The sequence below is a fragment of the Arthrobacter sp. SDTb3-6 genome (genome assembly GCF_013376095.1).
Classification (GTDB): domain Bacteria; phylum Actinomycetota; class Actinomycetes; order Actinomycetales; family Micrococcaceae; genus Specibacter.
Window position 1 is genome coordinate 1 of sequence record NZ_JAAMFN010000004.1, and the last position, 176,668, is coordinate 176,668.

At 68.7% G+C, this 176,668-nt stretch carries 154 protein-coding genes, 3 tRNA genes, 3 pseudogenes and 1 riboswitch; of the genes and pseudogenes, 115 read left to right on the forward strand and 45 right to left on the reverse strand.

The genetic code is table 11. The annotated features are described in order from the left end of the window. Together G6035_RS02710 and G6035_RS02715 are read right to left on the reverse strand one after the other, a co-directional pair. Positions 1 to 1,695 (reverse strand): molybdopterin oxidoreductase family protein (locus G6035_RS02710; RefSeq protein ID WP_176615542.1); only part of this gene is annotated, 1,695 nt, incomplete at its 3' end. Continuing rightward, a complete protein-coding gene (locus tag G6035_RS02715) occupies positions 1,695 to 3,122 on the reverse strand; it encodes an MFS transporter (protein WP_176615543.1) in 1,428 nt (475 codons plus the stop codon). The genes G6035_RS02715 and G6035_RS02710, both read right to left, overlap by 1 nt. Positions 3,123 to 3,409: 287 nt before the next feature. On the opposite strand from G6035_RS02715, the gene G6035_RS02720 reads away from it, so the two are divergent. Further along, positions 3,410 to 4,819, forward strand: coding sequence for an MFS transporter (locus G6035_RS02720; RefSeq protein ID WP_176615544.1), 1,410 nt, complete (start codon positions 3,410 to 3,412; stop codon positions 4,817 to 4,819). A 98-nt stretch (positions 4,820 to 4,917) separates the two neighbouring features. Here the strand turns inward: G6035_RS02720 and G6035_RS02725 are convergent, their stop codons facing one another. From G6035_RS02725 to G6035_RS02735, 3 genes are read right to left on the reverse strand one after another with little or no spacing between them, the layout of a single operon-like run. After that, on the reverse strand, positions 4,918 to 6,720 hold the full coding sequence (locus tag G6035_RS02725) for a biotin carboxylase N-terminal domain-containing protein (RefSeq protein ID WP_176615545.1): 1,803 nt from the start codon (positions 6,718 to 6,720) through the stop codon (positions 4,918 to 4,920). Beyond that, positions 6,717 to 7,286, reverse strand: coding sequence for a transcriptional regulator (locus G6035_RS02730; RefSeq protein ID WP_371130807.1), 570 nt, complete (start codon positions 7,284 to 7,286; stop codon positions 6,717 to 6,719). The genes G6035_RS02725 and G6035_RS02730 overlap by 4 nt, the downstream gene beginning before the upstream one ends. Before the next feature lie 8 nt (positions 7,287 to 7,294). Further along, positions 7,295 to 7,918: a nucleoside triphosphate pyrophosphatase gene (locus G6035_RS02735; protein WP_176615547.1), complete on the reverse strand. Its 624-nt coding sequence runs from the start codon at positions 7,916 to 7,918 to the stop codon at positions 7,295 to 7,297. Positions 7,919 to 8,028: 110 nt separating this feature from the next. Here G6035_RS02735 and G6035_RS02740 point away from each other — a divergent pair, with 110 nt between their 5' ends. The 3 genes from G6035_RS02740 (at position 8,029) to G6035_RS02750 (ending at position 11,536) form a co-directional block, all read left to right on the forward strand. Continuing rightward, positions 8,029 to 10,185, forward strand: a complete 2,157-nt coding sequence (locus G6035_RS02740; protein ID WP_371130808.1) for an MFS transporter — start codon at positions 8,029 to 8,031, stop codon at positions 10,183 to 10,185. Continuing rightward, positions 10,185 to 10,736, forward strand: a complete 552-nt coding sequence (locus G6035_RS02745) for a TetR/AcrR family transcriptional regulator (protein ID WP_176615548.1) — start codon at positions 10,185 to 10,187, stop codon at positions 10,734 to 10,736. Before G6035_RS02740 ends, G6035_RS02745 begins: the two co-directional genes overlap by 1 nt. Positions 10,737 to 10,837: 101 nt before the next feature. Beyond that, positions 10,838 to 11,536 (forward strand): maleylpyruvate isomerase family mycothiol-dependent enzyme, encoded by a 699-nt coding sequence (locus tag G6035_RS02750; RefSeq protein ID WP_176615549.1) that lies wholly within the window; start codon positions 10,838 to 10,840, stop codon positions 11,534 to 11,536. A gap of 161 nt (positions 11,537 to 11,697) precedes the next feature. Here G6035_RS02750 and G6035_RS02755 read toward each other — a convergent pair whose 3' ends face one another. The 4 genes from G6035_RS02755 to G6035_RS02770 all read right to left on the reverse strand — a co-directional run bounded on the left by G6035_RS02755 (position 11,698) and on the right by G6035_RS02770 (position 17,040). Next, positions 11,698 to 14,364 carry an MMPL family transporter gene (locus G6035_RS02755; RefSeq protein WP_176615550.1) on the reverse strand — a complete coding sequence of 889 codons (2,667 nt, stop codon included), beginning with the start codon at positions 14,362 to 14,364 and terminating at the stop codon, positions 11,698 to 11,700. A gap of 57 nt (positions 14,365 to 14,421) precedes the next feature. Continuing rightward, a complete protein-coding gene (locus tag G6035_RS02760; RefSeq protein ID WP_176615551.1) occupies positions 14,422 to 15,063 on the reverse strand; it encodes a TetR/AcrR family transcriptional regulator in 642 nt (213 codons plus the stop codon). Between the two features lie 160 nt (positions 15,064 to 15,223). After that, a complete protein-coding gene (locus G6035_RS02765; RefSeq protein ID WP_176615552.1) occupies positions 15,224 to 16,630 on the reverse strand; it encodes a dicarboxylate/amino acid:cation symporter in 1,407 nt (468 codons plus the stop codon). A 53-nt stretch (positions 16,631 to 16,683) separates the two neighbouring features. Continuing rightward, entirely contained in the window at positions 16,684 to 17,040 is a 357-nt protein-coding gene (locus tag G6035_RS02770) for a hypothetical protein (RefSeq protein WP_176615553.1), read from the reverse strand. Here G6035_RS02770 and G6035_RS02775 point away from each other — a divergent pair. After that, positions 16,976 to 17,335 carry an SDR family NAD(P)-dependent oxidoreductase gene (locus G6035_RS02775; RefSeq protein WP_371130809.1) on the forward strand — a complete coding sequence of 120 codons (360 nt, stop codon included), beginning with the start codon at positions 16,976 to 16,978 and terminating at the stop codon, positions 17,333 to 17,335. The two genes, G6035_RS02770 and G6035_RS02775, sit on opposite strands and share 65 nt — an antisense overlap. Positions 17,336 to 17,505: 170 nt before the next feature. Here G6035_RS02775 and G6035_RS02780 read toward each other — a convergent pair whose 3' ends face one another. After that, positions 17,506 to 19,230: a DUF885 domain-containing protein gene (locus tag G6035_RS02780; protein ID WP_176615555.1), complete on the reverse strand. Its 1,725-nt coding sequence runs from the start codon at positions 19,228 to 19,230 to the stop codon at positions 17,506 to 17,508. 71 nt (positions 19,231 to 19,301) lie between these two features. On the opposite strand from G6035_RS02780, the gene G6035_RS20455 reads away from it, so the two are divergent. Then, the gene (locus G6035_RS20455) at positions 19,302 to 21,446 is read left to right on the forward strand and encodes an FUSC family protein (RefSeq protein ID WP_176615556.1); all 2,145 of its coding nucleotides are present in this window, start codon (positions 19,302 to 19,304) and stop codon (positions 21,444 to 21,446) included. Positions 21,447 to 21,449: 3 nt separating this feature from the next. Here the strand turns inward: G6035_RS20455 and G6035_RS20460 are convergent, their stop codons facing one another. Then, on the reverse strand, positions 21,450 to 21,758 hold the full coding sequence (locus G6035_RS20460) for an acyl-CoA carboxylase subunit epsilon (RefSeq protein WP_371130810.1): 309 nt from the start codon (positions 21,756 to 21,758) through the stop codon (positions 21,450 to 21,452). Further along, positions 21,755 to 23,338, reverse strand: a complete 1,584-nt coding sequence (locus G6035_RS02795; RefSeq protein ID WP_176615557.1) for an acyl-CoA carboxylase subunit beta — start codon at positions 23,336 to 23,338, stop codon at positions 21,755 to 21,757. The genes G6035_RS20460 and G6035_RS02795 overlap by 4 nt, the downstream gene beginning before the upstream one ends. Before the next feature lie 223 nt (positions 23,339 to 23,561). Between G6035_RS02795 and G6035_RS02800 the strand changes: the two genes are divergently transcribed. The 17 genes from G6035_RS02800 to G6035_RS02880 all read left to right on the forward strand — a co-directional run bounded on the left by G6035_RS02800 (position 23,562) and on the right by G6035_RS02880 (position 57,739). Continuing rightward, on the forward strand, positions 23,562 to 24,467 hold the full coding sequence (locus G6035_RS02800) for a biotin--[acetyl-CoA-carboxylase] ligase (protein ID WP_176615558.1): 906 nt from the start codon (positions 23,562 to 23,564) through the stop codon (positions 24,465 to 24,467). After that, positions 24,460 to 25,086: a PH domain-containing protein gene (locus G6035_RS02805; protein ID WP_176615559.1), complete on the forward strand. Its 627-nt coding sequence runs from the start codon at positions 24,460 to 24,462 to the stop codon at positions 25,084 to 25,086. The genes G6035_RS02800 and G6035_RS02805 overlap by 8 nt, the downstream gene beginning before the upstream one ends. Next, positions 25,070 to 26,149: an adenylate/guanylate cyclase domain-containing protein gene (locus tag G6035_RS02810; protein ID WP_256127694.1), complete on the forward strand. Its 1,080-nt coding sequence runs from the start codon at positions 25,070 to 25,072 to the stop codon at positions 26,147 to 26,149. The genes G6035_RS02805 and G6035_RS02810 overlap by 17 nt, the downstream gene beginning before the upstream one ends. 340 nt (positions 26,150 to 26,489) lie before the next feature. Further along, complete coding sequence (locus tag G6035_RS02815) at positions 26,490 to 27,230, forward strand: SGNH/GDSL hydrolase family protein (RefSeq protein ID WP_176615560.1); 741 nt, start codon at positions 26,490 to 26,492, stop codon at positions 27,228 to 27,230. Between the two features lie 6 nt (positions 27,231 to 27,236). Next, a complete protein-coding gene (locus G6035_RS02820; protein ID WP_176615561.1) occupies positions 27,237 to 28,166 on the forward strand; it encodes a hypothetical protein in 930 nt (309 codons plus the stop codon). A gap of 277 nt (positions 28,167 to 28,443) precedes the next feature. Then, positions 28,444 to 34,566: an Ig-like domain-containing protein gene (locus G6035_RS02825; protein WP_176615562.1), complete on the forward strand. Its 6,123-nt coding sequence runs from the start codon at positions 28,444 to 28,446 to the stop codon at positions 34,564 to 34,566. Between the two features lie 300 nt (positions 34,567 to 34,866). Then, positions 34,867 to 40,995: an Ig-like domain-containing protein gene (locus tag G6035_RS02830; protein WP_176615563.1), complete on the forward strand. Its 6,129-nt coding sequence runs from the start codon at positions 34,867 to 34,869 to the stop codon at positions 40,993 to 40,995. A gap of 112 nt (positions 40,996 to 41,107) precedes the next feature. After that, positions 41,108 to 42,079 carry a MoxR family ATPase gene (locus tag G6035_RS02835; RefSeq protein WP_176615564.1) on the forward strand — a complete coding sequence of 324 codons (972 nt, stop codon included), beginning with the start codon at positions 41,108 to 41,110 and terminating at the stop codon, positions 42,077 to 42,079. 17 nt (positions 42,080 to 42,096) lie between these two features. After that, positions 42,097 to 43,428, forward strand: a complete 1,332-nt coding sequence (locus tag G6035_RS02840; RefSeq protein ID WP_176615565.1) for a DUF58 domain-containing protein — start codon at positions 42,097 to 42,099, stop codon at positions 43,426 to 43,428. Then, a complete protein-coding gene (locus tag G6035_RS02845) occupies positions 43,425 to 45,944 on the forward strand; it encodes a DUF3488 and transglutaminase-like domain-containing protein (RefSeq protein ID WP_218062909.1) in 2,520 nt (839 codons plus the stop codon). Before G6035_RS02840 ends, G6035_RS02845 begins: the two co-directional genes overlap by 4 nt. Further along, positions 45,945 to 47,612 carry an RDD family protein gene (locus G6035_RS20385; protein ID WP_176615566.1) on the forward strand — a complete coding sequence of 556 codons (1,668 nt, stop codon included), beginning with the start codon at positions 45,945 to 45,947 and terminating at the stop codon, positions 47,610 to 47,612. It abuts the gene before it with no gap. A gap of 2 nt (positions 47,613 to 47,614) precedes the next feature. After that, positions 47,615 to 48,511, forward strand: a complete 897-nt coding sequence (locus G6035_RS02855; protein WP_176615681.1) for a PP2C family serine/threonine-protein phosphatase — start codon at positions 47,615 to 47,617, stop codon at positions 48,509 to 48,511. Further along, complete coding sequence (locus G6035_RS02860) at positions 48,504 to 50,291, forward strand: FHA domain-containing protein (protein ID WP_176615567.1); 1,788 nt, start codon at positions 48,504 to 48,506, stop codon at positions 50,289 to 50,291. Before G6035_RS02855 ends, G6035_RS02860 begins: the two co-directional genes overlap by 8 nt. Further along, positions 50,288 to 52,114, forward strand: coding sequence for a serine/threonine-protein kinase (locus G6035_RS02865; RefSeq protein ID WP_176615568.1), 1,827 nt, complete (start codon positions 50,288 to 50,290; stop codon positions 52,112 to 52,114). Before G6035_RS02860 ends, G6035_RS02865 begins: the two co-directional genes overlap by 4 nt. Before the next feature lie 55 nt (positions 52,115 to 52,169). Then, entirely contained in the window at positions 52,170 to 52,874 is a 705-nt protein-coding gene (locus tag G6035_RS02870; protein ID WP_176615569.1) for a hypothetical protein, read from the forward strand. Beyond that, the gene (locus tag G6035_RS02875) at positions 52,871 to 57,307 is read left to right on the forward strand and encodes an FtsK/SpoIIIE domain-containing protein (RefSeq protein WP_176615570.1); all 4,437 of its coding nucleotides are present in this window, start codon (positions 52,871 to 52,873) and stop codon (positions 57,305 to 57,307) included. Before G6035_RS02870 ends, G6035_RS02875 begins: the two co-directional genes overlap by 4 nt. 162 nt (positions 57,308 to 57,469) lie before the next feature. Next, a complete protein-coding gene (locus tag G6035_RS02880; RefSeq protein WP_176615571.1) occupies positions 57,470 to 57,739 on the forward strand; it encodes a WXG100 family type VII secretion target in 270 nt (89 codons plus the stop codon). Positions 57,740 to 57,828: 89 nt separating this feature from the next. Here G6035_RS02880 and G6035_RS02885 read toward each other — a convergent pair whose 3' ends face one another. Beyond that, positions 57,829 to 58,512 (reverse strand): maleylpyruvate isomerase family mycothiol-dependent enzyme, encoded by a 684-nt coding sequence (locus tag G6035_RS02885; RefSeq protein WP_371130811.1) that lies wholly within the window; start codon positions 58,510 to 58,512, stop codon positions 57,829 to 57,831. A 154-nt stretch (positions 58,513 to 58,666) separates the two neighbouring features. Between G6035_RS02885 and helR the strand changes: the two genes are divergently transcribed. The 3 genes from helR to G6035_RS19900 all read left to right on the forward strand — a co-directional run bounded on the left by helR (position 58,667) and on the right by G6035_RS19900 (position 63,039). Then, positions 58,667 to 60,832 carry an RNA polymerase recycling motor ATPase HelR gene (helR, locus tag G6035_RS02890; RefSeq protein ID WP_176615572.1) on the forward strand — a complete coding sequence of 722 codons (2,166 nt, stop codon included), beginning with the start codon at positions 58,667 to 58,669 and terminating at the stop codon, positions 60,830 to 60,832. Positions 60,833 to 60,905: 73 nt separating this feature from the next. Next, positions 60,906 to 61,859 (forward strand): DMT family transporter, encoded by a 954-nt coding sequence (locus tag G6035_RS02895; protein ID WP_176615573.1) that lies wholly within the window; start codon positions 60,906 to 60,908, stop codon positions 61,857 to 61,859. 1,048 nt (positions 61,860 to 62,907) lie between these two features. Next, positions 62,908 to 63,039 carry a hypothetical protein gene (locus G6035_RS19900; protein WP_256127695.1) on the forward strand — a complete coding sequence of 44 codons (132 nt, stop codon included), beginning with the start codon at positions 62,908 to 62,910 and terminating at the stop codon, positions 63,037 to 63,039. Positions 63,040 to 63,117: 78 nt separating this feature from the next. On the opposite strand, the pseudogene G6035_RS02900 reads toward G6035_RS19900, so the two are convergent. Beyond that, positions 63,118 to 63,393: pseudogene (locus tag G6035_RS02900) on the reverse strand (recombinase family protein); the annotation flags it as partial. A 290-nt stretch (positions 63,394 to 63,683) separates the two neighbouring features. Between G6035_RS02900 and G6035_RS02905 the strand changes: the two are divergent. Beyond that, the gene (locus tag G6035_RS02905; protein ID WP_176615574.1) at positions 63,684 to 63,845 is read left to right on the forward strand and encodes a hypothetical protein; all 162 of its coding nucleotides are present in this window, start codon (positions 63,684 to 63,686) and stop codon (positions 63,843 to 63,845) included. 16 nt (positions 63,846 to 63,861) lie between these two features. Beyond that, positions 63,862 to 63,990: a hypothetical protein gene (locus G6035_RS20465; RefSeq protein WP_371130812.1), complete on the forward strand. Its 129-nt coding sequence runs from the start codon at positions 63,862 to 63,864 to the stop codon at positions 63,988 to 63,990. Positions 63,991 to 64,098: 108 nt separating this feature from the next. Here G6035_RS20465 and G6035_RS02910 read toward each other — a convergent pair whose 3' ends face one another. Beyond that, entirely contained in the window at positions 64,099 to 64,299 is a 201-nt protein-coding gene (locus G6035_RS02910; RefSeq protein WP_176615575.1) for a hypothetical protein, read from the reverse strand. A gap of 292 nt (positions 64,300 to 64,591) precedes the next feature. Between G6035_RS02910 and ligA the strand changes: the two genes are divergently transcribed. The 3 genes from ligA (at position 64,592) to G6035_RS02925 (ending at position 68,190) form a co-directional block, all read left to right on the forward strand. Beyond that, positions 64,592 to 66,832 (forward strand): NAD-dependent DNA ligase LigA, encoded by a 2,241-nt coding sequence (gene ligA, locus G6035_RS02915; protein WP_371130824.1) that lies wholly within the window; start codon positions 64,592 to 64,594, stop codon positions 66,830 to 66,832. Next, complete coding sequence (locus G6035_RS02920; RefSeq protein WP_176615576.1) at positions 66,829 to 67,668, forward strand: inositol monophosphatase family protein; 840 nt, start codon at positions 66,829 to 66,831, stop codon at positions 67,666 to 67,668. Before ligA ends, G6035_RS02920 begins: the two co-directional genes overlap by 4 nt. Before the next feature lie 90 nt (positions 67,669 to 67,758). Continuing rightward, positions 67,759 to 68,190, forward strand: a complete 432-nt coding sequence (locus tag G6035_RS02925; RefSeq protein ID WP_176615577.1) for a VOC family protein — start codon at positions 67,759 to 67,761, stop codon at positions 68,188 to 68,190. A 41-nt stretch (positions 68,191 to 68,231) separates the two neighbouring features. On the opposite strand, the gene G6035_RS02930 is transcribed toward G6035_RS02925, so the two are convergent. Beyond that, positions 68,232 to 69,776 carry a carboxylesterase/lipase family protein gene (locus tag G6035_RS02930; protein WP_176615578.1) on the reverse strand — a complete coding sequence of 515 codons (1,545 nt, stop codon included), beginning with the start codon at positions 69,774 to 69,776 and terminating at the stop codon, positions 68,232 to 68,234. Between the two features lie 102 nt (positions 69,777 to 69,878). Between G6035_RS02930 and G6035_RS02935 the strand changes: the two genes are divergently transcribed. The 7 genes from G6035_RS02935 to G6035_RS02965 all read left to right on the forward strand — a co-directional run bounded on the left by G6035_RS02935 (position 69,879) and on the right by G6035_RS02965 (position 77,194). Continuing rightward, positions 69,879 to 71,294, forward strand: a complete 1,416-nt coding sequence (locus G6035_RS02935; protein ID WP_176615579.1) for a CoA transferase — start codon at positions 69,879 to 69,881, stop codon at positions 71,292 to 71,294. 93 nt (positions 71,295 to 71,387) lie between these two features. After that, on the forward strand, positions 71,388 to 71,885 hold the full coding sequence (locus G6035_RS02940; RefSeq protein WP_176615580.1) for a GNAT family N-acetyltransferase: 498 nt from the start codon (positions 71,388 to 71,390) through the stop codon (positions 71,883 to 71,885). A gap of 76 nt (positions 71,886 to 71,961) precedes the next feature. Then, entirely contained in the window at positions 71,962 to 72,258 is a 297-nt protein-coding gene (gene gatC / locus G6035_RS02945; protein ID WP_176615581.1) for an Asp-tRNA(Asn)/Glu-tRNA(Gln) amidotransferase subunit GatC, read from the forward strand. 3 nt (positions 72,259 to 72,261) lie between these two features. Next, positions 72,262 to 73,845 (forward strand): Asp-tRNA(Asn)/Glu-tRNA(Gln) amidotransferase subunit GatA, encoded by a 1,584-nt coding sequence (gene gatA, locus G6035_RS02950; RefSeq protein ID WP_176615582.1) that lies wholly within the window; start codon positions 72,262 to 72,264, stop codon positions 73,843 to 73,845. After that, positions 73,845 to 75,353, forward strand: coding sequence for an Asp-tRNA(Asn)/Glu-tRNA(Gln) amidotransferase subunit GatB (gene gatB, locus G6035_RS02955; RefSeq protein ID WP_176615583.1), 1,509 nt, complete (start codon positions 73,845 to 73,847; stop codon positions 75,351 to 75,353). The genes gatA and gatB overlap by 1 nt, the downstream gene beginning before the upstream one ends. A 105-nt stretch (positions 75,354 to 75,458) precedes the next feature. Beyond that, positions 75,459 to 76,253: a hypothetical protein gene (locus tag G6035_RS02960; RefSeq protein ID WP_176615584.1), complete on the forward strand. Its 795-nt coding sequence runs from the start codon at positions 75,459 to 75,461 to the stop codon at positions 76,251 to 76,253. Then, on the forward strand, positions 76,250 to 77,194 hold the full coding sequence (locus G6035_RS02965) for a phosphotransferase (RefSeq protein ID WP_176615585.1): 945 nt from the start codon (positions 76,250 to 76,252) through the stop codon (positions 77,192 to 77,194). The genes G6035_RS02960 and G6035_RS02965 overlap by 4 nt, the downstream gene beginning before the upstream one ends. 56 nt (positions 77,195 to 77,250) lie before the next feature. Here the strand turns inward: G6035_RS02965 and G6035_RS02970 are convergent, their stop codons facing one another. Then, positions 77,251 to 78,600, reverse strand: coding sequence for an aminopeptidase C (locus G6035_RS02970; RefSeq protein ID WP_176615586.1), 1,350 nt, complete (start codon positions 78,598 to 78,600; stop codon positions 77,251 to 77,253). Positions 78,601 to 78,673: 73 nt separating this feature from the next. After that, on the reverse strand, positions 78,674 to 79,612 hold the full coding sequence (locus G6035_RS02975; protein ID WP_176615587.1) for a LysR family transcriptional regulator: 939 nt from the start codon (positions 79,610 to 79,612) through the stop codon (positions 78,674 to 78,676). Positions 79,613 to 79,737: 125 nt separating this feature from the next. Here G6035_RS02975 and tdh point away from each other — a divergent pair, with 125 nt between their 5' ends. The 4 genes from tdh to G6035_RS02995 all read left to right on the forward strand — a co-directional run bounded on the left by tdh (position 79,738) and on the right by G6035_RS02995 (position 83,959). Next, the gene (gene tdh / locus G6035_RS02980) at positions 79,738 to 80,787 is read left to right on the forward strand and encodes an L-threonine 3-dehydrogenase (RefSeq protein ID WP_176615588.1); all 1,050 of its coding nucleotides are present in this window, start codon (positions 79,738 to 79,740) and stop codon (positions 80,785 to 80,787) included. An 84-nt stretch (positions 80,788 to 80,871) separates the two neighbouring features. Beyond that, positions 80,872 to 82,080, forward strand: coding sequence for a glycine C-acetyltransferase (locus G6035_RS02985; RefSeq protein WP_176615589.1), 1,209 nt, complete (start codon positions 80,872 to 80,874; stop codon positions 82,078 to 82,080). 54 nt (positions 82,081 to 82,134) lie between these two features. Continuing rightward, a complete protein-coding gene (locus G6035_RS02990; protein ID WP_176615590.1) occupies positions 82,135 to 83,223 on the forward strand; it encodes an FAD-binding oxidoreductase in 1,089 nt (362 codons plus the stop codon). Between the two features lie 118 nt (positions 83,224 to 83,341). Next, a complete protein-coding gene (locus G6035_RS02995) occupies positions 83,342 to 83,959 on the forward strand; it encodes a hypothetical protein (RefSeq protein ID WP_176615591.1) in 618 nt (205 codons plus the stop codon). A gap of 153 nt (positions 83,960 to 84,112) precedes the next feature. On the opposite strand, the gene G6035_RS03000 is transcribed toward G6035_RS02995, so the two are convergent. Next, the gene (locus G6035_RS03000; RefSeq protein ID WP_176615592.1) at positions 84,113 to 84,751 is read right to left on the reverse strand and encodes a LysE family translocator; all 639 of its coding nucleotides are present in this window, start codon (positions 84,749 to 84,751) and stop codon (positions 84,113 to 84,115) included. Positions 84,752 to 85,005: 254 nt separating this feature from the next. Beyond that, on the reverse strand, positions 85,006 to 85,644 hold the full coding sequence (locus tag G6035_RS03005) for a LysE family translocator (RefSeq protein ID WP_176615593.1): 639 nt from the start codon (positions 85,642 to 85,644) through the stop codon (positions 85,006 to 85,008). A 133-nt stretch (positions 85,645 to 85,777) separates the two neighbouring features. Here G6035_RS03005 and hutI point away from each other — a divergent pair, with 133 nt between their 5' ends. Then, complete coding sequence (hutI, locus tag G6035_RS03010) at positions 85,778 to 86,983, forward strand: imidazolonepropionase (RefSeq protein ID WP_176615594.1); 1,206 nt, start codon at positions 85,778 to 85,780, stop codon at positions 86,981 to 86,983. 106 nt (positions 86,984 to 87,089) lie between these two features. Here hutI and G6035_RS03015 read toward each other — a convergent pair whose 3' ends face one another. Continuing rightward, positions 87,090 to 91,697 (reverse strand): endo-alpha-N-acetylgalactosaminidase family protein, encoded by a 4,608-nt coding sequence (locus G6035_RS03015; RefSeq protein WP_218062911.1) that lies wholly within the window; start codon positions 91,695 to 91,697, stop codon positions 87,090 to 87,092. Positions 91,698 to 92,067: 370 nt separating this feature from the next. Here G6035_RS03015 and G6035_RS03025 point away from each other — a divergent pair, with 370 nt between their 5' ends. The 5 genes from G6035_RS03025 to G6035_RS03045 are packed head-to-tail and all read left to right on the forward strand — an operon-like array spanning position 92,068 to position 96,692. Next, complete coding sequence (locus tag G6035_RS03025) at positions 92,068 to 92,985, forward strand: SIS domain-containing protein (RefSeq protein WP_176615595.1); 918 nt, start codon at positions 92,068 to 92,070, stop codon at positions 92,983 to 92,985. A gap of 33 nt (positions 92,986 to 93,018) precedes the next feature. Continuing rightward, positions 93,019 to 94,011 (forward strand): ROK family protein, encoded by a 993-nt coding sequence (locus G6035_RS03030; protein ID WP_176615596.1) that lies wholly within the window; start codon positions 93,019 to 93,021, stop codon positions 94,009 to 94,011. A gap of 56 nt (positions 94,012 to 94,067) precedes the next feature. Next, entirely contained in the window at positions 94,068 to 95,015 is a 948-nt protein-coding gene (locus G6035_RS03035; RefSeq protein ID WP_176615685.1) for a 1-phosphofructokinase family hexose kinase, read from the forward strand. Further along, on the forward strand, positions 95,006 to 95,869 hold the full coding sequence (locus tag G6035_RS03040) for a class II fructose-bisphosphate aldolase (RefSeq protein WP_176615597.1): 864 nt from the start codon (positions 95,006 to 95,008) through the stop codon (positions 95,867 to 95,869). Before G6035_RS03035 ends, G6035_RS03040 begins: the two co-directional genes overlap by 10 nt. A gap of 31 nt (positions 95,870 to 95,900) precedes the next feature. After that, entirely contained in the window at positions 95,901 to 96,692 is a 792-nt protein-coding gene (locus G6035_RS03045) for a DeoR/GlpR family DNA-binding transcription regulator (protein WP_176615598.1), read from the forward strand. Between the two features lie 54 nt (positions 96,693 to 96,746). Here the strand turns inward: G6035_RS03045 and G6035_RS03050 are convergent, their stop codons facing one another. After that, complete coding sequence (locus tag G6035_RS03050; protein ID WP_176615599.1) at positions 96,747 to 97,421, reverse strand: histidine phosphatase family protein; 675 nt, start codon at positions 97,419 to 97,421, stop codon at positions 96,747 to 96,749. Positions 97,422 to 97,480: 59 nt separating this feature from the next. On the opposite strand from G6035_RS03050, the gene G6035_RS03055 reads away from it, so the two are divergent. After that, entirely contained in the window at positions 97,481 to 98,320 is an 840-nt protein-coding gene (locus tag G6035_RS03055) for a CPBP family intramembrane glutamic endopeptidase (protein WP_256127697.1), read from the forward strand. Between the two features lie 280 nt (positions 98,321 to 98,600). Here the strand turns inward: G6035_RS03055 and G6035_RS03060 are convergent, their stop codons facing one another. Next, positions 98,601 to 99,239: a VOC family protein gene (locus G6035_RS03060; protein ID WP_176615600.1), complete on the reverse strand. Its 639-nt coding sequence runs from the start codon at positions 99,237 to 99,239 to the stop codon at positions 98,601 to 98,603. A 204-nt stretch (positions 99,240 to 99,443) separates the two neighbouring features. Here G6035_RS03060 and G6035_RS03065 point away from each other — a divergent pair, with 204 nt between their 5' ends. The 3 genes from G6035_RS03065 to G6035_RS03075 all read left to right on the forward strand — a co-directional run bounded on the left by G6035_RS03065 (position 99,444) and on the right by G6035_RS03075 (position 104,683). Then, entirely contained in the window at positions 99,444 to 101,822 is a 2,379-nt protein-coding gene (locus tag G6035_RS03065) for a Tex family protein (protein WP_218062926.1), read from the forward strand. Between the two features lie 131 nt (positions 101,823 to 101,953). Continuing rightward, positions 101,954 to 102,071: riboswitch (SAM riboswitch) on the forward strand. A gap of 84 nt (positions 102,072 to 102,155) precedes the next feature. After that, the gene (locus G6035_RS03070; RefSeq protein WP_176615602.1) at positions 102,156 to 103,472 is read left to right on the forward strand and encodes a bifunctional o-acetylhomoserine/o-acetylserine sulfhydrylase; all 1,317 of its coding nucleotides are present in this window, start codon (positions 102,156 to 102,158) and stop codon (positions 103,470 to 103,472) included. A 5-nt stretch (positions 103,473 to 103,477) separates the two neighbouring features. After that, positions 103,478 to 104,683, forward strand: coding sequence for a homoserine O-acetyltransferase (locus G6035_RS03075; RefSeq protein ID WP_176615687.1), 1,206 nt, complete (start codon positions 103,478 to 103,480; stop codon positions 104,681 to 104,683). Between the two features lie 59 nt (positions 104,684 to 104,742). Here the strand turns inward: G6035_RS03075 and G6035_RS03080 are convergent, their stop codons facing one another. Both G6035_RS03080 and G6035_RS03085 read right to left on the reverse strand, forming a co-directional pair. Then, positions 104,743 to 105,159, reverse strand: coding sequence for a hypothetical protein (locus G6035_RS03080; RefSeq protein WP_176615603.1), 417 nt, complete (start codon positions 105,157 to 105,159; stop codon positions 104,743 to 104,745). A gap of 96 nt (positions 105,160 to 105,255) precedes the next feature. Further along, the gene (locus G6035_RS03085; protein ID WP_371130813.1) at positions 105,256 to 106,113 is read right to left on the reverse strand and encodes an SGNH/GDSL hydrolase family protein; all 858 of its coding nucleotides are present in this window, start codon (positions 106,111 to 106,113) and stop codon (positions 105,256 to 105,258) included. A gap of 78 nt (positions 106,114 to 106,191) precedes the next feature. Here G6035_RS03085 and G6035_RS03090 point away from each other — a divergent pair, with 78 nt between their 5' ends. Next, on the forward strand, positions 106,192 to 106,836 hold the full coding sequence (locus tag G6035_RS03090; RefSeq protein WP_371130814.1) for an alpha/beta hydrolase: 645 nt from the start codon (positions 106,192 to 106,194) through the stop codon (positions 106,834 to 106,836). A 3-nt stretch (positions 106,837 to 106,839) separates the two neighbouring features. Here the strand turns inward: G6035_RS03090 and G6035_RS03095 are convergent, their stop codons facing one another. Next, positions 106,840 to 107,070, reverse strand: a complete 231-nt coding sequence (locus tag G6035_RS03095; RefSeq protein WP_176615606.1) for an RNA-binding S4 domain-containing protein — start codon at positions 107,068 to 107,070, stop codon at positions 106,840 to 106,842. A gap of 85 nt (positions 107,071 to 107,155) precedes the next feature. Between G6035_RS03095 and G6035_RS03100 the strand changes: the two genes are divergently transcribed. The 5 genes from G6035_RS03100 (at position 107,156) to G6035_RS03120 (ending at position 113,131) form a co-directional block, all read left to right on the forward strand. Then, a complete protein-coding gene (locus G6035_RS03100) occupies positions 107,156 to 108,208 on the forward strand; it encodes a beta-propeller fold lactonase family protein (protein ID WP_176615607.1) in 1,053 nt (350 codons plus the stop codon). Between the two features lie 194 nt (positions 108,209 to 108,402). Continuing rightward, complete coding sequence (locus G6035_RS03105; protein WP_176615608.1) at positions 108,403 to 109,788, forward strand: glycine--tRNA ligase; 1,386 nt, start codon at positions 108,403 to 108,405, stop codon at positions 109,786 to 109,788. A 2-nt stretch (positions 109,789 to 109,790) separates the two neighbouring features. Beyond that, positions 109,791 to 110,783 (forward strand): GNAT family N-acetyltransferase, encoded by a 993-nt coding sequence (locus tag G6035_RS03110; protein ID WP_176615609.1) that lies wholly within the window; start codon positions 109,791 to 109,793, stop codon positions 110,781 to 110,783. 138 nt (positions 110,784 to 110,921) lie between these two features. After that, the gene (locus G6035_RS03115; RefSeq protein WP_176615610.1) at positions 110,922 to 112,160 is read left to right on the forward strand and encodes a YibE/F family protein; all 1,239 of its coding nucleotides are present in this window, start codon (positions 110,922 to 110,924) and stop codon (positions 112,158 to 112,160) included. Positions 112,161 to 112,447: 287 nt separating this feature from the next. After that, positions 112,448 to 113,131 carry a hypothetical protein gene (locus G6035_RS03120; protein ID WP_176615611.1) on the forward strand — a complete coding sequence of 228 codons (684 nt, stop codon included), beginning with the start codon at positions 112,448 to 112,450 and terminating at the stop codon, positions 113,129 to 113,131. On the opposite strand, the gene G6035_RS03125 is transcribed toward G6035_RS03120, so the two are convergent. The 3 genes from G6035_RS03125 to G6035_RS03135 are packed head-to-tail and all read right to left on the reverse strand — an operon-like array spanning position 113,125 to position 116,210. After that, entirely contained in the window at positions 113,125 to 114,312 is a 1,188-nt protein-coding gene (locus tag G6035_RS03125; protein WP_371130815.1) for an FAD-dependent oxidoreductase, read from the reverse strand. The two genes, G6035_RS03120 and G6035_RS03125, sit on opposite strands and share 7 nt — an antisense overlap. Beyond that, complete coding sequence (locus G6035_RS03130; RefSeq protein ID WP_176615612.1) at positions 114,305 to 115,009, reverse strand: class I SAM-dependent methyltransferase; 705 nt, start codon at positions 115,007 to 115,009, stop codon at positions 114,305 to 114,307. The genes G6035_RS03125 and G6035_RS03130 overlap by 8 nt, the downstream gene beginning before the upstream one ends. A 4-nt stretch (positions 115,010 to 115,013) precedes the next feature. Beyond that, the gene (locus G6035_RS03135) at positions 115,014 to 116,210 is read right to left on the reverse strand and encodes a type III polyketide synthase (RefSeq protein WP_176615613.1); all 1,197 of its coding nucleotides are present in this window, start codon (positions 116,208 to 116,210) and stop codon (positions 115,014 to 115,016) included. Between the two features lie 203 nt (positions 116,211 to 116,413). Here G6035_RS03135 and dusB point away from each other — a divergent pair, with 203 nt between their 5' ends. From dusB to G6035_RS03150, 3 genes are read left to right on the forward strand one after another with little or no spacing between them, the layout of a single operon-like run. Beyond that, on the forward strand, positions 116,414 to 117,595 hold the full coding sequence (dusB, locus tag G6035_RS03140) for a tRNA dihydrouridine synthase DusB (RefSeq protein ID WP_176615614.1): 1,182 nt from the start codon (positions 116,414 to 116,416) through the stop codon (positions 117,593 to 117,595). 33 nt (positions 117,596 to 117,628) lie between these two features. Next, positions 117,629 to 117,928: a hypothetical protein gene (locus tag G6035_RS03145; RefSeq protein WP_176615615.1), complete on the forward strand. Its 300-nt coding sequence runs from the start codon at positions 117,629 to 117,631 to the stop codon at positions 117,926 to 117,928. A gap of 51 nt (positions 117,929 to 117,979) precedes the next feature. Then, positions 117,980 to 119,254, forward strand: coding sequence for a deoxyguanosinetriphosphate triphosphohydrolase (locus G6035_RS03150; protein ID WP_176615616.1), 1,275 nt, complete (start codon positions 117,980 to 117,982; stop codon positions 119,252 to 119,254). Between the two features lie 16 nt (positions 119,255 to 119,270). Here G6035_RS03150 and G6035_RS03155 read toward each other — a convergent pair whose 3' ends face one another. The 4 genes from G6035_RS03155 to G6035_RS03170 form a co-directional block, all read right to left on the reverse strand. After that, positions 119,271 to 120,047, reverse strand: a complete 777-nt coding sequence (locus tag G6035_RS03155; protein ID WP_176615617.1) for an ABC transporter permease — start codon at positions 120,045 to 120,047, stop codon at positions 119,271 to 119,273. Then, positions 120,031 to 120,819 carry an ABC transporter ATP-binding protein gene (locus G6035_RS03160; protein WP_176615618.1) on the reverse strand — a complete coding sequence of 263 codons (789 nt, stop codon included), beginning with the start codon at positions 120,817 to 120,819 and terminating at the stop codon, positions 120,031 to 120,033. Before G6035_RS03160 ends, G6035_RS03155 begins: the two co-directional genes overlap by 17 nt. Before the next feature lie 118 nt (positions 120,820 to 120,937). Further along, the gene (locus G6035_RS03165; RefSeq protein WP_176615619.1) at positions 120,938 to 121,318 is read right to left on the reverse strand and encodes a VOC family protein; all 381 of its coding nucleotides are present in this window, start codon (positions 121,316 to 121,318) and stop codon (positions 120,938 to 120,940) included. 62 nt (positions 121,319 to 121,380) lie between these two features. After that, positions 121,381 to 121,764 carry a hypothetical protein gene (locus G6035_RS03170; RefSeq protein WP_176615620.1) on the reverse strand — a complete coding sequence of 128 codons (384 nt, stop codon included), beginning with the start codon at positions 121,762 to 121,764 and terminating at the stop codon, positions 121,381 to 121,383. Between the two features lie 226 nt (positions 121,765 to 121,990). Here G6035_RS03170 and dnaG point away from each other — a divergent pair, with 226 nt between their 5' ends. The 3 genes from dnaG to G6035_RS03185 all read left to right on the forward strand — a co-directional run bounded on the left by dnaG (position 121,991) and on the right by G6035_RS03185 (position 124,348). After that, complete coding sequence (gene dnaG / locus G6035_RS03175; protein ID WP_176615621.1) at positions 121,991 to 124,024, forward strand: DNA primase; 2,034 nt, start codon at positions 121,991 to 121,993, stop codon at positions 124,022 to 124,024. A 66-nt stretch (positions 124,025 to 124,090) separates the two neighbouring features. Further along, positions 124,091 to 124,166: transfer RNA gene (locus tag G6035_RS03180), tRNA-Asn, on the forward strand. A 109-nt stretch (positions 124,167 to 124,275) separates the two neighbouring features. Continuing rightward, positions 124,276 to 124,348: transfer RNA gene (locus G6035_RS03185), tRNA-Asn, on the forward strand. 109 nt (positions 124,349 to 124,457) lie between these two features. On the opposite strand, the gene G6035_RS03190 is transcribed toward G6035_RS03185, so the two are convergent. Continuing rightward, positions 124,458 to 125,678 (reverse strand): multidrug effflux MFS transporter, encoded by a 1,221-nt coding sequence (locus G6035_RS03190; protein WP_256127698.1) that lies wholly within the window; start codon positions 125,676 to 125,678, stop codon positions 124,458 to 124,460. A gap of 331 nt (positions 125,679 to 126,009) precedes the next feature. Here G6035_RS03190 and G6035_RS03195 point away from each other — a divergent pair, with 331 nt between their 5' ends. The 5 genes from G6035_RS03195 (at position 126,010) to G6035_RS03215 (ending at position 129,921) form a co-directional block, all read left to right on the forward strand. Further along, on the forward strand, positions 126,010 to 126,849 hold the full coding sequence (locus G6035_RS03195; RefSeq protein WP_176615623.1) for a phage holin family protein: 840 nt from the start codon (positions 126,010 to 126,012) through the stop codon (positions 126,847 to 126,849). A gap of 65 nt (positions 126,850 to 126,914) precedes the next feature. Further along, entirely contained in the window at positions 126,915 to 127,529 is a 615-nt protein-coding gene (locus G6035_RS03200) for a CDP-alcohol phosphatidyltransferase family protein (RefSeq protein WP_371130817.1), read from the forward strand. Beyond that, positions 127,526 to 128,413 carry a DMT family transporter gene (locus G6035_RS03205; protein ID WP_176615625.1) on the forward strand — a complete coding sequence of 296 codons (888 nt, stop codon included), beginning with the start codon at positions 127,526 to 127,528 and terminating at the stop codon, positions 128,411 to 128,413. The genes G6035_RS03200 and G6035_RS03205 overlap by 4 nt, the downstream gene beginning before the upstream one ends. Positions 128,414 to 128,559: 146 nt before the next feature. Beyond that, the gene (locus G6035_RS03210; RefSeq protein ID WP_176615626.1) at positions 128,560 to 129,765 is read left to right on the forward strand and encodes a glycosyltransferase; all 1,206 of its coding nucleotides are present in this window, start codon (positions 128,560 to 128,562) and stop codon (positions 129,763 to 129,765) included. A gap of 82 nt (positions 129,766 to 129,847) precedes the next feature. Further along, positions 129,848 to 129,921, forward strand: a tRNA-Ile gene (locus G6035_RS03215). 93 nt (positions 129,922 to 130,014) lie between these two features. Here the strand turns inward: G6035_RS03215 and xerC are convergent. Together xerC and G6035_RS03225 are read right to left on the reverse strand one after the other, a co-directional pair. Beyond that, a complete protein-coding gene (xerC, locus tag G6035_RS03220; protein WP_176615627.1) occupies positions 130,015 to 131,199 on the reverse strand; it encodes a tyrosine recombinase XerC in 1,185 nt (394 codons plus the stop codon). Then, the gene (locus G6035_RS03225) at positions 131,192 to 131,806 is read right to left on the reverse strand and encodes a hypothetical protein (RefSeq protein WP_176615628.1); all 615 of its coding nucleotides are present in this window, start codon (positions 131,804 to 131,806) and stop codon (positions 131,192 to 131,194) included. The genes xerC and G6035_RS03225 overlap by 8 nt, the downstream gene beginning before the upstream one ends. A gap of 155 nt (positions 131,807 to 131,961) precedes the next feature. Between G6035_RS03225 and G6035_RS03230 the strand changes: the two genes are divergently transcribed. From G6035_RS03230 to G6035_RS03305, 16 genes are all read left to right on the forward strand, one after another. After that, on the forward strand, positions 131,962 to 132,192 hold the full coding sequence (locus G6035_RS03230) for an AlpA family transcriptional regulator (RefSeq protein WP_256127699.1): 231 nt from the start codon (positions 131,962 to 131,964) through the stop codon (positions 132,190 to 132,192). 344 nt (positions 132,193 to 132,536) lie between these two features. After that, positions 132,537 to 132,923 (forward strand): hypothetical protein, encoded by a 387-nt coding sequence (locus G6035_RS03235; protein ID WP_176615629.1) that lies wholly within the window; start codon positions 132,537 to 132,539, stop codon positions 132,921 to 132,923. Beyond that, a complete protein-coding gene (locus G6035_RS03240; RefSeq protein WP_176615630.1) occupies positions 132,923 to 133,177 on the forward strand; it encodes a hypothetical protein in 255 nt (84 codons plus the stop codon). Before G6035_RS03235 ends, G6035_RS03240 begins: the two co-directional genes overlap by 1 nt. Positions 133,178 to 133,340: 163 nt before the next feature. After that, a complete protein-coding gene (locus G6035_RS03245; protein ID WP_176615631.1) occupies positions 133,341 to 134,135 on the forward strand; it encodes a hypothetical protein in 795 nt (264 codons plus the stop codon). Then, positions 134,132 to 134,635 (forward strand): hypothetical protein, encoded by a 504-nt coding sequence (locus G6035_RS03250; RefSeq protein WP_176615632.1) that lies wholly within the window; start codon positions 134,132 to 134,134, stop codon positions 134,633 to 134,635. The genes G6035_RS03245 and G6035_RS03250 overlap by 4 nt, the downstream gene beginning before the upstream one ends. Next, a complete protein-coding gene (locus G6035_RS03255) occupies positions 134,632 to 134,787 on the forward strand; it encodes a hypothetical protein (RefSeq protein ID WP_176615633.1) in 156 nt (51 codons plus the stop codon). The genes G6035_RS03250 and G6035_RS03255 overlap by 4 nt, the downstream gene beginning before the upstream one ends. Beyond that, positions 134,784 to 134,939: a hypothetical protein gene (locus G6035_RS03260; RefSeq protein ID WP_176615634.1), complete on the forward strand. Its 156-nt coding sequence runs from the start codon at positions 134,784 to 134,786 to the stop codon at positions 134,937 to 134,939. The genes G6035_RS03255 and G6035_RS03260 overlap by 4 nt, the downstream gene beginning before the upstream one ends. After that, entirely contained in the window at positions 134,936 to 135,157 is a 222-nt protein-coding gene (locus tag G6035_RS03265) for a hypothetical protein (RefSeq protein ID WP_176615635.1), read from the forward strand. Before G6035_RS03260 ends, G6035_RS03265 begins: the two co-directional genes overlap by 4 nt. Positions 135,158 to 135,200: 43 nt before the next feature. Continuing rightward, complete coding sequence (locus G6035_RS03270) at positions 135,201 to 135,719, forward strand: helix-turn-helix domain-containing protein (RefSeq protein ID WP_176615636.1); 519 nt, start codon at positions 135,201 to 135,203, stop codon at positions 135,717 to 135,719. 71 nt (positions 135,720 to 135,790) lie between these two features. Beyond that, positions 135,791 to 136,144, forward strand: coding sequence for a hypothetical protein (locus G6035_RS03275; protein WP_176615637.1), 354 nt, complete (start codon positions 135,791 to 135,793; stop codon positions 136,142 to 136,144). A 209-nt stretch (positions 136,145 to 136,353) separates the two neighbouring features. Continuing rightward, the gene (locus tag G6035_RS20470; RefSeq protein ID WP_371130825.1) at positions 136,354 to 136,596 is read left to right on the forward strand and encodes a helix-turn-helix domain-containing protein; all 243 of its coding nucleotides are present in this window, start codon (positions 136,354 to 136,356) and stop codon (positions 136,594 to 136,596) included. Beyond that, positions 136,574 to 137,353: a hypothetical protein gene (locus tag G6035_RS03285; RefSeq protein ID WP_176615541.1), complete on the forward strand. Its 780-nt coding sequence runs from the start codon at positions 136,574 to 136,576 to the stop codon at positions 137,351 to 137,353. Before G6035_RS20470 ends, G6035_RS03285 begins: the two co-directional genes overlap by 23 nt. Next, on the forward strand, positions 137,353 to 137,577 hold the full coding sequence (locus tag G6035_RS03290) for a hypothetical protein (protein ID WP_176615639.1): 225 nt from the start codon (positions 137,353 to 137,355) through the stop codon (positions 137,575 to 137,577). The genes G6035_RS03285 and G6035_RS03290 overlap by 1 nt, the downstream gene beginning before the upstream one ends. A 12-nt stretch (positions 137,578 to 137,589) precedes the next feature. Next, complete coding sequence (locus G6035_RS03295; RefSeq protein WP_176615640.1) at positions 137,590 to 137,946, forward strand: minor capsid protein; 357 nt, start codon at positions 137,590 to 137,592, stop codon at positions 137,944 to 137,946. 31 nt (positions 137,947 to 137,977) lie between these two features. Beyond that, positions 137,978 to 138,352 (forward strand): hypothetical protein, encoded by a 375-nt coding sequence (locus G6035_RS03300; RefSeq protein ID WP_176615641.1) that lies wholly within the window; start codon positions 137,978 to 137,980, stop codon positions 138,350 to 138,352. A 3-nt stretch (positions 138,353 to 138,355) separates the two neighbouring features. Further along, on the forward strand, positions 138,356 to 140,836 hold the full coding sequence (locus G6035_RS03305; RefSeq protein ID WP_176615642.1) for a hypothetical protein: 2,481 nt from the start codon (positions 138,356 to 138,358) through the stop codon (positions 140,834 to 140,836). An 81-nt stretch (positions 140,837 to 140,917) separates the two neighbouring features. On the opposite strand, the gene G6035_RS03310 is transcribed toward G6035_RS03305, so the two are convergent. Both G6035_RS03310 and G6035_RS03315 read right to left on the reverse strand, forming a co-directional pair. After that, positions 140,918 to 141,466: a hypothetical protein gene (locus tag G6035_RS03310; RefSeq protein ID WP_176615643.1), complete on the reverse strand. Its 549-nt coding sequence runs from the start codon at positions 141,464 to 141,466 to the stop codon at positions 140,918 to 140,920. Between the two features lie 363 nt (positions 141,467 to 141,829). Further along, the gene (locus G6035_RS03315; RefSeq protein WP_256127700.1) at positions 141,830 to 142,429 is read right to left on the reverse strand and encodes a murein hydrolase activator EnvC; all 600 of its coding nucleotides are present in this window, start codon (positions 142,427 to 142,429) and stop codon (positions 141,830 to 141,832) included. A 350-nt stretch (positions 142,430 to 142,779) separates the two neighbouring features. On the opposite strand from G6035_RS03315, the gene rpsB reads away from it, so the two are divergent. From rpsB to G6035_RS03345, 6 genes are all read left to right on the forward strand, one after another. Then, the gene (gene rpsB / locus G6035_RS03320) at positions 142,780 to 143,703 is read left to right on the forward strand and encodes a 30S ribosomal protein S2 (protein ID WP_176615645.1); all 924 of its coding nucleotides are present in this window, start codon (positions 142,780 to 142,782) and stop codon (positions 143,701 to 143,703) included. A gap of 108 nt (positions 143,704 to 143,811) precedes the next feature. Further along, positions 143,812 to 144,639, forward strand: coding sequence for a translation elongation factor Ts (tsf, locus tag G6035_RS03325; protein ID WP_176615646.1), 828 nt, complete (start codon positions 143,812 to 143,814; stop codon positions 144,637 to 144,639). Between the two features lie 228 nt (positions 144,640 to 144,867). After that, positions 144,868 to 145,629 (forward strand): UMP kinase, encoded by a 762-nt coding sequence (gene pyrH / locus G6035_RS03330; protein WP_176615647.1) that lies wholly within the window; start codon positions 144,868 to 144,870, stop codon positions 145,627 to 145,629. Positions 145,630 to 145,766: 137 nt separating this feature from the next. Next, positions 145,767 to 146,324, forward strand: coding sequence for a ribosome recycling factor (gene frr, locus G6035_RS03335; protein ID WP_176615648.1), 558 nt, complete (start codon positions 145,767 to 145,769; stop codon positions 146,322 to 146,324). A 131-nt stretch (positions 146,325 to 146,455) separates the two neighbouring features. Further along, positions 146,456 to 147,598 carry a phosphatidate cytidylyltransferase gene (locus tag G6035_RS03340; protein ID WP_176615649.1) on the forward strand — a complete coding sequence of 381 codons (1,143 nt, stop codon included), beginning with the start codon at positions 146,456 to 146,458 and terminating at the stop codon, positions 147,596 to 147,598. A gap of 67 nt (positions 147,599 to 147,665) precedes the next feature. Then, positions 147,666 to 148,265 carry a DivIVA domain-containing protein gene (locus G6035_RS03345; RefSeq protein ID WP_371130821.1) on the forward strand — a complete coding sequence of 200 codons (600 nt, stop codon included), beginning with the start codon at positions 147,666 to 147,668 and terminating at the stop codon, positions 148,263 to 148,265. Here the strand turns inward: G6035_RS03345 and G6035_RS03350 are convergent. The 3 genes and pseudogenes from G6035_RS03350 to G6035_RS20475 form a co-directional block, all read right to left on the reverse strand. Further along, positions 148,262 to 149,606 (reverse strand): annotated as a pseudogene (locus G6035_RS03350) (cation acetate symporter). The gene G6035_RS03345 and the pseudogene G6035_RS03350 sit on opposite strands and share 4 nt — an antisense overlap. Then, positions 149,603 to 149,917: a hypothetical protein gene (locus G6035_RS03355; RefSeq protein WP_176615690.1), complete on the reverse strand. Its 315-nt coding sequence runs from the start codon at positions 149,915 to 149,917 to the stop codon at positions 149,603 to 149,605. Before G6035_RS03355 ends, G6035_RS03350 begins: the two are co-directional and overlap by 4 nt. Then, positions 149,812 to 150,321, reverse strand: coding sequence for a LytTR family DNA-binding domain-containing protein (locus G6035_RS20475; RefSeq protein ID WP_371130822.1), 510 nt, complete (start codon positions 150,319 to 150,321; stop codon positions 149,812 to 149,814). Before G6035_RS20475 ends, G6035_RS03355 begins: the two co-directional genes overlap by 106 nt. Between G6035_RS20475 and G6035_RS19915 the strand changes: the two are divergent. Further along, positions 150,203 to 150,451 (forward strand): annotated as a pseudogene (locus tag G6035_RS19915) (cation acetate symporter); the annotation flags it as partial. The gene G6035_RS20475 and the pseudogene G6035_RS19915 overlap by 119 nt on opposite strands. A gap of 406 nt (positions 150,452 to 150,857) precedes the next feature. Here the strand turns inward: G6035_RS19915 and G6035_RS03365 are convergent. Beyond that, the gene (locus tag G6035_RS03365) at positions 150,858 to 151,328 is read right to left on the reverse strand and encodes an Lrp/AsnC family transcriptional regulator (protein WP_176615652.1); all 471 of its coding nucleotides are present in this window, start codon (positions 151,326 to 151,328) and stop codon (positions 150,858 to 150,860) included. Between the two features lie 208 nt (positions 151,329 to 151,536). On the opposite strand from G6035_RS03365, the gene pdhA reads away from it, so the two are divergent. The 4 genes from pdhA to G6035_RS03385 all read left to right on the forward strand — a co-directional run bounded on the left by pdhA (position 151,537) and on the right by G6035_RS03385 (position 155,599). Next, positions 151,537 to 152,697, forward strand: a complete 1,161-nt coding sequence (gene pdhA / locus G6035_RS03370; protein ID WP_176615653.1) for a pyruvate dehydrogenase (acetyl-transferring) E1 component subunit alpha — start codon at positions 151,537 to 151,539, stop codon at positions 152,695 to 152,697. Then, positions 152,694 to 153,704 (forward strand): alpha-ketoacid dehydrogenase subunit beta, encoded by a 1,011-nt coding sequence (locus G6035_RS03375; RefSeq protein WP_176615654.1) that lies wholly within the window; start codon positions 152,694 to 152,696, stop codon positions 153,702 to 153,704. The genes pdhA and G6035_RS03375 overlap by 4 nt, the downstream gene beginning before the upstream one ends. Before the next feature lie 2 nt (positions 153,705 to 153,706). Beyond that, positions 153,707 to 155,098, forward strand: coding sequence for a dihydrolipoamide acetyltransferase family protein (locus G6035_RS03380; RefSeq protein ID WP_176615655.1), 1,392 nt, complete (start codon positions 153,707 to 153,709; stop codon positions 155,096 to 155,098). Between the two features lie 132 nt (positions 155,099 to 155,230). Next, positions 155,231 to 155,599 carry an SPW repeat protein gene (locus G6035_RS03385; protein ID WP_176615656.1) on the forward strand — a complete coding sequence of 123 codons (369 nt, stop codon included), beginning with the start codon at positions 155,231 to 155,233 and terminating at the stop codon, positions 155,597 to 155,599. 117 nt (positions 155,600 to 155,716) lie between these two features. Here the strand turns inward: G6035_RS03385 and G6035_RS03390 are convergent, their stop codons facing one another. After that, positions 155,717 to 156,319 carry a TetR/AcrR family transcriptional regulator gene (locus G6035_RS03390; protein WP_176615657.1) on the reverse strand — a complete coding sequence of 201 codons (603 nt, stop codon included), beginning with the start codon at positions 156,317 to 156,319 and terminating at the stop codon, positions 155,717 to 155,719. Between the two features lie 136 nt (positions 156,320 to 156,455). On the opposite strand from G6035_RS03390, the gene G6035_RS03395 reads away from it, so the two are divergent. The 7 genes from G6035_RS03395 to G6035_RS03425 all read left to right on the forward strand — a co-directional run bounded on the left by G6035_RS03395 (position 156,456) and on the right by G6035_RS03425 (position 164,209). Next, entirely contained in the window at positions 156,456 to 158,063 is a 1,608-nt protein-coding gene (locus G6035_RS03395) for a carboxyl transferase domain-containing protein (RefSeq protein WP_176615658.1), read from the forward strand. 7 nt (positions 158,064 to 158,070) lie between these two features. Continuing rightward, complete coding sequence (locus G6035_RS03400; RefSeq protein WP_176615659.1) at positions 158,071 to 160,185, forward strand: biotin carboxylase N-terminal domain-containing protein; 2,115 nt, start codon at positions 158,071 to 158,073, stop codon at positions 160,183 to 160,185. A 1-nt stretch (position 160,186) separates the two neighbouring features. Further along, positions 160,187 to 161,350, forward strand: a complete 1,164-nt coding sequence (locus tag G6035_RS03405; RefSeq protein WP_176615660.1) for an acyl-CoA dehydrogenase family protein — start codon at positions 160,187 to 160,189, stop codon at positions 161,348 to 161,350. Between the two features lie 73 nt (positions 161,351 to 161,423). Next, the gene (locus G6035_RS03410; protein WP_176615661.1) at positions 161,424 to 162,242 is read left to right on the forward strand and encodes a CoA transferase subunit A; all 819 of its coding nucleotides are present in this window, start codon (positions 161,424 to 161,426) and stop codon (positions 162,240 to 162,242) included. 2 nt (positions 162,243 to 162,244) lie between these two features. Then, the gene (locus G6035_RS03415) at positions 162,245 to 162,898 is read left to right on the forward strand and encodes a CoA transferase subunit B (protein WP_176615662.1); all 654 of its coding nucleotides are present in this window, start codon (positions 162,245 to 162,247) and stop codon (positions 162,896 to 162,898) included. After that, a complete protein-coding gene (locus G6035_RS03420) occupies positions 162,895 to 163,374 on the forward strand; it encodes a MaoC family dehydratase (RefSeq protein ID WP_176615663.1) in 480 nt (159 codons plus the stop codon). The genes G6035_RS03415 and G6035_RS03420 overlap by 4 nt, the downstream gene beginning before the upstream one ends. 37 nt (positions 163,375 to 163,411) lie before the next feature. Further along, on the forward strand, positions 163,412 to 164,209 hold the full coding sequence (locus G6035_RS03425) for a CoA ester lyase (protein ID WP_176615664.1): 798 nt from the start codon (positions 163,412 to 163,414) through the stop codon (positions 164,207 to 164,209). Positions 164,210 to 164,362: 153 nt separating this feature from the next. On the opposite strand, the gene G6035_RS03430 is transcribed toward G6035_RS03425, so the two are convergent. Continuing rightward, positions 164,363 to 164,938 carry an NADPH-dependent FMN reductase gene (locus tag G6035_RS03430; protein ID WP_176615665.1) on the reverse strand — a complete coding sequence of 192 codons (576 nt, stop codon included), beginning with the start codon at positions 164,936 to 164,938 and terminating at the stop codon, positions 164,363 to 164,365. A 126-nt stretch (positions 164,939 to 165,064) separates the two neighbouring features. Here G6035_RS03430 and G6035_RS03435 point away from each other — a divergent pair, with 126 nt between their 5' ends. From G6035_RS03435 to G6035_RS03445, 3 genes are all read left to right on the forward strand, one after another. After that, positions 165,065 to 165,553 (forward strand): MarR family winged helix-turn-helix transcriptional regulator, encoded by a 489-nt coding sequence (locus tag G6035_RS03435; RefSeq protein ID WP_176615666.1) that lies wholly within the window; start codon positions 165,065 to 165,067, stop codon positions 165,551 to 165,553. A gap of 221 nt (positions 165,554 to 165,774) precedes the next feature. Then, entirely contained in the window at positions 165,775 to 167,013 is a 1,239-nt protein-coding gene (gene dxr / locus G6035_RS03440) for a 1-deoxy-D-xylulose-5-phosphate reductoisomerase (RefSeq protein WP_176615667.1), read from the forward strand. 59 nt (positions 167,014 to 167,072) lie between these two features. Further along, the gene (locus tag G6035_RS03445; RefSeq protein ID WP_176615691.1) at positions 167,073 to 168,404 is read left to right on the forward strand and encodes a site-2 protease family protein; all 1,332 of its coding nucleotides are present in this window, start codon (positions 167,073 to 167,075) and stop codon (positions 168,402 to 168,404) included. Positions 168,405 to 168,449: 45 nt separating this feature from the next. Here G6035_RS03445 and G6035_RS03450 read toward each other — a convergent pair whose 3' ends face one another. Beyond that, complete coding sequence (locus G6035_RS03450; protein ID WP_176615668.1) at positions 168,450 to 169,757, reverse strand: alpha-hydroxy acid oxidase; 1,308 nt, start codon at positions 169,755 to 169,757, stop codon at positions 168,450 to 168,452. Positions 169,758 to 169,936: 179 nt separating this feature from the next. On the opposite strand from G6035_RS03450, the gene G6035_RS03455 reads away from it, so the two are divergent. The 9 genes from G6035_RS03455 (at position 169,937) to G6035_RS03490 (ending at position 176,635) form a co-directional block, all read left to right on the forward strand. Continuing rightward, positions 169,937 to 170,533 carry a helix-turn-helix domain-containing protein gene (locus tag G6035_RS03455; RefSeq protein WP_176615669.1) on the forward strand — a complete coding sequence of 199 codons (597 nt, stop codon included), beginning with the start codon at positions 169,937 to 169,939 and terminating at the stop codon, positions 170,531 to 170,533. Between the two features lie 97 nt (positions 170,534 to 170,630). Further along, a complete protein-coding gene (locus G6035_RS03460; RefSeq protein WP_176615670.1) occupies positions 170,631 to 171,047 on the forward strand; it encodes a hypothetical protein in 417 nt (138 codons plus the stop codon). A 10-nt stretch (positions 171,048 to 171,057) separates the two neighbouring features. Continuing rightward, complete coding sequence (locus tag G6035_RS03465) at positions 171,058 to 171,351, forward strand: YciI family protein (RefSeq protein WP_176615671.1); 294 nt, start codon at positions 171,058 to 171,060, stop codon at positions 171,349 to 171,351. Positions 171,352 to 171,468: 117 nt separating this feature from the next. Continuing rightward, positions 171,469 to 172,632, forward strand: coding sequence for a flavodoxin-dependent (E)-4-hydroxy-3-methylbut-2-enyl-diphosphate synthase (gene ispG / locus G6035_RS03470; RefSeq protein WP_176615672.1), 1,164 nt, complete (start codon positions 171,469 to 171,471; stop codon positions 172,630 to 172,632). Then, positions 172,586 to 173,482 (forward strand): DUF4081 domain-containing GNAT family N-acetyltransferase, encoded by an 897-nt coding sequence (locus G6035_RS03475; RefSeq protein WP_176615673.1) that lies wholly within the window; start codon positions 172,586 to 172,588, stop codon positions 173,480 to 173,482. Before ispG ends, G6035_RS03475 begins: the two co-directional genes overlap by 47 nt. 25 nt (positions 173,483 to 173,507) lie before the next feature. Beyond that, on the forward strand, positions 173,508 to 173,891 hold the full coding sequence (locus G6035_RS03480) for a DUF998 domain-containing protein (protein WP_176615674.1): 384 nt from the start codon (positions 173,508 to 173,510) through the stop codon (positions 173,889 to 173,891). Beyond that, a complete protein-coding gene (locus G6035_RS19920) occupies positions 173,879 to 174,007 on the forward strand; it encodes a hypothetical protein (RefSeq protein WP_256127701.1) in 129 nt (42 codons plus the stop codon). The genes G6035_RS03480 and G6035_RS19920 overlap by 13 nt, the downstream gene beginning before the upstream one ends. Positions 174,008 to 174,067: 60 nt before the next feature. Next, the gene (locus tag G6035_RS03485; protein ID WP_176615675.1) at positions 174,068 to 176,095 is read left to right on the forward strand and encodes an FAD-dependent oxidoreductase; all 2,028 of its coding nucleotides are present in this window, start codon (positions 174,068 to 174,070) and stop codon (positions 176,093 to 176,095) included. A 9-nt stretch (positions 176,096 to 176,104) separates the two neighbouring features. Further along, on the forward strand, positions 176,105 to 176,635 hold the full coding sequence (locus G6035_RS03490; protein WP_176615676.1) for a PadR family transcriptional regulator: 531 nt from the start codon (positions 176,105 to 176,107) through the stop codon (positions 176,633 to 176,635). Positions 176,636 to 176,668: the final 33 nt, after the last annotated feature.

Sequence of the window (176,668 nt, forward strand, 5' to 3'; positions counted from 1 at the left end):
GGGGAAGACGGGCACCAGGGCGGCCCGGCCGCCGTCGTGCGCAAAGGCATCCAGGAACAGCCGCGGCGTCCCCGTGCTGCCGGCGGGGTAGGGCCAGTAGGCGGCCTCCCCGGCGTCGAGCATGGCATAGTCGATGCCCGAGTAGTCCGCCGGACCGCCGGCCGACGCCGCCCGCAGCTCGGTGAACACGGCCTCGGGATCATCGCTGAAGGTGGACGGCGCATCGAGCCGGGCGGCCAGCTCCGCCATGATCCACAGCTCGGAGCGTGCCCCGGGCGGCGGCGCGGCGGCGGACCGGCGGCGCAGCACGCGGCCCTCGAGGTTGGTCACCGTGCCGTCCTCCTCGGCCCACTGCAGCACGGGCAGCACCACATCCGCCAGGGCCGCCGTCTCGGACAGGAAAAAGTCGCACACCACGAGGGCGTCCAGGCTGCGCAGGCGCTCAATGACCCGCGCCGCGTCGGGCGCCGACACCGCCGGGTTGGCGCCGTGCACAAGGAACGTCCGGACCCCGCCGGGCCGTCCCAGCGAGGCCAGAAGCTCGACGGCGGGAATACCCGGCCCGGGGATCGCCGCTTCCCCGACGCCCCAGACGCGGGCGACATGGGCGCGGGCGGCCGGGTCGGAGATCTTGCGGCAGCCGGGCAGCTGGTCCGCCTTCTGGCCGTGTTCGCGCCCGCCCTGGCCGTTGCCCTGCCCCGTCAGGGTGCCGTAGCCGCTGTATGCCGAGCCGGGAAGGCCCAGCAGCAGGGCCAGGTTGATGGCGGCCGTGGCGGTGTCGGTGCCGTCCACGTGCTGCTCCACGCCGCGGCCGGTCAGGATGTAGCTGCCGCCGCGGCGGGCGCCCTCGGCCAGCAGCCGGGCGGTTTCGCGCAGCTGCGCCACGGGCACGCCGGTGGCGGCGCTGGTGCGTTCGGGCCACCACGGCGCCACGCTGCGGGCCAGCGCGGCGTAGCCGGTGGTCCTTTGGGCGATGTAGGCCGTGTCCGCCAGGCCCTCGTGGATCACGATGTGGCACAGGCCCAGCAGCAAGGCCAGGTCGGTGGCCGGGACGGGCTGGAGGTGGAGGCCGGCGCCGTCGGCCGTGAAGTCGGCGGTGGCGGTGCGGCGCGGGTCCACCACCACCAGGCCGCCGGAGGCCCGGGCGCCCTGCAGGTGCTGCACGAACGGGGGCATGGTCTCGGCAACGTTGGAGCCCAGCAGCAGGACGGTGTGGGCGCCGTCCAGGTCCTGCACGGGGAACGGCAGCCCCCGGTCCAGGCCGAAGGCGCGGGTGCCGGCCGCCGCAGCCGACGCCATGCAGAACCTGCCGTTGTAGTCGATCCGTGACGTTCCCAGCGCCAGCCGGGCGAACTTGCCCAGCTGGTACGCCTTCTCGTTGGTGAGCCCGCCGCCGCCAAACACGCCGACGGCGTCCGCCCCGTGGGCGGCCCGGGTCGCCGTGACCTGGGCGGCCACCCGCGCCAGTGCCGCGTCCCAGCTGGCGGGACGGAGCACGCCGTCGTCCGCCCTCAGGAGGGGGGTGGTGAGCCGTTCCGGGTGGCCCAGGAGCGCGGCGGACGACCAGCCCTTGCGGCAGAGCCCGCCGCGGTTGGTGGGGAAGTCGCGGCCGGCAACCTCCGGCCCGCCGGCCGCGGGGGTGAGCGTCATGGCGCACTGCAGCGCACAGTACGGGCAGTGCGTGGGGGTGCCCATCAGATCCCGGCCAGGGACGCGGCGGGTGAGCGGCGCAGGTAGGTAAACCAGGTCACGGCCATGAGCAGCAGGTACGCGGCCACGAAGCCGGTGAACGCACCCGCATAGCTGCCCGTGGCCAGGCGGGAGGCGTTGAGGACCTGCGGGACCAGGAAGCCGCCATACGCGCCCAAGGCGGAAATCAGGCCCAGTGCGGCCGCGGCCCGGCGTGCCGGGCCTCCGCCCGGGCCTCCGCCCGGGCCTCCGTCCGGGCCTCCGTCCCGGCTGCGCGAGCGGAGGGCGAAGACGACCGGGATCATGCGGTAGGTGGAGCCGTTGCCCGCCCCGGCGGCCGCGAACAGCACCAGGAACAGGGCGATGAACAGCGGGAAGCTGCCCAGGGGGAGGGTGAGCAGCTGGGCCAGGGCGGTCAGGGCCAGGATGGCGAAGCAGGCCACCGTGACACGGGCGCCGCCCCAGCGGTCGGCCAGCCTGCCACCGTACGGGCGGGCCAGCGAACCGACCAGGGCGCCCAGGAACGCCAGCGAGATGGTGGCGGTGCCCAGCGTGAACCCCACGTGCGGGCCGAAGGAGTCCACGATCAGCTTCGGGAATACGGCGGAGAAGCCGATGAACGAGCCGAAGGTGCCCACGTAGAGCAGTGCCAGGATCCACAGGTGCGGTTCCTTCAGGCAGGCCAGCGAGCCGGCGATGTCCGACGTGGCGCCGGAGAGGTTGTCCATGTATTTCCACGCACCCCAGGCTGCCAAGGCGATGAGCGGCACCCACACCAGCCCGGCCAGCGGCAGGCCCAGCGTGCCGGCGGCCAGGGCCGTGACGGCCACGGGGACCATGAGTTGTGCGACGGCGGCCCCCAGGTTTCCGCCGGCCGCGTTCAGTCCCAGCGCCCAGCCTTTTTCCCGGGCCGGGAAAAAGTGGGTGATGTTCGCCATGGAACTGGCGAAGTTGCCGCCGCCCAGCCCGGCCAGCGCGGCCACGGCCAGCATCACGCCGAACGGGGTTCCGGGGTTGGCCGTGCAGGCCGCCAGGCCCAGTGTGGGCACCAGCAGCAGGAGCGCGGAGGTGATGGTCCAGTTGCGCCCGCCAAAGCGGGCCACCATGAAGGTGTAGGGGATGCGCAGCGTCGCGCCCGTCAGGGACGGCATGGAGATCAGCCAAAAGAGTTCGGCGGAGCTGAAGTGGAAGCCGGCCGCGGGCAGGTAGACCACCACGATCGACCACAGCTGCCACACCACAAAGCCCAGGAATTCGCAGGCGATGGACCAGCGCAGGTTCCGTGTCGCGATGGCGCGGCCGCCGCCTTCCCACTGCTGCGTGTCCTCGGCGTCCCAGCCGTGGATCCAGCTGCCCTTGGTGCGCGGCCAGCCCACACCTGCAGCCGGGGCTGTGGCAGCGGGGGCCGGCCCCGTTGTTGCGTCGACGTTCACGTGTGACCTCCAGCGTTGACAACAGTTGCTGCCATTGACGCTATGGGTCCGCCGTTTCCGGGGCGGTCACCCGGTGTGAACTCGCTGTGACATCTCCCTCACCGGGCCGCGGCCGGTGCCGTGAGGGCGTGCGCCCCCGTCCGGCGCCCGCGTCAAGGGCGGTCCATATGATGAGATGGATTGTCCATTGCTTGGACAGGATTGGATAGGATCAAGGAACAAGGGTGTGGGTGGGGTCCTTGTGCGGCCCGCAGCGCCCGCACAGGATCCATCCGAAAGTCACTTTTATGAGCACCCCCTCCACCGCGGAAACCATCGCGGTTCCCACGGCCAACTCGCGCGGCCGCGTGATCGTGGCCAGCCTGATCGGCACCACGATCGAGTTTTACGACTTCTATGTTTACGCCACGGCTGCCGTGCTGGTCTTCCCGGCACTGTTCTTCCCCAACGCCGACGCCACGACGCAGCTGCTGAGCTCCTTCGCCATCTTCGGCGTGGCCTTTGTGGCCCGCCCGCTGGGCTCCATCATCTTCGGCCACTTTGGCGACAAGGTGGGCCGCAAGGGCACCCTCGTGGCGTCGCTGCTGACCATGGGCGTCGCGACGTTCCTGATCGGCTGCCTGCCCACCGCACTCGTGCCCGGCTGGACGTTCTGGGCGCCGGCACTGCTGGTGGTCATGCGCTTCATGCAGGGCCTGGCCCTGGGCGGGGAGTGGAGCGGCGCCGCACTGCTGGCCACCGAAAACGCCCCCGCGGGCAAGCGCGCCATCTGGGGCACCTTCCCGCAGATGGGCGCCCCCATCGGCTTTATCCTGGCCAACGCCCTGTTCCTGGGCATGAGCTTCGGGCTGAGCACCGCCCAGTTCACGGCCTGGGGCTGGCGCATCCCGTTCCTGCTCAGCGCCGTGATGGTCATCATCGGACTGTGGGTCCGCCTGAAGCTCGTGGAAACCCCCGCCTTCCAAAAGGTCATCGACCAGGGCGAGGTCACCAAGCTGCCCGTGGGACGCGTGTTCAAGACGAGCTGGCGCCCGCTGGTCCTGGGCACCTTCGTCATGCTGGCCACGTACGTGGTCTTCTACCTCATGACCACCTTCACGCTCTCCTACGGGACCGCACCGGCCACGCTGGAGGCCGCCAAGGCCAAGGCCGCTGCCGCCGGGAAGACCATGACGCCGGACGCCATCAACAACTTCGTGGCCGGGCTCGGGTATGGCCGCAACGAGTTCCTGATCATGCTCATCGTCGGCGTGGTGTTCTTTGGCATCTTCACGCTGGTGGCGGGCCCGCTGGCGGAAAAACACGGCCGCCGCAAGATGCTGCTGTGGGTCACCGTGGCGATCATCGTCTTCGGTTTCACGTTTGTGCCGCTGTTCGGCGCCGGCACCGTGGGCGTCATGGCCCTGCTGATCATCGGCTTCACCCTCATGGGTCTCACCTTTGGGCCGATGGGTGCGCTGCTGCCGGAGCTGTTCCCCACGAACGTGCGCTACACCGGCTCGGCCGTCAGCTACAACCTCTCCAGCATCCTCGGCGCGGCGCTGGCACCGTTCGTGTCGGTGGCCCTGTGGCAGTCGGCCGGCGGCAGCACCGTGCTGGTGGGCCTGTACCTTTCGGCCATGGGCGTGCTGACACTGATCGCCCTGCTGGTCATGAAGGAAACCCGCGACCTGGAGTACGTCTCCAACGTCAGCTGACTTCCGCCCTACGCAACTGGGTCGCAGTTGTTACCGTTTTTGCCCGGTTTTCGGGGCGATTTCGGTAACAACTGCGACCCAGTTGGGGGTTAAGGGGGCTAGTCCTCGATGGTGGCCAGGACGGCGCCCGCGGAGACGGTGTCCCCGGCGGCCGCGCTGAGCCCGGTCACGGTGCCGGCGCGGTGTGCGGTGAGCGGCTGCTCCATCTTCATGGCCTCCAGGACCACGATCAAGTCGCCCTCGGCCACCACGTCGCCGTCCGCCACGGCCACCTTGACGATGGTGCCCTGCATGGGCGAGGTCAGGGCGTTGCCGTTGGCGGCGGCCGGGCCGGCGGTGCGGTTGCGGCCGGCCTTCTTGGCCTTCTTGGCCGCGGCTGCGCCCGAGCCGCCCCCCACGGAGAACGACGCCGGCAGCGTCACCTCAAGCCGTTTGCCGCCCACCTCGACGGTCACGCTCTGGCGCGTGCCGGCGTCGTCCGCGGAACCACCGGCGGAGGCGGGGTCAAAGGCGGGGATGTTGTTGCTGAATTCGGACTCGATCCACCGGGTGTGGATGGTGAACGGGGCGCCGCCGGCGGGGGCGAAGGCGGGGTCCACCACCACGGCGCGGTCGAACGGCAGCACGGTGGGCATGCCGCCGATCTCCATTTCGGCCAGGGCGCGGGCGGACCGCTGCAGGGCCTGTTCGCGCGTGGCGCCGGTGACGATCAGCTTGGCGAGCATGGAGTCGAAGTTGCCGCTGACCACCTCGCCCACGGTGATGCCGGAGTCGACGCGCACGCCGGGGCCCGTGGGCAGCGCCATGCTGGTGACCGTGCCCGGTGCCGGCATGAAGCCGCGGCCCGGGTCCTCGCCGTTGATGCGGAATTCAAAGGAGTGGCCGCGGACTTCGGGGTCGCCGTAGCCGAGGTCCTCGCCGCGGGCAATGCGGAACTGCTCGCGCACCAGGTCGATCCCGGAGACTTCCTCGGAGATGGTGTGTTCCACCTGCAGGCGCGTGTTGACCTCCAGGAAGGAGATGGTGCCGTCCGTGCCCACCAGGAACTCACAGGTCCCGGCGCCAATGTAGCCGGCTTCCTTCAGGATCGCCTTGGACGCTTCGTACAGCCGGCGGTTCTGGTCCCCGGACAGGAACGGGGCCGGGGCCTCCTCCACGAGCTTTTGGTTCCGGCGCTGCAGCGAGCAGTCCCTCGTGGACACCACGACGACGTTGCCCGACGCGTCCGCCAGGCACTGGGTCTCCACGTGGCGGGGTGCATCGAGGAAGCGCTCCACAAAGCACTCGCCGCGGCCAAACGCCGCCACGGCCTCGCGCACGGCGGATTCGTACAGTTCGGGGATTTCCTCGCGGTCCCGGACCACCTTGATGCCGCGCCCGCCGCCGCCGTAGGCGGCCTTGATGGCCAGGGGCAGGCCGAATTCGTCGGCGAAGTCGAGGACTTCCTGGGTGGATTCCACGGGATCCTTGGTGCCCGGGACCAGGGGTGCGCCCACCTTTTCGGCGATGTGGCGGGCCTTGACCTTGTCGCCCAGGGAATCGATGGCCGCCGGCGGCGGGCCGATCCAGACCAGGCCGGCGTCGATGACCCTTTGGGCGAACTCGGCGTTTTCGGCCAGGAAGCCGTAGCCGGGGTGGACGGAGTCGGCGCCGGAACGGCGGGCCACGTCCAGGATCTTGTCCATGACGAGGTAGGACTCCGCAGCCGTGGTGCCGCCGAGGGCGAAGGCCTCGTCGGCCATGCGCACGTGCAGGGCCTCCCGGTCCGGGTCAGCGTACACAGCCACGGAGGCGATGCCCTCGTCGCGGGCCGCCCGGATGATGCGGACGGCAATTTCGCCGCGGTTGGCGATCAGGACTTTGCGGAGCAGGCTTGCGCCCGCCGGCTGTGAGTTGGTCACACGAGACTCCTTCTATTCTTCAGTGAGCCTAGCCTGATTGTGAGGGTTTGGCCCATGCACCATGGCGTTTCGGCGTGTGAAGCGGCCGTGTTTTGTGGGGTTCCTACAAAATGGTCATTCCGGGTAGCCGTTCCTGCCCGGTGCGACGGCGGCGCACACGGGAACGCTTCGCCGCCGGCAATCCGTCGCCGCGTGTCCAGGTGCTGTGACCAGGCCACCTGCCCGGCTGGAGTGGGCGTGACGGAGGCGCGGGGGAACTTGCCCATGAACGCCTTATTGATCTTGACAAATCCGGCATGCTCCAGGTGGGGCAACTGCTTGCCCGACACGGAGCCCACCTGGATGGCGATGCGGAGGTCCCTGGCATCCATGGATTCGGTGTGCGCCAGGGCCGCCGCAATGGACAACCTGACGGGCTGGTGCAGGACCCCACTGATCTCGTGGCGGGCGTGCCCAGGCGGCCCCGGGGCACAACCCGCGGCCAGTTGTGCCCCAGGTGCTCCCGGGGCACAACCTGCGGCGAGTTGTGCCCTGCGCGAAAGTGACGGCCGGGCCGGGCGCAGCAATGGGCGGTTCAGGCCCAGAAGTCGGTGATGGACACCCCGGCCTGCGCCATGAGCCGGCGCAGCGTGGAAATGGACAGGCCCACCACGGTGTGCGGATCACCCTCGACGCCTGAAATGAACGCGCCGGCCAGGCCGTCGATCGTGAACGCGCCGGCCACCTGCAGCGGCTCGCCGGTGGCCACGTAGGCCTCGATCTCCGCGTCCGAGATGTCCTCAAACTTGACCACGGCGCTGGTGACCTCCCCGCGCCCGGCCGGGGCGCCGGCGCGGTCCGTGGCGGGCCGGGCCGAAACGAGCCAGTGGCCGGTGTGGAGGATGCCGGAGCGGCCGCGCATCTGCCGCCAGCGCCCGCGGGCCACCTCCGGCTCCCAGGGCTTTCCGTAGGCCGCGCCGTCCAGCTCAAAGACGGAATCACAGCCCAGGACCAGGCCGCCGGGGGCCGCGGCGGCCACGGCTTCGGCCTTCGCCCGGGCCAGCAGAAGCGCCGTCGCGGCAGGGGAGAGCGGCCCTGCGGCGGCCGTCGCAGCGTCCTCGTCGACGTTGGAGACGAGCACGCGGTGGGCAATGCCGGCGTCGGCCAGAAGCTTGGTGCGGGCGGGGGAGGCGGAGGCCAGAATGAGGGAGGAAGTCATGGCTCCAGCCTAAATGGCGCCGCGGGACGGTTTGACGGCACGTGGTGAACGGTGGTTCACTGGATTGGTGAATGCGCGTTCACCAATCCCCCAACCCGTGAAGGAAGCCTGTGCCGTCCCACCTGGCCGTCAGTGAAGAACCCAGCCCCTCCGGAAGGACCGCCGGAAGGACCTCCCGCAGGAGCCCGCGCAAGGCGGCCGCCCCCAAGCGCACCTCGCTCGTCATCACCATCCTGTGCCTGGCCGGAACCGTGGTGGCCCTCCAGCAGACCATGGTGGTGCCGCTGCTGCCGGACTTTCCCCAAATCCTGCATACCTCGGCGGACAACGCCTCCTGGCTCGTCACCGTCACCCTGCTCACCAGCGCCATTGCCACGCCCATCATTTCCCGGCTCGCGGACATGTTCGGCAAGCGGCGCATGATGGTGGTGGCCATGGTGACGATGGTGGTCGGTTCGGTCATCGCGGCGGCCGGCGGGTCGTTCGTGATGCTGCTGATCGGCCGCGGCTTCCAGGGCCTGGCCGCCTCCCTCATTCCCGTCGGCATCAGCATCATGCGCGACGAACTGCCGCGTGAAAAGGTCGCCTCCGCCGTCGCCCTCATGAGCGCCACGCTCGGGATCGGCAGCGCACTGGGCCTGCCGCTGGCCGGGGTGATCTACGAATCCCTGGGCTGGCAGGCCATCTTCTGGATCTCCGCCGGCATCGGGGTGCTGCTCATCGTGGCCGTGGTGGCCATCGTGCCTGAATCGGCCGTGCGCACACGCGGAAAGTTCGACGCCGTCGGCGCGGCACTGCTGACGGCCGCCCTGACCGCGCTGCTGCTGGCCATCTCCAAGGGCGGGGAATGGGGCTGGACCAGCGAGCCGGTGATCCTGCTGTTCATCGGCACCGTGGTGTTCCTGGCCCTCTGGTTCCCCTACGAACTGCGCGTCAGCCAGCCGATGGTGGACCTGCGCACCTCCGCCCGCAAGCCTGTGCTGCTGACCAACATCGCCTCGATCCTGGTCGGATTTTCCATGTACGCGAACATGCTCAGCACCACCCAGCAGCTCCAACTGCCGGGCGTGGGCGGCTACGGCTTCGGCCTCAGCGTGGTGGTGGCCGGGCTCTGCATGATCCCCTCCGGCCTGGCCATGGTGGCCCTGGCCCCGGTCTCGGCGGCGATCACCAAGCGGTACGGCGCCAAGATCACGCTGATCGCCGGCTCATTGGTGCTGGCCGTCTCCTACGTGGCGCGCGTCTTCTTGACCGGCGAGGTGTGGATGGTGATCCTCGGCGCCACGGTGGTCAGCATGGGCACGGCCATTGCCTACGCCGCCATGCCGACCCTGATCATGCGCTCGGTGCCGATCACGGAAACCGCGTCCGCGAACGGACTGAACTCGCTGCTGCGCGCCGTCGGCACCTCCACCATGTCCGCCGTCGTCGGGGCCGTGCTGACCTCGGCCGTGGTCCATGTGGGCCCCCTCGCGCTGCCCACCGAGAACGCGTTCAAGGAAGTGTTCTGGTACGCGGCCATTGCGGCCCTGCTCTCCATCGGCGTCTCCGTGTTCATCCCGCGCGTCCAGACGGCCCCGGGGCTGGCCGGCGGAACGTCCACCGGGATGTACGACGCCGGTGCCCCGGCGGGTGCCGCCGGTGCGGCCCGCGGCGCAGGGCTCCCGGCCGCCGTCGCCCACCCTGTCGCCGCGGCGGACGGACGGGACGCGGGGGAGAAAAGCGAGATCGTGGTCAGCGGGACCGTGGTGGGCGCCGGGGGCACCCCCATCCGCCAGGCCGTGGTCAACGCCCTGCACACGAACGGCGAACCCGCGGACTGGAGCCGGGCGGACAACGCCGGCCGCTACTCGCTGGTCCTGCCGGCGTCCGGGCGCTACCTGATTGTCTCCAGCGCCGACAGCTGGGCCCCCAGCTCCCGCGTCCTGGACTTTGCCGACTCCTCCAACACGGAGGACATCGAGCTCACGCTCCGGCTGACGCTGTCCGGCACGGTGGTGGACGGCGGCCTCCCGCTGGACCACGCCCTGGTCACGCTGACCAAGGCGAGCGGGGAATTCGTCATGTCCACGTTCAGCGACGCCCAGGGACGGTACGAGGTCCCGCTGCCCGCCGCCGGCAGGTACATCCTCACGGGCCTGGAGCCTGAAGGCCTGCGCAGCCTGTCCATGCAGCTGTCCCTGTCGTCGCGGTCGGCCGTGGTGGACCTGGACCTGGGCGGCAGCCCGGAACCGGCCATGGTAGCCGGTGCCCGGGCGGGCGCCTGATGGCCCGGCCCAGCACGCGGGAGGCGGTCATCCACGCTGCGCGGCAGCTGTTTGGCGAGCGCGGCTACACGGCGGTCACCGTCAAGGACGTGGCCGCGCTCGCCGGATACTCGCCGGCCATGGTCATGAAGGTCATGGGCAGCAAGGCCAAGCTTTATGCCGCCGCCGCCCCTGAAGTCCCCAGCTCCGACGTCGTGACTGAGTTCGACGAGCCGCTGGGGTTTGCGCTGGTCCGCAGGATCCTGCGCCGGCGCCGGCAGGGCGAACCGGAGCCGTGGTCCATGGTGCCGCTGCTGGTACAGGACGCCCCCGACCAGGAGGCGGCCCGGGCCGAACTCCGGGAGCGGTACACCAGCTGGATGGCCGCGCAGATCGGCGACACCTCGCCGGCACGGCAAAAGTCACAGCTGGTGGTGTGCGTGGTCATGGGCCTGGGCGCCGGCATCCGCGTGTTGGGCCTGCTGGACGGGAGCGACATTGCGGAGGAGGAACTCATCCAGCACTACGGCGCCATCATCCAGGGGATCGTCGACGAGCCTGCGGGGGAGTGATGGCCCGCCGCCGCAGCGGCGTCCGGATCGGAACTATTTTGGTATGAATCGGCGGCGCCGCCCGCCTGCCGCCGGCCCGGGTCATTGGATAGGGTGGGCACATGGATAATTCCGCACGCCTGTACCCTGACTTGTCCCGCCTTGGCCGGGAAACCGAGATGTTCATGGCCACCGTCGAGACGTTGTCCGACGCCGAGATGACGGCCCCGTCCCTCTGCGCCGGGTGGACACGGGCGGATGTCATTGCCCACATCACCTCGAACGGCCACGCCATCGCCAAGCTCATTGACTGGGCCACCTCGGGCGAGCCGCAGCAGCTCTACGCCTCAAGCGAGGCACGGGCGCAGGAGATCGCCGAACTTGCCGCCCTGCCCCGCGTGGAACTGCTGGGCAGGCTGCGCGAGTCCGCCCAATTCTTTGCCGAGCAGGCCAAGCGGCTGGAAGGGGAGCTGGCGGTCGAGGAAGTGGACCTGCACGGCAAAAAGATTCCGGCGACCTCCATCGTTGCGCTGCGCATTGCCGAAGTCGTGGTCCACCACCACGACCTGGACACCGCCTGGACCATCGCCGAGGCCGATCCCGACTCGGTGCTCAACGCCGTCGAGGCCGCCGTCCGCACCATGCGTGCCAAGGGTGCGCCGGGGATGACCCTGACCACGGAGGAAGGCGAGGAATGGGTGGTCGGCGACGGCGCCCTGCGGGTTTCCTCCGACCGCGAAGGAATGCTCGAATGGCTGGCCCGCGGCGCCGCCGGCAACGTGGATGCTGACGGTCCGCTACCCGTGCTGCCCGCCTGGTAGGAGCTGCTGCGCCGGGCCGATCCGCCCCCGAATCCGGCCCCGGTCCGGAATCCGGCCCCGAATCCGGCCCGATACGGAACCGGCGGTGCAGCTAATGCGGGCAGATCAGTTGTCGGCCCGCATTAGCTGCACCATCGATCCGGCTGCACCATCGATCCGGCTCAGCGCGCCGCGGCGGGCTCCGTTTCGGAAACCCGGGCCCCGGCGCCACCGGTTTCAGCCAGCGACACCAGCTTGGCCCCTTCCACATCCACATCCGGCAGGATCCTGTCCAGCCACTTCGGGATCCACCAGGCCGACTTGCCCAAGAGGTGCATCGCGGCGGGGATGATGGTCATGCGGACCACGAACGCATCGACCAGCACCCCGAAGGCCAGCGCGAAGCCGAGCGGGCGCACCATGGTCAGGTGGGAGAAGATGAACCCGGAGAACACGCTGGTCATGATGATGGCCGCGGCCGTGACCACGGGCGCCGCATGCCGGAACCCGGTCCGGACGGCCTGCTTGGCGGACTGGCCGTGGACGAAAGCCTCACGCATGCCGGAGGCGATGAACACCTGGTAGTCCATGGCCAGGCCAAACAGGACGCCGATCAGGATGATGGGCAGGAAGCTGAGCACGGCGCTGGGGTTGGCCACGTCAAAGATGCTGCCCAGCCAGCCCCACTGGTAGACCGCCACCACGCCGCCGAAGGCTGCCACGAGGGACAGCAGGAAGCCGGCCGTCGCCAGGACGGGCACCAGGATCGAGCGGAATACCAGGATCAGCAGGATCAGGGACAGTCCGACGACGATGGCCAGGTAGGGCGGCAGCGCCGCGCCCAGCTTGGCCGAGACATCGACGTTTGCCCCCGTCTGGCCCGTCAGCCCGATGCTGACGTGGCTGGCGGCCTTGATGGCGGCACCCTCGCTGCGCAGGTCATGGACCACCTGGACCGTGCTGGCGCTGGCCGGTCCCTCGGCGGGGATGACCTGGTAGACGGCCGTGCGCAGGTTCTTGCTCACCGCGACGGGGATGGCGGCCTGGACGTTGGGGACCTTGCGCAGCTGGTCGGCCACGTCCAGGTTCAGCGCGGTGGCGCTTTGCTGGTCCAGGCCGGCCGGCAGCGAGCCGACCACGATGATGGGCCCGTTCATGCCTTCGCCGAAGTTGGCGCCGGTGATGGTGTACGCCTTGTAGGCGCTGGAGTCGACCGGTTCGGACCCGCCGTCGGGCAGGGCCAGGCGCAGGCCGGCCGCCGGGATGGCGACCACGGCCAGGGCCAGCACGGCGGTGACCAGGGAGATGACCGGGTGCCGGGTGACCAGCCCGCCCCAGCCGCGCCCGCTGCGGGACACGTCCACGGCGTCGTCGCGGGCGGCGGCATCGGTGGCGGACAGGCCGTCGGCGGCGCGCAGCTTCTCCGCGGCCGCATGCTTGGCCCAGGTGCGCCGGGAGATCACGCGCCGGCCCATGAGGGAAAGGATGGCGGGGGTGAGGGACAGCGCGATGAGCACCGCGACGGCGACGGTGGCGGCCGCGGCCAGGCCCAGGACGGTCAGGAACGGCAGCCCGGACACGGAGAGGGCTGCCAGGGCGATGACGACGGTCAGGCCGGCGAACAGGACGGCGTTGCCGGAGGTTCCGGTGGCCTTGGCGATCGATTCACGCATTTCCATGCCGGCGAGCAGCTGCTGGCGGTGGCGGTTGACAATGAACAGCGAGTAGTCGATGCCGACGGCCAGGCCCAGCATCAGGGCCAGCATGGGGGAGATGGAGGACATTTCGATGACGCCGGTCAGCGCCATGGTCCCGCCCACGCCGATGCCGACGCCGACCAGTGCCATGACCAGGGGCAGGCCCGCGGCAACCAGGGTGCCGAGCATGATGACCAGCACGGCGGCGGCAACGGCAATGCCCACCACTTCGGCCGTGCCGAACAGGGCCGAGACGTCCTCGGTGATGTCCTTGCTGTAGTCCACGGTCACGCCGCTGGACTTCAGGGTGTTCAGCTTCTCCTGCAACAGCTGCCGGTTGGCCGGCGTGACGGCGTTCATCGACTCGGAAAACTGCACCTGGCCAATCGCGGCCTTGCCGTTGTCGGAGACGAACTTCAGCCCGGAGGCCGCCTCGGCCGAGCGCCGGCCGGTGTCGAGTTCCGTTTTCTTCGCGGCCAGTTCCTTGGCGGAGGCGCCATACTTGGCCTGTCCGGCGGACAGCTGCTCCTGGCCGGCCGTCAGCTGCGCCTTGTTCGCGTCCAGCTGGGCCTGCGCGGCGGCGATCTGGGCGGAGGCGGCGGCGGCTTGCGGGGACCCGGCCGGCAGTGCGGCGGCCTGGGCCTGTTGGGCGTCCAGCTGCGCCTGCCCGGCACTGAGCCGGGCCCGGCCGGCGGCAAGCTGCGCGGCCGACGCGTCAAGCGTCTTTTTTGCGTCGGCCAGCTGGGCCTCGCCGGCGCCAAGCGCCTTGGCGCCCTCGGCCAGTTTCGCCTGCGAGTCCTTCAGGGCGGCCATGGTCTGGAACGGGTCGATCACGCCCTTGACGGTGGGTACGGACAGGGCCGTGGCGAGGGTGGTGGAGATGGCCTTTTCCTGGGCGGGCGTGAATGTCCGGCCGTCGGTGCTGGTGAAAACCACCGTGCCGGAGCCGCCGGACGCGTCGGGGAGGTCGGCCTTGAGCTTGTCCGCCATCTGCTGCGTCTCGGTGCCCGGAATTTGGAAGTTGTTGCTCATGGTGCCCATGAACAGCGCCGCGGCGCCGCCCACCAGGGCCGTGATGAGCGCCCACGCGACGATCACCAGCCACGCGCGGTGTGCGGAAAAGCGGCCAAGCCGGTAGAGCCAGAGAGCCATGTTGCGTCCTTCGAGTTGGATGGCCGGCGCGGGCAGGGCGCGGGCCGGGGTGAAAACCTAGTTGTTGAATCCGTTGCGGACCAAGGAAATGGTGGTGCCCAGCAGCTCCCGCAGGTGCGCCAGGGAGGCGGGGGAGATGTCGCTGCCGTGTTCCTGGAACCACACGCCAAACGCCGCCTTGCAGCTGCCGACGACGGCGCCCACGAGGGCCTGGATGTAGAGCTCGTTCGTGGCGGGTGGCAGGCGGTGGCGGGCGACGTCGGCAATCTTGCTGCTGCATTCCTCCCAGGCCTGCAGCTGGAACCTGCCCAGCTGGGGGTCCTGGGTCAGGGCGAACGTTTCGGCCAGCATGGCCAGGTCGGCGGCGCTGTCCACGGCGGAGAGGGCGTGCCCGGCCGATTCCAGGATTGGCTCGTCGGCGGGGCGGGACTCCAGTTCGGCGATCACGGTGTCGAGGTAGTTCTGGGTGAAGCTGGCGACGGCCGCCTCCACGGAGGAGAAGTAGTTGAAGAAGGTGCGCCGGGACACGCCGGCGGCGGCGGCGACGTCGTCCACCGTGAACTCGCTGAGCGACTTGGCGCGCAGGAAGGCCAGGGTGGCGTCGGCAATGGCCTCGCGCGTGGCGGCCTTGTTCAGTTCGCGGCGGGAGGTGGGGGCAGGCACGGTGGCCTGGGCGGGGACTGCAGCGGAATGTGTCACGTTCCTACACTAAGTGCAAGTTTGCACTGAATGCAAGTTAAGGTTTCCGGTCCGGGCCCTCCCGTCCGGCAGCCCGCCGCGACCCACGCAAAAAAGCCCCCGGGCGAACCGAAATGGTTCGCGCCGGGGGCTATTGTGGCGGCCTGGGCCGTGGGCGGCCTTAGGCGTTGGCGAGCTCGCGCGGGGAGCCGGGAAGACCGGCGTCGGACGCCTCGGAGCTGTCGTCGGCAAACGGGGTGCCATTGCGGGGCGCGTTGTACAGCCCCTCGTCGAGGATGCCCTGGCGCCTGGCGACGATGGTGGGCACGACTGCCTGCCCCGCCACGTTGACGGCGGTGCGGCCCATGTCCAGGATCGGGTCAACGGCCAGCAGGAGCCCGACGCCGGCCAGCGGCAGTCCCAGCGTGGACAGCGTCAGGGTGAGCATCACGACGGCGCCCGTGGTGCCTGCCGTCGCGGCCGAGCCCAGCACGGAAACCAGCACGATGAGCAGGTACTGGCCGAAGTCCAGGTGGATGCCGAAGAACTGGGCCACGAAGATGGCGGCAACGGCCGGGTAGACCGCGGCGCAGCCGTCCATCTTGGTGGTGGCCCCCAGCGGCACGGCGAAGGAGGCATAAGCCCGCGGCACACCCAGGTTGCGCTCGGTCACGCGCTCCGTCAGCGGCAGCGTGCCGATCGAGGAGCGGGAAACGAAACCCAGCGAGATGGCGGGCCAGGCGCCGGAGTAGTACTGCTTGATGGACAGCCCGTGGGACTTGACCAGGATCGGGTAGACCACGAACAGGACCAGGGCCAGGCCCACGTAGATGGCAATGGAGAACTTGCCGAGGGCGCCGATGGTGGTCCAGCCGTAGGTGGAGACGGCCTTGCCGATCAGGCCCACCGTGCCCAGCGGGGCCAGGCGGATGATCCACCACAGCACCTTCTGGATCACGGTGAGGGCGGAGCCGTTCAGCTTCAGGAACGGCTCGGCGGCCTTGCCGACCTTCAGCGCCGCAATGCCGATGGCAATGGCGATGACCAGTACCTGCAGGACGTTGAAGTTCACGCTCGTGGCGAGGGCTCCGCCGTCGCCGGCCTTGGTGGAGGCCGCCAGGCCCATGAAGTTCGACGGGATCAGGCCGGTGAGGAACGCCCACCAGTCGCCGGTCTTGCCGTCGTAGCCCTTCGGCGCGGCCTGGCCGGTGCCGGAGCCGGGCTGGAAGACCAGGCCCAGCACAATCCCGATGCTCACGGCGATCAGCGAGGTGATGGCAAACCAAAGCAGCGTGTTCCATGCCAGGCGGGCCGCGTTGGTCACCTGGCGCAGGTTCGCGATCGAGGAGACGACGGCGGTGAACACGAGGGGGACCACGGCCGCCTTGAGCAGCGAGACGTAGCTGGAGCCGATGACGGTCAGCGTGGCGGTGAGGGAGTTGGGGCTGGTCTCGGGGTCGCCGCCCAGGTTGCGGGCCACGAGGCCCAGGATGAGGCCGGCGATGAGGCCCGCAATGATTTGGATGCCGAAGTTGCCGGCCCAGCGGGGCAGGCGGGACACCTTCGGGGTGCTGGCGGTGGAAGTCATGGGTCAACGGTAGGCGCGGCACAATAGCACCCGATAATTTGTGTTTCCCTGTGTTACACCTGTGAATTCGCCTTTGTTACGCCCTCGGCACGTTGTTTGCGCGCGACGGGCGGGCCGCCGGGGCGGCGCCGTCGTGCAGCCGAGTCCCGGTGCGCCTCCGTGTCCAGGCCGCTGCCCCTGGCCAGCAGGGTGGGCAGGCGGGCCGGTTCGTCGCGCTGGGCTGCCGTCAGGGGTGCGGTCAGCCGCGCCTCGTGGTCCTTTGCCACGGTGCGCAGCCTGGCCGGCAACTCCCGTCCGGCATCGGTCAGGTGCAGTTCGCAGTTGCGGCGGTCCGTGTTGCTGCCCGTGAACAGCGCCGCGGCCGGCTCGACGCCGCCGTCAACAACTTGTCCGACGGCGGCAGGCCCCAACCCCGCCCACTGGGACGCGGCCGAGTTTGACAGCGCCCTCGAAGTGGATCTCCGGGGCGTGTTCCTGTGCCTGAAGCATCAGCTGCGGCTCATGCAGCACAACGCCGACGACGGCGCCATCGTCAACATGTCCTCCACCGCCGGTGAGCAGGGCGTCAGCGGGCTCGCCGGCCACGTGGCGGCGAAGTTCGGCAGCCGTGTGGTTGTGCTCGGCGCAGTCCGGCTTTGTCACCGCCACCGTCCTGCCCGTCGACCGCGGCCGGCGTTCGCGATCCACGGAGTCCGCCGTAGCTAAGAGCACCACCGCATTGCGCGCATCGGCAGGACCGGGCATCGGGCCCGATGCGGGCTTTGCGCAAAGGTTGCTGGGGCACAACCCGGGCTCGGTTCTGCCCCCGGTACCCCCGGGGCACAACTTGACCCGAGTCTTGCCCCATGGACAAGTCCACCGCCAGCGCCCACGCCCTAGCCCAGCAGCGCGGCCTTGAGCGTGTCGAGCCCCACGGAGCCCAGGTTCAGCGCCTGGGTGTGGAAGCCACGCAGCGAAAAGGCGGCGCCGTCCCGTTCGGCGCGGACGTCGCGGATCTCCTCCCACAGCCGCTGGCCGATCTTGTACGACGGCGCCTGCCCCGGCCAGCCGAGGTAGCGGTTGAATTCAAAGTCGAGCTGGCCGGCGGAGATGTCCAGGTTCTTGCGCAGGAACTCCAGCCCGGCGTCCGCGGTCCAGGTGCCGGAGCCCCACCGCTCCGGGACCGCCAGTTCCAGGTGCACGCCAATGTCAAAGACCACCCGCGCCGCCCGCATGCGCTGGGCGTCCAGCATGCCCATCCTGTCGCCCGGATCGGCCAGGAAACCCAGCTGGTCCATGAGCCGTTCGGCGTACAGCGCCCAGCCCTCGCCGTGCCCGGACACCCAGCAGACGTTCCGCCGCCAGTCGTTGAGCAGCCCGCTCTGGTAGGTGGCCGTGGCGATCTGCAGGTGGTGCCCGGGCACGCCCTCGTGGTAGACCGTGGTGGTTTCGGCCCAGGTGGTGAACGTGTCCTCGCCCTCGGGCACCGACCACCACATGCGCCCCGGCCGGGAGAAGTCCTCGGACGGGCCGGTGTAATAGATGCCGCCGTCCTGAGTGGGCGCGATCCGGCATTCGAGGGTGCGCATGATCTCCGGGATGTCGAAGTGCGTTCCGGCCAGGGCGGCCACGGCGGCGTCGGACTTTTGCTGCATCCACCCGGTCAGCGCCGCAGTCCCCTGGATCCGGCGGGCCGGGTCGGCATTGAGCAGCGCCTTGGCTTCCCCGATGGAGGCGCCGGGGCGGATCCGGTCCGCAACGGCCTCCTGCTCGGCGATGATCCGGTCCAGTTCCGCCACGCCCCAGGCATACGTTTCCTCCAGGTCGACGGCGGAGCCCAGGAATTCCCGCGACGCCAATGCATAACGTTCCCGGCCCACGGCGTCCCGTGCCGGGGCCTGGGGGAGGAGCTCCTGGCGCAGAAAGGCGACCAGGGTGCCGTAGGCGCCCCGGGCCAGCGCGGCGTTGGCGGCCAGCGCCGCGGCGAGGTCCTCCGGGAGGGAGGTGCCGGCGTCGCCCGTGCCGGCCTCCACCGCGTCCGGGGAAAGCGACGCATCGGCGGCCAGCCTGGTGAAAAAGCCGTCCGCGGCGGCGTGGCGTTCGCACTGCCCGATGACGGCGGCCACCTGCCGGCGTGCGGAGACCAGGCCCCGCGCGGCGCCGGCCCTCAGCGAGGCGATGTAGCCGTCCACGGCGGCCGGGACGTTGGCGAGCCGGCCGGAAATGTGCTCCCAGTGGGCCGTGGTGGCCGTGGGCATGAGGTCGAAGGTGGCGCGGATGCCCTGGGCCGGGGAGGCGATGTTGTTCAGCTCCGCCAGCGGCCAGCCGGTCTCCAGGGTTTCCAAGGCCAGGCCCAGGCGTTCGCGCATGGCGTGCAGGGTCACGGCGTCGACGCCGTCCACCGGTGCCAGGGCGGAAAGGCTGTCCAGGGCGTCGCGTGCGGCGGCGGCCTGCGCGTCGAACCCGGCCGGGGAAAAGTCCCGGTACTCGGTCTCCCGGCCGGCCATCCCCAGCTCCGTGGCGAAGCCCGGATCGAGTTCCAGCAGCTTCGCGGTGTAGGCGTTGGCGGCGTCGTCAATGGCGCTGGCCGGCCGGGCCAGGCGGGTCGGATCAGGTGTCATGCCCCGAGCCTACAGGCCCGTTTCGGCGGGCCTGCCGTCCAGCCGCCACCGGTGCTGACATACTGGGTTTCGTGTCCGGCCTCCAGGCAGTGGCAGTGATGTTCAGGAAGTCGCTGCGGCTCGATTTTTCCCAGTCCGACCCCGTGGTTGCGGCGCGCAACGCCTGCGGGGTCGCCATTCCGCTGCTCCTGGGCGTGGCGCTCGGCAACGTCCCGATGGCCGTGTTTGGCGCTGTCGGCGCCCTCTTTGCCTCCTTCGCCGACCGTCCCGGCAGCTACCGGCTCCGGCTGGCCAGGATGGGCGGGACGTCCGCGGCCGTGGGGATCGGCGGCGGGCTGTCGGTGCTGTGCGGCCGTTCGGTGCCCCTGTCGCTGCTGCTGGTGGCCGTGTTTGCCTTCACCACCGGGATGCTGCTTTCGCTCGGCATCAACGTGGCGCAGGTGGGGATCGCGGCCACGGCCGTGGCGATTGTGCTCAACCGCTTTCCGCTGCCACCGGCCGCCGCCCTGCAGGTCGCCGCCGTGGTGGCCGCGGCCGGGCTGGTGCAGAGCCTGCTGGCGCTCGCCGGCTGGCCGCTGCACCGCCATGCCCCCGAACGGGCCGTCCTGGCTGACCTCTACGCCGGGCTGGCCGGGCGCACCCGTTCGGAACATCCCAAGATGACGGCCCCCGGCGCCGGCGTGCTGCTGGAGAAGGCCCGGGCCACCATCACCGGGTTCGGCCACGGGCACGGCCCCAGCATGATGTCCTACCGCGGACTGCTGGATGAGGGTGAGCGGATCCGGCTGGAGGTCATGGCGCTGGGCTACTGCCTGGAGCGCTTTGACCGCGCCGGGAAGGCAGGGCCGTACGACGCCGTCCGCCGCCTCCTGCGCGAAGCCGGCCTGGCGCTGGACGGGGTGTCCGCCGCGCTGCGCAAGGGCGCCGTGTTCGAGGATGGCTCCCTGGCCAAGGTGGCGGAGGCGGCAGCCCGGCTGCGGGACGTCATGGACCGGCACCCGGACTCACCCACGGGCCGCTTTGCCTCGCTGCATGCCCGGGCGCTGGCCGGGCAGCTGCGTGCCTGCGCCCGCATGGTCACGCCCGGCGCGGTGGAGGGCCGGGTGGAAGAAAGGGCCAGCCGGGTGGGCGGGGTGCGGATCTCGCTGCAGGCGCCACTGCACATCCTGCGGGCCAACCTGCGGCTGGACTCCGCCGTGGCGCGGCACGCCATCCGGCTGACGGTGCTCGTGACGGCCACGGACTGGCTGGCGCGGATGCTGCCCGGCAGCGACCGGGGGTACTGGATTCCGCTGATGGTGCTGTTGCTGCTGCGCCCGGACTTTGCCGCCACCCTGCACCGCACCAGCTCCCGGCTGGCCGGCACGTTCGTGGGGCTGGGCGTCGGCACAGCCGCCACGTATTTGCTGGGCCACGGAAACCTGTACGCCATTGTGGCCCTGATTGTCCTCTTTGTCTTCGGGGTCCGGCTCTCCGGGGCGCCCAACGCGTTCTTCATGGGCATCTGGACCGCGGCGTACCTGGTGGCGCTGCTGGACCTGGCCGGGATTCCGGCGGCCTCGGTGGCCGTGCCGCGCCTGCTGGACACGGCCGTGGCCGGCATCCTGGCGGTGGCCGCCACCGTGGTGTGGCCGGCCTGGGAGAGGGGTTATTTGCCGGCCCGGATCGCCGAGCTGCTGTCGGCCTACCGGCGCTACCTCGTGGCCATCACGGACCTTGCGCCCAACAAGGAACGGATCGACGCCGCCCGCGTCAGCGCACGCCTGGCCCGGTCCAACGCGCAGGCGTCGCTGGAGCGCACGCAGGCCGAACCCGTGGCGGGGCAGGCCGCGCTTTTCACGGGCGAGGGCGTCCTGGTCCAAAGCCACCTGCTGGTCCAGGCCGCCATGGTGGTCGACGCCGCCCGGCTCTCGCTCCGGGCCGGCCGGCAGCCGGTGGAGGGGCTGATGCGCCAGCTGGCGCCCTTCATCGCCGACTGCGCCACCACGCTGGAAGCCTGCGAGACGGCGGTGGCCTCGGGAGGCCCTGCCCGCGGCGCCGTGGCCCTGCGCAATTCCTACCTGGCGTTGCGGGACACCATGGAACGGGACCCGGTCCAGGCCGAAACGGTGCAGCTGGCCGTGCTGGACGCGGCGGACAGGATCGCCAACTCCCTGGACACGATGGTCCACCTGCTCAAGGAGCGCGGCGCCCGCCAAAAGGCCCCGGCCGCCTGACATTTAGCGGGCCGAACGGCGCCAGGAACCGGCCCCGGGGCGCGGCGGCAGGTGCAGCTGGGCGCGCCGGGCCCAGGGCTGCGTGGCGGGCTTGGCCTTTTCGCGCGCGGCGCTTCCCTGCAGGGCCAGGACGACGGCGGTCACCGCCGCCAGTTCCTCGGCCGTCGGCTCGCCGCGGGTCACCGTGAGCAGCGGCTCCGCCGCCGGTTGGGCGTTGGCCGCCGCCGGTCGAGCCTGTCGAGACCCGGCCGCCTGGATTTCGGCAAGCCCAATCACCGGGGGCTCAGCCGGCTTGTCTGCTTCGTTCGTCACAGCGGGATGTTCCCATGCTTCTTGGCGGGCAGGCTGGCCCGCTTGTCGCGGAGGGCGCGCAGGCCCTTGATGAGCTGGATGCGGGTGTCGGACGGGGCGATGACGGCGTCAACATAGCCCAGCTCGGCAGCCTGGTAGGGGTTGAGCAGCTCTTCCTCGTAGCCGCGCACAATCTCCGCGCGGCGGGCCTCGACGTCGCCGCCGTCGGCCGCCACGGCGGCCAGGTCGCGGCGGTAGAGGATGTTCACGGCGCCTTGGGCTCCCATGACGCCGATCTGGGCGGTGGGCCAGGCCAGGTTCAGGTCGGCGCCGAGTTTCTTGGAGCCCATGACGATGTACGCGCCGCCGTAGGCCTTGCGCGTGATGACCGTCAGCTTCGGCACGGTGGCCTCGGCGTAGGCGTAGAGCAGCTTGGCGCCGCGGCGGATGATGCCTTGGAATTCCTGGTCCTTGCCCGGCAGGAAGCCGGGCACGTCCACGAGGGTGATGATGGGGACGTTGAACGCGTCGCAGTGGCGCACAAAGCGTGCGGCCTTTTCCGAGGCGGCAATGTCCAGGGTGCCGGCGAACTGCAGCGGCTGGTTCGCCACGATGCCCACCGTGTGCCCCTCGATCCGGCCATAGCCGATCATCACGTTCGGCGCGTAGAGGGCCTGCATCTCCAGGAAATGGCCGTCGTCCAGGATCTGCTCGATCACGGCGTGCATGTCGTAGGGGTGGTTGGCGGAGTCCGGGACCAGCGCATCCAGGGCGAGGTCGCCGTCGTCGGGCTCCAACTCCTGGTCGTGCTCGGTGACGGGGGCCTCGGCCAGGTTGTTCGAGGGCAGGAAGTCCAGCAGTTCGCGGACAAACTCAATGGCATCGGCCTCGTCGGTGGCCAGGTAGGTGGAGGTGCCGGTGTTGGCGTTGTGCTGGCGCGCGCCGCCGAGGGTCTCCATGTCCACGTCCTCGCCCGTGACCGCCTTGATGACGTCCGGGCCGGTGATGAACATGTGGGAGGTCTTGTCCACCATGACCACGTAGTCGGTCAGCGCGGGGGAGTAGGCCGCACCGCCGGCGCAGGGGCCCATGATGAGGGAGATCTGGGGCACGACGCCGGATGCGTGCACGTTGTTGCGGAAGATGTCCGCGAACATGGCCAGGGAGGCCACGCCTTCCTGGATGCGGGCGCCGCCGCCGTCGTTGATGCCCACCACGGGGCAGCCGTTGCGCAGCGCGAATTCCTGGACCTTGACGATCTTTTCGCCGTTGACCTGGCTCAGCGAGCCGCCGTAGACGCTGAAGTCCTGGCTGTACACGGCCACCAGGCGCCCGTCCACGGTGCCGTAGCCGGAGACCACGCCGTCGCCGAGGGGCTTCTTTTTTTCCATGCCAAAGGCGTGCGAGCGGTGCACGGCGAGGGCGTCGAATTCCACAAAGGAGTCCGGGTCCAGGAGCAGGTCGATGCGCTCACGGGCCGTGTGCTTGCCCTTGGCGTGCTGCTTCTCCACCGCCGCCTCGCCGGACGGCACCGCGGCCTGGGCCAGCCGGTCACGGAAATCGGCAATTTTGCCTGCTGTTGTCGAAAGGTCGTGGCTCATGTGTACTCCGGCTCGATAGGTGGCAGCTTGCTCTCCCTTAAGTAGGAACTGCACAAAAGGGCAAACACTACTGTCAGTCTAGTGACGGATACAGCCGGTGCCTGTGTAGAGATCCTACAAAGTCGGCCGTGGCGAATGCCGGTTCCCCTACCGCCGGGGCGCCGCGGGCCATGGGGCGCGCTGCGGCGCCGGTGTGGCCGCCGTGCCGGATAGGATTGTTTTCATGAGCCGCACCTTTCCCACCCTGGACGACGTTGCGCTCATTTCTGCACTGACGGCCCCCCGCGGCCCGTTCCGCCGGGCCGACGTGGTGGCCGAAACCGGCTCCACCAACGTTGACCTCGCCGCCGCGGCCGTGGCAGACCCTGCCGCCTGGCCGGACCTGAGCGTCCTGGCCGCCAATTCGCAGGTGGCCGGCAAGGGCCGCCTGGACCGCACGTGGGAAGTTCCGGCCGGGGCGGCCATGATCTCCAGCGTGCTGTTCCGCCCCTCCGACGCCGCCGCGCACCCGGGCGCCCCCGCCTTCGATCCGGCCGGCCACGCCTGGCTGTCGGTGGTGGCCGGGATTGCCCTGTGCCAGGCCGTGGCCGCCGGGACGGGTGCCCGCGCCGTCCTCAAGTGGCCCAACGACGTCCTGCTCAACGGCCGCAAGCTGGCCGGCATCCTCGCCCAGCTCGTGGCGCCCGGCGCCGGCCGGGCGGGCGCCGCCGTCGTGGTGGGGGTGGGCGTGAACATCAGCCAGCAGCGGGCGGAGCTGCCGGTGGAGACGGCCACGTCGCTGGAACTGGAAACCGGGGCCGTGGTGGACCGCAACGTCCTGCTGCCCGCCTACCTCGTGCGCCTGGCCGGGCTGTACCGCGGGCTGGTGGCCGTGGGCGGCGACGTGCTGCGCCCCCTGGCCGGCGGCGAATCCATCCATGCCATGGCATCGGCCCTGATGTCGACGCTGGGCACGGACGTGCGGGCGGAGCTTCCCGGGGGACGGATGCTCTACGGCACGGCCGTGGGGATCGGCGCGGCCGGGGAATTGCAGCTGCGCGACGCCGGCGGGGTGCTGCATGCCGTCAGTGCCGGTGACGTGGTGCACCTGCGCCGCACCGGGTACGACGGCGGTGTGGGCTATGCGTAAATGGCTGGCGGACGGGGAACAGGTCCAGCTCGTGTGCCGGCCCCATTCGCGGATCCTGGTCTGGCCCATAACGGTCGGGCTGGTGCTGGTCATGGCGGCTTCCGCGGGACTGGCAAAGTTGCAGCCTGCGCAGTTTTACGCCTGGGCGCCCGATGTGCCCCAGCTTCGCCAGCCGGCCATCGTGCTGCTGCTGACGGCCGCGGTGCTGCTGCTGGTGGGCTACCCGCTGCGCCGCGTGGTCCGGTGGGCGAACACCAGCTATGTGCTGACCAGCCAGCGGGTGGTGGTGCGGCGTGGCCGGCTGCGGCGCCAGCAGGAAGACTACTACCTGGCCCGGGTGGAGAGCCTGGACATGCGCCAAAGGCTGCGCCAGCGCGTGGTCGGCGCGGGGGACCTGCAGTTCCACCTCGTGGCCGGGGGTGTGCGGACCGTGCACGACGTGCCGCACATCCAGGAATTCCGCAACCACACGCACCGGGTCTGGACACAATTGCTCCGGGCGTCCTTTCAGCAAGCTCCGGGTGCGGGGTACTACGCTGATGAAGTTGGCTCCGATGAGGACGGCATGAGAAGACACTTGACTGGGAAGGAGCTGCGCAGGCTTGGAAGAGACAATTGACCCGCCCGTGCCGCTGCTCGCGCCCGCCTCACGGAGTCAGACGAAGGCCCTTGAAACGCAGCTTTTGGGTGGCGAACGCACGCTTAAGCGGCGTGCCGTGGCCGCCGGCGCGGGCGTGTCGCTGCTGTCCGCACGCAAGATCTGGCGTGCCATGGGCTTTCCCAACCTGGGGGACGACGACGTCGCCTTCACCCAGCGCGACCAGGAAGCCCTGAACACGGTGGTCAACATGGTCCGTGAGGGCCTGCTGACCGAGGAAACCGCCATCTCGGTCACCCGTTCCATCGGGCAGATGACGGACCGCATGGCCGTGTGGCAGATCGAGGCCCTCGTGGAGGACCTGGTGGCCGAACATGGCGTCAGTGATGCCGAGGCCCGGCGTGCCGTGGTGTCCGAGCTGCCGAACCTGATCGAGCCGCTGGAGAAGCTGCTGGTGTATTCGTACCGGCGCCAGCTCAATGCCGGCATCCAGCGGCTGGCCGTCCGTGCCGCGGAAGGGCTGGCGGAAAGTGCGCTCGGCCGCGAAGGCGACGAGGACGACACCCCGCTGCCGCTGGCCCGTGCCGTGGGCTTCGCCGACCTGGTCAGCTACACCTCCCTGTCCCGGCGCATGAACGAAAAGACGCTGGCCAAGCTGGTCCAGCGCTTTGAGAACATCTGTGCGGAAATCATCAGCGTGGGCGGCGGCCGGCTGGTGAAAACCATCGGTGACGAAGTGCTGTTCAACTGCGAGACCCCCGTGGCCGGTGCCCAGATCTCGCTCGCGCTGGCCGAGGCCATGGCCGCGGACGACTTCCTGCCGGAGGCACGCGTGGCCATGGTGTGGGGGCGCGTGCTTTCCCGGCTGGGCGACATCTACGGCCCCACGGTGAACCTGGCGGCCCGGCTCACGTCACTGGCCGAGCCCGGCACCGTGCTGATCGACTCGGTCACGGCCACGGCGCTCGCCGGCGACGACCGCTTCATTCTCACCGAACTGCCCATGGAACATGTCCGCGGCTTTGGCGAGATTTCCCCGGTGCTGCTCCAGCGCGGACTGGGCCAGGGGATCGTGGTCGACTAGACCCGCCCCGGGGTTCGCTGGGGTTCGATGGTGCAGATAAGGCGGGCTGGAATCCGCCCCGCGGCGGGCTTCGGGATCGGCGGTGCAGCTTCGGTGGCCTGGACCCCCGTCAACCCGCCTCAGCTGCACCGCCGAATCCGGGCGGGGGCCCAACCCGCCTCAGCTGCACCGCCGAATCCGGGCGGGGGAACCGGCAGGCCCGGTGGCGTTTCTTCGGCAAACGCCAAGGTGGCCCGCATAGGCTGGGGTCCGGCCGGCCTTCGTGCCGGTGCGGACCATGACCCGCCGGACAACTGGGGCAAGCGCAGGCAGAAGGGCGGCAGGGATGCATGGACGTGTGATGGACCGCAGGCGGTGGGTGCGTTGGGGCGTGCTGCCCTGGCTGGCCCTGGCGGCCATCCTGGCGCTCGCCGGCTGCGAGGGCGTTGCGGACCCGGGAAATGCCGCCGCCGCGAACCCCGCCGCCACGGCGTCCAGGCCCCACAAGGTGGTGGTGGTCGGCGATTCCTTCAGCACCGGCTACGGGTCGTCGGCCGAGGACGCCTGGCCGAGCCTGATCAGCGCCGCACCCTTGGATCCGGACGACAACTTTGACGTCGTCAACGTCTCCCACAACGGCAGCGGCTACGTGACGGTCGGGGACAACAACTCAACCTTTGGCGCCCAGGTGCAGCAGGCCGTCACGGCAGACACGCAGCTGGTGGTGTTCTTCGGCTCCGAAAATGACATGGGCCATTCCAAGGCGGGCATTGCCGCGGCCGCGAGTGCCGCCTACGCCGCCGTCAAGGCCAAGTCCCCGCACGCCGTGGAACTCGTGGTGGGGCCGCCCACGTACACCAGCGCGCCGGAGGCCGCACGCCTTGACGTCAGGGATGCGCTGGAACAGGCCGCCTCGGACTCCGGTGAGTTGTTTGTGGACCCGATCCAGCAGGGCTGGTTCATCGGCAAGGTGGCCGAACTGGTGGGGCCGGACGGCGACCACCCGACGGCGGCCGGGCAGCGGTACCTCCAGGCGCAGCTGGAAAAGCTTATCAAGGAGGCAGTGGAAACGCTGCCCGCCCCTACGGTCAAGGCCAGGTAGGCCGCCGTGGGAGCGAAGGCACGGGCCCGGCCTGATACGCGCATCACCAGCCGGCAGATCACCGTCGACGGCCGGGAGCGCACGTTCTGGACGACGACGGCGGCCGGCCAGGAAACGCCGGGTGCGCCGTCGGCGGTGCTGCTGGTGCTGCACGGCTCAAGCCAGACGGGACTGCAGGTGCGGTCCTTCAGCGGCAAGAGCTTTGACACGCTCGCGGCGGGCGGCCACGTTGCCGTGGTCTACCCGGACGGGCTGAAGAAGGCGTGGAACCATGCCACCCGCGACGCCCACACGGTGGACGACGTCGCCTTCATCACCGCGCTGGCCGACCACTTCCACGCACTCTACGGGCCCGTCCCGGTGATCGCCGCCGGCTACTCCAACGGCGGGCAGATGGTGATCCGGCTGATCCATGAAATTCCGGACAGGCTCCACGGCGCCGCGATCGTCAGCGCCACCCTGCCGCGTCCCGGCGGGCTGGCCTTTGCAGACAAGGCACAGCCACTGCCAGTGCTGCTGATCCACGGCACCCGCGACCTCGTGGTGCCGTACCGCGGGGAAGGCACCCTGTGGGGCCGCTGGGCACGCAACCCCGGGCCGTCGGCGCTGGAGACGGCCGAATACTTTGCCCGCCGCAACGGCATTACGGAGGCTCCCGTGCAAACCGCCCTGCCGCACCGCCCGGAGAGCGGGCGCACCTGGGTCCGGGGCCTGGCCTTTGCACAGGCAGGGCGCGCACCCGTCACGCTCTACACCGTGGTGGGCGGCGGGCACGTGGTGCCCAACCGCCGCAAGCGCGCCATCTTCGTGCTGGGCCGCACCACCCAGGACCTGAGCGCCGTGGAGGCCGTGGCGGACTTTTTCCCCGTGCTGAGGACGCCCGACGGCGTTGCGCCCGGACCGTCCCCCGCCCCCGGCACCCCAACGGACCCCTGAGCCGCACCCGCCACTGCCCGGCAAACAATCCACCGCGATAAACCCACCGAGTGGAGCAATCCGGTAGCATGACAGTGCACCGAACCGCCGCGCCCTCCACCAACCCCGGGCCGGCACCGCCGGGAACAGGCTGCGGCACGGCGGATCCGTGCCGGGCGTGACATCCCGGGAACGCTGCACGGCAGGTCGGGGGACCGGCGGCAGCAGCCCGCCAGGCACGGCAGTCAACCATTGGTTTACCTCCGGCCGCCATCAGCCGGAACAGCAAGGGTCTCTCATGGCATTGAACAGGTTGCTCCCCACCTCAACCAATAGACGGCAGGTTTTTACGGCGTCGGCCGCCCTGGCCGTCTGCGCCGCAGTGGTTGCCGGCGCCATGGCCTACCCGGGGTTCACCACCGCCGACGTGGCCCTGAACGACGGCAGCGTGTGGGTGACCAACCATTCGGACGGGCTGGTGGGCCACCTCAACGACCAGTCCCAGGTGCTCGACGGCGGCTTCACGGCCACGGCGGCCGGCTTTGACGTGGTCCAAAACGCCGGCAACGTTTTCATGTCCGATTCCGGGGGCACCGTGCTGAATCCCGTGGACCTGCCCCTCATGGACCAGGCGGCGGAAACCCGGCTCGGTGGCGGGATGCAGGCCTCCGCGGGCACCAACACGGTGGCCCTGACCAACCCCGGGCAGGGCAAGGTGTGGGCCGTCGCCGCCCAAAACGTGCCCTCGTTCAACGCCAGGTCCACCACGCCCATCGCCACCGGCCTCACCCACCCGGTGTCCGTCACGGCGCCGGACGACACCATCTACACGGTCGACGCGAAGACCGGCGTGCTCCTCACCACCAGCCTGAACAGCGACGGCACCGTCGCCTCCCAGGACCGGACGACGGTGGCGGGCCTGGCGGGCCTGCAGGATGTCCAATTGACCCTGGCCGGCAACCAGCCGGTGGAGTTTTCGCCGTCGGCCGGGAAACTGTTCCTGCCCGGCGGCAGGCAGGCGGCCGTGGCCGATGCCGTGGGCGCCGTGGTCCAGCAGCCTTCCGCTGACGGCACCTTTGTGGCGGTTGAGACCGGCCGGGGCCTGGCCACCCAGCCGCTGGACGGCTCGGCCGCCACGGTCCTGCCCGTACCGTCCACGGGCAAGGCCATCGCCCCCGTGGTGCAGGGCAGCTGCGTCCACGCAGCATGGTCGGGGGCCAACAAGTATGTGCGGGCCTGCGGCGGGCAGGGCACCCTGGTGGACATTCCACACGCCGGCGGACAGGCACAATTCGTGTTCCGCAAGAACCGCGACGTGGTGGTCCTCAACGACGTCAACGGCGGCAACGTGTGGCTGGTCAACCAAAACATGGTGCTCGTCAACAACTGGAACGACTTGAAGGTGAACCTGCGGCAGGCCCAGGACGCGAACAGGGATTCCGCCGACCCCAACGTCGTGAACACCCTGCCGGACCGGACCAAGCCGAACCGCCCGCCCATCGCGAAGCCGGACGACTTCGACGTCCGCGCCGGCGCCACCACGCTGCTGCCGGTCCTGTACAACGACTCCGACCCCGACGGAGACGTCCTCACGGTCCAGGGGGAACCGGAGAAGACCGCGCTCGGCACCGTCCAGCCCGTCTACGGCGGCACCGGTCTGCAGGTCACGGTGCCGCCCGGCGCCACCGGCACCCAAACCTTCAACTACACCGCCGACGACGGCCGTGGCGGCACCGCGTCCGCGCCGGTCACGGTCCACGTGGTGCCGGCGTCGGCCAACAACGCCCCGGTGTCGCGGCGCGCCACGTCCATCGTGGTCTCGCAGGGCGCGTCCATCACCCAAAATGTGCTCTCGGACATGATCGACCCCGACGGTGACGAGGTTTTCCTTGTCGGCGCCAAGGCCGGGGACGCCACCGCCCAGGTGAAGACCACCCCGGACGGCCAGCTGACCTACGCCGACAACGGCCAAGGCTCCGGGGCCAGGTCGGTCACCATCACCGTGTCCGACGGCCGCGCCACCACGGAGAAGAAGATCTCCTTCAACGTCAAGCCCGCCGGTTCCGTGCCGCCGGTGGCGAATGCCGACCATGTGCACGTGGTGGCCGGGGAGTCCGTCAAGGTGGCCCCGCTCGCCAACGACCAGGACCCCGCGGGCGGGCAGCTGCGGCTGGCCAGCGTGGGCAGGGCGGCCACGGCCACCACCTCGGCCCCGGCCGACGACGGCACCTTCACCTTCAACTCCTCCACCCCGGGCGCCGTGTACCTGACGTACCAAGTGACCAACGGCCCGCAGAGCGCCACGGGCCTGATCCGGGTGGACGTGGTGTCCGCCGACGCCTCCAAGGCCCCCATTGCCGTGAAGGACACGGCGATGCTGCCGGCCGGCGGCACGGCCGTGGTGGACGTCCTGGGCAATGACACGGACCCCTCCGGCGGCGTGCTGGTGGCCCGGTCCGTTGACGCGCCGGCCACGGCCGGCGTGTCCGCTGCCGTGGTGGACCACCACCTCGTGAAGATTTCCGATGTCAACGACCCCGGCCGGCCCGTGCAGCTGCACTACACCGTGGCCAACGCCTTCGGCACGTCCACGGGCATCATTGACGTCGTCCGCATACCCTCCCCGGCAACCCTGCAGCCGCCCGTCGCCAAGCCGGACACCGCCGTCGTCCGGGCCGGGGACGTGGTGCGCATCCCCGTCCTGGCCAATGATTCCGACCCCAACGGCAACACCCTCAAGAACCCTGCCATCACCCAGGCACCCGACGCCTCCCGGGGCAGGCTGTGGGTGGACCAGGACTCCCTGCGCTTCCTGGCCGGACCCAGGCCCGGACCCGTCACGGCGGTCTACAAGGTCACCAACAGCTCCGGGCAGTCCGACTCGGCAACCGTCACCATCAACATCATTGCCCCCGACCCCGCCCACAACCTCCCGCCCGCCCCGAAGGATGTCGAGGGACGGGTCATCGCCGGAGGGCAGGAACGCATCGTGGTCCCGCTGGACGGGATCGACCCCGACGGCGACTCCGTCCAGCTCACCGGAATTGACAAGGCACCCGTGCTGGGGACCGCCGTCGCCGGCAACGGCTACATCACCTATGTGGCGGCGGGCAATTCCGCGGGCACGGACACCTTCACGTACACGGTCCGTGACCGGCTGGGCGCCTCGGCCACGGGCACCGTCCGCGTGGGCATCGCGCCCCAGGGCAGCACCAACCACCCGCCCCAGGCGCAGGACGACTACCTGACCGTCCGCCCCAACCGGCAGGTGGCCGTCAACGTAACGGCCCACGACACCGACCCCGACGGTGACCCGCTCGCGGTCGTGAAAAACGGCTTCCACGGCCCGTCCGCCATGAAGCCGCGCGTGGGGGACCAGGGCGGCGTGGTGGTGACCTCGCCCGCGGAATCCGGCATTGCCACTATGGGCTACACCGTGGCCGATCCCTCCGGTGCCACGGCCCAGGCCAACATCCGCATGACGGTCAGCCCCACCGCCCCGCTCAAGGCGCCGATCGCCCGGGACGACTTCGTTACGGCCGCCCAGGCCCTGGGCAAAAACACGGTGGACGTACCGGTGCTGCGCAACGACGAGGACCCCGACGGAGTGGCCTCGGACCTGTCCGTCGCGGTCGATCCCGCGCATGCCAAGACCGCCACAGTGACTGCCTCGGGCACGGTGCGGGTCACGCTGGCACAGGCGCCGCAAATGATCCCGTACACCGTCACCGACCCGGACAGGCTCAGCTCCACGGCCATCATCTGGGTGCCCGGGCTGGGCAGCCAGTACCCCGTGCTCGCCAAGACCACACCCATCACCGTCCAGGCCGGCCAAAGTGCCACCCTCAAGCTCAACGACTACGTCAAGGTGCGGGCGGGGCACACGCCGAGGCTGACGCAGGCGGACAGGATCACCCTGATCGGCGCCCCGTCAGCCAACGCCGCCACCGGAAACGGCGACGGCATCATCTACCGGGCCGACCAGGACTTTTACGGCCCCGGCTCCATCACCTTCGAGGTCACGGACGGCACCGGGCCGGACGATCCCGCCGGGCTGAAGTCGACCCTGACGGTCATGACCACCGTGACGCCGGCGCCGGCAAAGAACCTGCCGCCAAGGTTCAACGGCACGCAGCTGGACGTGGCACAGGACGAATCCGGCGTCCAGGACCTGGCCCGCCTGGCGAAAGACCCGGAAAACGACCCGCTGCAGTTCAAGCTGGCGGGGGCGGCGCCGCCGGGCTTCAAGGCCGCGCTTTCGGGCAGCCGGCTGACGGTGGCGGCCTCGGCGGACGCCAGGCCGGGGGTCAGCGGCAGCATCGCCGTGTCCGCCAGCGACGGCCACAACCCGCCCGTCACCGCCAACATCGTGGTGACCGCAACGTCGTCGACCCGGCCCAAGGCCGTGGCGAACGACGACGTGGTGCCCGACGCCCAGGCCGGCCGCCCGGCAACCGCCAACGTCCTGGCCAATGACGTCAACCCGTTCCCGGACACACCGCTGAAGGTCATCGGCACGCAGCTGGAAAGCGGCGGCGCCGGGATCACGGTCTCCCACACCGACTCCACCGTCACCGTCAATTCCGGCCCGGACTTCAAGGGCACCGTGGTGGTCCGCTACAGCGTCCAGGACAAGACGAAGGACGCCGCCCGGGTGGTCAACGGCCGGCTCACCGTCACCATCAAGGGCCGGCCCGACACGCCACAGGCGCCGCGCATCCTGGAAGAAAAGGACAAGGCCGTATCACTGGGCTGGCCCACGCCGGCGGACAACGGTTCACCCATCACCTCCTACACCGTGGCCTGGGCCGGCGGCAGCCAGCAGTGCGGCGCCAACACCTGCGTCATCACCGGGCTGAAAAACGCCCAAAGCTACACCTTCACCGCGTCCGCCACCAACGCCGTCGGCACCTCGGCGCCGTCGGGCCCCTCCGCCACGGCCGTGCCCGATGCCGCCCCGGACGCGCCCGGCGCGCCCATGGTGACGTTTGGGGACCAATCCGTGGCGTTGTCCTGGAACACGCCCGTCGGCGACTACTCGGCCGTCACCCACTACACCGTGGAGATCTCCCCGGCGCCGGCCGGGCAGAACCCCCAGCGGAGCGACGTGAAGGGCAACACGCTGACGTGGACGGGGCTGGCCAACGGCACCACCTACCAGTTCCGGGTCCAGGCCTGGAACAAGGCCAGGAAGCCGTCCGGCTTCAGCCCCTACTCGGCCGGCGTTGTGCCGGCCGGCAAACCCGGCAGGCCCGCGGCGCCGCAGATCAACGGTGCCACCGCCCTGGGGTCGCAGAGCCAGCTGCAGGTGGGCTGGAACCCGCCGGACAGCAACGGCGCACCGATCGCGCACTACACCCTGCGGGTGTTGCGCGGCGGCACCGTGGTCAACACCATCCAGACCGCGGAAACCATGCAGACCGTGAACGTTGATAACTCACAGACGCCCTACAGCTTCGACGTCTCCGCCACCAACAAGGCCGGCACCGGCACCCGCAGCGCCGCGTCCACCGCACAACGGGCGGTGGGCAAGCCCGCCATGATGAACGCGCCGAGGCTGACCGCCACCAACACCAGTGGTGCCGGCGGGCAGGTCCGGGTGGACTTCACGCCGCTGTCAGCCAACCAGATGAACGGGTACTCACCCGGCGAGATCAGCTACTGCGTCAACCTGGGCGGCACGGACCACTGCGGCGTGTCCTCCGGCGTGCTGCTGCCGGCGTCCAACGGCCAGTCCATCCGCGCAACGGTCTACGCCGTCGGCTCCACCGGGTCCAGCTCCACGGCCGGCGACGCGTCCGCCCCGTCCAACGCCGTCACCCCTTACGGTGTGCCGTCCCAGGTGTCGGTCAACGGCGGCACCAGCAGCCGCGGTGACACCGCGGTGCACTGGAGCTGGCAGGCGCCGGCAAGCAACGGCCGTGCCATCTCCGGCTACCAGGTCAACACCGGCAGCGGCTGGAACGGGGTGGGGATGGCCACGTCCTACAGCGAGCAGACGGGCAAGAACGGCCAAAGCCGGACCCTGTCGGTGCGGGCCTGCAACCTCGGCGGCTGCGGCGCGGCCGGCTCTGCCACCTCCACGAGCGGCCCGCCCGCACAGTGGGAGACGTCGCTGAATCCCGGCGTGGTGTCGCGCAGCTGCACCGAATCCTCGCCCACCAGCCGCGACTGGAGTGCAGACCACTACTGCCAAGGAACGGGCGGCAACTGGGCCCCTTATTGGGAGTACCCGGGACAGAACATGGTGGTCAGGTGCTACATCAACCGCGTCGACCCGTCGGGCGCCACGCCCTATTCAAACGGCAACGTGGTGCCGTACTTCCTCATTGAGCCCGGCTCCTACCAGAACGTGGGCCGCTACGTGGAGGCCTCACACACCTATCTGGGCGGACCGCCGTCCGGGATGGGGCCCTGCTGACCCGCTCCCGGGCCCTGGCCGGACCGGACTGACCCCGGCTCCGGCGCCCTGCCACATTGACGGTGCAGCTTCGGCGGCCTGGCGGGGTTGCAGCCCGCCGAAGCTGCACCGCCGAATCCCGGACCCCGGTGCCTGCCATGGGGAGAAGTGTCCATTGCACGCCGAATGGATTTATGGGCACACTAAACTGGTGAGCCGTGCATCCGGCCCCGCAGCGGCGGGTGCGGATTCGCGCGGCGGGTCTTTTTCGGCAGTATTTGCATACCCGGTCCTGGGGACCGGGCGGGGGTAAGGGTTTTCATGGCTTTGCAGCGCCTGGCGGGCAAAAGTGGCAGGAGGCAGCTCTTTTCGGCCTCTGCCGCCGTGGCGGTCTCGGCGGCAGTGGTGGCCGGTGCCATCATTTACCCGGGGTTCAACACCGCGGACGTGGACCTCAACGATGGCAGCGTCTGGGTCACCAACCGTGGCATGAACATGGTGGGCCATCTCAACGCCCAGTCCAAGGTGCTGGACGGCGGCTTCACGGCCACCACGTCCGGCTTCGATGTGCTCCAGCAGGGCGGCACGGTGTTCATGGACAACGATTCCGGCACGCTGCTGAACCAGGTGGACGTGCCCGCCATGGCGCTGGGGGACGACACCGCCCTGGCCGGCTCCAAGCACGTTTCACTTGGCACGGACCTGGCCGTCATCGCCGATCCCGCCGCCGGCAAGGTGTGGGCGCTGCCGCAGGCCGGGGTGTCCTCGTTCAATGACAAGACCAGCAAGCCCCTGGCGGCGAAGAAGACCCACGTGCAGGCCGCCGTCGGGCTTAAGGACGACGGCGGCAACAGCGACGTCTTTGTCCTCGATGCGAAGTCGGCCGTCCTGACCACCTCCCGGGTGTCGGCCGACGGCACGGTCCTGGAGTCAAGGGATGCCACGATCGACGGCCTCCCCGACTCCGGCACCCTGCAGCTGACCGTGGTGGGCAACAAGCCGGTGGTGTTTGACCCTGCCGGCGGCACGCTGTTCCTGCCGGGAAACAAAAAGGCCACGGTGCCCGGCGGCGCCGACGGCAAGGTCCAGCAGCGCAGCGCGGCCGGGAACTTCGTCGCCGTGGAGACGGGCCGCGGGCTGGCCGTCCAGCCGCTCGACGGCGGCCAGGGCACCACCGTCCCGTCCGGCGCCACGGGCCGGGCCATCGCCCCCGTGCAACAGGACGGGTGTGTGCACGCGGCGTGGAACGGCGCCAACAAATACCAGCTGTACTGCCAGGGCCAGGACCCCAAGCCCGTGTCCCTCCCCAAGGCGTCGGGGCAGTCCGACCTGGTGTTCCGGCAAAACCGGGACGTGGTGGTGCTCAACGACATGGCCGGCGGCAACGTCTGGCTCGTCAACCAAAACCTCATGCTGGTGAACAACTGGAAGGACCTCACCGCCGCCCAAAAGACCACGGACAACGCCGAGAAGGAATCCTCGGACCCGAACGTGGTGAACACACTGCCGGACCGCACCAAGCCGAACCGCCCGCCCGTGGCCATGCCGGACAGCTACGGCGTACGGGCCGGCAGCACCACGCTGCTGCCCGTGCTGTACAACGACTCCGACCCGGACGGGGACGTCCTGACGGTCCGCGACAGTGCGACGGCCACCAGCCTTGGCACGGTGCAAACGGTCTACGGCGGCACGGGGCTGCAAATGGCCACCGACGCCAACGCCGCCGGCACCGAATCGTTTGCCTACACCGCCGACGACGGCCGCGGCGGCACGGCGAAGGGCTCCGTTTCGGTCCGCGTGGTGCCGGACAGCGAAAACTCCGCGCCCGTCTCGCTGCGCGCCACCACGATGGTGGTGGCCCAGGGCCAGTCGATCACCCAGAATGTGCTGGCGGACATGATCGACCCCGACGGCGATGACATCTTCCTGGTCGGGGCCAAGCCCGGCGACGCCACCGGCCAGGTGAAGTTCACCCCCGACGGCGAGTTGAGCTACCTGGACAACGGCCAGGACACCGGCCCCAAGACCGTCACGATCAAGGTCTCCGACAACCGGGCGGTCACGGAAAAAACCATCAAGGTCAGTGTCAAGCCTGCCGGTGCCGTCCCACCGGTCGCCAATGCCGACTACCTGCGGGTGACGGCCGGCCAGAAGGGGACCGTGGCCCCCCTGAAGAACGACCAGGACCCGTCCGGCGGCGAACTGCGGCTGGCCAGTGTGGACAAGCCCGCCACGGGCACCGTCGGCCCCATCGCCGACAACGGCACGTTTACCTTTTCCTCCGACACCGTCGGCGCCGCCTACCTCACCTACCAGGTGACCAACGGCCCGCAAAGCGCCACCGGCCTGATCCGGGTGGACGTGGTGCCGTCACAGGAGGATTCGGCCCCGATCGCGGTGAAGGACACCGCCCTGCTGCCGGTGGGCGGCTCCACCCTGGTGGACGTCCTTGGCAATGACACAGACCCGGCCGGGGGAGTCCTCGTGGTCACGTCGGTGGACGCCCCGGCGGAGTCCGGCGTCAGCGCGAGCGTCCTGGACCACCACATCGTGAAGGTCAGCGACCTCAACGACCCCGGCCGGCCCGTGACCATCCATTACACCGTCGCCAACGGGCAGGGCACCTCAACCGGCGCCATCTCCGTGGTCCGCATCCCGGCGGCGTCAACCCTGCAGCCCCCCGTGGCGCACCCCGACGCCGTCAACGTCCGGGTGGGCGACGTGGTGCGCATCCCGGTGCTCGCCAACGACACCGACCCCAACGGCGACGTGCTCAAGCACCCCGTAATCACCCAGGCCCCGGACACGGCTGCCGGCCGGATCTGGGTGGACCAGGACACCCTGCGCTTCCTCGCCGGCCCGACGGCGGGCAGCGTCTCCGCCGTGTACAAGGTCACCAATGATTCCGGCCAGTCGGACTCCGCGGACGTGACCATCAACGTCATCGCCGCCGACCCCGCCCACAACCTGCCGCCCGATCCCCAGGACGTCAAGGGCCGGGTCATCGCCGGCGGGGCGGTCCGGATCCAGATCCCGCTCGACGGGACCGACCCCGACGGCGACTCCGTCCAGCTGGCCGGCATCGACACCGCGCCCTCCCTGGGCACCGCCGTTCCGGGCAACGGGTTCATCCTGTACACCGCCGCCGGCAATGCCGCCGGGACGGACACCTTCACCTACAAGGTCCGTGACCGCCTCGGTGCCCAGGCCGTGGGCACCGTGGAAGTGGGCGTGGCCAAGGCCGGCTCCACGAACCGCCCGCCGCAGGCCGAGGACGACTTCATCTCGATGCGCCCGGGCCGCCCGGTGGCCCTGGACGTGCTGCTGAACGATTCAGATCCCGACGGCGACCGGCTCGCGGTCGTCAAAAACGGCTTCAACGGGCCCAAGGACATGGCGCCGCACGTCAGCGCGCAGGGCAGGGTCATTGTCACCGCACCCGAGGCCGTGGGCACCGCCACCATGGGATACACCGTGACCGATCCCGCCGGGGCCACGGACCGGGCCAACATCCGCATGGACGTCACCGCCAACGCCCCGCTGCGCGCCCCGATAGCCCGGGACGACACCGTCACCACCCAGGAGGCGCTGGGCCGCAACACGGTCAACGTGCCCGTGCTGAAAAATGACGAAGACCCGGACGGCGTCGCCGATGCCCTGAAGGTCTCGCTGGCCCGGCCCACCGACACCGCTTCGGTCAACGCCGGGGGCAGCATCCAGGTCCGCCTCACGCAGGCCCCGCAGATGGTGCCGTACACCGTGACGGACCGGGACAGGCTCAGTTCCACGGCCATCATCTGGGTGCCGGGCCTGGGGCAGCAGTACCCGGTGCTGGCCAAGTCGGACGTCATCCAGGTCCAGGCCGGCAAGACGGCCACCCTGAACATCTTGGAATACGTCAAGGTGCGCGAGGGCCACACGCCGCGCATCACGCAGGCGGACAAGGTCAAGCTGGTGGGTGCGGCCGGGACGGACGTGCTGGACAAGGACGGCAGCGCCATCATCTACCGGGCCAACCCGGACTTTTACGGGCCCGGCTCCATCACCTTTGAAGTCACCGACGGCACCGGCCCGGACGACCCCTCCGGCCTGAAGTCCACGCTCACGGTCATGACGGACGTGCTGCCGGCACCGGCCAGGAACCTCGCACCAAAGCTCTCCGGCACGGCACTGGACGTGGCCCAACTTGATGCCACCGAAACCAACCTGGCCCTGCTGGCCAGCGACCCGGAAAAGGACCCGCTGAAGTTCAGCCTGTCCGGCGATGTGCCGGGCGGCCTCAAGGCAAAGCTCGACGGAACCACACTGTCCATCTCGGCGGGGAAGGGCGCACCGCTGGGCTCCGTGCAAACGGTGGGCATAGAGGTCTCCGACGGGCACAACCCGGCCGTGAAGGCCGCAGTCACTGTGACCGTGACGTCGTCGAACAAGCCCAAGGCGGTGGCCAACGCCGATTCCGTGCCGGACGCCCATGCCGGGCGCCTGGAAAGCGTGCCGGTACTGGCCAATGACGTCAACCCCTTCCCGGACACGCCGCTGAAGATTGTGGATGCGCGGCTGCTGACCGGGCCGGCGGACACCGCCGTGGCCGTGTCCGGGGACAAGGTCAACGTCACCGCCCCCGCGAGCTTTACCGGCAACGTGGCAGTCAGCTACACCGTCCAGGACAAGACTGGAGACCATGCGCGCTGGGTGGAAGGCCGCCTCACGCTCAACGTCAAGGGCAAGCCCGGCACCCCGGCGGCCCCGCGGATCGTGGAGGTCAAGAGCAGGGCGGTCATGCTCAAATGGGCCACGCCCGTGGACAACGGCTCACCCATCACCGGCTATACGGTGCTGCGCAGCGACGGTGCCAGGCAGGCATGCGCCACCAACACCTGCCTCATCACCGGCCTGGGGAACAACACGCCATACACGTTCACCGTCAGCGCCACGAATGCGGTGGGGGAGTCCAAATACTCGCCCGCTTCGGCCAAGGCCGTGCCGGACCAGCAGCCGGACGCCCCGGCAGCGCCGAAGATCGTCCGCGGGGACACCACGCTGGACGTCAGCTGGAACACCCCCGTGGGCGAATATTCGCCGGTGAAGACGTTCAACGTCCAGATCTCACCGACCCCGGCCGGGCAGAACCTGCAAAAAACGGGGGTCAAGGGCAACAAACTCACGTGGACCGGCCTGAGCAACGGGGTGGCCTACACCTTCCGCGTGCAGGCCGTGAACAGTGCGCCCAAACCCTCCAACTGGAGCCCGTACACCGCCACCCCGGTCAAGCCTGCCGGCAAGCCGTTCACCCCCGCCGCCCCCACCACCACGCTGGTGGACACGGTGGGCACCCAAAACCAGGTCCGCGTGGACTGGCGGCAGCCGAACCTGAACGGGGGCATGCTGAAGGACTACACCCTGACCACCTACCTCAAAGGCGCCGCCCAGGGATCGCTCACGACCACTTCGCCCACGGCCACGGTCCACCTGCCCAACGGCACCGGGAACTACACCTTCCGCGTGGTGGCCACCACCGAGGTGGCGGCATCCAACCCCAGTGCAGCGTCGGCGCCCCGGCGGTCGGTCAGCAGGCCGGGCCAGGTCCAGAACGTGAAGATCGCCGCTGCCAACACCGGTGGCGCGGGCGGGCGCATCACCGTCAACTTCTCCCGCCTCAGCGGCACCGCCACCGGCGGTTCCTCCGCCGGGGAGCTGACGTACCATGCCAAGGTCACCTCCACCGGCGCCGACTACGTGGTCAACCCGGGCAGCCAGGTGCCCGCCCCCAACGGCGCATCCACCAGGGTCACCGTGTACGCGAAGTCGTCGGCATTTGCCACGGCCGGCAACGCCTCCGCACCGTCCAATGCCGTCACCCCCTACGGCACACCCGGCACGCCCGGACTGAGCCCGAAGAGCAGCTCCAAGGGCGACCAGTCCGCGTACTACAGCTGGACCGCACCGTCCGGCGCCGTTGACTCCACGGGTGTCCGGATCAAGGAAGGCAACAATGCCTGGAGCGGCTGGAAGACTGCGTCGTCAGGCAGCGGCTCCGTGGGCACCGGAGGATACTCCCGGGGCGTGGTCATCCAGGCCCAGTCCCGGAACTCCGCCGGCACGCTCGGGCCGATCAGGAAAGTGACGGCCTACAGCGGCGTCAAGCCCGATCCGCCTCAACCGAAGAACACCGTGCGCGTCTTGAAGTCCACCAACAACTCCTGCACCGAGGGCACCGGCCAGGGTGACATTTTCAGCTATGGCCCGCCCAAGACCTGCGGCGGCGTGCCCGGAGGATCAACCAATCCGGGCTACCCCTGGCTGTCCTATTCCAACGGCTCCGTCGCCATCGACAAATGCGGCAGCCCGTGGGGCACCACCGGCTGGTACCACATGACCAGCGGGCCGACGTCGAACCGGTGGGTGCGGGCGGACACGGTGTTCTTCACCTCCGAGAGCAAGCCGTGCTGACGGCGGCGCCGCCGGGCGCAAATGGCGTGTTACACCAATGGCTGGATAAACTAACGCAGGTTCTAGCGCAGTGGGGCTGCACCGCTGCGACACGATCGAAAGAGGGAACAGCATGTCCATGACGCCGGAACAGGCCACCTGGTTCGCCGGAACCTTTGAAAAGCTGGTTGCCAACGTGGGCCAGGCAGTCCTGGGCAAGGCGCACGTGGTCAGCCTGACACTCTCCGCCATGCTGGCCGAAGGGCACGTATTGTTCGAGGACGCGCCCGGCACCGGCAAGACCATGCTGGCCCGCGCCCTTTCGGCCACGGTGAAGGGCACGCATTCACGCATCCAGTTCACCCCCGACCTGCTGCCCTCGGACGTCACCGGCGTCACCATCTATGACCAAAAGACGCAGGTCTTCGAGTTCCACAAGGGACCGATCTTCGCCACGATCGTGCTGGCCGATGAAATCAACCGGGCCTCCCCGAAAACGCAGTCCGCGCTGTTGGAGGTCATGGAGGAATCCCGGGTGACCGTGGATGGGGCCGGCTATGAGACCGGCCGGCCGTTCATGGTGCTGGCCACCCAGAACCCCATTGAACAGGCGGGCACGTACCGCCTGCCCGAGGCCCAGCTGGACCGCTTCCTCATCAAGACCTCCATCGGCTACCCGGACCACGCCTCCACGGTGCAACTGCTCTCCGGCTCCAGCCAGCGGGACAGGACGGCCACGCTGCAGGCCATCATCACCCCGCAGGCGGTGGCGGAGATGGCCGACCTCGCGTCCACCACGCACACCGACGCCGCCGTGCTCGAGTACGTCTCGCGCCTGTGCGAGGAGACCCGCAACGCCCCGGAAACCCGCCTGGGCGTATCCGTCCGCGGCGCGATCGCCATGGTGCGCATGGCCAAGGTCTGGGCCGCAGCCAAGGGCCGCAACTACGTGCTGCCGGATGACATCAAGGAACTGGCACCCTACGTCTGGACCCACCGCTTCGTCATGGACCCGGAAGCCGAGTTTGCCGGTGCCACCCCCGAGGTGGTGCTCGGGCGGGTCCTGGCCGAGGTGGCCGCGCCGCAGCAGCGCGCCACGGCCTGACCGCCACAAGGGAGAGCATGAGCATCAAATCCAGCGTAGGACGGGCGGGGTCCGTCCTGGCCCGGCCGTTCCACCGCGACGGGGCACCCACGCGCCTCCACCCCACGTCGGTGTGGGCGGAAGCGGTCAAGGTGGGCGAACTGTATGCGGCCCCCGCCTGGGGGAAGGCCCGCGCCTGGCTGGTCCGCCGGGTGGTCCCCGTCCTGGCGATGGTCAGCGCGTTGGGCGCGGTGGTGATTTCCGCCGTCGTGCTGCTTTGGGTTGTGGGGGCCGCCCTCGGCTGGCAGGAGGCCAAGGTTGCGGCGCTGCTGGGCTCGCTTCTGTTGCTGATCGCCATCGGGTTCATCGTGGGCAACTCCCTGTACACCGTGAAGCTGGACCTCGCCCGCACCCGCGTGGCCGTGGGGGACAGCGCCGTGGGCAGCATCGCGGTGACCAATGCGTCCACGCGGCACGTGCTGCCGTCGACGGTGGAGCTGCCCGTCGGTGCCGCCACGGCCCTGTTCCACCTGCCGCGGATGAAGCCGGGCCAGGTGCATGGGGACCTGTTCACCATCCCCACCACGCGCCGCGCCGTGATCACGGTGGGGCCGGTCCGCTCGGTCCGCGCCGACCCCCTGCACCTGTTGCGCCGCGCGCTGCTGTGGACGGATCCCACAGAGCTGTTTGTCCATCCCCGCACCACCGCGCTGGAGGGTCCGGCCGCCGGCTTCCTGAAGGACCTGGAAGGCCTGCCGACCACCGAGCTGTCCAGCGCCGACGTCTCCTTCCACGCCCTGCGCGACTACGTGCCGGGCGACGACCGCCGCCACATCCACTGGAAGACCACGGCCCGCACGGGCAAGCTGATGGTGCGCCAGTTCGAGGAAACGCGCCGCGCCCACATGGCCGTGGCCCTGTCCGTGAACACGGACGAATACACGGCCGAGGCGGACTTTGAGCTGGCCATCTCGGCGGCCGCCTCCCTGGGGAGGCAGGCCATCAAGGAGGGCCGCGAGCTGAGCGTGGTGACCCAGCGCGGCCCCATCCGCTGTGAAACCGGAAAAAACATGCTCGACGACATGACCCGGCTCGCCGGGAACAACCGCCGCGGCACCGCCGTGGACCTGGCCCGCTCGCTTTCCGACTCCGTGCCCAACGCCTCCGTCGTGTTCTTCGTGGTCGGCTCCAAGGTCACCCCAACGCAGCTGCGCAGCGCCGCGGCCTCCGTGCCCCCGGGCGTGCGGGCCTTCGCCGTGCGCTGCCATGACGGTGCACAGTCCGCCCGGGCCAACATCGCGGACCTGACGGTGCTCACCCTCGGCGAGCTTTCCGACCTCCCGGCAGTCCTGCGAAAGGCCGTGGCATGAGCGGGCGCAGAAGCGCAGCCGCCGGGCAGGCCACCGGCGGATCCCGCAGGGCGGCCGCCGCGCCGGGATCCGGAACGCCCACGGCGCGCCCCCTGGAACCGCGACTCCCGTCGGCGTTCTCCGGCGGCAGGGCGTGGTGGCACTTTGCCATCGACGCCGCGGTCCTGGCCGTGCTGCTGGGGATCGCGGTCCTGGGTTTTGGCCCCACCTTTGGCCATGACCCCCGCTACCTGCTGGCCGGGCTCGGCGGCATTGTCCTGGGAATCGCCGTGGCGGCCGCCAGCGCGCACTGGCGGCTGGGCCTGGTGACGATGACCGGGCTGGCCCTGGGCGTGTACCTGGTCTTCGGCAGCGCGCTGGCGGCCACGGGGGAGGCCATTGCAGGGTTCATTCCCAGCCTGGCATCCATGCGCGGGCTCCTGTTGGGCATCATGCTTTCCTGGAAGCAGCTGTTGACGCTCGCCCCGCCGGTGGGCGCCAGCGTCGAGGTCATGGTGGTCCCGTACCTCTCCGCGTTTGTGGCGGCGATTGTGGCGGGCACGCTGGCGTGGCGCCTGCGCAGGGCCGCCTGGGCAGTGGTGCCGGCAATGGCCCTGTTCGTCGCCGCGATTGCCCTGGGGACGGCCCAGACATTCTTTCCCGTGCTGCGCGGGGCACTGTTCGCCGCGGGAGCCATCGCCTGGCTGGCCTACCGGCACGAGATGCTCCGCCGAAGTTCCGCACGGGCCATTTCCGCCAACCAGCCCGTCCACGACGCGGCCGCAGCCCGCACCTCGGTGCTGCGCCGCCTCGGCCTGGCCGCCGGCATGGTTCTCGTGGCCGGGGCGGTCACGATGGCCGCCGCACCGGCCCTGACCACCAGTGCCAGCCGCGACGTGCTGCGCGAAACCGTGGTGCCGCCGCCGGACCTGCACAACCTGCCGTCGCCGCTCATGCGGTTCAGGAACTACGTCAAGAATGAAAAGGACAAGGTCCTGTTTACGGTGGACGGGCTGCCCAAGAACGGCCGCATCCGCCTGGCCGCCCTGGACAGCTACGACGGCGTGGTGTTCAACGTGGACCCCAACAGTTCGGCGTCGTTTTCCCCGGTGGGGGACCCGCGCGCACTCAACCAGCCCGCGGGCGGTGACGCGCTCGTCGTCGGCGTGAAGATCGGGGACTACACGGGTCCCTGGATCCCCGGCATGTCCGTGGCGCAGAGCCTGAGCTACCACAGCGCCGCCGGCCCCACCCCCACCCTGTACCTGAACAGGGATTCCGGCACGGCCCTGGACCTGGCCGGGGTGCGCCAGGGCGACAGCTACACCATGGACGTCGACGTCCCGCAGGTGGACACGAAGAAGCTGGCCACGGCCGACTTTGGCTCGGTGCGCCTGCCCAAGCTGGAAAACGTGCCGCAGGTGGTCACCACCAAGGCCAACGACATCGTGGGTGAGGCGGACACCCCCCTGAAGAAAGTGCTGGCGCTGGAAGGGGCGCTGCAACGCGAAGGCAAGTTCAGCAACGGCCTGGAAGGGCAGGTGCCAAGCACCTCCGGGCACAGCGCCGCCCGCATCACCAAGCTCCTCTCCGGCAAGCAAATGGTGGGCGACGACGAACAGTACGCCACCGCCATGGTCCTCATGGCCCGCCAGCTGGGCATCCCGGCGCGTGTGGTCATGGGCTTCCACCTGGATGAGAAGGACCCGGCCAACGGCGCCGGCACCGTCCAGATCAAGGGCGACGACGTCCACGCCTGGGTTGAGGTGAACTTCGCCGGGGTGGGCTGGGTGCCGTTCAACCCCACCCCGGACAAGAACCACGTGCCGAACCCGCCGGAACCCCAGAACGCCTCCAAGCCCAAGCCGCAGGTCCTCCAGCCGCCGCCCCCGCCGCAGGAGCCGGCGGACCTGCCGCCGGACACCGCCCCGGACGCCCTGGACACCAACGGCAAGAAGAACAACCCGGCCGGGATCCTGGGCGCCATCCTGATGGTCCTGGGCGTCGCGGCGATCCCCGTGGTGGTCCTGGTGCTGCCGCTGCTTCTGGTGGTGCTGCTGAAGACCCGGCGCCGCAATAGGCGCTTTTCCACCGGGCTCCCCGCGGACCGGGTGAGCGGCGGCTGGTCTGAAGTGGCAAGCCTGGCCACCGACCTCGGCGCGGGGCTGGACGCCAACGGCACGCGGCGGGAGCATGCCCAGGCCCTGTACAGCGACTTCCCGGACAGCCGGGCCGCGACGGCGGTCCTGGCCGCGCGTGCAGACGCGGCCATCTTCGGGCCGGGCCAGCCCAGCGAGGAAGAAGTGGCCGACTACTGGGCGCACGTGGACCATTCCGTACGGGACATGAAAGGCTCGGTAGGATTTTTCAAGCGGCAGCGGGCAAGGTTCTCGCCGCGGTCGCTGCTGGTCGATGCCAGGGCACGGGCCAAGGGCGGGACGGCGCAAAACGTCCCTGCCGACGGTGCTGCCGTGGGGCCGGGGCGGACATCCTGGCTGGCAAAGTTGATGGACAAGACCCGAAGGGGTGCAAGGTAAATGGCGCGGAAAGTGGCCGAAAGCTGCCGAAATTGCGGGGCGGAGCTGGCACCCGGCTCGGCCTATTGCACGCTGTGTGGGGCGGCGGTGGCCAACCGGGCTGCCTCCCCGGCCGCGGATTCCGTCCCGCTGGGCCGCCCCTCGCAGGGCTCCCGCGCCGCAGTGCCGGGCGTCATCCCGGTCGGCATGCAGCCGGCCGGACCGCTCGTGGAACCCGTCCAGGTGGGCGGCAACGCGCAGTTCGCCGCCCCCTCCGAGCCGGCCGCGGGCGGCGCGGGCCGCCGCCTGGCGGCGAAGGTCATCGATGCCCTCCTTCCCGCCATCCTGTTGGGCACTGCCCTGGTCGTGGGGACCGCCCTGCTGTCCGTCAGGGAATCCGGCGGCTACCGGACCATCGACTTTTCGTGGCTGGCCATCCTGACCGGCACCGCCGCGGTGCTCTCGCTGGTGTACGGGCTGTGGCTGTGGTTCTGGGAGGCCGGGACGGGCAAGACCCCCGGCAACATCATGCTGGGACTGCGCACCACCGGCATGGACGGCCTGCCGGCGGGCGTGCTTGCCATCTTCCTGCGCAACCTGATCATAGCCGTGGGTTCGGTGGCGTTTTATGTGGGCACGGTGGTGGTGGTCATCTCCAACGCCTGGGACCGCAACGGCAAGCGGCAGGGCTGGCACGACAAGGTGGCCCACACCCTCGTCTTCAACGTCAGGACCGGCCGGAACCCCCTGGAGACCGGTGGCATCGCCGGGCGTGAACCGTACGTGCCGGCGGGCATGCCCGGCATTGCGCCGGTGGGTTCGCCGCTGCCCGGCGTGCCTGCCCGGCCTGCCGCCCCGTCCTGGCCCGGCAGCCAGGCCTGGCCCGGCAGCCAGGCCCCCGCGCCGGCACAAACTCTGGTGCCGGGGAAGTCCGGGCCCACAGCACAGGACGGGCTGACCGGCCCGGGCGGACAGACAGGCCCGGGCGGACAGACAGGCCCGGGCGGACAGACGGGTCCGACGGCGCCGCTCCCGGACCCCGGATTCGCCGGGCAGGCCCGGCAGGACGGCGCCCCGGCCCGGGACAGTGCCCCGGCACGGGCCTTCGGCGCCGCACCCGCACCGGCCAGCCCCTTTGCCCCGCCCGCCGCCCCGGCCTCGGACGGGGCGGCCTTCGGCGCGCCGCCGGAAGGCTTCGCGGTGCCCGAATCCGGCCCCATCACGGGCGTGCCGTTTGCCAGGCCGGCCGGCAGCAACCCTGCCCGGGGCAACCCTGCCGGCGGTGCCTCAGCGGCCGCAGAGGAGACAGGGGAGCAGGGGAGCCTGGGCGAAACCCGGGTCCGCCCCGTCGCGTCCGGGCCCGCGCTGCGCCTGGAATTTGACGACGGCAGCACCGAGGAGGTCCGGTCGGTGGCACTCATTGGCCGCAACCCCGCCGGATACGATGGGGAGATGATTGAACACCTTGTCCCGGTCCGGGACTCCAGCAGGTCCGTCTCCAAGACACACCTGCACGTCAGCGTCTCCGGCGAGGGCCTGTGGGTGACGGACCGGAATTCCACCAACGGCAGCGCCATCACGGACGCCTCCGGGCGGAAATCCGTATTGCAGGGCGGCACGGCCGCACTGGCCGAAGTGGGCGCCACCGTCCACTTCGGCGACCGCTCCTTCCGGGTGGGCCGCGCGTGAGCATGGCGGCCGGGGCGCCGGACGGACAGCCGGAGGAGGCGCCGGACATCCGGCACGGCGTCACCCTCAGCTTTGGCTTCGGCAGCGACCGGGGGCTGCGGCGCGAACTGAACGAGGACGCATTCCTCGCCGCGGACCCCATCTTCGCGGTGGCCGACGGCATGGGCGGGCACGAGGCCGGCGAGGTGGCCAGCCGTGAATGCATCAGCGTGCTCAGCCAGCAGGCGGTCCTGGCGGCGGGCTCCCGCAGCGCCACGGCCGTGGACCTGCAGCAGGCGCTGCGCCAGGCCGACGCGAGGATCCGCGAGATTTCCCACGCCCGCGCAGGCACCACTGTCACGGGGGTGGCCGTCGTGGAGGAACGCGGCGTGCCCTACTGGCTCGTGTTCAACGTCGGGGATTCGCGCACCTACCGGCTGAGCCAGGGCAGCTTCGGCCAGGTCAGTGTTGACCACTCCGAGGTCCAGGAACTGGTCGACGGCGGATTCATCACCCCTGCCGAGGCACTGGTCCACCCGCGGCGCCACGTGGTGACCCGCGCGCTGGGCACCGGCACGGATACCGAGGCCGACTACTGGCTGATCCCGGTCGAGGACGGGGACCGGATCCTGGTCTGCTCCGACGGCCTCACCGGCGAGGTCAGCGACGAAGGCATCCACCGGGCCCTGAGCACGCTGGAACACCCGCAGGATGTGGTGGATTCGCTCATCCAGGCCGCGCTGCGCTCCGGTGGCCGGGACAACGTCACGGTGGTGGTGGTCGACGCCGCCCGCGTGGACGGGACCGGCCCGGAAACCCTGACCCAGCCGTCGGCGCCGGCCGAGGAAGACACCCTGCCGCGCCTGCCGGAGGAAGCACCCGGGGCGAATTCCGTCCCGCCTGAGGAGAACCATGCCTGAGACCACCTACCGCCCCGGCCCCTGGCTTGGCATTGTGCGCTCCGGCGCCGTCATCGTCCTGGAGGCCGGAACCGGCCCCGGCACCGTCGCCGCCCTGTGGGAGAGCCTGGGCCGCGACACGCCCACCATCGACGGCGTGCTCAACGCCGTGACGTCCGGCTTCGGCACGGACCTCACCGGCATGCCGGCGTTTGGGATCCTGGTCGCCGGAGACCGCCTGCACGCCATCCTGCGCGGCGGGATGACCCTGTCCGTGCAGGGCGGGGGGACCGTGGAGACCGTATCCGGCCGCGACGTCACCACCTGGAGCGAACGGTCGCTGGCGCTGCCGGAGTCCATGGTCCTGACGCTCGACGCCGTCCTGCCGGAGCCGGGTGCCACGCCCGGACTGCCCGTGGGCGAGGCCGTGGTCCTGCTTTCGGAGCTGCGCCGCGGTATGCCCGCCGCTGATGTGCCCAGCCTTGCCGCCGGCACGGGGCAGGCGGCTGCCGCCCCGGCGCCCGCGCACGCGGCGGAGGGACCAGCCATGGAGGGCCTGGCTGCGCCTGCCTCCCCTGCACCAGGCAGCGGATCCGGAGCGGCGCACGGCACTGCCAGGGACGGCGGCGGCGAGGATGTGTACGCCGGCTTTGCCTTGGCCGCCGATGCCGAGTGGAACGCCGAGCTGGACGAGCCCTCCCGCTCCGAGCAGGACGCCCACCACCCCGAGGCATCGGCTGCTGCCAGCCCTGACGCCCCGCCACCTGAAAACCCGGCACCTGAAAACCCGGCAGCCGTCGCCACGGACCACGGCGACGTTGAGGAAGACCTGGGCCGGACCATCTTCCCCGGCCTGGGCCACGAGGATTCAGCGGCCGACGAACCCGCCGGCGATGCGGGCGGACCCGGCGCTGAAGCGGCCGACGTCAGCAACACCACGAACTACGACCACCTCTTCGGTGCCACCGAACTGCGCTCGGTGGAGGACGCCGCCGTGCGCCTGGACGAGGACGGCCGGGAGGTCCACGACGCGGCGCCGGGGCCCGCCCCTGCCGTCATTCCACCGCAGCCGCAGCTGCCGCCGTCGTCCGGACAGCCGCCGGCAGGGGAGGCTCCCGCCGCGGCGCCGACACCCGCGTGGCAGCCGCCGTCGGGCCTGCTGATTGATTCGGTGCCGTGGGGCAACAGCCGCGCCGGGGGATCCCCCGCCGGGGCGCCGGCTGCCCCGGGGAATGTTGTGGACACGGACCACGACGGCCACACGGTCATGCGCAGCGAGGTGGCCGGAAACGATGCGGCCGGCGGCCCGGCCACCACGCAGCTGGAATCGCGCCCGCCCACCGGGCCGATGGTGCTGGCGCGGCTGTGCCCGTCCGGGCACGCCAACCCGCCGAGCCGTTCACAGTGTTCGGAGTGCGGTGCGGCCATCAGCTCCGAGCCGCGCGAAGTGGGACGGCCGCGGCTGGGACGCATGCACATTTCCACCGGCGAGGTCCTGGACCTGGACCATTCGCTGGTCGTTGGCCGGCAGCCGTCCGTCTCCCGGGTCATGGGCGGGGTGATGCCGCGGCTGGTCCAGGTGCACAGTTCCAGCGGCGACATCTCCCGCTCCCACGTGGAGGTGCGCCTGGACGGCTGGGACGTGCTGCTGGTCGACCTCAAGGCCACCAACGGCACCGTGCTGGTCCGTGAAGGGCAGGCCCCGCGCCGCCTGGGCCAGGGCGAACAGGCCATCCTGCTCAACGGCGACATTGCCGAGCTGGGCGACGGCGTCTCGCTGCTGTTCGAAGGTCTTTTGTGAGCAGCAAACGCCCGCCGGCACCCCCTCCGCCCATCCCCGGATTCAGGTTCCTTTCGGTCCTGGGGTCCGGCGGCTTCTCCGACGTCTACCTCTATGAACAGGACCGGCCGCGCCGCAAGGTGGCCGTCAAGGTGCTCGTTGCCGACCTGAAGACGGACGGCGCCCGCCGCCGCTTCGAGTCCGAGGCGAACCTGATGGCGCAGCTGTCCACGCACCCCTACATCGTCACCATCTACGAGGCCGAGATCACCGACGCCGGGCATTCGTACCTGGCCATGGAATACTGCTCCCGGCCCAGCCTGGACGTGCGCTACCGGCGTGCACGCTTCAGCGTTGACGAGGCACTCCGAGTGGGCATCCAGGTGGCCTCCGCCGTGGAAACGGCACACCGGGCCGGCATTGCCCACCGGGACATCAAGCCGGCGAACATCCTGGTGACCGACTACAACCGGCCAGCGCTGACGGACTTCGGCATCTCCGGCACCATGGATGCGGCCCAGGATGACGACGCCGGCATGTCGATTCCCTGGTCACCGCCGGAATCCTTCGCCGCCGGTGCCACGGACGGGGTCAAGGTGGACATCTGGGCGCTCGGCGCCACGCTGTACACGCTGCTGGCGGGACATTCCCCGTTTGTCATCCCGGGCGGCGACAATTCCCAGCGCGAGCTCATCTCACGCATCAACTCCGGCCCGCTGCCGCGCCTGGGCCGCGCCGATGTTCCCGAGGCACTGGACCTGGTGCTGGCCACCGCCATGTCCAAGTCGCCGTCCTCCCGCTACGCCTCCGCCAAGGCCCTGGCCCGCGCCCTGATGCGGATCCAGGCGGACCTGAACCTCTCCATCACCCCCTTCGAGGTCCAGGAAGAAGCCCCCCAGGAGGAGTCCGACCCCGATGAAGGGTTCGAGGCCACCCGGGTGCGCAGCGTGGTGTCCATCGACCCGGACTCGCACCCGTCCGGCCCCACCTTTCCGTCCGCATTCCGCCCCGGCACGCCGGGGGCCGGCCCGTTTACGCAGCACCCGCAAATCCACAGCGTCCCCGGCGTCACGGGCAGGACCCACGGCGCCACCACCGGATTGACGCAGAACGGAGCCACGGTGCCCGGCAGCGCCGGCACCGCGCCCGGCGCGGGTGGGCCCGCGGCGGGTACGCACGGGCCGGCCGGGGCGCCTGCCGGGCCGGACAACGGCGACACCGCTGCGGCGCCGACGTCGCCGGGCGTCCGGCCCTATTCGTCCATGGTCTCGCCCACCCAGTGGGCCGATCCGCTCCCGCGCACCGGCAGCCAGGCCGCCGAGGAGGCCCATCTGGCCTCGACCGTGCACCGCAGCTCCGTGGCGCCGCAGGCACAGGGGCCGCAGGACGGGACCGGGCAGGAACCGGGGGGCCGGCGTCAGCCGTCCGCCGGGCGCCGGTGGCTGGGACTGGGGGCGGGCGCGGTCCTGGCGGCCGCCGTCGTGGTCGGTATCGTGGTTTACGCCAACTCCGGTTCCCCGGCCCCCGTCGACCCCGGGGAGGGGCGGAACTCCACGCCCCCGCCGGCCCTCATTGTCGGGGCCGACGTCCCGCCGGTCACCAAGCTCAAGGCGGTGCCAAGCAACGGCGGGGCCGTGTGGACCTGGACCAACCCGGATCCCCAGCCCGGGGACATGTACGTGTGGGCCGCGGTCAGCGCCGTCAACTCCGGCACCTTCAAGCCGGTCGGGGAGGCCAGGGTGTTCGTCACCAAGAACTCGGCCAACGGCCAATCATGCATATCGGTGAAACTGGTCCGCAAGAACGGCAGCACTTCGCCGGAGACCAGGAAATGCTTCCCGTAGGGAAGTGCGCAACACGACTGTGAGCCAGGGACCGCACGAAAGGAATGAACGCACCATGGGGGAATTGGCCATCGATTTTTGTGGCGAGTGGTACGAGCCGTCGCCGGACGCCGTCTTTAGCATCGGGCGCGAGGGGGACCTGGAAATTGACGACAACCCGTACCTGCACCGCAAGTTCCTGGAAGTCAGCCGCTACGACGGCATCTGGTGGCTGACCAACGCCGGCACCATGCTCTCGGCCACCATTGCCGACGCCGCCGGCGGCATGCAGGCCTGGATGGCGCCGGGCTCCCGCATCCCGCTGGTGTTTGCGCACACGAACGTCATTTTCACGGCAGGGCCCACCACCTATGAATTCTCGGTGCACCTGAAGTCGCCGTCATTCATGGCGCAAAGCCGCGGGGAGGACTCCGCGGGGTCCACCACCATCGGCCCGGTGGTTTTCACCGACTCCCAAAAAGCCCTGATCGTGGCGCTGGCCGAGCCCATGCTGCGCCGCGACGGCACCGGCTTCAGCTCCATCCCGTCCTCCGCGGAAGCGGCAAGGCGGCTGGGCTGGGCCCTGACCCGGTTCAACCGCAAGCTGGACAACGTGTGCGACAAGCTGGACCGCGTGGGCGTGGTGGGACTGCGCGGCGGCGGCGGCAAGCTGGCCACCAACCGCCGCTCCCGGCTCGTTGAACACGCCGTCACCTCGCACCTGGTCACCCCGGACGATCTTCCGCTGCTGGACGCCATGCGCGGAAAGGACGATGAGTGAAGATCCGGCTCACCCTCCGCCGGACGCCCCTGGCGGACAAGAACCTCTCCGTCACCGTGGACGGCCTGGCCACGGTGGGGGACATTGCCACCGAGCTCTACCTCTCGGACCCCTCCCGCAAGGGCGCGGAGGCGCCGCCCAAGCTCTCGCTCACCGTTGAGGAATCCGTGGTGGGCGGCGTCCGCGGGCGCACCCTGCCCCCGGAGTCGAACCTGCTCGAGTCCGGCCTGCGCCCCGGCGCCACCGTGTCCCTGACCCAGGTCAGCGACACCTTCCGGATGCCCGGGCATGACCGGGGCCCGGCCGCCGCGACCCTGCGCGTGCTGTCCGGTCCGGACCAGGGCAGGGAGTTCGCGCTGCCCCTGGGTACCAGCTACGTGGGCCGCGATTTCAACGCCGACGTCCGCCTCAGCGACCCCATGACGTCCAAGCGCCACGCCCGCATCACGGTGGCCGGGGCCGTGGAAATTGTGGACACCGGCTCCGCCAACGGCCTCATGATGGACGGGACCGCCATCTCCCGCGCCGTGCTGGGCTCCTCCGACGAGGTGACGCTGGGCGAGACCACCATCTCCGTGGTGGGACTGGGCCGGGGGGCCCAGTCCGGGCCCACCAGCCCGCTGGTGGAATTCAACCGTTCACCCCGCGTGGTGCCGCGTTTCAAAATTGAGGAGCAGAGCGTCCCGAGCGGGCCGCAGCGGCCCAAGCGGGAACGCTTCCCCATCGTGATGATGGTGGCCCCCGTCGTCATGGGCGCCGTCATGTTTGCGGTGACCAAAAGCCTGTTCAGCATCATGTTCATGGCCATGATGCCGCTGATGATGCTGGGCAGCTACATGGACCAAAAATCCCAGCTGAAGAAGGACCTGCAGGAAAGCATCGAGCACTTCCGGGCCGCCGTCACCGAGTTCCGGCGCCAGATGACGGCCCGCCAACAGGTGGAGCGGGCCGTCCGGCTCGCCGAAAGCCCGTCCGCCAGCGAGACGGTGGATGCCATCTACAAGCTCGGCCCGCTGCTGTGGACGCACCGGCCCGAGCACCAGGCCTTCCTGTCGCTGCGCATGGGGGTGGGCCGGCAGCCGTCGCGCACGCCGGTCAGGACTTCGAATGAAAACAACACGCTGCCGGAATTCATGGCCGAGATCGATGACCTGAAAACCGAATTCAGCGAGATTGACGCCGTGCCCGTGGTGGCGCAGCTGCGCCTCAGCGGTGCCCTGGGCGTGGCCGGCCCGCGCGGCGTGGTGGACGACGTGGCACGCGCCCTGGTGCTGCAGGCCGTGGGCCTGCATTCGCCGGCCGAACTGGCCGTGGCCGCCATGACCTCCATGGAGTCCAAGGAACGCTGGGAATGGCTGCAGTGGCTGCCCCACACCGGCTCCGTGCATTCCCCGCTGGCCGCCGACCACCTCGCGGCCGGCACCGGCGCGGCCGGCGTCCTGCTGGCCGCCCTGGAAGACCTGATCGTCACGCGGGGGGCCAACCTGGCCGCCAACTCCGCCGCGCACCGCGGGGGACTGGACGCGGACAAGCGTGAGCTGCCGCCGCCGGCCGTCCCGGCACTGCTGGTCGTGGTCGAGGACGACGTCAAGGCGGACCGCGGCCGGCTGAACAGGCTGGCCGAGCACGGTGCCGACGTCGGCGTCCACGTGCTCTGGGTCGCATCCTCCATCGAGGCACTCCCGGCGTCGTGCCGCGACTTCATGCACGTGGCGGAGACCGCCACCACCGGGCAGGTCCGGCTGGGCGGGCTGAGCTACCCGGTCAGCTGCGAAAGCGTCGACGCGGATCTTGCGGGCACCCTGGCCCGCATGCTGGCACCCGTGGTGGACACCGCCAAGCCGGTCGACGACGACTCCGACCTGCCGCGCGCCGTCTCCTATGTGACCCTCGCCGGGCACGACCTCATCGAGGGGACCTCCGGTATCGCCGACCGCTGGCTGGAAAACAACTCGGTGTCCTCCCGGGCCGTGAAGAACCGCAAGTTCCAGGGCTCCCTGCGTGCCCTGGTCGGGTCCAAGGGCGTGGAGCCAATGTACCTTGACCTGAAGACGGAAGGCCCGCACGCACTCGTGGGCGGCACCACCGGGGCCGGCAAGAGCGAGTTCCTGCAGGCCTGGGTGCTTGGCATGGCAGCCGCCTACAGCCCCGACCGGCTCACGTTCCTGTTCGTCGACTACAAGGGCGGTGCCGCCTTCGCCGATTGTGTGAAGCTGCCGCACACGGTGGGCCTGGTGACGGACCTGTCCCCGCACCTGGTGCGCCGTGCGCTGACGTCGCTGCGGGCCGAGCTGCACTACCGCGAGCACCTGCTCAACCGGAAGAAGGCCAAGGACCTGCTTGCCCTGGAGCGGGAAGCGGACCCGGAGGCGCCGCCGTCGCTGGTCATCGTGGTGGACGAGTTTGCCGCCCTGGCCAAGGAAGTGCCGGAATTCGTGGACGGCGTGGTGGACGTGGCCGCGCGCGGGCGCTCGCTGGGACTGCACCTGATCCTGGCCACCCAGCGGCCTTCGGGCGTCATCAAGGACAACCTGCGCGCCAACACGAACATGCGCATCGCCCTGCGCATGGCCGACGTCGACGACTCCCAGGACATCCTGGGCGAGCCGACGGCCGCCTACTTCAGCCCCTCCATCCCGGGCCGCGGCGCAGCCAAGACCGGGCCCGGCCGCATCCAGGGGTTCCAGACCGGCTATGCCGGCGGCTGGACCACCAGGACCCCGCAGCGCCCGCGCATTGACATTGTGGAGATGGACTTTGGCTCCGGCGCGGCCTGGGAACAGGAAGCGGTGGCGGCACCCGTCGAGGAGTCCGCCGGGCCCAATGACATCTCCCGCGTGGTCGCCAACGTCTCGCTGGCCGCCGTCGAACTCGGGGTCAGGCCGCCGCGCAAACCGTGGCTGGGCGAACTGCCGGACACCTACGACTTCTCAAAACTGCCCAACCCGCGCACCGACGCGAAACTGCTGCTGGGCGTCATGGACGACCCCGAACACCAGGCCCAGCCCACCGTTTTTTTTGAACCGGACAGGGACGGCAACATGGCCATCCTGGGCGCCAGCGGCTCGGGGAAGTCCGCTGCGCTGCGCACCATCGCCATCGCCGCCGCCATCACCCCGCGCGGCGGCCCCGTGCAGGTGTACGGCATTGACGCCGCCTCCAACGGCCTGGCCATGCTGGAGATGCTCCCGCACGTGGGCGGCATCATCAACGCCGAGGACAACGAGCGCGTGGGCCGGCTCCTGCGCTACGTGCGCGGCGTCATCGAGGAGAGGGCGGAGACGTTTGCCGCGGTCAAGGCCGGCACCATCGCCGAATACCGGCGGCTGGCCAACAGGCCGGAAGAGCCGCGCATCATCGTCATGGTGGACGGACTGGCGGCGTTCCGGGAAATTTACGAGTACCGCGTGGGCATGACGCAGTTTGAAACGCTGCAGCAGATCGCCACGGACGGCCGCCCCATGGGCGTGCACGTTGTCATCGCCGGTGACAGCACCAAGTCGCTGCCGGCGTCGCTCGCAGCCTCCATGCAGCGCATGCTGGTGCTGCGCATGGCCACGATGGACGACTATGTGAACCTGGGGCTTCCCCGCGACGTGCTTTCGGCCGCTTCGCCGCCCGGCCGGGGACTCATGGACGAGGGCGAGGTGCAGCTGGCCATCTTCGGCGGCAACGCCAACCTGGCCCTGCAGTCGCGCCAGGTGGAAAAGCTGGCCGAGGCCATGCGCCGCCAGGGAGTGCCGGACGCGCCGCGGGTCGAGTCGCTGCCGGAGACCCTGGACCTGAACGTGCTCCCCGCCGCCGCCCCGGGCCACGCCATCATCGGGATGGACGACTACAACCTCGAACCCGCCGGCCTGGCCGCCAACGGCGCGCTCATGCTCACCGGCCCGCCCGGCTCCGGACGCACCACGGCCCTGGTCACCCTGGCCGAGGCCCTGAAGCGTTCGACGCCGGGCACCCGGCGCGTCTACCTCGGCTCACGGAAGTCGGCGGTGGCCGGCATGCCGGTCTGGGACGAGGCATTCACCACCAACAACGGGGTGGAGCCGGAGCTGGCACGGCTGATCGAGCTGGTGGAGTCCGAGACGCAGCCGGTGGCGCTGTTCCTTGAGGGCGTCACCGAATTTGCCGACTCCATGCTGGAAATGGACCTGGTCAACCTCATCAAGGCAGCCATCAAGCTCAACCACTTTGTCGTGGGCGAGGCGGAATCCTCCACCTGGTCCGGGGCCTGGAACTTCTCCGGCCTGTTCAAGGCCGGCCGGCGCGGCCTGCTCATGAACCCGGGGGACCTGGAGGGAGACACCCTCATGAACACGCCGCTGGGGCGACTGACCAACAACAAGTTCATCCCCGGCCGGGGGTACGTTGTGGGCCGGGGCAAGGCGTTCAAGCTCCAGGTGGCCACCACCATGGACCACGAGCGGTAGCCCTGGCGCCGGTCGGGACCCCCGCTGGTCGAGCTTGTCGAGACGCCAACAAATGGGGACCGGTCCCCATCGACCCCGGCCGCCGCGGCTTGTTAGCTTTGAGTTAGTCAATCGGATGGACAAGCCGTCCGGGACAAATAATTCCAACAAAGGATGTGCATTGTGGCTGGTTTGATTGGTAACAACCCGGAGGACATGGCGGACCTGGCGGGCAAGCTGGGGCATGCGGTGGACCAGATCCAGCAGCTGACCAGTTCGCTGGATGGCAAGGCGAATTCCGTGCAGTGGCAGGGTCCGGATGCTGACCGGTTCAAGCACACGGACTGGCCGACGTACAAGACGCAGCTGACCAAGGTGGCCCACAGCCTGCAGGAAGTGCAGCAGAATGTGAACAAGCAGCGCCAGCAGCAGATCCAGACCTCCGCACACTGATACGAGCGGTGGTGTGCAGGCCCGGTGCATCCCGCACCGGGCCTGATGCCTGCCCGGCCGCACGGGGGGAGGCCGGCACGAAAACCGTCTCAGGGCACGAAGCGGGAACGCAGTGTCTCGACGCCGGGCCCGGTGAGCTCTGCCAGGTAGGCTGCGCGCCCGGCCATGGCCATCGTCAAGGCGAGGGTGGTTCCTGTCACGAGCGGGCCGGTGCCTGCCGCAAAGGGTCCGTCGACGGCCTCGAGGCGGAGCCCTTCAACCATGGTCCGGCTGGGCACGGCGAGGTTCCGCCGCGCATAAAAGCCGGCCACGGCGGTGACCGTGTCCAGCGGTACGTCGCGCAGAATCCCCAGCGGGCGGCGGATGTCCTCGCTGTGCACCACCACCTCGCCCAGCCAGGCCTCGGTGGGGCCCGGGGCGGAGGCGGAGCTGTTGATGATGGTGCGGAACTGCGCCAGCGTCTCGGCGGGCGTGGCCCCGCGGTGCTCAGCCATGCGCCGGTCATTGTGCAGGTCGAAGTCGAACCTGGCGCCGATGACGCTGGAGAACCAGCGCGCGGGGCCGAGGCTTGCGGCCGCGGTGAGATGCGCCGTGACGTCCTGGACCGTCCACCGCCCGCACAGGGATTGCCGGGCCCACTGGCCGCCGTCGAGCAGGGCAAGGTCGTCGGCCAGGGCGGCGCGCTCGGCGTGGGCGGCCTCCCAAAGGAGGCTGCGTGGGCGGTTTTGGAACACGGGGCCTCCGGTGCCGGGTGAAAAGGGAGGGGGAACCACCTTCCCTTTCTTTAAATCTACCGCGTGCAGGGGGCCTTGCCGCAAGGCCCCGGGCGGGCCGCATAATGGGTAGCCGGCGCCGGCATGCGCGGAACCCGGCCGCCCGCCGGTCCCTCGATCCGCGCCTTCGACCCGGCAGGAAGGAGCCGACGCCGTGCCCCCTGACACCAGCGCATTCAACCTTCCCGGCACCCTCGCGGCCAAGGCGGATCCGGCCCTGATTGCTGCCGACGAGCAACATCTCGCGGCCATCGCCGAAACGCTCCAGCTCACCCTCCAAGGGCTGGGCCGCCAGCTCGACGCTGCGCGGCGGGCGCCGGTCCGCCTGGGCCAGGAGGCCGTGGAGCGGGATGTTGAGGTGCGCCGCCTGGCCGCCCGCCTGCGCACCTTGGGCAGCTTTGGCCTGGACCTGTGCCTGGGCCGCATCGACGCTGGTGGGGGAGCGGAACCCGTGTACATCGGCCGCCTTGGCCTGACGGGCAGCGGCGGGCGGCGGCTGCTCATCGACTGGCGTTCACCCGCGGCCGAACCGTTCTTCGGGGCCACCCACGCCAACCCGATGGGGCTGGCCGCCCGGCGCCGCTACCGTTGGATGCAAGGGCGCATCATCGACTACTGGGACGAGGTGTTCGCCGTCGACGGCGTTCCGGGCACGGCCGCCCTCGAGGACCTCTCCGCCTTCATCGCCAGCCTCGGCAGCAGCCGCACCGCCCGGATGCGCGACGTGCTGGCCACCATTGCCGCCGACCAGGACGCCATCATCCGTGCTCCCGCCCGCGGCGCCCTGGTGGTCGACGGCGGCCCGGGAACCGGCAAGACCGTCGTTGCCCTGCACCGCGCCGCGTACCTCATCTACTCCGATCCGCGCATCGGCCACCACCGGGGCGGCGTGCTGTTCGTGGGCCCGCACCAGCCGTTCCTGCACTATGTGGCGGACGTGCTGCCCAGCCTGGGGGAGGAAGGCGTGCAGACGTGCACGCTGCGTGACCTGGTCCCGGAAGGTGCGGCCGCAGGCGTGGAAGCGGATCCGGACGTGGCCCGGCTGAAGTCAACCGCGGCCATGGTCAAGGCGATCGGGCCCGCCGTCGCGTTCTACGAGCGGGCACCCACCAAGGGAATGGCCGTGGACACCCCCTATGGCGGGCTCTGGCTGGACGCCGCCGATTGGGCCCAGGCATTCGACGCACCGGTCCCCGGCACGCCGCACAATGAGGCCCGCGGGGAGGTGTGGGAGGAACTGCTCAGCATTCTGGCGGACAAGTGCCGCGGCGGTGACGTCCCGGCCGGGCTGCTGCGCCGCGCCCTGGCACGGAACCGGGAACTGGTCGAAACGTTCAGCAGGGCGTGGCCGTTGCTGGACTACGCCGACCTGGTGGGCGACCTCTGGCGGGTGCCTGCCTACCTGCGCCTGTGCGCCCCCTGGCTCCTGCCCGGGGAGGTGGACCGGCTGCAGCGCCCGGTGCCGGAGGCCTGGACGGTGTCCGACCTGCCGCTGCTGGATGCGGCCCGGGAGCGCCTCGGCGACCCGGAGGAAGCGCGGCGGAAGCAGCGGCAGGACGCCGTCGTGCGTGCCGGGCGGGACGTCATGGACCGGGTGGTCGATGACCTGGTGGCGGCGGACGACTCCGAGCTTCAGGTGACGAAGATGCTTCGCGGACAGGACATGGCGGAGAAGCTCGACGGCGTGGAGGACGCGCCGGCTGCCGACCCGGACGTGCTGGCGGGTCCGTTTGCGCACGTGATGGTTGACGAGGCCCAGGAGCTGACCGACGCGCAATGGCAGATGCTGCTGCAGCGCTGCCCATCGGGAAGCTTCACGATCGTGGGGGACCGCGCGCAGGCCAGGCACGGGTTTGGGGAGCCGTGGGCCGCGCGGCTCGGGCGGATTGGCCTGGAGAGGGCGGCGTTGGCGTCCCTGTCCATCAACTACCGCACGCCGGAGGAGGTCATGGCGGAGGCCGGGCCGGTCATCCGTGCCGTGCTGCCGGAGGCCAACGTGCCCGAATCCATCCGGCGCAGCGGCCTCCCCGTGCTCCATGGTTCGACGGCAGAGCTTGGCCCCGTCCTCGATGCCTGGCTGGCCGCGCACGACGACGGGACGGCCTGCGTCGTGGGCGCCCGGCCCCCGGCTGCAGGGCATCTTCCGGCGTCGCCACGCGTGCGGTGGCTGGTGCCGGAGCTGGTGAAGGGGCTTGAGTTTGACCTGGTGGTGTTGGTGGACCCGGTGTCATTCGGACCAGGGATCGAGGGCGCCGTGGACCGGTACGTGGCGATGAGCCGGGCCACGCAGCAGCTCGTTGTGCTGGCCGCGCCGGCCTAGCCCCGGCAGCCCGTCGTCCGGGGCCGGGTTCCGCGTTTACGGGAGGGCGGGCCGGCGCCATAGGATGTGCAGCATGATGCACCTTCCGGGCCGGCTGCGGTCCGTCCCCCTGAGCCGGCAGGAACTGGCCCTCATCGCCATCACCACGGTCTGGGGAGGCACGTTCCTGGCCGTGCACATTGCCATGCGGCACAGCGGGCCCATGTTCTTTGTGGGGCTGCGATTCCTGGTGGCAGGGCTCCTGGCGTGCGTCCTGTTCCGCCGGGTCCTGCGCGGCATGACCTGGGCGGATGCCGGTGCCGGGGCTGCCATCGGCGTGATGATCTTTTTAGGGTACGGTCTGCAGACCTTTGGCCTGCAGACCGTCAGCAGCAGCACGTCGGCATTCCTGACCGCCCTCTATGTGCCCATGGTGCCGTTTCTGCAATGGGCCGTTTTCCGCAAGCGGCCCGGTGCCATGATGTTCGCCGGCGCGGCCCTGGCCTTCGTCGGGCTGGTGCTGCTGGCCGGACCGTCGGCAGTGCGTGTTGGGGTGGGCCCCGGCGAGATTGCCACCTTGGTGAGCACGGTCCCGATCGCCGGGGAGATCATCCTGATCAGCGTCTTTGCCGGCCGGGTCAACCTGGGACGTGTCACGGTGGTGCAGCTGCTCACGTGCAGCGTCCTGGGGTTTATCGCCGTTCCGGTGGTGCGGGAAGGCATCCCGGCCTTCTCGTGGGTGTGGGTTGCCACGGCGGCCGGACTGGGGGCGGCAAGCTGCGTCATCCAGGCGACGATGAACTGGGCCCAAAAGTTCGTCACGCCCACCCGTGCCACCATCATCTACACCGGCGAGCCCGTGTGGGCCGGAATCTTCGGGCGCATCGCGGGGGACAGGCTTCCGGGCGTCGCCATTGCGGGTGCGGTCCTCATTGTGGCCAGCGTCCTGGTGAGCGAGATCAGGCCGCGGCCGCGTCCCCGTCAGCGGACCCCCGGTGACAGCCGGGTGGTGGACCTGCCACCACGGGACCGGACACAGCACGATTGAGCAGCCGTCCTGTGGACCGGGTGCCTGATGACGGGCAGGGGACGAAGCAGGTTGAACATGTGCGTTCCCCCGTGAATTTGTCAAAGGGACATTACTGATTTGACCAGGGTGGGCAAGGCTGGAGAGCGGGCTTCGGTGACGAGCCGGGCCAAACTACGTGCGGAGAAAAGCTATGGGAATCGGAGACATGGCGAAGGATTTCTTGAACAGCAGTGAGGGCCAGAACATGGAGAACGACGCTCTGAACTAGGCCAGCGAAGACGCCAACAACTTGACCGGAGGGCAGTTCCAGGACCAGATCAACCAGGGCCGCGACGCCTTGAGCGGCCAGCTGGGCCGCCAGCAGTACTGACATGAGCCGCGTTCCCTGCGGAACCGGCAAAACGCTGACGTTTTGTCCGAACCGGACTTCAGAGCAAGGTTCTACAGCGGCTTGCTTGACTGGCGGGACCCCGTGGACGCACGGGGTCCCGCCAGTCATTTGCGGCACAGCCGGTTGACCGGCCTGGCTGTAATCCACCCATCCGCTTTCGGTTCCGGAAAGATTCCCGGATTCGGGGGTGGATTCGTTTTGGTGCATCACCGCTGCTGGTCCCTTTCCGCAGCGGGGCGGCACTGTCCGCTCCCCGATTGTGGGGCGGCCCGACGCCGGACGACGTGGACCGGGCGGTCGGGGAAATTCATGCTCAGAGGCCCAAGCCGGACGGAGCATCGTTGCTCCGGATGCAACCAGTCGCGCATGAGGGACGCCGTGCGATTGATGGTGCTCGAGTCCAGGAACAGCAACTACTATCCCAACGGGGACCGGGACGACAATCGTGTGTTAAGGAGGCTCACCGGCCGCAACGCCATCGACCCCTCAACGCGGGTTCACCACTCCTCGCCGGGAAAGGAACCCGTCCCGTGGGCAGCGGATCTGTCCGTTAAAAGGAGCAACCCCCATCTGCCGCAGCCAAGTCCGGGGGTCCAACCGGTCATCGGCCATGTTTCCGATCGTAATCGGGCGGGGAACCAGTTGTTGCTTCAGGTTCGGGTTTAGTATTTGGATGTGGCGGAAAGCGAGCAGTTGGCGCGCATACGCGCCGTCGCGGCCCGCACCGGCCGGACGGTGGAACAGGAAATCGTGCTCGCGGTTGGCACAGGTGTCCCGAAACGGCTCATTGGCGCCGCCAACGCCTAGCCTCGACAGGCCACCGCCCCCGAACAGGGCAAGGACACCCAGGCACAAACAACTAGACCGCCACCAGGGCTGCTGACACTACTGGGGTCTGGGCGCCTCGCCGGCGCGTTTAATGGCATGGTAGGGGGTTGAACGGCTGGAAAGAAAAAGTTCGGCAATTTCACCTGTCGTGTATGTTCCCGCCGGGTGCACAGAAACCAAGTGTGCTTCCTATGCCTTCGAGAGCTTGGGCTGCTTTCCGTTCGATTTGCCCTTTGCAGTGGCGACAGCCATGCCTTCGCGGGTTCGTGCCCGGATCATGTCCGCCTCAAATTCTGCAACCACGGCAAGACCATTGAAGAGGAATCCAGCCATGGTTTTGGGTGTGGCGTTTAGCCCCCGCGGTGTCGCCGGGGATGACTTTGACCGGCCATGATCTCGCCGCCAGTGCGGACAGGGCGCGGCCCGGACGTGGGCAAGCGCCGGCGGCCCGCCGGGCCGGGGCATCCTGGTCATGACCAAGCCTGGCTGCCTGGCCCGGTCGTTGCGCGATGCAGAGGGAATTGCCGACGAGCTCGTCCGCCGCGAGGCCAATCCCACCATCGGTGGCCCTTGCCCACGCCCCCACCGATCCCGTGCGCAGTCTGCTCTTCAATGTTCTTCCCATGACTGCAGAATTTACGGCGGGGCTGATCCGGGATCGAACCCGAGAAGGCCTGGCCGTCGACACGGCAAAGGGCAAGCTTCGCGGAAAGCATCTCCAGCCATTAAAGGCACAGGAATCAAACTTGGTTTCTGTGCAGCGGCCGGGAACGCATCCACGCTGACAGCGGCGCAGGGACCATGTACGCCAGCGGGCTCCCGCAGGCGGCTGCCCTGGACGCGGTCACCCGGCAGGGCCGGCAGACTTACCTGCGCCGGCCGGACGGCATCTGCCTCGACCGGCTGACGCGTGACTGCGACGACGCCTAGGCCATCACCGCAGGGACGGATGGGTTCCCGGCCGAACCGGCCGGGCCGTACATCCGCCTCAACGACGCCGGTGCCAGGTCCGTCCGGCGGTGTCCGTGGTTTTTGCGGTTACAGGCTCCAGCCGGTGTGCGAGTGGGCGTCGTCGGACGCGCTGACGGTGAACTGGTTCGGGCCGCTCAGCGTTACCCGGACGTGCTCCCTCGGGGCGTTCGCCCGGGAGGAAACGTGGCTGATGGCCGATTCAAGTGTGTGCTCGATCGTGGAGTGGTCCCAGATCTTGAGGGTCATGGAGTGCGATTCAAAGCTCATGCGCCGTTGCTTCCTTTGATTGTCTTCCTGCGGCCTCGTCGTTGTGGCAGCACCCTCCACGTTACGGGACGGCACGCCCCAGGCAGGCAGCGCTGTGATGGACTCCACAGTGCCGGATGGTCCCGGGACGTAACAATTGACGGCGGTCAACGGCAGCCTTGGCGGGAAAAATCGCCGGAAGCGGCTGGGAGCGCCGGGGCACGTTTTACGGCAAGATGGAACCGTGACCAGCCTTCCTGAAAACCCCGCCACCGACGTGACCAGCACTGACGTGCCCGATGGCCCCGCAGGCGTGATTGAGCCCGCAAAGACCCCGTCCGTGCAGGCGCGGGAACGCCATGCCGAGCTTGTGGAGCTGGTCCAAAAGTACCGGGCCGCCTATTACAACGAGGACGCGCCCCTGGTCTCGGATGCCGAATTCGACACCCTTTACAGTGAACTGGAGGAGCTCGAGGCGCTCAACCCCGAACTGGTCACCAACGACTCCCCGACCCAAGTGGTTGGCGGGGACGTCTCGGTGGCGTTTGCCGCCGTCGACCATCTGGCCCGCATGTACTCGCTGGAGGACGTCTTCTCCCTCGCCGAACTCGAAGCGTGGCTGCGCAAGGCCGAGGCGTCGGTGGAAAAGCAGCACGGGACGGCGCCCAAGTGGCTCACCGAGCTGAAGATCGACGGCCTGGCCGTGAACCTGCTCTACCGCGACGGCGTGCTGGTGCGGGCCGCGACACGCGGCGACGGCACCACAGGTGAGGACATCACCCACAACGTGGCCACCATCAAGGACATCCCGCAGAAACTGCACGGCACCGGGTTCCCGGCCGAGGTGGAGATCCGCGGCGAGGTGTTCATTGCCTCCAAGGACTTTGCGGCACTGAACGAGAAAATGGTGGCCGCCGGCAAGGCCCCGTTTGCCAACCCCCGCAACTCGGCGGCAGGCTCGCTGCGGCAGAAGGACCCGGCGGAAACCGCCAAGCGGCCGCTGAGCATGTTTGTGCACGGCATCGGAGCCCGGGAAGGCCTGGAAACCACCAGCCAGTCCGAAACGTATGCGCAGCTCAAGGAATGGGGCATGCCCACCAGCCCCTACTTCAAGGTCCTGGACACGCTGGAGGAGGTGCTGGAATTCATCGCCTATTACGGAGAGCACCGGCACGACCTCATCCACGAAATTGACGGCATTGTGGTCAAGGTGGACGACTTTGCCACCCAGCGGGCCCTGGGCAACACCTCCCGGGTGCCGCGCTGGTCCGTGGCGTACAAGTACCCGCCGGAGGAAGTCCACACCAAGCTGCTGGACATCCAGGTGCAGGTGGGCCGCACCGGCCGGGTGACCCCCTTCGGCATCATGGAACCGGTCAAGGTGGCCGGTTCCACCGTGGAACGCGCCACGCTGCACAACCAGGACGTGGTCAAGGCCAAGGGCGTGCTGATCGGCGACACGGTGGTGCTCCGCAAGGCCGGGGACGTCATCCCGGAGATCGTCGGCCCCGTGGTGGCCCTGCGCACGGGCGCCGAGCGCGAATTCGTGATGCCCACACACTGCCCGTCGTGCGGCACCGAGCTGGCCCCCGCCAAGGAGGGCGACGTTGACATCCGCTGCCCCAACGCACAGTCCTGCCCCATCCAGCTGACCGAGCGCGTGGCCCACCTGGCCGGCCGCGGCGGCTTCGACATTGAGGCGCTGGGCTATGAGGCCGCCGCCGCCCTGACAACCGGCCCCGGGCCCGACCCGGCGGAGAACGGCGGCACCATCCTGCCGGCCGGCCCCGGGCCGCTGACCAGCGAGGCGGACGTCTTCAACATTGCCGGCCTGGACCTGTCCGGCGTCATGGTGTGGCGGGAAATACGCTCCAAGGGCGAAGGCACGGGCCGCTTCGCGCAGGTCCCGTACTTTTACACGAAGGCCACGGCCAAGAAGCCCTCGGTGCCCACCAAGACCACCGAGAAGCTGTTCGAGGAACTGGAAAAGGCCAAATCGCAGCCGCTGTGGCGCGTGCTCGTGGCCCTGTCCATCCGGCACGTGGGGCCCACGGCATCGCGCGCACTGGCCACGGCGTTTGGTTCCATGGACGCCATCCGCGCTGCGCCGGAAGAGGCGCTGGCCAACGTGGACGGCGTCGGCCCCATCATCGCCGAGGCGCTCATCGAATGGTTCGGGGTGGGCTGGCACCTGGAGATCCTGCGTAAGTGGGCCGATTCCGGGGTGCGGATGGTGGACGAGGTGGACGCATCCACACCGCGCACCCTCGAGGGACTGACCATTGTGGTGACCGGGACGCTGCCCAACTTCAGCCGGGACGAGGCCAAGGAAGCCATCATCACCCGCGGCGGCAAGGCCTCCGGCTCGGTGTCGAAAAACACCTCCTACGTGGTGGCGGGGGAGAACGCCGGCACCAAGCTGGACAAGGCCGAATCGCTGGGCCTGACGGTGCTGGATGAGGACGGCTTTGTGCAACTGCTCGCCGAAGGACCCGGCGGACCGGACGCTGAACTTGTTGGGACTGACCATAGCGGGACGGGGGAGGACGCATGAGCCAGACGGTGACCGTGGATGAGCTGCTGGAGGTGGCGCTGCGGGCCGCCGCCGCCGGGGCTGCCGTGCTGGCCGCGCGGGACCCCGCCGGGTTCCGGGCCGAGGAGAAGTCCTCCGACGCCGACTGGGTGACCGCCTTCGACGTCGCCGCCGAGCGCGCCGTACGTGCCGTCATCACCGACGCCCGCCCGCACGACGTCATCACAGGCGAGGAGCTGGCCCCGGCCCTGCCCGCGGAACCTTCCGGCTACCGGTGGAGCATCGACCCGCTGGACGGCACCATGAACTTCATCCGGAACATCGCCTATTACGGCACCTCGGTGGCCGTAATGGGGCCCGACGGCGAATGGCTGGCCGGGGTGGTCGACGCACCGGCCCTGCGGCGCATCTATTTCGCCTCCCGCGGGGCTGGGGCCTGGCTGGATGAGACACGGGCCGACGGTGTGCAGGGCGTGCGCCGGCTGCGCGGGCCGGTGGAGGCCCGCGGCGGCACCCTGTTCTCCATGTCACTGAGCTACGACCCGGCCGTCCGGCGCCGCCTGGTGTCCGAACTGGACGGGCGCCTGGACAAGTTCGGCGACTTCCGCCGGCTGGGCGCCGCGTCCCTTGAACTGTGTGCCGTGGCCGACGGCGGCGTGGACGCGTACCTCGAGTACGGCCTGTTCGAGCATGACTTTGCCGCGGGCGCCTTGATTGCCGAGGAGGCCGGGGCGTGGGTGCGGCGCCCCCGGCTGAGCCCGGCCATCAACGGCCTGCCGCCGCGGGAGGAAGTGCTCTCTGTGTGGACCGGCGCCTGCGTGCCGGGGCTGGAAGGGAACTTCGCGCCGGGGGACTGACCCCGGCGGCCGGGCCTGTCGAGACCAGGAATTCGGCAGGCTCAATCACCGGACCCACAGACTGAACCAACTGCAGAAAGGATGAACGGGATGGAAACCGACGGGGTGGTGCTCTCGCGCGCGGTGGCCGATGCCGGGCGCTCGCTGGCGTTTTATCGCAACGGCCTGGGCATGAAGGAGGCCAAGCTCATGTTCGGCATTGCGTGCCTCGAACTGCCGGGGCTGACCTTGTTCCTGGCCGGGCCGGACGACTTTGCCCGCAACACCGGGCTTACCGCCCGGGCCGGCGTGTCCGCAACAGCAGGTGGGCGCAGCGACGGCGTCCTCAGCTGCGCCATCCGGTCCACGGAAGAGGTTGACCGGCTGCTGAAGACGGCCCAGGCGGCAGGCGGGACGGCGTCGGAACCCCGCGTGATGGACCACGCCAGTGGGCGCAAGCAATACATCGGCACCGTCACGGATCCGGACGGATACGTGTGGCAGCTGGTGTGCAACATCAAGGACCCGGGGGAGGGGGCCTGAGCGGCGCCTGGCCACGGCCGCCCGGTGGGGAGCGGCGGGAATTACCCGAGCAACGGCCGGACGGATGCGTACCCGTCCTCGACCACCGACGAGGGCGTGTCAAACACCTTGGTCCGGCGCCCGGCGTCGTATGCGGCCCAGCCGGGATCGCCGGAGATCACGAAGGACACGGCGGCCGCATGGGCCTCGTCGGCCAAGGCCTGCGGGGGAGTCCTGCCGGCCAGGGCATCGATCCGCTCCGCGTCGAGGCAGTCGAAGAAGAACGGTACGTCCAGGCAGTGCACCGCCCGCCCGAACGCCGGCGAGCGCCACGAAAAGCGGTACAGCCAGGTCCGGGCCGGGGCAACGGTCTCCCCTGAACCGGCCCCGGTCCGTGCCTCCGCGACCGCCAGCGCGGTGCTGCGGAAGACTGCGTCGCTGATGTACCGGCCGAGCACTGCGGTGGAACCGAGCCGGGCCACGTCCGTGTTGGCGGACAGGTAGTCGCTGCGCCGTCCCCGGGCCAGTCCGGCCTGGCCCAGCAGCAGCCGGGACGGGACAAAGCGCAGCTTGGACTGCATGCCCGCCACGGCCATGGCAAATTCGTCGTCGGCGGTGCCCAGCAGCAGTGGCTTGTCCGCCCCCGTGCCTGCACGCAGGGAGTCGGGCGCGGGCGCGGTGATGAGGCCGCCGTCGACCATGGGGCCCAGCGACAGGCCGCCGTCGATCACGCGCCGCAGCATGGAAAACTTTCCGCCGCCGGTTTCCAGGGCCTTGGGCTGGAGTTCCAGGAGGCGTTCCTCCGGCACCGAGGCGAACCCCTCCAGGGTCGGTTCAACGCCGGCCAGTTCGGCCAGCCGCCCGGCGAGCGCCTGCGCCTTGTCCCGGGGCACGTCGCCGAGCGCCCCGGACAGGCAACAGGCCTGGGCGAAAAGCGGCTGTGCCTTGGGCATGCCCAGGAGCGTGAGGACCGCGCCGCCGCCGGCCGACTGCCCGGCGAGGGTCACCCGGCCCGGATCGCCGCCAAAGGAGGCGATGTTGTGCTGCACCCATTCCAGGGCCAGCAGCCAGTCCAGCACGGCCCGGTTGTCCGGGGCGCCCTCCACCAGGCCGAATCCGTCGAAGCCGAGCCGGTAGGACACATTGACGGTGACCACGCCGTCGCGGTTGAACGCGGCGCCGTCATACCAGGGGCTGGCGGGGGAGCCGGCCGTGAAGCCGCCGCCGTGGAGGTACACCATGACCGGCAGGGCCGCGGCCACGCCCGGCGCGGGGGTGAAGACGTCCAGGTTCAGCGTGGATTCCCCCGGAACGGACGGTTCCGGGATGAGCGTGGGTTCCGGCGGCCCCGGGCGCTGCGGCGTGGGACCGTGTTCGACGGCGTCGCGCACCCGGTCCCAGGGGGCGTGCGGCACCGGTGCGGCGAAGCGCAGGCTGCCCACGGGGGCTTTGGCGAAGGGGATGCCCAGGAACGCCGCGGACTGGCTGAACGCGCCCTGCCCGTGCGCTGTTTCCGGGCAGGGCCGCCACACGCCGCGCACCAACCCGGCGGTGGTGTTCGCAACGGGCGGCGTGCTGGGGTCAATCAGTGCATGCTGGGCGGCCATGCCTCCATGCTACGGAACGTGGACGCCCCGTGCCCGCGCCCGGCGCCCGCGCCCCGTGCCCGGGCCCGGCGCGGGACCGGCACGCGGGAGTAACCTGATGGCATGAACCTTAGGGTCGACGGTGCGAACTTCGCCGCCCCGGACCAGGTGGGGCTGACGGGGGACGGGGCGTTGCCGTCCGCGTTCGATGTCACCGGGCTGGCGGTGGCCGCCATGGCGGCCGCCGGAACGGCCGTGGCGGCGCTGTCGGGCCGGCTCGGCCGTGCCGCCCCGCAGGTGTCCGTCGACCGGGCCCTGGCATCGGCCTGGTTCGGGCTGTCCTTCACGCCCACGGGATGGGAACTGCCGCCCGTGTGGGACGCGATCGCCGGCATCTACCCCTGCGCCGACGGCTGGATCCGCCTCCACACCAACGCCCCGCACCACCGTGCCGTCGCGCTCGCCGTCCTGGGCCTGTCCGCCGGTGCAACACGCGAAACCGTGGCGCCGGCCGTGGCGCCCCTGACCGGGGACGAGCTGGAAGCGGCCATCGTTGCCGCGGACGGATGCGCCGCCGTCATGCGCACCCGCGACGGGTGGCTCGCCCACCCCCAAGGCGCCGCCGTCGCCGCCGAGCCGCTGGTGCACTGGGGCCAGGAGCGCCGAGTCCCGCCCTTTGGCAGGCACGACGCCGGCACCCGCCGCCGCGGTCCCGCCACCACTGCTCCCACCACTGCGCCGCGCACCATGGAGCCCACCGCCGCCCGCCCGCTCGCCGGGGTGCGTGTCCTGGACCTGACCCGGGTCATCGCCGGCCCGGTTGCCACCCGGTTCCTGGCGCTGTACGGAGCCGAGGTGCTGCGGATCGACCCGCCGGACTGGAATGAACCCGGCCTGGAACCGGAGATGACGCTGGGCAAGCACTGTGCCCGGCTCGACATCAAGACGCCGGACGGGCTGGCGCGCCTGGAGGAACTGCTTGCCGGCGCCGACATCTTCATCCACGGCTACCGGCCCGACGCCCTGGACCGGCTGGGCCTCTCCGACGCCACACTGGCCGAACGCCACCCGGCACTGGTCAACGTGGCCCTCGACGCCTACGGCTGGTCCGGCCCGTGGGCGCAGCGGCGCGGCTTTGACTCCCTGGTGCAGATGAGCTGCGGGATCACGCACGCCGGCATGGAACACTTTGGCCGCGGAGGACCGTTCCCGCTGCCCGTCCAGGCGCTCGACCACGCCACCGGCTACCTCACGGCCGCCGCGGCCATCGACGCGTGGCGCCAGCGGCTGGACGGCACGGTGCGCACTGCACGGCTGTCGCTGGCCCGGACCGCCGTGGAACTGATGCGCACCGGACCAAGCCGGGTGTCCGGCGAACTGCCGGCGCCGGAAACGCTAGTGGCCGGGCCGGAGGTGACGGCCTGGGGTCCCGGACGGCGGCTGGCGTCGGCCGTGGAGGTGGACGGCGTCCCGGCCTGGACCGCCGTGGAACCCCGCGGCTACGGGTCCGCCAGGGCTGCCTGGCCCGCCGGCGGCTGAGCCCGGCCCGCCGCATTTCCCGCGCGGCACCCGCATAGGGGAAACTGGGGAAGGCGGGCACCGCCGTCGTACCCCACCAGGAGAACCCCACGCATGAACCTCACCGTCCGCCCCGCAACATCCGATGACTTTGGCGCCGTCGCCCGGATCACGGCCGATGCCTACCTGGGGGCCGGCTACTTTGACAGCGCCGAGTACCCGTACATGCAAAAGATCATGCGGGTGGCGGAGCGGGCGGCCGTGGCCCCGGTGATCGTGGCAGAACGCGACGGGGTGGTGGTGGGCTCCGCGACGCTGGCCGTGCACGGGGACGAATGGGCGGACATTGCGCGGCCCGACGAGCTCGAATTCCGGCTGCTCGTGGTGGACCCGAAGGTCCAGCGCAGCGGGGCCGGGGCCGCCATGGTGCGGTACATCCTGGACCGGGCCCGCGCCGCGGACGGCATCCGGGCCGTGAGCCTCACCACGGGCGACGACTGGCACGGCGCCCACGCCCTCTACCGCAAGCTGGGGTTCGTCCGCGCGCCGGAGCGCGACTGGCCCATCCCGGAGAACGGCAAGATGCTGCGCGTCTACCGCCAGGAAGTGTAGACGGCACGGAATTATCCCCCGCCGCGGGAGACTAAGCTGGTGGGGACAACTTTTTTCTTTTTTGCAGGGGAGATCCATGGCTGCGATCAACCGTGGGCAGGTGGCGCATCTGGCGCAACTGGCCCACATCGAGATGAGCGACGACGAACTGGACCGCATGGCCAAGGAACTGGCCGTGATTGTGGATTCCGTCAAAAGCGTCAGCGAGGCTGCCGGGGCCGACGTCCCGGCCACATCCCACCCGATCCCGCTGACCAACGTCATGCGCGAGGACGTGGTGGGCCATGTGCTCACCGCCGAGGAGGCACTGTCCGGTGCCCCGGATTCCGCGGACGGCCGCTTCAAGGTGCCCGCCATTTTGGAGGAGAGCTAAGCCATGACTGTCCATGAACTGATCCGCTCCAGCGCCGCCGACATGGCCGCCAAGCTGGCCGCCGGCGACATCACCTCCGTCGAACTGGTCCAGGCACACCTGGACCGCATTGCCGCCGTGGACGGCGGCGAGCGCGGCGTCAACGCGTTCCTGCACGTCAACGCCGAAGAGGCCCTCGCCGTTGCGGCCGACGTCGACGCCCGCCGCGCCGCCGGGGAGGAGCTCCACGAGCTCGCCGGCGTCCCGATCGCCGTCAAGGACCTCATCGTCACTAAGGGCCAGCCCACCACGGCCGGCTCGAAGATCCTCGAAGGCTGGATGAGCCCGTACGACGCCACCGTCGTGAAGAAGCTGCGCGCCGCCCGCATGCCCATCCTCGGCAAGACGAACCTTGACGAATTCGCCATGGGCTCCTCCACCGAGCACTCCGCCTACGGCCCCACCCGCAACCCGTGGGACCTGGACCGGATCCCCGGCGGTTCCGGCGGCGGGTCCGCGGCTGCCGTTGCTGCCTTTGAGGCCCCGCTGGCCCTGGGCACCGACACCGGCGGGTCCATCCGCCAGCCCGGCGCCGTCACCGGCACCGTGGGAGTCAAGCCCACCTACGGTGCGGTCTCCCGCTACGGCGCCATTGCCATGGCGTCCTCGCTGGACCAGATCGGCCCGGTCTCCCGCACCGTCCTGGACTCGGCCCTGCTGCAGGAGGTCATCGGCGGGCACGACCCCCAGGACTCCACCTCGCTGACCGATCCCTCCACCGGCCTGGCCGACGCCGCCCGCCTGGGCAACGTTGCCGGCATGAAGATCGGCATCATCAAGGAACTGCACGGCGAGGGCTACCAGGCCGGCGTCGAAAACCGCTTCAACGAGTCGCTGGAGCTGCTGCGCGGCGCCGGCGCCGAAATCGTTGAGGTCTCCTGCCCCAACTTTGGCTACGCACTGGGCGCCTACTACCTGATCATGCCGAGTGAGGCCTCCTCCAACCTGGCCAAGTTCGACGGCGTGCGCTTCGGCATGCGCGCCCTGCCGGCCGAGGGCCCGCTCACCATTGAACGCGTCATGGCCGCCACCCGTGCGGCCGGCTTCGGCGACGAGGTCAAGCGCCGCATCATCCTGGGCACCTACGCCCTTTCGGCCGGCTACTACGACGCCTACTACGGCTCCGCCCAGAAGGTCCGAACCCTGATCCAGCGCGACTTTGCCGCCGCGTTTGAACAGGTCGACGTGCTGATTTCCCCGACAGCGCCCACCACGGCGTTCAAGCTGGGCGAGAAGCTCAACGACCCCCTGGCCATGTACCTCAACGATGTCGCCACCATCCCGGCCAACATGGCCGGCGTGCCCGGGCTGACCCTGCCCGGCGGCCTGGCGGACGAGGACGGCCTGCCCGTGGGCATCCAGCTGCTGGCCCCGGCCCGCGAGGACGCCCGCCTGTACCGCGTGGGCGCCGTGCTTGAATCCCTGCTCGAGGCACAGTGGGGCGGCCCGATCCTGGACCGCGCCCCCTCGCTGGCCGAGACCCCGGCGGTCGAGCCTGTCGAGACCCAAGGGACCGCCGCAACCGCCGCAGCCAAGGAGGCCAACTAATGAGCACCGAGACCCTGGTGGGCTTCGAGGAAGCCATGGAAAAGTACGACCCCGTCCTGGGCTTCGAGGTGCACGTTGAGCTGAACACGAAGACCAAGATGTTCTCCTCCGCACCCAACGTCTTTGGCGACGAGCCCAACACCAACGTCAACGAGGTGTGCCTGGGCCTGCCCGGCGTGCTGCCCGTGGTGAACAGGAAGGCCGTGGAGTCCTCGATCCTGATCGGCCTGGCGCTGAACTGCAAGATCGCCGAGCACTGCACCTTTGCCCGCAAGCAGTACTTCTACCCGGACACCCCCAAGAACTTCCAGACCTCCCAGTACGAGGACCCGATCTGCTACGACGGCTGGCTGGACATTGAGCTGGAGGACGGCACCGTGTTCCGGGTGGAGATCGAGCGCGCGCACATGGAGGAGGACGCCGGCAAGCTCACCCACATGGGCGGGGCCACCGGCCGCATCCAGGGCGCCGACTACTCCCTGGTCGACTACAACCGCTCCGGCGTGCCGCTGGTGGAAATCGTCACCAAGCCCATCGAAGGGGCCGGCTCCCGCGCCCCCGAACTGGCCAAGGCGTATGTTGCAGCCGTCCGGGAAATCGTGAAGAACCTGGGCGTATCCGACGCGCGCATGGAACGCGGCAACGTCCGCTGCGACGCCAACGTCTCCCTGCGCCCGCACGGTGCGGAAAAGTTCGGCACGCGCACCGAGACGAAGAACGTGAACTCGCTGCGCGCCGTCGAAAACGCCGTGAAGTTCGAGATCCAGCGCCACGCCGCCGTGCTCGATTCCGGCGTGGAGATCACGCAGGAAACGCGCCACTGGCACGAGGACACCAAGTCCACAACCTCGGGGCGCCCCAAGTCCGACGCCGACGACTACCGATACTTCCCGGAACCGGACCTGGTGCCCATCGTCACCACAGCCGAGTGGGTCGAGGAACTGCGCTCCCGCCTGCCCGAGCCGCCCGCCGAGCGCCGCAAGCGCCTGCAGGCCGACTGGGGCTACACGGACCTGGAATTCCGCGACGTGGTCAACGCCGGACTCATGGACGAGATTGAGGAAACCGTCACGGCCGGCGCCACCGCCGCCGCAGCCCGCAAGTGGTGGATGGGCGAGATCGCGCGCCGGGCCAAGCTGGCCGACGTCGACCCCGCCGCGCTGGGCGTCAGCCCCGCCGTCGTGGTGGAGATCGAGAAGCTCATCGCCTCGGGCGCCATCAATGACAAGCTGGCCCGCAAGGTGCTCGACGGCGTCCTTGAAGGCGAAGGCACGCCCGCCGAGGTCGTGGCCAAGCGTGGCCTGGCCGTGGTGTCCGACGACGGCGCCCTCCAGAAGGCGATCGACGAGGCCCTCGCCGCACAGCCCGACGTGGCGGAGAAGATCCGCGGCGGCAAGGTCCAGGCAGTCGGTGCGATCGTTGGCGGCGTCATGAAGGTCACCCGCGGGCAGGCCGACGCGGCCCGCGTGCGCGAGCTGATCCTGGCGACGCTCGGCGTCGAAGGGTAGCCTGCGCGGAACGCCGCAGCCGCGCCCGCCCCCCATTTTTGCGCCCCGTCCACGGGGCGCAAAAATGGGGAACGGGCGCGGTTTTCGTTGTGGCAGGATGAGGGCATGACCTTTGGCTGGGAAATCCGTGCCCGCGTGCAGTTCGAGGGCGACGCCCACGTCATGGAGGACGCCTGCGGCTTCAAGGGACCCAACGCGTGGATCATTGACGGGGCCACGCCGCTGCTCGAACAGCTCGGCCTGCCCGCTGCGTCGGATCCCCAATGGCTGGCGCAGACGTTGTCCATGAACCTCGCCGGGCCGTGCCACGACCCGGGCCGCACCGGAGTCCGGGCCCGGCTCGCCTCCGCGCTGGCCGCCGTCGATGCCGCCGCCACGCCCCTGGTCGGCGCCGAACGCGTCCGATTCCCGTCCGCAGCCGTCTCCCTGGCCCAGCTGAATGCCGACGGCGTGGAGGTGGCCGGCCTGGCCGACTGCACGGTCGTCGTGCGCACAGCGGGCGGCGAAACCCGCCAGGTGCACGCCGAACCCGCCGATTCCCGCATTGGGCCCGAGGAATCCCGCCGCGCCGTGGACGCTGGGGAACGCCGCAGGCTCCTGGAACGCGACCGTGAACTGCGCAACACGCCCGGCCGCCTCTGGGTGGCCCGGCGCGAGCCCGAGGCGGCAGACCATGCCCACGTGGTCCAGCTGGAGCGGCCCGAGATCATGGTGATGGCAACCGACGGGGCCTGGCGCGCCGTTGACCTCGGCCTGGTCAGCGGGCCGGAAGAATTCCTGGAACGCACCCAAACGACACTCGGCGCCCTCGGCCTCATGCATGAACTGCGCACCCGGCAGGCCGACATCGGGGAAGTGGCCGACGACGCCACCGTCCTGGCACTGGCCCCCTGCCCATGACCGGGCGCATCGGCTGGGCCGGGCTGCCTGCACAGGTCCGTGCCGGCATCGAGGGGATCCTGGGCGACGCAGTCGTGGCGGCCGCATCGCAGCCCGGCGGCTTCTCGCCCGGCTCGGCGGACCGGGTGCGGCTCGCGTCCGGGCGCACGGCGTTTGTGAAGGCGGTCAGCGCCGACGTCAACACCACCTCGGCGGCCCTGCACCGCCGCGAAGCGGGCATTGCCGCCGCACTCCCGGACGGCCTGCCCGTGCCGGCGTTCCTCGGCTCGTACGACGACGGCACCTGGGTGGCGCTGGCCTTCACCGACGTGGACGGCCGGCACCCCGCGGAGCCGTGGGTGGACGCCGAACTGCAGCATGTTCTGGACACGCTGGACCGCATGGGACGCGTCAGCCTGCAGGGAAGCCCGGCCCTGCCGCGCTGTGAGGATTCGCTCCGGGGTGCCTTCCAGGGGTGGGAAAAACTGCGGAAGCGCCCGCTGGACGGGCTCGATCCGTGGGCGTCGGACAGCCTCGACACATTGGCGGGGTTGGCGCAGCGCGGACTGGCCGCCGTCGCCGGCACGTCCCTGGTCCACGGGGACCTGCGCACCGACAACATCCTGTTGACGGGGGACGGCGCGGTGCTGGTCGACTGGCCGTGGGCCTGCACCGGTGCCCCCTGGGTCGATGCGCTGGGTGTGCTGGTCAACGTCACGTCCCTCGACCCGGCGGCCAACCCCGAACTGCCGCTGGTGCACCATCCCGTCTTCGCCGGCGTTCCGGCAGGGGACGTGGACGGCGTCCTGGCGGGCTATGCCGGCTACTTCATGGACATGTCCCGCCGCCCCGAGCCGCCGGGGATTCCAGCGCTGCGTGCCTTTCAGCGGAAGCAGGCCGAAGCCCTCATCGCCTGGCTGCGGCAGCGCCTGCCCCACACTGACGCGCTAACGGGCACCTGACCGGGGTGTTTCTGCGGCACAGTCAAGTGCCCGTTCGCGACGGGTTGCCAGGGAGCCTAGGCCAGCGCGCCCATGGGGTCCCAGGCCTGCAGCACGATGGGCTCGGCTGCCAAGGCATGGCGCAGCTCGGGGGAGAGGCGCTTCTTGTTGACCACGACCTCGAAGACGTACTCGTCAAACCAGTTGTCGGCCATGGTGAAGAATCCCTGGTCGCCGTTTTCCTCGCCCCAGCTGTTCTCCACCCGCCAGCGCCGCGTGTCGCCGTCGAGCACGTCCACGCCCGTCAGCAGCATGGCGTGCGTCATGGCCGATTCGCCAAAGCGGACCCGGGCCTCCTTGTCCATGTCCAGCTCGGCGCCGTAGAGGCCTGCATAGTCATAGAGGCGGGCGTCCCAGATGCCGTCCTTGCGGACCATCTGCGGTCCCACGTCGCAGCCAAACCAGACCGGCTGCCCGTCCAGGATGGCCTCCTTGGCCAGCCGCTTGGCCAGGGCGATGTCCACGTTGAGGTAAAGCACCGGCGCGGCACCGACCACATTGCCCAGGTGCTCGACCGTCAGGGTGCTGCCCTTGGGGTGCTCGGAGCGGGGGTCGTCCACGAGGCAGACGTAGTCATGGAGGTCGAGGGTGGTGTACTTGGCCAGGAATTCCTGCGGGGTCAGCACGCCCTCGCGGTGGAAGGCCTTCTTGTCGTCCGTGTACTCCCACTCGAACTGCGTCGGGGGCGTGCCCAGGTGCAGGGTGAGGATCCGGTGCACCTCCGTGATGATCCGTTCGCGGGCCGCTTCCTCCCCGGCCGCGTCGCCGGCGTGGCGCAGCGTGCGCATTTCCTGCGCACCGCGGCGCAACAGCGAGCGGAGCACGGAATTCATCCGGCTGGTGTTCGAGGACGACTCGGTCTCCGGCATGGCCGACTTTGGCACGGCCCCGTACTTCGTGAAGATGTTCACGGCCATGTCCCACTGCCCGCCGTCGCCCATCACGGTCTGCAGCAGGTAGGCCACCAGTCGGTCGTCCCCGGGCCGTTCGGCCGTTTCCAGGACGGACTGCAGGAAGTAGTTGGCCCGTTCCAGCTTGTCGAAGTACATGGCGTAGTTCTGCGAGAACTCGAACTCCTTGACGTCCAGCACCTGCTTGGCGCCGGCGCGCAGCAGGTTCAGCGCCGCGAACAGCCAGCAGCGGCCGGACTTCTTCTGGTTTGTGGCCTTCCAGTCGTCGATGCGGTTCGAGACGGTGGTGGACAGGGACGTGGCCAGTTGGTGGTCAACGGCAATTTCGTCCACGCTGACCCGCGAGATGGCGTTTTGTGTGCGCTTGAGGACGGGATCGGCGGCAAAGGATTTATGCAGCTCCGCAAGCTGCCCCATGGTCAGGGCCGCGGCGGTTGTGTCTGTGATGGTGGTCATGTATTCCGTTCTATCCCGATTCATGGACAGCGGCAAACTTTTGTCCGCGGCGCACCGGAACGGCCGGGAACGCTCAGCGGACCATGCCGGCCATGACCTCCTGCAGTGCCTCCGCCACCACCTGCACGGAGCTGCGCTTCAGGTTTTCCGGCCGGACCAGCAGGTCGATCCGCCGCCGGGTGCTGATCCCCGTCAGCGGGCGCAGCGTCACGCCGGGGTTCAGGGCCGGGCTGGCCGTGTAGCGCGGCAGCAGCCCGATCACGTCCCCCGTGGAGACGAGCGCGGCGGCGGTCGAATAGTCGTTGATGCGGTGCACCACGTTCACAGGCCGGCTGGCCACGGCACCGATGGCCGTGAGCACGTCCGCGGGGGAGTAGCCGCTGCGGCTGGCCACCCACGCACAGTCCACCACGTCCTCCGGTGACAGTTCCGCCTTGGCGGCCAGGGGATGGTCCACGGCCAGGGCGATGTCGAGGGGCTCGTGCGCCAGCGGGATGACACGCACCCGGGACTCCGGCCAAGCCGGGCTGTGGTCCATCCGGTGGGCCAGCACGAGGTCGTACCTGGCCGTCAGCGCCGGGAAGTCGTGCTGGGCCACGTCTTCGTCGCTCAGCTTGACCCGCGGCACCCCGGCCCGGGCCGGGGAGGCCGGCACCCCGGCCCTCATCCCCGCGAGCCGGCGCACCAGCGGCGCAAAAAGGGCCTGCCCGGCGCTGTGGAAGCCGCTGATGGAGACGGTCCCGCTGGCATCGTGCTGGTACTCGCCGATGGCCGCCCGTGCCGTGGCCATGGCGTTGATGACCTCGGCGCCGGCGTCGGCGAGGACCTGCCCGGCGTCCGTCAGGACCAGGTTCCGGCCCTCCTTGCGCGTGAGCGGCGTGTCCACCTGGCGCTGGAGCAGGGAAATTTGCTGGCTGACCGCCGACGGCGTGACGGACATGGTCTCCGCGACCGCCTTGACGCTTCCGAGCTCGCCAAGTTCGCGCAACATCTGCAGTTGGTGTAGTTCCACGCCGCCACATTATCATTTAGCAATTTCTAAATCGATGATGGAGCAAAATTCGATTGTGCTAAATGGTCTGGCGGGTTGTAATGGAGCCAGGGAAACCCCTGAACACGCCAGCAGAAAGCGGTCCGATGAAAGCACTCTACAAGTCCGGCGCGCACCCCGGGTTTGAACTCGTCGAGCGCCCGGAACCGGAAACCGGCGCCCGGGACGTGAAGGTCAAGGTGGCAGCCACGGGCCTGTGCGGCACCGACCTGCACATCCAGGCCTGGGACGCCTGGGCGGCGGAAACCATCAACGCCCCGCTCATCCCCGGCCACGAGTTTTACGGCGAGGTGGTGGACATCGGCGACGAAGTGGAAACCGTGAAGGTCGGGGACAAGGTCTCCGGCGAAGGCCACGTGGTCTGCGGCATGTGCCGCAACTGCCGCGCCGGCCGCCGGCACCTGTGCATCAACACCGTCTCCGTGGGCGTTCAGCGCGACGGCGCCTTTGCCGAGTACGTGGTGATCCCCGAATCCAACGTCTGGGTGCACCACGATCCCTCCATCACCCCGGAACTTGGCGCCATTTTCGACCCCCTCGGCAACGCCGTCCACACCGCGCTCAGCTACGGGCTGGTCGGGGAGGACGTGCTCATCACCGGCGCCGGGCCCATCGGCCTGATGGCCGTGGCCGTGGCCCGCCACGCCGGCGCCCGCAAGATCGCCATCACCGACATCTCCGAAGCGCGCCTGGCCATGGCCGCCGGCATGGGCGCCGACCTCGCCGTCAACGTCGCCACCACCCGCCTGCGCGACGCCCAGCGCGAGCTCGGCCTGCGCGAGGGCTTCGACGTCGGCCTGGAAATGTCCGGCCACCGCACGGCCCTGCCGGAAATGATTGACAACATGAACCACGGCGGCCGCATCGCCATGCTCGGGCTGGCCAGCGAACCCATCGACATCAACTGGGGCAAGGTGGTCACGCACATGCTCACGCTCAAGGGCATCTACGGCCGCGAAATGTTCGAGACCTGGTACGCCATGAGTGCCATGCTCTCCTCCAACCCCGTGCTGCGCGCCGCCGTCGCCTCCGTGGTGACCGACCGCCTGCCCGCCACCGAATGGGAACAGGCATTTGCGATCGCAAAGTCCGGCCGGGGTGGCAAAGTGGTCCTTGACTGGTCCGTTTTTTCCTAAGCCACGTACCGCCCAAGTACGTACGACGCCGGACCCCGGGTTCCGCCGTCGTCCTCCCCACCGCGCCACCCCAAGGAGAAGCCGATGTACACCTCCATGAAGGCCCAGCTCGCCGCCGAGCTGGATGAAATCCGTTCCGCCGGAACGTTCAAGACCGAACGCCGGATCACCTCGCCCCAGTCCAGCCACGTCCAGGCCGGTCCGCTCGACGGCGCCACCGCCCCCGTGCTGAACTTTTGCGCCAACAACTACCTGGGCCTGGCCGACCACCCCGAAGTCATCGCCGCGGCCAAGTCCGCCATGGACAGCCACGGCTTCGGCATGGCCAGCGTCCGCTTCATCTGCGGCACCCAGGACCTGCACCTGGAGCTCGAGGCTGCCGTCTCCAGGTTCCTCGGCACGGAGGACACCATCCTGTTCTCCTCCTGCTTCGACGCGAACGGCGGCGTCTTTGAATCGCTGTTCGGGGCGGAGGACGCCATCATCTCCGACGCCCTGAACCACGCCTCCATCATTGACGGCATCCGCCTTTCCAAGGCCGCCCGCTTCCGCTACGCCAACCAGGACATGGCCGACCTCGAGGCCCAGCTGCAGGCCGCCGCGCAGCTGAACGACGGCGCCGGGGCCCGGCGCACCATCGTGGTCACCGACGGCGTGTTTTCCATGGACGGCTTCCTGGCCCCGCTGCGCGCCATCTGCGACCTCGCAGACAAGTACGGCGCCCTGGTCATGGTGGACGACTCCCACGCGGTGGGCTTCATGGGCCCCACGGGTGCCGGCACGCCGGAGCACGCCGGTGTCTCGGACCGCGTGGACATCTACACCGGCACCTTCGGCAAGGCGCTGGGCGGCGCATCCGGCGGCTACGTCTCCGGCCGCGGTGAGATCGTGGCCATGCTGCGCCAAAAGGCCCGGCCGTACCTGTTCTCCAACTCGCTGGCCCCGGCCATCGTGGCCGCGACGCTCAAGGCGCTGGAGCTCGTGGCCGGCTCCGCCGCGCTGCGCAGCCGCCTGTTTGACAACGCCGCCCAGTTCCGCCGCCGCATGGCCGAGGAGGGCTTTGAGCTGCTCCCCGGCGAGCACGCCATTGTCCCGGTCATGTTCGGCGACGCCGTGGCGGCCGCCCGCACGGCCGACTCCATGCTGCAACACGGCGTCTACGTCACGGCCTTCAGCTTCCCCGTGGTGCCCCGCGGCGCCGCCCGAATCCGCGTACAGCTCTCCGCGGCCCACAGCGCGGAAGACGTCGAGGCCTGCGTTGCGGCGTTCGTCGCGGCCCGGGCCGCAGCCTGACCCCGCCCCCGCCCGGATTTTTACGCCGGGGGCGTACTGTGCCACGATTGCGGCATGGACTGTGACGTACTCATTGTTGGCGGCGGAATCGCCGGGCTGTCCCTGGCCTGGCGGCTGGCCCCTTCCCGGGCCGTGGTGCTGGTGGAAGCGGAGGAGTCGCTCGGGTACCACAGCTCGTCCCGTTCGGCCCGGCAGATGCAGCCCAGCTACGGGCCGGCACCCATCCAGGAATTGACGCGGCGCAGCATTGCCATGGTGGGGCGCATCTCGGAGCGGCTGCCGGCGCCGATCCTCATGCCGAGGCCGCTGCTCACGCTCGGCACGGCGGAGCAGGTGGCCCAACTCGTGGCGCAGGACCCGGCGCTGGCGGCGCTGACCCATGCCGAGACCATGGACCGCAGCCCGGACCTGCGCCCCGAAACCTTCGAGGCCGCCACCGTGGACGGCACCGCGATGGAGGTAGACGTGCCGGCGCTGCTGGAGTTTTACCGCAGCCAGGCGATGGGTGCCGGAGCCATCCTGCTGACGGGTTCCCGTGTCTCCGGCGTCGAATCATCCGCCGGGCGCTTCCAGGTGTCCGCCGGCGCGCACACCATCACCGCCACCATTGCGGTGGACGCGGCCGGCGCCTGGGCGGATGCCGTGGCCGCCCGGTTTGGTGCCCGACCCCGGGGACTGCAACCGCACCGGCGCAGCGTGGCCATCGTCTCGACGGAACACCCGGTGGCCCCCCTCGGACCCATGGTGCAGCCGGCCGACGGCTCGTATTACTACCGGCCCGACGGCGGCAACCTCCTCATTTCGCCGTGCGAATCGGTGCCGGCAGAGCCCGGCGACGCGCAGGTGGCGGAGCACGACATCACCGAACTCATCGGGCGCATTGGCGGGGTCACCACGGCGGGGATCACCGGCGTCGTACAGGCCTGGACGGGCCTGCGCACCCAGCCGGCAGACGGCCTGCCCGTGGTTGGGTTCGACGCCGTCGTGCCCAACTTCTTCTGGCTGGCCGGGCAGGGCGGTTACGGCATCCAGACCTCGGCGGCACTTGCCACGCTGGCGGCCGCGCTGGTCACGGGCACCTTGCCGGACGACGACGGCTGCCTGGCCGGGGCACTCAGCCCCCAGCGCGCCGGTCTCGGGTAGCCGGGCGCCGTCCGGACAATTTACGTGCGTGCGGCTGGGTGGGATAATGGCCGTGTTCCCTTCGGACTTGTCGATGCGGTCCCTTTTGGGGACGATGCTCACTCGAAAGGAGTCGGCAATGGTTGAAGGACCCGGCCAAAAGGACCGGTATCATCAGGATCCCGTCTCGGAACGCCATCGCAACGATGCCCCCACCGGACACAAGCACGATATAGGCGGCGAACGCGGCGTCGGGCGCGAATTCGGCGACGGCGGTGTTGAAGTCGCACACGGTGTCACCTCCATATTGAAGGACCTGGGCCACGCCGGCGCCGACATCGGCCTGGCTGTCGCCCACGGCGTCACCGGCAGCCTCAGCGATGCGGGCCACGCCGTGGAAAACGTAGGGCGCGCCTTCGAAACCGAAGAGACCCTTGCCCGCCACGACGCCCACCACAACGAACGCGTGGACCGGAAGTACGGCGAGAAGATCGCCCGCGACGAGTACCGCGACGAACGCACCGCCGAGCGCGCGCAGCACCACGTCGAGCACAAGGAGGCCGGCCGTGCACGCCACGTGGAGCACCTCAAGGACAAGGGCAAGGAGCCATACAAGATTGAAAACGCGCAAAAGGAAGCCGAACACGACAACGCGCACCTCGAGGCCAAGGAAGCGCACAAGGTAGGCAAGGAGCACCTGAAGGAATCGCGCAAGGAAGCCAAGGCGCGGGTCAACAGGTTGCGGAAGCAGCGGTAACTGACGACCACCCCCGACACCTGACGCCCGATCCGCCGGTCGCGGTTGGCTTTGCGCGGACTCGGGCGTCGGGCTTTGCCCGGCCGGCTTGGCCGGGCTGATATTGGCTGGGTGGCTTGCTGGCTTGCTGACTTGCTGGCTTGGCGCGGCTGGCTAGCTGGCGGCGCCGGAGGCCAGCACGCCGACGCCGAGGGCGGCGATGATCCCGCTGCTGGCACGTTCCAGGGTGCTGTTGACCTTGGGCCGGCGCAGCCACGTCATGGCCTTGTAGGCAAGCACCGCCACCACGGCCAGGTACGCAAAGGCGATGACCGCCTCCACGGCACCCAGGACCATGGCAGTGGCCAGGGTGTTGCCACCGCGCGGGATGAACTGCGGCACCACGGCCAAGTAGAACAGGCCCACCTTGGGGTTGAGCAGCGTGGACAGTGCGCCGGCGCCAAAACCGGCCAGGCGGCTGTACGGCAGCGGCGCCTGCGCGCCTTCCTTTATTCCGGCACGGGCGGCCCTGCGGGCTTTCAGGAACGACGACACCCCGAGGTAGACAAGGTAGATGCCGCCGGCGATCTTGACCCACCGGAACACTTCGGCGGACTGCTCGAGGACGGCCGCAAGGCCCACGCCCACCAGGCCCGCCCACACGATGGCGGCCGACGCCGAACCGGCTGCTGCGGCCACTCCGGCGCTTGCGCGGTTCAAGGCGATGCGCAGCACCAGAAAGGTGTCCGGGCCCGGGGTCAGCGACAGCAGGAGGCACAGGCCGGCGAACGCCAGCAGGGAAAGCAGGGTCATGGAGTCAATTGTCCGGCACAGGGAGGGCTGCGGGCAACGGACGTCCGGCGTGCCGTCCTTTATGCGCCGGACCGGGCGTGGGTTTGGCGCGAGCCGGAAGTTGCCGTCCTTTATGCGCCGGACCGGGCGTGGGTTTGGCGCCAGTGGACAAGCTGCGCCAAACCCGGCCCGGGTCCGGCGCATGGTGTAAGCGGTGCCAGGAACCCGAGGCGGGCAATGCAGCGGGCAAAATTAGCAGAACGCGAAATCAGCAGTCAGCTGGAGGCGCCGGAGGCCATGACGCCCACGCCCAGCACCGCCAGGATGCCGCTGCTGGTGCGCTCAATAACGGTGTTGACCTTGGGCCTGCGCAGCCACTGCACCACCTTGAAGGCAACGACGGCAATCGCGGCCAGGTAGAGGAAGCCGATGGCGGCCAGTGTCAGGCCCAGGACCATGGCCATGCCCAGCGTGTTGCCGCCGTGGGGGATGAACTGGGGCACCACCGCCAGGTAGAACAGGCCCACCTTGGGGTTGAGCAGTGTTGAGAGCAGCCCCGATCCGTAGGCTGCACGGCAGCTGTAGCGCAGCGGCGGCCGGCCCTCAACGGCCACGCCTTCCCGGGCAGCCCTGCGCGCCTTCAGGAACGAGGAGACGCCCAAATACAGCAGGTACAGCCCGCCGGCGATCTTGAGCCACCGGAACACCTCGGCCGACTGCTCCACAATGGCCGCCAGGCCCAAACCGACCAGCGCGGCCCAGAGCAGCGCGCCGGTGGCGGAACCTGCCGCCGCGGCGATGCCGGCCCGGGCGCGGGACATGGCGATCCGCAGCACCAGGAACGTATCCGGGCCCGGGATGAGGGCAAGCATGAGGCACAGCCCGGCAAAGCCGAGGAGGGAAATCACTGTCATGCCTCAATTGTCCGGCATGCCGGCTGCCGAACTTGCGCGCCGGCCCCGGCAGCAGGCACTTGCCGTCTGGCATCCCAGACGCAACCGCAGCCGGTCCGCGAAAGGCGGCAGGACGGCGTCGTACGCTGGGGGAATGAGCGAACTGATCACCAACATCGGCGAATTGATGACGCAGGACCACGAACAGGGGACGCGGCACAATGCGGCGGTGGTGCTGGAGGGGGAGCGGATCGCCTGGATTGGCGACGCCGTCCACGCGCCTGCCGCGGACACCGCCACCGACGCGCAGGGCCGGGCCGTGCTGCCGGGCTGGGTCGATTCACACTCGCACCTGGTCTTCGCGGGTGACCGGACGGCCGAGTTTGAGGCGCGCATGGCCGGGGAGGGCTACAGCGCCGGCGGCATTGCCGTCTCCGTGGACGCCACCCGCGCCACGGCGGACTACGACCTCACCCGCCTGGCGCTGGGCCGGGTGGCCGAGGCCGTCTCGCAGGGCACCACCTACCTGGAGACAAAGACCGGCTACGGGCTGGACGTGGAGCACGAGGCCCGCAGCGCCCGGATCGCCGCCAGCATTGCCGACGAGGCGACCTACCTCGGTGCCCACCTAGTGCCGGCCGGCGCCGACGCGGACGAGTACACGGACCTGGTCTGCGGGGAGATGCTGCGCGCCGTGCGGCCGTTCGTGACGTGGGCCGACGTCTTTTGCGAGACGGGCGCGTTCACGCCGGAGCAGTCGCGCCGGGTGCTCGCGGCCTGCCGCGACGCCGGGCTGGGGCTGCGCGTGCACGGCAACCAGCTGGGCCCGGGTGCCGGCGCCGCGCTCGCCGTGGAATTCGGCGCCGCCAGCGTGGACCACGTGAACTTCCTGACGGACGACGACGTCGACCTCCTTTCGCAGTCGTGGTCCGGCTGGGCGGGTGGCGCGGGGGAGCGGGGCACCGTGGCCACCGTGCTGCCGGCGTGCGACCTGTCCACGCGGCAGCCACTGGCCCCGGCCCGGCGGCTGCTGGACGCCGGCGTGCAGCTGGCCATCGCCTCCAACTGCAACCCCGGCACCTCCTACACGTCCTCGGTGGCGTTTTGCGTGACCACCGCCGTGTTGCAGATGGGCCTTTCCGTGCACGAGGCCGTGCGCGCCGCCACCTGGGGCGGAGCCCTGGCACTCCACCGGGAAACCGGCATCGACGGGGACGGCCGCCGCGCGGTGGGGTCCATCGCCGTCGGGCACCGGGCGGACCTGCACATGCTCAAGGCGCCGTCGGCCACACACCTGGCCTACCGCCCCGGCATACCGCTAACGCACGCGGTATGGCGCGCCGGCGCCCGGGCAGTCTAGCGCGGAAAGCCCCGGCCGCATCAAAAAGTGACCCGCACTAGATGCCGAAAATCCCACGAATCCGTGGGATTTCCGACATCTACTGCGGGTAAGTTGTGTAGCCGGGCTACGGCGTGCAGGCCGTATCAGCCGGGCGCGCGGCCGGGTCGAAACCCGCGGCCGCGGTCCCGCCGCTGCCAAACACCCGCATCTCGGCGGCCGACGCGAACTGCAGCCCATTGAGGGCGCTGTTGGCCTGGAACTTCACGAACCGGGCCTTGACGGCCGGGAACGTGATGTTCTGCATGCCCGCCGCGTCCACCAGGTCACCGGTGGCGACTTGCGTCCAGGTGGTGCCGTCCTCCGAGGTGAAGATGGTGTAGCCCTTCACCTTGCCGTTCTGGCCGCCGGACTGGCGGTCCTGGTAGCCGAAGCCGCTGACGGTGTATTCACCGTGGAGGTCCAGCTGCACCCAGTGCGGGTAGTCCGTGATGGTCGGATCCCATTCCGTGTGCCAGATGGTGCTGGCATCGCCGTCCAGGACGTTGGCGACGGGTCCCGCGCCGGGCCCTGTGGTCATGTTCTCGGAGTCCGCGCTCGCCGTCATGGACGATGGCGGCACCATGGCCTTGCTGCCGACCGCGAGGTTCGAATCAGAGTCCACCGTCTTGGTGGCGCAGTCGTTGAAATACGTCGCGGCCGGGTGGATCACCGCGCTGGTCCCGGCGGCGCCCGCCGGGGCCGTGATGATCCACGTCGTCTTGGCCGTGGCGCCCGGCTTGACGGTGCCCGCCAGGTTGCCGTCCTTGACTGCCACCTGTGCGGTCCAGCCGGCGGGCAGGATGCCCAGCGACATGGCCACATTGGTGGCGTCCGTGGCCTCGTTGTTGGTGAACGTGGTCACGTAACTGTTGGTGGTGCCCGGGTTCAGGTCCGCGTTGGCCGGACCGGCCACGGCGGCGCAGGACGCCCCGACGCTGACAGCGCCAAGGTCAGTGACGGTGAAGTCATCGAGCACAAAGTCGGCACCTTTGGCAGCCCCGGTCTTCCGGAGGCCCACCCAGTCGTCCCCGCAGCCGGCCGTGAAGGTCCGTGAGTATGTTGCCGTGTCCAGGGCCGGGGCCATGGCCTCGTCCTTGAGGTCCTTCGACGTCACGGTGCCACCGGCTGTTCCTCCCGAAAGAGTGTCCGCACCGGTCACCCACTGCCATTGGCCGGCCACGTTCGTCTGGTACTTGAAGGACACCTTGTAGGAGTGGCCGGCCGTGAACGGCACCGTGGCGGGCACCGTCCGGTACACCAGGCCGGTGTTCTCCTCATGCGCCTTCAGCGAATGGTTCCCGTCCAGCACGTCGTCCACTGCCTGGCCGTTGAGGGAGCCTGCGTTGTACGGGCTGGCCGTGTTCTTCCACGCCTTTTGCGAGTAAGGGGCGTGGAGGTCGCTGATACTGGTGCGCGGATCGGTGGATCCGCCGGCGTCGCCCTTCACGAACGGACCCCAGCCGGGCTGGTTTCCTTCGAAGTTGGCGCTGGCGACGAGCTTTCCGGGGCTGCCCGCGGGCACGGCCACCGGCGTCGTGGTGTCCTCCATGATCCGCACGTCGTCCAGTGTCACCGCTGCGGCACCGGCCACTGCGCTGATGGACACATCCACTTTTTGGTTGACGGGGGCGGTGAACTGCACCGATGCCCGCTGTGAGTAGGTGCCCTGCTTGGCGTCGGACGCCATCTGGTTCTTGTCCGGGGTGATGTCGAAGGTGTTGGCCGCGTTGAGGCCCGTGCCTGTGACGCCGAGGGTGACGGCCCGGCGGCTGCCCGCGGCAATCTCCACATTGGCGCTGAGCGTGTACGACTTGCCCTTCTCCAGCTTCTTCACGCTTTGGCCGATGGACGACGCCGAGGTCCCCAGGACCGCTACGTTGTCACCGATGGAGGTACGTGCGACGGCGGCGCCGCCGGTGGGGTTCCAGGCGTCGAGGTTGCCGGCGTTGAAGCCGGGGTCCACGAGCATGGAGCCGTCGCCATAGTTGGCGCTCTTGTTTACGGGCTGGTCGCCATTGGGTGCCAGCACGTAGGCCACTGCCTTGTCGCCGGTCAGGGTGACGGTGCCGTTGTTGTTGATGACGTCGGAGACCTTGGTGCGCCCTTGGTCCGTGAGCTTGTACAGCGTGAAGTTGCGCTTGTTGGCGAACTGGCTGGTCAGCGTAAACGTGGTGGTGCCGCCGGTTGCCGAGTAGAAGTACATCTTGTCGGCGTCGGTGGGGGAGGTGGTCTTGGAGTTGTTTGCCGCGTCCTGCCAGGGCAGCAGGTACGTGCCGCCGTTCAGGACCACGGCGTTGCCCATCGTGATCCGGCGCTGGCCATTGACCATCTGGACGGCCACCCCGCCCGTCAGCGTTGCCGACTTGCCAAAGTCCCAGTTGGTCACGTCAAAGTGCTGGAGGAACTTGGTGGGCAGGTTGTTGACCCAGATGTTGTTGTAGAACGCGTTGAAGTCGTCCTGGCCAGTCCAGCCCTCAAACTCCTTCAGCTGGGTGCCTCCCAGCAGCGGGTCCGTGTTCCAGACGTCGCGCTGGGAGTTGGAGATGAAGCGGACAATGTTGGAGTTGATGCCCTTGTTCGTGGCGCCACCATAGTTCTTGTCATTGGCCCAGTGCGACCAGATCGAGTTGCCCTCGAACTTGTACGCCCACTCGGAGGCCACCTCGAAGCCCATCTTGTGCAGCTGGGTGGCGAGCTGGTCGGCCAGCCATCCACTGGAGTAGTAGGCGTCGATGTAGATCGTTTTGATGCCGGGGGCTTCCTTGCGGAGTTCGGCGAATCGGTCCAGGATGGCGCCGGTGCCCAAGTCCTTGCGCTGGTCAATGTGGTACGACTGGTTCAGCCAGTCCCAGCCGTTGACCTGGCCGGAGATCATGCCGTCGCTGAAGCTCTTGGCCTGCGGGTACGCCTCGGTGACGTTGACGTGGACGGCAAGGTCGGCATTGAACGCCGCTCCCTTCGATGCCAGGGTATTCAGGTCCGCCAGGCCGCCGGCCCGGGTGTTGTAGTCTCCGCCGTAGTCCGGATGGCCGGAGTCGTGGCCTTCATTGGCGTAGCCCTTTTCCAGGACCCACTGGCCCAGGTCGTCCGTGGACTGGGAGATCCGCTTGACGTTGTCGAGCGTCTTCAGGAACGGGTTGGTGGCTTGCGAGGCGAAGTTGAACGGGATGTGCTGGACCACACGCTCGGGCACGCGGTCGGCGCCCAGGGGCGCCGTCATGGCGGTCCGGTACGCCGTGGCGCCGTCTTCCCAGGTGACCTTGCCGTCGCCATTGGCGTCGGCGGAGAGGACCACGGTGGTTTTGGGCAGGGTGTAGAACTGCACGCGGGGATCAGTGGCCCCGGCGGCTGCGTAGGTGTAGTTGCCCACGGACAGTTCTGCGCGCTTGGCGCCGTTGCCGGCGTCGACAATCCGCGACTGCAGCCGGGTGTTCCAGTTGTTGTTGTTGTCCTGGGCCGAGTCGTCCGTGGCGTTGGTCATGAGTCCGGCGGAGAGCTGGGAGTTGCTGACAAAGCCGTAGGGGGTTCCGACGTCGGCCGGGTCCACCTTGCTGCCGCCCGTGACGGACAGGAACTGGTCCGCCGTGGTGGTGGAATCGGTGGAGATCTTGGTCCGGGCCAGCTGGGCAGCCGGATCGCTGGAGTCAACGGACACCAGGGACTGGTTGGGGATGGCCAGCTGGTCAAGGGTTGCGGCGGCGCTGCCGGAAATCTTCGTGACGGCGAACTCCACCGTGTTTTTGGCGGTGGCCGTCAGCGAGGATTCGATGGTGAGGTTCGGGAAGTCCGCGAACGTGGACGAGTAGGTGGCTGTTGCGCCACTGGCCGACATGGTGGTGGTGGCCGCGTGGTTCTTGCCGTTCAGCGTGAATTCCGAGAGTTTGTCCGCCTGGCCGGCCAGCGACTTGCCGTCCAGCGAATAGGAGATGACTTGCGGGAATTCCTTGCCTACCTTTACTTCCAGGCCGGCGCCGTTGCTGATCGTTACCGGGGTTGCCGGATCCGCCGGGGGCGCGGGCGGGACGGGCACCGGGGTGGTGTCGCCGGTGGCGCGCACGCGCAGTTCCGAGGCGGAGACGTTGTTGCTGCCGTTGATGGTGCTGTCGGCCTCAAACTTCACGTAGCGGGCCTTGACCGGGCTGTCGAAGAGGATGGTCTGCACCTGGGTGTTCGACGTCGGCTGGGCCAGGCTGCCCGATGCCACGGGTGCGCCCCAGTCGCCGGCCGGATCCGTGGCCACGGAGCGGTTGTCGGTGGCGAAGACCTTGTAGTCCTTCACGGGGCCGTTGGCCTGGTTCTTGACGGAGTAGTCCAGCCCGGTCAGGGTGAAGGATCCGCCCACGTCCCAGGAGATCCAGTGGGGGAGGGGGTCGGCCACGCCGACGCCGTCGACCACCTTGTAGGCGACAGTCCACTGCGAGGCATAATCGTTGTCGAAGGCGCCGGCCGCCGTGCCGTCCAGGGCGGGCGGGGCCGGGTAGGCGGGCGACTGGGAGTCGGCCCCGATGAGCGTGTACTGCGACGGGGTGACGGGCGTGCCGGTCGGGTCCGGGGCGGCCTGGGCGGCGGACCCCATGCCGACGCTCAGGGTGGCTGCCAGCGTCAGCGCGGCCGCGGCGGCCGTGGCGCGGTGCAATCTCGGGCGCAGTTGTGGCGGAGGTGCCGCCAGGGTGCAAGGTTGGGGGGATTTCACGAATTCAAGTCCTTTGCGGGAAGGGAAATGCGTCAAGTGTGCCGGGGAATGCCCGGCGTACGGGCCGGCGACTGGCGGGACCAGGTGTGGCGGGATCGCCGGCGCCCGAACCGTTGTTATGGATAACAAGAGAAGTGTTCCACGCGAGTGACCTGGATTACAAGGGCCGGTTCCACGAGGTCCGCCGGGTGACCCCAGGGATCGGTCGGGTCCCCCGCGAAGGGTCGGCATGATTGATTGGCGTTAAGTTGATTATTTTCACCTGCTTTAAATCATTAACAATCATTGCGTGCTAGGCTTGGTCTATAGAATGAAACCGCCGGCGCGGCCCCGCTGCTGCCGGACCCCCACCTCAAGGAGTATGCACACAATGAGCGAGACCGCCGTTACGGACCTGGGCCCCTTCATGGAAGCAGAGCTGACCAGCCAGCCTGTGGTGTGGGCCCGGGCCATCGCCCAGGCCCGGGAGGAAAGCCTGCTGCCGGCCGATGGCCAGCGCGTGGCCGTGATTGGCTGCGGCACCTCCTGGTTCATGGCCCAGAGCTATGCCGCCGCACGGGAATCCGCCGGCAGGGGCGTCACCGACGCCTTCGCTGCGTCGGAGGCGTTCCTCGGCGCGGACCGCGGCTACGACGCCGTCATCGCCATCACCCGCTCCGGCACCACCACCGAGGTGCTCGAAGTCCTGATCGGGCTCAAGGGCACCGTGCGCACCGTTGCCGTGGTGGGCGATACCTCCTCGCCGATCATGGGGCTGGCGGATGCCGTCGTCGAACTTCCCTACGCGGACGAGAAGTCCGTGGTGCAGACCCGCTTCGCCACGACGGCCCTGGCCTACCTGCTCACCAGCGTGGGCGTGGACCTGTCGGCCGCCGTCGAGGACGCCAAGGCGGCAGTCACGGCGCCCGTGGGGCCGGAGCTCATCGACGCCGAACAGTTCACCTTCCTGGGCACCGGCTGGACCGTGGGCCTGGCGCACGAGGCCGGCCTGAAAATGCGCGAGGCCGTCCAGGGCTGGACCGAGTCGTACCCCGCCAAGGAATACCGCCACGGCCCCATCTCCATCGCCGCGCCCAACCGCGTGACCTGGATGTTCGGCCGGCAGCCCGAGGGCCTGGATGCGGACATGGACAAGACCGGCGCACGCTACATCAACAATGACGTGCACCCGCTCGCCGAACTGGCCCGCGTCCACCGTGTCACCCTGGAGCGCGCCCGTGCCCGCGGCATGAACCCGGACCTGCCGCGCAACCTGACCCGCTCCGTCATTCTGGACGAGACCGCCTAGGGCCGTCCGGCCGCCACGAAAGCAAGCAACCTGATGAGCATCCCCTCCGCAGGCCCGGCAGCGGCCCGCCTCACCGCAGTCCCGGTCGGGGCCAGCCCCGTGGCGGGCCAGGCCGTGCTGGCCTTTGACGTGGGCGGGACGGACATGAAAGTGGGGCTGGTGCGCGGCGAGCTGACCGCCGCCTCCCACGCCGTGACGGACCTGCAGCGCCACCCCACGCCGCTGGACGGCGAACGCCCGGGGGAAACGGTCTGCGCCCGCATCGCGGAACTTGCGCACGACTACCAGACGCGGCACCGGGACACGGTGATCGCGGCCGTGGGCGTGACGGTGCCCGGAATTGTGGACGAGGCCAACGGGATCGGCGTCTATTCGGCCAACCTGGGCTGGCGCGGTTTCCCCTTCACCCGGACCCTCACCGGGGCGCTGGGCCTGCCGGTGGCATTCGGCCATGACGTCTCCATGGCAGGGGAGGCCGAATTCAGGATCGGCGCGGCCGTTGGCGAGTCCGACGTCCTGGTGCTGGTGATCGGCACCGGAATTGCCGGCGCTGTGCTGTGCGACGGGCGCCGCGTGACGGGTGGCGGCTATGCCGGCGAAATCGGCCATGCCATGGTCCCGTCGCCCGACGGCGGCCTCGCCATCCTGGAGTCGCTTGGCTCCGCCGGGGCCATTGCCCGGCGCTACGCCCAGTCCGGCGGCCGCCCCGTGGACGGCGCGCGCGACGTCCTGGCCCGTGCCGGGGCCGGCGACGCCACCGCCCGGCAGGTGTGGGACGACGCCGTCAACGCTCTCGCGTTCAGCGTGGCCCAGTGCGTGTCCATCCTGGGCACCGAAACGGTGGTGCTGGGTGGCGGGCTGTCCATGGCCGGCCCGGCCCTGTTCGAACCGCTGGCGGCCCGCATCGACGCGCTGCTTTCCTTCCACCGCCGCCCCCGCCTTGTCCACGCAGTCCTGGGCGAAAACGCCGGACTCATCGGTTCCGCCCTCAAGGCCCGGAGCCTGGCCGCCGGGGTGTCCCGGTGAGCGCGGGCAAGCTGGTCCTGACCGTCACGCCCAACCCCGCGGTGGACGTCACCTACATGGTCGACGGCGTGGATCCGGGCTCCTCCCACCGCGTCCCCACGCCGCTGTACCGGGCCGGCGGCAAGGGCCTGAACGTCTCCCGCGTGGCCCTCCAGCAGGGCTTTCCCACCCTGGCGGTCACGACGGCGGGCGGGGCGTCCGGCGCGCAGCTCGCCGACGACCTCGCGGGATCGGGCATACCGTACCGACTGGTGCCCGTGGCCTCCGCGACCCGGCGCACCATTGCGCTCGTGGACACGGTGTCCGGGCTGACCAGCATCTTCAACGAAGCCGGCCCCGCGCTCAGCCGTGCCGAATGGCAGGCTCTGACTGCCGCCGTCGTCGACGGGTTGGACGGCGGCCAAGTGCACGGCGGCCAGACAGACGGTGGCTGGGCCGACGATGCGCCGCGCCCCGGCGTGCTGGTGGGCTCCGGCTCGCTGCCGGAGAACGCCCCGGCCGACTTCTACCCCGGGCTGGTGGCACTGGCCCACAACGCCGGCGTCCCGGCGATCATCGACACCTCCGGCGCCGGGATCCTGTCCGCGGCCAAGGCCGGGGCGGACCTGCTCAAGCCCAACCATCACGAGCTCATGGACGCCATGGGCGAGACGGACCTTGTTGCCGCGGCCGGCAAGCTCATGGGCCTGGGCGCGCGGCGCGTCCTGGTCAGCGTGGGGGAGGAGGGCATGCTCGCCTTCGAGACCGGGCGCCCCGGCCACCTCCAGGCGAAGCTGCCCGCACCGCTGGCCGGCAACCCGACGGGCGCCGGGGACGCAGCGGTGGCCGCGACGGCCGTCGCACTTGCCAGCGGGACCACGGACCTGCGGGAGATCCTGCGCCTTGCCGCGTCCTGGGGCGCAGCCGCGGTGCTCATGCCGGGGGCAGGGGAAATTTCCCCGCGCCACGCCGAGCTCGCCGCACAACTCATCATCACCGACCACCTGGAGGAACCGTGCCCTTGACCGCCACCCGCACCATCATGGACCGTGCGGCGCAGGAAGGCACCGGCCAGGGCGCCTTCAACGTCATCCACCTGGAGACGCTCGAAGGCCTCATCGCAGGCGCCGAGGCGGCCCGGCGCCCCGTCATCCTGCAGATTTCCGAGAACTGCGCGAAGTTCCACGGCGGGCTGGAGCCCGTGGCGGCCGCCTCACTGGCCGCGGCCCGCAAGGCGTCCGTGCCCGTGGCCGTCCACCTTGACCACGCCGAGGACGAGGCCCTCGCTTGCGAGGCCGTCGACCTGGGCTTCGGCTCCGTCATGTACGACGGCGCGCACCTCGAGTACGCGAAGAATGTCGAAGTGACCGCCCGCGTGGCGGCCTACGCCCACGGGCGGGGCGTCTATGTGGAGGCGGAACTTGGCAAGGTGGGCGGCAAGGACGGTGCGCACGCGCCGGGCGTGCTGACCGACCCCGCTGAGGCCGCCGCGTTTGTGGCCGCCACCGGCGTCGACGCCCTGGCCGTCGCCGTGGGCTCCTCCCACGCGATGACCGAGCGCTCGGCCGCCTTGAACCTGGACCGGATCACCGCCCTCAAGGCCGCCCTGGACGTGCCGCTGGTGCTGCACGGCTCCTCCGGCGTTTCGGATGGGACCATTGTGGCCGCCATCGCGGCCGGCATGACCAAGATCAACGTCTCCACGCACCTCAACGGCTTTTTCACCCGGGCCGTGCGCAGCTACCTCGATGCCAACCCGGCCGTGGTGGATTCGCGCAAGTACCTGGGAGCCGGGCGCGCCGCACTGGTTCCGGAGGTAGCACGGCTGCTAGCGTTGTTTGCAGGCGCAGGGGCTGCGCCCAACCGGGGGCTGCCCTGATGGCGGACCCTTCTTCCCTCGGGAGCATCCAATGAACCGCACTGAACGGCTGGCAGCCATTCTCGACATCCTGGCGGCCGACGGGCAGGTGGAGGTTGAGGGGATTGTGGAGAAGCTCGGCGTCTCCCCGGCCACGGCCCGGCGCGACCTGGACTCCCTGGCCAACGAGCGCCTGCTGACCCGCACGCGCGGCGGGGCCACCTCCGGCTCCGTCTCCTACGACCTGCCCGGCCGGTACAACCGCGACGACCACGCGGCGCAAAAGCACCAGATTGCCCTGGCCGCCAGTGCGCTGATCCCCAAGGGCGCCGTCATTGGCCTGTGCGGGGGGACCACCAGCACCGCGTTGGCGCAGGTCCTGTCCACGCGCGAAGACCTCATGGAGCCCTCGAACCGGCCCTCCCTGACAATTGTCACCAACGCCATCAACATCGCGGCCCAGCTGGCCATCCGGCCCAACCTGAAAATCATGGTCACCGGCGGCATCGTCAACGCCCGCTCCTACGAGCTGGTGGGCCCGTATGCCGATTCCATCCTCCAAAAGGTGGCCCTGGACCTGGCCTTCATCGGCGTCAACGGCATTGACCCCGTCACGGGCCCCACCATCAACGACGAGGGCGAGGCGTCCGTGAACTCGCGCATGGCCCGCCGGGCCTCGGAGGCGTACATGCTGGCCGACTCCTCCAAGATCGGCAAACGCGCCTTCGCCACCATGGACGACCACCGCCTCCACAAGCTCATCACCGATTCCGGCATCACCGCGGAGCAGCTGGCAGCCTTCAAGGAAGCCGGCACGGACGTCATCGTCGCCCCCGAAGCGTAGCGCGCCCGCCCTCGACATTCGCCGCCTTTGGGAACCGGCCTCGGGAACCGGCCGCTAAAACCTCAGCGGAGCGTCCATGACCGTGGTGCCCGGGTGCGCCGGCGTCCACTGGTCAAAGGGCACGTCGAGACTATAGCGGCCGTTGCTTTCGACCAGCGTGCGCACGTCGGCGTTGCCCGGGTTGTTCAGCGACTCAAAATACTCCACGGACCAGTGGAACCAGCGCATGCAAAACAGGCGCATGGTCAGTCCGTGGGTCACCAGCAGGGTGTTGGGCGCAAAGTCCGGCTCCGACCAGCGCCGGTGCAGCGTCTCCAGGAACGACGACACCCGGTCATAGACGTCGGAGCCGGATTCGCCCTCCCGGAAGCGGTAGAAGAAATGCCCGTAGGCGTTGCGGAGCTCCTTTTGGTCAGCGATCTCGGCCGGATTTTGAAAGTTGGCCCAGTCCTGTTCGCGCAGCCGCGGCTCCTCCATGGTGCGGTCCACCAGCTCGCCCAGTTCCAGCGCCTCCAGCGTCTGGTAGGCACGGAGGTAGGGCGAGACATAGACGGCGACCTTCTGCCCGTCCAATTGCCGGCGGATCCGCTCCCCGGCCTTCCGTGCCTGCTCCACGCCCACCTCGGTCAACGGAATCCGATAGTCCGGGATCCGGTTGTAAATGCTTTGGTCCTGGTTGGCCGCGGACTGGCCGTGGCGGACCATGATGATCTGGCGTGGGGCACTCATGTCAAAGAGCCTAGGCCAGCCTGCGCCGCAAAGTAGGCATGTCCGGCATGATTTAGTACATGAGTGACATGGTTCCCCGTAACAATGGCCCGTTCGACGGCGGCCCGTACGACGGCGGCCCGCCCGCCTTGGGCGGCGGGGCCACGGCGGTGCAGTGGAACTGGGGCACCAGGTCGCGGCGGCGGCTGGTGTTCGAGGTCCTGCTGGTGCTGGGGCTCTCGCTGGGGCAATCAGGCGTGTACGCCGTCGTACAGTTGCTGGACAAGATGTCCCGGGCACCCCTTGCGCAGGGGACGTCCACGCTGAACGCGGTACGCAGCAACCGGGAGTTCTTCGACCTGACGTACCAGCTGCTGGACATCTTCTTTGCCGTGGTGCCCGTCTTCCTGGTCCTTTACCTGATGGCCGAACCCGGAAAGTCCGTGTTCCGCCGGATCGGCCTGGATTTCCGGCGCCCCGTCCGCGACGGGCTCGGGGCGCTCGGGCTCCTGGTTGTCATTGGCGTGCCGTCGCTGGGCCTGTACGCGGCCGGGCGGGCGCTGGGCATCACCACGGAAATCATCCCGAGCGCCCTGCACCAGTACTGGTGGACCATTCCGGTGCTGGTGCTCTCCGCCATCCACAACGGCCTGCTGGAGGAAGTGGTCATGGTGGGCTGGCTGCTGGACCGGTTGGGGCGGATGGGGATGTCGTCCATCGCCGCCATCCTGCTCAGCTCGCTGATCCGCGGCAGCTACCACCTGTACCAGGGGTTCGGGCCGTTCTTCGGCAACTTTGTCATGGGCCTGCTCTTTTGCTGGCTCTACAAGAGGTACGGGCGTGTGATGCCGCTGGTCGTGGCGCATTCACTCGTGGACATTGCCGCCTTCACCATGGGCCCCGCCCTCGGCTTCGGGTAGCTGCGGAGGGACGGCTTCCGGGCGGCCCGTCATGCGCCCGAAAGCGGCGCGGAGTCCGCATTGGACCCCGTTGACCGAACTGGCGGTTTCGATGGTGCAGCAAAAGCGGCCTGGGCGGGTGCCAGCCCGCTTTTGCTGCACCGCCGAATTTCCGATCAGCCACCAACCCGCTTTTGCTGCACCGCCGGTTTCGATGGTGCAGCAAAAGCGGCCTGGTTCCCGGGCAAGGAAGCGGCACCCGACCCTGCAGGGACGGGTGCCGCTTGATTTGCACTGAAAGCTAGATGGTGACCTGGCCCTTGGCCGTCTCGAACGTCACGGACATGATGCCGGGCGTGCCGCGCGGGGCGATCCACTCCACCGTCACATCCTCCAGCGGCTTCTCCACCGGCTCGCCGAGCCATTCGGTCAGGCGCTCGGCACTGCCGGCGATGGTCAGCGAGGCCAGCCGGACGGTGGATGGGCGGGCCAGGGACGGGTGAAGGGCGGGATCGCCCTCCCACTTGAGCATGTAGGGCACCTGGGGGTCGGCGATGAGGCCCTTGATGCCGATCTGCTGCCAGACCAGCTCGCGGCCGTCGGGGAACTTGCGGTTGCCGGGGACGGCGCTGCGGCCCAGGCGTTCCTCGAACGGGGAGAGGTCGTCCACGGCCACGCACCAGCCCATCCAGCCGCCGCCGGCCTGCGAACGGGCGCGGACGGCCTGGCCAAAGGGCGCCTTGTCCGAAGCGGGGTGGTCCAGGACCTCAACCACTTCGAGGTAATGGTGGTCGGTGAGCGGAATGATCATATTGCGGGTGCCGAAGCGGGGGTGCACCCCGCCGCGCACTGCTTCGACCCCCAGTGCGGTCGCGATCCGCTCCGTGGTGGCAGCCAATCCATCTGATTCACAGGCGTAAGAAACGTGGTCCATTCGCATGCGTTCATCTTGGCACTTTGTGATCGGCCTCTCGACTTAGCGTTACCTAACTCACATGGGATGTCTGACGGCCGGGGCGGGCGAAGGGGCCCAAACGTGGGGCAGAATTGAACCGTGACCGATACTTCAGCACCAGCCTCCCCCGCCCAACCCGGCTCCGCTTCCCCCGGCCAACCCGGCTCCGCTTCCCCCGCCCAACCCTCCCTGAGGAGGCCCGGGGCCGCAGCCGTGGAGGCCCGGATTGCCGCCGCCATCGCCGCGGAGCTGGGCGTCCGCCCGGCCCAGGTGCGTGCCGCGGTGGGACTGATGGACGACGGCGCCAGCGTCCCGTTCATTGCCCGGTACCGGAAGGAAGCGACAGGGACGCTGGATGACGCCCAGTTGCGCGAGCTGGAGGAGCGCCTGCGCTACCTGCGGGAGCTGGAGGCACGCCGGAAGACCGTGCTGGAGTCCGTCCACGCCCTCGGCAAGCTGACGGAACAGCTGCGCGCCGCGATCGAGGCCGCCGCGACCAAGTCCGACCTCGAGGACCTGTACCTGCCCTACAAGTCCACGCGCAAGACCAAGGCCGACGCCGCCCGGGAGGCGGGCCTGGAACCGCTGCTTGACTCGCTCCTGAAGAATCCTGCGCAGGCCCCCGCCGTCGTGGCAGACGCGTACCTCAACCCGGACCATGCCGTGGCAAGCGCCGACGACGCGCTGGCCGGCGCCCGCGCCATCCTGATCGAACGCGCGGGCCAGGATGCGGCCCTGGTGGGGGAGCTGCGCGAGCGGCTGTGGAAGACCGGCCGGCTGCGCTCCAGCGTGAAGGCCGGCAAGGATGCCGCCGGGGAGAAGTTCAAGGACTACTTTGACTTTGCCCAGCCGCCGCACACGCTGCCCAGCCACCGGGTCCTGGCGCTGTTGCGCGGGGAAAAGGAGGGCGTCCTGTCCCTGGACCTGGCGGAGGCGGACACGCGCGACGCCGACGCCCAGGCCCAGGCACGCGCCAGGTACGAAAGCGCCGTGGCGCACTCCCTCGGCATCACCGGGTCCGGCCGGGCCGCCGACACCTGGCTCATGACGGGCGCCCGTCTGGCCTGGCGCACCCGCATCCTCACCCGCCTCTCCGTGGACCTGCGCGTGCGGCTGTTCCAGGCCGCCGAGGAGGAATCCGTGCGCGTGTTTGCCGCCAACCTGCGCGACGTCCTGCTCGCCGCGCCGGCCGGCAACCGTGCCACGCTGGGCCTGGACCCGGGCCTGCGCACCGGCACGAAGGTGGCCGTGGTGGACGGCACCGGCAAGGTCACCGCGACGGACACCATCTACCCGCACGCCCCGGCCAAGCGCTGGAACGAGGCCCTCGCAACGCTCGTGGCGCTGGCTGAAACACACCAGGTGGAGCTCATCGCCATCGGCAACGGCACGGCCAGCCGCGAGACCGACAAGCTGGCCGCCGAGCTGCTCGCCGAACTCAAGCGCCGCAACCCGGGCCGCGTGGTCGCCAAGCTGGTGGTCTCCGAGGCGGGCGCCTCCGTCTACTCGGCCTCCGCCCTGGCCGGGGCCGAGCTGCCCGGCATGGACGTCTCACTTCGCGGCGCCGTCTCCATTGCCCGCCGCCTGCAGGACCCGCTCGCGGAACTGGTCAAGATCGACCCGAAGTCCATCGGCGTGGGCCAGTACCAGCACGACCTCACCCCGGCCAAGCTGGAACGCTCGCTGGACGCCGTCGTCGAGGACTGCGTGAATGCCGTGGGCGTGGACCTCAACACCGCCTCGCCCGCGCTCCTGGCGAGGGTGGCCGGCGTCGGGACCCTGCTGAGTGAAAACATTGTGGCGCACCGGAACGAAAACGGCCCGTTCACCAAGCGCCGCGAACTGCTCAAGGTGGCCCGGCTGGGCCCCAAAGCGTACGAACAGTGCGCCGGCTTCCTGCGCATCACCGGGGGAGCGGAGCCGCTGGACGCCTCCAGCGTGCACCCCGAAGCGTACGGGGTGGCGCGGAAAATCCTGGCTGCCGTGGGTGCGGACAAGGCGGAAATCTCCGGCGGCGTGGCTGCCGTGGCAACAGTCGACCCGCAGGCCTTTGTGGACGGCGCGTTCGGCCTGCCCACCGTAAAGGACATCGTGGCCGAGCTGCAGAAGCCCGGACGCGACCCCCGCCCCCGCTTTGAAACAGCCACCTTCACCGAGGGCATCGAAAAGATCACCGACCTTTACCCCGGCATGATCCTGGAGGGCACCGTCTCCAACGTGGCGGCCTTCGGCGCGTTCGTGGACATCGGCGTGCACCAGGACGGGCTGGTCCACGTTTCGGCCATGAGCAATTCCTTCGTCTCCGACCCCCACACCGTAGTCAAGTCCGGACAGGTGGTGCGCGTGAAGGTGCTCGAGGTGGAGCCGGAGCGCAAGCGCATCTCGCTGACCCTGCGGCTGGATGACGAGGCGAAGGCCGCAGGACCCCGCCAGGCCCGGCCGGCGGAGGGTTCCCGCCAGGCCAAGGGGTCCGGCCAGGCCCGGCCGGCGGCCAAGGGGTCCGGCCAGGCCCGGCCGGCGGCGACCGCCATGGCCGAGGCCCTGCGCCGTGCGGGATTGGGGAAGTGACCACCCCGCGGCGCTTCACATGTTCGGCACCGTGCAGGTTTGGCGCGAAAAGTCCAGCACATCTTCGCGCAGGGGTCATATAACCGTCATAATGTTGCAGCTTTGCGGGCCGGTCTCGCACACTGGTAGCAGGTCATGAGTGCCTGCGACAAGCCCCGGCTCGCAGGCCGGCAACCCTCCTTTCCGCGGCGGGGTGCCCCGGGTGAAGACCAGGCGTTGGGCCAGCCGGCCCCAACGCAAGCGCGGGCCGCAACTTCCAAGCCCGGCCCCCGTCGGTCCCTCGGACCAGGCGGGGCCATACTTGGACGGCCTCTAGTGTGTAAGGAGCTCACCATGAGCAACGCATGGTCCTTTGAAACCCGTCAGATCCATGCCGGCCAGGAGCCGGACGCCGCCACCGGCGCCCGGGCGCTGCCGATCTACCAGACGACGTCGTTCGTGTTCCCTTCCACGGAGAGCGCTGCTGCCCGCTTTGCGCTTTCCGAGCTGGAGCCCATTTACACGCGCATCGGCAACCCCACCTCCGACGCCGTGGAACAGCGCGTCGCCAACCTGGAGGGCGGCGTCGGCGCCCTGCTGCTCGCCTCCGGCCAGGCCGCCACGACGTTTGCCATCCTGAACCTCGCCCAGGCCGGCGACCACATCGTCTCCAGCCCCAGCGTCTACGGCGGCACCTTCAACCTGCTGGCCCACACGCTGAAGAAGCTTGGCATCGAGGTCACCTTCGTCTCCGACCCGGACAACCTGGACGAATGGCGCTCCTCCGTCCGGCCCAACACGAAGGCGTTCTTTGGCGAGACGGTCTCCAACCCGCGCCAGGACGTGCTCGACCTGGAAAACATCAGCGCCATCGCGCACGACGCCGGTGTGCCGCTCATCGTGGACAACACCCTGGCCACCCCGTACCTGATCCGCCCCCTGGAATGGGGTGCGGACATCGTGATCCACTCCGCCACCAAGTACCTGGGCGGCCACGGCAACGCCATCGGCGGTGTGATTGTCGACGGCGGCAAGTTCGACTTTGCCGCCAGCCCGGAGAAGTTCCCCGGTTTCAACACCCCCGACGAAAGCTACAACGGCCTGGTGTATGCCCGTGACCTCGGCGTGGGCAGCGCCCTGGGGGCGAACCTGGCCTACATCCTCAAGGCCCGCGTGCAGCTGCTGCGCGACCTCGGCTCCGCCATTTCCCCCTTCAACGCCTTCCTCATCGCACAGGGCATCGAGACGCTGAGCCTGCGCGTGGAACGCCACGTCAGCAATGCCGTGAAGGTGGCCGAATGGCTCGAGGCCAACGAAAACGTCGAGGCGGTTGCCTACGCCGGCATCCCCTCCAGCCCCTGGTTTGAGCGCGGCCGCAAGTACAGCCCCAAGGGCACCGGCGCCATCGTCTCCTTTGACATCAAGGGCGGGCTGGACGCCGGCCGCCGCTTCGTGGACGGCCTGGAGCTCCACTCCCACGTCGCGAACCTCGGCGACGTGCGCTCCCTGGTGATCCACCCGGCGTCGACCACCCATGCACAGCTGAGCGAGGAGCAGCGGCTCGCCGCCGGCGTCCGCCCCGGACTGGTCCGCCTGTCCGTCGGGCTGGAAGGCGTTGAGGACATCATCGCCGATCTCGAGGCCGGATTCCGCGCAGCCAAAACTGCGTGAGTGCCATGGAAAGGACGGCTGCGGAGGACAGCGTGTTTAGCCCGGACACCGACCCCGGAACGCCCGGCCCCGGAGGCAGCCCCTGGTCTGCCGCCGTCGGGCAGGGCGGCGGCGTGCTGCGCAGCGTGAACATCGGCAACCTGCCGCTGGAGGCCGGGGGCGAACTGCCTGCCGTCACGGTGGCCTACGAATGCTGGGGCACGCTGGACGCGTCCGGCAGCAACGCCGTCCTCATCCAGCACGCCCTCACCGGCAGCACGCACGTCAGCCGCGGCGACTCCGAGGAGGACGGCTGGTGGGAGGGCCTGGTCGGTCCCGGCGCCGTGGTCGACACCAACAAGTATTTTGTGGTGGCGGCAAACATGCTCGGCGGCTGCTACGGCACCACGGGCCCGTCCAGCATTGCCGACGACGGCGCGCCCTACGGCTCACGCTTCCCGTTCGTCACGATCCGCGACTCGGTCCACGCCGAGGCGCGCCTGGCCGATGCCCTGGGCGTCACCGCCTGGCACGCCGTGATCGGTGGATCCATGGGCGGCGCCCGCGCCCTTGAATGGGCCGTGACGTTCCCCGAGCGGGTTCAGCGCTGTGCCGTCGTGGCGGCGTGCGCGGCCAGCACGGCCGAACAGATCGCCTTTGCCCAAGCGCAGGTGCTGGCCATCCGGCAGGACCCGAACTTTGCCGGCGGGGACTACTACGACGGCGCGGCGCCCGTCCTGGGTCTCGGGCTGGCCCGGCGGATTGCCCACATTACGTACAGGTCGGAGCAGGAGATGGGTGCCCGCTTTGGGCGCTCCGTGCAGCCCGGCGAGGACCCGCTGGGGCACGCCCGGCTGCGGCCTGCCGCCGGGGGTTCCGTGGAGGGGCGGTACCAGGTGGAAAGCTACCTGGACCACCAGGCGCGCAAGCTGGTCACCCGCTTCGACGCCAACAGCTATGTGGCGATCACCGAGGCGCTCATGAGCCACGACGTCACGCGCGGCCGCGGCACGCTGGGCGAGGCCCTGGCCCGCACCGAGGGCGTGGAGTTCCTGGTGGCAGCGGTCAGCAGCGACCGGCTGTACTTCCCGGCGCAGTCGGCGGAACTGGCTGCCGCCCTTCCCGGCGAGGTCCGGGTGCGCCACATCGACTCCGCCATCGGCCACGACGGCTTCCTGACCGAGGTGGGCGCCGTCGGCGAACTGCTCCGGGAGTCCTTCTTCGCGGAGTAGTCCGGCGGGGCCGCCGGGCCTGGCTCCGGGCGGTTCCCGGGCCGGGACGCGGCCGGCGCCTAGAAGTTTTTGAAGATCGCTTCGCGGTGGGCTGCGTACTGTTCGGCCGTGACCTGGCCGGCGCGGCGGGCGGCATCGAGGGCATCCAGCTGCCGCTTGAGCTCGGCCTCGGCCCTCATGCGCTCGTTGGCGAAGCCCATCGACTGTTGCCCCTGGGCGTTGTCGTAGGCCTTCATCGGGACGCCGTTGAGCAGCGTTCCGCCATGTGGGATCGGCGGATCCTGCCGGACGGTCCGGGACTGGATTCCGCGGGGCGGGGCATTGCGGGTGCGCTTGCGGCGGGAGGACGCCCGGACGAAGCTCGCCACCAGGGCCACGCCAAAAAACACCAGGATCAACCACGGCGGGACTGCGCCGGATCCGGATGACGAGGCAGCCATGGTCCCGGCTGCCGAAGGGTCGAGCATAGTCAGCACAACACACCTCTTCCACGCTCAGGGACGCAGACAACTGCGTCTCCTTCCATGGTAGTCCGGAATGGTGCACCCCGGCCCGGGCGGGCCGGCAGGTGGCTAGTGCGAAAGCGGCAAACCCGTTCCCAGTCCCGGCCCAAACACCGGGCCGGCCGTTGGGCGCTTGGCGGACATTCCGTCGCCGGAGGAGCGGTGCCGCAGCCGGCGCAGCACCCAGGGGAACAGGAACTCGCGCGCCCACACCAGGTCCTCGGCCCGGGCGGCCTGCCACTTCTGCACAGGCAGGGGCTTCGGCAGCATCGGGAGCAGTTCGTGCGGGACGTTCAGCGTGTCCAGGACCATGATGGCGATGTTGTGGTGGCCCAGGGGGGAAAAGTGCAGCCGGTCCGGGGACCACATTTGCGGGTCCCTCAGCTGGCGCATGGACCACATGTCCGCCACGACGGCGTCGTGCCGCAGTGCGATGGTGCGGAGGTTTTCGTTGTACACGGCCACGCGGCCCCGCACCATGCCGAGCACGGGCGTGTCGCGGATGTCCGGTCCGTTGAACAACAGGACGGTGGCCCCGGCTGCGGACATCCTGCCCACGGCTGCATCCAGGCGTTCGGCCAGGTGGTCGGGGTCGGAACCGGGCCGGATGAGGTCGTTGCCACCTGCGGAAATGCTGATCAGGTCCGGCTTGAGCGCCAGGGCCGGTTCCAGCTGCCCGTCAATGATCTGCTGCAGGAGCCGGCCCCGAATGGCCAGGTTGGCATATTTGAAGTCGTCGCGGCCGCGGCTCAGGTCCTCGGCCACCCGGTCCGCCCAGCCGCGGTGCCCGCCGGGGCTGTTGGGCTCGGGGTCGCCGATCCCCTCGGTAAAGGAGTCGCCGATGGCAATGTAGCGGTTCCACGGGTGGCGGGGCGGCGCCACGGTGCCCGGCTGCCGGGATTCTTCTGCGTCGGAAAATTCACTCACGGTTCCATACTGCCCTCGGGGCCCCTCCCGGCGCCACCGGTCCGCCCGGTTGGCCCCCTGCAACAGCGCCATGGAAAGATGGGGCGCATGAGTGAATCCCCCCAAGTGCTGTGGTCCCGTCCCGAAAATGAGCGGGCCGGCACGCCCCTGCTGGTCATGTTCCACGGCTACGGTGCCGACGAAGCCGACCTCTTCGGGCTGGCGGCGCAGCTGCCTGCCGAGTTCACGGTCGCCTCCGTCCAGGGGCCGCTGCAGGCCGGCCCGGGCCGGGCCTGGTTCCCGCTCCGGACGGACCTTTCCTACTCGCTGGACTCGGTCACGGAAACGGCGGCAGGCGTCGAGGCGTGGCTGGACACCATCCGCGGCGCGCACAGCTCGGTGACCCTCTTCGGGTTTTCCCAGGGCATGTGCGTGGCCACCACGCTGCTGCGGCACCGGCCCGCAGACTACGTGGCCGTCGTCGGGCTTTCAGGATTTGTGGTGGAGGCGGACGGGGACCCCTGGTTCGATGACCAGGCCACGGCCGCCGCGAAGCCGGAGATCTTCTGGGGCCGCGACCAGGCCGACCCCGTCATACCCGCCGCCGCCGTGGAGTACACCAACACCTGGCTGCGCGCCCACACCGAGCTCACCAAGGTGCTGTACACGGGCATTTGGCACGGCATCAACGCCCAGGAAATAGCGCACGTGGGCGAGTTCCTGCGGTACAAGGTGCTGAACTAGGCCCTACCTGGGCGTGCTGATCCGCACCGTTTCGCCGCCCACGGTGACGGTGTCGCCGTCGTGCAGCTGGCGGCCGCGGCGCTCGTCGATTTCACCGTTCACCTTGACCATGCCGTTCTTGATGAGGTCCGCGGCCTCCACACCGTCCTCCACCAGGCTGGCGAGCTTGAGCAGCTGCCCCAGGCGGATCATGTCGTCGCGGATGGGAATGTCGATGATCTCGTGTGAACTCATGGGTCAATTGTGCCGCATGGGGCGCGACGCCGGCGCCGGCCGGTTATAACGTGGTGGGAGACACGCCAGCCATCCAGGAGCCCCCATGAATGCCAGTCAGATCATTGTCAGCGGCTACACCCGGGAGCCCTACGGCGGGGGCCCCGGCGTCGGGCGCTTTTCGCTGGAACCGGACGGCACGGTGGGGCGGCAGCTGGCCGTCGGAGGCGCGGTGAATCCGTCGTTCATCGCGCCCGGTGGCGGGGCCCTGCTGGCCGTGGAGGAGCTGCCCCAGGGCCGGATCGCCGCACTCGACCCCGAAACGCTTGAACTGCGCGGCCGCGTGGCCTCCGGCGGCGCGGACCCCTGCCACCTCGCGCTCATCGGCCCCGACGTCTGGGCAGCCAACTACTCCTCCGGCACGGCATCCGTGACACCCCTGGCCGCCGTTTTGGGAAGCACGACGCCGGAACCCCCGGAGCTGTTGTCCCACCCGGGCACCGGTCCCGTCGCGGACCGGCAGGGCGGGTCGCACGCACACCAGGTGACAGCCACCCCCTGGGGCACGGTGCTGGTATCCGACCTTGGCGCCGACCGGGTGGATGAGTACTCGGCCGCGTCCCGCGTCCGGCTGGGGTCCGCGGAATTGCCGCCGGGCACCGGGCCGCGGCACGTGGCCATCGCGGGGGAGTTCCTGCTGGTGGCCGGGGAACTTGACGGGCACCTGCATGTGCTGCGGCGCGCCGACGTGGATCCGGGCGGGGCCGATCCGCACGACGGCGCCGGCCGGTTCTGGAAGTGGCTGCTCCGGGTGCCGCTGTCCGCCGGGGCGGACGGCGGCACCGCGGGGTCGGCCCCCTCCCACATCCAGCTGTCCGGTGACGGCACCAGGCTCTACGCCGCCGTCCGGGGGGCGGACACCGTGGTGGTGCTGGACGTTTCCGGCCTGGACGCAGGCAGGCCTCCGGCCGTCCTGCGCCGGGTCCCGTGCGGCGGCCGCTGGCCGCGGCACTTTGCCCTGGGAAACAACCGGCTGTACGTGGCCAACCAGCGCTCCAACACCGTGGCCGTCTTTGCCCTTGACGGCGACGGCCTGCCCGGCGCCGAACCGGTGCAGACGGTCGGGTTCGGCAGCCCCACCTGCATCGTGCTGGCCTGAGCGGCACCCCGGCGGAACGACGGCGTCTGCCCGAGGGGCATAACCCAGGGCGGGTTGTGCCCGGAGTGCACCATGGGCACAACTGGCGGCGGGTTCGTCCCCAGGGGCGCAATTCCGCCCCGCGCACCCCCGGACGGTAGGCTTGTCCCCGGACGGACCGCACCCAGCGGCCTCGTAATTAATAGGAGTAGCAAGTGGCGCCCCAATCCAAGCTTGACCAGGTCATTTCCCTCGCGAAACGTCGCGGCTTTGTGTTCCAGGCCGGTGAAATTTACGGCGGTTCGCGTTCGGCCTGGGACTACGGCCCCCTCGGCGTTGAGCTGAAGGAAAACATCAAGCGCGAATGGTGGCAGTCCTTTGTGCGCGGCCGTGAGGACATGGTGGGCCTGGACTCGTCCATCATCCTGCCCAAGGCCGTCTGGGAAGCGTCCGGACACGTGGCCACGTTCACGGACCCGCTGGTCGAGTGCACGCAGTGCCACAAGCGCCACCGCCAGGACCACCTCATTGAGGCCTTTGTGGCCAAGAAGAAGCGCCAGCCCGAAAACGGCATGGAAGAGATCGTGTGCCCGGACTGCGGCACCAAGGGCCAGTGGACGGAGCCGCAGCTGTTCTCCGGCCTGGTCAAGACGTTCCTGGGTCCGGTGGATGCCGCCGCCGGCCTGTATTACCTGCGCCCCGAAACTGCCCAGGGCATTTTCGTGAACTTCAACAACGTGCTCACCACCAGCCGCAAGAAGCCCCCGTTCGGCATCGGCCAGATCGGCAAGGCGTTCCGCAACGAGATCACGCCCGGCAACTTCATCTTCCGCACGCGCGAATTCGAGCAGATGGAGATTGAGTTCTTCACCGCGCCGGAAGATGCCGACAAGTGGTTTAAGGAATGGGTCGACCTGTGCTGGGCCTGGTTCCTGGACCTGGGCATGAACCCGGAAAACATGCGCCAGTTCGACGTCCCCGAGGACGAACGTGCGCACTACTCCGCCGGCACCATCGACTTTGAATACAAGTTCGGCTTCCAGGGCTCGGAGTGGGGGGAGCTCATGGGCGTTGCCAACCGCACCGACTACGACCTCGGCTCCCACACCAAGGGCTCCGGCACCGAGCTGAGCTACTTCAACCAGGCCACGGGGGAGCGCTACACGCCGTTCGTGATCGAGCCGTCCTTCGGCCTGACACGCTCCATGATGGCGTTCCTTGTCGACGCCTATGTCGAGGACGAGGCCCCCAATGCCAAGGGCGGCGTGGACAAGCGCACCGTGCTGAAGCTGGACCCGCGCCTGGCCCCCGTCAAGGCCGCCGTGCTGCCGCTGTCGCGCAACGAGGACCTGTCCCCGAAGGCCAAGGAGCTGGCCAACAAACTGCGCAAGCACTGGAACATCGACTTTGACGACGCCGGCGCCATCGGCCGCCGCTACCGCCGCCAGGACGAGATCGGCACGCCGTTCTGCATCACCGTCGACTTCGACACCCTCGAGGACAACGCCGTGACCATCCGCGAACGCGACACCATGAGCCAGGACCGCGTCTCCCTGGACAAGGTGCAGGCCTACCTGGCCGCGCGCCTGCTGGGTGCGTAGGCGTGGCTGAACTTTCCTTCCGGCCGTGGCGTGACGGCGACGACCTCACCCTGCGTGAAATCTGGGGCGACGCCGACTCCGCCGCGGCCGGCCAGTTCCGCGCCGCACTGGCGCCGGGACAGGATGCCAACCCGTGGCGGCGCACCATCGTCGCCGAGGACCAGGGCATCCCGGTGGCGGCCGCCGTCGTGTATTCCACCACGCTGCACCCGGCCCGCCTCTGGGCCTACGTGGAGGTGGCCCGCGACCACCGCCGCACCGGCGTGGGCGCCACGCTGCTGACCATGCTCCGCAGCGAGGCGTCGGCTGCGGTTGCCGCCGGCCTGGCCGGCACGACGGCGTTGCGCACCAAGATTGCCCCCGGCACCCCGGGCGCGGCGTTTGCCGAAGCGATGGGCCTGGCCGTGCTGCAGCGCAACCGGGTGGTGGAGGTGGCGCCGGGCGCATTGAAGCTCCCCGTTTTCGGCGAGGGCACCGATGCCGAGGCCGCCGCCCGCGTGCAGGACCTGGCCACGGGGTCCGTGGAACTGACGGACGTGGTGGGGCGGTACTACGAAGCGGTCAACCAGTGGGACCCCACCGGGCCCCTGGCGCCGGGCGCCGTGCAGCGGATGTTCCTGGACGACCTCACCGGCGCCCACGGGGCCCTGGTGCTGCGGGCCGAGCCTTCCAGCGCCTTCGGTGCCTTCGTCCAGCCAAGCCGGAAAGGCCGCATCGAGGCGTTCGCCGTCAGCTACTCGCAGGGCCCCGGTGCGCCGGACGCCCCGGCCGCGGCAGCCCCGGCGTCGGAAGTCTTCCTGGGCGTGGAGCCGAAGCTGGAGCGGGACGCGGCCGTGCAGGCCGTGTACGACCTCCTGGCGCTGATCACCCACCAGTACCCCGTGCAGCTGGAACTGGACGACTCCATGGAGGCCGTGGCCGCCGTCGTCAATCCCATGATCGAGGTCGGGGCGGCCAAGGTCCGCGGTACGGAAACGCTGGTCGTCGGCGAATAATCGGGCCGCACCGGGCCGGCATTTTTCCGGCGACTATCCGACACCACGGCCGCGGGCGGCCTTAGTTGTCTCCTTGACGTCGCCTACAAAAAATGCCGGCCCGGCCCGCCGGACCAACCGAAGGACTGATTTCTGCCCATGGGCCATTCCCATTCGCACCCTGACGATTCCTCCTTGAGCCGGGCCGGGCTGCGTCGGCGCTCTGATGCCCGGCGCCGTGCCGTGGTGCTGTTGAGCTGGATCCTGGTGCCGCTGGCCGTGGCGACGGTGGCGGCCATGGTGCTGCTGTGGCCCGGCGGGGGAGGGGAGGCGCCGTCGGCCGGCAGCCCCTATGCGGCGGCGCAGGGTGCCTCCTTTGTGGAGGGCACCGTGCAGCGGACCGCCACGGAAAAGTGCCCCGGGACTGCCCAGCAGTCGCAAAGCTGCTTCATCGCCCACACGTCTGCCCGGGGCGGCGCGGAAGTGCCCGTCGTCGTCACGCCGGACATTGTGCAGGCGCGCGGCGTCAACGCGGGCGACACCATCCGCTACCTGAAGCTGCCCAACGTGGCCCCGGGCGTGGAGGCGGCCGGGCCCCAGTACATGTTCATGGACTTTGTCCGCACGGTGCCGATAGGCCTGCTGGCGGTCCTCTACGCCGTGGTGGTTGTCGCAGTGGCCAGGTGGCGCGGGCTGCGTGCCATGGTCGGGCTCGGCGGTGCGTTCGCCGTACTGGCCTGGTTTGTGCTGCCCGCACTCGTGGAGGGCAAACCGCCGCTGGCCGTGGCGCTGGTGGGCTCGTCCGCCATCATGTTCGGCGTGCTGTACTTTGCCCATGGTTTTTCGGCCAGAACCTCCACCGCCCTGCTCGGCACGCTCTTCGGGCTTGGCGCGACGGCGGCGCTGGCCGGCTGGGCCGTGGACGCCGCCGCCCTGACCGGAACGGCCGGCGACAACGCCTACCAGCTGTTGAACCTCACGAAGGGGATGTCGCTGTCCGGGATGATCCTGTGCGGGTTGATCATTTCCGGCCTGGGCGTGCTCAACGACGTCACCATCACGCAGTCCTCCGCGGTGTGGGAGCTGTACGAGCTGGCCCCGGACACCCCGGCCCGGTCGCTTTTCACGTCAGCGATGCGCATTGGCCGTGACCACATCGCCTCCACCGTCTACACCATCGCCTTCGCCTACGCAGGCAGCGCCCTTCCCGTGCTCATCCTCGTTTCGTTGTACGACCGCCCGTTGCTGGACGCCCTGACCAGCTCCGAGCTTGCGGAGGAAGTGGTGCGGATCCTGGTCGGCTCCATTGGCCTGGTCCTGGCCATTCCGGTCACGACGGCGGTCGCGGTCGCCGTGGTGAAGGCCACGGGCCGCCGCAACGCCCTCCAGCCAGCCTGACTCGACGCCCTCCAGCCCGCCTGACTCGACGCTCGGTTGCAACCGGGGCGTTTTTCGCCAACGCTCCGGCACGCCGTTGCGGGAGCGTTGGCCGATAGTGCCCCGGTTGCAACCGGGCGTGTGGAAAAACAGCCCCGATTGCAACCGGGCGTCTGTAGGTGCCTGCCCGCTGACTGGGCATTTGCACCGCATTGGCTGTGAAACACCCGAAACGGCGCCTTTCGGCCCCCGGGGCGTGGGAACATCAATAGCGGGTCCGGCGCCGTGTCGGCCGTAAGGAGACTTGCTTGGAATCCAAGGCAACCGGGAAGCAAACCGCCGCCGCCCGCCAGAAGGCGCGCCGCCGCCGCCTCGTGGCGTGGTCCGGCAGCGCAGTGGCGGCCGTGGCCGTCGTTGTTGCTGCAGGGGTGGTGATCAGCACCAACTCCGCGGGCAACGCCGCCGCATCCGGCCAGGCCCCCCAGGGAACCGTCTCCGCCTCACACGGTTCCACCCAGACACCGCCGTGGGCTGCTCCGGCCGACGCGTCGGCCCGGGCCAAGGCCGCCGGGCTGACCATGCTGACGGCCGAGGGCACGGCCGAACACATCCACACCCACCTGGGCATCACGGCCGACGGCAGGTCCATCATGGTGCCCGGCGACATCGGGATCGACCTCGGTGCCCAGATGATCTCGCCCCTCCACACCCACGACTCCACCGGAATCATCCACGTCGAATCGCCCGTCGTGAAGCCCTTCAACCTCGGCGAGGTCTTCACCGAATGGGACGTGGCGCTCACGGCAAACCGCGTCGGCTCCTATTCCACCTCCGGCGGCTATACCATCACCACCTTCGTCAACGGCAAGAAGCAGGCAGGCAACCCCGCCGCCATCCAGCTCGCCAACCACGAGGACGTCGACATCGTCATCACCAGCGGCACCGGGACGGCCAAGGCGCCTGCGCCGTTTGCCTGGCCGGCCGGCTACTGACGGGCCCGGCCCACCGGCTGCATGGTGAAGCGCCGCGCCACGGCGTTGCGCAGCCAGGTGCTGTGCAGCACCCGGGCCAGCGTTGCGTTGCGCACTTCCAGGCACGACGCCGGCAGGGGCCGTCCCAGCGCCATGTTTAGTCCCGCCTGCCAGGAGGCACGCCGGGCGGCGGACATCCGCGTCTTCTCGAACCTTTCGAGCAGCAACCCGGTGGGCCGGCCGCGCAGCGCAGAGCCGATGACCGGCGCCAGCGCCGCGGCGTCCAGCCAGCCCAGGTTCATGCCCTGCCCGCCAATCGGGCTCACCTGGTGCGCCGCGTCGCCCACCAGCACCGCCCGGCCCTGCACCATCCGCACGGCCATCCTGGACCGCACGCCAAAGGCGCTCAGCATGCTGTTGGCGGCGGCGTCCACTGACGTGCCGGTGCGCCGGCGGATCAAGGCCGCCAGCTCCCGCGCCGAGGCGCCCTCCAACAGCGAATCCGTGTGCACCACCCAGCGGCGCAACCCGTCCGGAAGCGGAAAGGATTCCACGATCCCGCCCGGCTCCAGGTACAGCACGGCCGTGGCCCCGTCGCTGCCGGTGTCGGGGAAGTCGCCCATCAGGTACGTGTCGGGGTACTCGCGTCCCGTGGTGGCGATGCCGAGCTCCCGGCGGATGGTGGAGTGCCCGCCGTCGGCCCCCACCACCAGCCTCGCCCGGCAGGTGGCCCCGTCCGGGTCCCCGGCTGCGGGGGAGGCTGCCAGCTCGACGTGCGTGCCGGCGTCGTGCATGGACTGCACGTGCACGCCGCGCAGCAGGGCGCCCGGGGCGAGTTCGCGCAGCCGGGCCTCCAGGATGGCCTCGGTGCGCGCCTGCTGGAGCGTCAGGATGTGCGGCGAGGCGGGTGAGGCGTCGGCGAAGGAGAGCCCCTGGACCAGCCGGCCGCGGCTGCGGGCAACGCCGTCCCGGATGTGGACGCCTTCGGCATCCAGCGCCGCCCCCACGCCCGCCTGCGCCAGGGCGGCCAGGGCCGGCGGGTGGATGCCGATGGCGCGCGAATGCGGGCTTGACCCGGCGCGCTGCTCCAGGATCCGGAAGGACAGTCCCTGCCGGGCCAGCAGGATGCCAAGGAACATCCCCACCGGCCCGCCGCCCACAATGGCCACGTCGAGCAGCTCGGGTCCTGGAATTTCAGCCACGGGCAGCCCCGGGCGTGAACTGCAGCACCAGGCGGAACGGCCTTTCGCGCCGGACGGTCCAGCCCGGGGGGACCACGGCGCGCAGTTCCGCCGGCGTGTAGCTGCGCCGGATGGAGGTCAGGCCGTCGCAGCGGATGAAGGAGCCCGGAAAGAAGGGCAGCGTGCCGGCCGCGAACAAGGCATAGGCTGCCGGGCTTCTGGCAATGTCGCCGTGGATGACGGCGCGTGTGGCGAGCCGTTCGGAATCGGACAGCAGGCCCTGCAGCTCGGCCGGGGCCAGGTGGTGGAGCATGTGGTTGGAGATGACCAGGTCGAAGAACGCGCCCTCGCGGACAAGGTCCGAGCTGTAGGCGCGGCGGAACGCCAGCCGGGGGCGCCCGGGCCGTGCCGTGGCGAAGTCGAGGGCGCGCTGGTCGGGGTCGATCGCGGTGATGTCCAGCAGGAAGGAGTCGTGCTCCGCCCACCGGGCCAGCCGGCGGGCAATGTCCCCGCCGCCGCAGCCGACGTCCAGCAGCGTGGTGGCCGTGGTGGGGGAGAGCAGGGGCCGGATCCGGTCGCGGTACACGGCCCGCGACCCCGAAACCACGGCATTGACCCGTGGAAATTGGGCGTAGGTGCGTGCGAGCCGGACGGGGTCGCAATCCGGCCGGTCCATTTCCTCGCGTGCGTCCGTGGCGCGTTCCTGCAAGAACGGCATGGACTCAGACCCGGGCAGCGTTGTCCAGGACGGCGCTGTGCGCGGCGGCACCCTCCATGGTGCGGCCCGACCCCGGGGAGACCTTGGTGAACAGGCCCGTTTCCACCGTCAGGCCCGGACCAAACGCCATGGCGCAGATGCTTTCGGAAGGCTCCGCCGCGGGCTGGTCCAGAATGTGCTTGAGGACGAACATCACGGTGGCGCTGCTCATGTTGCCGTAGTTGCGCAGCGTCTCCCGGGCCGGCACCAGCTGGTCCTCGGAGAGCCCGAGCTTGGCCTCCACCTTGTCCAGGATGCTGCGCCCGCCGGGGTGGATGGCCCAGTGCCGGATGTCCCGGTACGGCTGCCCGGCCAGGGCCGGCTCGTGCGCCAGCAGCGGCTCGAGGGCGCCCACAATGTGGTCGTCGATGATGCGCGGCACGTAGCTGTCCAGCACCATTTCAAAGCCCTGGTCGCCAATGTTCCACGCCATCGAATCCTCGCCCACCGGCGTCAGCACGGTTTCAAAGTGGTCCAGCACCATCCCCGGCTGCGTGTCCGGCAGGTCCCGGGCCGTGACCACCGCGGCGGCGGCACCGTCGGCAAACAGGGAGGAGCCCATGATGGTGTCCGGGTTGTTGGAGGTGCGCACATGCAACGAGCACAGCTCGGCGGAAACCACCAGCACCACGGCGTCGGGATCGGCTTCGCAAAAGGCCTTGGCCGCCCGCAGCGCGGGGAACGCGGCATAGCAGCCCATGAAGCCGAGGTGGTAGCGCTGGACCGACGCCGGCATGCCCAGCGCCCGGACAATCTTGTAGTCCGGCCCGGGGTTGAAGAAGCCCGTGCAGGAGACCGTGACGACGTGCGTCACATCGGCCGCGGACACGCCGTCGCACGCGTCCAGCGCCCTCGTCGCGGCCTCAATGAACAAGGCAGTGGCCTCCACCGTGAAGAGGTCGTTGCGCTCCTTGGTGCTGGGCGTGAGCAAAAGTCCGGTGTCGACATCGAAAAACACCGGGGTCTCGCTGCGGAAGGAGGTGGACATTTCCGCCACGGCCGTATGGCGGGTGTCGATCGCGGCGGAGTCGAAGCAGGTGCGGACCAGCCGTTGGCCCAGGCGCGTCAGCCCGGGCTGGGCCGCAAACACGTCGCGGGCCTCGGGCTGGACCAGGATCGTTGGGGGGACTGCCGTTTCCAGGGACCTCAGCGTGACCGTCATAGTCCATTCTTAGGCGCCGCCGGTGAAGAACACAATGGCGGCGGCGCCCGCGCGCGGCGCCCGGCGTGCAGCTTTGGCGGGTTGGATCCCGCCGAGTGTACGGTCCGGGCGGGCCCGGTGCCGGCGGGACCGCCACAGCTGTACAGTGGATGCCCCCAGGGCAGCCGGGCGCTTAATTTGGACGCATTTGAGAGAATTGTCGGGTGACTGTTACAGACATCCCCGCCAGCGACACCAAACTGGACCTTCCGCCGCTCAAACTGGGCAATATCACCGTGGACACGCCGGTGGTGCTCGCCCCCATGGCCGGCATCACCAACACCGCGTTCCGGCGCCTGTGCCGCGAGCACGGCGGCGGCGTCTTTGTCTCCGAAATGGTCACCTCCCGCGCACTCGTGGAGCGCACCCCGGAGTCCATGCGCCTGATCAGCCACGACGACGACGAGAAGATCCGCTCCGTGCAGCTGTACGGCGTGGACCCCGAAACGGTGGGCAAGGCCGTGCGCATGCTGGTCGAGGAGGACCACGCGGACCACATCGACCTGAACTTCGGCTGCCCGGTCGCCAAGGTCACGCGCCGCGGCGGGGGAGCGGCCCTGCCCTGGAAGCTGGACCTGTTTACGGCGATCGTCCAGACCGCCGTGCGCGAAGCGTCCAAGGGCGGGCTGCCGCTGACCATCAAGATGCGCAAGGGCATTGACGATGACCACCTCACCTACCTGGAGGCCGGCCGCATCGCGCGCGACGCCGGCGTGGCCGCCGTGGCGCTGCACGGGCGCACGGCCAGCCAGTTCTACTCCGGCCAGGCGGACTGGGAGGCCATCGCCCGGCTCCGCGAGGCACTGCCGGACGTGCCCGTCCTGGGCAACGGGGACATCTGGAGCGCGGAGGACGCCATCGCCATGGTGCGCCAAACCGGCGTCGACGGCGTGGTGGTGGGCCGCGGCTGCCAGGGCCGCCCGTGGCTGTTCGGCGACCTGAAGGCCGCCTTCGAGGGCAGCGACAAACGGCACAGGCCGGGACTGGCCGAGGTGGCGGCCGCCGTCTACCGGCACGCCGAACTGCTCGTGGACACCTTCGACGACGAAAACAAGGCCCTGCGCGACATCCGCAAGCACATGGCCTGGTACTTCAAGGGCTACGTGGTGGGCGGGGACCTGCGCGCCCAGCTTGCCGCCGTCCCCACCCTTGAGGTCCTGCGGGGGCTTCTGGACCAGCTGGATGCGGACAGCCCGTATCCGGGCGCCGACGCCGAGGGACCCCGCGGGCGGGCCGGCAGCCCCAAGCGCACCGCCCTGCCGGACGGCTGGCTGAAGGACCGCACGCTCAGCGGCCTGCAAAGGACGGACATCGCCGGCGCGGAGCTGGACGTCTCCGGCGGGTAGCGCAACGCGGCCGTGCCGTGGGATCATGCAGCCATGACCACAGCGGATAACGCCAGCGGGCCCGGGCAGCAACTGTGCTGGTGCTGCGGGCGGACCTTCCCGGAGTCGGGGATCATCCGGCTCGGCAGCAGGCCCGAGGCCGGGGTGTGCCTGAACTGCACCATTTCGCTGCGGCAGCGGGCCCGGGAACGGCAGGCCGCGGACCAGGGTGTCCTGGCACGGTGGCGGGTCCAGGCCGTCCGCAGCGGCCGGCAGGCGGTCATGCAGCGCAATTGGCACCGTCTCCCGGCTGTCGGGCCGGCGCTGCGCTGGATCAACCGTCACCTGCCCTGAGCCACCCTGGCCGTCCCCGGACCGGGGCGCGATGGCCCTAAACTAAGGGATATGTCTACCGCCGCGCAGCCAGAGTATTCGCCCACGGACGTGGAGCGCTGGGTCCAGGAAGCCCACAAGAACAGCTTCCGCACCGTTTTCGAACGGGACCGCGCCCGGGTCCTGCACTCCTCGGCACTGCGCCGGCTCGGGGCCAAGACCCAGGTGGTGGCCCCGGACACCGACGACTTTGTCCGCACCCGCCTCACGCACAGCCTCGAGGTGGCACAGATCGGCCGCGAGCTGGGCCGCACGCTCGGCTGCGACCCCGACGTCGTCGACACCGCCTGCCTCGCCCACGACCTTGGCCACCCGCCGTTCGGCCACAACGGCGAGTCCGTCCTCAACGACCTCTCCCACGACATTGGCGGCTTCGAGGGCAACGCCCAGACGCTGCGCCTGCTGACCCGCCTGGAGTCCAAGGTGATCAGGCCCGACGGCGGTTCGGCCGGGCTGAACCTGACCCGCGCCTCCCTGGACGCCTCCTCCAAGTACCCCTGGCTGGCGGCCGACGCGCCGCTCGTGGGCGGGCGCCGGACCAGCAAGTTCGGCGCCTACGCCGACGACCTGCCCGTGTTTGAATGGCTGCGCCGCGCCGCCCCGGCCGGCAAGACCTGCATCGAGGCGCAGGTGATGGACCTGGCCGACGACATCTCTTACTCCGTCCACGACGTGGAGGACGCCATTGTTGCCGGCCACGTGCAGCTGAAGTGGCTGGCCAACCAGGACCAGCGTAACCGCGTCCTGGGCTACACGCAGCAGTGGTACCTGCCCGGCGTGGACACGGCGGAGATCGACGCGGCCCTGTCCCGGCTGGAGGCCGCCGACGTCTGGGTGCGCCACGCGGACGGCAGCCGGGCGTCGATGGCGGCGCTGAAGGACATGACCAGCCAGCTGATCGGCCGCTTCTGCCAGAGCGCCGTCGCCGCCACCCAGGCCATCTACGGGACGGGACGGCTCACGCGGTACGCGGCCGACGTCGTCGTGCCCCAGGAAACGGCCGTGGAGATCGCGGTCATGAAGGGCCTGGCCACCACCTTCGTCATGACCACCGACCACCGCCAGCCCATCTACCAGCGCCAGCAGGACATCCTCAGCGAGCTCGTGGCCGTGCTCAGCGCCACGGGGGACGCGCACCTGGAGACCATGTTCGCCGCGGACTGGCGGGAGGCGGACGACGACGGCGCCCGGCTCCGGGTGGTCATCGACCAGATCGCCTCACTGACCGATGTCTCGGCCCTGGCCCTCCACGAGCGCCTCGTGGGGATGGAGCGCACGCTCCTCTAGGCGCACGGCCGGAGGGTCAGCGGGATTCCCAGCGGAACCAGCGGATGCCGATGCCGGCGCACACCACGGTCCAGGCCACGCAGGCCAGCAGGGCCCAGCCGTCCTGGGCGCTCCAGCCGGCCCGGTTGAGGATGTCGGCGAACAAGGTCATGAGGGCGCCCACGGGTGTCCACTCCGCGATGGACTTGAGGGTGTCGCCCAGCAGCCCGGTGCCACCCACAAGGCCCAGCAGGATCAGGACAATGAAGATCACCCGGCTGACGGCCAGGACGGCGGCGGAGGATTTCACCAGCCCCACCACTGCCTGCCCGATGGACAGGAACGTCACGCCGCCCAGGAGTGCAGCGCCCAGGACCAGCAGGACCTGTCCCGCGTCCAGGGCCAGCCCGTGCAGGATGACGCCGACCACCACCACAATGATGGACCCGACAAGGTTGGCGGCCACCTGGACGCCCATGCGGCTGCCCATGATGGCCCAGGTGGGGACGGGCGCTGCATGCAGGCGTTGCAGGACGCCGGTGTCGCGGTCGCCGGCGATGGCCAGCGTGAAGCCGAGCATGCTGGAGGTGAGCAGCCCGATGACCAGGGCCAGGCCGATGGTGAGGGTGGTCCCGCCCAGCCGGTGCTGGGACTTGCCAAAGGTGGTGGCAACCAGGATGACCACGGGAAGCAGGATGCTCAAGGTGGCCGAAATTTTGCTGCGCATCAGCACGGTGGCGTCTGCGCGCAGCAGGGCGCGCAGGGCCAGGTTGAGCGGCGGGCGGACGGTGCCGGTGTCAGTCACGGATTTCACTTCCCGTCAGTCCAATGAAAACGTCTTCAAGGGTCACTTCCCCGTGGGCCGCCTGGACCACGCGGGGATCGAACTTGTATTCCTCGATGAGCCCGGCAGGGGTGGCGAGCGCCACGAGCGCGCCGTGGTCGATGATCGCCACCCGGTCGCAGACGGCCTGTGCCTCCTCCATGGAATGGGTGGTGAGCAGGATGCTGCGGCCCTCGCCGCGCAACGCCTCGATGCGGTTCCACAACTGCCGGCGCGACTGCGGGTCCAGCCCGGCCGTGGGCTCGTCCAGCAGGAGCAGGCGCGGCTCGTGGACGGACGCGATGAAGAGGGCCAGGCGTTGCTGCTGGCCGCCGGAGAGCTGCTTGAACCGCCGCCCCAGTTCCCCGCCAAGCCCGATCTGCTCGAGGGCGGTGCGCAGCTGGTCCCGGTCGAGCCGCGCACCGTAGAGACCCGCAAAGAGCCTGACGATTTGTTCAATGCCCAGCTCGGCCTGAAAGCTGGAGGTTTGCAGCTGCACGCCCAGGCGGGCCTTCGCCTCGAGCGGGTGCTCCGAGACGTCGAGGCCGTCCACCAGCAGAAACCCCGAGCGTGGCCGTAGCAGGCCCTCGATGGCGCTCAGGGTGCTGGTCTTCCCCGCGCCGTTGGGGCCCAGCAGGCCGAAGATCTCGCCCGGGCGGATGTCAAAACTGATACCGGCGACGGCGGTGCGGGCACCGTAGGCGACCTCCAATTGGTCCACCTGCAGGACGGGAAGCGTGGCAGGTACATCCCCCTCGGACATGCCGCACATCCTTTCCACGCTGCGGGGCCGGGCGCCTGCGCATTAGTGCCAACGCTAAGAGCGGATGCTGGGGATCTCCTGTGGATTCGGCGTTCGTTTTCTGTGGCCGCCGGGGTCGTCAGTCCGTCCTGATGGGGGCGGCCCAGCCGGGGCGTGGAACCAGGCAAAAGGGGTGCCCGGCGGGGTCGGCGAACACCGTGGAGCCGGGGCCGCCCAGCTGCGATGCGCCCAGGGCGAGGACGCGCGGGCGGGCGGCAGCGACGTCGTCGACCATCACGTCCAGGTGCATTTGCTGCGGGTGGGCGGGGTCCGGCCAGCGGGGCGGCACATGGCCGGGGGCGAGCTGGAAGGCGAGTCCGGAGCTGTGGCTGTTCCCGGCGACGACCACAAAGCCCGGTGAACGGTACGTGACGGGCTGTCCGAGCAGCGCAGCATAAAAACCGGCCAGCGCGTCGGGGTCGGGGCAGTCGATGACAAGGTGGTGCAGGCGCCCGATCATGGGGCCGAGGCTACCACTGCCGCGGCGGCACCACCACAGGCCTGTCACCACAGGCGCTGCGGTTACATGCCGGCGGAGTAGCTGCCCAGGGCTGCGGTGAAATTGGCCAGCTGTTCGGGGCTGGCGAAGGAGAACACCATGCCGACGACGGCGGCCATCACGGCTGCCAGGCCCACGGTGGCGGCGCAGACGGCGGCGATGAGCTTGGCGTCGTCGTCAAGGCGGCCGGGCATGTGCAGCTCCGGGTCGATCAGGTTGGGGGCGCTGTCAAAGGTTCCGTCGGACAGCCGTGCCACCACCCGGGCGTTGGCGCGGTCCAGGCGCATCGAGGAAATGGCGCTGCCGTGGCGGGCCAGCAGGATGTCCGAACCGACGCTGCGGCGCACGGACGCAAACATGCCCTGGTGGCTGGCGTGACGGACGTTGCTGCGCACGGACTGAAACACTGTGGAGGCTCCCTTGGAAATGGTGTGGGGTGGTTTTCCCGGCCGGCGGCCCGGAAGTCCACGCCATTGGGGGGTAGTTAAATTCTATCGGCGCCAAGGGGCGTCCAGGCCTGAAACGGCGGTGATTCCAGCCACCAGGGTGTGCGTTTCCGGTCACTGGCGGGCGATCCCCACAGCGGCCGGCTGCCCGGGGCCGGGGGCGGACAAACTCACGTAAACTGGCCGGGTGGCTGGGTTGATCAAGCGGGAAGACATAGATGAGGTGCGCACGCGCACCGACCTGAAGGAAGTCGTCGACGCCTACGTCACCCTGAAGTCGGCCGGCATCGGCTCCTTCAAGGGCCTGTGCCCGTTCCATGACGAGCGCAGCCCCTCCTTCCACGTGCGCCCGCAGATGGGGTACTTCCACTGCTTCGGCTGCCAGGAGAGCGGCGACGTCATCTCCTTCATCCAAAAAATGGACCACATCCCCTTTTCGGAAGCCGTGGAAAAGCTGGCCGGGCGTATCGGCTACGAACTCCATTACGAGGACGGCGGCACCGGCCCGCGTCGCGAGGAGGTGGGGCGCAGGCAGCGGCTCCTGGACGCCCACAAGATTGCCGGGGAGTTCTTCCGGGCACAGCTTCTCACGCCCGCGGCGGCCGCGGGACGGGCGTTCCTGGCCGAGCGCGGCTTTGAACGCAGCGCTGCGGACCGGTTTGGCGTCGGCTTCGCCCCGCAGGGCTGGGACTCCCTGTTGAAGCACCTTTCGGGAAAGGGATTCACCCAGGAGGAACTGAAGCTCACCGGCATGTTCTCCGAGGGCCAGCGGGGCATTTACGACCGCTTCCGCGGCCGCCTCATCTGGCCCATCCGGGACATTGCCGGGGACACGGTGGGCTTCGGCGCCCGCAAGCTGTTCGACGACGACCAGGGCCCCAAGTACCTGAACACCCCTGAAACCACCCTGTACAAGAAATCGCAGGTCCTCTACGGGATCGACCTGGCCAAGAAGAACATTGCCTCAAAGCGCCAGCTGGTGGTCGTGGAAGGCTACACGGACGTCATGGCCTGCCACCTGGCCGGGGTGGACACGGCGGTGGCCACCTGCGGCACCGCCTTCGGCGCCGACCACATCAAGGTGGCCCGCCGCCTGCTCTCCGACGACGGCACGGGCGGGGAGGTGGTGTTCACCTTCGACGGCGACGCCGCCGGGCAGAAGGCCGCCTTGAAGGCCTTCGACGAGGACCAGCGCTTCATCGCCCAGACGTACGTGGCCGTGGAACCCACCGGGGCCGACCCCTGCGAGCTGCGCCAGCGCCGCGGCGACGAGGCCGTCCACTCCCTGATCCGCTCCCGCCGCCCCTTGTTTGAATTCGCCATCCGCTCCACCCTGGCCAAGTTTGACCTCAGCACGGTGGAGGGGCGCGTCAGCGGGCTGCGGGCCTCCGCGCCGGTGGTGGCGGGAATCCGCGACGGCTCCACCCGGATCGGCTACAGCCAGGAACTGGCCGGCTGGCTGGGCATCGCCGACCCCAACGAAGTCCTGCGTGCCGTCAAGGGCGCCGAGAAGCGCGCCCATGCCGGCGCTGCCCGGCCCGGCGCACCTGGCAGCCCGCGGCCGGTTGCCGGGCAGGCGCCCGCCCCACGTGCCCCGTACGACGCCGGCCCCGCCGCCTCCCAGCGCCAGGCCGGGAACGGCGCCCCCTCCCGCGGGGCACACGCCCAGGGGCAGCATGCGCACGGCGGGCAGCCTGCCGCTGGCCGGACCGGCGTCGCACCGGCCCAGGAGCCGGCCCAACCGAGGTTCCCCCGTCCGGACCCGCGCGACCCCCAGGCCCGCATGGAGCGGGAGGCGCTGGAGGTGGTGCTCCAGCACCCGGGGCTGCTGACGGCAGGCAATTGGCAGCATTTTGCCGCCACGGAATTCCAGGTTTCCGCATACCAGGCCATCCATGCCGGGATTGCCGCTGCGGGGGAATCGCTGGCAGCCTCGTCCCAGTGGCTGGAAGCCGTGCGGGCCAACGTGCCGGGGGAGCTGGGGAACCTCGTTGCCGAGCTGGCCATGAGCCCGCTGCCCACGAAGGCTGACGAGTCCCTGGAACGGTATTGCCGCGCGATGCTGCGCCGGCTTTTCGAAGGGCAGATCACCAAGCTGAAGCAGGAGCGGCTCGGCGCCCTGCAGCGCATGGATCCGGCCGTGGATCCGGAGGGGTACCAGCTGCTCCAGCGCGAGCTCATGGAGCTGGAAATGGCACGCCGGGCCCTGCGCGGCGATTGACCCGGCCGGCGCGGGCGCGCCGATTTCGCAACGGCGCCGGCCTTTGTTATTGTTGTTCCTGCGCGATCCTCTGTAGCTCAATTGGCAGAGCATTCGACTGTTAATCGAAGGGTTACTGGTTCAAGTCCAGTCAGAGGAGCCAATCCCATTCAGGGATTTCCGGAAGCCAAACCGGACACACGCGCAGCAGGCAAAAAACAAGGGGTGCATTTCATTTATGCAATGTGCCGATTGGGATATTCCTGCTTCATTCCTCCGTAGCTCAATTGGCAGAGCATTCGACTGTTAATCGAAGGGTTACTGGTTCAAGTCCAGTCGGAGGAGCAAGGCAAAAGATTGGCCCCACACCCCTTGAGGGTGCGGGGCCAATTTTATTTTTGCCCGGCCCAACAGTGCCTGGCCTTACAGTGCCTGGCCTTACAGCGGCTGGGCCTTAAAGGGCCGGGACCGTGCGCGGCCGGACAATGATCCACAGGGCGGCCATGGCCAGCAGGATCGCGCTGCCCATGATGACGGCCATGGGCGTTGCGGTGCGCACGCCCACCAGGCCCACCACGGGGGTGATCAACCCCGCGAAACCGAAGGTGACCGCTCCCAGCAGGGAGGCCGCTGTTCCCGCCTGGCGGCCGTTGCGGGCCAGGCCCAGCACCTGCACGGATGGAAACATGAAGCCGGTGGCCGCAATGAAGAACCAGAGCGGCACGATCACACCCCACAGGCCAAGGTGCAGCTGGTCAAACACCACCATGGCGGCGGCTGCCACCACCTGGGCCACGGTGGCCCAGGCAATGACCCACTGCGGGCCGGCGCGGCGCATGAGCCGCGCCGCAGTCTGCACGCCGGCCACCACGCCCAGCGAGTTGGCCGCAAAGAGGAAGCCGTACTGCTGCGGGGAAAACCCGTAGCTGGCCTGGAACAGGAACGTCGACGCCGAGAGGTAGGTGAACAGGGCGGCGAAATTCAGCCCGCCCACGAACAGGGTGCCCACAAAGATCCGGTCGCTGAACACGGTCTTGTAGCGGTCGGTGACACGGACGCCGTCGGACCTGCGCAGGTCACGCGGCCGGGTCTCAACGATGAAGACGAAGGCGGCCACCACCACCAGGGCGCCGTAGCCGGCCAGGAACCAGAAGATGCCGGGCCAGTCCATGATGCCCAGCAGCTGGGAACCGATGACAGGGGCAAAAATGGGCGCCATGCCGTTGACCAGCGACATGTAGGAGAGCATCCGGACCAGGCGGTAGCCGCCGAACAGGTCGCGGATCATGGCCATGGCCACCACGCCGCCGCCTGCCGCGCCGATGCCCTGCAGGGCGCGGAAGACCCCCAGCATGGTGATGTCGGTGGACAGGGCCGCGCCGACCGAAGCGGCAACGTGCAAGGCCGTGGCCAGGATCAGCGGCATCCGTCGGCCGAACTTGTCGCTGAAGGGGCCCACGATCAGCTGGCCGGCGGCAAAGCCGATGGTGGTGGCCGTCAGTGTCAGCTGCACGGCTGCGGCACTGACGTTGAGTTCGCGGCCGATCCCGGGGAAGGCCGGCAGGTACAGGTCAATCGTGAACGGGCCCAGGGCGGTGAGCAGGCCCAGCACCAGGACGTAGATGAGTTTTTGCCGGCGGGACAGGCTGTCGCCGGGGTGGGTAATCGGGGTCAAGAACGAAGGATCCTTGCTGGCTGGAAGAAACGCGGGAAAGGAGGTGCGGGAGCCTGCCATGGCAATATCGCAAAAAAGACGACTGCCTGCCCATGCTATGCGCAAATTGTGCAGGGCCGGAATGAAGTGTGGAACAAATGTCCCCATGTCACAAAAGGCCACGACACGCTGGGGGCAACACCGTTGCTGGGGCAGCTATTCCCCGAAGGGTGGAATCTTTGCCGCCCATGGATGGTAATTTTGTGTTTACGGCAGCGCCGCATCACATGGGCGCAACAAGATTCCGCCGTCCGTGCGAACGGGCGCGGAAGTAAATATTGGAGGCGGTCTCATGGCAGTGGCACAGCAGGCAGTGCACACGGGCTCGAAAGACCTGAAGGTGGTCGCAGGTCCAAATCTCGTGGAGGCGGTCAAGACGACCGCCCGGCTCGTGCCACGCCAGGTCAACGATGAAATTGAACTGGCCAAACTTGAGCTGGGGAACAAAAAGTCCCGCCTGGGCGGCATCGCGGTGTTCGCCGTACTGGCCCTGGTGTTCCTGGCACTGCTCGTCATTGCCCTGGTGGTTGCCGCCGTTGCCGGACTCGGCACGGTCCTGCCGTTGTGGCTCTCGGCGTTGGTCATCAGTGCAGCCTTCCTCGTCTTGACGGCCATTGCGGCCCTCGTCGCCTACGGGAAATTCAAGGCCCTGCTGCCGCTGTTGCCCGAAAATGCCTGGCGCGGGATCCGCCACGACCTGGGCATTGCCAAGGAGGGCCGCACCTTTGATGCCAGCACCCTCGAGCACAAGACGTTGAGCAAGGCGGAGAAGAAGGCCAGGAAGGCGGCGAAGGAGGCGGCCAAGGAGAAGGCCGGCGCCGAGCAGGCGGCCAAGGCAGCCGAGCATGGCCCCAAGGCAAGCCAGGACGAACTGATCAAACGCACCGAGGTGCGCCGCGAACACCTTGGGCTGCTGCGGGAGGAACTGCTGGAGCAGGCGGACGTGAAGAAGCAGGCCGCCCATTACGTGGACCTTGCCAAGGGGCGGGCCGCCGAATCTGCCCGGGCGGCCGCCACCGGCGCCCTGTCGCACGGGCTGGAAACTGCCAAAACGCGATGGAAACCACTCGCTGTCTTCGCCGTGTCGGCTGCCGCCTGCGTCGTGTTCCTGCGAAAGTTGTTCAAGAAGTGAATTCCTTGGACGTGCCGCCGGACAGCGGGGGGCGGTTCCATTAGCTGCGGGGAGGAATGACAAGCATGCCGGCCGGATCGAACACGCCTGCGGGCAATCCGGGCGCCATTGTCACCGTTCCCAACGTCATTACCGTGGTCAGGTTCCTGGGCACGCCACTGTTCGTGTGGCTGGTCCTGGGTCCGCGCGAGTACGGCTGGGGTGTCTTTGTGCTGGCGATGATGGGCTGCACCGACTGGATTGACGGCTACGTGGCGCGCAAGCTCAACCAGGTGACCAGGCTCGGCCGCATCATGGACCCGCTTGCAGACCGGGTGGCGCTCGTGGCGGTGACCATCACACTGGTCATAGCCGGGGTGCTGCCGCTATGGCTGCTGGTCCTGCTGCTCATTCCCGACGTCATCCTGCTGGCGGCCACGCTGTATTACTTCCGCGGCGACGCCGGCCTGAAGGTGACACTGCTGGGCAAGTCCCGGACGGCGGCGCTGATGATCGGCACGCCGATGCTGCTGCTGGCCAGGGCGCTGGACTCCGAATCCACCGCCATCCTGGCCTGGGTGTTCCTGGGCTCGGCGATGGTCATGCACGTCATTGCCTTTGGCCAATATTTCCGCGCACTGCTCGCCCGGCACCGCGCAATCCACCTGCCCGTGCAGCCTCCCCGGGCCGGGCACCCATGATGTGGCTGGCGGTCGCGTGCGCCGTGGTGGCAGCGTTCTTCCTGGCGTTCGGGGCGCAGCGCCAGGGCAGCGCCGTGCAAAGCAACACCGGCGGCCTGGCACTTGGCAGCACCGGGTTCCTGCGCCTGCTCCGCAACCCGCGCTGGGTGTTCGGGCTGCTGCTGCTGGGCGCCGGAATGGCGCTGAACGTGGTGGCACTGACCCTGGGGACCCTGACCGTCATCCAGCCCATCGGCGCCATCGCGCTGGTCATCACCACCATCGTCAATTCCCGGGACCAGGGCATCAGGCTCAACCGCGCCACGGTGGTGGCCATCAGCGCCTGCGTGACCGGCAGCGCCTTGTTTGTGCTCCTGGCCGTCAATGTGGTCCGGGAAAACACCCATGTGGACAGCTCAGAGGAACTCACGGTGGTGATGCTCCTGGCCATCGTCGTTGTGATCTTCGGCGGCGCGCTGGTCATGTTCAGGCACCGGCTGAAGGCATTTTTCTACATCCTCGGTGCCGGTGTGCTGTTCGGCTTTGTCGCGGTGCTGACCCGCATCATCTCCCGGCAGGTCTTTGACCCCAACGGCCTCTTTTTGCTCAACGTCCAGTGGTATTCCATCATCGCCATTGCCGCGGCCGGCGGCCTGGGCAGCTGGTTTGTCCAAAGCGCCTACGCGAGCGGCCCGCCGGACCTCGTCATTGCCGGGCTGACAGTGGTTGACCCGATGGTCGGCATCGGCATTGGCATCACCATCCTGGGTGAACTGCGTCCCGACGTGCCGCCCGTGGTTGCCATATCCATGGCCGGGGCAGCTTTGGTTGCTATCGTTGGGGTGGTCGCCTTGTCGCGGCACCATCCCGACGTGGTGCAACGCCGGGCGGATGCCAAGAGGTAGCAGCGGCAGCGGCTTCCTCCCGGGGCCGCATCAGCGGGACCCGTCCTTTTTGTACAGCACGACGGCGTTGGGAACCCCTTGCGGTTTCCTTGCGTTGGGGCGCCGGCACGATCCGGCGGCCAACCAATCCACCAGGAGTTTTATCCGTGACATCCACATCGGAGAACAGCGGCCAGAAGCCGCTGACGATCTTGATTGCCGCCGACACCTATCCGCCGCACATCAACGGCGCGGCCCAATTCTGCTTCCGCCTGGCCACCGGCATGACGGCACGCGGCCACGACGTCCATGTCATGACGTTCCGCCCCGATGGCGGGCCCATGTATACGGAAAAGCGGGAAGAGGCAACGGTGCACCGCCTGCGCTCGCGTCCGGTCCCCACGCACGAATACTTCCGGGTCTGCCTGCCCTGGGAAATCAAGAAGGACATCACCGCGCTGTTCGACGTCATCAACCCCGACGTGGTGCACGTCCAAAGCCACTACATGATCGGCGAGCATGTGGTGTACGAGGCGGAGCGCCGCGGCATCCGCATTGTGGCCACCAACCACTTCATGCCCGAAAACCTCAATCCGTTCCTGCCCTTCCCGCAGTGGTTCAAGAACATTGTGGGTCGTGTTTCCTGGCGCGACATGGGCAAGGTCATGAGCCGGGCCGACGTCGTCACCACGCCCACGCCGCTGGCCGCGAAGGCCATGCACGAGCACGCCTTCCTGCGGAAGGTCCTGCCGCTGTCCAACGGGATTGAGGCCGGCAACTATGAACTGGCACCGGGGGAGGTCCTGGAGCCGAAGCCGTACCCGGTCGTGGCCTTTGTAGGCCGGCTGGCCGAGGAAAAGCACATCGACGTGCTCATCGATGCCATCGCCAAAACGCCCGCGGACCTCGACCTCCACCTGGTGGTGGTGGGCGGCGGCGAGGTGAAGACGGCCTTGAAGGCCCAGGCCGAACGCTTGGGATTGTCCAGCCGCGTGAAGTTCACCGGCCTGATCAGCGACAAGGAACTGCGTGACGTCTACCTGGCGGCGGACCTGTTCGTCATGCCGGGCACGGCCGAGCTGCAGTCGCTGGTGACGCTCGAGGCGATGAGCGCGTCCACTCCGGTGGTGCTGGCCAATGCCATGGCACTGCCGCACCTGGTGGAGGACGGGGTCAACGGATTCCTGTTCAAGCCCAACGACAGCGATGACCTGGCCGCGAAGATCACCACCATCATGCAGCTCTCCCCGGAAGGCCGGGCCGCGATGGGGGCGGCCAGCCACTCGATGGTGGCCCGCCACGGCCTGCAAAAGACGCTGGACACCTTCGAGGACATCTACCGTGGCGGCAGCTACGAGGATCACGCACTTTAGGGCCGGACGCATTAGTATTGCAGGAGTGCTTTCACGTGCACGGCCTTCCTTTGGAAGGCCGGTCGTGGAGGGCGCGCTGCGAGGGGCCATAGCTCAGCTGGTTAGAGCGCGGGACTCATAATCCTAAGGTCCTCGGTTCAAGTCCGAGTGGCCCTACATAACCGCAGGTCAGGGGCATGTTGTCTCTGACCTGTAGTTGTTTAACAGTCCCAATCCAACGTTTACCCAACGAATTCAAATCAAGATGGGTCAGTGGATCATCCTGTCCAGGGCCTCGGCAACCTCCGTGTGGACGGTGCCGCGCCCCATGTACACGTCTTGGGTCATGGAGATTTGGGCGTGGCCGAGTTGGTCCGCCCCGATACGTGCCGAGAGGCCCTGACCGTCCAGCAGCGTGGCTAGCGTCTTGCGGAACGTGTGAGAGGTCACCCAGCCCATTCCAAGCGCTGTACGGACCTTACGCCACTGCTTGCTGACCCCGGACGGGTCGCGCAGGTTGCCGCTGGTGGAGGGGAACACCACGTCGTGGATGTTGCCGTCAGCTTCCAACTGGCGCGCCATGAGCATGGCGATGGCGAAATCAGGCAACGGCAGGACACGCAACCCGGCTTTGGTCTTGGTGAAGGACTCACGGACCATGCCGGCCGTGGGTAGTCTGTTCACCTTCCCGCTGATGTTGACCGTCTTGGCTGTGAAGTCAATGTCCGACCACCGGACGCCCAGCACTTCGGAGATGCGCGCCCCAGTCGCGGCAAACATTGTGACCACGTCGGTAAGGTCCGCCGCCGTGCAGTACTGGGCGAGTGTCTGGTTTGGTGTGAGCTTGTTCTTCGGGTTTATCACCTTGGGGGAGTGGCGCATGGCGTCCAGGATGCCGCGCAGCTCGTCAATGCTTAGCGCCCTCGCTGCCTTGGACTCCATCTTGATGGTGCCCACGTCCCGGATAGGATTACGGTCCGTCGCCCCGTACCGCACAGCGAGCCCAAACATGCCCGACAGGACCACGCGGGCCGACTTTGCCACGGATGCCCCATGATTGGTTTTCAGGGCCTGTATGAACCCGTCCAGGCGTTGCGTGGTGGCTTCCTGAATGCGGACGTTGCCCAGCCCCTTGATGATGTACGTGGACACGTACCGGTAACGGGTCATTGTGGCACTGGCCCGGTGTTCGCTGATCAGGTGGGCCTCGAACATTTCCCACAGCAGGGTTAGCCGGCTGTTCGGTTTCAGGTCATCCATGACGGGCACCGTGCGTTCGGTGAGGTGCTGTGTCAGGTTGCGTTCGGCAGCGGCCCCGGACTTCCCGGCGCGCTCCACTAACCGGGTAACGCCGTCCAGGTCCCGGACGCGGGCCTTCGCAACCCAGCCGCCCTTGGCGTCTTGGCTGCGAGTGATCTTCCCCCAAGACCCAATGGGAAGCGGTGGCCTAGGCATCGTCCCGGCCCGTCCTGTCATGCCCCGGATCACTCAACGCCGGCCCATCATCGAAACCCGAATATGCGCGCTCACGGGACGGCTCGTGAGCGTCGTCAGTCGCGGCTGATTCTCGGGGAATTAGGCCCTCGGCTTTGGCCTTGGCAATCCATGCGCCTGCCGTTCGGGCCGGTAATTCAAAGATGTTTTGGACCGCCTTGGTCGGTGGCTCCTGTACTGCATCGGCTGACCTATAGATTCGAGCTACAGCTTGGAGTGATTCCATAGTTGGTCCCGCTGCTTTCGCCGCTGCCGCTTCCGCTGGCGTGAGTAGCCCGAACGCGAACCGAGGCCAGAGCACTAACCCAGCATTTGCGATCATCGTATTGCGAACAATTGCCGCCGGTTTTATTCCTCGAAGACCAATACCCGTAATGGCGTCCCCGCCCGGTCTCTGGCGGACTGTCAATGTTGATATTTCGTAGCGTTCATTCACGAGCCGCACAACGGCTTCAAGGTCGTAGCCGTGGTAGTCAACCAGACGGTGGGTTACCTCGTTCCACAGATCGAAGCCCGGGAAGAGTTCGGTCTTTCCTGATTCGGTGCGCGGTTCGACTATTGATTCCATGCTCCCAGAGTACGGGACTGCCGCGTAATGCAACAGCAGGCAGGAGACGTCAAAAATAACTTGTAGCAGTCTCTTGCATTCATCTGCCATCATGTGTCACACTTGAAGTAGCCGAAGGATGCAGAGGTCGGCATCATCGAAAACTAGGAGTCGCTATGACCATCGAGACCAAGGACGCAGTCAGCCCACTAACCCCGGGGTCCATGAACCCGTTGCGGAACGCGCAGTGGACGGCCGACTATCTCGGGATCACCGTCCAGTCTCTCTACAACCTGCGCATGACAGGGCGCGGTCCGCGTGCCGTTCGTGTCGGGAAGTACCTGAAATTCCGTGAGTCAGAAATTTTCGCGTGGGTTGAGTCCCAGCTTGAACCGAGGCGCGCCTGATGGGGACGCCGGCAGTTTTGGAAGACCTGGCGTGGCCCGAGAAAGCGCTACAGGCCATTGAGGCGGAAGCCCGCACGGGCAGGACGTTTGACGGGTACCAACTCCAAATCAGGCACGGGCTGGCAGACCCTGGCAGTCCGCAACAGTGGGGCTCGGTCATCAAGACAGCCGCCCGCCGCCGAATCATTGAGTGCGTGGGATTCCACATCACCCAGCGGCCCACCAGACGCGGCGGAATTTGCCGGGTATGGACCGGCTGCACAAAGACTGACGGCCCCGGCGCTACGAACGCCGAGACCGTCTAACCAACCACCCGCAACACCAATAATCACGAGGAAGTTACCATGTCCCAGTCTATCAGCACCGCAACCACCAACACCAGCACCACGGCGGGCAAGTCTGCCGCCAAGATGCCCGAGTTTGTCAGGCTTTCTGACGCCAATAGCCCCGAGATCTACGCCCGGGCCGAGGCGTACAGGCAGTACTTCAAGAGCAACCAGGACGCCCAGACCGCCCACAACTTCATCATCTGCATGGATGACATCCATCCCAACGGGGTGGCTTGGTTGGTGAAGTCCTTGGCGTTCGATGGTTCGATGACGGGGAAGGCCCTTGAAATGGGCGTGCGCCTCGCCTGGATTCACGCCGACCATGGATCAGTTTCGATCACGTTGAAGGACTGGGCCCGGCTCTACACGATGGCTTACGGCCCGGTCACGGCGGACGCCTGATGGACACGCCGACACTGCGCATCTTGGAGCAGGAAAAGGAAGCCCGGAAGATGGGCGCAACGTCCTACACCGAGTTGATGCCGCCCATGCGGCGACTCGTGGACGATGTGGTGGACGACAAGTTCGGTCCGCCCGAGGGTGTTCAGTGGATTGAGTCACGCATCCCGGAAGGGTACGAGGACATGAGTCCCGGACTGATCGCCCGGGCCATGTACCGGCGCGGCGTCCGGTACGTTCCGGACGCCGACCGTTGAACCACCAGTTACCCACAAGCCAGCGGGGAAGCGTGAGCAACTTCCCCGCCTGGGTCACCCAGCCTATTCAGGACCCGAAGGAAACCACTCATGCTCAACCCGAAACAGCCGCCCCGTGCTGAACTACCCGCCCCCGGGTCGACCGGTGAAGGTGCAGGCCGTCATGGGATCTGACAACGCCAAGAAAGTCCACCGCTACGGCGGCAGCCTGACGGGGAACCAGTACAAGGTCCTCACCCATATGGCATGGGTGAGCTACGACCGGCGCGGCATCCCGAAGGGTGGCAAGGATCGGGACGGCAACACCGCCAAGCCGCTTCAATTCTTCGGCAACGCCCAGGCATCCGCGCTGGAAGCCCTGGGGCGGGACAAGAAGCCCGCTGTGGCCCTCCGGCTGTGGGAACGCGCCGTGAAGGAGCTTACGGACCTTGGAATCATCAAGGTTGTTGAGCGGGCCATCCCAAACAAGCGCACGGCTCGCTATGAACTCGATCTTGGATGCCTTGAGACAGGCCGGGAAGCTGTGGATAACTTTGTTGAGGCCCCCGAGGTTAGCGAACAAAAAGTACGTGAACCTAGCGAACAAAAAGTTCGTGAACCCGTTGAGGATCACGAACAAAAAGTTCGTCAAACCCCCGAGGTTAGCGAACAAAAAGTACGGGCATACTTACAAGGTTCTACTAACCAAGTTGAAGCAAGCAATCAAAAGGACCAACTTACAAGCCGCTCCCGTCGCGCTGTCTCGTCACCACGCGCACGCGGAACGCTTTTGCTTGCACAAGATGATGACTCCACCATCTACGACAATGCACGGCAGCACCTCGGCAATCTCGGCCCAGACCGCAGCGACCACTACATGGACAAAGCACGTCAGGACCTCGGCACAGACGCGCCACTCCGTGAGCGTGTCATCCACGCCGCCGCTCTCGCCGGCTGGCAGGAACAGGCGGCATCGTGACCATCACGAAACCCCAGGCCCAGGCTCTCGCCGCGCTACTGCATGAACTCCGCCCCGAATGGGTGCCAGCCTCGTTGATGACTCTCATTTGGGAACACCGCGATGACCACCCGTTTCCGGAACTCACCGCCGCCGCCGTGGCCGTCGCAATCAACCCGGACAAGCGAACACCCGGCATCATATTTCTACCCGGCACACACTGGCACCTGACAGCCCAGAAGCCCGCCCCGCAACAGTTCCTCACCACCGCCGAGAAACGCCGTCTGGCGCACGCACAGCGGGCCGGATACGACGCGGTAAAAAACGGCGTCGACCCGTTCGACACATCCACCCCGTTCCACATCCCCGTCATCAGCCCCGACGACCTCAACCCCGCCGCCACCATGGAAGCCTTCCAACGCGGCCAAGACCTCGCACGCTGGGAGCAACGCCAGCACCAACCCGGCCCCGCAGCTATCGAAGCCCCCACCACCAACGTCATCGAAGAAGCCGCCCAATGACCACCACCCAAGACCTCGCCACGTTGCAAGCCGCGAACAACCGACTCACCGCCCAAGTCAAAGCGCTTGTCGACCTCCTGGCACACCGGGGCACCCTCACCATTGCCGACGCCTACGGCATCCACCACATCGAAGCGGACACCACACCATGAAAACCAGCCCATGCCCGGAATGCACGGCAACCAAACACACCACCCGCTACACCGAAGACGGCCCCATCTACTCGATACGCATCACCCACCAGCCCGACTGCACCGCCTACGCGGCCCGCCAAGCCACCGCCAAGGCCCTGGCAGACCAATGAACGAGGAAACGGCCACCCTACCGGAACTAGTCGAATACTGGCGCAACCAAGCCGCCTACTGGAAAACCCGGGCACTCACCGCCGAACACAAAACCGGGGCCAAACCCGCCACCCCCGAAACCGACACCCACCGCCGCATCAGCTACACCGACAGAACCGGCGACACAGCCGCACACCACGCAGACAAAACCAGGAGAAAACATGCCCACCACAAATAAGCGCAGTGTGATAAGTCAGCCCCCCGTACATGGCACACGCGGGATGGTTGACGATGTGGAGCGCGAACACCTGTTGCAGGGTGTTGCCGCCCGGTTGGTTTGGCTCCGTGCCCGTGCCGGCTATTCGCAGGAGGACGCCGCCGCCTTGGCTGGCCTGTCCCGGACTGGTTTGGGCAAGCTCGAACATGGGCGCTCCCGGCCCACGAAGGACAGCCTGCGGGACTTGGCAAGCGTGTACGCGCCGGATCACCCCCAGGTCGAATATTGGAACCTCTGCAAGCTCGCCGGGACATCCCTGCGGGACTCACACAGGCGGCTCTCACCGGCTCACAAGCCCGCGACCGTACGGACTGCCACGGACAACCTGAAAGCCGTTCTAAAGACCATGGAGCGGCTGCGGGTGAAGGCCGGCCCGGACCTCACCAAGTTCGACGCGGGCGCAGCTAAGGCCATTGCCGCCGCCGAACAGGCCGTGAGGATCGCCCAGGCCCGGGAAGACCTGTTGCAACGGCTGCGGGAGAACCCCGAAAACGGCCCGGATTCGGGGGAAAACGTTGGGTAAGCGTTGGATCACCCGCCCCGGCATGGCGCAAGTATCCGTGAAAGTCCCTACATTCCGCCCAACTGGACGGCATGAACAACACCCAGGCCCGAGAACCGGGCATTATCAGGAGGCCTCTTGTGGGCAAGTTTGACTCGATGGAACTGGTTGCGTTCGGGCCGGTCGAGAATCCTGCTGCCAGTGGTTTGCCGGCCGAGGACGCGGGCATGGTCTTGGTTGCGCTCATGGACAACAGCGACGGGCAAAAGGTCACGTTCCTTGTCAGCGCGGACGATGCCCTGATCCTCGGCCACGGTGCGATTGGTCTTGGAGGCGGGTTTGCCGCGTCGGGAAGTTACTTTCGCAAGGCGCGGCCCGGGTGGTGGCCCGAATGGGAAACCCCTGCGGACCCGTCCGCGTGGCTCACGCCATCGGCGGACCAGTGAGGGATGCCCTGCCGCAGGAGTATGCGCGTCTGGTGCAGGCTGACGGGTCCGTGGTGGTGCCTGGGGCCGTGGCTGACGGGCTCCTGCGGTTGCTCGTGCTGGGTGTGACAGTGGCGTCCCAGCGGAACGCCGGGGGCCGTCCCACGGGTGCCGTCATGGACGTGTTGCACGCCCTGAACCAGGCAGCTGTCAAAGCCGCCGAGTCGGGGATGTCCGCCAGCGGACCCGACGTTGACGAAAAGCGCATTCTAGAAGAGCAACGGGTGATCGCAGTAAAGACCTCTTCGGAGGTCGCGGCCCTGCTCCAATGCACTGACCGATCTGTGCGGCGTGCATGCGGGCAGGGCCGACTCCGGGCCACCAAGACGGGCCGTCAATGGCTCATCCGCGAAAACGACTTAGACACCTACAGATTCGGAAAGACACCCCATGGCCCGCACCAGCCAGCGTGAACCCAAAGCAGCCCCGCCCGCAACGATTCCCGAAGTGACAGACGCCGACGTGAAGGCGGCACAAGCCGCAGCCAAGGAAGCAATGGACCTTATCGGGGAACTCGAAGAACGCGTCATCAACGGCGACGACACAGTTACCCCGGATGAAATCGCCGCGCAGGAATCCCTCGGCAGGTTCGCACGGCTCCGGGCAGCGGCAACACTCCGCAAAGCAGCCGGCGCGAAGGAAGCCGCCCGGTTGCGTGACTGCCAGATCCTCCACGATGAGATGACCGCCTACGCCGGCCAGGACGGGCAACGCCTCGCTGATTTGTACCAGGCCATCTATGACGCCCGCGAAGAATTCCGGTCCATCATGGAGGAACGCAACGACACGGTGTTATCGTGGCACCAGCGCGCCCAGGCCCTGGACATCTCACAGGAGGACGGGCGACCGACCCCCAAGGCCAACGACGGGCTCATCTCCCTCGGGCGCGGCACCTTCGCCGTCAAGACAGACATCACCGTCTTTGGACACGAAGACATCGACAACTACCTCGGAACCCACGAGAAGGCTATTCCGTTCGACGCCGACGCCGTCCAAGCCAAGATTGCCAGGCTGCGCCAGATCGACACGCCCGACCAGCGCACCGTCCCGGAATATATCTACCGGGGACCCAACGGGGCACTCCTGGAGCGTGACCGGCCCTTCACGGATGAGGAAGTCGCCCGGACGGGCGTACGCCGCATCACTGCCGCCGAAGCGTGGCCCGAGTAATGGCAACGCAAGTAACCGCCGCCGAACTGAAAGCCATGACGGCCGAACAGATCGTGCAGGCGTACCAGGAAGGCCGGTTGGAAGCCCTGTTGACGACACCGGTCAATGACTCGACCCAGGCGTCAGCGGCAGCCCGCGCCGCCGAACAGATCAGTGACGCCGATGCGCAACGCATCGACGGGATCAACGAGCCCGGCGCCCGTAATTACCACGGCAAGGTCTAACCATGAGGTCCCATGTCCAGTGAAGGTTTCGACGCGATGATGGACGGCGTGGAGGCACGCATCGATGACGCGCTTGCAGAAGCAGCGTTCAAGGCCATGGAACATATCCACACCATGACCACGCCCAAAGTCCCGATAGAGACTGGCAACCTCGCCGGATCCGGTGCGGTCAGCAACACCGGGCCGGCAAGCGCCCAGATCTACTACCCGGGTCCGTATGCCCGGTACCAGGAATATGGCGTCTCTAAGAACGGGCTGCCGCTCCGCCACGAACACGGTCAATCATTCTTCCTCATCACGACAATGGTGGCCGAGAAAGACGCAGCCATTGAGGTTGCCGCGCAAGTCATCCGCGACGCCATCGACTAGCACCGCCCCAACACCCGCAAAGGACAAACACATGGCTTTCCGCCCGCTCGAAGAAGTACAAGGCCCCATCACGCTCCCCATCAAGGGCAAGGAATACACCCTGCCCGCCGTGTCCTTTGAGGACGGTGTCCGGTTGCGGGCCCTGATCTCCGGGGAATCGGAGGACGCGACGTGGCGGGACCTGTTCGACATCCTCCTGGGTGACGTGTACCAGCAGCTTCAAGACGACAAGGCGGGAGTCACGGTCATTGACCGGGTGTTCTTCACCGCCCTTGCTGACTTTCAGACGGGCCGGGAAGGCGCGGAAAAGCTGTGGGAGAACGGCGTCCCCCAGGAACTGGTGGCGTTGCTGCAAAAGTCTGTCGGCCAAGTCCAGGCAGCCGCAGCCGGCAAGGCCGGGAAGTGACGCATGCCTACATCCTCGGGTGACATCAACGCCAGCATCAGTCTTGATGCCAGCGAGTTTAGGCGCGTAGCCGCACAAGTCCGCAATGAAGCCCGCGACCTCGGGGCACTCTCCCCGACGGTGAACGTGGACGCCAATGTGGGACGGGCACTGTCCGACCTCGCCGCCGTTGACGCTGCGGAACGCCGCGTAGGCAGTTCCAGCGTCGACATGGGCAAGCAGGGCAGGACGGGCATCCTCGCCCTTGTTGCCGCAGCCCCTGCCGCCGTCGCCGCACTGGGCCCCATCGGCGCCGCCGCCATTGGTTTGGGTGCCTCGTTCGGTGTCATGGCCGTCTCCGGTGTCCTCGCCATCAAGGGCATCAAGGACGCCATGGCCGAGGGCACCCGCACCGGGGACCAGTACACGGTCGGGCTGGGGTCTATGGAGGGCATGCTTGACCAGCTCTCCCACTCCGCCGCCGTGGGGATGCTCGGTGCCTTCAACGGCGCCGTGCAGGACCTGTCAGCGCGCATGCCGTTCCTAAACCGCATGATCTACGACGCATCCGGGCAGTTGGGGACGTTGGGCGGCACGGCCCTGCACGGTGTCTTGGATGCCATGCAGGCATTGAACCCGCTCATCACCGCGGGTGGTGTGGAGTTGAACAAGTTCGTCGGCTGGCTGGCCGCCATGCCCGCGTCCAATGGGTTCTCCCAGTTCGTGGACTACGCGATCACTAACCTGCCCTCCGTGATGACGCTCATCGAGGGACTTGTCACGATGGTGGGTCACGTAGTGGAATCCCTCGCCCCGCTCGGGCCTGCCGTCATCGCAGGCTTCCAGGTGTTCACGGACATCGTCAATGCACTGCCGCTGCCTGTCCTGGCCGGGGTTGTCACTGCTGTTGCCGCTCTCGGGCTCTCACTCAAGCTGCTGGGGAACGGCATGATCGCCCCCGTGATCGTGTCCATTGCCGAGGCTATCGGGCTGACCGGGGTCATGGCTAACCTCGCCGTTCCCGTCGTTGGTGTGCTGTTGGCTGCGATTACCGGGCTCGCTGTCGGGTTCGCCGCGTCCGCCGCCTCGGGCGGACAAGCCACCACCGTCCTCACGGACTACGGCGACCAACTGGAACGGGATAACGGCTTAATCGGTATCAACGTACGCCAGACCGCTGCGAAAGCCTTGCAAGACTCCGGAGCCTACGACGCCGCCAAACAGTTGGGCATCTCCCAACAGGAACTCACGGACGCAGTCCTACACCAAGGCACCGCGTGGGACTCGGTCAAGGGGAAGCTGGCCGGCGCGCAACAGAAGATCCAAGAGATGGGCGTCACCCAGCCTGCCGAGGCGACGAAGATGTCCAACGCGCTTCAAGTTGTCACCGCCGCGTACGGCACCAACAACGACCAGATCCTCAAGGCCCAGGCTGCCGCGAAGAACTACAACGCCGCCATGGACGACCAGAACGGGACCACTACGGCCCTCGCCGGGGCGCTGGGCATGACGGGTAGCGCATATACGGCGGCGGTCGCGGCGCAGGCGTCCGCGAAGGCATCCACGGATGCGAACACGGCCTCCATGCAGTTGCAGAACGACGCGGCAGGACTACTCAAAGCAGCGTTGGACGGGTTGAACGGGAAAGCCATCTCGGCAGCACAGGCCCAAAACAGTTTTGATTCGTCACTGGTCAACATGGGCACGCACGTGTCCGCGACGGGCAAGAAAATCACGTTTACCACTACCAGCATCAACGACATGTCCAGCGCGTCTGTGACGTTGCGGGGTCAGTTGAATTCGCAGGTCCAGAACCTGCAGAACGTGGTCGAAGCCAACGGTGGTTTGGCGAACTCCACGGGCAAGGCGCGCCAGCAGATGGTGACCATGCGTCAGCAGATCATCGACAACGCTGTTGCCCATGGTGTGGACCGTGCCGCCGTGACCGCCTACATCGACAAGATACTCGCCATCCCGAAGTCCGTACCGCCGACGAAGTTGCAGGTCGACAACGCCCAGGCCCTCGCAGACGCGCGGGCGTTGCAGTCATACATCAACTCCATGCACGGCACGACACTAACGAACCGCATCTATTCCATCTACTCCGAAAGCCACGTCTCCACGGGGCAGGGCGGCAGCGGCGGATTGACTCGGGCCGAGGGTGGCGCGATCCACCGTGCCAACGGCGGCAGTATCAGCCCGTCCTACCTTGCAAGCGGTGGGTTCCCGGGTCACGCCGTGGGTACTGACACCATCCCCGTGTGGGCCTCGGAGGGCGAGTACATGATGAAACGTGCTTCGGCACAGTCCATCGGTGCACCGGCATTGAACTACATGAACCAGACAGGGAAGATCCCGCCCACCGGTGGACAACCCAACATCACGGTGTACGTGACCAACCCATTCACAGGCGAACAGGTCCAGGCAGTAGTCCACACCGTAGCCACACAAGCGGCCGGTCAGGTTGTGGACAACTTCGCCCGAGACATCCGAAACCGCAGGTAACGGTGAAGTTGTGTGGCCGGCCCGTGATTGATCTGAGCTTGTACGGTGCTGCCACGCGCTTTCATTGTGGTGTCAGGGCTCCTATGGCTGGTAATGAACGACGTCGCCGCCCAGCGCGGCCACCACCTTGTCAGCCGCCGCTTTCTCTCCGGGCACGTCAGCGGGCGGCGGTGTAACACCAGCGAATCCGTCCGCAAGCAGCTTGTCGGCCTGGTTCGTGAGCTGGTACATGAGCGTGTCGTCATACTGGACTATCGCCGTCCACCCGTTGCCGTTCACGTACCAGGCCTCTTGGGACTTGTTGGCTGCCAGCATCTCAGACACGCTGTCGGCACTCGGCCCGTCCGCCCAGCTATAGACCGTGAGTTTCCGTCCATCGAGCGTGCAGGTTGCGAGCGACGACAAGCCGGACTGCGGTCCCGACGCCACATCCCCGACTTGGACATCCTTACAGTCAGGAATCAGTGTCGCTATCGCGGAAGCGGCCTCTCCGTAGTACGTGCTCGGCTTGCTGGATGCCGTGGGGGACGTTGCAGCAGCCACAGTATGTCCCCCACAGGCCGCCAGAGCCAGAAAGAGGGACGCCGCAGCGAGCGTGACAATTGGCCGAGTGATGGTGTGCTGACTCATGGTGTTTCCCCCGATGGTGGATGATGCTTGGATCTTAGACCCAAGCGGTGACGATTAATAGGGTCGTGACCCAACGTTTACCCAACGAAAACAACTCAATCGACGCAAATATAACGAGTGGACAAAGCCCGCGTATGGCCCCAAATCCCGCGCCAATTCAACGATATTGGAAGCCATATCAAGCCAGCCGAAAACACGGTTTGATAATCCTAAGGTCCTCGGTTCAAGTCCGAGTGGCCCTACCAAAAAAATCCCCGGAACCGTCAGGGTTCCGGGGATTTTTTGCGCATCCGCTCCGAAGGGCCGGGATCTCCACCAGCCGCTGGGCCGCGCTGTGGCATGTTTCGAACCCCCACGAGTGGCTCACCCGCCGGACACCGGCAACAGGACCGACGGGCGCAGGTCGAGGATAAATTGCAGCGGGTTGAGATAGGCGTCCCCGCGGCGCACGCCCCAATGCAGGCAGCTGTCCTCCCCGGGCGGACCGGCGTCGCAGTGCGTGATCCCGGACAGGGTCCCCACCGGCTGGCCGCGGGCCACGGTTTCGCCCTTGCGCAACGTTGATTTGACGGGTTCAAAGCTCAGCCTGAGCCCGTCCGCCGTGGTGATGGTCAGCACCGGGCGGTCCACCACTGTCCCGGCGAAGGACACCACCCCCGCGGTCGGTGCGCGGACGGCGGCGCCCTGGGCGGCCAGCAGGTCCACCCCGCGATGGCCGGCCAGCCAAGGCTGGTCCGGCGGGTCGAAGCCGTGCACCAGCCGGGGCCTGCCCGCCAGCGGCCACGCCCAGCCGACGGAGGCAGGCAGGGGACGGGCCGCCGTCGTGCGTGGGGACAAGGCGGCCGGGGGAGCCGCCGCAGCCGCACTGCCTCCCGCCGAAGCTGCCGAAAGCGGCAGCAGGGCGGCCAGCAGCAGCGCCGCCCATGCCGGGCGCCACCGCCTGGAACCAAGGATGCCTCTCATGCCTTCCAGCATGGCGGCTTCCCGCCGGACCGGCAGCGGCATCCTGCCTCAATGGGGACAAGGCACCAGTCCTGCCCGCCTGTGGAGGGGGCAGTCGTGGTCGGGCCGCCCGTCAGCCCTGTAGTAACATAGTGGAAGCAGTGCGCTCTTTTGTGCGCTGACTACGCGCACCCCACCCTGACGAGGTGCCCACGGGAAACCTGGGCCCTGCCGACGGATTGCGCCCATACGGTCCGCCTCGCGGCGGGACATGGAAGCGCAATAGGGTGCCAGGAGCAAAACCATGGGCGGGACACTCCGCCGCAGGTTGAAAGCTAAAGAACCGTAAATTAACAAGAAGGAGCGCCGGCATGCCCGTCGTAACCATGCGCCAGCTGCTTGACAGCGGCGTCCACTTTGGACACCAGACCCGTCGTTGGAACCCGAAGATGAAGCGATTCATCCTCACGGAGCGCAACGGCATCTACATCATCGACCTGCAGCAGTCACTGTCCTTCATTGACCGTGCCTACGAGTTCGTCAAGGCCACCGTTGCCCACGGCGGCACCGTCCTGTTCGTCGGCACGAAGAAGCAGGCGCAGGAAGCCATCGCCGAGCAGGCCACCCGCGTGGGCCAGCCCTACGTGAACCAGCGCTGGCTCGGTGGCATGCTCACCAACTTCCAGACGGTTTCCAAGCGCATCTCGCGCATGAAGGAACTCGAAGAGATCAACTTCGACGACGTTGCCTCCTCCGGCCACACCAAGAAGGAGCTCCTGCTCCTCAAGCGTGAGCTGACCAAGCTGCAGACCAACCTCGGCGGCATCCGCAACCTCGGCAAGGCCCCGTCCCTGCTCTGGGTTGTCGACACCCCCAAGGAACACCTCGCCATCGACGAGGCCCACAAGCTGAACATCCCCGTTGTGGCCATCCTGGACTCCAACTGCAACCCGGACGACGTCGACTTCCCGATCCCGGGCAACGACGACGCCATCCGCTCCGTGAACCTGCTGACCCGCGTGATCGCCGACGCCGTCGCCGAGGGCCTGATCGCCCGCAACGCCAAGGCCACGGGCAACCAGGAAGCCCCGGCCGAGCCGCTGGCCGAGTGGGAGCGCGAACTCCTCGAAGGCGAGCAGGCTGCCGCAGGCGAAGCCAAGGCCATCTCCGCCGAAGAGGCTGCCGAGGTCATCACCGGCACGGAAGCCGAGAAGGCTGCCGAGACGCTGCTGGCTGACTCCCCGGCCAAGGACGCCGCTGAGGTCCTCTCCGGCGAAACCAGCGAAGACAAGTAACTCCTTAGCCTGCCGGAACGCCCCTGGGTGTTCCGGCAGTGCTGTGCCCGCCCGGCGCGGGCCCTAAAACAACTGCCAACCGCGACAACACGAAACAGGAGTTTCAATATGGCGAACTACACCGCCGCAGATATCAAGGCCCTGCGCGAGCGCACCGGCGCTGGCATGATGGACGTCAAGAAGGCCCTCGACGAGGCCAACGGCGACGCCGAGAAGGCCATGGAGCTCATTCGCATCAAGGGCCTCAAGGGCGCCACGAAGCGCGAAGGCCGCTCCACCGCCGAAGGCCTCGTGGCCGCCAAGGTAGAAAACGGCGTCGGCGTCATGGTGGAAGTCAACTGCGAGACCGACTTCGTTGCCAAGTCCGCCCCGTTCATCGAGTTCTCCAACAAGGTCCTGGAAGCCGCCCTGGCTTCCGGCGCCACCGACGTTGAGGCCCTGCTGGCTGCCGAGGTTGACGGCAAGCCGCTGTCCGGGCTGGTCATCGAAGCAGGTGCCCTGCTGGGTGAGAAGGTTGCCATCCGCCGTGTTGCCCGCGTTGAAGGTGCCACGGTTGACGCCTACCTGCACAAGACCTCCAAGGACCTGCCCGCACAGGTTGGCGTGCTCTTCGCCGTCGACGGTGACAACCAGGAAGTTGCACACGACGTAGCTGTGCACATTGCTGCCATGTCCCCGAGGTTCCTGACCCGCGAAGAAGTTGCTGCAGACGTTGTTGACAACGAACGCCGCATTGCCACGGAAACCGCACAGGCCGAAGGCAAGCCCGAAGCCGCCATGACGAAGATCGTTGAAGGCCGCCTGACCGGCTTCTTCAAGGAGATCGTCCTGGTGGACCAGTCTTTCGCCAAGGACGCCAAGAAGAGCGTCGGCACCGTCCTGAACGAAGCCGGCGTGAAGGCAACCGCCTTTGCCCGCTTCCGCGTCGGGGCCTAAGTCACCCTTACCGGCTGACGTAACGCGCCAGCCGGTGTGATACAGGAAAGGGGCAGCCGCTTGGGGCGGCTGCCCCTTTCCTGTGCCCGGCGTCGGTTAGGATCTTAGGGGCACCCCTCCGGGCGGCACACTGCAACGACACCACCCCACCGACTCAACTGCACTGACATATCTGCATTGCGGAACCTTGACCGAATGACACACGGAATGGTTCCCACGGAAGGCACAATGACAACGAACACTCCCGGCTCCACGCAGGACATTGCCCACAACCCGTCAGGAACACCCAAGCGGCGCCGCGTGCTGTTGAAGCTCTCCGGCGAGGTCTTCGGCGCGGGAAAGCTCGGCGTCGACCCGGACACCATCCGGGACATCGCCAAGCAGATCGCCAGCACCGTGGACCGGGTGGAAGTGGCCGTTGTGGTCGGCGGGGGCAACTTCTTCCGCGGCGCCGAGCTTTCCCAGTCCGGCATGGACCGCTCCCGCGCCGACTACATGGGCATGCTCGGCACCGTCATGAACTGCCTGGCCCTGCAGGACTTCCTGGAGCAGGCCGGCGTGGACACCCGCGTCCAAAGCGCCATCACCATGGGGCAGGTGGCCGAGGCGTACATTCCGCGGCGCGCCATCCGGCACATGGAAAAGAGCCGCGTGGTCATCTTCGGCGCCGGTGCGGGCCTGCCCTACTTCTCCACCGACACCGTCGCCGCCCAGCGCGCCCTGGAAGTCCACGCCGACGTGGTCCTCATGGCCAAGAACGGCGTGGACGGCGTCTACACGGCCGACCCGAAGAAGGACCCCGACGCCGTCAAGCTGGAGCACCTCAGCTACGACGAGGCCATGGCCCGGGACATCCGCGTCATGGACCAGACGGCCTTCAGCCTGTGCAAGGACAACAACGTCACCATGCTGGTCTTTGGCATGGAGGGCGAAGGCAACGTGGCCCGCGCCATCCTGGGCGAAAAACTGGGCACACTCGTCACGCCATAGTACGACGGCGGGGCGCCCCGCCATGGGCCGGCGCACGGGCCCGGCAGCCCGCCGGCCCACGGTAGGATGGACTCAGGATTGCCGCGTGCCCCGGCCGCGGAGCAGTTGGGATTTTCAAAAAGTTGAGGGAGACAGACGTGATCGAAGAAACTTTGCTTGAGGCCGAGGACAAGATGGACAAGGCCATTGAGGTAGCCAAAGAGGACTTCGCCGCCGTCCGCACGGGCCGTGCCAACCCCGCCCTCTTCAACAAGGTGTTGGTGGAATACTACGGTGCACCCACCCCGCTGCAGCAGCTGGCCTCCTTTGCGGTGCCGGAGGCACGCACCCTGCTCATCACCCCCTTTGACAAAAGCGCCCTGCACGAGATCGAGCGGGCCCTGAGCTCCTCCGAGGTGGGCGCCAACCCCTCGAACGACGGCAACGTGATCCGTGTGGTCATGCCGGAACTGACACAGGAACGGCGCCGCGAATACGTCAAGCTGGTCCGCACCAAGGGCGAGGAAGCGAAGGTTTCCGTCCGCAACATCCGCCGCAAGGCCAAGGAGACCCTGGACAAGCTGGTCAAGGACGGCGACGCCGGTGAGGACGAAGGCTCACGCGCCGAAAAGGAACTCGACGCCCTGACCAAGGCGCACACGGACAACATCGACGAGCTGCTCAAGCGCAAGGAAGTCGAGCTTCTCGAGGTCTAATGACGGACCCCAAGCCTGCGCCGTCCGGCTCTCCCGGGGAGGAACCGGACGCCCCGCCCCCGGGGGCAAGCCCCCCGCCGGGCGCGGACGCATACCAGTTTCCGACCCGGAAGGCGCGGCGCATTGCGGAAATGACAGGCGTCATTCCCGTCGTCGTGCCCGGAAGGCCGGCGCCGGAAAAGGGTGCTGCCAAAAAACCGGCGCCGCACAAGACAAGGGCTGAAAAGCGGGCAGCTGAAGCGGCTGCGACCGCCGAAAAGGCCGCTTCCCCGGACACGGCAGGGGTTGCCAAGGCCGCTTCCGGCCGTCCGGCGAAAAGTGCCGGGCCGCCCGCCGTTCCCGTCCCGCCGGGCCCCATCGCACCCGTGCCTGCCTCCGTGGCAGCCCCCAAACCGTTGCGTGCGGCCAAGGCGCCGCGCACGCCCAAGGCCGGACGCGACCTTCCCGCCGCCGTCGGGGTGGGCCTGACACTGCTGGTGCTGGTCCTCGGCAGCCTCCTGTTCTTCCCGCTGGCGTTTGTGGTGGTGGCCACCGTGTTCGTGGCAGTGGGCGTGTGGGAGGTCTCGCGGGCCATCGCCACCCGCGGCATCAGGCTGCCCCTGACACCCGTATTCGTCGGGACGGTGGCCATGCCGGCGTCGGCCTACTTTGCCGGCTCGGAGGGCCTCCTGTTTGCCCTCGTGGCCAGTGCGGGGGCCACGCTCCTGTGGCGTTCGCTGGACCCGGAACCGGGCGCCGTGAAGAGCATCCTCGCCGGCGTTTTCGTCCTGATGTGGATCCCGTTCATGCTCAGCTTTGTCCTGCTGATGATGCAGGACCTCCGCCCGCCCACCCTCGGGCTGACCCTCGATTTCAGCACCATGAACCCGGGCGTCATCGAAGTGGTCATCATGCTGTTCCTGGTGGTCGCCAATGACACCTTCGGCTACCTGGTGGGCGTGCTGTTCGGCAAGCACCCCATGGCCCCTAAAATCAGTCCCAAGAAGTCCTGGGAGGGGTTTGCCGGGTCCATGGGGGGTGCCATGCTCGTGGCCATCCCGGCGACGGTATTTTTCCTGGATGTGCACTGGTGGGTGGGATTCGTCCTGGCCGTTGGTATGGTCTTTGCAGGCACCGGCGGCGACTTTGCCGAGTCCATGGTCAAGCGGGAGCTTGGCATCAAGGACATGAGCAACCTGCTGCCCGGGCATGGCGGCGTCATGGACAGGCTGGATTCCATCCTGTTCGCGGCACCCGTTGCCTACGCCACCTTTAGCGTTCTAGGCCAGCTCTGATGCGCCCCTGTCGGGGGTGTCCAGGGCGGATTTTCGTCCCAGCAAGCACCACACCCGAGGAATGACAGTGACCGTGGAAGACAAGACTCGCACCAACTCCAAGTTCAAGCTGGTTGGTCCCAAGGAGATCGGGTACAACGTCAAGCAGGTTGACGTGTTCCTGGACCGTGCCCGGGCCTACTTCCTCAACGCCGACTCGAACGGCCTGGCCATCACGAGCCAGGACGTCCGCACGGCATCCTTCGATCCCGCCCGCGGCGGCTACAACGCCCAGGCCGTCGACGCGGCCATGGACCGGATTGAGGACGAATTTGTGCTCCGCGAGAAGGAGCTGCTCATCAAGGGCAAGGGTGAAAAGGCGTGGATGCTCGAAATCGGCAAAACCGCGTCCCTGCTGCGCGGCCGGCTGCACCGGCCCGACGGCGAGCGGTTCCGCCGCCCCACCAGGAAAAACGTCCAAAGCTACAACACTGCCGACGTCGACCTGCTGTGCCGCGAGCTCCTGACCTACATCGAGGACAACGGCGAGCTCAGCGTGGACGTGGTGCGCCGGGCGGTGTTTGCCCCGGCGAAGGGGGCCGAAGGCTACGAGGAAAGCCAGGTGGACGCCTTCCTGGACCGCGTCGTGGAGCTGATGGCCGCCATCGACATTCCCTCGGACAGCTAGGGGCGGTCCGGACCGGACGCCGGCCCCGGCATGGCGTGCGGGCGCTCGGGCACATGCAGCTTCGACATGAACCGGGCCATGCCCGGGTTTAGGCGGCCCGGGGTGGCCAGCGACACCGCCACCATGGTGAGGAAGGCGGCCGGAACCGTCCAGGCCGCCGGTTGCACCATGACGGTGCGCCACGGAGAATCCGGTGCCAGCTGCGCGCCCACCAGCATGGAAGCCCCGCACAGCACCGCGCCGGCTGCCATGCCGGCCATGGCACCGGCGTCGGTCAGCCCGCGCCACCAGATGCCCAGCAGCAGCAGCGGGCACACGGTGGCCGCCGTGAACGCAAACACGAGCCCCACGCTGCCGGCCAGCGCCAGCGAATCCGTGCCCAGGGCCACGCCCAGTGGCACCACCGCGGCAGCCACGGCAGCGACCCGGAAGCCTCGCACGTTCCCGCCCAGCAGGTCCTGGCTGATGACGCCGGCCAGGGACACCACCAGCCCCGAAGTGGTGGACAGGAACGCCGCAAAGGCGCCAGCCACGACCAGGGCTGAAAGGATGTCCCCGCCCGGCCCGCCCACCAACCTGCCCGGAAGCAGGAGCACGGCCGCGTCCGGGATGCCGCGTGCCGCCAGCTGCGGCAGGAACACCCGGCCCAGCACCCCATAGATGGGGGGGAAGAGGTAAAAGAGGGACAGCAGCCCCAGCACGATCAGGGTGGTCCGCAGCGCCGCCGCGCCGTCGGGGTTGGTGTAAAACCGGACCAGGACGTGGGGCAGCCCCAGGGTCCCGAAAAGCAGTGCCACCATCAGGGACAGCGTCCCGTAGGTGCCGGTGCCGCCCGTGACCACCGTCAGGCAGGCAACGGCGACGACGGCCCCCCGCACCCACCCAAGACGGCAGTCCCGTGGTGGTCCGGATCGTCAGGGCGGCACCGTGCAGCTGCGGGACAATGTAAAACCAGCCCACAAGCACCACCAGGACGCTGGTAAGGTGGCGGGCCCGGGCGGACCCCAGGCGCGCTTCCGCGAAGTCGGGGATCGTGTAGGCGCCGGACAGCCGCAGGGGAGCGGCAACGAAGAACAGCAGCATGAGGTAGCCGGCGGTGTAGCCGATGGGAAACCACAGCGCATCAATGCCGGAGACGATGACCAGACCGGCAATGCCCAGGAAGCTGGCCGCCGAGAGGTATTCGCCGCCAATGGCTGAAGCGTTCCACCACGGCCGAACGGTCCGGGACGCCACATAAAAGTCACTTGTGGTCCGTGAGATCCGCAGACCGTAGAAGCCGATCAATGCCGTGACGACGGAGACGGCGGTCAGGGCCGTGTAGCCGATGGCCGGGTTCACTTGCAGTCCACCAGGCCGCGGTACCTGTCCTCGTTGCGCGTGGCCGCGCGCACATACAGCCATGCGCTGGCGCCGATGATGGGGTACACGCCCGCGCCCAGCATGAGCCACGGGGCGGGAATGCCCAGGATCCGCCACTCGGCAAAGGCCGGAACCCACCGGACCGCCATCCAGCAGATCAGCAGTGCCGCCACAAAGCCCGCCGTCACCACCAGGGCCAGCCGCAGCTGGGACCTGATGAGGGACCGCACCATGACCTCGCCCACCGCCGACTGCTCGGCGACCTCCTGCGAGACGGTGGTGCTGCCGATGACGAGGCGGTCCTTGCTGCGCGGGGCCGTGACGCGCACCCGGCCGGGGGCTGGAGGTGCCGGCGGGGGAGCGGGCGGGTGGCCTGCAGGTGTTCGCGGACAGCCGGCAGGTGGCGCCGGCTCACCGGCAGCTCGGCGTTTCCGACGGAGACCGTGGGCTTGGCCGAGCCGAGCCTCAGGGCGGTGGCGCACGGCATACAGACCAGGTACGAGCGGTGGATGCGCAGGAAGCCGGCGCCCTGCCAGCGCTGTTCCAGATCCGACAGCGAGACGCGGACCAGATAGCTGGCCTCGGCCATCCTGCTGATCGCGTTCTCCCCGGTGGTTTCCGGCAGTGAAAGGGCCATGATCCCCGGCGCCGGCTTCGACTGGTTCCCGCTGGCCAACCCCGGGCTCATCTCCATCCCGCTCGCGTTCTTCCTGGGCTGGCTGGGGACCGTCCTGGACAAGAACAAGGAGAATCCAGCCATCCAGGCCGAGATGGCTGTCCGCTCCCTGACCGGCATTGGCGCCGAGAAGGCCGTGGAGCACTAGAGGCCACGTTTCCGACACCAAATCCGCGCCGGGCCGCGGAGTCCGCCGTTGCCCCGGTCCGCTTATGCGCCGGACCGGGGCCGGGTTTGGCGCAGATTGTCCACTGGCGCCAAACCAACGGCGGGTCCGGCGCATAAGAAAAGAGGCCGGAGCTTATGCGCGCAACCCACGGCGGGTCCGGCGCAGAATTGTTGCCGGCGGTCCATCCGGGTTGGGATCGCAGGGCCGACTGTGGCCCGGGCCCGCACGGTTCACTTATGCGCCGGACCGGGGCCGGGTTTGGCGCAGATTGTCCACTGGCGCCAAACCCACGGCGGGTCCGGCGCATAAGAAAAGAGGCCGGAGCTTATGCGCGCAACCCACGGCGGGTCCGGCGCATAACGGAAGTGGTCGGCGGCCGGCCGCTCTACTTGTCCACGACCCGCTCCAGCAGCGGCCCGAGGCGGAACGGGACCAGCTCATTCATGGCCAGCGAGGTTTCCGTGCGCTCCACCCCGTCACAGGCGAGGATCTTCCCGTTGATGCGGAACAGGTCCTCGGCTCCGGTGGAGACCACGCGCGCCAGGATGTCGGCGCGGCCGCTGAGCCCGTGTGCCTCCACCACCTCCGGGATGCCGGCCAGCGACGCGGCCAGTTCAGCCAGTTTTTGCTGCTGGACGTGGATGGAGATGAACGCCGTCAGGGGGTAGCCCAGGGTGGCCGCGCTGATGCGGTGGTCAAAGCCCAGGAACGCCTTGCGCTTCTCCAGCGACGCCATTCTCGCCTGCACCGTATTGCGTGAAAGCCCCAGCTGCTGGGCCAGCGCCACCACGGTCTGCCGCGGGTCCTCCACGAGGGCCAGGAGAATGCGGGCGTCGGTGTCATCCAAGGTATGCATAGTGCGCAGATTAGCACGGTCAAGGCGCACCATATAGGGCAGAATGTTCAATTTATCCAAGGGACATTGCGCCAGCTGCATGCTGTGAGTAGTGTCACAACTAAGGGTTGCAATGACGCGCCCTGCCGTGCGCAACAAACCCTTGCACGCGGCCTGGGGGCCTGCATCCACAAGATGCGCCGGCCCGATGCCAGGGCCCCGCCCCGGCATGAAGCTAAGGAGGCGAACTGCCGTGCTGGAAGCATCAGCCAACTCCGGTGCATCACCGCAAACCGGGATCCACCAACTCATTGCCGCAGACGGCACCAGCGTTGCCGACGGGGAACTGGACCCCTTTGTGGCCGACGTCGACGACGCCCAGCTTGTCCGGCTTTACTCGGACATGGTGGCCATCCGTCGCATCGACGTCGAGGCGACAGCCCTCCAGCGCCAAGGCCAGCTGGCCCTGTGGCCGCCCATGCTGGGGCAGGAAGCCTCCCAGGTCGGCTCGCTCCGGGCCCTGGGCGGGGACGACTTCATTTTCCCCACCTACCGCGAAAACGGCGTGGCCTACCTCCGCGGCGCGGATTTGGCCGGGATCATGAGCACGTGGCGGGGCAGCGCCAACACCGGCTGGGACCCCTACAAGTTCAACATGGCCACCCCGCAAATCATCATCGGATCCCAGACGCTCCACGCCACCGGATACGCCATGGGCCTGGTCCTCGACGGCAAGGAAACCCTCTCCATCGCCTACCTGGGCGACGGCGCCACCAGCCAGGGCGACGTCCATGAGTCCATGGTCTTCGCCGCCAGCTTCCAGGCACCGGTCATCTTCTTCTGCCAGAACAACCACTGGGCCATCTCCGAACCGGTCGGCCTGCAGGCCCACGTGCCCATCGCCGGCCGGGCCCCGGGCTACGGGATCCCCAGCCTGCGCGTGGACGGCAACGACGTCCTCGCGGTCCTGGCTGCCACCCGCTGGGCCGCCGCCCGGGCCCGCAGCGGCGGCGGGCCCAGCTTCATCGAGGCCGTGACCTACCGCATGGGGGCCCATACGACGGCGGACGACCCCACCCGCTACCGGGGCGTCACCGAACTGGAGGAATGGGGCGCCAAGGACCCCATCGCCAGGGTCAAGGCCCTGCTGCAGGGCCGCGGGAAGCTCGACGACGACGCCGAGGCCGCGGTGGCACGGCGCGCCGACGCCGTGGCCGCGGAACTACGCGAAGGCACCATCAACCTGCCCGACCCGGCGCCGCTGAGCGTCTTCGACAACGTCTACACCACCGAACACGCCATCCTGGACCGCCAGCGCGACCACTACGAACGCTACCTGGCCGGTTTCGCACCCACGGATGGCACCACCCTGGAAGGGAGCCGGTCATGAGCAGGCTGACACTGACACAGGCCATCAACGCCGGCCTGCGCAAGGCCATGGAGGACGACCCCAAGGTGGTCCTGATGGGCGAGGACATCGGCACCCTGGGCGGGGTGTTCCGTGTGACCGACGGGCTGATGAAAGACTTCGGTTCACACCGGGTCATTGACACGCCCCTGGCCGAATCCGCCATCATCGGCACCGCCGTGGGCCTGGCCTACCGCGGCTTCCGGCCCGTCTGTGAGATCCAGTTCGACGGCTTCATCTACCCGGGCTTTGACCAGATTGTCTCCCAGGTTGCCAAGCTCCACATGCGCACGCACGGGCAGGTCCGCATGCCGCTGACGATCCGGGTCCCGTTTGGCGGAGGCATCGGATCCCCGGAACACCACTCCGAATCGCCGGAAGCCTACTTTGTGCACACCTCCGGGCTGCGCGTCATCAGCGCCTCCAACCCGCAGGACGCCTACACCCTTCTGCGCCAGGCCATCGCGTGCGATGACCCGGTGATGTTCTTTGAACCCAAGCGCCGCTACCACGCCAAGGGCGAGGTGGACCTGGACGCGGACCTCACCCGCGCCCCCGCCATGGGCGCCTCCCGCGTGGTGCACGCCGGAACCGACGTGACCCTGGTGACCTACGGCCCCCTCGTCGCCACCGCCCTCGACGCGGCCAAGGCAGCGGCCGACGACGGCATCTCCCTTGAGGTGGTCGACCTGCGTTCGCTCTCGCCCCTGGACTACGGCCCCATTGAGGAATCCGTGCGCCGCACCGGCCGCGTCGTGATCACCCATGAGGCGTCGGAGACCCTGGGCCTGGGCGCCGAGGTGGCCGCCGGCATCACCGAGCGGTGCTTCAACTATCTGGAGGCCGCCCCCGTGCGCGTCACGGGCTTCGACATCCCCTACCCGCCGTCCAAGCTGGAAAAGCACCACCTGCCCGACCTTGACCGCATGCTCGACGGCGTTGACCGCGCCCTGGGGCGCCCCAACTCCCTTTCGGGGCTGGAAGGATGACCATGATTACCGAATTCAGGCTGCCGGACCTGGGCGAAGGCCTCACGGAATCGGAGATCGTCAGCTGGCATGTGGCGGTGGGTGACAGGGTGGAACTGAACCAGGTCATCGGCGAAGTGGAGACCGCCAAGGCCGTCGTGGAACTTCCCTCGCCCTACGCCGGGACGGTCACCGCCATCACGCACGAGCCCGGGACCACCGTGGAGGTGGGGGAGGTCATCATCGCCTTTGAGGTGCCCGGCCAGGGGCAGGATGCACCCGCCGCGGACCAGCCGGCCGACGAGGCGCCCGCCAAGCGCGTGCCGACCCTGGTGGGCTACGGCGCCGAACCCGAATCCTCGAAGCGTCCCGTGCGGCGGACCCGGCAATTTGCCCCGGCCGGAGCCGCAGCGCCCGCCGCAGCGCCCACCGGGGTTCCGGCCGCAGCCCCGGCCGGCGCGCCCGCCGTGGCAGTGGCCGACGCCCAGGCGCGCGTGCAGGCGGACCGCCCCCGGTCCACGCCTCCCGTGCGAAAGCTGGCCCGCGACATGGGGATCGACCTGGCCGCGCTGACTGGCTCCGGGGACCACGGGCTGATCACCCGCCAGGACGTCGTCACCTTTGCCGGGGGACAGGAAAAGGGCGCCGAGGGCGCCGCGGAAGCACCGGCGTCGACCACGGGAACTGCGGCAGCCCGGGACCGGACGGACACGTCCCGCGAGGTGCGCACCCCCATCAAGGGCGTGCGGAAGTTCACGGCGGCCGCCATGGTCCAAAGTGCGTTCACGGCACCCCACGTGACGGAATTCCTGACGGTTGATGTCACCGCCGGCATGGAGTTCCTGGCGAAACTGCGGGCGGCACGGGAGTTCGCGGACGTCAAGCTCACGCCGCTGACGCTGGCGGCCCGGGCCGTGTGCCTGGGGATTGCGCGGCAGCCGTCGCTGAACTCGCACTGGGACGGCGCCGCGAATGAGATAGTCACCAAGAACTATGTCAACCTCGGCATTGCCGCAGCAACACCCAGGGGACTGGTGGTGCCCAACATCAAGGACGCACAGCAGCTGGGCCTGCACGGGCTGGCCGCGGCGCTCGGGGAACTGGCCGCCACCGCCCGCGCCGGGAAGACACAGCCGGCGGACCTGGCCGGCGGCACATTCTCCATCACCAACATCGGCGTTTTCGGCATTGACGCCGGCACACCCATCCTGAACCCGGGCGAGGCCGGGATCCTGGCGCTGGGCGCCGTGCGGAACACGCCCTGGGAATACCAGGGGACCGTTGCGCTGCGGCAGGTCATGACGCTGAGCCTTTCCTTCGACCACCGGCTGGTGGACGGGGAACAGGGCTCGCGTTTCCTGGCCGACGTGGGTGCCGTCATGTCCGATCCCGCCATGGCGCTGGCCCTGTGCTGAGCCGCCCGTGCTGAAAACTGCGGCTTTTCTGCAATCTTGGGCCTCTGGAATAGCCGCAGCAGCAGACGTATTATGTGTAGTGACCCCCACTTTGGGAGCCAACTGAAGGGAAACCTAAGGAGGTTGGTATCGATGAAGAAGTGGAACCGCTGGCAAGACTATGTTGCCGTGATTGCAGGCCTTTACGCCGCGTTGTCAACAATCTGGACGACGCAGCAGGGCAGTTCCATGGTCCTGATGATCGGCTTCGGCGTACTGCTGATCCTGGCAGGCGTCTGGAACCTCATGAGCCCCGGTACACCGGTAGGCGAATGGGTTCGAATGGTGATTGCCGCCTTGCTGTTCATTTCTCCCTGGATCGGCGGGTACTCCGGCCACATGGGAGCGGCATGGACGTCCTGGATTACAGGCGGCGTGGCCCTGATCGTTGGCGCGCTCGCAATACAACCAAGCATGCGCCAACACACCGTTGGGCATGACCACGGCCTGCCGGCCCATTAATTCCATTAGTGCCAAGCCAGAAGGCGCCGGAACCCCCGGCGCCTTCTGGGTGCCCGGGCCGCTTGCGCAGGCACGGCGTGCCCGGGCCGCTTGCACGGGAAACGCGGGCCGGCCGGCTCAGGCCCCGGCCAGCCCGCTCCACGCCATGGCCTCCAGCACCGCCCGGGCGGCGGGGACGCCGGGGCGCCGCCCGGACAGCCGGACACTGTGCGGGGTGGAGTTGATCAGGCCGAACACGGCATGGGCCTGCAGGCGCCGCATGTCGGCTGCCCGGTCAGGGTACAGCCGGCCCAGCACCTCCACCCAAAGTTCCACGTAGGCCCGCTGCAGGGTGCGCACCTGGCGCTGGTCGCCGGCGCTGAGGCTGTCAAAGTCCCGGTCCTGGACGCGGATGACATCGGGCTGGGACAGGGCAAAGTCCACGTGGAAGGCGATGAGCCCGCGGAGGGCGGCGCCGTCACCGTGCCCGGCCGCCAGGACGGTCCGCCCGCCGGCCAGCAGGTCCTCGCTGACCCCCACCAGCAGCGCCCCGAGCAGGGCCTGCTTGCCGCTGAAATGGCGGTACACGGCCGGTCCGCTCACACCGGCGGCCGCGCCGAGGTCCTCGATGGACACGCCGTTGAAGCCGCGGCGGGCAAAAAGCGCGGCGGCGGAATCAAGGAGCACGGTGCGGCGGTTGGCCTTGGCCTGCCTGCGGGTGGTGGCTGGGGACTCGCTCATGTTTTCCTTGTGCTGGACTTCACGGAATTCTCCGACTAACCTGAAACTCAGTTAATAACCATTAACTTAGCACGTGGATTCCGGACGAGGTAGGGCGCCCCTGCGGTGCCCCGGACGGGGAACGGATTTTTGGTCAATGGAGACTTTGCAAAGCCGCGTCGAACCGGGCGCCGACGCCTTTGAACGCAACGGCAGTGCCCAGCGCGAACTGGCCGCCGAACTGCGCGAACGGCTGCGCACCACGGCACTGGGCGGGCCGGCGAAATCCCGGGAACGCCACCTGGCCCGCGGGAAGCTGCTGCCCCGCGACCGGGTGGACCGGCTGCTTGACGACGGCAGCCCCTTCCTGGAAATCTCGCCCCTGGCGGCCAACGGGATGTACGACGGCGCATCTCCGGGCGCCGGGGTCATCGCCGGCATCGGCCTGGTGGCGGGCCGCCACGTCATGGTGGTTTCCAACGACGCCACCGTCAAGGGCGGCACCTACTACCCGATGACGGTCAAGAAGCACCTGCGCGCGCAGGAGATCGCCCTGGAAAACAAGCTGCCGTGCATCTACCTGGTGGATTCCGGCGGCGCGTTCCTGCCCCGGCAGGATGAGGTGTTCCCGGACCGCGAGCACTTTGGCCGGATCTTCTTCAACCAGGCGCAGATGTCCGCCCGGAAGATCCCGCAGATCGCCGCCGTCATGGGCTCCTGCACGGCCGGCGGCGCCTACGTGCCGGCCATGAGCGACGAGACGGTGATCGTGCGCAACCAAGGCACCATCTTCCTGGGCGGCCCGCCGCTGGTGAAGGCCGCCATCGGGGAAATTGTCACGGCGGAGGAACTCGGCGGCGGCGACGTCCACGCGCGCATCTCCGGCGTGGTGGACCACCTGGCCGAAAACGACGAACACGCCCTGGCCATGGTGCGCGACATCGTCGCCACGCTGCCGCCCAACCCCGCACCGGCGTGGGACCTGCAGCCGCCGGAGGCGCCCGCCGTCGACCCGGGCGAACTCTACGGCGCCGTCCCCACGGACCTGAACACCCCGTATGACATCCGCGAGGTCATCGCCCGGATCGTGGACGGCAGCCGCTTCCACGAATTCAAGAAAAACTACGGCACCACGCTGGTCACCGGGTTCGCCCGGCTGCACGGCCACCCGGTGGGCCTCGTGGCGAACAACGGCGTGCTGTTCAGTGAATCGGCCCTGAAGGGCGCGCACTTCATCGAACTGTGCGACCAGCGCGGCATCCCGCTCATTTTCCTGCAAAACCTCAACGGCTTCATGGTGGGCAAGGACTACGAACAGGGCGGCATCGCCAAGCACGGCGCCAAGATGGTCACGGCCGTCGCCACCGCCCGCGTGCCCAAGCTGACGGTGATCGTGGGCGGCTCGTTCGGCGCCGGCAACTACTCCATGTGCGGGCGGGCCTACTCGCCGCGCTTCCTGTGGATGTGGCCGGCCGCGCGGATCTCCGTCATGGGCGGCAACCAGGCGTCCGCCGTGCTCGCCACGGTCAAGCGGGACGCGCACGAACGCCGCGGCGAGGAGTGGTCCGCCGCGGACGAGGAAGCGTTCAAGGCGCCCATCAAGGCCCAGTACGAGGACCAGGGCAGCCCGTACTACTCCACCGCCCGGCTCTGGGACGACGGCGTCATCGACCCGGCGGACACGCGCACCGTGCTGGGCCTGGCCCTGGACGTCTGCGCCCGGACCCCGTTGCCGGACACCTCCTTCGGCCTCTTTAGAATGTGAGCCACGCATGACCAGTCCCTTTGACAGTTCGAAGTTCTCCACCGTCCTGGTGGCCAACCGCGGTGAAATCGCCTGCCGCGTCATCCGCACGCTGCGCACCCTGGGCCTGCGTTCGGTGGCCGTCTATTCCGAGGCCGACGCCGGGGCCCGCCACGTGCGCGAGGCCGACACCGCCGTCTGCCTGGGCCCGGCGGCCGCGTCCGAAAGCTACCTGAACATCGACGCCGTGCTGGCCGCCTGCCGCGCGTCCGGCGCGCAGGCCGTCCACCCCGGCTACGGCTTCCTGTCCGAGAACGTCGCCTTTGCCCGGGCCCTCGCGGACGCCGGCATCACGTTCATCGGACCCAACATCAAGGCCCTGGACGTCATGGGGGACAAGATCCGCTCCAAAAACCATGTGGCCGCCGCCGGGGTGCCCGTGGTTCCCGGCATCTCCGAGCCCGGCCTCACGGACGCGGACCTCATCGCAGCGGCCGCGGGCATCGGCTTTCCCGTCCTCATCAAGCCCTCCGCCGGCGGCGGCGGCAAGGGCATGCACGCCGTGTGGGCGCCGGCGGAACTGCCCGCCACCCTGGCCACGGCCCGGCGCGTGGCCGCCGGCTCCTTCGGCGACGACACCCTGTTCCTGGAACGGCTCGTCTCCACGCCCCGGCACATCGAGGTGCAGGTCCTCGGCGACGGGTTCGGCAACGTCATCCACCTGGGCGAACGCGAATGCTCGCTGCAGCGCCGCCACCAAAAAGTCATCGAGGAGGCGCCCTCGCCGCTGCTGGACTCCCTGCCCGACGGCGCAGCCGTCCGCGAACGCATCGGCGCCGCGGCGTGCGCGGCTGCCGCCAGCGTGGACTACACCGGCGCCGGCACCGTGGAGTTCCTGGTCTCCAATGACAACCCGGACGAGTTCTTCTTCATGGAGATGAACACCCGCCTGCAGGTGGAACACCCCGTGACGGAAATGGTGGTGCGTGCCAACGGGCAGCCGCTGGACCTGGTCGAATGGCAGCTGCGCATCGCGGCGGGGGAAAAGCTCACCGTGGCCCAGTCCGACGTCGAACTTCTCGGCCATGCCGTGGAGGCGCGGGTCTATGCCGAAAACCCGGCGCAGGGCTTCCTGCCCTCGGCCGGCACCGTGGCGTTGCTGGATGAATCCATCGCCGGGCGCGACGGCGTCCGCGTGGACAGCTCGCTTTTGCCGGGCCTGGAAATTTCCGCGAACTACGACCCGATGCTGGCCAAGGTCATTGCGGCCGGCGCCGGCCGGGAGCAAGCCCTGGCCCGGCTGGACGCGGCCCTGGGCGACTACGTGGTGCTGGGCGTGCCCACCAACATCGAATTCCTGCGCCTGCTCCTGGCTGATCCCGACGTGCAGGCCGGCCGGCTCGACACCAACCTGATCGAACGCAAGCTGCCCGCCATGGAGTTCCGCACCCTTGGTGCCGCCGACTACGCCGCAGCCGCCCTCTGGTCGCGGAGCCGGGGCGTCGGGCGGGGCCTCGGGTCCGGCGTGCCGGGGCCCGGGGTGGCCGCGGGCAGCCCCTGGGGCCGCACCGACGGCTGGCGGCTGGGGGACCCTGCACCATGGCGGGTCGCCTGCGCCGGGCCGGGCCGCACCGGCGTCGTGACGGTCAGCGGCACGGAAGGGTCCGGCGTCGTACACGTCACCGGGCCGGGCGGGGACGAGGGGCCCGGGCACCGGGCCGGGCTGGCCCACGCACAGGAGGGCAGGCTGGAACTGCCCTGGGACGGGGAGCGGCGGCACTACCAGGCCGTGTTCCAGGACGGCGCCGTGGTCCTGGGCAGCGGCGGGTGGAGCGCCCGCGTGCCCGTCCTCAGCCGCGGGGAAGCCACGGCACGGATGCTCGCCGGGATCGAGCAGGAGGACCAGGCGGCCAGTCCCGAGGTCCGCAGCCCCATGCCCGGCACCGTCACCTCCGTCAACGTCTCCACCGGGGAGCCCGTCGAGGCCGGCACCGTGCTGCTCGCCGTGGAGGCCATGAAAATGGAACACCAGCTCACCGCCGCCGTGGCCGGGATCGCGCACATCAGCGTCGGCGTCGGCAGCCTCGTCAAGGCGGACCAAGTGGTCGCCACCATCCAAACAGCAACACCCGAAGGGGAATGACGTGCCCAATTTTGAACTCAGCGACGACTACCAGGACTTGAGCGACACCGTCCGGGACTTTGCCGACAATGTGGTGGCCCCCGTGTCCGCCCGGCACGACGAGGAACACAGCTTCCCGTACGAGCTGGTCAGGCAGATGGGCGGGATGGGGCTCTTCGGGCTGCCGTTCCCGGAGGAGTACGGCGGCATGGGAGGGGACTACTTCGCCCTGTCCCTGGCCTTGGAGCAGCTGGGCCGGGTGGACCAGTCGGTCGCCATCACGCTGGAGGCCGGCGTCTCACTCGGCGCCATGCCCATCCACCGCTTCGGCACCGAGGCGCAAAAGCAGCAGTGGCTGCCGGTCCTGGCCTCCGGGGAGGCGCTGGCCGGCTTTGGCCTGACCGAGCCCGACGCCGGATCGGACGCCGGGGGCACCACCACCCGGGCGAGGCTGGAGGGCGGCGAGTGGATCCTGGACGGCCACAAGCAGTTCATCACCAACTCCGGCACGGACATCACCAGGTTCGTCACGATGACCGCCGTGACCGGCACCTCCGAACGCAAGGACGGCTCCGTCAAGAAGGAGATCTCCACCATCCTGGTGCCCAACGGCACGCCCGGCTTCACGGTGGAAAGGCCGTACAACAAGGTGGGCTGGAACGCCTCCGACACCCACCCGCTGACCCTTGCGGACGTCCACGTGCCGGAGGAGAACCTGATCGGCGTGCGCGGCCGCGGCTACGCCAACTTCCTCTCCATCCTGGATGAGGGCCGCATCGCCATCGCCGCACTGGCGACGGGCGCGGCACAGGGCTGCGTGGACGAGGCGGTCAGGTACGCCAAGGAACGCACGGCCTTCGGCCACAACATCGGCCGCTACCAGGGCATCTCCTTCAAGATTGCCCGCATGCAGACCCGTGCGCACACCGCCCGGCTCGCCTATTACGACGCCGCGGCCCGCATGCTGGCCGGCAAGCCGTTCAAGACGGAGGCGGCCATCGCTAAGATGGTCGCAAGCGAGGCGGCCATGGACAACGCCCGCGACGCAACACAGGTGTTTGGCGGCTACGGCTTCATCAACGAGTTCACCGTGGCCCGCCACTACCGCGATTCAAAGATCCTGGAGATGGGGGAGGGAACCACTGAAGTCCAGCTCATGCTCATAGCCCGCGACCTCGGCCTGTAGCCCGGAACAAGGTGCCGGTCCGGCACCCGCCACGGCTCAGGCCGGGACCGACGAAGAATGAAAGGTACTTGCGATGATCAACAAAGTGGTTGCATCCGCTGCCGCCGCCGTCCATGACATCCACCACGGCGCGTCACTGGCCGTCGGCGGCTTTGGTCTGTGCGGCATTCCGGTGGCCCTGATCCAGGCCCTGCACGACGCCGGCACCTCGGAGCTGGAAACCATCTCCAACAACTGCGGCGTGGACGACTGGGGGCTCGGCGTGCTGCTCAGCGACGGGCGCATCCGGCGCACCATCTCCTCCTATGTGGGGGAGAACAAGGAATTTGCCCGCCAGTTCCTGGCCGGTGAGCTTGAGGTGGAGCTGACCCCGCAGGGCACCCTGGCCGAGAAGCTGCGCGCGGGAGGCGCCGGGATCCCGGCGTTTTACACGGCAGCCGGGGTGGGCACCCAGGTCTCCGAGGGCGGCCTGCCCCGGAAGTACGACGGCGCCGGGGGAGTGGCGATTGCCTCCGAACCCAAGGAGGTGCGCACCTTTGGGGGCGCCGACTTTGTGCTGGAGGAGTCCCTGACCCCCGACTTTGCCCTGGTACACGCCCTCAAGGGCGACCGCCACGGCAACCTGGTCTTCCACGCGACCGCCATGAACTTCAACCCGCTGTGCGCCATGGCCGGAAAGATCACGATCGCCGAGGTGGAGGAACTGGTGGAACCCGGTGAACTGGACCCCGGGCAGGTCCACGTCCCCGGCATCTTTGTCCAGCGCGTGGTCCACGTTCCGGCCGGCTCCCCGGGCAGCGAAAAGCGCATCGAAAAGCGCACGGTGCAGCCGGATCCGCCGGCCGGACCTGTCGAGACCCAGGTTGCCTACACCCAGGCGAAGGAGGCATGACCATGGCACTGACACGCAACGAACTGGCCGCCCGGGTGGCGCGGGAACTGCACAACGGACAGTATGTGAACCTCGGCATCGGCATGCCCACCCTGATCCCCAACTTCATCCCGGACGGGGTGGAGGTGGTGCTTCACTCGGAAAACGGGATCCTCGGCACCGGCCCGTACCCGGTGGATGCGGACGTGGACCCGGACCTGATCAACGCCGGCAAGGAAACCGTCACCGTCAACAAGGGCGCGGCGTTCTTTGACTCGGCCCTGTCCTTTGGCATGGTGCGCGGCGGCCACGTGGATGTGGCCGTGCTCGGTGCCATGCAGGTGGCCCAAAACGGCGACCTCGCCAACTGGATGATCCCCGGGAAAATGGTCAAGGGCATGGGCGGCGCCATGGACCTGGTGTTCGGCGCCAAGAAGCTGATCATCATGATGGAGCACACGGACAAGGCCGGGAACCCGAAGATCCTGCAAAACTGCACCCTCCCGCTGACGGGCAGGGGCTGCGTGGACCTGATCGTCACCGACCTGGCCGTCATCGAGGTGACCCCGGACGGGCTGGTCCTGAAGGAACTGGCACCCGGCGTCACCGTGGAGGAGATCGTGGCCGCCACCGGCGCCCCGCTGAACCTTGAGATGCACGACCTGGACAACGTATGAGCGGCGGACCCGTGGTCACCCAGAGGGGGCTCTACTACGAGGAGCTGGAGCCCGGCGTCGTCTATGAACACCGGCCGGGGCGCACCATGACCGAGACGGACAACGTCCTGTTCACCACCATGACCATGAACACGCAGTCGCTGCACCTTGACGCTGCCTGGAGCGCCACGCAGCCGTTTGGGCAGCGCCTCATGAATTCCATGTTCACCCTGGCCACCATGGTGGGGCAGTCCGTGGCGCAGCTGACCCAGGGCACCATCGTGGCGCAGCTGGGCATGGACGGGATTTCCTTCCCCCACCCGCTGTTCCACGGCGACACCCTGTACACGGAAACCGTGGTGACCGAAAAACGGCTCTCGTCCTCACGCCCCGGCCAGGGCATCGTGACGATGGCCCACACCGGCCGCAACCAGGATGGCGTTGTGGTGGGCAGGGCCAGCCGCACCGCACTGTTCTGGCTCAAGCCCACCGATTAAGGAGCACACCATCAGCCAACCGCACGCAGCCTTCACGATGGGCCCGGCACTGCTGTTTGCCCCGGCCGACCGGCCCGAACGCTACGCCAAGGCGGCGGACCGTTCGGACGCCGTCATCCTGGACCTGGAAGACGCCGTGGCACCCGGGGCCAAGGCGGCGGCCCGCGGGCACCTCGTGGACACCCCGCTGGACCCGGATGCCACCATGGTGCGCATCAATGCGCTGGGCACGCCCGAGAGCGGACTGGACCTCGCCGCGCTGGCCTGCACCCGCTACCGCACCGTCATGGTCGCCAAGGCCGAGGACCCGGACGCCGTGGCCGCGCTCGCCGGCTTCCACGTCGTGGCCCTGTGCGAGACGGCGGCAGGCATCATGGCCGCGCCCGAGCTGGCCAGGCTGCCCAACGTTGTCGCCCTCATGTGGGGGGCGGAGGACCTCGTGGCCTCCCTGGGCGGCACGTCCAGCCGCTTCGCCGACGGCCGCTACCGGGCCGTGGCAATGCAGGCGCGCTCGCAGCTGCTGCTGGCCGCCGGGGCCGCCGGCAAGGTGGCGGTTGACTCCATCTATGCGGACATCCCCGACCTGGCCGGGCTGGGCGCGGAGGCCGAGGACGCCGTGGCCAGCGGCTTCGGTGCCAAGGCCTGCATCCACCCCGGGCAGGTGCCGGTGGTCCGTGCCGCCTACCGGCCCACCGATGCGGACGTTGCGGCGGCCCGGGAACTCCTGGCCGCGGCGGAAGCTGCCGGCACCGGCGTGTTTGCCTTCAACGGCAAGATGGTGGACGGCCCCATCCTGCTGCACGCCAGGCAAACCCTCCGCCGCGCCACCCTCTAACAACGCCCGGTTGCAATCGGGGGTGTTTTGCCCAACGCCCGGTTGCAAACGGGGCGTTTTCCGGTGACGCTCCCGCACTGCGGTGCGGAAGCGTTTTCGGATTTGATGCCATTCGTGCGGGAGCGTTTGTGGGCGTCGTACTTTTTGGTTGGGCTAGACGGCGGCGAGGGACTCTTCGCGCACGCTCTTCATGGCGTGGGTCCACGGGACCAGCTGGTCGAGCATGGGGGCCAGCGAGGCGGCCTGCTGCTCGGTGGGCTTGAAGGTGAAGAAGTTCTCAAAGTCGGCGAACAGCGAGAACATGCCGGTCTTCTGCACGTGGGCCACCTGCAGCTCGGACAGGATGCCGCGCAGGTGCTCGGCGGCGCGGGTGCCAAAGGCCGAGCCGTAGCCGACGATGCCGGCAGCCTTGTTGTTGAACTCGACGTTCAGGTAGGAGAGGGCGTTGGCCAGCGCCGGCTGGACCGAGTGGTTGTATTCGCCGGCGATGAAGACGTAGCCGTCAAATTCGGCAATCTTGGCGGCCCAGGCCTTGGTGTGGTCGTTCTGGTAGTTCTGGTAGCCGGCGGGGTAGGCCTCGTCCAGGATGGGGAGGTTGAAATCGGCAATGTCCACGATTTCGTAGTCGGCGTCGCCGCGCTCCTGGGCCTGGGCCAGGACCCACTGGGCCACGCCGATGTTGTTGCGTCCGGGGCGGGTGGATCCGGTGACGATGGCGATCTTGGACATGTGCGGTGCTCCTTGAAATCGAGGTCCGCCACCCGGGTAGGTGACGTGTCAACTAAAACTTGATGTTTCCATCCTGCACTGCGATACTTGACGTGTCAACTAATTAGGCGAAATGTGGGGTAGGTCATGACGGGGCAGGGAGGCGCGGCGGGCGGAACCCGCTGGCTAAGCACCGAGGAGCAGCACCTGTGGCTGGAGCTGCGCGAGTTCCTTTCCGGCATGCCCCGGGTCATCGACCGCCAGCTCAGCCGCGACTCCGACGTCTCCGGCGGCGAATACGCGGTGCTGGCAGCCATTTCCGAGGCACCGGCGGAAGGTGTGCGTTCCGGTGACCTGGCCGCGATCCTGGCATGGGAAAAGTCACGCGTGTCCCACCTGCTGCGCCGCATGGAGTCCAAGGGGCTGGTGGTGCGCTGCGCGGCAAGTGCCGACGGCCGCGGGCAGGAAATTTCCCTGACCGAGGCCGCGTGGGCTGCCGTCCGCGCTGCCGCGCCGGGCCACGTGGGCCTGGTCCGCGAAACCGTCTTCGACCCCCTTGCCCCCGCCGAGCTCGCGCAGCTGCGGGCCTCGCTGCAAAAAATCCGTGCCGCCGCGGTGGACAAGGGCCTCTGGTAGCCGACAGGCCGGGTACGAGGCCAGGGCGAGCGGTGGGTGGGGCCACGTCTGCGAGGGGCCCCGGCCGAGGTACGAGGCCAGGGCGAGCGGTGGGTGGGGCCACGCCTGCGAGGGGCCCCGGCCGAGGTACGAGGCCAGGGCAAGCGGTGGGTGGGGCCACGCCTGCGAGGGGCCCCGGCCGAGGTACGAGGCCAGGGGGGCAGGTGGGGAATACTGGAAGCATGCAGCAGCGAAAAGTGATCATCCTCGGTTCCACCGGTTCCATCGGCACCCAGGCCCTGGACGTCGTCGAACAGGCTGCACTGCCGGATGGCACGCCGCGCTTCACGGTGACCGCGCTCAGCGCCGGCGGCGGGAACCTGGAACTGCTGGCCGCGCAGGCCGTCCGGACGCGCGCCCTGGCCGTCGGCATTGCCGCGGACGACGCCGGCCCCCTCCGTGCGCTGATCACCTCCCATGCCGCTGCGGCCGGGGCGGCGGGCTATGCCCCCGAGATCGTGGCCGGCCCCGGTGCCTCCACCACCATCGCGGCCTGGGGTGCCGGCGGGCCGGACGCCGCGGACGTGGTCCTGAACGGCATCACCGGGTCCATCGGCCTTGCCCCCACGCTGGCGGCGCTGGGCACGCAGGCCATCCTGGCGCTGGCCAACAAGGAATCGCTCATCGTGGGCGGGCAGCTGGTCAAGGATGCAGCCTCGCCCGGCCAGCTGGTGCCGGTGGATTCCGAGCATTCAGCCCTCGCCCAGGCGCTGCGTTCCGGGACGCCCGGGGAAGTGGACAGGCTCGTGGTCACCGCCTCGGGCGGGCCGTTCCGAGGGCGGTCCCGGGCCGAGCTGGAGGACGTCACGCCGGAACAGGCGCTCAGGCACCCCACCTGGGACATGGGCCCCATGGTCACCACCAACTCGGCGACGCTGGTCAACAAGGGCCTGGAGGTCATCGAGGCGCACCTGCTCTTTGACGTGCCGCTGGACCGCATTGACGCCGTGGTGCATCCGCAGTCGGTGGTCCATTCCATGGTCCAGTTCACGGACGGCTCCACGATTGCCCAGGCGTCGCCGCCGGACATGCGCCTGCCGATCGCCCTGGGCCTTGGCTGGCCGGACCGCGTCCCGGGCGCCGCGCAGCCGTGCGACTGGACGAAGGCTGCCACCTGGACGTTCGAACCGCTGGACAACGCGGCGTTTCCCGCCGTCGAGCTGGCCAAGGAGGCTGCGCGGCGGGGGAGCACCTGCCCAGCCGTCTACAACGCGGCCAACGAGGAGGCCGTGCACGCGTTCCACGCCGGACGGATAGGATTCCTGGATATCGTGGACACCATTGCGCAAGTTCTCAGCGAACATGCACCCGTTTCGGAGCTGACGCTCGAGTCCGTGCTGGAAGCTGAAGAGTGGGCCAGGCGGCGCACCAACGGGCTGCTGGGCGCCAAGGGTGCCGGGACAGCGGACGGAAGGGGCTGAACAGTGCTTGCCGGCAGCAGGCCGGATGACATGCCCGTAGGACCAAAGCCAGGAAGTTCATTGTGACCGTATTGCTATTCATTGGCGGCGTGCTCTTCGTCGCAATCGGCGTGGTGGTCTCCATCGCGCTGCACGAGGTGGGACACCTGCTGCCCGCCAAGCTCTTCAATGTCCGCGTGACCCGCTACATGATCGGTTTTGGCCCCACCCTCTGGTCACGGAAGAAGGGCGAGACCGAGTACGGCTTCAAGGCCATCCCGGCCGGCGGTTATGTGGCCATGATCGGCATGTACCCGCCCAATCCGGTGGACGGCAGCGTCCGCCCTTCCAGCACCGGCATGTTCCAGACCATGGCCACCGAGGCCCGCAGCATGGCCCACGAGGAGGTGGGGCCGGAGGACAAAAACCGCGTGTTCTACGCACTGCTCGTGTGGAAAAAAATCGTCATCATGCTCGGCGGGCCCACCATGAACCTGCTGATCGGCATCGTCCTGACCGGCGTGCTGCTCATGGGCTTTGGCTCGCCCCAGCCCACCACCACGCTGTCCCAGGTCAGCGCCTGCCAGGTCGCCTATGGTGCACCCGAACCGACCGACATGGCCAAGTGCACCAAGACGCCGGCCGCCGCCGCCGGCCTGCTGCCCGGCGACACGATCAAGACCTTTGACGGCAGGGTGGTCACCGACTGGGCGGCCCTGACGGAATGGATCCGGGCCGACGCGGGCAAGACGGTGGAAATGTCCTACCAGCGCGGTGACAGGACCATCACCACCACCGTCACGCCCGTGCGCACCGCCCGGCCCGTTCTGGATGCCAACGGCAACGCCAAGGTCGACGCCGGCGGCAGGGCCGTCACGGTGGAGGCCGGATTCATCGGCATGGGGCCCACTTCCGTACTTGTGCCCGAATCCGCCGCCGCCGTGCTGCCGGCGGTCGGGAACAACGTCGCCCAGATTGGCGGCGTCGTCTTCCACCTGCCGCAAAAGCTGGTGGGGGTGGCCCAGGCCGCGTTCAGCTCCCAGCCCCGGGACCCCAACGGCCCCATGTCCGTGGTGGGCGTGGGCCGCGCGGCCGGCGAGGTGGCTTCCATGCAGCAGGTCCCGCTCAGCGCCCGGGTTGGCACGCTGGTGGGCCTGATGGCCGGCGTGAACCTGGCCTTGTTCGTCTTCAACCTGATCCCGCTGCTGCCGCTCGACGGCGGGCACGTCCTGGGGGCGCTGTATGAGGGTGCCCGGCGGACCATAGCGAAGGCCTTGCGGAAGAAGGATCCCGGCGCGTTCGACATTGCCCGGATGCTGCCCGTGACGTACGTTGCCGCGGGGCTGCTGCTGGTCATGGGGGCGCTGCTGATCTACGCGGACATCGTCAAGCCGGTGAACCTGTTCGGCTGAAGCATGCACTGGCGCGGAAGCCTGCCCGGACAGGGCGGCCTTCCACTAGCCGGGGAGGTGGACGTGGTCCGGGGTCAGCCCGGCGACCGAGCTGACGCCCAGCAGCGCCATGGTGCGGCGCATGTCCGTCGCCAGGATCTCCAAGGCCCTGTCCACGCCCGCCCGGCCGCCGGCCATGAGGCCGTAGAGGTAGGCGCGGCCAACCAAGGTGAAGTCCGCCCCCAAGGCCAGCCCGGCGACGATGTCCGCCCCGCTCATGATGCCGGTGTCCAGGATGACGGCGGCATCGCTCCTGTCTGCCGCAAGAGCGGCCTTGACCTCCGGCAGCAGGCGGAGGGGAATCGGTGCCCGGTCCAGCTGGCGGCCGCCGTGGTTGGAGAGGACGATGCCGTCCGCCCCGTGGTCCACCACCTTGCGTGCGTCCGCCACGGTTTGGATGCCCTTGACCACCAGCCTGCCCTTCCAGGTTTCGCGCAGCCAATCAAGGTCCGCAAACGTCAGGGTGGGGTCAAACATGGAGTTGATCAGCTCCGCAACCGTCCCGGTGTACCGCGAGAGCGAGGCAAACACGAGCGGCTCGTGGGTGAGGAAATTAAACCACCAGGCGGGGCGGTAGGACGCATCCAGCACCGTCTTGAGGGTCAGTGCGGGCGGGATGGTCATGCCGTTGCGGACGTCGCGGAGACGTGCCCCCGCGACGGCGGTGTCCACGGTGACCATCAGCGTGTCGTTGCCGGCCGCGGCCGCACGTTCAATCAGCTCCATGGAACGGTCGCGGTCGGTCCACAGGTAGAGCTGGAACCAGTTGCGGCCGTGCGGTGCTGCGCCGGCCACGTCTTCGATGGACGCCGTGCCCATGGTGGAGAGCGTGAAGGGGATTCCGGCGGCCTGCGCCGCCCGGGAACCGGCATACTCGCCCTCGGATTGCATCATCCGGGTAAACCCCGTCGGCGCAATCCCCACAGGGAGGCTCGATTCCCGGCCCAGAATGCTGGTATGCAGGTCAATGTTCGACACGTCACGCAGGATCCCGGGACGGAATTCGATGTCCTGGAAGGCCTGGCGGGCCCGCCGCAGCGTGATTTCCGCTTCGGCGGCGCCGTCCGTGTAGTCAAACGGCGCCTGCGGGGTGCGCCTTTTGGCCATGTCCCGAAGATCCCAGATGGTGCTGGCACGGCGGAGCCTCGCCGCATTGCTGAATTCCGGCTTCTTGAACTGCATGAGGGGCGCCAGGTCCGAGTACTTCGGGAAGCGGCGCCTGAGTGCGGCCGGAAGGGTGGTGGGAGGCGGAACTGCCGCCCCCTGCCGTGCCGCGCCTCCTGGCGTGTTCCCGTGATTGCTGGTGTGCTGCATTGCATCCTCCACGATAGGGACCTTGGGGAAGGTGTGGTCCAACCGCAGGATACCCGACGGCCGCACGCTCCCCGGGAATCGCGCGTCGGCGGCGTCCCGCGTTGCCCGCCCGCCAGGGAGACGACACGTTTCACCTAAAATTGGTTGATTACTTCAAATCAACCGATTACGATTTAGTAATGTTTGTCATGACGATCGACCAGCGCGGCAGCCGGAAGGGGACCGACCTGGTGCCAGAGGCCTTGGCCGCACTCCGGGACATTCCCGTGGTCCTGCCCTTTGAACGCACCGTGGGCGATGAGATCCAGGGCGTGCTTGAGGATCCCCGCTCCGTGGTGGATGCCGCCCTGCGGGCCCTGCGCACCGGGCAGTGGTACGTGGGCATTGGAATCGGCGCCGTGGACGTACCGTTGCCGGACAGCCCGCGCGCCGGCTCCGGTGCCGCCTTTGTGCTGGCACGGCAGGCCGTGGACAGGGCCAAGAAGACGGGGGAACGCGTGCCTCTGGCCGTCCAGCCGGCTGCGGCGGGCGGCCACGCCGCGGCCGCCGAGGCCGTCCTGGTGCTCGTGGGCGGGCTGGTCCGACGGCGCACGGGTGCCGAATGGCGGGTCCTGGACGCGCTCGGCCGGCCCGAAAACCGCCGCCAGATTGATGTGGCGCGGGCGGTCGGCATCAGCCCCCAGGCAGTCAGCAAGGCCATCCTGCGCTCCGGCTGGCAGGAAGAGCAGGGCGGGCGTGCCGCCGCCGAACTGCTGCTGGCCCACTCCGACACCTGACCCGGCTGCGGCCGCCAAACACCCTGCCGTTTCCCCGGCATGCCCGCCCGGCATTGTCGGTCCGGCTGGCTACGCTGGGAGGCTAGGAGGAGGACGGATGACATTTTTGTGGATTGCACTCACCGTGGTGCTGGCCGCCGTGGGCGGCTGGCCGGTGACCGCCGGCATCCTGCGGTTGGCCTCGTCGCGCACCGTGCGTTCGGCCGATGCCCGTGAAATCCCGGCCGGCCGTCACGACGCCGGGGCGGCCCCCGACGGCGAGCCCGAAGCCCGCGGCGCAGGGGTCCTGCGAGGGGGGCTGTTGATCGGCGTATTGGAGCGGGCCGCCGTCGTGCTGGCCATCCTGGCGGGCCAGCCTGTGGCCATCGCCTACGTGGTCGCCATCAAGGGCCTGGGCCGGTATCCGGAACTGAAGCAGGCACCGGCGGCCAGCGAGCGGTTCATCATCGGAACGCTGGCATCCATGCTGTGGGCCGCAGCGGTGGCCACCGTCGCCAAAGTCCTCCTGCTATAGGGTGGAAAGCATGACGATCTTTGCTGTTGAGTACATTTATGGCCCCGAAGCCGAGGAGGCCCGCACGGAGCACCGCCCCAAGCACCGCGAATGGCTGGCGGCGCAGGCCGAGGCGGAAGTGGTGCTGGCCTCAGGGCCGTACGCCGACGGCGCCGGCGCGCTGCTGATCTTCAATGCCGCCGATGAACCCAGCCTCCACGAAATCCTCAAGCAGGACCCCATGAGCGCCGGCGGCGGCGTCACGGGCCTGAAGGTCTCCGAGTGGAAGCCGGTCATCGGCCAGCTGAGCGAGTATTTGCCGTAGGCGCTGCGCCGGCGCCAACACGCCTACAATTTAGAACAGAAGATGCGTGAACCTTTTCGCGGGGCCTGAAACCAGGCGCCGCGGGCGCGTCGGCTGAAAAACTTCAAGGAGCATATTTTGACCTCGGTCAGCCTCGGAATGCCGCCATTGCCACCACCAGTCCTGGCCCCCCGCCGTAAAACCCGGCAGATCCGGGTCGGCTCCGTTGGCGTCGGCTCGGATTTCCCCGTCAGCGTGCAGTCCATGACCACCACCAAGACCACGGACATCAACGCCACGCTGCAGCAGATTGCCGAGCTCACCGCCGCCGGCTGTGACATTGTGCGCGTCGCCTGCCCGTCCCAGGACGATGCCGAGGCGCTGCCCATCATCGCCAAGAAATCGCAGATCCCGGTCATCGCGGACATCCATTTCCAACCCAAGTACGTCTTCGCCGCCATTGAGGCCGGCTGTGCCGCCGTCCGCGTGAATCCCGGCAACATCCGCAAGTTCGACGACCAGGTCAAGGAAATCGCCCAGGCCGCCAAGGACCACGGCACCTCCATCCGCATCGGCGTCAACGCCGGTTCGCTGGAGCCCTCCATCATGAAGAAGTACGGCAAGGCCACCCCGGAGGCGCTCGTCGAGTCCGCCGTCTGGGAGGCCTCCCTCTTTGAGGAGCACGGCTTCCAGGACTTCAAGATCTCCGTCAAGCACAACGACCCGGTGGTCATGGTTGCCGCCTATGAGATGCTCGCCGAGAGGGGCGACTGGCCGCTGCACCTGGGGGTCACCGAGGCGGGGCCCGCATTCCAGGGCACCATCAAGTCCGCCGTCGCCTTCGGTGCCCTGCTCTCCAAGGGCATCGGCGACACCATCCGCGTGTCCCTTTCCGCCCCGCCGGTGGAGGAAATCAAGGTTGGCAACCAGATCCTGCAGTCGCTGAACCTGCGCCCGCGCAAGCTGGAAATTGTCTCCTGCCCGTCCTGCGGCCGCGCCCAGGTGGACGTGTACAAGCTGGCCGAGGAGGTCACCGCCGGCCTGGAAGGCATGGAAGTGCCGCTGCGCGTGGCCGTCATGGGGTGCGTTGTCAACGGCCCGGGCGAGGCACGCGAGGCCGACCTAGGCGTGGCCTCGGGCAACGGCAAGGGCCAGATCTTCGTCAAGGGCAAGGTCATCAAGACGGTGCCCGAGGACCAGATTGTGGAAACCTTGATTGAAGAAGCCATGAGAATTGCCGATGAGATGGAGTCCGATGCCGACAATCCGCTCCCGGGTGGTCCCGTGGTTAGCGTCTCCTAGAGGCGCCGGCCGGGACCCCGTGCGCGTCCTGGTCCACGAGGACACTGCCGCACTCCGGGCACTCGTGGCGCGCGACCCCGTGGCCAACGTTTTTATCGATTCGTTGCTCTCCACGGGTGGCAGCGCCGTGCCCGCGCAGCGCGGTGCCGTGATCCTGGGCTTTTTTGAGCCCGACGGCGGGGCGCTGGCTGCCGCCTGCTGGGTGGGTTCCAACGTGGTCCCCATTGGCGTCGAGGCCGGCCATGCCGTGCACTTTGGCCGTTGGATTGCCACCCACTGGCAGCCGCACGCCTCCATCTTCGGCCCGTCCGTGGCCGTCCTGGGCATCATGGAGGCCCTCTCCGCCGCCGGCGTCAATGCCCAGGCCGTCCGCGCCGACCAGCCGCTGCTGGTCCTCGAAGGGGCCCCGCGGCTGGAGCCCAACCCGGCCCTGGCACACAGCACAAGCGGCCGCTTCGACGAGGTGCTGGCCGCGGCCGCGGCGATGTTTGAGGAAGAAGTGGGCTACTCGCCGTTCCTGGGCGGGGAGGAAAATTACCGCCGGCGCGTGGCCTGGCTGATCGACCACGGCCATTCCTTTAGCCACTGCGAACCCGGCGGGGAAGTGGTTTTCAAGGCAGACCTCGGCGCCGTCACCGCCAGCGTCACCCAGGTACAGGGCGTCTGGATGAACCCGCGCTACCGCGGCCTGGGGTTGGGCGCCGGGTACATGGCCGCCGTCGTGCAGTATGCCCAGCGGCTGGCGCCGGTGACCAGCCTGTACGTCAATGACTTCAACCACCGCGCCCGGGCCGTGTATGAAAAAGTCGGTTTCGAGCAGGTCGGCACCTTCGCCACGGTGCTGTTCTAGCCACGGACCCAGGGACGGGAACACGATGGCCGCCGGACGGAATGCGATGCGCCGGGACGCGCCTGCCCGGACGTGGGCGCGGCTGACGCTGGCCGGAGCCGTCGCTTACCTCATCATGGATGTCATCGCACAGGCCCTGCCGCCGCCCTACGGCCCGATCCGGCAGGCTGAAAGCAACCTCGGCGTGGTCCCGTTCGGGTGGGTCATGGATGCCAACTTCATCCTGCGCGGCCTGCTGACGGGCTGCGCCCTCCTCGCCCTGCGCAGGGGCATGCCCCGCTCCGCCGGGGGAACTGCCGGGCTGGCCCTGGTGGCCTTCGTCTGTGCGGCCGCCGGCATCCTGGCGCTCTCCCGTGCGGCACCGTTTCCGGGCGCGCTGCCGGCGGCCTGGCCGCAGTGGTGGCGCTGATCCTGCTGGTTCCGGCCCAGCGGGCCGAGGCGGGCGGACTGGTGGAGCGCGTCTTCCTCCTGCTCGTGCTGCTCTGGCTGGTGCTGGCCGCCCGGGCCGCCACGCGTGGACCCTGACTGCGGCCCCCGGCGTTGTGCGCTACGATTATGCAACTTGTTGCGCAAAGGAGGGCATCCATGCCTGCTGGTCCCTACCCACATCTCTTCACGCCGCTGGACCTGGGCTTCACCACGTTGCCCAACCGGGTGCTGATGGGTTCCATGCACCTCGGACTCGAGGAGGTCCCCGGCGGCTTCGCCCGGATGGCCGCGTTCTACGCGGAACGGGCGCGCGGGGGTGTGGCGCTGATGGTCACCGGGGGTATTTCCCCCAACGACGCCGGCCGTCCCATGGAGGGCGGCGCCAAGCTCAGCACGCCAGAGGAGGCCGAAAGCCACAAGCTGGTGACGGCGGCAGTCCATGCCGAAGGCGGCAGGATTGCCCTGCAGCTGCTCCACTTTGGCCGTTACTCCACACACCCGGGCCTGGTGGCGCCCAGCCCGGTGCCGGCACCCATCAGCCCGCTGACACCCCACCCGCTCAGCGAGGATGAGGTGGAGCAGACCATCGAGGACTTTGCCACCGCGGCCAAGCTCGCCCAGGGCGCGGGCTACGATGGCGTGGAAATCATGGGCTCCGAGGGCTACCTCATCAACGAATTCATCGCCCAACGCACCAACCACCGGACGGACAAGTGGGGCGGCAGCTACGAAAACCGGATGCGCTTCCCGGTGGAGATTGTCCGCCGCACCCGCGAACGCGTCGGGGAGGATTTCATCATCATTTACCGGCTGTCCATGCTGGACCTCGTGGAGGGCGGCTCCACGCTGGCGGAGGTCATCCAACTGGCACGGGCGGTCGAGCGGGCCGGCGCCACGCTCATCAACACCGGGATCGGCTGGCACGAGGCCCGCATCCCCACCATTGCCACCTCCGTGCCGCGGGCGGGCTTCGCCTGGGTCACGAAGAAACTCATGGGCCAGGTGGGCATTCCGCTGATCACCACCAACCGGATCAACACCCCGGAGGTGGCCGAGGGCCTGCTGGCGGACGGCCATGCGGACATGGTCTCCATGGCCCGCCCCTTCCTGGCGGACCCCTTCTTTGTCCGCAAGGCGGAAGGCGGCCGCGGCAACGAGATCAACAGCTGCATCGCCTGCAACCAGGCCTGCCTGGACCACACCTTCACCGGCAGGAGCGCCTCCTGCCTGGTCAACCCGCGCGCCGGCCACGAAACGGAGCTGGTGATCGAGGCCGCCGACGCGCCCAAGCGGCTGGCGGTGGTCGGGGCGGGGCCGGCGGGGCTCGCGTTTGCCGTCACGGCGGCCGAACGCGGGCACCAGGTGGTGCTGTTCGAGGCCGCCGGGGAGATCGGCGGGCAGTTCAACATCGCCAAGCAGATCCCCGGCAAGGAGGAGTTCCACGAGACCATCCGCTACTTCAGCCGCCAGATCCAGCTGCGCGGCATCGAGCTGCGGCTCAACACGCACGCCACGGCGGAAGCCCTGCTGCAGGAAGGCTTTGACGAAGTCATCCTCTCCACCGGCGTGCTCCCGCGCATCCCGCAGATCGCCGGCGTCGACCACCCCAGCGTGCTCAGCTACCTGGACGTGCTGCGCGACAAGAAGCCCGTGGGCACCAACGTGGCCATCCTGGGGGCGGGCGGCATCGGCTTCGACACGGCCGAATACCTCACTGCCACCGGCACCAGCGCCACCCTGGTCCCGGAAAAGTTCTACCGCGAGTGGGGGATCGACCCCGACTACGCCGGAGCCGGCGGCATCGCCGTACCCGAACGCCCCCGCCCGGACCGCAGGGTGGGCCTGTTCCAGCGCAAGGCCGCCAAGGTGGGCGCCGGCCTGGGCAAGAGCACCGGCTGGATCCACCGCACCGAACTGCGAGCCAGGGGCGTCCAGATGGTCCCCGGCGTCGAATACCAAAAAATTGACGACGCCGGACTTCACCTGAGCGTCAACGGCACCGACACCGTGCTCGCCGTGGACAACGTCATCCTGTGCACCGGCCAGGAACCCCGGCGCGAACTGCAGGGCGCGCTGGAAGCCGGGGGCGCCACGGTCCATCTCATCGGGGGAGCGGACGTGGCGGTAGAACTGGACGCCAAGCGGGCCATCGACCAGGGCACCCGCCTCGCCGCGCGGATCTAGCGGGCCCGGATGTCACTGCCGCACGCGATCCTGACCTCGCTGCTGGAACGGCCGTGCACGGGTGCCGAGCTGGCCCGGCGTTTCGACAAGTCGTTGGGCCACTTCTGGCAGGCCACGCACCAGCAGATCTACCGGGAGCTGGGGAAGCTGGAGGCCGACGGGCTGATAGCGGCCCGCGGGCTTGCCACGGCGCGCGGGAGCCAGCGGCACTTTGACGTGCTCCCGCACGGCCGCGCCGAGCTGGAACGCTGGACCCTCGTGGCGGCCGATCCCCGGCCCATCCGCGATGCGCTGCTGGTGCGGCTCCGGGCGGCGGCCGTGCTGGGCACGGTGGACGTGGGTGCGGAAATGCGCCGGCACCGGCAGCTGCACAGGGACTCCCTGGAGCGCTACCTGGCCATCGAGGCCCGCGACTTTCCGCCCGGCGTCCCCCTGGACCGGGGCGGCGGCCTGCAGCGGGCGGTGCTGAGGGCGGGCATCGTCTTCGAGGAGTCCTGGCTCGTCTGGTGTGAGGAAACCCTAGCAACTGGGTCGCAGTAGTTGCAGGGGAAGGCCTGTTCCGGGGGCCGAATC

What these genes read in the sequence shown, in the direction of transcription:
- G6035_RS02720 (WP_176615544.1), top strand. Translation starts at nt 3,410, where the DNA reads ATGAGCACCCCCTCCACCGCGGAAACCATCGCGGTTCCCACGGCCAAC.
- G6035_RS02735 (WP_176615547.1), bottom strand. Translation starts at nt 7,918, where the DNA reads ATGACTTCCTCCCTCATTCTGGCCTCCGCCTCCCCCGCCCGCACCAAG.
- G6035_RS02745 (WP_176615548.1), top strand. Translation starts at nt 10,185, where the DNA reads ATGGCCCGGCCCAGCACGCGGGAGGCGGTCATCCACGCTGCGCGGCAG.
- G6035_RS02750 (WP_176615549.1), top strand. Translation starts at nt 10,838, where the DNA reads ATGGATAATTCCGCACGCCTGTACCCTGACTTGTCCCGCCTTGGCCGG.
- G6035_RS02755 (WP_176615550.1), bottom strand. Translation starts at nt 14,364, where the DNA reads ATGGCTCTCTGGCTCTACCGGCTTGGCCGCTTTTCCGCACACCGCGCG.
- G6035_RS02765 (WP_176615552.1), bottom strand. Translation starts at nt 16,630, where the DNA reads ATGACTTCCACCGCCAGCACCCCGAAGGTGTCCCGCCTGCCCCGCTGG.
- G6035_RS02780 (WP_176615555.1), bottom strand. Translation starts at nt 19,230, where the DNA reads ATGACACCTGATCCGACCCGCCTGGCCCGGCCGGCCAGCGCCATTGAC.
- G6035_RS02795 (WP_176615557.1), bottom strand. Translation starts at nt 23,338, where the DNA reads ATGAGCCACGACCTTTCGACAACAGCAGGCAAAATTGCCGATTTCCGT.
- G6035_RS02800 (WP_176615558.1), top strand. Translation starts at nt 23,562, where the DNA reads ATGAGCCGCACCTTTCCCACCCTGGACGACGTTGCGCTCATTTCTGCA.
- G6035_RS02805 (WP_176615559.1), top strand. Translation starts at nt 24,460, where the DNA reads ATGCGTAAATGGCTGGCGGACGGGGAACAGGTCCAGCTCGTGTGCCGG.
- G6035_RS02815 (WP_176615560.1), top strand. Translation starts at nt 26,490, where the DNA reads ATGGACCGCAGGCGGTGGGTGCGTTGGGGCGTGCTGCCCTGGCTGGCC.
- G6035_RS02825 (WP_176615562.1), top strand. Translation starts at nt 28,444, where the DNA reads ATGGCATTGAACAGGTTGCTCCCCACCTCAACCAATAGACGGCAGGTT.
- G6035_RS02830 (WP_176615563.1), top strand. Translation starts at nt 34,867, where the DNA reads ATGGCTTTGCAGCGCCTGGCGGGCAAAAGTGGCAGGAGGCAGCTCTTT.
- G6035_RS02835 (WP_176615564.1), top strand. Translation starts at nt 41,108, where the DNA reads ATGTCCATGACGCCGGAACAGGCCACCTGGTTCGCCGGAACCTTTGAA.
- G6035_RS02840 (WP_176615565.1), top strand. Translation starts at nt 42,097, where the DNA reads ATGAGCATCAAATCCAGCGTAGGACGGGCGGGGTCCGTCCTGGCCCGG.
- G6035_RS02845 (WP_218062909.1), top strand. Translation starts at nt 43,425, where the DNA reads ATGAGCGGGCGCAGAAGCGCAGCCGCCGGGCAGGCCACCGGCGGATCC.
- G6035_RS20385 (WP_176615566.1), top strand. Translation starts at nt 45,945, where the DNA reads ATGGCGCGGAAAGTGGCCGAAAGCTGCCGAAATTGCGGGGCGGAGCTG.
- G6035_RS02855 (WP_176615681.1), top strand. Translation starts at nt 47,615, where the DNA reads ATGGCGGCCGGGGCGCCGGACGGACAGCCGGAGGAGGCGCCGGACATC.
- G6035_RS02860 (WP_176615567.1), top strand. Translation starts at nt 48,504, where the DNA reads ATGCCTGAGACCACCTACCGCCCCGGCCCCTGGCTTGGCATTGTGCGC.
- G6035_RS02870 (WP_176615569.1), top strand. Translation starts at nt 52,170, where the DNA reads ATGGGGGAATTGGCCATCGATTTTTGTGGCGAGTGGTACGAGCCGTCG.
- G6035_RS02895 (WP_176615573.1), top strand. Translation starts at nt 60,906, where the DNA reads ATGATGCACCTTCCGGGCCGGCTGCGGTCCGTCCCCCTGAGCCGGCAG.
- G6035_RS02905 (WP_176615574.1), top strand. Translation starts at nt 63,684, where the DNA reads ATGACTGCAGAATTTACGGCGGGGCTGATCCGGGATCGAACCCGAGAA.
- G6035_RS20465 (WP_371130812.1), top strand. Translation starts at nt 63,862, where the DNA reads ATGTACGCCAGCGGGCTCCCGCAGGCGGCTGCCCTGGACGCGGTCACC.
- G6035_RS02910 (WP_176615575.1), bottom strand. Translation starts at nt 64,299, where the DNA reads ATGAGCTTTGAATCGCACTCCATGACCCTCAAGATCTGGGACCACTCC.
- G6035_RS02920 (WP_176615576.1), top strand. Translation starts at nt 66,829, where the DNA reads ATGAGCCAGACGGTGACCGTGGATGAGCTGCTGGAGGTGGCGCTGCGG.
- G6035_RS02925 (WP_176615577.1), top strand. Translation starts at nt 67,759, where the DNA reads ATGGAAACCGACGGGGTGGTGCTCTCGCGCGCGGTGGCCGATGCCGGG.
- G6035_RS02930 (WP_176615578.1), bottom strand. Translation starts at nt 69,776, where the DNA reads ATGGCCGCCCAGCATGCACTGATTGACCCCAGCACGCCGCCCGTTGCG.
- G6035_RS02935 (WP_176615579.1), top strand. Translation starts at nt 69,879, where the DNA reads ATGAACCTTAGGGTCGACGGTGCGAACTTCGCCGCCCCGGACCAGGTG.
- G6035_RS02940 (WP_176615580.1), top strand. Translation starts at nt 71,388, where the DNA reads ATGAACCTCACCGTCCGCCCCGCAACATCCGATGACTTTGGCGCCGTC.
- gatC (WP_176615581.1), top strand. Translation starts at nt 71,962, where the DNA reads ATGGCTGCGATCAACCGTGGGCAGGTGGCGCATCTGGCGCAACTGGCC.
- gatA (WP_176615582.1), top strand. Translation starts at nt 72,262, where the DNA reads ATGACTGTCCATGAACTGATCCGCTCCAGCGCCGCCGACATGGCCGCC.
- gatB (WP_176615583.1), top strand. Translation starts at nt 73,845, where the DNA reads ATGAGCACCGAGACCCTGGTGGGCTTCGAGGAAGCCATGGAAAAGTAC.
- G6035_RS02960 (WP_176615584.1), top strand. Translation starts at nt 75,459, where the DNA reads ATGACCTTTGGCTGGGAAATCCGTGCCCGCGTGCAGTTCGAGGGCGAC.
- G6035_RS02965 (WP_176615585.1), top strand. Translation starts at nt 76,250, where the DNA reads ATGACCGGGCGCATCGGCTGGGCCGGGCTGCCTGCACAGGTCCGTGCC.
- G6035_RS02970 (WP_176615586.1), bottom strand. Translation starts at nt 78,600, where the DNA reads ATGACCACCATCACAGACACAACCGCCGCGGCCCTGACCATGGGGCAG.
- tdh (WP_176615588.1), top strand. Translation starts at nt 79,738, where the DNA reads ATGAAAGCACTCTACAAGTCCGGCGCGCACCCCGGGTTTGAACTCGTC.
- G6035_RS02985 (WP_176615589.1), top strand. Translation starts at nt 80,872, where the DNA reads ATGTACACCTCCATGAAGGCCCAGCTCGCCGCCGAGCTGGATGAAATC.
- G6035_RS02990 (WP_176615590.1), top strand. Translation starts at nt 82,135, where the DNA reads ATGGACTGTGACGTACTCATTGTTGGCGGCGGAATCGCCGGGCTGTCC.
- G6035_RS02995 (WP_176615591.1), top strand. Translation starts at nt 83,342, where the DNA reads ATGGTTGAAGGACCCGGCCAAAAGGACCGGTATCATCAGGATCCCGTC.
- G6035_RS03000 (WP_176615592.1), bottom strand. Translation starts at nt 84,751, where the DNA reads ATGACCCTGCTTTCCCTGCTGGCGTTCGCCGGCCTGTGCCTCCTGCTG.
- G6035_RS03005 (WP_176615593.1), bottom strand. Translation starts at nt 85,644, where the DNA reads ATGACAGTGATTTCCCTCCTCGGCTTTGCCGGGCTGTGCCTCATGCTT.
- hutI (WP_176615594.1), top strand. Translation starts at nt 85,778, where the DNA reads ATGAGCGAACTGATCACCAACATCGGCGAATTGATGACGCAGGACCAC.
- G6035_RS03025 (WP_176615595.1), top strand. Translation starts at nt 92,068, where the DNA reads ATGAGCGAGACCGCCGTTACGGACCTGGGCCCCTTCATGGAAGCAGAG.
- G6035_RS03030 (WP_176615596.1), top strand. Translation starts at nt 93,019, where the DNA reads ATGAGCATCCCCTCCGCAGGCCCGGCAGCGGCCCGCCTCACCGCAGTC.
- G6035_RS03035 (WP_176615685.1), top strand. Translation starts at nt 94,068, where the DNA reads ATGGTCGACGGCGTGGATCCGGGCTCCTCCCACCGCGTCCCCACGCCG.
- G6035_RS03045 (WP_176615598.1), top strand. Translation starts at nt 95,901, where the DNA reads ATGAACCGCACTGAACGGCTGGCAGCCATTCTCGACATCCTGGCGGCC.
- G6035_RS03050 (WP_176615599.1), bottom strand. Translation starts at nt 97,421, where the DNA reads ATGAGTGCCCCACGCCAGATCATCATGGTCCGCCACGGCCAGTCCGCG.
- G6035_RS03055 (WP_256127697.1), top strand. Translation starts at nt 97,481, where the DNA reads ATGAGTGACATGGTTCCCCGTAACAATGGCCCGTTCGACGGCGGCCCG.
- G6035_RS03060 (WP_176615600.1), bottom strand. Translation starts at nt 99,239, where the DNA reads ATGCGAATGGACCACGTTTCTTACGCCTGTGAATCAGATGGATTGGCT.
- G6035_RS03070 (WP_176615602.1), top strand. Translation starts at nt 102,156, where the DNA reads ATGAGCAACGCATGGTCCTTTGAAACCCGTCAGATCCATGCCGGCCAG.
- G6035_RS03075 (WP_176615687.1), top strand. Translation starts at nt 103,478, where the DNA reads ATGGAAAGGACGGCTGCGGAGGACAGCGTGTTTAGCCCGGACACCGAC.
- G6035_RS03090 (WP_371130814.1), top strand. Translation starts at nt 106,192, where the DNA reads ATGGGGCGCATGAGTGAATCCCCCCAAGTGCTGTGGTCCCGTCCCGAA.
- G6035_RS03095 (WP_176615606.1), bottom strand. Translation starts at nt 107,070, where the DNA reads ATGAGTTCACACGAGATCATCGACATTCCCATCCGCGACGACATGATC.
- G6035_RS03100 (WP_176615607.1), top strand. Translation starts at nt 107,156, where the DNA reads ATGAATGCCAGTCAGATCATTGTCAGCGGCTACACCCGGGAGCCCTAC.
- G6035_RS03115 (WP_176615610.1), top strand. Translation starts at nt 110,922, where the DNA reads ATGGGCCATTCCCATTCGCACCCTGACGATTCCTCCTTGAGCCGGGCC.
- G6035_RS03130 (WP_176615612.1), bottom strand. Translation starts at nt 115,009, where the DNA reads ATGCCGTTCTTGCAGGAACGCGCCACGGACGCACGCGAGGAAATGGAC.
- G6035_RS03135 (WP_176615613.1), bottom strand. Translation starts at nt 116,210, where the DNA reads ATGACGGTCACGCTGAGGTCCCTGGAAACGGCAGTCCCCCCAACGATC.
- G6035_RS03145 (WP_176615615.1), top strand. Translation starts at nt 117,629, where the DNA reads ATGACCACAGCGGATAACGCCAGCGGGCCCGGGCAGCAACTGTGCTGG.
- G6035_RS03150 (WP_176615616.1), top strand. Translation starts at nt 117,980, where the DNA reads ATGTCTACCGCCGCGCAGCCAGAGTATTCGCCCACGGACGTGGAGCGC.
- G6035_RS03160 (WP_176615618.1), bottom strand. Translation starts at nt 120,819, where the DNA reads ATGTCCGAGGGGGATGTACCTGCCACGCTTCCCGTCCTGCAGGTGGAC.
- G6035_RS03165 (WP_176615619.1), bottom strand. Translation starts at nt 121,318, where the DNA reads ATGATCGGGCGCCTGCACCACCTTGTCATCGACTGCCCCGACCCCGAC.
- G6035_RS03195 (WP_176615623.1), top strand. Translation starts at nt 126,010, where the DNA reads ATGGCAGTGGCACAGCAGGCAGTGCACACGGGCTCGAAAGACCTGAAG.
- G6035_RS03200 (WP_371130817.1), top strand. Translation starts at nt 126,915, where the DNA reads ATGCCGGCCGGATCGAACACGCCTGCGGGCAATCCGGGCGCCATTGTC.
- G6035_RS03205 (WP_176615625.1), top strand. Translation starts at nt 127,526, where the DNA reads ATGATGTGGCTGGCGGTCGCGTGCGCCGTGGTGGCAGCGTTCTTCCTG.
- xerC (WP_176615627.1), bottom strand. Translation starts at nt 131,199, where the DNA reads ATGCCTAGGCCACCGCTTCCCATTGGGTCTTGGGGGAAGATCACTCGC.
- G6035_RS03225 (WP_176615628.1), bottom strand. Translation starts at nt 131,806, where the DNA reads ATGGAATCAATAGTCGAACCGCGCACCGAATCAGGAAAGACCGAACTC.
- G6035_RS03230 (WP_256127699.1), top strand. Translation starts at nt 131,962, where the DNA reads ATGACCATCGAGACCAAGGACGCAGTCAGCCCACTAACCCCGGGGTCC.
- G6035_RS03235 (WP_176615629.1), top strand. Translation starts at nt 132,537, where the DNA reads ATGTCCCAGTCTATCAGCACCGCAACCACCAACACCAGCACCACGGCG.
- G6035_RS03240 (WP_176615630.1), top strand. Translation starts at nt 132,923, where the DNA reads ATGGACACGCCGACACTGCGCATCTTGGAGCAGGAAAAGGAAGCCCGG.
- G6035_RS03245 (WP_176615631.1), top strand. Translation starts at nt 133,341, where the DNA reads ATGGGATCTGACAACGCCAAGAAAGTCCACCGCTACGGCGGCAGCCTG.
- G6035_RS03255 (WP_176615633.1), top strand. Translation starts at nt 134,632, where the DNA reads ATGACCACCACCCAAGACCTCGCCACGTTGCAAGCCGCGAACAACCGA.
- G6035_RS03260 (WP_176615634.1), top strand. Translation starts at nt 134,784, where the DNA reads ATGAAAACCAGCCCATGCCCGGAATGCACGGCAACCAAACACACCACC.
- G6035_RS03265 (WP_176615635.1), top strand. Translation starts at nt 134,936, where the DNA reads ATGAACGAGGAAACGGCCACCCTACCGGAACTAGTCGAATACTGGCGC.
- G6035_RS03270 (WP_176615636.1), top strand. Translation starts at nt 135,201, where the DNA reads ATGGTTGACGATGTGGAGCGCGAACACCTGTTGCAGGGTGTTGCCGCC.
- G6035_RS03275 (WP_176615637.1), top strand. Translation starts at nt 135,791, where the DNA reads ATGAACAACACCCAGGCCCGAGAACCGGGCATTATCAGGAGGCCTCTT.
- G6035_RS20470 (WP_371130825.1), top strand. Translation starts at nt 136,354, where the DNA reads ATGTCCGCCAGCGGACCCGACGTTGACGAAAAGCGCATTCTAGAAGAG.
- G6035_RS03285 (WP_176615541.1), top strand. Translation starts at nt 136,574, where the DNA reads ATGGCCCGCACCAGCCAGCGTGAACCCAAAGCAGCCCCGCCCGCAACG.
- G6035_RS03290 (WP_176615639.1), top strand. Translation starts at nt 137,353, where the DNA reads ATGGCAACGCAAGTAACCGCCGCCGAACTGAAAGCCATGACGGCCGAA.
- G6035_RS03295 (WP_176615640.1), top strand. Translation starts at nt 137,590, where the DNA reads ATGTCCAGTGAAGGTTTCGACGCGATGATGGACGGCGTGGAGGCACGC.
- G6035_RS03300 (WP_176615641.1), top strand. Translation starts at nt 137,978, where the DNA reads ATGGCTTTCCGCCCGCTCGAAGAAGTACAAGGCCCCATCACGCTCCCC.
- G6035_RS03305 (WP_176615642.1), top strand. Translation starts at nt 138,356, where the DNA reads ATGCCTACATCCTCGGGTGACATCAACGCCAGCATCAGTCTTGATGCC.
- G6035_RS03310 (WP_176615643.1), bottom strand. Translation starts at nt 141,466, where the DNA reads ATGAGTCAGCACACCATCACTCGGCCAATTGTCACGCTCGCTGCGGCG.
- G6035_RS03315 (WP_256127700.1), bottom strand. Translation starts at nt 142,429, where the DNA reads ATGAGAGGCATCCTTGGTTCCAGGCGGTGGCGCCCGGCATGGGCGGCG.
- rpsB (WP_176615645.1), top strand. Translation starts at nt 142,780, where the DNA reads ATGCCCGTCGTAACCATGCGCCAGCTGCTTGACAGCGGCGTCCACTTT.
- tsf (WP_176615646.1), top strand. Translation starts at nt 143,812, where the DNA reads ATGGCGAACTACACCGCCGCAGATATCAAGGCCCTGCGCGAGCGCACC.
- pyrH (WP_176615647.1), top strand. Translation starts at nt 144,868, where the DNA reads ATGACAACGAACACTCCCGGCTCCACGCAGGACATTGCCCACAACCCG.
- G6035_RS03340 (WP_176615649.1), top strand. Translation starts at nt 146,456, where the DNA reads ATGACAGGCGTCATTCCCGTCGTCGTGCCCGGAAGGCCGGCGCCGGAA.
- G6035_RS20475 (WP_371130822.1), bottom strand. Translation starts at nt 150,321, where the DNA reads ATGGAGATGAGCCCGGGGTTGGCCAGCGGGAACCAGTCGAAGCCGGCG.
- G6035_RS03365 (WP_176615652.1), bottom strand. Translation starts at nt 151,328, where the DNA reads ATGCATACCTTGGATGACACCGACGCCCGCATTCTCCTGGCCCTCGTG.
- pdhA (WP_176615653.1), top strand. Translation starts at nt 151,537, where the DNA reads ATGAAGCTAAGGAGGCGAACTGCCGTGCTGGAAGCATCAGCCAACTCC.
- G6035_RS03375 (WP_176615654.1), top strand. Translation starts at nt 152,694, where the DNA reads ATGAGCAGGCTGACACTGACACAGGCCATCAACGCCGGCCTGCGCAAG.
- G6035_RS03380 (WP_176615655.1), top strand. Translation starts at nt 153,707, where the DNA reads ATGATTACCGAATTCAGGCTGCCGGACCTGGGCGAAGGCCTCACGGAA.
- G6035_RS03385 (WP_176615656.1), top strand. Translation starts at nt 155,231, where the DNA reads ATGAAGAAGTGGAACCGCTGGCAAGACTATGTTGCCGTGATTGCAGGC.
- G6035_RS03390 (WP_176615657.1), bottom strand. Translation starts at nt 156,319, where the DNA reads ATGAGCGAGTCCCCAGCCACCACCCGCAGGCAGGCCAAGGCCAACCGC.
- G6035_RS03395 (WP_176615658.1), top strand. Translation starts at nt 156,456, where the DNA reads ATGGAGACTTTGCAAAGCCGCGTCGAACCGGGCGCCGACGCCTTTGAA.
- G6035_RS03400 (WP_176615659.1), top strand. Translation starts at nt 158,071, where the DNA reads ATGACCAGTCCCTTTGACAGTTCGAAGTTCTCCACCGTCCTGGTGGCC.
- G6035_RS03410 (WP_176615661.1), top strand. Translation starts at nt 161,424, where the DNA reads ATGATCAACAAAGTGGTTGCATCCGCTGCCGCCGCCGTCCATGACATC.
- G6035_RS03415 (WP_176615662.1), top strand. Translation starts at nt 162,245, where the DNA reads ATGGCACTGACACGCAACGAACTGGCCGCCCGGGTGGCGCGGGAACTG.
- G6035_RS03420 (WP_176615663.1), top strand. Translation starts at nt 162,895, where the DNA reads ATGAGCGGCGGACCCGTGGTCACCCAGAGGGGGCTCTACTACGAGGAG.
- G6035_RS03425 (WP_176615664.1), top strand. Translation starts at nt 163,412, where the DNA reads ATGGGCCCGGCACTGCTGTTTGCCCCGGCCGACCGGCCCGAACGCTAC.
- G6035_RS03430 (WP_176615665.1), bottom strand. Translation starts at nt 164,938, where the DNA reads ATGTCCAAGATCGCCATCGTCACCGGATCCACCCGCCCCGGACGCAAC.
- G6035_RS03435 (WP_176615666.1), top strand. Translation starts at nt 165,065, where the DNA reads ATGACGGGGCAGGGAGGCGCGGCGGGCGGAACCCGCTGGCTAAGCACC.
- dxr (WP_176615667.1), top strand. Translation starts at nt 165,775, where the DNA reads ATGCAGCAGCGAAAAGTGATCATCCTCGGTTCCACCGGTTCCATCGGC.
- G6035_RS03450 (WP_176615668.1), bottom strand. Translation starts at nt 169,757, where the DNA reads ATGCAGCACACCAGCAATCACGGGAACACGCCAGGAGGCGCGGCACGG.
- G6035_RS03455 (WP_176615669.1), top strand. Translation starts at nt 169,937, where the DNA reads ATGTTTGTCATGACGATCGACCAGCGCGGCAGCCGGAAGGGGACCGAC.
- G6035_RS03460 (WP_176615670.1), top strand. Translation starts at nt 170,631, where the DNA reads ATGACATTTTTGTGGATTGCACTCACCGTGGTGCTGGCCGCCGTGGGC.
- G6035_RS03465 (WP_176615671.1), top strand. Translation starts at nt 171,058, where the DNA reads ATGACGATCTTTGCTGTTGAGTACATTTATGGCCCCGAAGCCGAGGAG.
- G6035_RS03475 (WP_176615673.1), top strand. Translation starts at nt 172,586, where the DNA reads ATGCCGACAATCCGCTCCCGGGTGGTCCCGTGGTTAGCGTCTCCTAGA.
- G6035_RS03480 (WP_176615674.1), top strand. Translation starts at nt 173,508, where the DNA reads ATGGCCGCCGGACGGAATGCGATGCGCCGGGACGCGCCTGCCCGGACG.
- G6035_RS03485 (WP_176615675.1), top strand. Translation starts at nt 174,068, where the DNA reads ATGCCTGCTGGTCCCTACCCACATCTCTTCACGCCGCTGGACCTGGGC.
- G6035_RS03490 (WP_176615676.1), top strand. Translation starts at nt 176,105, where the DNA reads ATGTCACTGCCGCACGCGATCCTGACCTCGCTGCTGGAACGGCCGTGC.